168 protein-coding genes, 1 tRNA gene and 1 riboswitch are annotated in these 194,421 nt (G+C 39.6%); of the genes, 42 read left to right on the plus strand and 127 right to left on the minus strand.

All coding sequences use genetic code 11. The annotated features are described in order from the left end of the window. Positions 1-157: 157 nt before the first annotated feature. Complete coding sequence (locus I6F45_RS09670; RefSeq protein WP_007378637.1) at positions 158-763, minus strand: peroxiredoxin; 606 nt, start codon at positions 761-763, stop codon at positions 158-160. Between the two features lie 364 nt (positions 764-1,127). After that, positions 1,128-1,841: a fatty acid metabolism transcriptional regulator FadR gene (gene fadR, locus I6F45_RS09675; protein WP_004335692.1), complete on the minus strand. Its 714-nt coding sequence runs from the start codon at positions 1,839-1,841 to the stop codon at positions 1,128-1,130. A 543-nt stretch (positions 1,842-2,384) separates the two neighbouring features. Here fadR and dsbB point away from each other — a divergent pair. Next, a complete protein-coding gene (gene dsbB, locus I6F45_RS09680; protein WP_197160361.1) occupies positions 2,385-2,903 on the plus strand; it encodes a disulfide bond formation protein DsbB in 519 nt (172 codons plus the stop codon). A 1-nt stretch (position 2,904) separates the two neighbouring features. Then, positions 2,905-3,207 (plus strand): DUF6170 family protein, encoded by a 303-nt coding sequence (locus I6F45_RS09685; RefSeq protein ID WP_165728712.1) that lies wholly within the window; start codon positions 2,905-2,907, stop codon positions 3,205-3,207. A gap of 24 nt (positions 3,208-3,231) precedes the next feature. Here the strand turns inward: I6F45_RS09685 and I6F45_RS09690 are convergent, their stop codons facing one another. Then, complete coding sequence (locus tag I6F45_RS09690; RefSeq protein ID WP_165728711.1) at positions 3,232-3,528, minus strand: ComEA family DNA-binding protein; 297 nt, start codon at positions 3,526-3,528, stop codon at positions 3,232-3,234. A 312-nt stretch (positions 3,529-3,840) separates the two neighbouring features. Here I6F45_RS09690 and I6F45_RS09695 point away from each other — a divergent pair, with 312 nt between their 5' ends. Continuing rightward, a complete protein-coding gene (locus I6F45_RS09695; RefSeq protein WP_165742291.1) occupies positions 3,841-4,158 on the plus strand; it encodes a YebG family protein in 318 nt (105 codons plus the stop codon). 273 nt (positions 4,159-4,431) lie between these two features. Here I6F45_RS09695 and putP read toward each other — a convergent pair whose 3' ends face one another. Further along, the gene (gene putP, locus I6F45_RS09700) at positions 4,432-5,910 is read right to left on the minus strand and encodes a sodium/proline symporter PutP (RefSeq protein WP_165728709.1); all 1,479 of its coding nucleotides are present in this window, start codon (positions 5,908-5,910) and stop codon (positions 4,432-4,434) included. A 332-nt stretch (positions 5,911-6,242) separates the two neighbouring features. On the opposite strand from putP, the gene I6F45_RS09705 reads away from it, so the two are divergent. Further along, positions 6,243-7,469 carry an EAL and HDOD domain-containing protein gene (locus I6F45_RS09705; RefSeq protein WP_007584100.1) on the plus strand — a complete coding sequence of 409 codons (1,227 nt, stop codon included), beginning with the start codon at positions 6,243-6,245 and terminating at the stop codon, positions 7,467-7,469. A 262-nt stretch (positions 7,470-7,731) separates the two neighbouring features. Here the strand turns inward: I6F45_RS09705 and I6F45_RS09710 are convergent, their stop codons facing one another. From I6F45_RS09710 to ccmA, 10 genes are read right to left on the minus strand one after another with little or no spacing between them, the layout of a single operon-like run. Then, the gene (locus I6F45_RS09710) at positions 7,732-8,463 is read right to left on the minus strand and encodes an MlaA family lipoprotein (RefSeq protein WP_007585858.1); all 732 of its coding nucleotides are present in this window, start codon (positions 8,461-8,463) and stop codon (positions 7,732-7,734) included. Positions 8,464-8,472: 9 nt separating this feature from the next. Continuing rightward, positions 8,473-9,729 (minus strand): c-type cytochrome biogenesis protein CcmI, encoded by a 1,257-nt coding sequence (gene ccmI, locus I6F45_RS09715; RefSeq protein ID WP_165739532.1) that lies wholly within the window; start codon positions 9,727-9,729, stop codon positions 8,473-8,475. Next, positions 9,730-10,191, minus strand: coding sequence for a cytochrome c-type biogenesis protein (locus I6F45_RS09720; RefSeq protein WP_165739534.1), 462 nt, complete (start codon positions 10,189-10,191; stop codon positions 9,730-9,732). Continuing rightward, on the minus strand, positions 10,191-10,760 hold the full coding sequence (locus tag I6F45_RS09725) for a redoxin family protein (protein ID WP_165728706.1): 570 nt from the start codon (positions 10,758-10,760) through the stop codon (positions 10,191-10,193). The genes I6F45_RS09720 and I6F45_RS09725 overlap by 1 nt, the downstream gene beginning before the upstream one ends. Further along, on the minus strand, positions 10,757-12,727 hold the full coding sequence (locus I6F45_RS09730; RefSeq protein WP_197160363.1) for a heme lyase CcmF/NrfE family subunit: 1,971 nt from the start codon (positions 12,725-12,727) through the stop codon (positions 10,757-10,759). Before I6F45_RS09730 ends, I6F45_RS09725 begins: the two co-directional genes overlap by 4 nt. A 2-nt stretch (positions 12,728-12,729) precedes the next feature. Then, a complete protein-coding gene (gene ccmE / locus I6F45_RS09735; RefSeq protein ID WP_007585848.1) occupies positions 12,730-13,209 on the minus strand; it encodes a cytochrome c maturation protein CcmE in 480 nt (159 codons plus the stop codon). Further along, complete coding sequence (ccmD, locus tag I6F45_RS09740; protein ID WP_007585846.1) at positions 13,206-13,409, minus strand: heme exporter protein CcmD; 204 nt, start codon at positions 13,407-13,409, stop codon at positions 13,206-13,208. The genes ccmE and ccmD overlap by 4 nt, the downstream gene beginning before the upstream one ends. A 2-nt stretch (positions 13,410-13,411) precedes the next feature. Next, positions 13,412-14,149, minus strand: coding sequence for a heme ABC transporter permease (locus I6F45_RS09745; RefSeq protein ID WP_007585844.1), 738 nt, complete (start codon positions 14,147-14,149; stop codon positions 13,412-13,414). Continuing rightward, positions 14,149-14,835, minus strand: a complete 687-nt coding sequence (ccmB, locus tag I6F45_RS09750; protein WP_024608159.1) for a heme exporter protein CcmB — start codon at positions 14,833-14,835, stop codon at positions 14,149-14,151. Before ccmB ends, I6F45_RS09745 begins: the two co-directional genes overlap by 1 nt. Next, a complete protein-coding gene (gene ccmA, locus I6F45_RS09755) occupies positions 14,835-15,455 on the minus strand; it encodes a cytochrome c biogenesis heme-transporting ATPase CcmA (protein WP_165728705.1) in 621 nt (206 codons plus the stop codon). Before ccmA ends, ccmB begins: the two co-directional genes overlap by 1 nt. 113 nt (positions 15,456-15,568) lie before the next feature. Between ccmA and fliK the strand changes: the two genes are divergently transcribed. Further along, the gene (fliK, locus tag I6F45_RS09760; RefSeq protein WP_197160365.1) at positions 15,569-18,046 is read left to right on the plus strand and encodes a flagellar hook-length control protein FliK; all 2,478 of its coding nucleotides are present in this window, start codon (positions 15,569-15,571) and stop codon (positions 18,044-18,046) included. A 2-nt stretch (positions 18,047-18,048) separates the two neighbouring features. Next, positions 18,049-18,357 carry an EscU/YscU/HrcU family type III secretion system export apparatus switch protein gene (locus I6F45_RS09765; RefSeq protein WP_024589934.1) on the plus strand — a complete coding sequence of 103 codons (309 nt, stop codon included), beginning with the start codon at positions 18,049-18,051 and terminating at the stop codon, positions 18,355-18,357. A 31-nt stretch (positions 18,358-18,388) separates the two neighbouring features. On the opposite strand, the gene I6F45_RS09770 is transcribed toward I6F45_RS09765, so the two are convergent. The 31 genes from I6F45_RS09770 to I6F45_RS09920 all read right to left on the minus strand — a co-directional run bounded on the left by I6F45_RS09770 (position 18,389) and on the right by I6F45_RS09920 (position 48,653). Further along, positions 18,389-18,790 carry a DUF2802 domain-containing protein gene (locus I6F45_RS09770; protein ID WP_024589935.1) on the minus strand — a complete coding sequence of 134 codons (402 nt, stop codon included), beginning with the start codon at positions 18,788-18,790 and terminating at the stop codon, positions 18,389-18,391. Between the two features lie 17 nt (positions 18,791-18,807). After that, the gene (locus I6F45_RS09775) at positions 18,808-19,305 is read right to left on the minus strand and encodes a chemotaxis protein CheW (RefSeq protein ID WP_002959294.1); all 498 of its coding nucleotides are present in this window, start codon (positions 19,303-19,305) and stop codon (positions 18,808-18,810) included. A gap of 24 nt (positions 19,306-19,329) precedes the next feature. Continuing rightward, positions 19,330-20,124, minus strand: a complete 795-nt coding sequence (locus tag I6F45_RS09780; RefSeq protein WP_007585828.1) for a chemotaxis protein CheW — start codon at positions 20,122-20,124, stop codon at positions 19,330-19,332. Between the two features lie 3 nt (positions 20,125-20,127). Next, a complete protein-coding gene (locus tag I6F45_RS09785) occupies positions 20,128-20,898 on the minus strand; it encodes a ParA family protein (RefSeq protein ID WP_007585827.1) in 771 nt (256 codons plus the stop codon). A 12-nt stretch (positions 20,899-20,910) separates the two neighbouring features. Next, positions 20,911-21,870, minus strand: a complete 960-nt coding sequence (locus tag I6F45_RS09790) for a flagellar motor protein MotB (protein ID WP_165739541.1) — start codon at positions 21,868-21,870, stop codon at positions 20,911-20,913. A gap of 1 nt (position 21,871) precedes the next feature. After that, a complete protein-coding gene (locus I6F45_RS09795; RefSeq protein WP_024589938.1) occupies positions 21,872-22,636 on the minus strand; it encodes a flagellar motor protein in 765 nt (254 codons plus the stop codon). After that, positions 22,629-23,795: a protein-glutamate methylesterase/protein-glutamine glutaminase gene (locus I6F45_RS09800; protein WP_197160367.1), complete on the minus strand. Its 1,167-nt coding sequence runs from the start codon at positions 23,793-23,795 to the stop codon at positions 22,629-22,631. The genes I6F45_RS09795 and I6F45_RS09800 overlap by 8 nt, the downstream gene beginning before the upstream one ends. A gap of 58 nt (positions 23,796-23,853) precedes the next feature. Next, positions 23,854-26,061, minus strand: a complete 2,208-nt coding sequence (locus I6F45_RS09805; RefSeq protein ID WP_197160368.1) for a chemotaxis protein CheA — start codon at positions 26,059-26,061, stop codon at positions 23,854-23,856. Between the two features lie 15 nt (positions 26,062-26,076). After that, on the minus strand, positions 26,077-26,850 hold the full coding sequence (locus tag I6F45_RS09810; protein WP_007585814.1) for a protein phosphatase CheZ: 774 nt from the start codon (positions 26,848-26,850) through the stop codon (positions 26,077-26,079). Between the two features lie 17 nt (positions 26,851-26,867). Next, a complete protein-coding gene (gene cheY, locus I6F45_RS09815; protein ID WP_008132609.1) occupies positions 26,868-27,251 on the minus strand; it encodes a chemotaxis response regulator CheY in 384 nt (127 codons plus the stop codon). Between the two features lie 40 nt (positions 27,252-27,291). Continuing rightward, positions 27,292-28,002, minus strand: a complete 711-nt coding sequence (locus tag I6F45_RS09820) for an RNA polymerase sigma factor FliA (protein WP_007585810.1) — start codon at positions 28,000-28,002, stop codon at positions 27,292-27,294. A 26-nt stretch (positions 28,003-28,028) separates the two neighbouring features. Next, positions 28,029-28,889 (minus strand): MinD/ParA family ATP-binding protein, encoded by an 861-nt coding sequence (locus tag I6F45_RS09825; protein ID WP_007585809.1) that lies wholly within the window; start codon positions 28,887-28,889, stop codon positions 28,029-28,031. Then, a complete protein-coding gene (gene flhF, locus I6F45_RS09830; RefSeq protein WP_007585808.1) occupies positions 28,882-30,363 on the minus strand; it encodes a flagellar biosynthesis protein FlhF in 1,482 nt (493 codons plus the stop codon). The genes I6F45_RS09825 and flhF overlap by 8 nt, the downstream gene beginning before the upstream one ends. Before the next feature lie 21 nt (positions 30,364-30,384). Continuing rightward, positions 30,385-32,496, minus strand: a complete 2,112-nt coding sequence (gene flhA / locus I6F45_RS09835; protein ID WP_010553901.1) for a flagellar biosynthesis protein FlhA — start codon at positions 32,494-32,496, stop codon at positions 30,385-30,387. Positions 32,497-32,568: 72 nt separating this feature from the next. Continuing rightward, a complete protein-coding gene (flhB, locus tag I6F45_RS09840) occupies positions 32,569-33,699 on the minus strand; it encodes a flagellar biosynthesis protein FlhB (protein WP_007585806.1) in 1,131 nt (376 codons plus the stop codon). Between the two features lie 9 nt (positions 33,700-33,708). Further along, positions 33,709-34,488: a flagellar biosynthetic protein FliR gene (gene fliR / locus I6F45_RS09845; protein ID WP_165728698.1), complete on the minus strand. Its 780-nt coding sequence runs from the start codon at positions 34,486-34,488 to the stop codon at positions 33,709-33,711. A 2-nt stretch (positions 34,489-34,490) separates the two neighbouring features. Then, positions 34,491-34,760, minus strand: coding sequence for a flagellar biosynthesis protein FliQ (gene fliQ / locus I6F45_RS09850; RefSeq protein WP_002959325.1), 270 nt, complete (start codon positions 34,758-34,760; stop codon positions 34,491-34,493). 40 nt (positions 34,761-34,800) lie between these two features. Further along, a complete protein-coding gene (fliP, locus tag I6F45_RS09855; protein ID WP_165725378.1) occupies positions 34,801-35,541 on the minus strand; it encodes a flagellar type III secretion system pore protein FliP in 741 nt (246 codons plus the stop codon). A 4-nt stretch (positions 35,542-35,545) separates the two neighbouring features. Further along, positions 35,546-35,929 (minus strand): flagellar biosynthetic protein FliO, encoded by a 384-nt coding sequence (fliO, locus tag I6F45_RS09860; protein WP_007377952.1) that lies wholly within the window; start codon positions 35,927-35,929, stop codon positions 35,546-35,548. Then, positions 35,926-36,324, minus strand: a complete 399-nt coding sequence (gene fliN, locus I6F45_RS09865; RefSeq protein WP_007585803.1) for a flagellar motor switch protein FliN — start codon at positions 36,322-36,324, stop codon at positions 35,926-35,928. The genes fliO and fliN overlap by 4 nt, the downstream gene beginning before the upstream one ends. A 20-nt stretch (positions 36,325-36,344) precedes the next feature. Next, positions 36,345-37,436: a flagellar motor switch protein FliM gene (fliM, locus tag I6F45_RS09870; RefSeq protein WP_007585802.1), complete on the minus strand. Its 1,092-nt coding sequence runs from the start codon at positions 37,434-37,436 to the stop codon at positions 36,345-36,347. 9 nt (positions 37,437-37,445) lie between these two features. Continuing rightward, entirely contained in the window at positions 37,446-37,976 is a 531-nt protein-coding gene (gene fliL, locus I6F45_RS09875) for a flagellar basal body-associated protein FliL (protein WP_007585800.1), read from the minus strand. Positions 37,977-38,033: 57 nt separating this feature from the next. After that, positions 38,034-40,121 carry a flagellar hook-length control protein FliK gene (locus tag I6F45_RS09880; protein WP_197160369.1) on the minus strand — a complete coding sequence of 696 codons (2,088 nt, stop codon included), beginning with the start codon at positions 40,119-40,121 and terminating at the stop codon, positions 38,034-38,036. 89 nt (positions 40,122-40,210) lie between these two features. Next, positions 40,211-40,657 (minus strand): flagellar export protein FliJ, encoded by a 447-nt coding sequence (gene fliJ, locus I6F45_RS09885; protein WP_002959337.1) that lies wholly within the window; start codon positions 40,655-40,657, stop codon positions 40,211-40,213. Continuing rightward, positions 40,657-41,991 (minus strand): flagellar protein export ATPase FliI, encoded by a 1,335-nt coding sequence (gene fliI, locus I6F45_RS09890; protein WP_002959338.1) that lies wholly within the window; start codon positions 41,989-41,991, stop codon positions 40,657-40,659. Before fliI ends, fliJ begins: the two co-directional genes overlap by 1 nt. Before the next feature lie 18 nt (positions 41,992-42,009). Next, a complete protein-coding gene (gene fliH, locus I6F45_RS09895; RefSeq protein ID WP_024589950.1) occupies positions 42,010-42,816 on the minus strand; it encodes a flagellar assembly protein FliH in 807 nt (268 codons plus the stop codon). A gap of 3 nt (positions 42,817-42,819) precedes the next feature. Beyond that, entirely contained in the window at positions 42,820-43,860 is a 1,041-nt protein-coding gene (fliG, locus tag I6F45_RS09900; protein WP_007581881.1) for a flagellar motor switch protein FliG, read from the minus strand. Continuing rightward, positions 43,853-45,568, minus strand: a complete 1,716-nt coding sequence (gene fliF / locus I6F45_RS09905) for a flagellar basal-body MS-ring/collar protein FliF (protein ID WP_007581880.1) — start codon at positions 45,566-45,568, stop codon at positions 43,853-43,855. The genes fliG and fliF overlap by 8 nt, the downstream gene beginning before the upstream one ends. 20 nt (positions 45,569-45,588) lie before the next feature. Next, positions 45,589-45,921 (minus strand): flagellar hook-basal body complex protein FliE, encoded by a 333-nt coding sequence (gene fliE, locus I6F45_RS09910; protein WP_007581879.1) that lies wholly within the window; start codon positions 45,919-45,921, stop codon positions 45,589-45,591. 156 nt (positions 45,922-46,077) lie between these two features. Further along, a complete protein-coding gene (locus tag I6F45_RS09915) occupies positions 46,078-47,544 on the minus strand; it encodes a sigma-54-dependent transcriptional regulator (protein WP_197160371.1) in 1,467 nt (488 codons plus the stop codon). Next, positions 47,541-48,653, minus strand: coding sequence for a sensor histidine kinase (locus I6F45_RS09920; RefSeq protein ID WP_007581877.1), 1,113 nt, complete (start codon positions 48,651-48,653; stop codon positions 47,541-47,543). The genes I6F45_RS09915 and I6F45_RS09920 overlap by 4 nt, the downstream gene beginning before the upstream one ends. A gap of 132 nt (positions 48,654-48,785) precedes the next feature. On the opposite strand from I6F45_RS09920, the gene I6F45_RS09925 reads away from it, so the two are divergent. Then, positions 48,786-49,382, plus strand: coding sequence for a DNA-3-methyladenine glycosylase I (locus I6F45_RS09925; protein ID WP_165740417.1), 597 nt, complete (start codon positions 48,786-48,788; stop codon positions 49,380-49,382). A gap of 285 nt (positions 49,383-49,667) precedes the next feature. Here the strand turns inward: I6F45_RS09925 and I6F45_RS09930 are convergent, their stop codons facing one another. Beyond that, positions 49,668-51,104, minus strand: coding sequence for a sigma-54 dependent transcriptional regulator (locus tag I6F45_RS09930; protein ID WP_165728693.1), 1,437 nt, complete (start codon positions 51,102-51,104; stop codon positions 49,668-49,670). Positions 51,105-51,548: 444 nt separating this feature from the next. Between I6F45_RS09930 and fliS the strand changes: the two genes are divergently transcribed. Next, positions 51,549-51,950: a flagellar export chaperone FliS gene (gene fliS / locus I6F45_RS09935; RefSeq protein ID WP_101162758.1), complete on the plus strand. Its 402-nt coding sequence runs from the start codon at positions 51,549-51,551 to the stop codon at positions 51,948-51,950. Positions 51,951-51,958: 8 nt separating this feature from the next. Further along, positions 51,959-52,258: a hypothetical protein gene (locus I6F45_RS09940; RefSeq protein ID WP_165742327.1), complete on the plus strand. Its 300-nt coding sequence runs from the start codon at positions 51,959-51,961 to the stop codon at positions 52,256-52,258. Between the two features lie 145 nt (positions 52,259-52,403). Here I6F45_RS09940 and fliD read toward each other — a convergent pair whose 3' ends face one another. The 18 genes from fliD to I6F45_RS10030 all read right to left on the minus strand — a co-directional run bounded on the left by fliD (position 52,404) and on the right by I6F45_RS10030 (position 71,717). Next, complete coding sequence (gene fliD, locus I6F45_RS09945) at positions 52,404-53,834, minus strand: flagellar filament capping protein FliD (protein WP_165741903.1); 1,431 nt, start codon at positions 53,832-53,834, stop codon at positions 52,404-52,406. 60 nt (positions 53,835-53,894) lie between these two features. Continuing rightward, entirely contained in the window at positions 53,895-54,314 is a 420-nt protein-coding gene (locus tag I6F45_RS09950) for a flagellar protein FlaG (RefSeq protein WP_165741901.1), read from the minus strand. A gap of 150 nt (positions 54,315-54,464) precedes the next feature. Continuing rightward, a complete protein-coding gene (locus I6F45_RS21525; protein WP_197160373.1) occupies positions 54,465-55,538 on the minus strand; it encodes a flagellin in 1,074 nt (357 codons plus the stop codon). Continuing rightward, a complete protein-coding gene (locus I6F45_RS21530; protein ID WP_197160375.1) occupies positions 55,535-56,824 on the minus strand; it encodes a flagellin N-terminal helical domain-containing protein in 1,290 nt (429 codons plus the stop codon). Before I6F45_RS21530 ends, I6F45_RS21525 begins: the two co-directional genes overlap by 4 nt. 253 nt (positions 56,825-57,077) lie before the next feature. Continuing rightward, entirely contained in the window at positions 57,078-58,565 is a 1,488-nt protein-coding gene (locus I6F45_RS09965) for a flagellin (RefSeq protein WP_165740352.1), read from the minus strand. Positions 58,566-58,861: 296 nt separating this feature from the next. Next, positions 58,862-60,115: a flagellar hook-associated protein FlgL gene (gene flgL / locus I6F45_RS09970; RefSeq protein ID WP_165740349.1), complete on the minus strand. Its 1,254-nt coding sequence runs from the start codon at positions 60,113-60,115 to the stop codon at positions 58,862-58,864. Between the two features lie 2 nt (positions 60,116-60,117). Then, positions 60,118-62,121 carry a flagellar hook-associated protein FlgK gene (gene flgK, locus I6F45_RS09975; protein ID WP_165740347.1) on the minus strand — a complete coding sequence of 668 codons (2,004 nt, stop codon included), beginning with the start codon at positions 62,119-62,121 and terminating at the stop codon, positions 60,118-60,120. A 1-nt stretch (position 62,122) separates the two neighbouring features. Further along, positions 62,123-63,139: a flagellar assembly peptidoglycan hydrolase FlgJ gene (gene flgJ, locus I6F45_RS09980; protein WP_197160377.1), complete on the minus strand. Its 1,017-nt coding sequence runs from the start codon at positions 63,137-63,139 to the stop codon at positions 62,123-62,125. Between the two features lie 166 nt (positions 63,140-63,305). After that, entirely contained in the window at positions 63,306-64,400 is a 1,095-nt protein-coding gene (locus tag I6F45_RS09985; protein ID WP_165729500.1) for a flagellar basal body P-ring protein FlgI, read from the minus strand. Positions 64,401-64,411: 11 nt separating this feature from the next. Next, positions 64,412-65,095, minus strand: a complete 684-nt coding sequence (gene flgH / locus I6F45_RS09990) for a flagellar basal body L-ring protein FlgH (RefSeq protein ID WP_002959418.1) — start codon at positions 65,093-65,095, stop codon at positions 64,412-64,414. A 16-nt stretch (positions 65,096-65,111) separates the two neighbouring features. Beyond that, positions 65,112-65,900, minus strand: coding sequence for a flagellar basal-body rod protein FlgG (flgG, locus tag I6F45_RS09995; RefSeq protein ID WP_002959420.1), 789 nt, complete (start codon positions 65,898-65,900; stop codon positions 65,112-65,114). A 21-nt stretch (positions 65,901-65,921) separates the two neighbouring features. Then, on the minus strand, positions 65,922-66,665 hold the full coding sequence (locus I6F45_RS10000; protein WP_007581863.1) for a flagellar basal body rod protein FlgF: 744 nt from the start codon (positions 66,663-66,665) through the stop codon (positions 65,922-65,924). Between the two features lie 157 nt (positions 66,666-66,822). Beyond that, positions 66,823-68,190 (minus strand): flagellar hook protein FlgE, encoded by a 1,368-nt coding sequence (gene flgE / locus I6F45_RS10005; protein WP_165740344.1) that lies wholly within the window; start codon positions 68,188-68,190, stop codon positions 66,823-66,825. Between the two features lie 59 nt (positions 68,191-68,249). After that, positions 68,250-68,930, minus strand: coding sequence for a flagellar hook assembly protein FlgD (locus tag I6F45_RS10010; protein WP_007581861.1), 681 nt, complete (start codon positions 68,928-68,930; stop codon positions 68,250-68,252). 13 nt (positions 68,931-68,943) lie between these two features. After that, entirely contained in the window at positions 68,944-69,375 is a 432-nt protein-coding gene (flgC, locus tag I6F45_RS10015) for a flagellar basal body rod protein FlgC (RefSeq protein ID WP_007581860.1), read from the minus strand. Between the two features lie 5 nt (positions 69,376-69,380). Beyond that, positions 69,381-69,788 carry a flagellar basal body rod protein FlgB gene (gene flgB / locus I6F45_RS10020; protein ID WP_002959431.1) on the minus strand — a complete coding sequence of 136 codons (408 nt, stop codon included), beginning with the start codon at positions 69,786-69,788 and terminating at the stop codon, positions 69,381-69,383. Positions 69,789-69,933: 145 nt separating this feature from the next. Next, a complete protein-coding gene (locus I6F45_RS10025; protein WP_007581859.1) occupies positions 69,934-70,764 on the minus strand; it encodes a CheR family methyltransferase in 831 nt (276 codons plus the stop codon). 20 nt (positions 70,765-70,784) lie between these two features. Continuing rightward, complete coding sequence (locus I6F45_RS10030) at positions 70,785-71,717, minus strand: chemotaxis protein CheV (RefSeq protein WP_007581858.1); 933 nt, start codon at positions 71,715-71,717, stop codon at positions 70,785-70,787. A 140-nt stretch (positions 71,718-71,857) separates the two neighbouring features. Here I6F45_RS10030 and flgA point away from each other — a divergent pair, with 140 nt between their 5' ends. The 3 genes from flgA (at position 71,858) to flgN (ending at position 73,386) form a co-directional block, all read left to right on the plus strand. Continuing rightward, positions 71,858-72,565 carry a flagellar basal body P-ring formation chaperone FlgA gene (flgA, locus tag I6F45_RS10035; protein WP_165729499.1) on the plus strand — a complete coding sequence of 236 codons (708 nt, stop codon included), beginning with the start codon at positions 71,858-71,860 and terminating at the stop codon, positions 72,563-72,565. 76 nt (positions 72,566-72,641) lie between these two features. Then, complete coding sequence (gene flgM / locus I6F45_RS10040) at positions 72,642-72,962, plus strand: flagellar biosynthesis anti-sigma factor FlgM (protein WP_007581856.1); 321 nt, start codon at positions 72,642-72,644, stop codon at positions 72,960-72,962. Next, positions 72,955-73,386, plus strand: a complete 432-nt coding sequence (gene flgN, locus I6F45_RS10045) for a flagellar protein FlgN (protein ID WP_024589967.1) — start codon at positions 72,955-72,957, stop codon at positions 73,384-73,386. Before flgM ends, flgN begins: the two co-directional genes overlap by 8 nt. Before the next feature lie 147 nt (positions 73,387-73,533). Here flgN and I6F45_RS10050 read toward each other — a convergent pair whose 3' ends face one another. After that, on the minus strand, positions 73,534-84,825 hold the full coding sequence (locus I6F45_RS10050) for an Ig-like domain-containing protein (RefSeq protein ID WP_197160380.1): 11,292 nt from the start codon (positions 84,823-84,825) through the stop codon (positions 73,534-73,536). A gap of 8 nt (positions 84,826-84,833) precedes the next feature. After that, entirely contained in the window at positions 84,834-91,532 is a 6,699-nt protein-coding gene (locus tag I6F45_RS10055) for an Ig-like domain-containing protein (protein WP_197160383.1), read from the minus strand. 239 nt (positions 91,533-91,771) lie between these two features. Between I6F45_RS10055 and I6F45_RS10060 the strand changes: the two genes are divergently transcribed. The 4 genes from I6F45_RS10060 (at position 91,772) to I6F45_RS10075 (ending at position 98,300) form a co-directional block, all read left to right on the plus strand. Then, complete coding sequence (locus tag I6F45_RS10060) at positions 91,772-93,748, plus strand: TolC family outer membrane protein (protein ID WP_197140059.1); 1,977 nt, start codon at positions 91,772-91,774, stop codon at positions 93,746-93,748. A gap of 384 nt (positions 93,749-94,132) precedes the next feature. Then, positions 94,133-96,271, plus strand: a complete 2,139-nt coding sequence (locus I6F45_RS10065; protein ID WP_024593177.1) for a type I secretion system permease/ATPase — start codon at positions 94,133-94,135, stop codon at positions 96,269-96,271. Further along, a complete protein-coding gene (locus I6F45_RS10070; RefSeq protein ID WP_024608819.1) occupies positions 96,268-97,689 on the plus strand; it encodes an HlyD family type I secretion periplasmic adaptor subunit in 1,422 nt (473 codons plus the stop codon). The genes I6F45_RS10065 and I6F45_RS10070 overlap by 4 nt, the downstream gene beginning before the upstream one ends. A gap of 23 nt (positions 97,690-97,712) precedes the next feature. Continuing rightward, positions 97,713-98,300 (plus strand): response regulator transcription factor, encoded by a 588-nt coding sequence (locus I6F45_RS10075; RefSeq protein ID WP_197160385.1) that lies wholly within the window; start codon positions 97,713-97,715, stop codon positions 98,298-98,300. Between the two features lie 22 nt (positions 98,301-98,322). Here the strand turns inward: I6F45_RS10075 and I6F45_RS10080 are convergent, their stop codons facing one another. From I6F45_RS10080 to I6F45_RS10090, 3 genes are all read right to left on the minus strand, one after another. Continuing rightward, positions 98,323-100,278, minus strand: coding sequence for a bifunctional diguanylate cyclase/phosphodiesterase (locus I6F45_RS10080; protein WP_197160387.1), 1,956 nt, complete (start codon positions 100,276-100,278; stop codon positions 98,323-98,325). Further along, complete coding sequence (locus I6F45_RS10085) at positions 100,278-100,985, minus strand: transglutaminase-like cysteine peptidase (protein WP_197118692.1); 708 nt, start codon at positions 100,983-100,985, stop codon at positions 100,278-100,280. Before I6F45_RS10085 ends, I6F45_RS10080 begins: the two co-directional genes overlap by 1 nt. Positions 100,986-101,132: 147 nt before the next feature. Further along, positions 101,133-101,591, minus strand: a complete 459-nt coding sequence (locus I6F45_RS10090; protein WP_024593173.1) for an LPP20 family lipoprotein — start codon at positions 101,589-101,591, stop codon at positions 101,133-101,135. A 140-nt stretch (positions 101,592-101,731) separates the two neighbouring features. On the opposite strand from I6F45_RS10090, the gene I6F45_RS10095 reads away from it, so the two are divergent. Continuing rightward, complete coding sequence (locus I6F45_RS10095) at positions 101,732-102,925, plus strand: flagellar assembly protein FlgT (protein WP_165727535.1); 1,194 nt, start codon at positions 101,732-101,734, stop codon at positions 102,923-102,925. Here I6F45_RS10095 and I6F45_RS10100 read toward each other — a convergent pair. Beyond that, on the minus strand, positions 102,922-103,824 hold the full coding sequence (locus tag I6F45_RS10100) for a LysR substrate-binding domain-containing protein (RefSeq protein ID WP_165727536.1): 903 nt from the start codon (positions 103,822-103,824) through the stop codon (positions 102,922-102,924). The two genes, I6F45_RS10095 and I6F45_RS10100, sit on opposite strands and share 4 nt — an antisense overlap. Positions 103,825-103,936: 112 nt before the next feature. Between I6F45_RS10100 and I6F45_RS10105 the strand changes: the two genes are divergently transcribed. From I6F45_RS10105 to I6F45_RS10120, 4 genes are all read left to right on the plus strand, one after another. After that, positions 103,937-104,665, plus strand: a complete 729-nt coding sequence (locus I6F45_RS10105; protein ID WP_010553231.1) for a glutathione peroxidase — start codon at positions 103,937-103,939, stop codon at positions 104,663-104,665. A gap of 82 nt (positions 104,666-104,747) precedes the next feature. Further along, a complete protein-coding gene (locus I6F45_RS10110) occupies positions 104,748-106,196 on the plus strand; it encodes a dihydrolipoyl dehydrogenase (protein ID WP_007583146.1) in 1,449 nt (482 codons plus the stop codon). Positions 106,197-106,341: 145 nt separating this feature from the next. After that, on the plus strand, positions 106,342-107,274 hold the full coding sequence (locus I6F45_RS10115) for an exopolyphosphatase (RefSeq protein ID WP_165740789.1): 933 nt from the start codon (positions 106,342-106,344) through the stop codon (positions 107,272-107,274). A gap of 116 nt (positions 107,275-107,390) precedes the next feature. Further along, complete coding sequence (locus I6F45_RS10120; RefSeq protein WP_197160389.1) at positions 107,391-107,984, plus strand: DUF4303 domain-containing protein; 594 nt, start codon at positions 107,391-107,393, stop codon at positions 107,982-107,984. Positions 107,985-108,060: 76 nt separating this feature from the next. Here the strand turns inward: I6F45_RS10120 and I6F45_RS10125 are convergent. The 17 genes from I6F45_RS10125 to rppH form a co-directional block, all read right to left on the minus strand. After that, positions 108,061-108,135, minus strand: a tRNA-Arg gene (locus I6F45_RS10125). Positions 108,136-108,207: 72 nt separating this feature from the next. Next, on the minus strand, positions 108,208-108,876 hold the full coding sequence (locus I6F45_RS10130; RefSeq protein WP_165727548.1) for a FlgO family outer membrane protein: 669 nt from the start codon (positions 108,874-108,876) through the stop codon (positions 108,208-108,210). 7 nt (positions 108,877-108,883) lie between these two features. Beyond that, positions 108,884-109,576, minus strand: a complete 693-nt coding sequence (locus tag I6F45_RS10135) for a FlgO family outer membrane protein (RefSeq protein ID WP_024589981.1) — start codon at positions 109,574-109,576, stop codon at positions 108,884-108,886. A 13-nt stretch (positions 109,577-109,589) separates the two neighbouring features. Further along, positions 109,590-110,183, minus strand: a complete 594-nt coding sequence (locus I6F45_RS10140) for a FlgO family outer membrane protein (protein WP_197160391.1) — start codon at positions 110,181-110,183, stop codon at positions 109,590-109,592. 56 nt (positions 110,184-110,239) lie between these two features. Further along, a complete protein-coding gene (locus I6F45_RS10145; protein ID WP_197160393.1) occupies positions 110,240-110,869 on the minus strand; it encodes an SPOR domain-containing protein in 630 nt (209 codons plus the stop codon). A gap of 10 nt (positions 110,870-110,879) precedes the next feature. Then, positions 110,880-113,777 (minus strand): MSCRAMM family adhesin SdrC, encoded by a 2,898-nt coding sequence (locus I6F45_RS10150; protein ID WP_231609649.1) that lies wholly within the window; start codon positions 113,775-113,777, stop codon positions 110,880-110,882. A gap of 34 nt (positions 113,778-113,811) precedes the next feature. Beyond that, complete coding sequence (locus tag I6F45_RS10155) at positions 113,812-114,642, minus strand: fimbrial biogenesis chaperone (RefSeq protein WP_197160395.1); 831 nt, start codon at positions 114,640-114,642, stop codon at positions 113,812-113,814. A gap of 9 nt (positions 114,643-114,651) precedes the next feature. Continuing rightward, positions 114,652-115,134, minus strand: coding sequence for a DUF4402 domain-containing protein (locus tag I6F45_RS10160; protein WP_024589985.1), 483 nt, complete (start codon positions 115,132-115,134; stop codon positions 114,652-114,654). Between the two features lie 3 nt (positions 115,135-115,137). After that, positions 115,138-115,740 carry a DUF4402 domain-containing protein gene (locus tag I6F45_RS10165; protein WP_165727552.1) on the minus strand — a complete coding sequence of 201 codons (603 nt, stop codon included), beginning with the start codon at positions 115,738-115,740 and terminating at the stop codon, positions 115,138-115,140. Positions 115,741-115,855: 115 nt separating this feature from the next. Further along, positions 115,856-116,410, minus strand: coding sequence for an SPOR domain-containing protein (locus tag I6F45_RS10170; protein WP_165721033.1), 555 nt, complete (start codon positions 116,408-116,410; stop codon positions 115,856-115,858). A 370-nt stretch (positions 116,411-116,780) separates the two neighbouring features. Then, positions 116,781-117,464 carry an SPOR domain-containing protein gene (locus I6F45_RS10175; protein ID WP_024592961.1) on the minus strand — a complete coding sequence of 228 codons (684 nt, stop codon included), beginning with the start codon at positions 117,462-117,464 and terminating at the stop codon, positions 116,781-116,783. A 703-nt stretch (positions 117,465-118,167) separates the two neighbouring features. Then, on the minus strand, positions 118,168-119,046 hold the full coding sequence (gene galU, locus I6F45_RS10180) for a UTP--glucose-1-phosphate uridylyltransferase GalU (RefSeq protein ID WP_007583126.1): 879 nt from the start codon (positions 119,044-119,046) through the stop codon (positions 118,168-118,170). 23 nt (positions 119,047-119,069) lie between these two features. After that, positions 119,070-119,921: a thymidylate synthase gene (locus I6F45_RS10185; protein ID WP_101217579.1), complete on the minus strand. Its 852-nt coding sequence runs from the start codon at positions 119,919-119,921 to the stop codon at positions 119,070-119,072. A 10-nt stretch (positions 119,922-119,931) separates the two neighbouring features. Continuing rightward, positions 119,932-120,735 (minus strand): prolipoprotein diacylglyceryl transferase, encoded by an 804-nt coding sequence (lgt, locus tag I6F45_RS10190; protein ID WP_165727553.1) that lies wholly within the window; start codon positions 120,733-120,735, stop codon positions 119,932-119,934. A gap of 13 nt (positions 120,736-120,748) precedes the next feature. Beyond that, the gene (locus I6F45_RS10195; RefSeq protein ID WP_197160396.1) at positions 120,749-121,558 is read right to left on the minus strand and encodes a sulfite exporter TauE/SafE family protein; all 810 of its coding nucleotides are present in this window, start codon (positions 121,556-121,558) and stop codon (positions 120,749-120,751) included. 90 nt (positions 121,559-121,648) lie between these two features. Continuing rightward, a complete protein-coding gene (ptsP, locus tag I6F45_RS10200) occupies positions 121,649-123,913 on the minus strand; it encodes a phosphoenolpyruvate--protein phosphotransferase (protein ID WP_165727554.1) in 2,265 nt (754 codons plus the stop codon). Between the two features lie 30 nt (positions 123,914-123,943). After that, on the minus strand, positions 123,944-124,462 hold the full coding sequence (gene rppH / locus I6F45_RS10205; RefSeq protein ID WP_002958704.1) for an RNA pyrophosphohydrolase: 519 nt from the start codon (positions 124,460-124,462) through the stop codon (positions 123,944-123,946). A gap of 683 nt (positions 124,463-125,145) precedes the next feature. On the opposite strand from rppH, the gene mutH reads away from it, so the two are divergent. Beyond that, positions 125,146-125,817 (plus strand): DNA mismatch repair endonuclease MutH, encoded by a 672-nt coding sequence (mutH, locus tag I6F45_RS10210; RefSeq protein WP_024589993.1) that lies wholly within the window; start codon positions 125,146-125,148, stop codon positions 125,815-125,817. 197 nt (positions 125,818-126,014) lie between these two features. Here mutH and eno read toward each other — a convergent pair whose 3' ends face one another. The 5 genes from eno to rlmD form a co-directional block, all read right to left on the minus strand. Next, complete coding sequence (eno, locus tag I6F45_RS10215) at positions 126,015-127,313, minus strand: phosphopyruvate hydratase (protein WP_024589994.1); 1,299 nt, start codon at positions 127,311-127,313, stop codon at positions 126,015-126,017. A 112-nt stretch (positions 127,314-127,425) separates the two neighbouring features. Continuing rightward, on the minus strand, positions 127,426-129,060 hold the full coding sequence (locus I6F45_RS10220) for a CTP synthase (protein WP_010553216.1): 1,635 nt from the start codon (positions 129,058-129,060) through the stop codon (positions 127,426-127,428). 162 nt (positions 129,061-129,222) lie between these two features. Next, a complete protein-coding gene (mazG, locus tag I6F45_RS10225) occupies positions 129,223-130,020 on the minus strand; it encodes a nucleoside triphosphate pyrophosphohydrolase (protein ID WP_197140018.1) in 798 nt (265 codons plus the stop codon). Between the two features lie 2 nt (positions 130,021-130,022). Next, positions 130,023-132,179: a GTP diphosphokinase gene (gene relA, locus I6F45_RS10230; protein ID WP_197160397.1), complete on the minus strand. Its 2,157-nt coding sequence runs from the start codon at positions 132,177-132,179 to the stop codon at positions 130,023-130,025. A gap of 8 nt (positions 132,180-132,187) precedes the next feature. Continuing rightward, positions 132,188-133,513 carry a 23S rRNA (uracil(1939)-C(5))-methyltransferase RlmD gene (rlmD, locus tag I6F45_RS10235; RefSeq protein ID WP_197160400.1) on the minus strand — a complete coding sequence of 442 codons (1,326 nt, stop codon included), beginning with the start codon at positions 133,511-133,513 and terminating at the stop codon, positions 132,188-132,190. Between the two features lie 109 nt (positions 133,514-133,622). Here rlmD and barA point away from each other — a divergent pair, with 109 nt between their 5' ends. Then, positions 133,623-136,397, plus strand: coding sequence for a two-component sensor histidine kinase BarA (barA, locus tag I6F45_RS10240; protein ID WP_197140007.1), 2,775 nt, complete (start codon positions 133,623-133,625; stop codon positions 136,395-136,397). 82 nt (positions 136,398-136,479) lie between these two features. Here barA and pdxJ read toward each other — a convergent pair whose 3' ends face one another. The 10 genes from pdxJ to rpoE all read right to left on the minus strand — a co-directional run bounded on the left by pdxJ (position 136,480) and on the right by rpoE (position 145,188). Beyond that, the gene (pdxJ, locus tag I6F45_RS10245) at positions 136,480-137,211 is read right to left on the minus strand and encodes a pyridoxine 5'-phosphate synthase (protein WP_007581734.1); all 732 of its coding nucleotides are present in this window, start codon (positions 137,209-137,211) and stop codon (positions 136,480-136,482) included. 22 nt (positions 137,212-137,233) lie between these two features. Then, positions 137,234-137,926, minus strand: a complete 693-nt coding sequence (gene recO / locus I6F45_RS10250) for a DNA repair protein RecO (protein ID WP_024592970.1) — start codon at positions 137,924-137,926, stop codon at positions 137,234-137,236. Positions 137,927-137,946: 20 nt separating this feature from the next. After that, positions 137,947-138,879 (minus strand): GTPase Era, encoded by a 933-nt coding sequence (gene era, locus I6F45_RS10255; protein WP_007581730.1) that lies wholly within the window; start codon positions 138,877-138,879, stop codon positions 137,947-137,949. Continuing rightward, the gene (gene rnc, locus I6F45_RS10260) at positions 138,869-139,546 is read right to left on the minus strand and encodes a ribonuclease III (protein WP_007581728.1); all 678 of its coding nucleotides are present in this window, start codon (positions 139,544-139,546) and stop codon (positions 138,869-138,871) included. Before rnc ends, era begins: the two co-directional genes overlap by 11 nt. Positions 139,547-139,548: 2 nt before the next feature. Next, entirely contained in the window at positions 139,549-140,484 is a 936-nt protein-coding gene (gene lepB / locus I6F45_RS10265) for a signal peptidase I (protein WP_024589998.1), read from the minus strand. 16 nt (positions 140,485-140,500) lie between these two features. Further along, on the minus strand, positions 140,501-142,288 hold the full coding sequence (gene lepA / locus I6F45_RS10270; protein WP_007581724.1) for a translation elongation factor 4: 1,788 nt from the start codon (positions 142,286-142,288) through the stop codon (positions 140,501-140,503). Between the two features lie 275 nt (positions 142,289-142,563). Further along, entirely contained in the window at positions 142,564-143,013 is a 450-nt protein-coding gene (locus I6F45_RS10275; protein ID WP_197118683.1) for a SoxR reducing system RseC family protein, read from the minus strand. Between the two features lie 19 nt (positions 143,014-143,032). Further along, positions 143,033-143,983, minus strand: a complete 951-nt coding sequence (locus I6F45_RS10280) for a MucB/RseB C-terminal domain-containing protein (protein ID WP_007581719.1) — start codon at positions 143,981-143,983, stop codon at positions 143,033-143,035. 4 nt (positions 143,984-143,987) lie between these two features. Then, positions 143,988-144,605 carry a sigma-E factor negative regulatory protein gene (locus I6F45_RS10285; protein ID WP_007581717.1) on the minus strand — a complete coding sequence of 206 codons (618 nt, stop codon included), beginning with the start codon at positions 144,603-144,605 and terminating at the stop codon, positions 143,988-143,990. A gap of 1 nt (position 144,606) precedes the next feature. After that, positions 144,607-145,188, minus strand: a complete 582-nt coding sequence (rpoE, locus tag I6F45_RS10290) for an RNA polymerase sigma factor RpoE (protein ID WP_002958721.1) — start codon at positions 145,186-145,188, stop codon at positions 144,607-144,609. A gap of 246 nt (positions 145,189-145,434) precedes the next feature. Here rpoE and nadB point away from each other — a divergent pair, with 246 nt between their 5' ends. Continuing rightward, complete coding sequence (gene nadB / locus I6F45_RS10295; protein ID WP_165739859.1) at positions 145,435-147,045, plus strand: L-aspartate oxidase; 1,611 nt, start codon at positions 145,435-145,437, stop codon at positions 147,043-147,045. On the opposite strand, the gene I6F45_RS21370 is transcribed toward nadB, so the two are convergent. After that, a complete protein-coding gene (locus I6F45_RS21370; protein WP_007581712.1) occupies positions 147,020-147,376 on the minus strand; it encodes a hypothetical protein in 357 nt (118 codons plus the stop codon). The genes nadB and I6F45_RS21370 overlap by 26 nt on opposite strands. A 55-nt stretch (positions 147,377-147,431) precedes the next feature. Further along, complete coding sequence (locus tag I6F45_RS10300; RefSeq protein ID WP_007581709.1) at positions 147,432-147,683, minus strand: FAD assembly factor SdhE; 252 nt, start codon at positions 147,681-147,683, stop codon at positions 147,432-147,434. Between the two features lie 164 nt (positions 147,684-147,847). Here I6F45_RS10300 and ygfZ point away from each other — a divergent pair, with 164 nt between their 5' ends. Both ygfZ and I6F45_RS10310 read left to right on the plus strand, forming a co-directional pair. Next, entirely contained in the window at positions 147,848-148,759 is a 912-nt protein-coding gene (gene ygfZ / locus I6F45_RS10305) for a CAF17-like 4Fe-4S cluster assembly/insertion protein YgfZ (RefSeq protein ID WP_165741703.1), read from the plus strand. 12 nt (positions 148,760-148,771) lie between these two features. Then, on the plus strand, positions 148,772-149,257 hold the full coding sequence (locus I6F45_RS10310) for an FKBP-type peptidyl-prolyl cis-trans isomerase (protein ID WP_007581704.1): 486 nt from the start codon (positions 148,772-148,774) through the stop codon (positions 149,255-149,257). 41 nt (positions 149,258-149,298) lie between these two features. Here the strand turns inward: I6F45_RS10310 and I6F45_RS10315 are convergent, their stop codons facing one another. Genes I6F45_RS10315 through I6F45_RS10325 form a run of 3 tightly spaced genes read right to left on the minus strand, consistent with a single transcriptional unit; the run spans position 149,299 to position 150,982 of the window. Further along, positions 149,299-149,781 (minus strand): hypothetical protein, encoded by a 483-nt coding sequence (locus tag I6F45_RS10315; RefSeq protein WP_008168001.1) that lies wholly within the window; start codon positions 149,779-149,781, stop codon positions 149,299-149,301. Positions 149,782-149,806: 25 nt separating this feature from the next. Next, entirely contained in the window at positions 149,807-150,619 is an 813-nt protein-coding gene (locus I6F45_RS10320) for a DUF481 domain-containing protein (protein ID WP_007581700.1), read from the minus strand. Positions 150,620-150,661: 42 nt separating this feature from the next. Beyond that, positions 150,662-150,982: an HI1450 family dsDNA-mimic protein gene (locus tag I6F45_RS10325; RefSeq protein WP_007581697.1), complete on the minus strand. Its 321-nt coding sequence runs from the start codon at positions 150,980-150,982 to the stop codon at positions 150,662-150,664. Between the two features lie 366 nt (positions 150,983-151,348). On the opposite strand from I6F45_RS10325, the gene I6F45_RS10330 reads away from it, so the two are divergent. From I6F45_RS10330 to I6F45_RS10360, 7 genes are all read left to right on the plus strand, one after another. After that, positions 151,349-152,140 (plus strand): crotonase/enoyl-CoA hydratase family protein, encoded by a 792-nt coding sequence (locus I6F45_RS10330; protein WP_165727562.1) that lies wholly within the window; start codon positions 151,349-151,351, stop codon positions 152,138-152,140. A gap of 71 nt (positions 152,141-152,211) precedes the next feature. Then, positions 152,212-152,565, plus strand: coding sequence for a CidA/LrgA family protein (locus tag I6F45_RS10335; protein WP_166420189.1), 354 nt, complete (start codon positions 152,212-152,214; stop codon positions 152,563-152,565). After that, complete coding sequence (locus tag I6F45_RS10340; RefSeq protein WP_166420188.1) at positions 152,558-153,301, plus strand: LrgB family protein; 744 nt, start codon at positions 152,558-152,560, stop codon at positions 153,299-153,301. Before I6F45_RS10335 ends, I6F45_RS10340 begins: the two co-directional genes overlap by 8 nt. A gap of 38 nt (positions 153,302-153,339) precedes the next feature. Then, a complete protein-coding gene (locus I6F45_RS10345) occupies positions 153,340-154,170 on the plus strand; it encodes a mechanosensitive ion channel family protein (protein ID WP_197160402.1) in 831 nt (276 codons plus the stop codon). A gap of 168 nt (positions 154,171-154,338) precedes the next feature. Beyond that, on the plus strand, positions 154,339-157,593 hold the full coding sequence (locus I6F45_RS10350; protein ID WP_197160404.1) for an nSTAND1 domain-containing NTPase: 3,255 nt from the start codon (positions 154,339-154,341) through the stop codon (positions 157,591-157,593). 22 nt (positions 157,594-157,615) lie between these two features. Further along, positions 157,616-158,005 (plus strand): DP-EP family protein, encoded by a 390-nt coding sequence (locus tag I6F45_RS10355; RefSeq protein WP_166377285.1) that lies wholly within the window; start codon positions 157,616-157,618, stop codon positions 158,003-158,005. 206 nt (positions 158,006-158,211) lie between these two features. Next, positions 158,212-159,201: a sensor domain-containing diguanylate cyclase gene (locus tag I6F45_RS10360; RefSeq protein WP_197118679.1), complete on the plus strand. Its 990-nt coding sequence runs from the start codon at positions 158,212-158,214 to the stop codon at positions 159,199-159,201. Positions 159,202-159,278: 77 nt separating this feature from the next. On the opposite strand, the gene I6F45_RS10365 is transcribed toward I6F45_RS10360, so the two are convergent. Further along, positions 159,279-159,761 carry a winged helix-turn-helix transcriptional regulator gene (locus tag I6F45_RS10365; protein ID WP_024590009.1) on the minus strand — a complete coding sequence of 161 codons (483 nt, stop codon included), beginning with the start codon at positions 159,759-159,761 and terminating at the stop codon, positions 159,279-159,281. Positions 159,762-159,930: 169 nt separating this feature from the next. Here I6F45_RS10365 and putA point away from each other — a divergent pair, with 169 nt between their 5' ends. Further along, positions 159,931-163,734, plus strand: coding sequence for a bifunctional proline dehydrogenase/L-glutamate gamma-semialdehyde dehydrogenase PutA (putA, locus tag I6F45_RS10370; RefSeq protein WP_197160405.1), 3,804 nt, complete (start codon positions 159,931-159,933; stop codon positions 163,732-163,734). A gap of 117 nt (positions 163,735-163,851) precedes the next feature. Next, positions 163,852-165,045: an HD-GYP domain-containing protein gene (locus I6F45_RS10375; RefSeq protein ID WP_007581678.1), complete on the plus strand. Its 1,194-nt coding sequence runs from the start codon at positions 163,852-163,854 to the stop codon at positions 165,043-165,045. 53 nt (positions 165,046-165,098) lie between these two features. Here I6F45_RS10375 and I6F45_RS10380 read toward each other — a convergent pair whose 3' ends face one another. From I6F45_RS10380 to I6F45_RS10405, 6 genes are all read right to left on the minus strand, one after another. Then, positions 165,099-166,136: a general secretion pathway protein GspB gene (locus I6F45_RS10380; RefSeq protein ID WP_024592310.1), complete on the minus strand. Its 1,038-nt coding sequence runs from the start codon at positions 166,134-166,136 to the stop codon at positions 165,099-165,101. A gap of 11 nt (positions 166,137-166,147) precedes the next feature. Next, the gene (locus I6F45_RS10385) at positions 166,148-167,065 is read right to left on the minus strand and encodes an ExeA family protein (protein WP_024592309.1); all 918 of its coding nucleotides are present in this window, start codon (positions 167,063-167,065) and stop codon (positions 166,148-166,150) included. Between the two features lie 165 nt (positions 167,066-167,230). Further along, positions 167,231-167,749 carry an Lcl C-terminal domain-containing protein gene (locus tag I6F45_RS10390; RefSeq protein WP_121954209.1) on the minus strand — a complete coding sequence of 173 codons (519 nt, stop codon included), beginning with the start codon at positions 167,747-167,749 and terminating at the stop codon, positions 167,231-167,233. 9 nt (positions 167,750-167,758) lie between these two features. Further along, on the minus strand, positions 167,759-169,408 hold the full coding sequence (locus I6F45_RS10395) for an Lcl C-terminal domain-containing protein (protein ID WP_165740791.1): 1,650 nt from the start codon (positions 169,406-169,408) through the stop codon (positions 167,759-167,761). 69 nt (positions 169,409-169,477) lie between these two features. Next, complete coding sequence (locus tag I6F45_RS10400; RefSeq protein WP_007581673.1) at positions 169,478-169,810, minus strand: hypothetical protein; 333 nt, start codon at positions 169,808-169,810, stop codon at positions 169,478-169,480. A gap of 22 nt (positions 169,811-169,832) precedes the next feature. Beyond that, entirely contained in the window at positions 169,833-170,537 is a 705-nt protein-coding gene (locus tag I6F45_RS10405; RefSeq protein ID WP_165740792.1) for a DUF2982 domain-containing protein, read from the minus strand. A 246-nt stretch (positions 170,538-170,783) separates the two neighbouring features. Between I6F45_RS10405 and I6F45_RS10410 the strand changes: the two genes are divergently transcribed. From I6F45_RS10410 to msrA, 3 genes are all read left to right on the plus strand, one after another. Further along, positions 170,784-171,836 (plus strand): efflux RND transporter periplasmic adaptor subunit, encoded by a 1,053-nt coding sequence (locus I6F45_RS10410; RefSeq protein ID WP_024590017.1) that lies wholly within the window; start codon positions 170,784-170,786, stop codon positions 171,834-171,836. 3 nt (positions 171,837-171,839) lie between these two features. Beyond that, positions 171,840-174,938, plus strand: coding sequence for an efflux RND transporter permease subunit (locus I6F45_RS10415; RefSeq protein WP_010553194.1), 3,099 nt, complete (start codon positions 171,840-171,842; stop codon positions 174,936-174,938). Positions 174,939-175,023: 85 nt separating this feature from the next. Continuing rightward, a complete protein-coding gene (gene msrA, locus I6F45_RS10420; RefSeq protein ID WP_165721049.1) occupies positions 175,024-175,560 on the plus strand; it encodes a peptide-methionine (S)-S-oxide reductase MsrA in 537 nt (178 codons plus the stop codon). 103 nt (positions 175,561-175,663) lie between these two features. Here the strand turns inward: msrA and I6F45_RS10425 are convergent, their stop codons facing one another. From I6F45_RS10425 to I6F45_RS10435, 3 genes are all read right to left on the minus strand, one after another. Further along, positions 175,664-177,493 carry a TonB-dependent receptor domain-containing protein gene (locus I6F45_RS10425; protein WP_024609009.1) on the minus strand — a complete coding sequence of 610 codons (1,830 nt, stop codon included), beginning with the start codon at positions 177,491-177,493 and terminating at the stop codon, positions 175,664-175,666. Between the two features lie 37 nt (positions 177,494-177,530). Further along, positions 177,531-177,714, minus strand: a riboswitch (cobalamin riboswitch). A 63-nt stretch (positions 177,715-177,777) separates the two neighbouring features. After that, a complete protein-coding gene (locus tag I6F45_RS10430) occupies positions 177,778-178,563 on the minus strand; it encodes an ABC transporter substrate-binding protein (RefSeq protein ID WP_197160407.1) in 786 nt (261 codons plus the stop codon). 201 nt (positions 178,564-178,764) lie between these two features. Continuing rightward, entirely contained in the window at positions 178,765-179,247 is a 483-nt protein-coding gene (locus I6F45_RS10435) for a YajQ family cyclic di-GMP-binding protein (RefSeq protein WP_007377833.1), read from the minus strand. A gap of 152 nt (positions 179,248-179,399) precedes the next feature. Here I6F45_RS10435 and I6F45_RS10440 point away from each other — a divergent pair, with 152 nt between their 5' ends. After that, complete coding sequence (locus tag I6F45_RS10440; protein ID WP_007581666.1) at positions 179,400-179,753, plus strand: VanZ family protein; 354 nt, start codon at positions 179,400-179,402, stop codon at positions 179,751-179,753. Beyond that, positions 179,746-180,648, plus strand: coding sequence for a ketopantoate reductase family protein (locus I6F45_RS10445; RefSeq protein ID WP_197160411.1), 903 nt, complete (start codon positions 179,746-179,748; stop codon positions 180,646-180,648). The genes I6F45_RS10440 and I6F45_RS10445 overlap by 8 nt, the downstream gene beginning before the upstream one ends. A gap of 40 nt (positions 180,649-180,688) precedes the next feature. Here I6F45_RS10445 and thiI read toward each other — a convergent pair whose 3' ends face one another. Both thiI and I6F45_RS10455 read right to left on the minus strand, forming a co-directional pair. Beyond that, positions 180,689-182,146 carry a tRNA uracil 4-sulfurtransferase ThiI gene (thiI, locus tag I6F45_RS10450; RefSeq protein ID WP_024590024.1) on the minus strand — a complete coding sequence of 486 codons (1,458 nt, stop codon included), beginning with the start codon at positions 182,144-182,146 and terminating at the stop codon, positions 180,689-180,691. A 322-nt stretch (positions 182,147-182,468) separates the two neighbouring features. Further along, complete coding sequence (locus I6F45_RS10455; RefSeq protein ID WP_197160413.1) at positions 182,469-183,161, minus strand: TetR/AcrR family transcriptional regulator; 693 nt, start codon at positions 183,159-183,161, stop codon at positions 182,469-182,471. A gap of 198 nt (positions 183,162-183,359) precedes the next feature. Between I6F45_RS10455 and coaD the strand changes: the two genes are divergently transcribed. Next, on the plus strand, positions 183,360-183,851 hold the full coding sequence (coaD, locus tag I6F45_RS10460) for a pantetheine-phosphate adenylyltransferase (protein ID WP_197160415.1): 492 nt from the start codon (positions 183,360-183,362) through the stop codon (positions 183,849-183,851). A gap of 35 nt (positions 183,852-183,886) precedes the next feature. On the opposite strand, the gene I6F45_RS10465 is transcribed toward coaD, so the two are convergent. The 8 genes from I6F45_RS10465 to argC form a co-directional block, all read right to left on the minus strand. Next, positions 183,887-184,393 carry a hypothetical protein gene (locus tag I6F45_RS10465; protein ID WP_165727580.1) on the minus strand — a complete coding sequence of 169 codons (507 nt, stop codon included), beginning with the start codon at positions 184,391-184,393 and terminating at the stop codon, positions 183,887-183,889. Between the two features lie 104 nt (positions 184,394-184,497). Continuing rightward, positions 184,498-185,010, minus strand: coding sequence for a hypothetical protein (locus I6F45_RS10470; protein ID WP_197160417.1), 513 nt, complete (start codon positions 185,008-185,010; stop codon positions 184,498-184,500). Positions 185,011-186,567: 1,557 nt separating this feature from the next. Then, positions 186,568-186,780, minus strand: coding sequence for a hypothetical protein (locus I6F45_RS10475; protein WP_197160419.1), 213 nt, complete (start codon positions 186,778-186,780; stop codon positions 186,568-186,570). Positions 186,781-187,044: 264 nt separating this feature from the next. Then, positions 187,045-188,910 (minus strand): argininosuccinate lyase, encoded by a 1,866-nt coding sequence (argH, locus tag I6F45_RS10480; protein WP_197160420.1) that lies wholly within the window; start codon positions 188,908-188,910, stop codon positions 187,045-187,047. Positions 188,911-188,959: 49 nt separating this feature from the next. Then, positions 188,960-190,162, minus strand: coding sequence for an argininosuccinate synthase (locus tag I6F45_RS10485; RefSeq protein WP_007581653.1), 1,203 nt, complete (start codon positions 190,160-190,162; stop codon positions 188,960-188,962). After that, entirely contained in the window at positions 190,159-191,091 is a 933-nt protein-coding gene (locus I6F45_RS10490; RefSeq protein WP_024592295.1) for an ornithine carbamoyltransferase, read from the minus strand. Before I6F45_RS10490 ends, I6F45_RS10485 begins: the two co-directional genes overlap by 4 nt. A gap of 7 nt (positions 191,092-191,098) precedes the next feature. Then, positions 191,099-191,866 carry an acetylglutamate kinase gene (gene argB, locus I6F45_RS10495; RefSeq protein ID WP_165727586.1) on the minus strand — a complete coding sequence of 256 codons (768 nt, stop codon included), beginning with the start codon at positions 191,864-191,866 and terminating at the stop codon, positions 191,099-191,101. Further along, positions 191,867-192,877 (minus strand): N-acetyl-gamma-glutamyl-phosphate reductase, encoded by a 1,011-nt coding sequence (argC, locus tag I6F45_RS10500; RefSeq protein ID WP_197101131.1) that lies wholly within the window; start codon positions 192,875-192,877, stop codon positions 191,867-191,869. A gap of 224 nt (positions 192,878-193,101) precedes the next feature. Here argC and argE point away from each other — a divergent pair, with 224 nt between their 5' ends. Beyond that, positions 193,102-194,262, plus strand: coding sequence for an acetylornithine deacetylase (gene argE, locus I6F45_RS10505; protein WP_197160421.1), 1,161 nt, complete (start codon positions 193,102-193,104; stop codon positions 194,260-194,262). Positions 194,263-194,421 lie beyond the last annotated feature (159 nt).

Genomic DNA, 194,421 nt, shown 5'->3' on the forward strand with positions numbered 1-194,421 from the left:
GAACGAGTGAAACGTTATATTCTTCCAGAAAAAAGAAAACGGCCCAAAAGTAGGACCGTTCGAATTTCAAAAACTCGGTACACCATTAAGTCAAAGCATGCTTAACTGAATGGTGTTAGCCAATTGGCGGTTTTTTTATTTAAAACTAAGGGCTAAATTATAGCTCGCCTTCGTTTTCAGATAAGAACTTAGCAACGCCTTCAGGGCTTGCGTCCATACCTTTTTTACCTTCAGTCCAACCAGCAGGACATACTTCACCGTGTTCAGTGTGGAACGCTAGCGCGTCAACCATGCGAAGCATTTCGTCGATGTTACGACCTAGTGGTAAATCGTTCACTACTTGGTGACGTACATTGCCTTCTTCGTCGATTAAGAATGAACCACGAAATGCAACACCTGCTTCTGGATGCTCAACGTCATACGCTTTACAAATTTCGTGTTTAACATCTGCAACTAGTGCGTATTGAACTTTACCAATACCGCCGTCTGCAACAGCAGTGTTACGCCATGCGTTATGTGAGAATTGTGAATCGATAGAAACACCAATTACTTCTACGCCACGCTTTTGAAACTCTTCAAAACGCTTATCAAATGCAATAAGTTCAGAAGGACATACAAACGTGAAATCTAGTGGGTAAAAGAAGATAACTGCTTTTTTACCTTTAATTGTTTCATGAAGGTTATAGCTATCTACAATTTCACCGTTACCAAGAACAGCTGCAGCGGTAAAGTCTGGTGCCTGGCGGCCTACTAATACACCCATTTTATTCTCCAAATATTTTGAGTTTGTTTTCAATTGCTTTCGCAATGCTGGTACTTATATGGGCGCTAAAAATTAAAAACCAATAGCGAACACATATAATTAATTGGCATTCTAAAGTTATTCACTACAAAAGAACAATCGCATTTAACGATGTGAGCAATCGAAAATAACGAACACTTACAACTTGCACTAATCTGCTTGAATAATAGGTCTATTTTGAAGTGTAAATTGCGTTGTAATTAGATAGAACTTTTGACGTTACTGAAGAAAGCTTAATACATTAAATTGTTTAAAAATTCATATAATGCGGTATTAATTTTTACAGCTACAAAAAAACCTGCAAATGCAGGTTTCTCGTTTAAATTTAATCCATTATATCTGAGGGCATATCGCCTCGAATTTTTTGCCAAATCTCACCTGTTTGATGACCGTATTTACGCATCATCGAAATAGCACCATCGTGCTCTTTATTTTCTGCCAAGATTGTTAAATCTTTATAAAACTGACGAGCAAGTTCACGAGTTCCGGCATCAGAGAAGTAATGACAACCAATCTTTGAATAAAAGCCTCTAAAACCGTTGAGTATTAATACATAAATACGGTTATTACCCGCAACGGCTAATTCGTGATGAACTTTATAATCGTAGTCAGCAAATGCCTGCGCAGTGTCTTCTAGCTCATGACTTTGTGATAAAATTTCAATTACACGTTCAGGATTTAACTTAATTGCAGCACGTGTATAAATAGCACTGATATTAGTACGTGCAGATAAAAGCTGATCTGTCAGCTCTGGCATCTTGTCTTCATCTAAGCGCGCTAGTGTTTCAAGAATATTTAAGCCAGACGTCTCCCAAAAGTTATTTACTTTTGTTGGTTTACCATGCTGAATTGTTAACCAACCATCACGTGCTAAACGCTGTAATACTTCTCTCAAGGTCGTTCTTGTTACACCAATTAACTCTGAAAGTTCTCGCTCGGCAGGTAGAATTGAACCTGGAGGGAAATCGCCGTTCCAAATAGATTCAACTATATATTCTTCAGCAAATCCTGCTGGGCTTTTCGCTTTAAAAATTCTCATCCAGTTCCCACTCGAATTAATCAACACTCATCGTTTTACACGAATAACTGACTGATTGTACCAGACGAAGCATAACTAACAAGTAAAGTCAGATATATTAATAAGCAAATGAGTAGAAATTAAAGATTAATAAATAATAAAATTTAGGTTTTTCTAATATCGCTACAATGTATAAATATACAGAGCAATATTCATTGTAGGTACATTGTAATTATTGGTATTTTTATTTACACCATACTTAGCTGAATCAACTTAATACACATAAGTACATTAAAAAGGAACACCTATGCAACAGAGCGTTCTAACAGCAACTTTAAAGAAGTGATTAGGCAATGCACCAATGTTGTATAAGTAAGCGATATAACTTAGCTTATGTATCAATGGGAACTAAGTAGAGCGCCATGTAACCTCTGCTGAGGCTGTATTGAGTAGTCAATAATTTCATCTTATAAAAAGCGACTTCGGTAGCTTTTTTTTCCTTTTTGTTGCCGCATACATTATCCTAGGTCATAATCTAACATCTTATTTAAACGCGGAATTTTTATGAACTGGCTTGCGCAATTACCCACCCAACGTACCCCGTGGCTTTTATTTACAGCTATCGTTTTTTCACTTGAAGTGACCGCCCTTTTCTTTCAATACCAAATGGGATTGGCGCCTTGCATAATGTGCATATATCAACGTACCGCTGTACTGGGTTTATTAGGTGCAGGCATTGTAGGTTCGACTAAACCACAGAGCAAAGCAGTTCGTATATTAGCGTATGTAATTTGGGGTGTATCGAGTGTTTGGGGATACCTTATAGCTCGCGAGCATATTGATATGCAAACCACCACAGACCCTTTTGCATTTAGCTGTGAGTTTGAACCAAACTTCCCATCGTTTATGCCGTTACACGAATGGATACCTAGCTTTTTTCAGGCGACCGGGGATTGTGGAAATATAGATTGGCAGTTTATTGGTTTGAGCATGCCTGCTTGGATGGAAATTATATTTGCGCTATTCTCAATCACTTTGTTTGCTTTAGTGATTAGCCGCTTAATAACAAAAAAATCGATTTAATATGTTTACCTTTTTTTCAAGCCAATTAGATGATCTTAAACACTTAAAAGTGCGCAAGCGCCAGGACGTAATAGCACTTTCGTTAAGTATGTTATCGCCAACTGATAAAGTGTTACTACGTATTATTAAATTAATATTACTAAGTCCACTATTTTTAATATTCACGGTATTTAAAGGTTGGATATTAATCCCGTTTTTGATACTTGGTGGGCTTTGCTATCCGCTATTAACAACACCTATTGAAATTAACTTTGCTAAAAAGCACTTAAGCGATGCATTAAAACAATTTAATCAGGGCGCATAGCGCCCTGATTATTACTTAATAGCTTTAAAGTGAAATTTTCCCCTCTAATTTAGCTAATAGTTTTTTACCAATTCCTTTAACTTGCGATAAATCACTGACGCTTTTAAATTCACCGTTTTCTTCACGATAATCCACAATTGCCTGCGCTTTTTTCTTACCTATACCCGGTAGCTTAGCAAGCATATCTGCATCAGCATTATTTATACTAATTGTCTCAACTTGAGGCATTTGCTTGGTTACTTCCGATAGTTGTGCATATACGGTAGTTGCAGGTAGTAAGCATAATAAGCTTATGATGAGTAAATTTTTTAACGTTTTCATTAAACTTGCCCTTATTCTTCTTTTCTTAATTTTGAGTATTGCTCAGGAAATCAATAAATAAGGAACTGTAAAGTTCATCACTTAAAGTGTACCTAAGCGCATTATCACTATGATCCGAAATCCTGAAAATGCAGCTGGTACAACAAGTGATTGCTTAACTAAAGTAAAGTTACCGTTTTTTGTCAAATTTAAGACACCTAAAAATTAATACTTCACGCTTGCAAATTTACTTACAAACCATTACTGTACATAAAAACAGTAACCTAATGGTTTTTACAAACCACGGTGCCAAGCAATTTTGCAGGAGAAATCATGGCTGTTGTTGTTAAATATGTTGTAGAACGAAACGGAGTCGAGCGTATGACGTTTACTACCAAAAAAGAAGCTGATGCTTATGACAAGATGCTCGATATAGCAGAATCACTTGAGCTAATGCTAGAAAAGGTAGACGTACCGCTTAGTGAGCAACAAATTGAATCACTTGCTTTAGAAATAGCGAAAAGCAAAGATGACTTTATGACTATATTAAAGGGCGGCAAAGATCCCGTTGTTGCCAAAGCGCCAACAAAAAGTAAAAAGTCAGATAATGTTGCATCAATTGAAGATAGCAACGATAAAAAAGCAAGTTAATTCGTAGATTGCCCTTTCCTCGGACGGGACAAACTAAATAAAAAAGGGAGCAACTAAGTTGCTCCCTTTTTTATTATACCAATTCACTTAATTAAGTGATCTATTTTGAGGGTAAAAAAACGTGTTGATAGCTAGGCAAAAAATTCGATATTTAGTTGTTCTAAATGATAATTTTTTAACGCCGGTAGCGACACATTAGCCCGCAAAATAATTAAGTATTATTGCGGATTGGTATTAATTACTACTCATTCAAAAATGAGTAGTAATTGCTATTTAAAGCTCTTTCTCTACTTCATCAAATAAAGCGGTAATGTTTTGCTCTGGCTCTTTTGTAGCTAAGCTAACAACAACAATTGCGATACTAGATAAAATAAAGCCAGGTACTATTTCGTACATAAAGCTACTTAAGCTTTCACCATTAATAGTAAACGGACCATAAACCCAAACAAGCACTGTAAACGCACCTACTAACATACCCGATAACGCACCGGCAAAATTCATACGTTTCCAGTAAAGGCTGAACAGTACCAATGGACCGAAAGCAGCACCAAAGCCTGCCCATGCATTACTTACTAGGTCTAAAATAGAGCTATCTCTGTCGTAAGCTAAGTAAATAGCAAACATAGCCACTACGGCAACGCTAATTCTACCAACAGTAACTAATTCAAAGTCGCTAGCATCTTTACGTAAAAATGTTTTATATAAATCTTCAGTCAATGAACTTGAGCTTACTAGCAATTGCGATGAGATAGTACTCATGATAGCAGCCAAAATTGCAGCTAGTAAAAAGCCAGCAATAAGTGGGTGGAACAATAACTCAGAAAGAATTAGGAAAATCGTTTCAGGATCTTCAACTACAATATTATTTTCATAAGTATAAGCAGCACCAAATATACCAGTACCAACAGCACCAAGGGCAGCAACAATCATCCATGTCATACCAATACGGCGAGCTTTAGGCATATCTTTAACACTACGTACCGACATAAAGCGAACAATGATATGTGGTTGACCAAAATAACCTAAACCCCATGCCATTGCAGAAATAATACCCAATGCAGAGCCTGCTCCAATCCAGTTAAGCATATCTGGATTTACACTATGTAAAGTAGATTCTAGAGGTTGTTCAAGTAAAGAGTATGCAACAGTAGGCACTAGAATCAGTGCGATGAACATAATACAACCTTGCACGAAATCAGTTAAGCTAACCGCTAAAAAACCACCAAACAAAGTGTATAAAACAACGACACCCGTTGTAATGTATAAACCCACTTCATAACTTAAACCAAATGAGCTTTCAAACAATTTTCCGCCGGCTACAACACCAGATGACGTGTAAAGAGTAAAGAAGACTATAATCACAACAGCTGATACAACACGTAATAAGTTTGACTTATCATTGAAGCGATTTGAGAAGTAATCTGGGATTGTTATAGAGTCATTTGCTTTTTCAGTGTACACACGTAATCTAGGTGCAACTAACAGATAATTTAACCAAGCACCAATCACCAAACCAATTGCTATCCATGTACTACTAAAACCAGTAACAAACATCGCACCAGGTAGGCCCATTAAAATCCAGCCACTCATGTCAGATGCACCTGCAGATAGTGCAGCAACACTTGGTGATAGATTTCGTCCACCTAACATGTAACCTGATACATCGCCAGTAGATTGCTTATATGCATATAGTCCGATACCTAACATTACAACAAAATATAATGCTAGTGAAATAATCATTCCTGTTTCCAAATTAGCCTCCGCATAATTATTAATAACAGGCTCTTGATCCGAATATTGACTCTTAAAATATTATAATAAAGACACTATTAGGATAAAAACCATTCTCGCTGACTATATCATGCCTAACAATAAAATCTCCAACTTGTTGCTTCCAGCTGATACAAAAATACTCATGTTGAATAATTTTAAAGCGAATTGGTAAAATATAATGAATTAAATAGAAGAAACACCTTAATTTATAATGATAATTTATTAATCATGCAAATATACGTAATGCTATTTTGAATCTTTTGCCATATATTATTACAATACCCAATTACATCACTCTTACGGAACTGTTTATGTATTTTTACGCTGCACGTCAACCGATTTTAGATAGAGATAAAAAACTTATCGGTTATGAGCTTTTATTTCGTGATGGCGTTGATAACGTATTTCCCGATATAGATGGTGACGAAGCAACAACACGACTTATAGAGGGTAGCCAGTTTAATTTTGGTTTAGAAGATTTAACTGACAATAAACCTGCCTATATAAACTTCACCCTAGAAACACTATCAAAGGGTTACCCTACACTACTAGGTAAAGACACTATAGTTGTAGAAATACTTGAAACTATCCAGCCTGGTAAGCGTTTATTAGCTATCGTTAAAGATTTAAAAGATAAAGGTTACACTATTGCTCTTGATGACTATATTCATCAACCTGTATGGCGTCATTTTTACCCATTTATTGATATTATTAAAATAGACTTTTTAGCATCCGATATAGATACAATAAAAACGGTTCTAAACGATTTAAAACCGCACTCACATATTAAGTTACTTGCCGAAAAAGTAGAAACCTATGAAATTTACCAACAAGCTTTAGAGCTTGGGTTTGATTATTTCCAAGGATTTTTCTTCTCAAAACCTGAAATGGTACAAAGTAAGGCTCTACCACCTTCAGAAATGGCATTAGCTGAATTACTTTACGAAACATCAAGTGTTGATATGGATCTTAAGAAAATCACTGATGTGTTTGAACGTGATGTAAACCTATCTTATAAATTACTTAGGTATTCAAATTCTGCCGCATTTGCAAGACGCGCAGAAATAAGTACCATTAAGCAAGCTCTTATAGTGCTTGGCGCCAATGAAATTAAAAAGCTATTGTCACTACTGTTTGCAGCACAAGTATCAGCAGACAAACCTGTAGAGCTAATTAGGCTATCGCTTACGCGCGCTCGATTTGCTGAATTGCTCGCTATATCCCATGGGCAGTTTAAAGATACCGGCATGGCATTTTTAACCGGTATGATGTCGCTAATGGATGCTATTTTAGATGAGAGTATGGAAAGCGTAATGAAAAAGCTTCCACTTTCTAATGATATAAAAGCAGCGCTATTAAACGATGAAGGCTTGCTAGCAAAATATTTAAACTTAGTTAAATACTACGAACAAGCAAACTGGTCAGCTGCAAACGAGCTAACGAAAGAGCTAAATCTAGGTGAAAAAGTTCCCGATGCTTATCATGAAGCGCTAGCTTGGGTTAATGAACAAATGCAGTTAGTAGTGAACGAAAAATAAACTACCTGAACTCTGGTTAAGATATTTACTAATATATTAAATCATAATGATATTTAAATTTATTTTTCTCTAGCCAGAGATTTTCAGTGAAAACAAGGCGAACTTACGCATCAATAGTTAGCCTATTGCAAGTAAATTCAACGTAGTTAGCGCTGAAAATAACTGCTCGAGATAGATTTATTATCCAGAGTTCAGGTTAAATATATAAACAGCAAATAAAAACGCCAGCATTTAGCTGGCGTTTTTATGAGTGGCTTTTCAATTATAAACTTTCTAAAAAGTCTTCATCAAAATCAGCTGGCTCTTCTTTTATTGGTGGGTTGCCATCGTACAGCTCATAAATCTGACGCTGGAAGTAAATATCTTTTACAAATAAGTACGGATCAAGTGAATCATTTAATAACCCTTCTTGTGGGATTAATGATGCACGCGCCTCAACTGCTTTTAAAACAAACACTAGAATAGTTTGTGGAGTCGTTAGCGCAACTTCAGGTAATACAAAGTTGTCGACTACATCACCGGTCAGGTTACGTGCTGTTGTAGGACCCATGCCAGGTAGCATTAAATAAGCACCATCACCCACGCCCCATACACCTAACGTTTGTCCAAAGTCTTCATCTACAATTTCAAGACCAAGTGAACTGGCTACATCAAAAATACCAAAAATACCAACCGTAGAGTTAACTAAAAAACGCGCTAAGCTCACACTTGCATTACCCGGTTTACCTTGCAAACCCGCATTAATCATATCGACAGGTGCTGTAATATTACCTGTAAAATTAACAATACCGTTTCTTACCGGTACAGGCGTTACTTCAACATAACCTACAGCAACTGGGCGCAATAAATAAGCATCCAGTACATCCATATTAAAGTCGTATAACGGACGATTAATACTTTGCAGCGGATCTCTGTCATCTACTTTGCTTTGTGGTACTTGAGCACACCCGGCTAGTATCAATAAACATAAAAAAGTAAAACTGTGTTTTAACATCTAACGTCCTTAAGGTATTAATGTATCAATTTGAAGTTGGTAGTCACTTACACTTTCACGCTTTAACGACTCTGAATGACCTTCTAGCTCACCAGAACTTGGCATAACCGAGTCATCTATAGAAATACGCGCCGAAATAATAATATTTTCTGCACTAGATAAGTTAAGCCCTGCAACCATTGCACTACTATCACTTAACTCAACAGTAATTGGAAATGAATATTTAGCGAGTTTAACAGCAGCTAATGGCATTGGCGAACCACTTGCTGCTTTTGCAAATATAAACAAAATACCGTCTTTTGGCTGTTTATCTATAAGCTCTTTTGCAATATCTACGGTAACCGCAATCGTGCTGCTGTTACTGATAGTAGTAGGTATAACAGAGCCTTCACTTTGCATTTTCTGTTCTATATCACTAATACGCTCAGAGATCATGCTATAACGTGAGTCATTCTCTTGCATACTCGCTAATAAAACCTCAAAAGCGGCTTTGGCTTGCGGCCAATCTTTACGTTCATAAGCAATGAGTGCTAATAACGAAATTGCATCTAAATTGGTAGGCTCAACTTTTAGTACTTTTGAGAGCATACCTGCCGCGCGGGTCATATTAGCTTCACTGCCTTCTAGTAATAAAACTTGGCTGTAACTAATAAGTACCTGCATATTATCAGGGTTCATACGCAGTGCTTTATCAAATGACTGCTGCGCCATATCAAATTCATTAAGCGACATAGCCACTCGACCAAGTAGCATCCAAGCAATTTCATCATCACCAGAGCGGCTAAGCTTAGTACGAAGCGCCAATGCAAAAGCCTGCAGCTCATTTTGGCTAAGCGGCTCACCTTTTTGCATTACAGCACGCTCGCCGTAATCAGCTAAATTATCCATTGCATCATGCCAAGCCGAAATTTGCTGCTGACTACCCGTTAAACCATAAAAAACACCTGTTAGAGCAAGAACAAATGCGCCACCAGTTAAAGCAAAAATACGATTATTACCTTTGCTGTTTAGTGATTTTTCTGGTGATAACTCATTCAATAAACGGCGTTTTAATTCAATAATTGATTCTGCATGATTTACGGTATCAATACGCTGATTGTCTAAATCGGTTTGTAAATCAACTAAACGCTGCTCATAAATGCTAATTAACTCAGCATTGGCGTTATGAGTAATTGTTTGAACGCGCTCTTTTTTTAAAAAAGGCAACATCACAAACCCAAGAGCAACCAGTGTGAGTAAAGCAAAACACGCCCACATTAAAATCATTTAACTTTGCTCCTGACGTTTATTTTGTTCAATTAGCTTAGCTAACAACATTTCGTCGTCACTGCTCCACGTTTGTTTTACTGATGCTTTTCGCTGGCGAATAACAATAAAACCAAAGCCGACTATGACAATTAATACAGGTAATACCCAAAGTACTAAAGTCGCTGGTGTAACTGGTGGGTCGTAATGAACAAAATAGCCAAAGCGGTCAATCATGTAATCAATCACTTCGTCTTTGCTCTTACCTTCTTTAACCAATACGAGTACTTTATCGCGCAAGTCTTTAGCAACCACAGCGTCAGAGTCCGCAATGTTTTGATTTTGACACTTAGGACAGCGCAGCTCTTTAGTTAGCTCTTCAAACAATATTGCTTGTTTGTTGTTATCAAATTGATAGCGATCTTGCTCTGCAAACGCACAGATGCTTACAAAAAGGCTAAGCGTAAGTAGTAACCATTTCATTATTTAAGCTCCTGCATAATTGGCGCAAATTTAGCACGCCATACTCGCGGGTTTATATCGCCCGTGTGATGCAATAAAATAGTGCCGTTTTTATCGACTAAAAATGTTTCAGGCGCACCTGAAACACCTAAATCCAACGACAAAGTACGATGTAAATCTAAGATATTAAATTGATATGGGTCACCCGCACGTTGCAGCATATCGCTCACTTCACTGCGAAGTGATTGCATATCAAAAGGGCCATCAAAGTCAGCATCGTAACCTTGTACGTAATAAAGCCCAATAATTTTAACGCCTTGCTCACGTAACTTAGTTAAATAACCAAGTTCAACTAAACATGTTGGGCACCAAGTACCCCATACATTTAGTAAGTAAACTTCGCCTTTTAAAGACTCGTTGGTCCACGGCTTAATATCTTGCATTAAATCAGGTAGATTAAATGCTGGCATTTCTTGACCTAACCGACCCGTTTGAATTTCACGAGGATTAGCAAAAAGGCCTTGGTATAAAAATACACATACAAAAGCAAATACTAAAAGCGGCGCAATAGCTAAAATTTTACGGTTCATAAAACATTCTCCGATGCAGCTCTACGCGCTGTTTTAGCTGATGTGCGGTAGCGTTTATCAAATAAAATCATAAATCCAGCTAGGGAAATAAGCACACCACCAATCCACATCCAACGAACAAACGGTTTATGATAAATGCGAAGTGACCATGCACCTTGGCTCAACTGCTCACCTAACGCTAAGTATAAATCACGTGTAAAGCCTGCATCTATGGCCGCCTCGGTCATAAACTGCATACCAATATCATACTTACGTTTTTCGGCATGTAAGCGTGTTACTAGCTCATTGTTTTTAAGCACCGATACAACACCCGCATGACCACTGTAGTTCGGCCCGCGAATAGTTTTAACACCATCAAAACGGTATTCATACTCGTTAAGCTGAACTGTATCGCCTTGCTTCATCGATACGTCACGCTCAACTGAATACGCCGATGTAAGCGTTACACCTGCAATAACAAACGAAATACCAATATGCCCAAGCACCATAGCCCAGTAACTTACACCTAAGCGTTTTAAACCTTCTTTTAAGGTGCCATGCACTGCGGCTTTAGTGTAAATGTCGATCCCAGTTGATATTGCAATCCAAACCGCAAGCGTAGTGGCCAGTAGCGTAAGTGGTTTTACTAAATCGTAACTTGAAAACAACCAAGCATAGGTAATCACTACACTGGCTAATACGCCCATTAATATTTTGTTTTGTAAGAAAGCCCATTTATTTTGCTTCCAGCGTAAAAATGGTCCTATACCCATCAAAATAGCAAATGGTACTAAAATTATTGCAAACATCTTATTAAAAAATGGTTCGCCAATAGAAATACTGCCCAAGCCCATTTCTTTATGAACCATAGGTAATAACGTACCCAGCAATACGATTAATGTAGCAACTACTAAAAATATATTATTGAGCCATAACGCCACTTCGCGTGATACAAACTTGTATCGGCCTTCACTATGTACTTGCGATACACGCAGTGCATATAACGCTAAGCCACCACCTACAACGATGCCTAAAAAGGCGAGTATAAATAAGCCTCTATCAGGGTCTGTTGCAAAAGCATGCACCGATACAATAATACCCGAGCGCACAATAAAGGTGCCTAACAAGCTTAATGAAAATGCTGCGATAGCAAGTAGTACGGTCCACGATTTAAATACACCACGTTTTTCGGTTACGCTTAATGAGTGTAGTAATGCTGTAGCTACAAGCCATGGCATTAATGATGCGTTTTCGACTGGATCCCAAAACCACCAGCCGCCCCAGCCAAGCTCTGAATATGCCCACCAGCTACCAATTGTGATTCCTAGAGTTAAAAAGCCCCATGCAGTCATTGTCCACGGACGTGACCACTTAGCCCATGTGTTATCAAGCTTACCGGTTAACAACGCAGCAATAGCAAAAGAGAAAGCAACTGATAGCCCTACATAACCCATGTACAGTAATGGCGGGTGAATAATCATGCCCGGATCTTGAAGTAACGGATTTAAATCACGCCCTTCAACAGGGAAATAAGGGAGTAGGCGCTCAAACGGGCTTGAAAGTAGTAAGGTGTACATCATAAAACCTACACCTAAAAAACCAAGTACGCCCAATACGCGAGCACGTAGCACCCAAGGTAATGATTTAGAACGCGCAGCGACAACGGCAGTCCAACCAGCTTGCATTACTAACCACAGTAAAATAGCGCCTTCATGGCCGCCCCATGTAGAGGTGATTTTGTAATACCAAGGCAGTGTACTACTTGAATGATATGCCACATATGATACGGTAAAATCATCCGTTACACTGGCGTAAATAAGTGCTGCAAAAGAGATTAAAACAAAAGCGAATTGCCCAATTGCTAAAGAGGGAGCTGCACGCATTAATCGAAGATTACCGGTATGCGCGCCCCAAAGAGGAAAAATACACAGTAAAACGCTTAGCACCATGGCAAGCGTTAAAGAAAAATAACCAATTTCTGGGATCATAGCTAATTACCACTATCTAAGTTGTATTTTGGTTTTTCGTGCTTAATACCTTTAACTGCCTCTGCAACCTCTGCTGGCATATATTCTTCGTCATGCTTTGCAAGTACTTCAAATGCTTCAATAACATTAGGTTCGATTAATACGCCCTGCGCTACAATGCCTTGCCCCTCACGAAACAAGTCTGGCAATATGCCTTGATAACGCACGGTCACTAATGGACCTGTATCAATTAGCTTAAAGCTTACTTGTAAGCTCTGTTCATTACGCTCAACCGTGCCTGGTACAACCATGCCACCAATACGTAGCTTTTGGCCAATGAATGGTTTTTCTTTATTAGGCCCTTTGCCATCAATAAGTTCGCTTGGCGTATAAAAAAGATTAATATTTTCTTGAAGTGCATAAAGCACTAAACCAATTGATCCACCAATACCAAACAGTACGGCAATAATTACCAATAGGCGCTTTTTACGTCTTGGATTCATGAGGCTTGTTCCTGTTTAGCTTTTTTAATTCGCGCTTCACGTATTATTTGTTGCTCAACTGAAGCCATAATACGTTTAGTATCTCTTAAAGAGTTCACTAAAATACCAAGTAAAATAAGAGCGCATGTACCAAAAGAAAGCCAGATATAGAACCCATAGCCTCCCATTGCAATAAAATCAGAAAAAGAGTCAAACTGCATAATTACCCCTTATTTAACAACAAACGCACCCACGGTCGGTGCTTTTCGCGTTGCAAAATTTCATTTTTAAGACGAATTAAAGTTACTGTTCCTACAAAAGCAGCAAAGGCTAAAATATTAACCATAAGTGGCCAAAACATACTTGGGTCTATTGCTTTGGTGTCTAGTTTTGTAATGCTTGCGCCTTGGTGTAGCGTATTCCACCACTCAACTGAGTAATGAATAATAGGTAAGTTGATTACGCCCACAATAGCTAAAATAGAAGCCGCACGCCCTGCTGACTTCTTATCTTCAAATGCATGATAAAGCGAAAGCACGCCAAGATATAAAAATAATAAAATAAGTTCCGACGTTAAACGCGCATCCCATACCCACCAAGCACCCCACATAGGTTTACCCCATGCAGCGCCAGTAATAAGCGCTATAGCTGTAATACAAGCACCAACAGGCGCTATAGCAATAACGGCAAGTTCGGCATTTCGTAGTTGCCATACAAGTGCAACAACAGCTGCAATAGCCATTGATGAGTAAGCGCCCATAGATAAAATGGCGGAAGGAACATGAATAAAAATGATACGGTAGCTGTCTTTTTGTTGGTAATCGGCAGGTGCAAAACCAAGCCCCCATACCCATCCAACAATCATACTAACTACAGTAACTACGGCAAAATAAGGCAGTAACGTATTGCATAACTGGTATGCACGCTCTGCTTTAGCATAGGGATGTAACCACTTCCACATTAACTTACACTCACTTTTAAAGCTGACGATATGGCAATTGGTGCGCTAATAATAGCAATAAGTAACATTGCACCAAGGATGGCAAGCTGCCCACTATAATCCAGCGACATAGAGCTGGTATCGATAGCCGACGTTGCAAAAATCAAAACAGGAATATACAAAGGCAGTACGAGTAAACTCATCAAAATACCCCCTTTTTGTAATCCTACAGTAAGCCCTGCGCCTATTGCGCCAATAAAGCTCAATAGTGGAGTGCCTAATAATAATGTTAAAACAGTCGCTGTTAACGCCGTACTTTCTAGGTTTAACAACAATGCAAATAGCGGCGTCATTAATACAAGCGGTAAACCTGTTACCACCCAGTGAGCAGCCACTTTAGCAAGTACGGTTAACGATAACGGGTAAGACGATGCAATTAACTGCTCCAATGAGCCATCATTAAAATCATCTCTAAACAGTTTATCCAAGCCCAGCATGGTAGAAAGTAATGCGGCAACCCAAATAATTCCCGGTGCCATTCTCGCTAGTAAACCAGGCTCAGGCCCGATTGCTAACGGAAATAATGAAATTACAATTAAGAAGAACAAAATAGGATTTACAATTTCAGCGCGCTGGCGAAACGCAAGTTTTACATCTTTGGTAAATACCGCACTAAATAGCAACCAATAAGAATGTTGACGAGTCATTAGTGACGATACTCCAGTGTAACCGTTTGCAAGTTACTAAAATGGGTCGTTAAGTCTTGGTGAGTCGTTAATAAAATAGCACCACCGCTTTGTAAGTGTTCAGTAAATCGGTGCTGCAAAAAAGCAACACCGCTTTTATCAAGCGCGGTAAATGGCTCATCAAGTACCCATAATTTAGAATCACTTAACCAAAGCCTAACCAAAGCTACACGTCTTTGTTGTCCAGCAGATAACATTCTAACCGGTACATCTTCAAGTCCAACAAGGCCAAGTTGCGCTAAAATGGGATACAAGTCAGGCTGGTTTATGTAGCCATTAATTTGTAACCAATGACGAACATTTTCAACGGCACTAAGCTGAGTATTTACACCTGTTTTGTGGCCTATAAAGAGTAGTTCTCTGGCATACTCTTCGTAATACTTAGATATAGGCTGTTCTTGAAATAAAACAGCTCCTTCATCAGGCACAGAAAAGCCTGCGATAATACGCAATAGCGATGTTTTACCAGCCCCATTAGGGCCCGCTAATTGCATGATTTGACCGCTATTAAGGCTAAAATTAAGATCCGCAAACAAACAACGATCTTGCTTGATGCAGGTGACGGACTTAATGTGTAACAAGATGACGATTCTCTCTGCCAAAAATTAGGCGTTAGTCTACCATAATGATAGGGTAATACGAATATTGCTTTAAAATCGATTCACTTAAAATAGAGAAAACTTGATTTAAAATAATGAATACGCCAACGCAAATAACATTATCTAATTCATTGGTTATCAATCAATCGACGAACCCTCAAACCAATGAGTTATCGCAATTACCTAATGAGGTACTTGCGGCTAAAAACATTCAATTTTCGAAAGACTCGATTACGCTTGATGTATTTATTGATAAACATTGGCAGACATTAAGACTTGGCACTACAAGCGCACCTCAAAATTTACAAAAAATAGCCAGTGCTAACATACAACTTAATCCCGATGGCAAACAGCTCAACATCACGCCAAACACTACAACCCTTACTTTAAATCAACCAGTACAATTACAGCGTTTATTAAATTATGTAAGCACGGGCACTGAGGTACAAAGCCAACCAATGGATTTACAAGTGGTTATGTCCCCTACCCCAAAATTAGTAATTGATAAACTTAACGCCAGTATTGCCATAAATAAAGACGTAGCGCAGTTACTTTTAACCGAGCAGCCTTTAAAAGTAGTTGTTAGTACTACTAACAAAGGCGCACAGCTTAATGTTATTAATCGCTTTGCAGATACAATTCATACGCAACCACTTAGCCAAACTAAACTTACTAAATTACTCGTGGCCTTATTACCTAGTGCGCAACTTCAAGCAACACCTAAACTAGCTATTTTGACCCATCCTCAAAAGTCAGGTTCGTTTACAACGCCTATTACTAATCAACAAGTTAGTGAACTACCCAATACCCCCATTAAGGTAAATTTAATAAATCAGGCTGATAAATTACTTATTAAAACCGATACTAATAATATAAAAGTGACGCTTAATAACTCATTTTCTAAACCGTTTAACGAGTTACTTTTAGCTCAAAAAAGCAGTGTCCCTGAAATACCTTTTTCTGCGTCCACTATTAAAGCAAGCCCACTGCTTACACCTAATAGCCCAATAAAATCGTGGCTACAAAATAGCTTTAGTGATTTAAAAACGCGAATTAATGATGCAGTTAAATATTTTGAAAGTAAGCCCTTTGCAGCAGCAAATAAATCTGAGTTAATGCCGCTGTCTGCATCATCTGCGATACAAAGGCCGAGCTTAGTTATGCAATTAACAGTATCACCGTTGAATAGAGTGAATATTACCCAAAATGTAAGTACTGCGTTAAATAGTAATACGAGCAATACTTTACCAGAGCACTTTTCAAGACTTCCGCCACTTGTACAATTAACTCAGCAAATAAAAGGAAGTGTTAGTGTTTGGCAATCATCTACAAATATAACAACAGCTAACACGCCAACGCCAACGCCAACGCCAACGCCAACGCCAAATAATATTACTCAAAATGGAGTGGCGAGCGCTAAGCCAAGTAATTTAAACGCGAGTCAATTGAGTGCTCTGAATATTAGTACTAACAGTAAAGTTGATACGTTAATTAAGCCTACAAGTGAAATTGTTACTAAAGGGCAAATAACCTCTTCAGTGCAACCAGTAATAAACGGCAACAATCAAAACAGTGCAAACTCAGCCACGATTAAAAACATTCTCCCATTAGCAGAGCCGTTATCTAATATTGCCTCTCGTAGTCAAATGCTACAACCAATAGAAGCAAAGCTATTAAGCACATTATTAAAGCTTCCTGATACCACAATCCCTACGGATAGATTAGCTGGTAACAAACAGCTTTTAAGTAGTCAAATTACTGACATTACAAATAGAGCAACAAAAGACACGCCCGATTTAACTCGCTTAATTAACCAAGCATTTAATCGCATGGTCTCAAGTAATAATGTTAACCCTGCGACCATACAGCGTGAAGTATTAGCCACCTTACAACCATCTCAATTAACGGGTGATACACTACAAAGTAGCTTCACTAAAGGACTTGAACAAGTTGCAGTGAGTATTTTAGCAGCCCCTATAATTAGCCAATCAGTAACACCGATAAGCTTTAATAACCAAACTGGCTTAGATGCACTTTTACAAGTACTCATACCTACTTTTAAAACAGGAAACGCGGGAGCAAAAATACTTGAGCAACTGCAGCAAGCTCAAGTTCAAGCATTGGCTAGCGAAATCGTACAAGTTAAAAACACACTTACCCAAGTAAGTGTTTCAACACCAAGTCAACAACCAGACACAAACCCGCTTGCACAATTTTTATTACCAATGAAATTGCCGCCTGAGGCCGCCCAAACAGAAATAACATTGGGGCAATATAAAAAGCCAAGCGCAGATAAATTAGAAGATAAAAATGTATGGTTTGTCAGGCTAAACTTTGATTATGCACAGATTGGGCAATTACAGATTACCGCTGAGTTAATGGATAAAGCACTCGATTGCCAGCTATTAGCCTCAAGCCAAGAAGTAAGCGCAATTGCTCACCCTCACTTAGATAATTTAAGATCCAAACTAGCTAAGCATGGTTTACAGGTTGGAGAGCTCAACTTAAAGCGAGGCGATGCAAATAATCAGGCATTTTATAAATCTCATGCAATTATTAATATTAAGGTTTAGTAATGAGTGATACACCTATTAATAAGTCAGCCATTGGGCTTTTATACGAAGCTGGCAACACCCCCACTGTAAGCGTAAAAGGGTTTGGTGAGTTAGCTGACGAAATAATTGCAGCGGCAAAATTAAAAGGAATTATGATCCACGAAGATGCAGCGCTTGCTAAAACGTTGTCGCATTTAAGCTTAGGGGAAGAAATCCCTAAAGAGCTTTATTATGTAATTGCAGAGCTTATTGCGTTTTCGTATGTATTAAGAGGTCAATTTCCGCCAGGCTGGCAAGACTTTCAAGGTAAGTTAAATATTAAAGCGTGAGATTATTTACACGCTTATAACTAAAAAGGCGCTAAGCGCCTTTTTGTTTATGTAGTGAAAATAGTAATTCGGCTTCTGCTCGCGGTAATTCGCATTCGCGTATCACCTCATCGAGGTCCGCACCTAACTCAACCATTTTTACTGCACGAGAGTAAATTTTAGCATCAGGATCATCGTATTTTTGCGCAGCTTGTTGTTGTATTAAATCTTGATTTTGTTGCTCAACCTCAAGCACTCGCTTACCAATACTTAAAAGCCCTGTTCTAAGCTCTGAAATTTCACTTCGCAAAATATGAGTTTGCTCTGAGCTATCTTTAAGCTGCTGTAATACAGCATTAACTTCATTCACTTGTTTGTTTTTTAATGCAATTATTAGCGCAAGCGATATAAGTCCTACCGCTAACGCTGATATAGCTATACTAAGTAACAGCATAATTTATTTGGTAAAGCTTATATATCGCTTAACTCATCCCATTCATCATCGCTGAGTAACTTGTTTAAATCGACTAAAATCAGTAGCTCATTATCACGATTACAAACGCCTTGAATAAACTTAGCACTTTCTTCAGTACCAACATTTGGTGCACTATCGATCTCAGAGCTGCGTAAATAAACGACTTCAGATACGCTGTCGGCTAAAATGCCGATAACTTGCTCTTCAGCTTCAATAATTAATATACGAGAATTATCGGTTGCATCAGCAGCTAACAAACCAAAACGTGCACGAGTATCAATAACAGTTACAACGTTACCGCGTAAGTTAATAATACCAATAACGTAAGAAGGTGCACCTGGTACAGGGGCTATCTCTGTATAACGAAGTATTTCTTGTACTTGCATTACATTTACGCCGTAGGTTTCTTCCTCTAGCTTAAACGTAACCCACTGTAAAATTTCATCATTATTATCTGCGTTTTTATTTGCTGACAGTAATTTATCTTGATTCATGCTATTACCCCGTAATGGTCATTACTACTGACGGCTATCTAAGCCTTTCTCTAATAATATATTTAAATTATCTACATCTATTAAAGCACACATTTTTTCTTTTATAACACCAGCAAGCCATGGGCGCTTACTTTTATTTGTACGCCATTTTACATCTTCTTTACTCAATGTAATGTTATTTATCAACTTTTCAGCTAATAAGCCCCACTGGCTATCACCTAAGGTAATTAAATACTGATAATCTAAAGACGCCTCTAATTTATCATCATACTTTTCTGGCATTACCCAACGAGCAGTATCAACAACATTAAGCTTTTCTTCTCTGTTGAGCATAACGCCTTTAAACCACTTTGGCTTACCAAATAAATGATTTACTTCACCTAGTTGATGTATACCGCCTAATGCTTTTAATGGCACAGCCAATGTTAAACCAGCAACTTCAAAAAATAATGCCTGAAATTCACCATCAAAATAGTCAGATTGGCTAGTGGTTATAATCTGTGGTTCTGGTTCTTCTGTAATCGTACTTATCGGCTCTATTACTTCATCGTCAATGGCTTTATTAACTTTTTCGGCTTCAAAAATAGGTTCAACTATTGGCTTAATTTCAGAATTAAGTAAGTCTTGATCAAATATTTTTTCTGCCGCTTTTATCTGTTCTTTTGGTTTTAAATGAATATGTTCTTGCTGCGAGTCGTGTGGCATTTGCTCAAGTAATTTTGCGACTGGCTCAAGGTTATCTACAGGCTCGTCTTCACATAACAAAGCCCCTAGGTATTGTTTCATTACTTTTTCATTAGCAAATAATTGCTTACTCATTCATTAACCTTGTTCAATTAAATATTCTAGCAGTGCTTTATATGCGTATACACCACGCGAACGAGGACAATACTCTACAGGCACTTTTTGCGCAAAGCTTGCATCTCTAAATTTAGTATCTACCGGTATCACACCTGGCCAGACTTTATCACCATACGTACTTTGCAGTGTTTTATATGCTTCTAACGATGCTTTAGTACGTTTATCATACATAGTAGGGATTATAGTATATTGATAATCTTTCGCTTGAGAGGTTTGCATTAATTCCATAGTGCGCATCATTCTATCAAGCCCTTTCAGTGCTAAAAATTCCGTTTGCACTGGCACTAAAATTCGCTCACTTGCTGCAAGCGCATTAACCATTAACACTCCTAAAACTGGGGGGCAATCTAAAATGGCATAATCGTAATGTTCACTGATTTTTGCAAGCGCTTTTTTTAGTATTAATCCCATACCTGTTTTATTACCCATGCTTCTATCAAGCGTGGCTATCGCCATTGTTGCGGGTAAAATATCTAGGTTTTCAAGTGTTGATGGGCATAAAGCTTGAAGTATCTCTTCACTTTGCATGCTCGTGCCACGCGCAAAAATATCATATACGCTGACTTCCAAATCTTCTGAGTCAATGCCAAAGTAATAAGTGAGTGATGCATGAGGGTCTGTATCAATAAGCAACACACGCTTACCCTGCAAAGCTAAAATACCAGCAAGGCTCACTGCTGTTGTTGTTTTACCAACACCACCTTTTTGATTTGCGACAGTCCAAATCTTCACATTACATCCTAATTACTGTTCATTGCGCGTTGTTATGCGAATACCACCATGAGGCAAACGAATTATTTTTATTGTATCGTCATCTGAAGGGAGCTCAATTTCAGGCTCTGCCACTACTGGCTTGACGGCCTGTTCATCACCTTTAATGTCTTGTATTGGCGGTAAACCATACTTAGAAAGTGCAATAACAACTTTACGATTTTCTGCTCGCCCTTGTTCTGTATCGTTACTTACAAAAGGTGAATATTGACCATAACCTTCTATCGCCATTCTGGCAGAATTAATACCTAATGCTTCCAACTCTACTAAAATAGATGTTGCTCTAGCAACCGAGAGTTCCCAATTTGAGCGAAATATTTCATTGCGAATACTTTCATCATCAGTATAGCCACGCACCCTAATATAGTTATCTACTGGAGCAATAATATCTTTAACAATTTTGACGACTTGCTTTGCCCTAGAGTGTGCAACTGAGCTACCACTTGAAAATAACATACCTGAGCTTAGCTCTATAATCAGCCAATCTTGATTAAGCTCTAAACTGGCTTCTCCATCACGAATTTCATCAATGAGCGCTGACTGCAGTTTAGTAAGTAAGCTATCAAGTGGTTTACCTAAATATTTCTGTTGTATGTTACTTGTATCACTTTGACCATCGAGTAACTCTGGACCTTGTTCTTCTTTTAAAATACTTTCACCATAAAGAACTTCTTGTTCAGGTGTCACTCTATCAGTCAATATTCCATTACCATTGACGCCCTCACCTTGCTGGGAGTGCTGGCGGGCAGATTTATCAAAAACGTGTTCAAGGGAGTCTGACAATATTTGAAATTGTTCTTCTTTGTTGATCGCTATCGCATACAGCACCACAAAAAAAGCAAACATAATGGTCATGTAATCGGCATACGATACAAGCCAACGCTCTGTATGTTGATTTTTTGGAGCAGAGTGACGAAGTCGTCGGCGTAGCATGTTATTCGTCCACTAAATTAGGACGCTCTACACGGTAGGCTTCAAGCTTTAATTCTATATTTACTGGGCTTTCGCCAACGCTTATTGCAATCACACCTTCGGCAAGCATTTCATGGTAAAGCATTTTTTGCTCTACACGCTGTTTTAACTTATTTGCCATAGGTAAAAACAATAAATTAGCTAAACCAACACCATAAATAGTCGCGATAAATGCCGTTGCAACGCCTGCACCAAGCATTTGTGGATCGGTAATAAACGACATTGCCTGTATTAAACCAAGCACAGCACCTAAAATACCAATGGTAGGACTGTAGCCCCCCATCGCTTCATAAACACGTGCGGCTTCAAGCAAGCGATCGCGTTCTAGCAGTAAATCAATTTCAAGCGTGTCACGTAGTTTTTGCTCTGAGCAGCCATCTACAAGCAAGCTTAAACCTTTTGCTGCATATGCATCTGGGTGAGCTAGCGCTTCGTTTTCAAGCGCTAAGTAACCTTCTTGACGTGCCTTATGAGACCATCGCTTAACTTGATCTATTGCATCTTCAATATCATATTGTGGCGCAACAAAAACCCAAGAGCTCATATTTAGCATTTTTTTAAAGGTACTTGCTGATGTTTGCAACATAACAGCACCAAGCGTGCCGCCTAATACAATAATAAGGGCAGGACCATTAAATAAAGCAGAAACAACGCCACCTTCTAAAGAGTAACCTAAACCTATTGCGCCCAGTGCTACAAATAGTCCAAATATTGAGAGTTTATCCACAACCTACCTCTCTCTTGATACGTGCTGCAACATCGTTTAATGCTAAGCTTTCACTCGAAAGCCCCGCATTAGCAATGGCTTGAGGCATTCCATAAACAACACAGCTTTTCTCATCCTGTGCCCAAATGGTTGCACCCGTTTGCTTTAACATTCTTGCACCGTCACGTCCATCAGCGCCCATGCCTGTTAAAACGATAGCAAGCACATCGCCTTGATACGTTTTTGCTGCACTGGCAAAAGTTACATCTACACTCGGTTTATAACTTATTCTCTCGCTATGATCTTCAAATACGCGCAGTGTTCTATTTGCACCACGCCCTTCTACCATCATCTGCTGTCCGCCAGGCGCTAGATAAGCCGTTCCTGGTTGTAAGCGGTCACCTTGTTGCGCTTCTTTCACTTTTATTTGGCACAGGCCATTTAAACGTGCCGCAAATGCAGGTGTAAAAGCTGCAGGCATATGCTGAATAAGTAAAATAGGGTGAGGGAAATTAGCTGGCAATTGAGTCAGTATAGTTTGTAGTGCAACAGGGCCACCTGTAGAAGTGCCAATAGCCACAAGCTGGTATTGCTTTCCACTTGCTCGCATTGAGGCAATATTTGAACCTGACGATGTTGTAGGGGCTGCTCTTTGAAAGCTTCTATCGGGTTGTTTTATCGAAGGTGTTAGTGTGTTTGTTCTTTGCGAAAGTGAGCTTGTTATCGGTTTAGTTGATATTACTGGCTTAGGTGGTGTTGCAGCTTTAAACGTTCGCGGTAAACGTCTTCGCCCTATATCTTTCACTTTATTTTGTAAAAGCTTTATAGCGTCTTCATTATTGCGTGCAATGTCTTCAAACTTTTTCGGTAAAAAATCCATTGCTCCTGCATCTAGCGCATCAAATGTTGCAGTTGCGCCATCACGCGTGAGTGATGAAAACATTAAGATCGGGGTTGGATTACTCGCCATTATCTCTTTAACTGCGCTAATACCATCAAGCACAGGCATTTCGACATCCATAGTGATCATATCTGGACGTAGCTGAGCTGCTTTTTCAACAGCTTCTCTGCCATTCACAGCAAAGCCTATAACTTGTATGTCGCTATCTTGTTCAAGAATTTCGCTTACCCTGCGGCGAAAAAAGCTTGAATCATCAACAACTAAAACTTTAACGGCCATTTAGCTCTCTTATTAAATTTATGCGTAGGTATATATTAAATATATACCTACTTTATTATTAGCCTGCGTAATGTTTTAACATGTTTGGAACGTCTAAAATCAGTGCAATGCCACCATCCGAAGTTATTGTAGCACCTGCCATACCTGGTGTTCCTTGAAGTAACGCATCAAGCGGCTTAATCACTACTTCTTCTTGGCCAATTAATGAGTCAACAACAAAACCAATTTGCTGCGTACCAATTTGCACAATAACTACATGGCCTTTTGCTTTTCGCTGTGAACGATCTGAGCCTTTAACTAACCAGTGCTCGAGGTAGAATAACGGTATTGCTTTTTTACGCACAATAATTGTTAATTGCCCATCAACCACATTTGTTTTCGTTAAATCTAAGTTGAATATTTCACTAACACCTGCAAGTGGTAACGCAAATGTTTGTGCGCCAACAATTACCATTAAGGTCGGTAATATGGCTAAGGTAAGTGGTACTTTTATCTCTAAAATAGTACCTACACCTAACTCAGATTGAATACTTACAGAGCCGTTTAATTGGGTGATTTTAGTTTTCACCACATCCATTCCAACACCACGACCTGAAATATCAGATATCTCTTCTTTTGTAGAAAAGCCAGGTGCAAAAATTAGGTTGTATGCTTCAGTGTCAGAAAGTCGACTCGCTTGATCGTGATCGAGCACGCCTTTACTAATTGCTATTTTTTTCAGTTTCTCAGCATCCATACCAGCGCCATCATCTTTAATGGTCAACAAAATATGGTCGCCTTCCTGAGACGCTGATAAAGTAACATTACCTGTTCTAGGCTTACCGGCAGCCTCACGAACAGCTGGCATTTCAATACCGTGGTCAACTGAGTTTCGAACTAAATGCACAAGCGGATCGGCTAGTGCTTCCACTAAGTTTTTATCTAAATCGGTTTCTTCACCTACAAGTTGTAAGTCAATGTCTTTGTTTAAGCTGCGTGCTAAATCGCGTACTACGCGAGGGAAACGACCAAATACCTTTTTAATTGGTTGCATTCGCGTTTGCATAACCGCGCCTTGAATATCAGCAGTCACTACATCTAAGTTAGAGATTGCTTTACCCATTGCTTCACTGTCTGAATTGGTCGCTAAACTAACCAAACGATTTCGCACAAGTACTAACTCACCAACCATATTCATAATTTGGTCAAGTCGTTTTGTATCTACGCGAACTGTCGTCTCTGCTGCTGGTGGCGCTGATTTTTTAGGCGTTGCTGGCGCTGCTTTAGTAACCGGTTTTTCTACCGGTTTAGAAGCGGGTGCTTTTACAGGTTCTGGTTTTTTTACAGGCACACTCGCTTTTGCAGCTGGTTTAGCTGGGATATTGGGCTGTTTCACAGCTGGAGTGCTTTCTATTGATTTAGGTGCAGTGCCTTTACCATGAAGTTCATCAAGAAGCGCTTCAAATTCATCATCACTAATTTCATCATCTGATGAATTAGCAGTATTTGACGCTGGTTTAGCTGGTTCTACAGGTGCTCTAACTACACTACTTTGCTCAGGTGCTTTACTCGCAACCTCACCAAAACTGCCAACTCCATGTAACTCGTCTAATAAGCTGTCAAATTCATCATCAGTAATATCACCATTAAAATCACTACTACTTGCTACTGGCTTTTCAACTGCAGGACCTTGTCCTTTACCGTGTAGTTCATCAAGTAAGTTTTCAAATTCATCTTCAGTGATTTCGTTTATTTCAGCATCACTAACCGAAGGAGTTCCGCTAAACATTTCATCAAATGCAAATGGATCTTCCTCATCAGCTATTGGCGTATCAACTACTTCATCAAGAGGTTGTTCAACGTCAGTTTCTGAAGCGACTCCGTTAAGCTCGGCTTCTGTTGGAGGTAGGCCCAAAATGTGGAGGGTTTGAAGTAACTCAGGATCTGCTGGTTCTGGCTTATCCCTATTTTGGATAGTCGCGAACATTTCATTAATGGTGTCGAGCGCTTGTAAAATAACATCCATTAACTCTGAATTGACCGTTCGCACGCCTTGACGTAGTAAATCAAATACGTTTTCAGCGCCGTGGCAAGCATCAACAAGTTCTGTCATAGCTAAAAAGCCTGCACCACCTTTTACAGTGTGAAAGCCTCTAAATATGGCATTTAGTAACTCGGTATCTTCTGGATTATTTTCCAGTTCAACTAACTGTTCAGATAAAAGCTCTAGGATTTCTCCTGCCTCTACAAGAAAGTCTTGTAAAATATCTTCATCGACTTCAAACATGCAGTTACTCTCCTCTTAGAAGCCCAAACTTGATAAAAGATCATCGACTTCATCTTGATCAGATACAACATCATTACGCGATTCTTTATCAATAATAGGGCCTTCAGGACCTGCTAAAGTTTGTGTGGCAACTGGTTCTTTTATTTTTTGTTGTTCTACTTTATTCGCTGTGTTGTCACTGTCATCTTGTTCAGCAAACGCTGTTAAAAGATGAAGTAAGCTTTCTTCTACTTCTCTAACAAGTTCTATAACACGGCGAATAACTTGACCTGTTAAGTCTTGATAGTCTTGAGCCATTAGTACATTTGTCATTAAGCTTTGAAGCTCATCCGTTTTATGATGAGAGTTATTCATAAACTTATCGATACTATGGCAAAGTTGTTTAAACTCACCAAGCTCAATCTCCCGGCTCATTAAACGATCCCATGTCGGTTTGATATGAGATATTTCATCTGCAAGTTGCTGAGCTATAGGTAAACTAGCCTCAACAGCATCCATTGTTTTATTAGCCGCATTTTCTGTCATTTCTATAACATAATTAAGCCGCTTTTTAGCATCTGGAATCGCATCTGTCGTTATGTTAGTTAAGCGAGTATCAAGCTCAAAGCTTTTAAGTGCTTCGTGCAGTTGACGAGTCAACTTCCCAACTTCAGCAAATAATTTAGACTGCTCTTGCGAAGCTGTCTCTAAAATCAACTGATTAGCTTTATCTTGCTCATCGTTTTCTAAATAAATGACGAGTTGACGAGCTTGTTCTAACGTTATTTGAGGCGCAGCTGGTGCTGACATAAGCCTCTCCCCCATCATTAGCCTAAGCGTTCAAATACTTTTTCTAATTTAGTTTTTAATGTTCCAGCCGTAAATGGCTTAACAATATAACCATTAACGCCAGCTTGCGCTGCAGCAATTATTTGTTCTTTTTTAGCTTCTGCCGTTACCATCAATACAGGGATATGTTTTAACTTATCATCTGCACGAATTGCTCTTAGAAGGTCAATACCTTGCATTCCCGGCATATTCCAATCTGTAACCACAAAATCAAATACTTGATTTTGTAACATAGGCAGAGCTGTAGACCCGTCATCAGCTTCTTGAACGTTAGTGAAACCTAAGTCACGTAATAGGTTTTTTATAATTCGTCTCATCGTTGAAAAATCATCAACTACAAGAATTTTCATGTTTTTATCCAAAACATCCCCCAGTGAGGTATTAACCTTAGTTTACTTACTACTAGTTTATCCAGTCATTGATTTTAGCTTTAAGCTTAATCATCGCCTGACCATGTATCTGACTTACACGCGATTCACTTACATCGAGTATATGTCCTATTTCTTTTAAATTCATTTCATCGTTATAGTATAAAGAAAGTACCATTGCATCACGCTCTGGTAATGACTTTATTGCATTTAGCAAAGACTCATTAAACCGATCATTTTTAACATTATTAAAAGGTTTGTCTAGCGCTAAATCTTGGCCTACGGGAGTAATAACATCCTCATCTACACCAAGGTCTTCTATACCTAATACTTTACTGGTATTAACATCATTTAAAATATGATGGTACTCATTGAGTGAAATTTCAAGTTTTTCAGCAACTTCTGTATCTGTTGGTTCGCGATTCAGACTGCTTTCGAGCCCAGTAATTGCTTCTGCAACTTGTCGGCTTTTACGGTGTACTGAACGAGGAGCCCAATCACCACGGCGCATTTCATCAAGCATAGCCCCGCGAATACGAATACCGGCGAAGGTTTCAAAGCTTGCGCCTTTTGTTGCATCAAAGTTTTTTGAAGCTTCTATTAAACCTATCATTCCTGATTGAATTAAATCATCAAGCTGAACGCTAGGTGGTAATCGAGCAATTAGATGACATGCCACTTTTTTAACAAGTGATGCATGTTTCTCAACAATCACATTTAAGTTTTGTGTTGATTGATATCCCATAGCTCTATTCACCAATGTTGTCATAATTAGCCGTTTACTAGTTTCTCAATGAAAAACTCTAAATGCCCAGATGGTTGATTTGGTATTGGCCATTTAACTGCTTTTGTCGCCAGCGCTTTAAACGCGAGAGCGGCTGGCGAACTTGGAAAGAGCTCAACAATCACCTTTTGGCGACGTGTTGCTTTGCGCATATTTTCGTCATAAGGAACCGTTGCTACTAGCTCCATTGAAACATCTAAAAAGCGATCGGTAACTTTAGATAGTTTTGCAAACAATTCAGTGCCTTCACGCATACTGCGGACCATATTGGCAACAATTTTGAACTTATAAACACCGTGCTCGCGGCTTAATACTTTAATAAGTGCGTAAGCATCGGTTATTGATGTTGGTTCATCGCACACTACAACCATTACATCTTGTGCTGCTCGTGAGAAGCTTAGCACCATGTCTGAAATACCAGCGGCTGTATCTACAATTAAAATATCAAATTCGGTATTCAATTCGCTAAATGCACGAATTAGCCCGGCATGCTCAGATGGCGATAATTCAACCATACTTTGCGAGCCCGATGTAGCAGGTACAATTTTAATACCAGCAGGCCCTTCAACTAAAATCTCGTCAAGCTCACATTCACCTGACAAAACGTGTGATAAATTGCGCTCTACACGTAAACCAAGCATCACATCACAGTTTGCTAAACCTAGGTCAGCATCCAGCACTAATACTCTATTACCTTGTTGCCCTAGTGCAATAGCGGTATTTAGAGAAACATTTGTTTTCCCCACCCCACCTTTACCACCGGTTACAGCGATAACTTTTACGCCGTTGTTATTGTTTTGACTCATTTTGCGCAGGCCGCTTGCTTGATCTAATACTGTGTTAATCATACATCCCTACTGTACTTGGCGCCACTGCTTGGTGCCTTGAATGTTGTGCTTTTGTTCTTTTTAAATATAACTGCTCAGCCTTTTTCACTAGTTTTTCAGCATTTGCAACACGAATATCTTCTGGCACTCGTTGACCGTTAGTAAGATACCCTATTGGAAGGCGATTTTGAATCGCAATACTAATAATCTCACCCAAACTTAATGATTCATCTAACTTAGTGAAAATACAACCACTTAACTGTACTTTTTTAAAGTGACGTACTGTTTCTTGTAATACATTAATTTGTGCCGTCGCGCTTAGTACTAAGTAGCTGCGAATATCCACACGTTGGTTACGCATTAACGTGTTTAACTGCTCAGTTAAACGTAAATCTCGCTGACTCATACCTGCTGTATCAATTAATACTAGACGTTTATTTCGTAAATGATATAAAACTTCAGCTAATTCATTAGCATCTTTAACTTGCTTTACACCACAACCAATAATACGGCCGTAAGTAGCAAGCTGTTCATAAGCACCAATTCTGTATGTATCAGTGGTTATTAAGGCCACTTTATCAGCGCCATATTTTTGTGCGCCTAAAGCTGCAAGCTTAGCAACTGTTGTTGTTTTACCAACACCTGTTGGACCCACTAACGCATATACACCACCTTGGCGAAGTATTTCATTATTGGTTGTTTGCATTTGATCTTCGACCATCGTTAACAACGCTTTCCAGCCTTGCTTACGAGATACATCATCAGGTACAAAACATGCCATTTGTTGCGCTACTTCTTTATCAATACCCATACCGACTAAGCGGTCAACCATGCAAGCGCGTGTTGGATCGCGACGCGCCATATCTTGCTGCATTAAGCCTGATACTTGATGCTCAAGTAATTGACGAATTGCGTTCATTTCTTCACGCATTGTTGTCATTTCTTCGCTTTCATTATTGGGTGTTTGTTGGCGAGCCGTTACTGGACTATCTAAATCATCAAAGTCGCTGTCTAAATCATCAAAACCTAAGCTATCCGCTTGAGTTTGTGGACGAACTGGCGCTGCATTTTCAGGAGCAAACATATTTTTAGTACGCTGTTCCATAACTGGTTCTTGATAGTTATCGGTAGTATCAATACCTGATTGTGAAAACATTGATGCAAGTTCAGGGGAGCGAGGACGCGGTGATTGGCGCTCTAACAAAGCCTGTAGGCTGTCAGCCACTTTTGCCTGCGGCTCTGGTTTGGCACGCTGAGGCTCTGGTTTTACAAAATTATGCATACTTTGCTGTGGTGCTTGAGCACGCGGCTCTGCAGTACGTTGTGGTTGCGCTGCTACTTTAGGGGCTGCTTTGTCATAATCAACTGCCGCTACAATTTCTACACCGTTAGCCAGCTTCTTATTTGACATAATAACCGCATCAACACCTAACTCATCTTTAACTTCTTTAAGTGCTGTGCGCATATCTTTAGCAAAAAAACGTTTAATTTTCATGATTCAACCCCTGTTAAAATCTTATTGTTGGCCTACAGAGCTAACAATCTTGATCTGTCTTTCGTCTGGTACCTCTTGGTAAGACATCACTCTCAATCCTGGAATGGTGTACTTAACAAAACGAGATAACACAGTGCGTAACATTCCTGACGTTAGCAATATAGAAGGTTCACCGGCCATTTCTTGATTTTGATGCGCTTGTGTCAATGACACTTGAAGTCGCTCTGCAAGTCCAGGCTCAATACCGGCACCTTCATCGCCTGCATTTTGTAATGACTGATGCAACATCTGTTCCAACTCAGGTGCCAAGGTTATGACAGGGATTTCTGATGACATACCAACCGCATCTTGAACAATTAACCTACGCAGAGAAATACGCACTGCAGCCGTTAATACATCAGGGTCTTGGCTACGCGGACCATACTCAACAAGGGTTTGAACAATTGAGCGCATATCGCGAATAGCTACACCTTCATTCAATAAATTTTGCAGTACTTTTACAATTGCAGTTAATGGCAACACATCAGGTACTAGTCCTTCTACTAAGCGAGGATGGCTTTTAGCAAGCATATCAAGCAGGTTTTGAACTTCTTCATGCCCTAGTAGCAACGCCGCACTGTTAGTTAATAACTGGCTAATATGAGTGGCGACTACCGTGGCTGAATCTACAACGGTATAACCTAGTGATTGCGCTTCATCTTTTTGATCAGGCTTGATCCATACTGCATCAAGGCCAAACGCAGGATCTTTAGTTTCAACCCCTTTAATAGGACCAAATACTTGCCCTGGGTTAATCGCTAGCTCGTCGCCATGTTTAAGTTCGCTTTCACCGGTTGAAACACCCATTAGCGTTATTCTGTAAGCATTTGGATCAAGCTCTAAATTATCGCGAATATGAACAGGTGGTACTAAAAAACCAAGTTCTTGAGAAAGCTTTTTACGTACACCTTTAATACGATTAAGTAGCTCACCACCTTGAGATTGATCTACCAACGGAATTAATCTGTAACCTACTTCTAGGCCAATTACGTCAACCTGCTGAACATCATCCCAACCAAGTTCTTTTTGCTCTTGTTTATTGGCAATACCTGTTGCAGCGCTTCCGCCACTGGCGGCTTCTTCGGCTTCTGCTGCAGCGGCTTTTAACTTAGTTTGCTGTGTGTAGTAAGCTAAATAACCCAATAACGCACCTAAACTTAAAAAAGCAAAATGCGGCATACCAGGCACTAAACCCATGATGATCAAAATACCTGAAGCAATAAAGAGTGATTTTTCGTTACCTAGTTGTTTCTTAAATTGATCACCCATATTGAGCGACTCATTTTGACGTGTTACAACAATCGCGGTACCAATTGAAAGCAGTAAAGAAGGGAGTTGAGCAACTAAGCCATCACCAATGGTAAGTAATGTATATACTTCCATTGCGTTGCCAAAACTCAAATTATGTTGAATCATACCGACAAATAAACCACCAACAATATTGATGATTAATATAACAATACCTGCAATGGCATCGCCTTTTACAAATTTACTCGCACCATCCATTGAGCCGTAAAAATCGGCTTCGCGAGTTACTTCCTCGCGGCGGTCACGCGCTTGCTCAGCACTGATAAAACCAGCGTTTAAATCGGCGTCGATTGCCATTTGTTTACCCGGCATTGCATCAAGGGTGAAACGTGCAGATACCTCAGAAATACGCCCAGCACCTTTGGTAATTACCACAAAGTTAATAATAATAAGGATTAAAAATACGACCAAACCAACTGCGTAGTTACCACCAATAACAACTGAGCCAAACGCTTCAATTACTTTACCGGCAGAATCACCACCATTATGACCTTCAAGTAATACAACTCGAGTGCTGGCAACGTTAAGCGCTAAACGCATAATCGTAGCGATTAGTAATACAGAGGGGAATATACCAAACTCAACCGGCTTCATCGTGTAAACAGTCACGAGTAAAACCACTAATGCGAGGGCAATATTAAACGAGAAAAGGATATCGAGTAAAAATGGCGGTAACGGTAAGATCACCATTCCCAAGGCTGCAAGCACAAGCAAAGGAGTACCTACCCCTTTGGCATAGTCTTTTTTGTCTCTGTTAAGTTGTTGTAATACCGCTTTAAAACTCATAATTCTACAATTTCAAAAAATTGACACTACGTAGAATTTGCAATAACTATTCCAAGTTACTAAGTTAACGGTTTAATACTTGTAGGCATCGGGGATTGGGAGCTTGTTATTGAGCTTAGTTGGACGTTTACCGCGCCCTTTATTAAAGCGCTTAAGCTGAAATACATACGCTAAAACTTGCGCTACTGCAGTAAATAGCTGATCGGGTATTTGCTCTCCTACTTCAGCCGTATGATAAAGCGCTCGGGTCAACATGGGGGATTCTAAAATAGGTACTTCATTCCCTATTGCTACTTTTCTAATTTGCATCGCCATTTCATCAATACCTTTAGCAAGTACTATAGGCGCACCTGCGCGCTCTGTATCGTATTTTAATGCTACAGAGTAGTGAGTTGGGTTGGTAACAATAACATCAGCGTCAGGGACATCTTGCATCATACGGTTTTGCGACATTTGCCTTTGTGTTTGCCTAATACGCGCTTTTATTTGTGGGTCACCTTCAGAGTTTTTATACTCATCTTTAATTTCTTGCATTGTCATTTTAAGTTGTTTGTTATGGTTATAACTTTGAAATGGTGCATCAATAGCCGCAATAATAATTAAAGTGCATGAAAGGCCTAAAAACATCCAGCCTAAAATCTCTAAGGCATGAATAATATTACCTGGTGCACTTTCTAAACTTAAATGCAGTATTTCATCAAAATAGGTATTAATTAAAAATATAGCAAAACTTGCAACCAAACCAAATTTTAAAAGTGACTTTACAAGCTCAATAGCCGCTTGCGGGCCAAACATACGTTTAAAGCCTTTCATTGGCGACATTTTACTTGCTTTAGGTGCAGCGGCTTCCCAGCTAAAATTAAAACCACCTAGTAACGTATTCCCAATAAATGCAGCCAAAACTATAATTAATACAAACATAGCCATAGGAAACATTAAAGCGTCTGCAACCTCTCCCCATACGGCAAACATTTTAGTGGTATCAAAGGCTTCGTTGCGATTTAAGCTAAGGGTTCGGCCCATTACATTGTATAAACCTTTGCCAATTTCTGGCCCATACATCAAAAGCGATATAGCCGAAAAAATAAGTACAAACATGGTACCTAGCTCTTTTGAGCGCGCTATTTGGCCTTTCTTTTTAGATTCTTCAAGCTTTTTGGATGTGGGTTCTTCTGTTTTTTCTTGTCCTGAGTCTTCAGACATGACTTTCCCCTAAGGTGAGCAACCAACTAAAGTACACATTAGCTCAACCATTTTTAACCATTGAAACTCAAACTGAGTAACAAAGTTACCTAGTGTCGCCCAAATAATAATAAGTCCCGCTACCAAGGTAAACGGAAAACCAATAGAGAAAATATTTAATTGCGGTGCTGCACGCGTCATAATACCAAACGACATATTAATAACGAGCATCGCGGTAAGCGGTGCAAGTGAAAGTACAAGTGCTGTAGTAAACATCCAGCCGCCCCAGGTCACTATGTCCCAGTAATGATCTACAGACCACCATGTGCCATCAATGGGTAGCACTTGAAAACTATGCACCACCATTTGAATCATCATTAAATGACCGTTAAAAGCAAAAAATAATAGGGTGGCCAAAATAAGGAAAAACTGGCCCACAGCAGGCACACTCGCGCCATTAGAAGGGTCAATAACCGAAGCAAAACCTAAACCGGTTTGCATCGCGAGTATTTGCCCTGCTAACACAAAAGTATTTAATAAAAGTATAGATGCAAAACCAATAGCAACACCAATCATCATTTGTTGAATAACGACTAAAATCATCTCAAACGAAAATAAATTAGTGAATGTAGCTGGGGGCAGAACAGGAACTACAACAAAAGTTACAACAACCGATAAACCCATTTTTATACGTGTAGGAACATTTTTAGCCCCCAAACCAGCCATAATCATAATCATTGAGCTAATGCGTACCAGCGGCAACAAAAAATCGCTCAACCATTGAATAACGACAGCAAAGGGGTATTCCACGTTTAACCTGCAATTTCAGGAATAAGTAATACTAGGCGAGTAAAAAAGTCCATTAGCTCTTGAGTAAGCCAATGCCCACCCACAATAAGCGCACTAATGGTAATTAATAAACGAGGTAAAAAGCTCAATGTTTGTTCATTGATAGACGTTGCGGCCTGAAACACAGCCACAACTAAACCAATAATTAAGCCTGGGACTACAATTGCAGACACAAGCTTAATAACTAAAAAAAGAGCGTCACTTAGGATATCAACAAAAATTTCCGGTTCCATGTTGTACTCCTATTGTTGGGTCATGTTAATGCTTTGCATACTAAGTCCCTAAACCAAAGCTTTTGGCTAAGGTACCCATCACTAAGCTCCAGCCGTCTACAAGTACAAATAACATAATTTTAAACGGTAAGGACACAATCATGGGTGAAAGCATCATCATACCCATCGCCATTAATACTGAGGCGACCACTAAATCAACAATTAAAAATGGGATAAAAAACATAAACCCTATTATAAATGCGGTTTGCAATTCACTGGTTACAAAGGCGGGTATAAGCACTATTAACGGTGTATCTTGTGGCGAATCTAGCTGATCGTAACCTGCAATTTTAGCAAACGTTTCTAAGTCTTTGAGACGCACTTGAGAAAGCATAAAGGCTTTCATTGGCTCTTTAGCCAGCTCTAAAGCTTGTACTGAAGTAACCTGCTCATTTAAGTAAGGTTCTATAGCTCGCTCGTTTACCTGCTGATAAATAGGCGACATTATAAAAATACTTAGAAAAAGCGACATCCCTAATAACACTTGGTTCGACGGTGTTTGCTGCAAACCAATCGCTTGGCGCAAAATGGCGAGTACAACAATTATTCGTGTAAAGGAGGTCATCATAATTATGGCAGCCGGTATAAAACTCAGCGCCGTCATAATTGCTAAAACTTGTAACGTTACTGAGTAATCTTGTGTGCCATCAGCGTTTGTTGTAATAGTAAGCGCATCAATTCCTTCTGCGCTTACATTTGGTACAAACACCATGGCAAAAATAATAAGCAGCCACTTTGTCATAGGTTTAATTCTTTTTATTTTGGTTTGATTGCGGGTTTAAAAGTTTACCAAATCGTTTAGCGAGTTCAGGTAGTTCTTTTTCACTTAATGGAGTTTCTAACTTGTGTAAGTAATTAATACTGTGGGGAGTTACACCAAGTAAATGCTGAGCATTATCTATCTCAACAACCATTAAACGCTCGCGAGAACCCAAAGGTAGACTTCTGACTACTTTAAATTCATCGCTGTTTGCTAAATTTGGATTAAGCTTTTTAACAAAAAATGCCAGCACAATAATTAGTACTAGCACCATTACAAGCGACAGCACCATAGAGAGTATATCTCCAGTAGGTGTTGCCACATCTGCTTTTGAAAAAACGGAACTCGTTAAAGCAACTAATAAGCTCATCGTAGTTTTTTGATCCGCTCTACTTGGCTTATCACGTCAGTTAAGCGAATACCAAACTTGTCGTTTACTACAACTACTTCACCATGGGCTATCAAAGTACCATTAACTAGCACGTCTAGCGGCTCGCCCGCAACACGGTCAAGCTCAACAACAGAGCCTTGGTTAAGTTGCAATAAGTTACGAATATTAATTTTAGAGCGTCCTACTTCCATTGAAATAGTAACGGGGATATCTAAAATAGTGTCGAGTTTTCGTTTTTCATCGCCACTCATTTCGTGTTTTGAATCACTTAACTCATCAAGCTCTGCAACATGTGCTTCGCTACTATCATCTGGAGCTTCGGCTTCTGCTAATGCTGCTGCCCATTCATCCATTGTGTCTTGATCATCGCTCATACTTTTAACCTTTTAATCAATTACCAGTCTAAGTCTACACCGTCAGAGAGGTGTAAATCATCTTCTAGTTCTGCTAATTCTGCATCTGAGTCAATTTTCTTGCCGCCTTTGGTAAATACATGCAGCTCAGATTTAACTGAATCAGGTCGTTTAATTTTTTCACTAATTTGAAGCGCAACATTATCGCGAGAGCGACCCATTTTGGCTCTAAATGTAGGGAGTTCTTCAACAAATACGGTTATATGCTCAGGCATTTCAACCGGAATAATATCACCGGCTTTGAGTTCCATAATTTGTTTTAAGGTTAAATCAACTTCAAGCAACTGAGTTGATATTTCAACCTCTACATCCATTATTTCATCGCGAAGCGCTTTGCTCCAACGCAAATCAGTATCTTCAGTATCAGACTGAACACCCGCATCTAACAGCTCTCGAATTGGCTCAAGCATTGAATACGGAAGTGCTATATGAAAATCGCCACCGCCACCATCGAGCTCAATATGGAAAGAACTAATAACCACAACCTCAGTTGGGCTTACAATATTAGCCATAGCTGGGTTTACTTCAGAATCGAGATATTCAAACGATACATCCATAACCGGTGCCCAAGCTTCTTTATAATCTTCAAAGATTATTTTAAGGAGCATTTGTACAATTCGGCGCTCTGTTGGGGTAAATTCTCGGCCTTCTATTTTTGCATGATAACGCCCGTCACCACCAAAAAAGTTATCTACCAAAATAAACACAAGTCGTGCTTCCATGGTAATCAGGCCAGTGCCTTTTAAAGGTCTAAAACGCACCATATTTAAGCTGGTTGGAACAAATAAAGTATGAATATACTCGCCAAACTTAATCATTTGCACGCCGTTAATAGACACCTCTGCGGTGCGGCGCATCATGTTAAATAGGCTAATTCGCATATGACGAGCAAAGCGTTCATTAACAATTTCCAGCGTCGGCATACGACCACGCACGATCCGATCTTGCGAAGAAAAATCGTACTGAAGCGTACTTCCCCCGCCATCTTCACCTTCGTGTATATCTTCCTCTTCAACGTCATCAACGCCATGTAATAGCGCATCAATTTCGTCTTGGGATAATAAATCGCTCACGCTAACCCCTTATTGCATCACAAAGCCGGTAAACAATACCCGCTCAATTACTTTGCTGCCTTCAACATCCATTAAGGCTTTTTGTACCTTTTCAAGTGCAGAAAAACGAAGTGTTTCTTTACCAGAGCTCGTACTTAACTCATCAGCAGTTGTAGTAGAAAACACGCTTAGTAGCGTCCCTTCTATTAGTGGAATGTGTTTTTTGGCTGTTTCTTCATTTACTTCGCCACGTACTAGTAACTGTACTTTAATTTGCACAATTCTGTCGCGACTTGAACCGGGAACGTTAAATACAAATGGGCGTGGCATTGACACATATAAAGCACTGCCTATTTCAGCTGAATCACCAACTGCAGCAGAAGGAGCATCTGCTGACATCGCAGTCTCTTCATCTAAGGTTTCAACTGGCGCATCCGAACCCGACATAAAAAAGTAACCTGCAGCACCGCCTACAATAAGTAGTACAGCTACTATGATTATTATTAGTTTCTTTTTGCTTTTACCGGTTTCTTCAATTTCTAAACTTGTTTCTTCAGCCATCATGATTCCTTTAATCGCAAAGGTACTTGCTTGTTTTAGTTATTATAATAGCAGCACTTAGGCATAGTAATCTATTGATGATGAAGTTTGTTGTCGAGAACTTTGTGCAGTGTTATTTGCTTGCTCATCGTTTTCATCATTAACTGACTTATTATTAGCCAAATCACCTTGGGTTCCACTCTCACTTTGCTCAGCAGTTTCACCACCTGATTGCCCATAAGAAATAGTGCTTTCACCAAGCTCTAACCCTTGTTGCGCTAACATTTCACGTAAGCGCGGCATTGATTGTTCAAGTGCTTCTTTGGCTTGCTGGTTTTGTACTACAAAGTTTATATGTGCTTGTTCTGCATCGCTACGAATACGTATTTGCATACTGCCCATTTCGGGAGGATCTAGGCGAATTTCTGCTTCTTTGTTATTAATGCTCAGCATTGAGCTAACGCGCTCTTGCAGTAATTTAGCTGCATCACTTTTAACAATATTAATTGCCTGCATTACACCAGGATCAATACTTACTTGCTTAACTTGCGATGTACTTTGTAATTGTTGAGTTTGTATTATTTGGGTATCAAGTAAGCTCTGCTCGTAACTTAATGAGTCGTATTGGCTTAATGTGCTCGTTTGCTGAGTATTTAAAGCAGCTGTAATTTGCGTAAATACTTGTGCCACGCGTACAGGAGTTTGTTCTGCAGTTATTTTTTTAAGGCCATCTTTTTGTAATTCTTCAAGTGATTTTAATAAATCATCACCCTTAGTTGAGGTTGTTACGGCTTTATTTAAATCAGCCCCTTCGTTTGTCGATGTCTTTAAGCTTAACTTTTGTGGATTATATACTGTATTAGGAGTCTCTGACGCTACAAACGTTTTTGAGTCGGTCTTAGCGGTATCGGCAAGTCCTATTTCAATTGAAGCTTTTAATTCATTAACTGTTTGCTTAAGCACTGCCAATTGCTCGCCTTTAGGCTGCTCTGTTTTAATATAAGCGTTTAATTGCGTTAATAAGCTTTGTTTTTCAGTTGTATTAAGTGAATTGATTTCTGCACTAAAAGAGTGTTTAGCTACGCTACCCTGTGCTTCTTCATTATCAGTAATAAATTGCGCAAGCATTTGCTTAAGATTTGAAGTGCTACTAGTTGCGTTACTGGTTGAATCAGTATTTTCTAATACCTTAATTTGCGCGTTAAGTTGTGAGCGCTGCTCAGGCGTTAAACTAGCAATAACATCATTAGCTTTAATTAAGCTCTCATCTTTAGTCATTAACGTATCTATTGCTGCATTATTATCAGCTTCAGTTGCGGCTGAAGAAGACTGAGTAACGCCCGCTTTGTCGGTGAGTGTTGGCAAAACTATATTATTTTCATCAGCAGACTTATTTTGTCCTAGCTGCTCTCTAGAACTCATTGAGGTTGAGACAACTTCAGGTTTTTCTAATATAGGGCCAATGCTGTCATCGGGCTTTTTATTTATAGAATTTAATGGCCCTTCAATAGCTTCAGCAACACCACTTTTACGATGCTTGCCTTCATTTAATGGTAACGAATTCAAAGATGGTGAGCTAAAGTTATCACTTTTTGAATCAGTTAATTTAGCCGTTTTAGAGTCTACATTAGTGGCAATTGGATTTTGCACTACACTGGCTGTATTCGCTTCTTTAGCCGATACTTCATCACTTGTATTAGTGGATGCAATTACTTGTGTGCTTTGTAATTGTGTATTCTCTATTTCTGTATTCTCTATTTTGGTATTCTCTGCTTGTGTAGCTTCTAGCTCTGCATTTTCTGATTCTAAACTGTTAGTTGCATCGAACGGCTTATTGACCGAAGTGCTCATTGCTTGTGCTGAATTAATTTGATCAAGCATCTCAACAGACACAAAAGTAACTTCATCTGTTGTTACTTCATCTAGCTTTACGCTCAGATTTTCATTTTCTTCTGGCTGTTTATGCTTAGGTATGGCAATAGAGTTTTCGGCATTGGGATTTTTATTGCCTTTTAGCAAAGGCTCCATAGAGTTATGCGCTTCGTTTAGTTGGCTTAAAAACTCCTCGCCTAAATTTTCTTCGCTATTAGCTAAGCTATTGTCTTTAAAAGCTAACAAAGAGTCTTTTTCAGAAGAAGCTAAAAACGAAATGTTATTCATCGCCATAAATCACCTAATACCATTACGGCAATATGCCACCGCATACTGCCAAAAGTTAAATTCCACTAAGTAACAAAGCAATTAACGTGCCTGAATTACAAAGCTTTACGACGTTGAAAAAACTGATTAGCAGAAAATTCATCTAACATTTTTTGCTCATTTTTTGCCATTAACGCATTTGCTTTGAGTTTTTGATTTTCGATTAATTTGGCGACTGCTTTAGCTTTAATTTGCTGCTTAAGCCACAGCGTTTTACGTTGAGTAACTACTTGTTTAGCGGTATTTACAGTACTTGCTTGTTGACGAATTGCTTCTTCAATTTTAGCTATAAAGGCATGGTACTGCCCAAACCCGGCGCTGGATAAACCCGACTTACCTTTTAGGTGTAACTGCTGAGAGTATTCAAGTCTAAAATTGTTTAAACCTTGTAGTTTTTGTTGATTTGCTTGCAAGTTTTGATTGGCTTGTAAGTAACTCATGCGCAAATTTTCTTCTTTATCATTTTCAATTTTGAGCAATAAATCTAGTTTGTTTTTAGCCATTATGCTTGTCCTAGTAACTGAGCAAGACCTTGCAGGCCATCATCGTAACTAATGACATCTCGCATACCTTGTTGTAAAAATGCATTTACTCTTGGCATCATATTTATAGCTTGGTCGAGCATTTGATCGGTCCCTTTTTGATAGGCACCTAAAGTAATCATATCTTTGTTTTGTTGATACATTGAATAAACTTGCTTAAGCACTCGGGCTTGTTGCATATGCGGCTCAGAAACAACTTGAGGCATAACACGCGAAATCGACTTTTCTATATCTATAGCGGGATAGTGCCCACTGTCAGCTAAATCACGCGAAAGTACAATGTGGCCATCTAATATAGCTCGCGCTGCATCAGCAATAGGGTCTTGCATATCATCGCCTTCACTTAACACCGTAAAAAAAGCCGTTATTGAGCCTTGCCCTTCACCACCATTACCAGCACGCTCCACCAGCGCAGGCAATTTAGCAAACACCGAAGGCGGATAACCTTTTGTAGCGGGCGGCTCGCCTACAGCAAGTGCAATTTCACGTTGCGCCATTGCGTAACGCGTTACCGAATCGAGTAACAATAATACGTTTAAACCCTGATCTCTAAAATACTCTGCAATAGTTACGGCGCTCTCACAGCCTTTTAAACGCATAAGCGGTGATGAATCAGCAGGCGCTGCGACAACAACTGAACGTTTGCGCCCTTCTACACCAAGTATTTCTTCAATAAATTCTTTTACTTCGCGGCCACGCTCCCCCACTAAGCCAACAACAATGACATCGGCTTCGCTACCTCGGGTCATCATACCCAGTAGTACTGATTTACCCACACCAGAGCCTGCAAACAAGCCCATACGCTGGCCTTGCCCTACTGTGATAACTGAGTTAATAGCACGCACACCTACATCCATAGGCTTAGTGATTGGTCTTCTTGATAGCGGGTTTATAGTGTTTTGCGCAAACTTTAAATGATGCTCAGCATTAATTTTACCAAGGCCATCTAGCGGTCGACCTAAGCCATCTACCACGCGTCCCAATAAGCTCATCCCTACAGGCAAACCTAAGTTATTAACTTGGGGAATAACACGTGCACCAGGAAGTACACCAGAAATGTGGTCGTTAGGCATTAAGTACAAAGTTTGATCGTTAAAACCGACTATTTCGGCGTCTACAAAGCCGTTCATGGTTTCTATTTTACATTGGCTACCAACGGGTGCACGTAAACCTCTAGCCTCAAGCGTAAGGCCAACAACACGCGTTAAAATACCGGCCACAGCAGGCGCTGGGGTTTTAATATGTTGTTGATACTGAGATAAGCGTTCGCTTAAAGGTGCACGTTGAGTTGACATAACACGCCAATAAAGTAGTTAGATACCACTATTATGCAAAAAACTATCCAACGTTTCTTTGACACGTGTTTTAAGAGTCATATCGAGTGACGATTGCGCTGTTTTAACTTCACAGCCACCGCGCTCAAGAGTGGGCTCTGCCATTAATTGCCAGTTATTATCAATAATGGTTTGTTCGCCGTAGCTCTCTTTTATGAGTTCTAAATCTTCGGGATTTAAATGTATTCGTACTTTTTCTTGTTCCGCATTAAGTGAATCAATACTTTGCTTTAACGTATGTAAAATCACATCTGGCGATGTTTTTACTTCTTGATAAATAACAGCTTCCGCTAACATGCTAGCAAGTTGTACTAATTGCTTTTCAGCTTGTTCGTCCACTTTATCTAGCGGTGCAGTTAACCCTTCTAAAATAGCTTTTAAACTTGTTAACTGCTCTTCAATTAATGGTTTTACGTCTTCAAGGCCTTGTGTTTTACCTTGCTCTAAGCCTTCTTTGTAGCCAGCTTCTTTACCTTCACCAACGCCTTTTTCAAAACCGTCTATATAGCCTTGCTCATGACCTTGTTTAAGGCCTTCTTCGTACGCGTCTTGTCTAATGCGTTCAAGCTCAACCATCGTAAGGGCAGGAAGTTCTGGTTCTTGCGGCTCATCAATAGGCATTTCTTCGGCTAATTCTTTTTTGTACAACTCACTAAGCGGTGTGCCGTAAGCCGTAGAGCGATTGCCAAAGCTGCTCTCATCTGGTGCTACATCTGGAATAGCCCAGTTTTTTAATAATTCATCTGCTTCATCAGCCCGAAGTGTGCGTCCTTTGAGTTTGCTCATAGTTTACAGGAACTCCTCGCCACCGCCGCCGCCCAGCTGAATTTCACCTGAGTCAGATAAACGACGCGCTGTTGATAAAATCTCTTTTTGCGCCGCTTCTACTTCGCTTATACGTACCGGTGCCATAGCCTCTAAATCATCAGCAAGCATTTCGGCTGCACGCTTAGACATATTGCCCAGTATTTTGTCTTTAAGCGCATCGTCGGTGCCCTTAATTGCTTTCATTAATACGTCTTGTTGTACTTCTCGTAGGATTGCTTGAATACCACGGTCTTCAACATCCATTAAGTTTTCAAACACAAACATTAAGTCTTGAATTTGCTGCGACATCTCTTCGTCATGTTCACGAATAGAGTCCATTAACTGCCCTTCTACATTAGTATCTAGGTAGTTCATAATATCTGCAGCAGCTTTTAAGCCACCCATTTTAGCGGCTTGTGCACCTGCTTGGCCGGCAAATTGTTTTTCCATGATTTCGTTTAGCTCTTGCAGTGCTGCTGGCTGAACTTCTTCAAGGTTTGCAATACGCATGGTTAAATCTAAGCGCACTTTTTCAGGGAACTGAGCAATAATCTCAGCTGACTGCTCTGGCTCTAAGTACGATAATACAATGGTTTGAATTTGTGGATGCTCATTACGAATAATGTTTGCTACCTGCTTAGAGTCCATCCATTTTAATGAATCCAAGCCTTTAGCGCCTGAGCCCATAACAATTTGGTCAATAAGGCTAGCGGCTTTGTCTTCACCAAGTGCTGCAGTAAGCGCTTTTTTAATAAAATCTTCTGACTGAAAACCAATGGTACTAAAGCTTTGAATTTGTTCTATAAACAAGTTGTGTACAGCGCTAATCTTAGCTTGTGATAAGTCCTGTAACCCAGCCATAGCCATACCCACTTTTTGTACCTGTTTAGGCTCTAAGTGTTTAAGGATTTGCGCGGCATCTTCTTCTGATAAACTCAAAAGTAATATAGCGGCTTTATCTACCCCATCTAGCTTATCAACATCAAAGGCTGGCGGGAGTTGTTTTTGTTCTTGATCAGTCATCTTCTGTTAACCACGCTTTGACTACTTGTGATGATAGTTCTGGTTCGTTAGCTACAAGGGCACGAATTGCTTTAAGTAAATCTTCGTCGCCATGTAAATCCGGTAACTGCAGTGTACCATCACTTGAGAAACCAACCGAAGCAGAATCAAAGTCTTTATTTAGCATATCAAGTGTATTGTCGCCAATATCTACGCCTGAACTTAATGCATCTTCGTCGTATTCTTCTAGTGTATCGTCTGGGTAAATTAAGCGTTTAAGCATTGGTTTTACTACTGCCATTATCAATACAATGATAACTAAGGCGCCTAATACAAGGCGGGCTATTTTCATAAACCAGTCTTGTTCCCACAGTGGCACTTCTATTGCTAAATTTGTTTCTTCACGTACAAACGGCACTGTCACTACTTCAAGTGCATCACCACGTTGCATATCAAAACCTACACCACCTTGTAGTAAGCGACGGATATTTGACAATGCCTCTACCGAGCGTGGAGTCATGGTTGTTTCACCGTTTTCTCCCACTTTAGCAATGTAGTCAACAGCAACTGATACGCTTATTCTACGTATTACACCACTTTGCTGGCGCTTATGAGAAATTGTAGTGTCGAGTTCATAATTACGCGTTGCTTCTTTGTGGCTGCGTGTTGGTGATGTAGCTGTGCCTGCACCACCTTGCCCCGCAACCTCAGGAATGTTCGAGTTTAACGGTGGCTGATTTGTAAGCGCACCTGGAATACCAACAGCTAGGCCGCCAATGTTATTTTCTTCAAATGTGGTTTCGCTTCTAACCGCTGGTAGGTCTGGGTTATAACGCTTTTGAGTTTCCTCAATCGAGCTAAAGTCCATACTCAAATCAACTTGAGCTGTATAGTTTGCAAGCCCAACAACCGGTATTAAAATACTGTCTATTTTTTCAAGGTACTCTTGTTCGCGCTTACGTTCTAAATCGTATTCTTTACGAGAGCGTGCTGCTAATGAGCTTTGCGAACCTGAATTTAGTAATCGACCATTTTGATCGGTAACAGTAACTCGCATAGGCTCTAAACCCTGTACTGCCGAAGCAATCATATCAACAACAGAGTCTACTTCTTCACGGTCAAGTGAGCGTCCACGTTTGAGTGTTAATACAACTGTAGCGGATGGTTTTTTCTCTCTGCGGGCAAATACGTTTTCTTTAGGAATGGCTAACAATACTTTAGCGCGAGTAATATTATTAAGCTCTTCAATGGTCCGTGCTAATTGCTGTTCACGGCCATGTTTTAGGCGTTCGCGCTCTAAGCGTTGGCTTACACCAAAGCCCATATCTTGCATAATTATATCAGAGCCAGATGCTGGCCCTTGCTCTAACCCTTCGCGGGTCATTAACAATTTAATATTTTGGTATTCGCTTTCATCAACCGACACAACGTTGCCATCTAGTTGATATTCAATTTGTTGCGCATCTAAAAAGTCGAGCGTTTGAATAAGCTCTTCAGTTTGCATTTTGCCTAACGGGCGCATATCTGGCTGACGAGCCCAAATAATAATAAAAATCGCGATAGCTAAACAAATAGCCAATGCTATAACCAATGTTACTTGGCGCAATACATCAACACCATTTAAAGCACTTAAGTAGCCTGACTTTTGTTCTTGTTGATCATCACCACCACTTTGGTCAATACCGCCACCAGCAAGTGCTAGGTCTGTAGATTGGTTAGATTGCGCCACAATAATTCTCCACTACCTAATTAAACAGGCATGTTCATGATTTCTTTATAAGCTTCAACAAGTTTATTACGAACCTGTACTGTAGCCTCAAAAGCAACTGACGATTTTTGAGAAGCAATCATCGCCTCAGCAAGCGATACACTTCGATCACCCATCTCAACTGCTGTTACTTTTTGAGCGGCATCTTGTTGTAATCCGTGCACTGAATTTAGTGCATCACTTAGCATGTCGCCAAACTGGGAAGTAGAAGTAGGTTGAACTTGAGTCGGCAATTTATTTATTTGATTATTACGGCCGGCTTCTAAAGCCATTGATTGCATTTCTTGAAATACAGCACTGTTTTGAATTTTCATAATTTATCTCTGACACGCAGTGAACTCTTATAAGTAATAAAGCACAAAGCATGCCAAATAATTAATCATTAAAATACAATAGGTTAACTTTAATTTGTGTTAGTCAGAGTTTTGACAACCCTAAGCTTGCACTGCAAACTTAGGGTTTATAGGAGGTTATGCAGGAAGTGAAATACCTAAATCGCGCATTTGCGCTAGTTTATAACGTAAAGTTCGTGGGCTTATGCCCAACGTTTCGGCAACGTCTTTACGCTTGCCTTGGCAACGCGCAAGAGTTTCTAAAATAATGCGATGCTCTTTGTCTTTAAGCTCATCTTTATAGCTACCGGTATCTGCCGCTAGTAAACCTTGCTTAGGCTCATCCTCGGCATGCAATTTTTCATCATAATATGCAGAGCTTAGCGTGCTTTTATCAACGCCTTTATCTGCGTGAGCTAATTCTGTTGGCGATACTGTTTGCGCTGGTGCCAATGATGGCTCCATAACAAAGTTATTAGATACTAAGTTTTCGATAAAAATAGCATGCTCGTTTATTGTATCGCCACTTCGCAATATAAGTGCACGCTGTATAACGTTATCAAGTTCGCGCACATTGCCAGGCCACGCATGAGCCAATAACTTTTGCTCAGCAGCTTTATCTAAATATGCCATGGGCTCTTTGCTTTTACTTATATGGCGCTCAATTAAATGCTTAGCCAATACAATAATATCGCCAGGGCGTTGGCACAATGGTCGCCACATTAGTGGAAAAACATTAAGCCTGTAATATAAATCTTCTCTAAACTGATTTTCAGACACGGCTTCTTTTAAATCACGATTACTGGTTGCCAAAATACGTACATCGAGCTGGATTGTTTTACGACCCCCTAAACGCTCTACTTCACGTTCTTGCAGTACGCGTAACAGCTTTGCTTGTAGCCCTAAGTCCATCTCAGTAATTTCATCAAGTAAAATAGTCCCGCCCTGTGCTTGCTCAAACTTACCCGGACATGCTTGAATCGCCCCCGTAAAAGCCCCTTTTTCATAACCAAATAAAGTGGCTTCGAGCATATTTTCAGGAATAGCCGCGCAGTTAATCGCCACAAATGGCTCATTACATCGGCTCGACTTATCATGAATATAACGAGCGAGTACTTCCTTACCTGAACCACTTGGGCCAAGTACCATTACACTTGCATCAGAGCGTGCTACTTTACTTGCAAGCTCCAATAATTGAATACTAGTTGGGTCGGCAACAATGGGGCCGTCGGTTTCTTTTGCTTTTTCAGGCAAATAACGACTCACCATATTTAACAGCACTTCAGGTGCAAATGGTTTAGCCATGTAGTCAATTGCACCTAGGCGCATGGCCTCTACCGCATCGTCAATTGTGGCGTACGCCGTCATCATCAATACAGGTAAATCAGGGTGGTTTAATTTAATACTGCGTAGTAAATCAAGGCCACTCATTGCGCCCATTTGCACGTCGCTTACAACAAGCGAAAATTGATCTTTTTTAAGCAGTAACATTGCTTGCTCAGCACTGCTCGCTGCAACACATTCAATACCCGATATTTCAAGGGTATCTATTAAGGCTTCACGAAGCCCAGCGTCATCTTCGACAACTAAAATAGTGTTACTCATAATGATCCCTCTAATTTAGATGTTGCCTTAATAGGCAGTAACAAGCTAAAGCAGGCACCACCCTGCGTATTATTGGTCACATCAACACGGCCTTGGTGCGCACTAGCTACCGAACTTACTACCGCAAGCCCTAAACCTGTGCCCTGACTTTTTGTAGTAAAAAATGGTTCAAAAATTTTATCGCTTTGGCTTAAATCAACACCTGGGCCATTGTCGCTCACACTAATACGAACCATATCTAAATCTTTTAAATCTCTTTGTGCACTTATTTTTACTTTTGCGCCGCCGCCAATAACTTGAATACTATTGTGCACAAGATTTTGAATAGCACTGGCCAATGCCGTTTTATTACCGACTATTTGTATATCTGGCTCTGGTAAGCTTACATCCAGCTCACTTTCATTAAGTGCGACCATCGCATCAGCGCCCGCTTTAACTTCTGTTAAAAGCTGCTGCATTGAAACTTGCTCAACAACTTGCTGATCGCCACTTTTAGCAAATAACAGCATGTCGTTTACTTGAGTTTCTAAATCTTTTAAACGCGACATTAACTTTGTTTGAAAGTTATCGCGAGATGCTTCGGGTAAGCGCTTAGACCCTAAATTAGCAGCGTACAGCATAGCGGCTGAGAGCGGCGTACGGACTTGATGCGCCAGTGACGCAACCATTTTACCCAGCGCGCTTAATCGCTGCATATGTGCAACACGTTTTTGTAAACGGCGAGTTTCGGTTAAATCCGTCATTAAAATAAGTTGCCCAGGCTCTGGTGCTAAAGCAGTAATATCAAGTTTTATTAGGCGCCCGTCTTTTAAAGACACTTCGTGACCATCATCTTGATGTGGCCTAAAAGAGCGCTGAATAACATTAAACCAGCGTTCGCCTTCAAGTGGCTCGCCAAGCATATCAATCGCTATTTGATTCGCTTTTGCAATCAACCCTTTGCCATCAAGTACAACCACGCCTGCTGGCATGGTATCAACCAAATGCGAAAGCCAACTTGCTTGCTTGCGCAGATCGCTTAATTCACCAATGTACTCCTCTTGAAGTAAACATGGGTTATACTGATTTGCAGAAAAAAACTGTGGTTTTAGCACGCTAGCAAGGGCCATAATCAAATCTCGAATTGATGTAGATACATGTCTAAATGCACGATTTATACCAAAATTTATTTACATACTTATCATTAAGTTACATCAATAATTTGAGCGACATAAAAATGACGCACGCAAAAAGGAATAATAATGAGTGAGCAAATAAAGTGCCGTTGCCCGTGGCTCGACACCACTAAACCCGACTACGTTATTTACCATGATGAAGAATGGGGCGTCCCCCTTTATGATGATACAAAGCTGTTTGAATTTATCACTCTTGAATCCGCGCAAGCCGGCTTAAGCTGGTACACAATTTTAAAAAAGCGCAGCGGTTACAAAAAAGCATTTGCTAATTTTGATGTAAAAAAAGTAGCCCAATTCACACAGGATGACATTGAGAGACTAATGCTTAATGAGGGTATTGTGCGCAATCGCTTAAAAATTGCGGCAACTGTTAACAACGCTAAACGCTTTATAGAAATACAAAAAGAATTTGGAAGTTTTAGTAACTACCAATGGCAGTTTGTGGGTAATAAACCGATTATAAGTAATTTAAATAACGTTGAGGACTACCCAGCAATTACAGAGGCATCAACTGCATTTGCGAAAGATTTAAAAAAACGGGGTTTTAAGTTTTTAGGACCAACCACGGTTTATGCCCATATGCAGGCCTGCGGTATGGTTAACGATCACAGTAATGATTGTTTTAGAAAAGAAGAAATTATTGAGGCTTTTAGTAGTAAGTGATTAAAAGCCATAAAAGTAATTTGTTCACAAAGAGGTTAAGAGACGCTGCGCTATAGAGAAGTAACGCGTAAGTTGGCTATGGTTTCTCATTTATCCTCGTTTTTCACGCGAGCAGTCTAGCGTCTACAACAAAAGTAAAAACCGTGTAGGTGCGAATTTACTTCGCGCTCTTGCTAATATTTTTTAAGTAAAGTGCGGTATAAAACCGCACCTACAAAACGAGGGGTTATTTATCTACTGTGTTTGGCCAATTTATAACTAAACACTGACAGCTGCTTTTAAACCTTAATCTCTTGAAAGATTATACTTTTTCATTTTCTCAACGAGTGTGGTTCTGCGAACACCCAATATCTCTGCAGCGCGAGCCACAACGTAATCATAGCGCTCTAACGCTTGGGTTATTAAGCTTATTTCGAGCTCGGCTAAATAATCTTTAAGTTCAATGCCATCATCAGGCAACAGCCCACTACCCGTTTGGCTAAACTCAGCATCTGGCTCAGTTTCGTAATCGCTAAAACCGGTGCTAAATATATCGTTAAAGGCGTCTTTTTCCATTAACTCTTCAGGGTATTCAGGCTCGTAGGCTTCAACTTCAATGTAACGATATTTATTAGGTAAATCGGGAATATCAACCACTTTCTCAGGAAACATAATAACCATTCGTTCCACTAAGTTAGCAAGCTCACGAATATTACCAGGCCAAGCATGTTCTTTTAAGCTCTCAACTGCGCGCTCGGTAAACTTAGCGGTAGAACCTGTTTGGTCGTTAACTCGGCGCATTAACTCCTTTAAAAGCAGCGGTATATCATCAGCACGTTCACTCAGCGATGGGTTTTCGATAGGAAATACATTTAAGCGGTAATATAAATCTTCCCTAAAACTGCCCTCTTCAATCATTGTTTCAAGATTACGATGCGTGGCCGCAATAACGCGTACATCAGCCTGAATGGCCTTTGTACCACCAACACGCTCGTAGCTGCGTTCTTGCAATACTCGCAGCAACTTAACTTGCATTTGCAGTGGCATATCGCCTATTTCATCTAAAAATAGCGTTCCACCTTGAGCTAGTTCAAACCGCCCTTTACGAGCCGATATAGCACCAGTGAACGCGCCTTTTTCGTGGCCAAATAGTTCACTTTCGAGCAGCTCAGCCGGTATAGCACCACAGTTAACTGGTACAAACGGTCCATTAATACGCTTTGAAAGCAAGTGTACATTACGGGCAACCACTTCTTTGCCTGTGCCTGATTCGCCTAAAATTAAAACATTAGCGTCGGTTTTTGCCACTTGTTCAATTAAAAAGCGAACATCTTTTACGGCCTCTGTTTCACCAACAAGTCCATCAAAAATTTTATGTGGTTTAGTATGCTTATGCTCGTTTGGCAGCATACGCTGATACTGCTGGCAATCGTGAAGTAACTGAGTTGTCACTTCGTGATTAAATGGCTCGCAAATAAGCCCCACCACATTAGCTATACTTAATAGTGGTTTTAGCGTTTCGCCAATTAATAAAAACGGTAATGTTGGATAGCGTTTAATTAAGCTTTCGTGGTCAAGTGATTGCAACGCTCCTAAAATAATCATGCATTCTTGCTGCTGATATTTTTTGCATTCTTGTTCAAAGCAGTCTTCGCTTAATAGTTCAGCAGCTTCACCAATAAAGCCAAGTGAAGCATTTAATCCTATTGCGCGGTTGTTATTATTATCTAAAATCAAGATCATATTTAGCGAGCCGTACTTTCACTAATTTGTATAATTAGTTAAATTGTAAGCCAGTTCAGCATGGATGCAAGTGATAGCGGCAGTTTTTTGACATAAACGCCAAAAAACAGACGGGTTAGTTAAGTCAATCATACTTAATAGTTAATCATTAAGTATGGGTTATAGTTTTAACTTAGTTATTACTTAGCCATTACCTAGCTATTACTTAACTGTAACTTAGCCCTAAAAATTAATTTACTCGGCAATAAAAATGCTATTGTTAGTAAATAAACTCAATTATAAATTTAAGTTGAAGTTACAAATGCCGATATATAGATAAGTGAAAATGCTTGGCATTAATATTGCTTTGTTTTTATAAAAGTATAAAAGCTTTATTAGATTTTTATATAAGTTTTTATATTAGCTTTCACATAATTTTATCGTTTTAAATTTTAGGATTTTCCCATGGCTCATGTCTCAGTAAAAAAATACAGTCAAGTTCGTGCTAGCAGCATTGCCGAAATGGCACCTTACGAACAAATAAACCTTATATTCAGTAATATTATTGGTCGTTTAGCTGCAACAAAGGGCTTTATTGAGCGCAAAGAAATAGCAAAAAAAGGTGAAAATATTTCAGCATGTATTTTGTTATTTGGTGCACTGCAAGATGCACTTAATTTAGAAGTAGAACAAGACCCTAGTATTTCTAACAATTTATTGGCACTTTACGATTACTGCCAACGTCGCTTAACGCAAGCTAACCTACATAACGATATTGAAGCAATTACTGAAGTATCAAGTATAGTTAAAGAAATTAAAGAAGGTTGGGATAATATCCCACTAGATCAACGCAACCCTGCGGTTTAATTTTAATTATGGATTCGCAAACACCAATAAGCCATGCTGAGCAGATACAAGCATTACTTAGTAACATTGAAGTGTTGGTAAATGATAATAATGCAGACGAAGCTCAGCCTCTTTTAGACACTTTAAATACTAAACTAAAGCAATGGTGCGAAAGCAGCGGCGGCCCAAGTGCAGAGCAATTAGAATTAATTCAGCTTCGTATCAACACTATTTTAGTAACAGCGAATGGTGCAAAAAACGAATCTTCTAAAGCTATTATTAAACATAAAAAGTCAGGAAAGGCGATAAAAGCTTATAAAGCCATCTAGTGAATAGGTTTAATAAACTACCTTTATTCAAACTAAATACATGGCTATATCTTACTATTTGAATCAAAGAGCAATACACAAAAAAAAACCGCTAAGTTTAAACTTAGCGGTTTTTTATTAAATCTATAATATTCTTACTCAGCTATTAATTTGATTGCCTAACTACGCCTGGCATGTTCTCTAATTGAGCTTGGACATAGCTGCTGGTGTTATTAAGGCTCGCCACCAATAAATCCATCGCATTATATTGAGAATATAAACGAGCTGATAACGACTCCATTTTACTTGTTAAACTTTCTCTTTGATCATCTAAATCATCTAACTGATTTGTTTTACTATCAATTCTGTTTTGGATAATACCGTCAGAATCTGTATAAAAACTAACTAAATCATCAAACGACTGTGCAAAGCCATCATCATTACTACCAACAAAAAATTGCTGTACTAAACTAACATCGGATTTAATTTGATCATTCAATGTGTCACTATCCAAGCTAAGCACACCATACCGGTCAGTTGTTACTCCTAATTGTGAAAGTGATAACGAACTCCCTCCTACATTTACTGAATCTGTTATTGTATCTCGCAGTTTAGACATTACACCACGTAATAATGAGTCCCCAGCCATTACGCCAACGCCATCTTCACCTGACGCACCTAAGGTGTTACTAAGCTCTAACAACTCGTTGTAACTACTGATAAAACTATTTAAACCTGTTTTAATATTATTATTGTTCTCAGTAACTGATATGTCGCTTATGTCGTCATCGATGTCATGCAGTTTCTTAACATTAATGTCAACACCATCAATAACATTGCTAAACTCATTAGTATTACTTGATACAGTCAACGCACCATCAATTGTTATCTGTGCATTTTGTGCAGCGTTTACTTCAGTTAGATTAGTAGTATGGTTAGCTGGATCTGCATCTGATACGTCATAAGCTAATCGAGATAATCCGCCAGTATCAGTATTATTACCGTCATCGTCTTGTACGGAAATTGTAATTGCGTTGTCTTCACCGGTTTCTTTACTTGTAAGTACTAAATGCTGACCTGTATCACTCGTGACTATAGTGGCCACAACTGAATCATTACTATCATTGCCAGTAAAAGGGCCGTTATTAATTTGGTCTCGTAAATCTTCTAACGTGTTTGTAGCCGATAAAACCGTAGAAAAACTATTTGTGCCAGAGCCTATCGTGATTACACCCGCACCTATAGCCTCGTCTGCAGCAAACGCAGGGGAAGATAACTTATGAGCTTGTGCTAATGCGTCTACTTTTACGTTATAGCTTCCAGGCTGCGCGTTTTCATCTGCGCTAATAGAGATAAAGTCATCAGTACCTGATGTACTACGCTGCTGGTATTTATCACTATCCCCCAAAGCTTCCATTGAGGTTTGCACTTTTTCGAGCGCTGACTTAAGTGCGCCAACAGCTGAAATATCTGTTGTTAAATTAGCTTCTTTAGTATTTAAACGAGCTTCAGCAGGTGCTTGTTCAGCATTAACTAATGCATCAACAATATCTGATACGGCTAAACCTGAGCCTAAGCCATTAAACGAAATAGACATACTTCACCTCTTAAATACTCAAAAATAAACTAACTTATTATTAGTGATTGGAACTACTCACTAAACCGTTTGATCAATCAAAATACCTGCCGATTCAGATAATTTAGACACTAAACTTAACACTTCCTCAGAAGGATATTGTTTAATGACTTCACCACTGTTTTTATCAAGAACTTTAATTACATCGCGGCCTGAATCTTCATCAACTTTAAATTGTAAACTTCGGTTCATTTCGCCCATAAAGTCCTGCAATTGTTGCGCCATCTCTTCTAACTGTTCACGCTCTAAAGGCTGCTTTTCCGTAGGGTTTATATCGTATTGGTTTTTCTGTAATTGCTGTTGATTTTGTTTATCCACTTGATTTACATCATCAACAGCTCGTTCGGTTAAAGAGTGAACAACCTGTCCTACCTGCTTGTCATTTCCAGCGGTTAGATTAGATAACGTTGTAACCTCTGCATTTGAAGTAATTGTATTCATAACAGATTCCTATGTGTATTTAATTAAACCAACAATAGCTTAATTTTAGCCCTTGAACCATAAAAGGAGGTAGCTAAAGCCACCTCCTTTTATTGTAAAACTAATACTGACTTTATGTACTAGCTAACCATTAAGCTAACGCTTGACTTATTAACCTAATAAGCTAAGTGCTGTTTGTGGCAACTGATTTGCTTGCGACAAGATTGATGTACCTGCTTGTTGCAATATCTGGTTCTTCGTCATCTCAGCGGTTTCTGTTGCGAAGTCAGTATCTTGAATTCGACTACGTGATGCAGACACGTTCTCAGAAATATTCGCTAAGTTACTTATTGTATGGTCAAAACGGTTTTGAACCGCACCTAAGCTCGCTCGTTGTGAGTCGATGTTTGCAATCGCGTTATCGATAATTGCTAACGCATCTTGTGAGCCTTTCTGGCTTGTAATATCAACGTCAGCAACATCATTTAGCTTACTTGTTACATCAGTTACACCAGCGGCTAAAGACGCATCGCTTGCTTTAGCACTAAATGTTTCTGAGGAATTCAACTGAACAGCACCTGATACTCTAGTTGCACCAGCGGCTGTATTTAATGTTACGGCTGCACCAGCAGCCCCATTATAACCTTCTGGAGTAACATCAAGTTCAACTGATGGCGTACCAGCGCTGTCGGTTAAACCCGCAAATGTAATATCTGCACCGTTGTTGTTTGATACAGAAAGAGCACCATTTTCAATTGTTGCTGTAACACCATGCTCATCAGTTGCACTGTTAATAGCCTCAGCTAGTGCTTGCTCATCACCAGCTTTAGTGCCAGTACCAACAAATGATAGCTTTTCGCCATTAAGTTCAAAACTTACAGATTCATCTGCAGTAGCTAGCGCAGAAAGAGATAAGCCAGCTTCAGTTCTTGCTTGAGCTGTAACGCCTGTAGAACTCGTTACACTGTTAATCGCAGCAGCGGCATCTTCAGCACTCGCACCAGCAGCAATAGTAACTTGAGCATCATTACGTCCAGATATATCATATGTACCACCAGCAACAGCACTATTAGCTAAAGTTGCTGTGGCAGCTGCAGCTTGTCCAAAACCATCTGCTGCTGCTGATTGTAAATTAACTTGGTTAGACCCAATTTTTTCTGCCGCTACACTAGACAATGATACGTTAATTGTTTCGTTTGCATTTGAACCAATTTGGAATGATTTTGAACCGAAGCTGCCGTTCAATAATTGCTGACCNACGCATCTTGTGAGCCTTTCTGGCTTGTAATATCAACATCAGCAACATCATTTAGCTTACTTGTTGTTTCTGTAACTACACTAGCTAGTGAATCATCAGACGCTTTCACACTGAATGTTTCTGGAGAGTTTAATTGAATACCGCCCGAAATTCGCGTTGAATCAGTCGCAGTACCTGCTACTCCACTTGTTAGTACAACAGGAACAGCTGTACCCGTTGCGCCATCATCTTCAACACCTGCATAAGACAGAGCTGTCACTGATAATGTACTCGCTACAGCAGCACCAGCGGCATCTGCTGTTGCATAGCCTTCTAACGTTATATCTGCACCCGTATTATTAGATACTGATAATATACCGTTTTCAATACTCGCTGTTACGCCATGTTCATCAGTTGCACCATTAATAGCTTCAGCCATTGCTTGCTGGTCGCCATCTGCATTACCTGTAGCTACGTATGAAACCTTCTCGTCGTTAAGCTCAAAACTAACCGTCTCGCCAGAAACTGTTGCAGCACCACCAACAACTACCGTGGCCTCTGTTCTAGCTTGCGCACTAACACCTGTAGAGCTCGTTACACTGTTAATTGCAGCAGCTGTATCTTCTGCGCTAGCGCCTGCAGCAATAGTAACTTTAGCGTCATTACGTCCAGAAATATCATACGTACCGCCTGCATTTGTACTTGCCGCAGCGGTAGAAGCAGCAGCTGCTGTAGCAGTACCAAAACCTTCGTTAGCAGTACCACCTTGTAAATCCACTTGGTTAGACCCAATTTTTTCTGCCGCTACACTAGACAATGATACGTTAATTGTTTCGTTTGCATTTGAACCAATTTGGAATGATTTTGAACCGAAGCTGCCGTTCAATAATTGCTGACCACCAAACGAAGTCGTATCTGAAATACGTGTTAGCTCTGTTGATAAAGCTGATACTTCTTTTTGTAGCGCTTCACGGTCTTCTGATGAGTTTGAGCCATTCGCTGATTGTAGAGCTAATTCACGCATACGTTGTAAAATACTTGTAGACTCACTCATTGCGCCTTCAGCTGTTTGCGCCATTGAAATACCATCGTTTGCATTTCTTTGAGCTACGCCTAAACCATTTACTTGTGATGTTAAACGATTTGAAATTTGTAGGCCTGCCGCATCATCTTTTGCGCTGTTAATACGCATACCCGATGATAAACGCTCCATTGATGTCGCTAAATCAGAACCTGATTGAGATAGGTTACGTTGTGCGTTTAATGAAGATACATTTGTGTTTACTGAAATCATAAGAAAACTCCTGATTACTTTCGTAAAAGTACTGTTTTGATTTAACCAAGAGCCGTAACAAATTTATGTACAAGCCCCTTACTGATTAACTTAACGGCAGGAAGTAAAATACCTTTAGTTTTTATTTAATAAATTGTACAAAAGTAAGTTAAACGCATAATTCAAAATGGTTTAATAAAAAATCAAATAATAAAAAACAAAAAAAGCGCAATAAATTGCGCTTTTCTAATACAAAAAAATGCTGTTAGTTTAATTAACCGCCTAGTAAACTAATCGCGGCTTGTGGCACTTGGTTTGCTTGCGATAAGATTGACGTGCCCGCCTGTTGCAAGATTTGATTTTTAGTCATATGCGCAGTCTCTACTGCGAAGTCGGTATCTTGAATACGGCTGCGTGATGCAGATACATTTTCAGCAATATTAGCAAGGTTACTAATTGTATGACTAAAGCGGTTTTGTACCGCACCTAAACCTGCACGTTGAGAGTCAATATTAGCTATTGCGTTATCAATTACTGATAATGCATCCTGCGACCCTTTTTGGCTGGTAATATCAATATCCGCTGCATTTTCTAAAGCACTTGTTACTTTAGTATTAACAGCATCAACAAAAGTAGTACCTGTTGTGCTAAAGGTATCTGATGAATTTAATTGGATAGCTCCAGCTATTCTGCCTGAGTCAGTTCCGCCTGTTGCAATAGTAACTGTATCACCATCTGTGCCATCATAGCCTTGGGGGATAATACCTAAGGTAGAACCCGTGCCGCCAGTAAAACCAACAATTTCAATATCTGCACCACTATTATCTGAAACAGACAGCACACCATTATCAATAGTTGCTGTAACACCATGCTCATCTGTTCTACTGTTAATAGCTTCAGCCATTGCTTGTTCGTCACCTGTTGCAGTTCCTGTTGCTACAAATGACACTTTTTCGCCGTTCAACTCAAAACTGACAGACTCACCTGCTGTCGTTTGTGTGCCCGTAATATCTAAACGCGCTTCTGTTCTGGCTTGTGCTGAAACACCTGTAGCACCTGTTACCTGATTTATTAAATCAGCAGCCTCTTCAGCACTAGCGCCAGCTGGAATAGCTACAGTAGAGTCTTCTCTTCCAGAGATTGCTAAATTACCATATGCTATTGTACTTGCAGCAAGCGTACCGGTGCCCGTTTCATTTACTTGACCAAAACCATCGACAGTAGTTGCAGATTGCAGGTTAGTTTGATTTGCACCGATTTTTTCTGCTGCCACACTTGAAAGTGATACATTTATTGTTTCGTTAGCGTTAGCGCCAACCTGAAATGTTTTGCTACCGTAGCTGCCATCTAATAATTGTTGTCCACCAAATGAGGTGGTATCGGCTATACGTGTCAATTCAACCTGTAAAGCTGATACTTCTTTTTGCAGCGCTTCACGATCTTCTGGTGAATTAGATCCGTTTGCTGATTGAAGTGCAAGTTCACGCATTCTTTGTAAAATACTTGTTGATTCACTCATTGCACCTTCAGCTGTTTGCGCCATTGAAATACCATCATTAGCATTTCGTTGAGCAACTGCTAGGCCATTTATTTGCGATGTTAATCTGTTTGAAATTTGTAGACCTGCGGCATCATCTTTTGCGCTATTGATACGCATACCTGATGATAAACGCTCCATCGAAGTTGCTAAGCCTTCACCTGATTTAGTTAAGTTACGTTGTGCGTTTAGTGACGACACATTAGTATTTACTGTTAATGCCATTTTACCATCTCCTAGGTTTAAACAGAGTGTGGTTCAACACGATTTAACAGGAACCACTGTTCGATAATTTCTTATAATAAGAAAAGCATTTACTGTGCCAACTTTAATTTATTTCTAACTCATTGTTTTTAATGGCAAATATACAGCTTGTTAAATTGTAAATAAAGAGTGAAGTTGTTTCGGTGGGAGTGACATTTTTTTGCCGCAATTTTGTAGATAGTTATTGCCGCTTTAAAGTAGGTAAAGCGGCAAGGTATTTCTGCTTATAATCTGCTTATAACTTGCTTATAACTTGCTTATAAGTAATCGAATAACGAGAGGTTAGTTAAACGGCCAAAAGTTGCTTGCGATGCTTGCAGTGCCGTTTCTTGTTTGGTTAGTTCGCTAATAGCTTCTGCCATGTCTACTTCGACTAAATCAGAAAGGTTACTTTTGTTTTGAATATCTTGTGCAAGGTTAGAGTCGCTAACGCTATCAACTGCGTTCATACGCCCACCTAAACTTGCTTGGGTAAACACAACTTGTTCACTGGCATTTTGTAATTGCACTAAGCCATCGGCTAACACTTCTTGAAAATCATCACCTTCAAGTGTGCCATCATTTAAACCTGTAATAAGTGATTGTAATGTATTGAGTACGTTTTCTTTGCCTGGCTTTTCAAGGCTAAAATCAAGCTGCCCAGGTGCTGAACCTTCAAATTCAATCTTCATACCTGCAAAATCGATTGGCTCATCTGTAACCTCACCCGTTACTGCGGGGGTTAGTGCTGCGCCGTCTCGGTATATTTCGTAGGTTTGTGGATCAGTTGCTGTAGCACCTGGGCTTACTAATACACTATAAGTATTTGCTGTTGCTGAAGCTGTTGGGTCTGCGTTGTAATTTGCTTGATGAAATTTATCAAACTCAGCTTGGCCGTCAACATATACACTTGCCGCTGTAATAGAGCCTGAAACACTTGCCGTGTTAGATTCTACATTTAATCGCGCGTTAGTTTTTTCAAACGTATCAAAACCGTTATCACTCGCTTTAATCGATACACCTTCAGCTATAGTTATTTGGTGCTGGCCTTGGTCGCCATTATAGGTGTACTCACCCGCTGCAGAATCAAACTGATATGGCTGCGTACTGTCTTGGTATCCTGAAAATATGAATTTTCCGTCTTCTGATCGGGTGTTCATTAAGTTAGCTAACGTTTGTTGAATGCCGCTAAGTTCTGATGCAATCGATTTTAAATCGTCTTTAGTGTACGCACCATTACCAGCTTGAATAGTGAGTTCTTGCGCTTGTTGAATATTGGTATTTATACTTTGCAATATGGTTTCCTCTGTTTCGAGGCGTCCACTTAGCTGAGCAATATTTTTTGTATATTGCTCGTTTGTTTGTATTTTATTTGAATATAGCATTCCTTGCGAAATAGCAGCTGGCGCTTCTGAGGTAGTTAAATACTTTTCACCTGTAGTTACTCGCTCTTGAGCATTTGCAACACCTTGTTGGTTGTCGAGTATTTTATTTATGTTGTTTTGGTACATTAAATTATTTGATAAACGCATAATTACCTCGCCGCATTTAATAAGGTGTCAAAAATTTCTTGAGCTGCTGCTAAAACTTGTGCTGATGCTGAATATGATTGTTGAAAACGCAGTAAATTTGCGGCCTCTTCATCAAGGTTTACTCCAGATAGTGATTCATACCATGCCTCAGATTGCTGTGCTAGAGCGTCAAATGCAGCCCCACTTGTGATTGCTTGGCCAGTTATAACACCTATATCACTCACTAATCCTGAATAAGCTTGGTTGAACGTTTTATGGTTGTCGGCCGTTGCTGTTGTTTCTACGTTTAGACGGACTAATTCACCATTTTGTAAATCAGCTAATTTTAAACCATTTCGGTTATCATCAAAACCGCCTTCGTTAAACTCAAGTGTAAAGGTGTCGCCTGTTGCAGGTGTGCCTTCTATATCAAAATCGAATCCGTAGGTATCAAATGGAGCACCCGCTTGCGATAACATTCCTTTTGCAGGAGGCGTAATAGTAAAAGTACTCGTTCCGCTATTATCAGTAATTTGATATTCATTAGCATTACCTGTTTTAACAAGCGTTATTTCACCGTTTGTTAAGCTTGGTGTTGAAGTAAATCCACCGGAGGTAACACTTGTTACTTCTCCCGCTGAAATAGTAGCGGTACCTATATTATTTAAATCATTAGCAGTACGAATAGGCGATGCTAGTGCTAAATCTTCTGCGCGCCCTGTTGCAAGTGTAATGCTTGAAGCAGCATCTGAATTAAGCTTTATTTGAAATTGATCACCCTCAACACCTGCCCCAGACACATTTACTTGAAGGCCAAATGATTCTCCGGTAGTAATAGTCGATGAATCAATAACACCTGTCGATATATCAGCAAGTGAAGGCTGCCCTAACGGATCGCCTTTGTTATCTATAGGCTGAATACTTACTTCATTAGCATTGCCTGTATAGGTAATAATAAAGTCACTGGCAGGGAGTTCACTGCCCTTACCTGGCTCTACCGTTGCAGTCATACCGGCAGTACCTGTGTTAGCTTGATACGCATAAGCGCCAACGGTAGGAATATTAAAAATATTACCCCCTAGCTGACCTGTTGCATCCATACCCAATTTGTTTTGTTCGTTAAATGCATCAGCTATCGCTAAGCCCATTTGACCAATTTGGTTTTGCGCAGGGACTAATATGTCATCTCTAAAAGCAAGTAAGCCGCCAATTTTTCCTTTAAGCTTACTTACATCAACTTCAAGCGGCACTGCTTTGCCACCATTAACGTCAAGCGTGAATTCTTTAAAATTAGGATCGGGGTCGCCTGTCATCGAAAATAAGTTAAATGCGCCATTTTGCATAACCACCGCTTCGCCTGTGCCCATAAAAACGAGTTTTTCGCCATTTGGACCATCAAGCGTTTCTATGTCTATTAGCTCTGATAAGTCGCGTATTGCTTTATCGCGTTCGTTATAGGTAGAGCTCGCATCTGCGGCGTTATTAGTGCCATTAACTGCTGCAATATTTTGATTTAGCGTGCTAATACTTTGAATTAGTGAGTTTGCTTCATCTGAAAATATTTCGAGCTGCTCGTTCACTACACTTTTTTGATCAAGCACGATGCCCGAAAGTCTATCCATTTGATCAATTAAGCTTTGCGCATCTGTCATTACTAATGAGCGGGCAACGGTAGATGACGGCTGATTAAGCGCTTCTTGCACGTTATTAAATAAAGAGTTAATTCCGGTCGAAAGGTTGTTCGACTCTTCAGAAAAAATAGTATCAACTCGATTAGCCTCAGTAATAAACTGATCGAAAAACGATTTATTAGAGGTGTCACGATTTAGCTGTGACTGAGCAAACTCGTTTAGTAATCGGTATGTTTCGCCTCGCCCTACTTGGTTATCAACCATAGTGGTAAATTCAGTACGCTCACGTACGTAGCCTACGGTATTTACATTGGCGATATTTTTACTTGTCGTTTGCAATAGCTCCGAGCTTGCTCTAACCCCAGAACTGGCAATGTTTAATAAATTAAACGACATGTTACTCTACTCCTTGGCGGATCACGTTTGCCGCAATGTCTTTTAGCTGACTGCTATTGAGTACTTTTTTTATTTTGCTGGCATAATTTGGATCGGTTGCATAACCTGCTTTTTGTAATGAATCTAAAAAGTCATTTGGTTTTGCTGTATTTTGTAATGCTTCTTTGTAGCGTGGGTTTTGCGTTAAAAAATCAACGAAGTCGTTCACGCTATCTTTAATTGAATCGTAGGCTCTAAAGCTGGCTTGTTTTTTAACGGGTGTGCCTTGTTCAAACTCAAGCGTTACTTTGCTTGCTTTATCGCCTTCCCAGCTTTTATCTGACTTAATATTAAATAAGTTATTTGAGCTGCCACCGTCACTTTTATTAATAATGTGTTTACCCCAACCGGTTTCAAGTGCCGCTTGAGCAACCATTACCGCTGGGTTTAAACCTATTTTTTGCGCTGCAGTTTTAGCGTGTTCCCACACTGAACTTACAAACTCTTCTGCATTTTTAAATGTTGGGCTATCGGTTTTAGACTCTGTAGTATCGACTTTAGGCTCAGCAATATCGGCTTTAGTACTCTTAACGATAAGATCGGGTTGCTTATTTTTTTGCTCATGAGGAAGAGCTGATCCGACTTGCGTATCGCTGAAAATATCGTTGGTTGTTCTAAGCACCGAGCCTGGCATAAAGTTTTTAGACTCAGGCGATAACTGCTGAACAATTAAATCGGCAAGGCCTAACGATCCATTTGATGAAAGCTCTGTTGAAAGTTGCTGATCGTGCATTTCTTCAAAAAACTTTACGCCACTTGAATTAAATGGGCTGTCTTTGTCTTCAAATGCTTCGTTAGCTTTGCGCATTCCTTTGAGCAACATTTGCGTAAAAATAGCTTCAAATTGTGCGGCCGCTTTTTTGAGCGCAGCTTTGGAAGCATCAGTTGATGCATCGCCACTCGTTAAGGCTTCTTTACGAAGTGAATCTAAGTTGCCTAAATCAAAAAAGTTTTGTTTATCGAGGTGATTAGTTTCCATCGGCTTTTTGACACAAAATGAATAATGCAGTTAAAAATGCAAAAATTGAGCCACTACCGATAAAACAAGGAAGATAAAAATAATAAACTTAAGTTGCTGTAAATAAAAAGCCCTAGCTTCAAAAATATAGGGCTTAAGTAATACGTTATTTATTGACTTGGGTTATTTATATAACAACTAACTGTCCGTTAATTGCGCCGGCTTCTTTTAGTGCTTCTAAAATAGCCATTAAGTCACCAGGCGCTGCGCCTACTTCGTTAATTGCGCGAACTAAATCGTCAAGGCTTACACCTGGATTAAATACAAAGGCGCGCGAGTCGTCTTGGTTTACATCAATAATACTTTGCTGTGTGACAACTGTATCACCGTTTGCTAGCGGGTTTGGTTGTGACACATTTTGTTGCTCTGCAATTGTTACTGTTAAGCCACCGTGAGTTATAGCCGCAGGCTGAAGCTTAACGTTTTTGCCAATAACAATTGTACCGGTGCGCGAGTTAACTATAATTTTAGCGGCCATGTCAGCTGGTTTAAATTCTAAGTTTTCGAGTGTCGATAAGTACGATACACGCTGGGATGCATCGCGTGGTGCAATAACACGGATAGAAACAGAATCAATTGCTTGTGCGCTATTTGGGCCAACTAAGTCATTAATTGTTTTTTCTAGGCGTTTTGCCGTTGTAAAGTCTGGACGGTTTAGGTTGAAGGTAATGTAATCGCCTTGCATAAATGGGCTTTCTACAGTGCGTTCAACTGTTGCGCCATTTGGTATACGACCAACTGTAGGGGTGTTAATTACAACCTTACTACCATCAAGGCCTTGTGCGCCTAAGCCACCAACAATTAAGCTTCCTTGTGCAATTGCATACACGTTACCGTCTACACCCTTTAAAAAAGTTTGTAGTAAAGTACCGCCACGTAAACTGCCTGCACTACCAATAGAAGAAACCGTAATATCTATTGTTTGCCCGGGCTTTCTAAATGCGGGTAATTCTGCATGCACAGCAACAGCGGCAACATTTTTAATTTTAGGACTTTGAGTTGAAGGCAGCGTAATACCAAAGCTGTTCAACATGCCTCTAAAACTTTGTTGTGTATATGAGTTTTGCTCACCAGTGCCCGGTAAACCAACCACTAAGCCATAACCAACTAATTGGTTAGAGCGCACGCCTTCAACCATAGACACATCTTTTATGCGCTCAGCACTGGCAGTAAACTGCCAACCCAATAACGCAACTAAACATAAAGCTTTAAGGCTATTCATGTTGTTACCCTCTAAAATGGAAACAGCGAACTGCTAAAGAAACGTGTAAGCCAACCAGGACTTTGCGCTTCTTGCGTTTGCCCTTTACCTGAGTATTGAATACGTGCATTAGCAATACGATTTGATTCAACCGTATTATCGGCGCTTACGTCTTGAGGGCGTACTAGCCCTTCTAAACGAATAAACTCTTCACCGGTATTAAGCGTTAGCCATTTTTCGCCGCGTATAACTAAGTTACCATTAGGTAAAACGCGCATTACATTAACCGAAATATCACCCACTAAGCTGTTTGACTGGTTTGATTTTGAATCGCCCGTAAACGACGAATCGCTACCAATACCAAACTGAATACTATCGCCACCTATATTTACAGGTAGACCACCTAATCCAATAACGGGGTCTAAGCTTGCGTCGGTTTCTTTGTCTGTTTCTGTTTTAGCGGCTTTTGTTGCTTGAGTAGACTCTTGCAATTTAACCGTAATTATATCGCCAGTACGTAGCGCTTTTTTATCAGAATATAAGTCGTTTGATGTATGAGTATTAAACAATGAACCTGTGGCTACCAGCGGCTCTAAAATAGGCTCGGGGTACATAGGTGCGTAGTAAGGATCGTCCTGTACTACTTCACTATTTTGCGTAGACATACAGCCACTTAAAAATAATGTGCCCGCTGCAAATAAAATAATATTACGCATAATTCCCCCTACTCTATTAAAGCTGTTGATTGATATAACTCATCATTTCGTCAACGGCCGAAATTACTTTTGAGTTCATTTCGTAAATACGCTGAGTTTCTATTAGGTTTACGAGCTCTTCAGTTACATTTACGTTTGAAGTTTCGAGTGAGCCTTGAATAATGCTACCTAACCCTTCAACACCAGGGTTACCTTGTACCGGCGCACCACTTACAGCTGTTTCGGTATAAAGATTTTGACCGATTGGCTCAAGACCCGACGGATTAATAAAATCACTAATAGTCAGCTGACCAATGACCACGTTATCGGCTTGGCCTGCAACACGTACAGATACTTCGCCGTCTTGCGAAACCGTAATTGATTGCGCGTCATCTGGTACATTCATTTCTGGCTGAATCACATAACCTGCGCCCGATGTAACAATTCGTCCATCGCCATCGGTAGTAAACTGGCCGTTGCGCGAGTAAGCAATATTGCCATCTGGTTGCAGTACTTCAAAAAAACCTTCGCCAGAAATCATCCAATCTAGTGAGTTTTCGGTGGTCAACATGTTGCCTTGCGTAAACTCTTTTTGGTTAGCTACAACTTTTGCACCCGCACCTAACATTAGGCCCGATGGCATTTCGGTATCTTGCGATGAACGACCGCCCGGCTGATTAATATTTTGATAAAGTAAATCTTCAAATATAGCGCGACTTTTTTTGTAACCTACGGTACTCGCATTCGCTAAGTTATTTGAAATAACCGATATATCGGTTTGTTGGGCGTCTAGCCCCGTTTTACTGATCCACAATGCTGGATTCATAATCGTGTCCTCACTTTAAAGTTAAACAATGCGTAACAGCTGATCTTGACGCTCGTCAATTTCTTCAGCTGTTTTCATTAATTTCACTTGTAATTCAAATTGGCGCTGGTGGCTTATCATGTCGACCATTTCGTGAACTGGGTTCACATTCGACATTTCAAGCGAACCACTTAAAACTTTTACATTGGCAGAGGTATCTACTGTTACATTTGCTTTTGGTCTAAATAAACCATCGTTACCTTTTTCGAGCTGTGAGCTATTTGCTTCTACCACTCTAAGCGTGTCTATTTCTTCTAAAAAGTTAGCGGGGGCGCCTTGTGGTCGAACTTGAATAGCGCCATCTTGGCTAAACCCTATTTTTTCGACTGGGACGGGTAAAATAACAGGTCCCCCTTCGCCAATAACTTGACGACCGTGGCTGGTTACGAGCATGCCTTGAGCTGTAACGTTTAACGTACCCACTTTTGTGTAAGCTTCATTACCGGAGGCATCTTGCACAGCAAGCCATGCGTTATCGCTCATTGCGATATCTAAGTCTCGCCCGGTTTGAACAATGCCACCCGATACCATGTTTGAACCCGGACGCTCTTGCATTGAAAATACACGTGTAGGCAAACCTTCGCCAAACGCTTGCATAGAACGCGCCTGCGCAAAGTCAGCTTTAAAACCCGTTGTATTTGCATTTGCCAAATTATTGGCTTTTAAAGCAAGCCCTTGTAGGCTTTGCTTAGCGCCAGAGGCCGCAATGTAGACCATTTTGTCCATAGTATCGACTCACATAAAAAATCTCTGAACTTACAAATGCAAAATAGATGCCAGATTAAATTTGACGCAACATTGAGAGGTATTTAGAAGGGCTTGCAAAGAGGACTTATAAAAAAGGCTGCAAAAATGCAGCCTCATATATTTAATAGGGTTTAGCTTATCGAATCTGCAAAATACTTTGCTGAATAGTTGAGTTAACTTCAAGCGCACGTGAGTTTGCTTGGTAATTACGCTGTGCAGTAATTAAGTCTACAAGCTCATTAGTAAGGTTAGTATTTGATTGCTCAAGTGCTGATGAGTTAATTCCACCAAACGTACCCGAACCAGCTTCACCCGCTACAGGTTCACCTGAATCAATACTTTGCTTCCAGCTTGTATCACCCACTTGTGATAACCCTTGTGAATTTGGAAAACGTACCATAGCCACTTGGCCTAGGAATGTTGAGTCACCATTACTGTAAGAAGCGACAATTTTACCGTCTGTTCCTATATCAATTCCGGCTAAACGACCAACCGTTGAGCCATCTTGATCGAGTGCTTTTACTTCAAAACCACTTGAATACTGAGTTGGGATACGTCCTGCCGTGTTATTTTCATCGCGCCAGTTAAGCTCAATACCAGTACCTGGGAAAGTTGCACCATTGTCTAGTAATGTTGATAAACCAGCACCAGAACCCGCTGGTAGTAGTATTTCATCAAAAGTAGTTGTATTTGTATTTGCCACACCACCTGTTGTTGATGGTAAACCACTTGAGTTAAAACCAAGGGTGGTAAGTGGTGTATAAGGCGCGGTTTGTTCTCCACCAGTTGTGCCATCAACTACTTTGCCATCGAGTGTTGCGTATACTTCCCAACTGTTATCTGTACCACCTGCTGCGGCATCATCTTCTTTAGCAAAAAAGTATTGTAAAATATGTGGTTCACCTAGTGAATCATATACCGTTGTTGACGTAGATGAGTTATAAGTACCACTAGACGTAGGGTCAAAATCTAGACCTGTTGGATCCGCCGTTGCATCTAAGTTAAACGACAAAAATACATTTTCTGTTGCGCGAGGTGAACCAGACGAATCAGGGATTTGAATTGGATCAGTTGTGCTCAAACTTACCGACGTTGTATCACCTGTAGATGAGTCAACAGGGAATGCTTGTAAAAAGTTACCTTTTGCGTCAACCATAAAGTTATCTTGGTTAAGCTTAAATGCACCTGCACGTGTATATGTTAAATCTTGCGAAGATAAATCGTCGGTCATCGCAAAATAACCTTCACCAGTGATTGCTAAATCAAGTGAGTTATTTGTAAATTGTAGTGAGCCTTGATGAAACTGCTGCGCAACCATGGTTGTTTGCACACCGTCACCATTTTTAGTCTTACCAGAGCTAAATACTGATGAAGCGTAAACATCGGCAAACTCAGCGCGTGACTCTTTAAAACCTGTGGTATTAACGTTTGCAATATTATTTGCCGTTACGTCTAAATCTTTTTGCGCGGCAGCAAGGCCGGTTAATGCAATATTGAAGCTCATAATTCACCTCTAACCTGTTAGTCTGTGGCCTGCTAGCAGGCGAAAAATACTAAAATTTATTACGCGATTTCTGCTACATCTGTCAGCCTAACCGCACCTTCTTTAGTGTTAATAATAATGCCACTTGAGCCATTAATATTAACGCTTTCAATGTTCTTGAATGTAGCAATGGGCAAGCTTGAAAATTCGCCGTCAGTACTTCCTTCGGCGGTTACTGAGTATTCACCTTCAGGTAAACGCTCACCGGCTTCATTTTTGCCATCCCACGCAAAACGTACTGCACCTGCTGATTGAGAACCCATATCAATAGTTCTCACTAGCTGACCTGATGCATCTGTCACTTTAATTTTTAAGTTATCAACGGCTTCTTCTGCCACTGCCGAGCCTCTGGCATCACCCGTTTCATTTAAATCTAAGGTGTTTGACTCAAGTAAAGCTTGCTTGCCAACAAGTGTTGATGCTTGCAAAGCTGAATTTGATGTCATAGATGACGCTAAGCTATCAAAATTTGAATTTAAATCGCTAATGCCTTGCGCCATTGTGAAACTAGTCATTTGCGCAATCATTTGATCGTTATCCGCAGGGTTACTGGGATCTTGAAACGATAATTGCTGAGTTAACAAAGAGAAAAAGTCTTCTTGTGTTAACGCATCACTCTCATTATCACTGGTCGCTACTTGCGATTCTTGCCAGCGTATAGAGTCTAAATAGGATGAAGATGTACTAATATCATTACTCATAACCTACCCTCGGTTACCGCTGCCCTAGCAACAGTGTTTTACTTAGCATTTGCTTTGCTGCATCAGCAACTTGCACGTTTGTTTGGTAAGAACGAGAGGCAGAAATCATATTTGCCATCTCCTCTACAACATTGACGTTGGGTTTATAGATATAGCCATTTTCATCCGCACTTGGATGGTTTGGGTTATATTCAATTTGTAATGGTGCATTACTTTCAACAATGCCCAAAACCTTAACACCAACTGCGGAGCCCTGTTGGTTACTTACTGATGCTGAAGCCTTTGTTAGCTCAGCCGCAAATACAGGTTGGCGCGCTCGGTACGTTTTGTCTTGAGATGAACTAATGGTATTAGCATTAGAAATATTACTAGCTGTAGTATTTAAGCGAACGTTTTGTGCGCTCATACCCGAACCTGCAATATCGAAAACATTATATAAACTCATAATTTTTATCCTTGACTACCGAGAGCTTTATTCAGGCCTTTAAATTTACCGCTTAAAAATTGCAAGCTGGCCTGATACTCCATAGCATTCTGTGTATACAAGTTTCGTTCCACTTGTATATCAACCGAGTTACCATCACCTGTATCTGATTGATTTGGCAAGCGAAATGATTCTGAACTGCCCATACTATGAGTACCTCCACCAATGTGTTTATCATTAGTTCTTACCATAGTATTGCCGCTTTGCTGGGTTGACCTTGCCGCTTTTAATGCAGAGGCAAAATCAATATCTTTTGCTTTATAGCCAGGCGTATCAGCGTTAGCTATATTAGTTGCAATTAATTCAGCTCGCTGTGAACGGATCAACATGGCTTGCGGATGCACACCTAATGCTTTATCAAAACTGATAGCCATAACCTTCTCCAAAAAATTGACTTACCCATGAATAAAGCAAAAAATAAGCCATTAATATTAGGAAGTGTTATATTTTTATAAGGCTATGTATCTAAATAGAAAAACGACGCTTGATGCGTCGTTTTAGGGAAATGAATTAACTTAATTATTTCTTTTGGTAAATGATACCGGGGTTGCATCTAACCATATCAAATTCAGTACTTAGGCCAGTTAGGGACTCTGACGCTCCTAAAAATAAGTACCCTTTTGGGTTTAATGCTTGTGCAAACTGGTTAATAATTTTAGCCTTTATTTCAGGCGCAAAGTAAATAAGTACATTACGACAAAAAATAATATCAAACTTGCCCATTAACGCGTAAGAATCAAGCAAATTCAGGTGCCTAAAACTAACTTGTTTTTTTATTGTATCGTTTACTTGTGCCATACCATTGCCGCTGTCTTTAAAAAACTTTTTACGACGCTCTGCAGATAACCCTCTGGCAAGTGCAAGCGCGTCATATTCTGCATTTTTACACATATCAAGCATGGTATTAGATATGTCGGTACCAATAATTTGTGCACCCATACGAAGCACACCAGGTTGCTTAGTATTAAATTCAGCTACTGACATAGCTATTGAATAGGGTTCTTGTCCTGATGAGCTGGCAGCAGACCAAATTTTTAAAGGCCTTCTTAAGTCTTTAAACTCAGGAAAAAGCTTATTTTGGAGCAACTCAAACGGGTATTGATCTCTAAACCACAACGTTTCGTTTGTGGTCATTGCATCAACCACTGCGGCTCTTAATTGCCGCTCGTGAGGCCCGAGAGTTTTACTAACCAACTCCGATAAAGATCCCACATTAAATCGAGTCATTAACGGAGCAAGTCGGCTTTTAACTAAATACTGTTTGTTTTCACCTAAAACAATGCCGCATTGCTGCTCTAAAAACGAACGAAACTGGTCGTATTCACTTTGCTGCAAATCTTTATTATTCAAGTTAGTAGCACCTATTTTTGTTAATCACAATGAACCCACTTTTTAACCGCTGTTGCTAATTCGTCTGGGTTAAATTTAGCAATAAAGTCATCTGCCCCGACTTTTTCAATCATAGCCTGGTTAAAAACACCACTCAAAGAGGTATGCAAAATAACATGCAAAGGTGCAAGTTTGGGATCTGCTTTTATTTCAGCTGTTAAGGTATAACCGTCCATTTCTGGCATTTCAACGTCTGAGATAAGTAACGCTACTCGCTCAGTAATATCGTTTTTACAATCAAGCTCTGCTATTTCTTTTAATCTTATAAGTGCTTCTTTACCATTTTTGGCAAGCTCTGTTTGCACGCCTAACGGCTCTAGGGCACGTTTAACTTGATTACGCGCAACAGCAGAGTCGTCTGCAATAAATACGATACGTTCGCCTAAATCTTTTTGAATATCGCCGCTTTGTGCAACTTCAGCACTTACTTCTGTGTTTACTGGGCAAATTTCGTTGAGAATTTTTTCTACATCGAGAATTTCGACTAATTCATTTTCGATTTCGGTCACTGCTGTTAAATATGAATAACGTCCGGCGCCTGATGGTGGTGGCATTATTTTTTCCCAATTCATATTTACAATACGTTCAACTCCGCCCACTAAAAACCCTTGCACAGAGCGATTGTATTCAGCAATGATTATAAAGCTGTCTTTAATGTTGTCGATTGGGCGCCCACCTACAGCCATTGATAAATCAATTACTGAAATAGTTTGACCACGAATATGTGCAACACCACGAATATACGGATTAGATTTTGGCATGCTTGTTAGTGGAGGGCATTGCAGCACTTCTCTCACTTTAAATACATTAATACCAAAACGCTGACGCCCTCTGAGCTTAAATAAAAGTAATTCTAGGCGGTTCTGCCCAACCAACTGTGTGCGTTGGTTTACTGAGTCTAAAATGCCTGCCATTCAAATCTCCTAAAGAAAACAAATAATACGGAACGATAATTGCTTTCTATTTATAAAGCTACATAACATCGCGGGTGCGTCTACTTTTTGACGCAAAATATTTATACCCTGTTTGAAACCATAAGCATAGTCGAAACATTATGAGTTTGTTAAAAAAAATCAGAAGATACAGTGTTTTTTATTTTGTTACTAGCTTGTGCTTTGTATTCCCTTTGCAAGCTAAAGTGTTTAGTAAAGATTTATTACAAGACATGGCCGTTGCTTATATAGCTAAGCAGATTGGTACATTGCAAAATACTAATACTCAATTAAGTGCACTGCCTTTAGATAGTCGCATTCCTGATCGTGTCTGTAATACTGAGCTTGAATTATCAACATCCGATGAGCCACCATTTAACCGCCAAGTAACCTTACAAGCTAAGTGCAATGATGCGCAAACGTGGGCTCAATACGTTCATGTAAGAGTTGTTGAAATGGCCCCAGTTGTTGTTGCCACCGCTAATTTATCCCGCGGTGAAGTAATAACTAAATCGCATTTAAGTATTGAAATGAAACCAACTCACTTTGTACGAATACAGTACTTAGATGACCCCACAATGTTAATAGGCAGCAGAAGTAAACGAAATATTAGAAGTGGTATGCCAGTATTACTAAACCAAATTTGTATGGTGTGTAAAGGTGACTCTGTTAATATTTACGCTAACCTTAGAGGCCTTAGAATTAAAACCACAGGTATTGCTTTAGAAGACGGTACTTTGGGCGAACAAATACAAATAAAAAACAAAAAATCAGGTAAAGTTTTAAATGCGCGAGTAGATGGTGTAGAGTCTGTTCAGGTGAATATTTAATTTAGATTTATACTAAAGTATCCTACGTATATGCCGATAACATGGCATAAGTTGGGTAATATACGGGTTTATTATTATGGTTAATCAAGTTAATGGCAGTAATCAACAAGCTAATGCGTTAACAAATGCAAAGCAACAACAAGTTGATTTAAAAAAAGATAACGCAAATACACAAGCGACGCAGACTCCTTCGCCTAAAGCAGCAAGTGACTCTGTAAGCTTAACGCCGCAAGCGCAGCAATTAAAAACGCTTCAAGATAAAGCACAGCAATCGTCTGGATTTGACAGCGATAAAGTTGCTGAGCTTAAAAAAGCAATAACCGAAGGTAAATATCAAGTGGACAGTGAAAAGCTTGCTAAAAACTTAGCTGATTTTGAGTTTAATGTGTATGGCTGATCATAATAGTTTAATTAGCGTAAAACTAAACCAACAAGTAAGTTGTTTAGATTCTTTGCATACGCTATTAAACGACGAGCTTACTGCTATTGCTTCACGACGTGGTGCTGGTTTAAAAGAAATTACCCAACAAAAAATGTCTTTTTTAACTAAGCTAAGCACTCTTGATAAAGAGCTAAGTAAGCTTATTGCCAGTAACGATACACAAAATCCTGAAATATCTGAGCTAATAAGCCAAGTTAAAACTCAACTTGCGCAATGCCAAAAACAAAATAATGTTAATGCTCATGCTGCCCGCCAAGCGCAACTTAGTGTTAAACAATTAAAAGAGATATTAATTGGCGCACCAACGTCAATGACCTACGATCAAGCCGGTAAATCTGTAAATACCGAGAGTAAATTGGTTCGTAATTTAAAAGCGTAAGCCCAAAATTTTACATTAAAAAAGCCTTATTGATATATCAATAAGGCTTTTTTAATGTCCTTTGTTCTTAAATTTCGTTATAAATAATATCCATTTGCTTAATAATGTAAGCCCCCTTAATAAATAATTAAGAGGGCTCTATTAATATTAAATATCCGTTTGATTATTACTACTTTCAATTAAGTGTTTAATCATCTCTTCCGATTGATTTTGCACATCAACCGCAGGTGCTGCTGCATCAATGCTTCCCCCACTTTGAGCTGGAGTATAAGCAATTGCAGAGCCTTCGTCCTCAACCAGTGTATTTAGCGCTATAAGCTGCTCTGCATCTTCGCTAATAATAACGTCATCAATATTAAGCGGTTCCGCCGAACTCATTTGGACCGTTTGCTCAGGTGTTGACAGACCACTCAAGTTACCTAAGTCAATTGTTTCAGTGCTTAATACGTTGCTGCTTGAAACTTCATTAGGAATTGTATCGCCTAGAGCCGACTCTTCGCTAAATGATGCAGGGATTGTATCGCCAGAGGCTGAGCCTGATTCAGAGGTGTAAATATTGCCGGACTCGATAAACACATCATTTCCATTTTTAACTTGATAATTACCAGCTTCGTCCACAGTATAGAAATGCGTGTTTTCAAGACCTGTACCCAGTAAACCTAAAAGATTCAGATCTAAATTAGTAGAGTCCCAATTACCTTGAGCATCTACAACTGCATATGGCGCTGAAGTTAATGCTAAATCAATGCCTAAAACTAATGAGTCGAAAATATAGACCTTACTTCCCTCACCGCCATCAGATGTACCTTCGTAACCAACCAATATCCCTATACCCAATAAATTAAGTAAGTACTCAGGTTCTACTGTAAAGTTGATCGGTGTATTATCAATAACCAATCCAGATAAACTACCGCTTGATGTTGCGTTTCCAGAACTATCGGTCGCTACAGCTGTTACTGTATAAGCCCCATCAGCTAAGGTAGTATTAGCTGTTACGCTCCACTCACCAGATGCATCAGCAAATACTGTTTCAGTTGCCTCTGTAGCGCCACTAAAGATCACCGTTACTGACTCACCTGGAGCGGCTGTACCTGTTATAACTGGGTTTTGATCTGTAGTTAGTACCAATCCTGAATCAATTGTAATACCTGAGTCAATTGCGCTACTTGATGATTGCGTACCAGTATTACTTGCACCATCAACAATGCTTACATCAACGCTGTAGTTGCCCTCAGGAAGTACTTCTGCTGATGTCACACTCCACGTCCCATCAGCTCCAACTGTTGTTTGAACATTGTGAGTGGCACCAGCTGAATCAGTAAACATAACTATAACCGCTGCACCTGCAAAGCTTCCAGTAACTGACCCCGTAACAGTAGGCGTTGTATCTTGCCCTACCAATATTGGATCTATGACTACAGTTGGCGCTGTGTAGTCTGTGCTTGACACCATAGTATCGCTAGCAGAATTACCCGCTGTATCGCTTATTGATGCTGTTGCACTAAAGCTACCTTCACTAAGCGCGGTGGTAGCTGTTACTGACCATGTGCCACTTCCTGAAACTTGAGCGGTAATAGTTTGTGAATCATTATTAGCATCGGTAATAACAACACTCACATTTGTACCTGCTGGTGCATCACTTGTACCTGTAATTGTTGGTAACGGGTTATTAGTAACAGGTAACTGGTTAACTTCAACTGTTGGTGGTGTTAAATCAATAATGCCACCTAGGCTTGTAGAACTTGTAAGCCCTAAGTTTTCAACTGTAGCACTTACAGTAAAGGCACCTTCAGCTAATGGTGTTGTAGGTATTAGAGTCCATACACCTGCAATAGCTTGGGTGTTATATGTCGTTGCTGTACCGCTACTATCGGTAATAACTACCTGTACGTCACCTGCTAATATATCTGTGGTACCTGTAATTGTTGGCGTTGTATCGCTTGTATCTACAATTTGATTAATTAACAAACCTGGTAAGGTTGTACTAATAGTGCCCGTTTGCGTAACTGTTGCTATATTCCCAGCATCATCTGTACTTATTGCCTCAATTGTTAAGTCACCTTCAGCAAGTAAAGGAGTAACAATAAGCCATGTTCCGTCTCCTAATACCGAAGTGGTAACTACATATAATGTATCTGTAGAGTCAGTAATATTTACGGTAATTAAACTTCCTACCTCTTCATCGCTTGTCCCTTCAATAGTAGGTGTTAGCGTATTAAGTACACCAAACGCATCAATTCCTAGCGCTGGCGCTATAGTATCTATGGTTACTTGCTCAATGGCCGACTGCCCTGTATTACCTGCGGCGTCAGTTATACTTGCAGAAACAGTATATACACCATCTGATAAGCTAGTAGTTACTAAAGACCACTTGCCATTGGCATCAATTAAAGTATTAAATACCGTTTTTTCACCATTACTACCAATAACAGTTACATCAATATTTGTGCCTTCAGCTTCTGGTGATGTACCTGAAAGCTCTAATATATCTGTATTGCTAATGCTCAGTGGTAAAATTCCAACCACTGGTACTAGCGTATCAACGACGAATTCAAGCGTATCGGTAACTACATTACCTGCATCATCAGTAATACTCACATTAGCAACGTGTTGCCCTTCAGATAATGCATCAACTTCAAGTGTAAATATTCCCAAAGCATCAACTGTAGTAGTTAGTACAGTGCCGCCATCTAGTTGTATTTCAACAACACCATTAATTAAATCACTGGTACCTTGGATTATTGGCGTTGAATCTGATGTTGTGCCAATAACCTGTAAGCCAAGTGTTGGCGATATTGTATCCACCACTGCGGTAAGTAGTTGCGTGGTAGTAATACCGACCTCACTTAACACGTCAACTGTTACACTAAATGTCCCCTCAGCTAATGATTGAGGAACCTGCACAGCCCACGTATTATCGGCTTGCACTATAGCCGTAAGCTCTTGTACTACATTTTCGCTATCTACCACTTTAACTAGCACTTCAGTGCCTGGTGCTTGGTCGGTCGTACCACTAATTATTGGTAAATCGCCCTCACCAGTAGCAAAGTCAACTACCGCATTTAGTACTGGGGTTGAAGCATCTACATCAGCAGTCGTAATAGTGGTGGTGTTACCCACATCATCGGTTGCCGAGGCTTCAATAACTGATAAGCCAATAACATTAACGGCTAGGCCTAATAGCTCCCAATCACCATTTGCATCTGTGGTTACATCGTATGTTAAATCGAGTAAATCACCTGCAAGCTCTAGAGTAACCGTAACGGTTTTACCTTCGCCCAAATCAGATGTACCAGACAAAGAAACCAACTGACCTAATAGGAACGAAGGCACAATTGTTAGCTCTGGTCCCACGGTATCAACCTCACCACCGGTTTTATTGTCGACCGAAGTATTGCCCGCAGCATCGCTAATAGTTGCACTAACACTGTAAACACCGTCAGCTAAAATATTATTAGCAGCCGCTTGCCAGTCTCCATTGCCATCGGTTTGAACGGTCATTTGATGAGAAACTCCAGCAGAATCAGTAAAGGTAACTATAACGTTTGTATTTGCTTCGTTAGATGTGCCTGTAATTAATGGAGTGCTATCTTGAGTCAGTATTAATGAACTTTGATTAATACTAATCTCAGGAGCAATTGTATCAATGGTTGCTGTATTTGTTGCGTCCCCGGTATTACCAGCGCTATCAGTAACAGAGACTTCAACTGAATAATCTCCTTGTGATAGAGAGCTAGTTGCCTCTACAGACCATACACCACCAGTTTGAACTGTTGTATTTACAGTATGCTTATTCCCTAGTGCATCGGTAAATACCACAGCAACTGCATCACCTACCATGGCACCTGTCACATTCCCTGAAATACTTGGAGTTAGATCGGTACTTCCAGCAATATCGTTAATGGTCACAACTGGCGCTGTTATGTCAACTTCCCCTGTAATACTTGTGTTTACAGGATTACCGGCAGTATCTGTTGTTGAAGCTAAAACCGTGTAAGTGCCCTCGCTCAACTCTGTACTTGCAGCGACTGACCATGTGCCATTTGCACCAACCGTAGCATTAACCGTTTGCTCTGCACCTAAGCTATCAGTAATTAAAATAATAACTAATGCGCCTTGCGGTGCGGTTGTTGTGCCTGAAATTGTAGGCGTTGTATCATTTAAAGTTACAAGCGGCGTAATACTAAGCGTTGGCGCGGTTAAATCGATAACACCGCTACCTGTTGTATTACTCGTTAAGCTTCCTTCAGTTACACTTGCCGAAACAGTAAACTCACCTTCAGGAAGAATAGTTGTCGCATCAACACTCCAAATCCCGCCTACTACCGTCGTAGTTACAGTATGTGAAACGTTATTAACGTCAGTTATAACGACTGTGATCACCGAGTTATCTATTGCACTACTTGTGCCTGATATTGCTGGTGTTTGATCGTTCGTATCAACAATTGTATTAATATTAATTGTAGGCGCATTGGTATTTAAAGTTGCGGTACTATTTGCAACTGATTCATTCCCTGCGGCATCAGTAACACTTGCAGAAACTGTAACTTCACCATCAGTCAGTACATCTGTAATATCTACAGTCCAAGCACCTCCTGCACCAACAACAGTTGTGTAAGTCTCGGTACTATCTCCATCGGTCACAGTTACTGTAATACTCGTGTTTTCAGGTTCATTGGATGTGCCTGAAATAGTTGGCGTGCTGTTATTAATTGTACCTAATGCATTTATAGTAATACTTGGTGCTTGAGTATCAACAAAACTCGAACCTGTATCAGAGCCTGTATTACCAGCATCATCGGTAATACTTACCTCTACATCATAATTGCCATCTGGCAAGCTTGGCGCTGTAACTTGCCAATCGCCGCTAGCATCAACTATTGCGGTTAAAGTATGTATATCACCGTTGCTATCTGTAATGACTATATCGACCACCGTATTCTGTGGTTCAGTTGAAGTACCACTTACAATTGGTGTATTAGTGTTAAATACAGTTATATCATTAAGTACAATAACAGGTACTTGGGTATCAATTGTTAAATCAATAGTCGTGCTGCTGATATTATTAGCGTCATCGGTAATACTTACTTGCGCCGTATAATCACCATCAACAAGTGCTACGGGGACATCTACTTGCCAATTGCCATCAGTACCCACAGTTGCTGTTAGTGTTTGACCACCAATAATAATGCTTACATCTGCACCTATCTCATTACTTGTGCCTGAAATTGTAGGTGTTGTATCTATTGTCGCGTTAACTTCGTTCACAATTAATGTAGGATCAACACTGTCTATTTCACCTTGAGCCTGCTGCGTTGTTAAGTTACCAACACTGTCTCTAACCTCTGCAACAACGGTATATTGACCTTGCGCTAGCTCTGCAGGTACAGCAACAGACCAGTCGCCACCGGCTTGAACTGTCGCAGTAAACGCTTGGCTTTCTCCTTCACTATCAGTCACGGTTATATTAATTACAGTGCCTTGCCCCATATCGGTGGTGCCGCTAATTACTGGCGTACTGTCATTAGATAAAGCATCGACACTAACGGTTAATTCTGGTGCTACGTTATCAAAATCAAGTGTATTGATTGTTCTGACATTACCAGCTGCATCCGTTGCACTGGCAGTCACATAGGCAAGGTTTAGTAAAGGTACTGTTATGTTTGCAAGCCCCCACGTACCATCAGGATTTGTCGTTGCTGTATAAGTTGCACCAACTAATCCCCCAACTAGGTACTCTGTAATAGTGATTACAGAACCCCCTGGTAGATCAGAATCCCCCGAAAGAGAAACTAAATTACCTAATAAAAACGATGGAATAATTTCAAGATCCGGAGCGGTTATATCGACTTCGCCAGTGTCTGTACCCGTGCCTGTATTGCCTGCGGCATCGGTGATACTGGCGCTGACTCTGTAATTACCTTCCGCTAAATCGCCGCTTGGCGTTACACTCCAGTTACCACTTGCATCGGTTTGTACATCAATAGTTTGCACTGCATTCGCTGCATCGGTAAACGTAACCGTGATGGTGCTGTTAGGCGCATCACTGGTGCCAGTAACCGTCGGTGTGCTGTCGTTTGTTAATAATGGCGCATCTACACTCACACTTGGTGCTGTGGTATCAATGGTGCCGTTGCCTGTAATATCGGTGCTGTTACCTGCCACATCGCTGATGTTAGCGGTGATCGTGTACGGCCCTTCTGCCAAGGCAGTCGGTACTTCTATAGAGAAGTTGCCATCGGCATCCACAGTGGTCGTAAAGATTTGTGTATTGCCTTGATCGTCCACAACCGTGAAATTAATAACCGTGCCTTCAACCGCATCGCTTGTTCCGCTGAGTGTCGGAGTAATGTCATTACTTGAACCTGGATTCGTTAGGATCAATGTCGGTGCGGTGGTGTCTATTTCACCAGTGCCTGTGGCAGTGGTGTCGTTGGCTGCCACATCTTCAACATTCGCGCTAATGCTGTATGCGCCTTCTGCAAGTGCTACCGGTACAGGAATTGACCACGTACCATTAGCAAGCACGGTGGCGCTCATTGTTTGCGCTGCACCGGCACTGTCTGTCACAATAATAGTGACTTCACTGCCTTGTGGCGCATCGCTTGTACCCGAGATAGTCGGTGTCGTGTCATTGCTAACACCATTATCTGCAATAAGAAGGCTTGGTGCGGTTAAGTCAATCTCGCCTGTTTCGGTGGCGCTGCCGATATTACCTAGTCCATCATCTACTTCTGCGGTGACCGTGTATTCGCCTTCAGCTAACTCAACAGGCGCTGCAACGCTCCATAGGCCACCGGTGACCGTGATGGTCGTGGTGGTTTCAGCTCCTGCACTGTCTACAAACGTTAAGCTGATAGTGGTGCCATCGGCTGCATCACTTGTACCATTAATGGTTGGTGTGGTGTCGTTGGTATCAACCAAGGCATTAATGTTAATGCTCGGCGCGATGGTGTTGAGTGTCGCGGTTTCACTTAATGTGGTGGTGTTTCCGGCGTTATCGCTCACGCTGGCTTCAATAGTAAGCTCTCCATCAGCTAATGCTGTCGGCACATCTGCTGACCAACTGCCATCGGCTTGTACTGTCGCGGTGAACGTTTCGGTTGTGGTGCCGTCGCTTACGCTGATGTTTATCACTGTGCCCGCTGGAGCATTGCTGCTTCCGCTGATTGCTGGAGTGCTGTCGTTCGTAGCGCCCACGGTATCCAGTGTTAATGTCGGTGCTAAGGTATCAAGAGTGCCTGATTGAACTGCGCCACCTGTGTTGCCTGCATCATCGGTGATACTGGCTTGTACGGTGTAGCTGCCATCTGGTAATTCAGGGCTGGTTGCTTGCCAATTACCGCTGGCATCAACTGTGGCAGTGATTGGGTGCTCATCACCGTTACTGTCGGTAATAATAATGTTGATAACCGTGCCTTCAGGCTCTGTTGAGGTACCACTAACAACTGGGGTGCTGTCGTTACCTAGACCCAATGCGTCAACAGTGACGATTGGTGTAACCGTATCAACATTGCCACTGCTGCTCGCGGTGGTGTCGTTGCCTGCAGCATCAGTAATGCTGGCAACAACGCTAAACTCACCTTGTGCAAGGGCTGTCGAGACTTCGATTGCCCAGTGACCATCGCTGCCTACAACGGTGCTAAGGGTTTGATTGATGCCTTCACTGTCGGTTATAGTTAATGTAACGGTGCCACCAATTTCATTACTGGTGCCTTGCAGCTCTGGTGTTAAATCACTTATATCGCCCACGTTTTGAATGGTGAGTAGTGGCGCTTGCGTGTCGATGGTGGTGGTGTCACTCCCGGTGGTTTCGTTGCCGACACTGTCGCGCACACTTACTTCAATGGTCGTTTCACCTTCGCTTAGCGGTGTGGTTGGTGTGGCGCTCCAATCACCGTTTGCATCCACAAGGGCGGTGATAGTTTGCGGGTTGCCTGCGCTATCAGTAACCACGATAGTCACTTGTGCCCCCTCGCCCGCATCACTTGTGCCGCTTATGATTGGCGTGTTGCTGTCGCTTTGTGCTACAACATCAACAGTGAGTGTCGGTGGCGTATTATCAAAGTCATCTGAACTAATTGTACGGGTATTACCTGCGGCATCGGTCGCTGTTGCGATCACTGAGCCAACATCAAGTAAAGATACATCCAACCCGACTAATGACCAGTTGCCATCCGCATCCGTTGTAGTGGTATATGTTGCACCAATACCCCCGTTAACAAGTTGCTCGGTAATAGTAATTTCACTACCTGCTGGCAAGTCAGACGTACCACTTAATGTGACTAATAAGCCAAGCTCAAACGTTGGCGTAAAGGCAAGTGCTGGCGGGGTTACGTCTACTTCGCCACTGTCCGTGCCGGTGCCTGTGTTGCCTGCAGCATCAGTGATGCTGGCGCTGACGCTGTAGTCACCTTCAGCTAATGTACCTGTTGGTGTCGCACTCCAGTTACCATTAGCATCGGTTTGTACATCAATGCTTTGAGTGGTATTCGCTGCATCTGTAAACGTAACTGTGATAGTGCTATTAGGTGCATCACTGGTACCAGTCACTGTGGGTGTGGTGTCGTTGGTGAGTACTGGCGCATCCACACTCACACTTGGTGCTGTGGTATCAATGGTGCCATCGCTCGCAATATCGGTGCTGTTGCCTGCCGCATCGCTGATGCTGGCGGTGATCGTGTACGGCCCTTCTGCCAGTGCAGTCGGTACTTCCACTGAGAAGTTGCCATCAGCATCCACAGTGGTGGTGAACGTTTGTGAGCTACCAAAATCATCCACTACGGTGAAGTTAATAACCGTGCCTTCAACCGCATCGCTTGTGCCGCTAAATGTCGGGGTGATGTCATTACTTGAACCAGGGCTGGTAAGTACAAGGGTCGGTGCAATTGTATCCACCTCTCCTGCGCCTGTGCCGTTGGCTTCGTTGCCAGCGGCATCGCTCACGCTTGCGCTTACGGTGAAGTTACCTTCTGCAAGGGCTGTCGTAACAGGGGCTGACCACGCGCCACTTCCGCCAACTGTCGCGGTAATGGTTTGCTGTGCACCGGCACTGTCTGTCACAATAATAGTGACTTCACTGCCTTGTGGCGCATCGCTTGTACCCGAGATGGTCGGTGTCGTGTCATTGCTAACACCATTGTCTACAATAACAAGGCTTGGTGCGGTTAAGTCAATCTCGCCTGTTTCGGTGGCGCTGCCGATATTACCTAGGCCATCGTCTACCTGTGCGGTAACAGTATATTCGCCTTCGGCTAAATCAGTTGGTGCATCGATGCTCCATACACCACCCGTTACCGTCGTATCAACAGTCGTAATATTCCCTGCACTGTCTTCAAACGTTAAACTAATCGTGGTGCCATCTGCCGCATCGCTTGTACCATTAATGGTTGGGGTGGTGTCGTTGGTATCAACCAATGCATTAATACTAATGCTTGGGGCCGTGGTGTTGAGTGTTGCGGTTTCACTTAATGTAGTGGTATTACCGGCGTTATCACTAACGCTAGCTTCAATGGTGAGCTCACCATCGCTCAGTGCATTCGGTACATCCGCTGACCAGCTGCCATCAGCTTGTACTGTTGCGGTGAACGTTTCTGTATTATTTGCATCCGTGACGTTAATCGTTATAACCGTGCCTGCTGGCGCGTTCGATGTCCCGCTAATTGTTGGTGTGCTATTATTCGTGGCACCGACTGTGTCTAACGTCAATGTCGGCGCTAAGGTATCTAGGTTGCCTGTTTGTGTGGCGCCGCCGGTGTTGCCTGCATCATCGGTGATACTGGCTTGCACACTGTAGCTGCCCTCTGGTAATTCAGGGCTGATTGCTTGCCAGTTGCCGTTCGCATCGACTGTGGCTGTAATTGGTGTTTCATCGCCGTTACTGTCTGTGATAACAATATTCACAACGGTGCCTTCAGGCTCTGTTGAGGTACCACTAACAACAGGGGTGCTGTCGTTGCCTAAACCCAGTGCATCAACGGTGATAACCGGTGTAATGGTATCTACATTACCACTACTGTTGGCCGTGGTGTCGTTGCCTGCGGCATCGGTAATGCTGGCAACAACGCTAAAGTCACCTTGTGCAAGGGCACCTGGAATTTCAATATTCCAGTGGCCATCACTTTCAACGGTGGTGGTGAAGGTTTGCTCAGCGCCTTGGCTGTCGGTGATGGTCAGTGTTACGGTGCCGCCAATTTCATTACTAGTGCCCTGCAGCTCAGGTGTTAAATCGCTGACATCGCCTACGTTTTGAATGGTGAGTAGTGGCGCTTGCGTGTCGATAGTGGTGGTGTCACTCACTGTAGTTTCGTTGCCAACACTGTCGCGTACACTTACTTCAATGGTGCTTTGACCTTCACTTAATGGTGTCGCTGGTGTGGCACTCCAATCACCGTTTGCATCCACAAGTGCGGTGATGGTTTGTGGGTTGCCTGCGCTATCAGTAACCACTATGGTCACTTGCGCACCCTCACCTGCGTCACTTGTGCCGCTTATGATTGGCGTGTTGCTGTCGCTTTGTGCGTCAACCTCAACAGTAAGCGTTGGTGGTGTGTTATCAAAGTCGTCTGAGCTAATTGTACGCGTGTTACCTGCGGCATCGGTCGCTGTTGCGATCACTGAGCCAACATCAAGTAACGATACATCTAATCCGACTAATGACCAGTTGCCATCCGCATCGGTTGTAGTGGTATAAGTTGCACCAATACCCCCGTTAACAAGTTGCTCGGTAATAGTAATTTCACTACCTGCTGGCAAGTCAGACGTACCACTTAATGTGACTAATAAGCCAAGCTCAAACGTTGGCGTAAAGGCAAGTGCTGGCGGGGTTACGTCTACTTCGCCACTGTCCGTGCCGGTGCCTGTGTTGCCTGCGGCATCGGTGATGCTAGCGCTGACGCTGTAGTCACCTTCAGCTAATGTACCTGTTGGTGTCGCACTCCAGTTACCATTAGCATCGGTTTGTACATCAATGCTTTGAGTGGCATTTTCTGCATCGGTAAACGTAACGGTAATGGTGCTGTTAGGCGCATCACTGGTGCCTGTCACTGTGGGTGTGGTGTCATTGGTGAGTACTGGCGCATCCACGGTAATGCTTGGCGCGGTCGTGTCTATTGTGCCGTTGCCTGTAATATCGGTGCTGTTACCTGCCACATCGCTGATATTGGCGGTGATCGTGTACGGCCCTTCTGCCAGTGCAGTCGGTACTTCCACTGAGAAGTTGCCATCAGCATCCACAGTGGTGGTGAACGTTTGTGAGCTACCAAAATCATCCACTACGGTGAAGTTAATAACCGTGCCTTCAACCGCATCACTGGTGCCGCTAAATGTCGGGGTGATGTCATTACTTGAACCAGGGCTGGTAAGTACAAGGGTCGGTGCAATTGTATCCACCTCTCCTGCGCCTGTGCCGTTGGCTTCGTTGCCAGCGGCATCGCTCACGCTTGCACTTACGGTGAAGTTACCTTCTGCAAGGGCTGTCNACTTACGGTGAAGTTACCTTCTGCAAGGGCTGTCGTAACAGGGACTGACCACGCGCCACTTCCGCCAACTGTCGCGGTAATGGTTTGCTGTGCACCGGCACTGTCTGTCACAATAATAGTGACTTCACTGCCTTGCGGTGCATCGCTGGTACCCGAGATAGTCGGTGTCGTGTCATTGCTAACACCATTGTCTACAATAACAAGGCTTGGTGCGGTTAAGTCAATCTCGCCTGCTTCTGTGGCGCTGCCGATATTACCTAGGCCATCGTCTACCTCTGCGGTGACAGTATATTCGCCTTCGGCTAGCACGCTTGGTGCATCGACGCTCCATACACCACCCGTTACGGTCGTATCAACAGTCGTAATATTCCCTGCACTGTCTTCAAACGTTAAGCTAATGGTGGTGTCATCGGCCGCATCGCTTGTACCATTAATGGTTGGGGTGGTGTCGTTGGTATCAACCAATGCATTAATACTGATGCTTGGGGCCGTGGTGTTGAGTGTTGCGGTTTCACTTAATGTGGTGGTGTTTCCGGCGTTATCGCTCACGCTGGCTTCAATAGTAAGCTCTCCATCAGCTAATGCTGTCGGCACATCTGCTGACCAACTGCCATCGGCTTGTACTGTCGCGGTGAACGTTTCGGTTGTGGTGCCGTCGCTTACGCTGATGTTTATCACTGTGCCCGCTGGAGCATTGCTGCTTCCGCTGATTGCTGGAGTGCTGTCGTTCGTAGCGCCCACGGTATCCAGTGTTAATGTCGGTGCTAAGGTATCAAGAGTGCCTGATTGAATTGCGCCACCTGTGTTGCCTGCATCATCGGTGATACTGGCTTGCACGCTGTAGCTGCCATCCGGTAATTCAGGGCTGGTTGCTTGCCAATCGCCATTTGCATCCACAGTAGCGGTAATTGGGTGTTCATCACCGTTGCTGTCGGTAATAACAATGTTTACAACAGTGCCTGCAGGCTCTGTTGAGGTACCACTAATCACTGGAGTGCTGTCGTTACCTAAGCCCAGTGCATCAACGGTGACAACCGGTGTAATGGTATCCACATTGCCACTGCTGTTTGCTGTGCTCTCGTTGCCTGCAGCATCAGTAATGCTGGCAACAACGCTAAACTCACCTTGTGCAAGGGCTGTCGATACTTCGATTGCCCAATGTCCATCGCTGCCTATAACGGTCTCAATGGTTTGCACAGCGCCTTGGCTGTCGGTGATGGTGAGTGTAACGGTGCCACCAATTTCATTACTGGTGCCTTGCAGCTCTGGTGTTAAATCGCTGATATCACCTACATTTTGAATGGTGAGTATTGGCGCTTGTGTGTCTAACGTAATTGTATCTGTAACTGTTGTCGTATTTCCTGCTTCATCAGATACACTCACTTCTATGGTGTTATCACCTTCATTTAAATCTGCTTGTGGAATTACTTCCCAGTTACCATTTGTATCAACTGTAGTGGTAAGTGTTTGTTCAACTCCATTTTCATCTGTAATAACAACCGTGATACTGGTACCAACGTCTGCATCACTAGTGCCTGAAATAGTAGGCGTTGAGTCGTTGGTTACAGCTTCAAAGTCAACGGTTAAGCTAGGTCCTGATGTGTCTATATTACCGGTAGCCGTAGTTGAAGCGCTATTTCCTGCAGCATCAGATACTTCAGCTTCTACAGAATAATCGCCCGAGGCCAACTCTTGAGAAAGTTCAACACTCCAATTACCATCGGCATCTGTTGTTGTGCTAAATGTGCGAACAACTCCTTGAGAATCAGTAACCGTTAAATTTATAACTGTGCCTGAAGCTACGTCAGTTGTGTTACCAGAAATAACCGGTGTTGTATCATTACTTGTCTCTAGTTCATTTACTTGTATTGTTGGAGGCGTAATATCAATTACAGCATCAAGCTCTGCATTAGCCGTTCCACCACCTATGTCTGTTACTGTTGCACTAATTAAAATGGTGCCCTCAGCTAAATTTGCAGGCGGAGTAACACTCCAAAGACCGTTTTCATCAACAACTGTGGTTAAAGTAATTATTGCACCCGCTGAGTCAGTGATCTGAACTTCAACTTGAGAGCCAGCTTGTGCATTAAAAGTATCACCATTTATTTGAGGTGTTTGATCGTTAGTTTCGCCAATAATATCAATGGTAATGGTCAATGCGCTTGTATCAATTGTGCCTGAAGCACTTGCTGTACCTTCATTACCAGCGCTATCACTAATACTTGCATCTACAGAGTAACTTCCTTCAGCTAAAGCCGCGGACACTTCTACAGTCCAACTTCCATCTGCAATTACTTCTGCTGTAATTATTTGTACTATACCGTTAGCATCGGTCACTGTTAAAGTTACGGTTGAACCAGCTGGCTCACCGCTAGCTGTGCCTGAAATAGTTGGTGTTGTATCACTCGTATCGCCTAGCGCATTAATAGTAACTATTGGCGCTGTGGTATCAACTTCTCCCGTTGTTGTGGCTGTGGTTTCATTACCCGCGGTATCAGTAACCGATACTTCAACAGTAAATTCGCCTTCACTTAATTCGTTCGGCACATCTACACTGAAGGTGCCATCGGCTTGTACTTCAGTAGTAATTATTTGTGGATTACCTGCTTCATCAGTCACGGTAATAGTAACAACCGTGCCTTCTGGCTCACCCGTCGCGGTGCCTGAAATAGTTGGTGTGGTGTCGTTAGTATCACCTACAGGGTCAATAATAACTGTTGGCGCGGCAGTATCAACTTCGCCTGTTGTTGTTGCGGTAGTTTCATTCCCTGCAGTATCTGTAACCGATACTTCAACAGTAAATTCGCCTTCACTTAATTCGTTCGGTACATCAACACTAAAGGTGCCATCAGCTTGTACTTCAGTGGTGATTATTTGTGGGTTACCTGCTTCATCAGTCACGGTAATAGTAACAACGGTGCCCTCTGGCTCGCCCGTTGCAGTGCCAGAAATTGTCGGTGTTGTATCATTGCTATCAGCGAGTGCATCAATCGTAATAGTTGGTGCGGTATTATCGATAGTTCCTTGTGCTGAGGTTTCACTTTGATTACCTGCTTCATCGCTAACGATGGCATTAACGCTAAAGTCACCTTCAACTAACTCATTAATAGCATCAGCTGTCCAGCTACCATCAGCTAGCGTTTGTGTTGTAATTGTTTGTGTATTACCACCAGCATCCGTCAATATTAATGTAACCGTTGTTCCAGCTGGCACATTTTGTACTGAACCTGAAATTGTTGGAGTAGTATCGGCGCTATCTGGGATTACATTAATTGCTATAATTGGAGCTGATAAATCAATTGTTCCAGTACCGGTATCGCTTGCTTCATTACCTGCAGCGTCTGTTACTGTTGCCGTAATTGTAAAGTCGCCTTCAGCAACAGCTTGAGTTGCACCAACTTGCCAAGTTCCATCTTCTGACACAACCGCCGTCAATGTTTGAGACTCACCATTTGCATCAGTAACTAAAACACTAACAAGGCTACCCGGAGCTACATCACTTGTTGTTCCGCTAAATGTAGGCGTTGTATCGTTTGAATCAGCAAAGTCATTTATTGCAACTAAAGGAGGGGTGGTATCAACTGTGCCTAGTTGTGAATCTTGAGCTGCGTTACCTGCATTATCAGATACATTAGCAGTTACGGTAAAATCCCCCTCACTTAAAGCAGTTGAAATCTCAATATTCCAAGTACCATCAGCACTTATAGTAGTCACTAACTGTTGCTCTGCTCCTAGACTATCGGTAACAATTAAAGTTACTTCACTGCCCGATGCTAAACCTTGAGTAGAGCCGGTAAGAGTAGGTGTTGTATCGTTTGTATCAGCAATATTGTTGATAGTGACACTTGGTGCGGTTAAATCGACCGTACCTGTAACAGTTGCCGTACTGCTATTGCCTGCAGTGTCGCTAACACTTGCTGTTACTGTGAAATCACCTTCACTGAGATCTGCAATAATATCCGCTGTATATGTACCATCTGTATTTGTAGTTGTTGTAAGTGTTTGTTCATTACCTTCACTGTCAGTTATTACTAATGTAACTTCGGTCCCTGCAGGTACATCAATTACATTACCGCTTACAGATGGGGTTACATCATTCGTATCCTCAATAGGATTAATCGTGATTGCAGGATCGGTTAAATCAATCTCTCCAGTTTCACTTGCAGAAGCTGTATTACCTGCAGCATCAGTCACTGTTGCAATTACACTAAACTGACCTTCAACCAATTCATTACTTGCCTCAACAGACCAACTTCCGTCAGCACCTGTAACTACTTGCACGGTTTCTGCTACGCCATCGCTTCCTGTAAATGTAACGGTTACTAACGCACCAGGTTCTACGTCTTGGGTAGAGCCGCTAATTGTTGGTGTTGTATCGTTAGTATCAATAATAAAATTAATGCTTACCGTTAAATCAACATTACCTACTGCACTTGCTTGCGCTTCATTGCCCGAGTCATCTATAACCGCTGCAACTACAGTAAAGTCGCCCTCAGGCAGAGGAGTTGTTACTTGTGCAGTCCATGAACCATCTGCTTGCGTCACTGCTAGTAATGTAAATGTACTGCCATCGCTTGCCGTAATAGTTAAAGTAATGGTAGTACCTGCAGGCACATTACCGGTGTTACCACTTAAAAATGGAGTGGTATCGTTAGTATTAGCAATTGCATCGATTTGAATTGAAATAGGAGCAAACGTTATTTCGCCGTTTGTTTGCGCAGTAGCCTCATTACCCGCAGCATCGGTTACTGACGCAGTTGCTGTAAACTCACCACCTGGCAAGATTTCATTAGCATCAACACTCCATGTGCCATCTTCATTTAATAAAGTAGTTAAAGTTTGTACGCTACCGTTTATATCGGTTACTAATACTGTAATTACAGAGCCCGCTGGAGCGTCTTCTACCCTACCTACAAATGTTGGTGTAGTATCGTTAGTATCAGCAATTGCAGTAACGGTAATATCTGGATTTGTTAAATCAACAACACCTTGGTTATTTGCTTGGGCTTGATTACCTGCAGCATCGCTTACACTTGCATCAACCTCAAACTGCCCTTCAGCCAATGGCGTAGTTACGTCAATAGACCAATCACCATCAGCGTTAGTTTGGGTTAATAATGTTTGAGTTTGACCATTAAAATCGGTAATAACCACACTAATAATAGAGCCAGCAGGTACATCTTGCGCGTTACCTGTAATAGTTGGCGTGGTGTCTTGAGTGTCGTTAATATTATTAATTTGTACCGTAGGCGCCGTTAAATCAACTACTCCTGAATCACTTGCTAATGCTAAGTTTCCTACACTGTCGCTTACTTGTGCATCAACTGTAAAATCACCTTCAGGTAAAGGAGTCCCAACTTCTACACTCCAGCTTCCATCGGCTTGAGTAACCGCTGTTAATGTTTGTATTTGTCCTGCACTATCTGTAACAGTAATTGTTACTTGCGTGCCTTCAGGAACCCCATTTGTTGTTCCAAAAAGTGGTGGTGTTGCGTTATTTGTTTCATCAGTTACATTTACTGTGATTACCGGAGCAGTTAAATCTACATTCGCTAAAGCTTGATCTACAGCTTGATTTCCAGCGGCATCAATCACCACTGCGCTTACGTTAAACTCTCCTTCAGATAAAGGTGAGGTAGTAGTAATAACCCAATTTCCTAGTGCATCAACCTGAGTAACAATTGTTTGTACCGTACCTGCACTATCCGTTAACGTGACCGACACATTATCACCAGTGTTCAACCCAGATACAGTCCCTGTTATTGTCACTGTTTGCGAAGCAGAATCGGCAACAGGATCAATAGCAATAAGCGGAGGTGTTGTATCAATTTCTATAAAAATAGTGTCGTTTATAGGGGTGCCAACAGGATCTGTCGCCTCAACAACAACGGTCACAGGACCATCCGCAACTGGAGTTGGTAGGGTTATTTCAAAGGTACCATCAGGGCCAATCACAACACTAACTACTTGAGAATTTCCATCAACATCAGTTACCGTTACATTAACCGTTTCGCCAATTAAGTTTTCACTCGTACCGGTAATTGTTGGTTGTGATGAATTAGTAACGCCCAGCTCATTAAGTGAAATAGAAGCCGAAGTTGCGTCAGGCACAATACCATCAGAGGTATCTCTTAAATTAAAAGCTTCAGTAGCGCTTTGATCAAAAGAAGAATCAAAAGTAACACTACTAGGATCAACACTTTCAGAAATTCGGGTTAACTGTACAAACGAACTACCTCCATCTGCACCAGCTGCATTACCGCCACCAGCGGCTGTTGCCTCTAAATTATCTAAAATGTCCCCATCACCCTCTAATGCATCTAAAAAATCTGTTACATCTGAATTAGCCGCCGTTGATGAGTCTTGTTCTGTACCTAAATCTAAGCTTGCGATTGCTTCATCTAAACTTTCATCAAAAACAGTTGTTTCGCTAGAGTCTCTTGCTTCTTTAGCTAATAGGTCTGGTGTTATTTTTACCTTTTGATTTGCGGGTATAGATAAGGTTTCACCTTGCACATCTATTTGTAACGACGACTTAATAGCAGTAACAACTAAATCACCTACGGTAATAATGTCACCAACGTTTAACGCTCTTATTGATCCATCATCCAACACAACACCCGCCGAACCCTGAATATCAATAGCTACAAGTTGATTTGCTTCCATTTAGGTACCCTCAAACTTTTTAAAATAACAATCTAATAAATTAAAGGTAGAACAAAAAAAGCACATAGATACTGGACTCAAGTACAGGTTTAGAAGAAAAATTCAAAAATAAAAAATCAACAAAAAAGTGGTAGAAATTTTTTTTCATGCTACCCGAAAAGATTACTTGCAAAATTAGCACTCCTTTACTAAATATTTAAAAGAGTATTTTCGGTCTTAACAGGATCTAAGAGGAAGAAATGATTATAAAAAACACTTTTAAAAAGCATCAAGGGACTATGTTAATCGGATTAGCGATTACAGCCGTAACTTTATCAAACTACGTGCATGCAAACGAACAATCAGCAATGCCACTTACATACGTCTCAAGTAAAGCGATTGAAAACAATCCTGAAGTACAAGAAGCATGGCATGCTTTTAAATCTTCTATTTATGGAGTGGATGCTGCCCGTTCAGGTTATTTACCAAGTGTTGATGTATCAGCAAGTGCAGGATATGAAAGAAGAAATTACGGTATTGAAGAAGAATATAACCGTAATACAGCCGAATTAAGCGTTACTCAAATGCTTTATGACGGTTTTAGAACATCTAATACAGTTGACCGTTTTAAACGTATTCAACTTATTAGGTACTTTGAGCTTATTTCTCAAACAGAACAAACAGCACTTGAAGCCTCGATTGCACTACTTGACGTACAAAAATTCAAAGAGTTAGTACAACTTGCAGAAGCTAATTTACAAGAGCACGAGTCTGTATACCAACAAATAGAGCAAAGCGTAAGCGCCGGTGTAGCGCGCGCAGCAGACCTAGAACAAATTAGTGGCCGTTTATCTCTAGCGCAATCTAATGTATTAACGGAGTACTCAAATTTACATGATGTAAGCGCTCGCTACCTAAGAGTTGTAGGTGAGCTACCTATGAACGATATAAAGCAAGCTGACCTTGATGAAAACAATATACCAATTTCGGTTAACCAAGCGCTAGACGTCGCCTACAAAAACAGCCCTTCATTTTATGCCTCTTTGTATAATATTGAAGCGCAAAAGGCGAACGCCAAAGCACAAAAAGCGGCCTTTCATCCTAACGTAGATTTATCTGCCCGCTACGGTAGCCAAGATAGAGATGAGCTTGGTCAAAATGAAACCAGAACAGAAGCGCGAGTCGGCATAGATATTAGTTATAACTTGTATAACGGTGGTCTTGATAGCGCTAATTTAGAACAAGCTTATCAAGATATAAACATTGCAAAATATCAACGAGATCAAGCCTGTATTGATATTCGTCAAAGTCTGCAAATTGCCTACTACAACGTCACTATACTAGAGCAAAAGTTGCCAGCGCTTAATCAACACCGCGAATCATCAACTAAAGTTAAAATTGCATATAAAGATCAATTTGATATAGGCCAACGAACTCTACTAGACGTACTTGATGCCGAAAACGAATCGTTCCAATCAACACGTTCATACATAGTTGCGCTATACGACCGCCAATCGGCTATTTTAACTATGCTAAAAGAAATGGGGAAATTATTGCCAGCACTTGACGTAATGTCAGGTAAATACCCTACATTAAAAGAGCTAACTGACGATCCTATTGTGCATAACGCACAAAATATTTGTCCGAGTTACGATGTAGCAACCACCTTTAGCCGCAAGGCATTTCTACAAAAAAAAGCGAAGCAAGATAATGCCTACATGAGTGTAACCGCTATGCCAAGGTACTTAGATATACCGTTGGAAACCGACACTACACAAAGTAGCTTTTTAGATGATGATGGTGACGGCGTACCAAACGAGCAAGACACTTGTCCGAGTACGCCGCTGTCAACTAATGTTGATTTATCTGGCTGTACAATTTATAGCGCATCAACCTCGAATATAGAGATTGGTATCCCTTTTTCTGCTGACTCAAGCGATGTAAGGTCTCAATATATTCAAGAAATTAGTCGGCTTGCAGATTTTTTAAAAGAAAACCCAAATAAGCAGGTTGAAATACAAGGTCATGCTTCTCTAGATGGAGATCGAACATATAACCGCAAACTATCTGAAAAACGTGCGTTTGCCGTTGCTGAAATTCTAATTAAACAATTCGATATAAAACCAAAACGTGTTAAATCGTTCGGGTACGGTATTGATCAACCTCGAGTAAACGAAATATCAGTAAGAGCAAATGCTGCGAATCGACGTATCGAAGCTGTAATTACTGATAGCTAAGTCAATTAACGTTATGTAAATAACTAGGGTCTGTTGATCTTTGCGGATTAAAATTTGTTCAAACTAGGGGCTGTTTAATCGCGGCGCGAGATTTGTAACCTAGTGGGCTAAGTAAAAACCGAGCAACAAAGAGTAAATAGCCCCTAGGAAGAACCCTTTGGGCAGCGCCTGTTTGGCATTAATGCTACGTTATCACCCATTTATGGGGAATAACCACACTGCATAGGCTCTGCCTTGCCTAAATACCAAACAGACTGCTGCAAATTTAACCTGAAAGATCAACAGACCCTAAACTCGGCTTGAAATATTTAAGCTAAATTTATTTCTCGAGTTTAGGTTTAGTAGTAACAACCGCATGCAGTTCTACATAACATTGGATGGTTTATGGAATTAAACGATGTACTTGATCATGGTGGCATACTCGTTGACTGCCTAGCAGTTTTATGCCGCCATCATGATAAAGAGTTTTCAAGAGAAGCACTATTAAATGGACTTCCTCTAACTGATGGAAATCTTACTCCATCAGGTTTTTCGCGCGCAGCTAAGCGCATTGGCTTTAAATCGAAAGTAGTTAATAAGCCACTACAAAAAATTAATACAGCACTGCTACCTGCCATCTTAATTTTAAAAGACAATCAAGCCTGTGTTATTAATTCTATTGATTACGATAAGCAGTTGGTGAGTGTAATTTACCCAGAGCTTACCGAATCAGTTATCGAACAAAGCATTGATGAATTAGCAGGCAACAGTGTTGGTTTAATTATTTATGCACAACCAGAATTTGCATTTGATGAGCGAACACCTGTACTTGAAAAACTATCAAAAGACGGATGGTTTTGGGGAGTAATTAAAGAGTGCCGCTCACTTTATAAAGACGTAATCATTTCAGCTATTGCGTTGGGCTTTTTGTCGGTTGCCATGCCTTTATTTGTAATGAATGTATATGACCGCGTAGTGCCCAACCATGCAACAGAAACCCTTTGGGTACTTGCCATTGGTATTTTGATAGCACTCACTGCTGACTTTGTTTTACGCTTAGTAAGAGGCTATTTTGTAGAGCTTGCTGCAAGCAGAATAGATGTAAAAGTATCGGCTGTAATTATGGAGCGGGTATTAGGTATGAAACTAAAAAACCGTCCATCATCAGCTGGCTCCTTTGCTAGCAATATTCAATCATTTGAAGCTGTACGTAACTTTTTTAGCTCCATAACGCTTGTCGCATTAGTCGACTTACCATTCGTAGTTTTATATTTAATTGTTATCGCCATTATTGGCGTACCTCTAAGTTTACCCATTATAGCGGGCGCACTTATATTATTAGCTTACGCTATAGCCGCACACCGCAAACTTGAAGCCCTTTCAGAGCAAACAATGAAAGCAAGCTCAATGCGAAATGCAGTATTAGTAGAAAGTTTAACCAACATTGAAGATGTAAAAAGCTTTCACTCAGAGTGTAAAACACAATCTGTATGGGAAAAGTCGACCATTTACATTGCGCAAGTAAATGCACAAAGCCGACTCGTTTCAAGCTCCATATCAAATACAGCATCGTGGATACAGCAATGTGTAGGCGTGATAATAATGATAATAGGCGTACACCTCGTTATTGAAGGTGAGCTAACTCAAGGCGGATTAATTGCAGCTTACTTATTATCATCTCGTGCTATGGGCCCTATTGGGCAGTCAGCCGCCGTATTAGCGCAGTATCATCACGCGGCAATAGCAATGCAATCACTGAACGAAATTATGGAAAAAGAGGTTGAACGTCCACCGGGTAAGCACTGGCTAAGCCACCCAATTTTAAAAGGTGATATAGAATTTAAAGACGTCTGTTTTAAATACTCTGACGAATCTCATAATGCACTCAACGGCGTTAGTTTTAAAATTAAAGCAGGTGAAAAAGTCGCTATTTTAGGACGTAATGGCTCAGGTAAAAGTACATTAGAAAAGCTTATTTTAGGGCTATACGAACCCTGTTCAGGAGCAATTTTGATGGACAATAACGATATACATCAAATTGACCCTGCAGAGCTTCGCCATAATATTGGTTATGTACCGCAAACCGTTGCCCTGTTTTATGGGACCTTAAAAGACAACCTTACGATAAGCGCTTGGCATGCCAAAGACGAGCAAATTATTGAAGCCTGTGAGCGAAGCCAATTATTTGATTTAATTAATTCGCACCCAGACGGATTTGATCTACAAGTAGGCGAGCAAGGCCGCCAATTATCAGGAGGGCAACGCCAAGCTGTAGGTATGGCAAGAGCCATAATTAACGACCCACCAATACTATTACTAGATGAGCCAACTTCATCGCTAGATCACAATAGTGAAAGTAAAATTATTAACAATTTAAAAAATTATTCTAAAGATAAAACCCTAATTGTAGTGACTCATCGCTCATCATTACTCGAGCTTGTTGACCGTATTATAGTTTTAGATAACGGAAAAGTAGTTGCTGATGGACCAAAACAAAAAGTAATTGCGGCGTTAAATAATAAAACCGTGGAGCAAGCCTCATGAGTGATAACAAAAAACCACTTGAACAACGCTCTTTTGAATCTGTTAGCAAAGCAATAGAAGCAAGAAAACAAGGTAAGCCATCCGTATTTAATAAACTATTTAAAGGATGGATTTCACCGCCAAATACTCAAGACTGGGTAGTAGATGCACAGTGGGAAAAAATGCAGCAGGAACCAGCAAGCGCTAGGTTACTACTTTATCTAATTTGTTTAACGTTTATATGCCTTATTGTGTGGTCTGGCTTTGCTAATTTGGATGAAGTTGCTCGTGGCGAGGGCCGTGTTATTCCCTCTAATAAATTACAGCTTATTCAATCTTATGACGGCGGTATGGTCGAAAAAATAAATGTCCGAGAAGGCCAAATAGTAAACGAGGGGGATGTACTCATTAAAATAGACCCTACCCGCTTTATTTCTAGCTTTAGAGAAAATCAATCCAAGGTTGAATCGTTAAGTGCAAAAGTTGCGAGGCTCAGAGCGCTCACTCAAAAAAAGGAGCTCGTATTTAACGAAGATGTTATAAAAAATGCACCTCAGGTGGTTCAACACGAACGCTCTCTTTATTTGAGTAACAGCCAAGAGTTGGAGCAACAGGTAAGTATACACAAACGCCAACTAGAGCAGCGACACCAAGATTATATTGAAGCAAAAGCGGCACTTCAGCAGCATACCAGCGCGCTACGCTTAACAAACAGGGAGCTTAAAGTGACCCGCCCATTGTTACGCACCGGTGCTATTTCGGATATAGATATTATTCGTTTAGAGCGTCAAATAGTTGATTTAAACGGCGAGATAAACAGAACCAAAGCAGTTATAAATAGGAGTCTTTCGGCCATTAACGAAGCTAAAAATAAGGTAACCGAAGTTGAGCTCGTTATGATTAACCGCTGGAACAATGAACTCTCCGAAGCGCTACTGCGACTGGACTCAATTAAAGAAACTGAATCTGGCTTGGCCGATAAAGTAACTCAAACTGAAATACGCTCTCCTGTTAAAGGCACTGTACAGCGGTTATTAGTTAATACTGTTGGCGGTATTTTACAGCCCGGTAGTGATGTTATGGAAATTGTCCCGCTTGACGATCAACTTGTAGTAGAGGCAAAAATCCCGCCTAAAGACATTGCATTTTTACGCCCTGGGCAATCTGCAATGATAAAATTTAGTGCCTACGACTTTGCCGTATATGGTGGCCTTGAAGCCGAAGTATTACATATTAGCGCCGATACAATTACAGATGACCGCGAGAATACCTTTTATTTGGTGCAACTAAAAACCACCAAAAATAATTTTTCAAAAGAACTAACTATTATTCCAGGAATGACCACTCAAGTGGATATTATTACCGGTAAAAAAACCGTACTTGAGTATATTTTAAAACCGGTTCTTAGAGCTACATCGCAAGCAATGACAGAGCGTTAAAACATTTTATAAATGGAGAAGTAATGCGCCAAAGTATTTTTATTACACAGCCTGAATTTGAATCGAAACACTGGCATACAGCGTTTCCTGGTTGTTTGATATTCACAAAAGAACCAAACAGAGTCACGGCATCAAGTATTATTTGGGTTTTGGCCGGCACACCTAACTGGCTTGAGCTCGTTAAAAAGTATTCGCAACAACGTTTACTCGTTATTGTTATGACCAACGAACTAGAAATAAATCAACTAAGAGCTGCGCTTGAAGCAGGAGCTAGGGGGTACGTAGAAGCACTCGCTACTAAAGTAATTATTGAACAAGTACTTGAAACAATTTGTGCTGGCGGAATATGGTTACCAGGGCAATTACTATCTAACTTAGTAGGAGCTTTATCAAATACACAGTTTAAATATGCGAGCACATGCGAGCTTGATGTACTCACAAAGCGAGAACGTCAAGTAGTTGATATTGTTGTAACAGGTGCAACTAATAAGCAAGCTGCAGAATCTTTAAATATTACAGAACGCACAATTAAAGAGCATATGAGCTCTATATTTAATAAGCTAAAAGTTCGCGACCGTATTCAATTAATGTTAGTTGTAAAAGGGCATTAACCGCACAGTTAATGCCTATTACTTACTCTTTAATAACCCCATCAAAACCTAAGTTAATAAGCGTATCTATATCATCTTGGCTTGTTACACCTTGAGCCACCACTTTAATACCAATAGAATGCGCTAACGTACACACTCCTCGCAGAAATGTTTGGTTATCTTGGCTGTAACTAATATTGTGTCCGTAAACGCTATCAACCTTAATCATTTCAAGACCAAATTCCTGAATTTTATTAATTTTAGTAAATTCAGGGCCCACACGTTTTAATGCTACCTTAGCGCCCATACATCGAGCCTGCTCACAAAAATCTTTAAATATCTCAATTTCGCTAACGGCAATACTTTCACGAATATCAAAACAAATTTTAGAGGCTAAGTCAGGAAACGCCGAAAGGTACGTAAGAATCGAAGCAAGTGCAGCATCATCAAGTAGCGTTTGAGCAGATAATTCAACCGAAATCAGTTCACTTGGTGGCTCAATACTATAATGAGCCACCAACGCCTTAATTAAACCCCAATCTAAACGCGCTAATAACTTTAATCGGTTAGCCCACTGGTAGTAGTAACTAGCACGGTATACTTGCCCACCAAGCTTTAGGCTCAACCCTAATTGATTTTGCATTACCTGCCCTGTAAAGCTAGTTACTGGGTAAGTATTTATTTCTAAATTATTATTATTGAGTGCCTCTTCTATGGCATTTTTCCAGCTAGTTGCATTATCAAACAGCTCACTTTCTTGCTTGATCTGAGCTACTTTTGCTTGTACATCAGATTGTTTACCCGATGATTTTAAAAGTTCATCCGCACGCTTTAATACATCAAATCGCGTGTCGTCTTTTTGAATATAAGTACAGCTGTGAGGTATCGCTAGCTTAACGTTTTTATACTCTTCAACAAACGATTGATGCATCAATAAAATACGTTCACTGATTGCTTGAATATCATCAATATCACTAAATAAAACGGTAAAATCGCTGTGAGAAATACGTGCAATGTAATTTTCAGAAAAGTGTTCTTGGTTGCTCTCTAAGAAGCTAACCAACATCTGTGAAAATCGACGTAGAAAGTTAACCATTTCTACTCGTCCCACTTCCTCACTTACGCGATCGAGGTTTACAACCCTAAATAAAAACAAAGCACCATGGGCATGATCTTTCGATTTTTGTAAGTGAGCCTCAAGCGTTGCACCAAAGTATTCTCTATTTGCTAAACCAGTTAGCTCATCGTGTTGCGATTTAAATCTAAGCTCTTCTAAACGTTTATTATCTTCTTTAATAATACGGCTAAAACGGGTAGATAATTGGTTCATAGACTGCACTAATCGTGCAAATTCAAATGTACGAGGGACGGTGGATTTAATAAAACGTTTTTCACCAAATGCATTAGCCTGATACACAACATCATCTAGCGGTTTTAATATCCTACTTAAAAAGTAAGCACTAACTATACAAGCAAAAAAAGCGACAATTAAAAAACTAAAAAATAGTTTAAGCGCACTTTCCCATAAGGCTTGCTCAGCATATTGACTATGACTTTCTATAAACAAAGTACCAAACTGCTGCCAACCATCATTTACTTGCCCAACCCCTGGCTGTACATTTAATCCATACATTGCTCTAAACCACTGCGGAGCCGTCGCTTTAAGCTCATCGGTAAACGTGCGTTTAACAATCACCTCACCATTAGGGTTTTGTAGTTCGATTCGCTTATAGTGACCGGTATCAAATGTGGCCGATACTAATAACTCAAGCTCAACGGGGTCTTTGTCTAATTGGCTGATCATTAACGCGAGTGAACTGGCGTTATCTACATTTTTTAAGTACAGCTGGGTCGAAAAATAACTTTTAGCCGAATTAGTGCTAATTAAAACACTACTTATAAAGCCTACAAAAATAACAATTAATAATGCAATCCACAGCTCTTGCCTGAGTGTTATTTTTCGTTTTTTAAGGTACTTAGATAAGGAAAATGATGCCATTACCACATAACTCCTTCTTTGGTTGTCTGCTCCAAAATTTTACGCCAGCGTGAAAGTCTTGCTGTTGGGCTGGCTACACTTTTGGTTGAATTATTAGCCCATAAACCTTGGCTGTTAAAGCTAAAAACAGGGCTTAAATCTACACGTTTTGCAGCAGGTAAAACCTTTGTTATTAAACTGTCTAAAATAAGTGGCTGAGCGTTTGGTGTAGCAAAATAACCTAACACCATATGTGCTTGCGTTTTGTTAGTGCCCGCAATTTTTGCTTTTACATAAATAAGACGTAACTTGTCGTCGCTCACCCCTAGGGCTCTCAAGCTTATATACTTTGCTATTGCGTAATCTTCACAATCACCTAAGCCTCTGCCTAACGTTTCTAAAGGGGTTGCCCAATAATCGCTTTGTTTCCATAGCAAAATATCAGTTTGATAGCGTAAATTACGCGCAAAAAAATCATTAACAATAAGAATTTGTTGTTGCTCTGGTTTGTTTTGAGTTTGTACCAACATACTTTGCCAGTTACGTGCAACAGCCGCTCGCGCAGGTCCATATTTTTGACCCATCAGCTCAATAAAGGTATTAAATTGAATAGTTAGTCGGCTTGCAAGCACACCACTAGAGAGTACAAAAAACAGTAATAGGTAGCGCAAATTGGCTTTGCACCATATAAATAATTTAGGATTTAAATAAGTTGGCTTAAACGCCATTTACAGAGCCACTGTTAATATAAGTGGCAATAAAATACATCTGTTGAGCACTACGCAATCTGCTTAAAAATTAATCCTAACAACAGCATAGCACTCAATATAAGAGGATGAGATATTTTGAATAACTTTTTTAATTAACTGGGCTATTTAGTAATAAGTTACTTTTTTAACTTCGCGTGGTTTTACTTCACCTATGTATAAATCGTGCACACGCTTCATATTAAGCTCAAGCTCGGTCACGTAAGTGTCATCTACTGCGTAAGTTTTAATTATTTGTGCACCTTTAATAAGCCCCTGCACTTTACTTTCTAGGTAATCGTCTTGAGCAATTGAACCTTCCACCGTTGTTCCTGCGGTAATTTTTTGCCCATATACTTGCTCAGTAAGCTCGCGATAAGCCTCAAGCTTAGAAGCCTTAATTGCCATAAGTTGCTTTTGCGACAGGTTAGCGCCTTTTTGCAAGCTAATAGGTGCATACCCTATCGCTTTTAAAACAGGGTAATTATTTGGCTCTACATATTTATATTCAACATGCTTATCAAAAACGCTGCTACAACCACCTAAGGTTAAACACCCAAGTGTAATAAGTAATGAAATTGCTCGCATAGCATTTAGCCCTTGTATAGTAATTAGCAGTACATATGCACGTTTAATGCCATTTATAGCATTACTAATAATTACCAAATAACATTGGTACAGTCCTTGCTCTACCTAGTTAATAGCTAACGTTTAATTGGAGTAAAAGTATGAAGTCGTTTTTATTATTGGCATTTGCAGGGTTAAGTGCAACGGCATTATTAACGTTCTCCCCTTTTACTAAAGCGCAGTGGTATGAATCAACAGGCCATGCGAACGTTCAAAATGGTGATACGAGCGCAGCTAAATCTGCCGCTATAAAAGATGCGATTACACAAGCGTTAGTGTTCTCTGGCGCACGGGTTAGCTCTGTACAGACCCTGGTAGATGGCGTGTTAATGCAAGATCAGCTAAAAATTAGCAGCCACGGCGAAATTCAAAAAATTGAACTAGTCAGCGAAAATAAATACGACAATAAATTTGCCGTTACATTACGACTCGATATTTTTTCTCAAACAGAGCAATGCCCACAAAATAGTTTTAATAAGTTTGTGGCCGTTACACAAAGCCAACTAGTGCATCGTGAACACGCCAAAATGGGTCAAATATTTGACGTAAGCAAAGCGATTAGCAAAAATATTTTTACTTCCCTGCAAAAATCAAAAATGAGCGCAGTACCTATTGCTTACTATAATAATGCAATAAGCGTTGATAAATACTTTTCGCAGCAGCACGACTATTCAAATGCCCAATTAGAAGAAATATCTTCGCGTAGTAATGCTCAATATGTCCTACTTAGCCAAATAACGAGCCTTTCAACGAGCGACAAACTCAATAACGATTATGCATTTTGGCAAGACGAGGCTTATGAGCGCAGTTACAACATTGAGTTTGCACTGTTTGATGGCACTACCTATGAGCAACTTTGGCAAAATAGTTACCATACTCAAGCAATTTGGCCATTTGAAAAAACAACCATAGTTGATGTTAATAGTGATAGGTTTTGGCAATCACCTTATGGGCAAAGCATAACCGATATCAACCAATCAGTAAGTTATGACATTCAAGCAGCCATGGCGTGTTTACCTACTCAAGGTAAAATAATGCATATGGAAAATAGCAAAATCGTTATTAACTTAGGTAAAGCTCATGGGTTAAAAAAAGGCCAAATGCTAAGCATTGCGCACCATAACTATTTAACCGACGCGGCAGGTAATGTTATGCCGCACACCATCACCACGCTTAATAAAATTCGCGTAGAGCAGCTTTATCAGCAAACTGCAGTAGCTGTCAGTATTGATGACAAACCACTACCTGGCGTGCAAATTAACGATGTTGTAGAAATAATCAGCCAAGATCTTTAATTAATCTTTTTAGTTAATTTAGCTTTTAAATTAGGGTGAGCCGATAACCACTCGCCCAATTGTTCTACACCAGATAAATGCGGATAATGCTTTCTGCATGCAAACACCACATTACGCTGCTGATTAGGGAATATAGGCAAGTAATCAATCCCTACACGGTCGGTACATGCCAACTTTGGTACAAATGTAATACCGTCATCCATAGCCACTAACGCTAATAATGTTTCTAAACTATTACCTTTATACTGGTTAGATACATCGACTCCCGCAGAAAAACAAAACTTTTGGGCTTGATCTTTAAAGCAATGGCCATCACTTAACATTAATAGGCTGCATCCTTGAAGATCGCTCAGCGCTACTTTTTTATGCTTAGACAGCGCGTTATCGTGTGATACCGCCACTAAAAAATCTTCTTTGTATAAAGCAACCGTATGGTAATTAATAAGCTCTGGCACATCGGCTAAAATAGCAAAGTCGAGTTCACCCTTGTTTAAAGCTTCTAAAATTGTTGCTGTTTGCATCTCAATAAACGAAAACTGGCTATCAATAAATGCCGCTTTCATCGATGTTAGTAACGCAGGCAACAAGTAAGGTGCAATGGTAGGAATAATACCAATAGTTAATTTACCTTGTAGAGGCTCGTTAGAAGTAGCAGCAAGTTCTTTGAGTATTTGCGTTTGCTCTAAAATAATCTCTATTTGCGTCAACAAACGTTCACCTTTTGCTGTTAAGGTAACTTGCTTGGTTGAGCGATCAAACAAAGTAACGCCAAGCTCATTTTCGAGTTTTTTTACTTGACCACTTAATGTAGGCTGGCTTACAAAACATGCATCGGCAGCTTTGCGAAAATGTTTATATTGCGCTATTGCTTTTACATATTCAAAATCTTTTAAGTTCATATTCAGCTCTACGTGATAGTTTATAACTATCAGTTTAATACAAACAAACGATTGGAACTATATTTAATTATTCACCATAATGGCTATCAACAAATCAAGAGGAACAAAAATTATGTTAAACAATATCGAAGGTCAAACAATCCCAAGTGTTACATTTGCAACTCGTCAAAATAACGATTGGAAATCAGTAACAACAGATGACATTTTTAAAGGTAAAACTGTTGTAGTGTTTTCACTACCAGGTGCATTCACACCAACATGTTCATCAACTCACTTACCACGTTACAACGAATTAGCAGGCGTACTTAAGCAAAACGGCGTTGACGAAATTGTATGTTTATCAGTAAACGATACCTTTGTAATGAACGCATGGGCTGAGCATCAAGAAGCGCAAAACATTACTTTATTACCAGACGGCAACGGCGAATTTACTGACGGCATGGGCATGTTAGTAGACAAGAACGACCTAGGCTTTGGTAAGCGCAGCTGGAGATACTCTATGCTTGTTAAAGATGGCGTGATTGACAAAATGTTTATCGAACCAGATTTACCAGGTGACCCGTTTGAAGTATCAGACGCAGACACAATGCTTGATTACATCAACCCTAAGCAAGCTAAACCAGAACCAGTAAGCATCTTTACTAAACCTGGCTGTCCTTTCTGTAAAAAAGCAAAAGAGCTTCTTGCAGAAAAAGGCTTCGCATATGAAGAGATTGTTATGGGTGCAGGCGCATCACTAACAAGTCTAAAAGCTGTATCTGGTCGTGACACTGTTCCACAAATATTCATTGGTGGTAAACACATCGGTGGTTCAGACGACTTAGAAAAATACTTTGCTTAATTAATAAGTAAATTAAATACCTAACGTTAGTAGGTAAAAAATAGGGGCTTTTATGCCCCTATTTATTAGAGGAAAAAATACTATGAAAGAATTGCAAACCGATGTTGTTGTTATAGGCGCAGGCACTGCTGGTTTAAGTGCTTATCGTAATGCTAAACAGTTCACACAAAATGTATTAATGATCGAATCAGGCCCATACGGCACCACATGTGCACGTGTTGGTTGTATGCCAAGCAAGTTATTGATTGCAGCCGCAGAAGCTGCACACGCAATTGAAATGGCTCCTGCATTTGGTGTTCATAGCTCAAAGCCAGTCATTGATGGCAAAGCAGTTATGGCACGCGTTAAAAGTGAACGAGATCGTTTTGCAGGATTCGTAGTAGAAGCCGTAGATGAATTACCAGATGGTGATAAAATTCGTGGTTACGCTAAATTTTTAGACACAAACCGCATACAAATAGACGACCACACAATTATTACAGCAAAACGCTTTGTAATTGCCACCGGTTCACGCCCTTCGTACCCTGGCGTATTTAATAACTTTGGCGACAAACTTATTATAAACGACGACGTATTTGATTGGGATGACCTACCAGAATCAGTCGCTGTATTTGGCCCTGGTGTAATAGGTCTTGAAATTGGCCAAGCACTTAGCCGACTAGGCGTAAATGTAAAACTATTTGGTGTAGGCGGCGCAATTGGCCCACTTACAGATCCAGTCGTAAAAGACTATGCAAATACTGTTTTTGCTGAAGAATTTTTTGTAGATACCGACTCAAACGTATCTGACATGATGCAAGTTGGCGACAAAGCACAGCTAACTTACACCGACAAACAAGGTGAAAAACACACCGAACAGTTTGACTACGTACTTGCAGCCACAGGCCGAGTACCTAACGTAGATAAACTAGGCCTTGAAAACACCGGCATTGAGCTTGATGAACGCGGCGTACCGCACGCAGACACGCACACAATGCAATGTGGTGAGTCAAACATATTTATAGCAGGCGATGCAAGTAACATGCTACCACTGCTACACGAAGCATCTGACCAAGGTGCTATTGCAGGTCAAAATGCAGGGCGCTTCCCAGATGTACGTATAGGTCTGCGCAGAGCTAAAATTGCAGCTGTATTTAGCGACCCACAAATAGCAATGGTAGGCGAAAGCTACAAGCAAATTACTGACCGATTAGGCCCATGCGGTTGTTTTGAAGTAGGCGAAGTCAGCTTTGAAAACCAAGGTCGTAGCCGAGTAATGCTTAAAAACAAAGGTCATATGCGAGTATACGCAGAGCAAGGTACAGGTTTATTTTTAGGTGCAGAATTTATTGGCCCACAAGCCGAACACATCGCTCACTTACTAGCATGGGCTGTACAAAACAAAATGACCGTACCAGAAATGCTTGATATGCCATTTTACCACCCAGTAATTGAAGAAGGGTTACGTACCGCCCTTCGCGACTTAAATGCCAAACTTAAATTTGGCCCAGACATTGTAAATTCATGTATGGAATGTGGCCCAGGCGCATAACCTATTTACTACACATACAAACTTGCTAAGTAAAAGCCAAAACTAACGTTTTGGCTTTTTTTTATAATTTTTTTAAGCTGATCTCTCAAAAAAAAATTTAACTGTTACACTTAATTGATAATTCAATTAAAAAGATGGAATAGCTATGCCCAATAATAAATTTAGACTAGTCACTCGCAGCGATTTTGATGGCTTAGTGTGTGCCGTATTGCTTAAAGACTTAGACCTAATTGACGATATTTTATTTGTTCATCCAAAAGACATGCAAGACGGCAAAATAGGCATTACCGAAAATGACATTACGACCAACCTCCCCTACGTTGCAGGCTGTCATATAGCATTTGATCATCACCTTAGCGAAACCGTTCGTAACTCAAGCGACATAAAAAATCATATTATTGACCCAGAAGCCCCATCAGCTGCTCGCGTAGTTTATGACTATTATGGCGGCGCTGAAAAACTTCCAAATATTTCTGTTGAAATGATGGACGCGGTAGATAAAGGCGATGCTGCTCAGTTTTCAAAAGACGAAATATTAAACCCAACCGATTGGGTATTAATGAACTTTATTATGGATGCGCGTACAGGACTTGGCCGTTTTCGCGAGTTTAAAATTTCAAATTACCAATTAATGATGAAACTGATTGATGCGTGTAAAGATCAGAGCATACAAGACATTCTAAAAATGGAAGATGTAGCCGAGCGTGTTGCTTTATATAACGAGCATAACGAAAAAGCAAAAGAGCAAATTTCTCAATGCGCTACCGTGCATAAAAACTTAGTGATCCTTGATTTAACCCAAGAAGAAACTATTTACGCCACAAATCGATTTGTTATTTATGCAATGTACCCCGACTGCAATATCTCGATTCATAAAATGTGGGGCCTTAAAAAGCAAAACGTAGTGTATGCCGTTGGTAAATCTATCACTAACCGCAGTTCGAACACCAATGTTGGCGAGCTGTGCTTAAAATATAATGGTGGTGGCCACTTAAATGCCGGTACTTGCCAAGTAGAAACAAGTAAGGCCGAAGCGGTACTGAGTGAGTTAATCAATACAATTACGAGTGATGGTTAATATTAACTTACAATAACCAGAGTAGTAGCTCTGGTTATTTTATTGTTTGCAGGGTGAGTTTTAATCACTCTCTTTTTCATATAAATTTCTGTAATCATAAAAGAAATAATGACCTCATGTTAGATACTAAAAACTTCGAAAAAACACTTTATCAAGATACCAAAAAAGCATTTAAAGACATCATTCAAAAATATGGTAACGACCTTTATGTAATGGGCTATTACCACACAGGCAGCTACTCATTACTTCCAATGTTTAATACTTTATCAGATTTAAAAGAAGTATTTGAAACAGAGTACAACAACGATGTAAGTAGCTTTTACATGGCTAAATGGAACCCTGATGACTACCCGACGCTTGAGAGTTATTCAGAATACTTTGATGAAACAACGCTAGAATGCCAAAAACTAGAAAACAGCATTGATTTGTTTCAATCAGATATAGAGGCGATGGATAATTGGCACCAATGGCTTACAGCAATGGAAAAAGTACTTATGCAATTAGATGCAGAAGGATTATTTTCAAATGGTATTGAACGCGAAAAAATCACTTTAGCTATACTCGCCTATGATGAAGAAGAAAGCATTCAATTTAAAAGAATCAAACGACTTAATCCACCAGCCGTTCTAACGCAAATTCAAGCTGACTTTGAAGCAATGATTGCAGAGCGTGAAAAATGTGAGCAAGAAGTGTTAAATACCATTAATTAAAAACGAAACACGACTACATATGCGCTATACATGAAGTATTCGGAAGGAAAATAAAACCATAACTCATTTATTTAATTGGTAGCCCCTGCAAGAATCGAACTTGCAACTGCCCCTTAGGAGGGGGCCGTTATATCCATTTAACTAAGAGGCCACAAACAAGCTGTGTGCTTAGAGGTGTGAATTATAACGGCATCTGGTTTTTTATATCAAGTGACAACTGAACTTAATTGCTTGATAAGTATATATCTTCTTTATTTAGTACATAAATTGGGATTAGTTTTCGACTACTCGCGACGATTTTTTTTGTATGCGCGTTAATTACACGTGTATTTACAACAACAGCATCACTGCGATAAATTAATGTACCCGCTAATACATGGCTCGCCATTTGATCTTCACTAAGCTTTTCAATATCGCGCGAAAAAGCAAAATCACCACGACTATTTACATCTATTGTTTGAGTGGTTTTAAAATCAACCACGCCATAACCAAACTTTTGTAACTGATGAATTAACGTTTCAGAAATTTGATTACCTAATTGATTACTTTTAGTAAGCGATGAATCAAGATCGACCAAGGTAGTAACGGCAATATTAATATTGGCGTCGGTATCACTTTCAAACTCAAGCGTATCAACCAAATCAAGTGCCATTTGCTCTACATAGTTAGCAAGTGTTTTATGGTGCTGAAGTGGTGTAAATTGATTGCCGTTAGCATCATCTTGAGTTGATTTTTGCTCGGCTGTTTTAAGCATGCTTGCTAAGTCATAATTTACTTGTGTGGTTGAAGATGCATTCATTTCAGCACTTTCATTATTTTGAGTAAAGGCACAACCAGTTAAATTAGCTAAAGCAAAAAAAACGATAAAGCGGTTAAATAATTTACTATACATAATTATCTCACTTGCTTGCTTGTTTTAACATTATGCCATCAGTGCGATAGCTACTATTAAGCGCATCAACAACTGACTGTGGAATAAACCCTTGTGCAGAACCGACTACGGCCTTACTTTCTAGCCCAACAATACGTGCATTAACAAGTACACCACCTTGATGGTTTACAAGCGTACCGGCTAGTACATACTTAAAGTTTTGATCTTGATTTAGCTCTAAATAGTCGCGACTAAATACAAAGTCGCCTGTTGAGGTAACACGCATATAATCAGTTGTTTTAAAATCAATAACGGGTACACCAAAGCTGTGTAATTCATGCATGAAGCTTTCTGCAATTTGGTTTCCTAGTAAGCTACCATCGTTGTAGTCTTCATCTAAAAAAATAAAACTCGAAACAGCTAACGGTGTTTGTTCACTTACGTACTGTAAGTTTTCAACCATGTCTTGCATTATGCCGCGCACATAATGGTTAATATTTTTGCGCATTGGCGGTGTTGCTTTTGTGTAGTTATCTTGTGGAGCCATTCCTGACTGAAATAAGTTATCGTCAGAAACAGGTGCTGCAACGTCGCGTTGGTTACTCACCAGTTGGTTGCTTTGCTCACTTTGTGGTGTTGCGGTGTCTGTATTCATTGTGCCTAGTATTTGAGAGCAACCAAAGCCCAGTGGTAAGCATAATGTAATTAATAGGTTTTTCATTTTGTGCTCCAAATTAGTATTCGCTTCGGTATAAAAGTCCGTCACGCTGCTGAATTTTCTCATTGCCCCACATTACATTAATTGGGATCTCGGTACTTCCCGCAGAGAGCACCTGTTTATTTTCTATATTCACAAGTCGTGCATTAACTATGTATGCATGCTGCTGACGAGTCACTGTTCCTGTGATAACTAAGTCAATATTTTGGCGATTACGTAATTTACTTAAATCGCGACTTAAAATACTGTCTGAGTTTTCTGATAAAGAGAGGTTATTCCCAAGTCTGTACTCAACGGTGTGATAACCCAGTTGAGTAAATTGTGTAAGCAGACTTTCTTGGATCTGCTGACTTAAGCCTGAGGCTTGCCCTGTCACTAATTTTGTATCTAGTGCATCTGCATAAAAGAAGCTACTAACGCCAACACGTGCATTAGCATTTAATGCTCCGTTTAGGTGGTTAAGTTGCGACGTTAAATTAACTACATAGTCATTAACCGTAAAAGGAGCCATGGCTGCTCTAGGTGCATCTGTAGGCACACTTGGTTCTGGCGGCGGCACCAAGTTACAAGCAGCTAAATTTAAAAATAATAAAGGCAGTAAAAGGCGCATAATTGCCATCCTCTTCAAAACATACTGAGGATGAAGCAATTTGTATGCCGACTTAGCTATTGTGCGGTAAAGGGCTGATCTACGTAATAACTAACTAAACAATTTATATTTTGGCTCTTTAATTTTTGACAGTCACCCATAGCGTTTTTTTTGTCTATGTATGCGCCTAGCTTTAAGCGGTTATACATAACTCCTTTTACATTTATTGTTTCAACATTCATCACAAAATTATCGCCTAGTAAGCTAGGAAGCTTTTTTTGAAGTTGCCTAAAAGCTAAAGAGAGTTGTTCTTTTTGCGTTATTGAAAGCACTTGTAAAGCAAATTTAGGATCAACTGGTTTTGTTACTTGTAAATTGGAGCGATTAATTGTGTTGGTATTAACGATTTCTGCTTTTATTACTGGTGCATTTTTCTGCTCATTTTCTTTTGCAATTGTATTGAGTTGCGATATTAGTAAGCTTAAGTCGTCTTCAATAAGTAATAAACGCGCAAGTTCTGGCTTCATATTTTGCCACTGCTGGGAGCTTATTTTTAAAGTTTCAAGTTCTTGCTTTGTTATTTTTACGTAGCTTTTTTCGTCAGTTACGTTGGTCTGAGTAGCACTACCATCAATTGCTTTATTATTCGCACAACCATAACTTAGCAACATTGCACTGATTAAAAATATACATTGAACTCTTTTCATCCTAATTCCTTTAATGGAGTATTTTATGTGTTTCAACAACACACTTTAATCCTTGCGCTTTTACTGAGTCGCATACAGAAATAAGCTCTGGCGAACTGTTTGTTGCGTACGCTAAGGCTAAAATAAATTTATTTTTAGCTTTATCATGCATATAAAAAGCTTCTTGCTGCTCTATTCGTGGTGCTATTAAACGGTAATAAATTTTTAAGATATTTAACGAACTAAAACTTCCTGCATTGGCAATGCTTCCAGTTGTTGCACTGAGCGCCTTTAATGTTAAATCAACGCCCATTACTACATCTCCTTGAGGCGATAAATTAACTGTTATATTTTGAGTGTTTTTTAGCTGCTTGCGTTGTTTATATTCATCATCAATTACTGCTTTATACTGCCCCGGTTTAAGGTCTGTAAATAAGTAATAGCCATCATATGCTGCTTGAGTTTGTGCAACTTGATCCCCTTTCTCATTCAACAGCGCTATATTTGCAAAGGGTTGGATCTGTGTTGTATCACCTTTTTGTTGATAAACAACTCCCTCTACTTCACTGGCATTATTTAATGCGAAGTCCATATACTCTACAAAACCAGCCCTTGGTGTAATAGAAAAACCCTCATTAGCTGGTATTAAAAACGGATCTTCAAAACTATTTCTATCAAGTATTATATCTGTTGTACGATTTGCTGGCATTGAAGTTAATAGCGCAACGCCGTGTTCGTCTGTAATTGCTTGACGATAATTGTGAACGCCTTTTACTTTTACGCCGGCAACGCCGTGCTCATCATCATCCATAATACCGTTATTATTTTGATCTAAAAATACGCGTAACATTAAGCTACCCGTGTTAGTTAAGGTGCGCTTAGAGACAAAATATGTATTATGTTCAACATCAAAACCTAAGCTAAAACGGCTATAAATGCCGAGCCGCCAATCATCGTTACTGTTGTAGTTTAAGTTACTCGTTAAACTAAACTTGTCGCTTTGCCAATTGAGCCCTAATTCGGCCGATTGAATATTATTACGAAGTGAATCAGTTAAAGTAAGTTCCGCTTGTAAATCTCGGCCCAAGTTGCGGCTAAACTCAGCCTCGTAACTAACAAGCTCACTTACTGGCGATATACTATAATCTATACCAAACCTTGTGTAGGTTCTCCCAAAGCGCTTTTGAAAACGTGTTGTTCCAAAAGTACTCTTAGAGCTATCGTCTTGTTGCCACAGCAATTGGTTACTTAGTGCAAATCCTGAGTATGAGTAGTTGAACTGGTTGCGTACTTGTTTAAAGCGCCCTCTAGTATCACTATCGTCATATAGGATGTTATTTTGATAAGAAAGGCGTCCATAGGTATTATTCATTAGCCCACCAGCTAAATTTATTTGGTAGCTATTAAAATCTTGCTGCTGTTCGTCTGTACGATTTGTAGCGCTAAAAAGTAGTGATTGTTCGGCAATTTGAGTTCGGGCTGTAAATTCAAATTCTTGTTCATTGTTATTATTTTTTTCAACATTCGCATTTAATAATAATCGGTCAAATAAGCTTATGTTGGTACCAAATGCATACTTAAGTAAATCGTCATCTGTGTTTTTTTGACCTGATGTAGCCGTGTATACAGATATATTATCTGTAAGCCCTTGCTCATATCTACCCGCAATTTGCCAACCCTGCCCCTGCGAGCTTGAAACATTGTTATTTAGTAATTGCTTGCCTTGTTCAGTAACCGACAATTCATAGTTACCTTGTCCCTGCTTAAGTTGATTTCCGTCCACAAAGTAATAATCACTTTTACGCTCAACTTGACCTTGAGGCCCATAAAAAATAAGCTCAAAATTATTAGCTCCGAATAATAGGTTTATATTATCAAAAATATAACGCCCATCTGCGAGGCTAAGCTGCTGGTCTATTAATATTTCATTACGGTACAGTTCTACATCCCAACCTGGCTGTATAGCACCGCTTAAGTTAATTTGATTATTGACTATTTTTCTATTGGTTACATTATTAGAAACTTTAACACCTCGGGCATACTGACTACTGTAGCTATTGCCAACTTGCGTGGCGATAACATCACCAAAAGATATTTCAGTAGGCATGAAGCTGTTTTTTATTTCTTTGTCTAAGTTTTGCTTTGTAAACGTTAACCTAGAGTTGGTAAGTAAGTCAGTACTTCGTCCAGACAAAAAATACTCTGCAGATAAATACGCAAAGTCTTGAGTGCCTAAAAGTGAATAGTTCGTAGAATGTCTATCATCGCTCGCGGTAAAATTTAGTTGTAAGTCGGCAACCGGAGAAGATAGCGCTTTATATGGGCTAGCTTTCCATGGCAGCGTAGGTGGCGATCTTTTGTTAGGTGATTTAAGGTTGCGCGACTGTCTGTATCTTTGTTGTTCAACCGGTAAGGGGCTATCTGAGCTTATAAGTAATTCTAAATCTGGGTAATCAATACTAAACTCTAGATTTAAAGCATTATGTAAACTTTGAATATCTACATAAATATCATCTTCAATGGTAATTTGATTTTTTGCTAATAAGTAGCTCTGTGTAGGACTAGTAAATACAGCGGGTGTAACCGCTGCATTTAGAAAAAGAGGTTGTTGATTTGCTCCAACACCTTGAGCAATTCGATTGCTAGCATCAACATTCATTGCAAATTGTAGAATATCAAATAAGTCGCTTAAACTAACTTGTACACTTTGCTCGCTTTTAATTGCTGCAACTTCACCTAAGTAGTATGAGTTTAAATAAAGCGAAAGTATTAATAACTCGCCTGTGGCGATTCGCTGTTGCTGATTTTCTTTGTTTTTATAATCAATTACTTCAACGGGCTTAGTTAGCTTTAGTTCAATTGCGCGTAGTGTTGTTAAAGCATCCTCCACGGAAGAATTAGGATTAGCTATTACACTATTACTAAGCAAACTACTTATGCTTAGTAATAGTGCATACAATAAATTATTTAGCGTCATTCACTGTTAAAACATTAAGTGATTGTGAGGTTAAAGGCAGAGTGTATTGTGCAAATGTAAGGTCTTTATATTCTTGACTGCCTTCATATTTAAAAATGACTTTTCCTGCTTTATCTAAATTTTTGTCACTAAATAAACTAAGGGTTACAAACGCATTATCTACTTCTGGATAAATACTTAAATTACCAATTTCTGCAATTTTAACTTGCTCGTTATTACTATCAACAAAGTAAGCACTTAATTTACCGTAGCTACTAAACTTACCTTCTCGTTTTATATTCAATAAAAACTGAGGACGTTGATTGCTTTCATTTAGCACTAGTTTAGCATGCTCTATGGCAACTACTGGCTGTTTAATGTCTTTACGTAATAAAATAGGTATACTGTAGCTCATAATCATATTAACTTTTATTGAGCTTGTTTTATTAGTATTTTCACCAGGCAATGCTTGAAATAGAAGATGAGAGCGGTACTCACCAGAAGCTAGGCCTTTAGGTTTACGTATTGCTATTTTTACTGTTTGTTTTTCACCAGGTGCTAAACGCATTTGTTTTGGTGACAAACGTGCCATTGAACTTAAACTTTCGCTTGTAGCCTCTGCCAACTGTATGTAGCCACCGCTAGGTTGCGCTTGCTTCTCACTCCATAAAACACGATATGTTTGATATTCATCACCCGTATTAATTACGGTAACTTTAGCGGTTCGTTGACGTTCATCAAAACTAATACGGGTTGGAGAGATAAGTAAATTTGCGTATGCATTTTTTCCTAAAATACATACACTCAGTGCGAGCAGCACTACAACTTTATAAAGCATGTTTTTCCTTTAGTAATCAATCGTAATTTCTAATTGGGTGTCAGTAATAAAACTACCATCTAAGTAACTTTGGCTAGTCCCTGTCGTTATTAAACGGCCACCTACTTTGAGTAAAAGCTCTCCAAACTCATCGCTAGTTTGCGTTCTTGGTAAATCCACTAATACAACCGAAAACTTGGCACTATTAGCTCCTAGCGCTTCACTTTGCAATGTAGAGTCACTCGTTTTGTTAAACGATATTTGAGTAAGGGGAGGTAAATCGGTAAATAAAAGTTCTGCGGGATTCCCCTCAGTTAATACGTAAATATTACCAAATGTGGTTGTTTCACCTTCATGGCTAATGGTTATAGAGCTTAAAGTATTATTTTGAGGGATAACTAAAGTGCCAAAATTAAGCGCTTCTTGTTGTATGCTTGCGCTATAGGCTTGCTCGCTAAACATTAACGAAAGCCAAGCAGAAACATACAAAAAGCGCATTGTTTGTTTAAACACTAATTAATATGACACTTCAATATTAAAGCTACCAGAATACTCACCATCAGGGTAATCCACACTTGATGCGTTTGATGAAGTAGAAAGAGTCGCGCCTATATTAAATGATACAGCGCCATCAACGCCAGCTTGTAGGTTGGGCGTAGCACTTGTATATAATCCACCAGCATTAGTGCCGCTCGTTATAAAGTAAGTCCAAGCACCTACAGTAAAATCAGGTTCATTCAACCCTTGACCAGCTAAAGGTTGTACTAAAGTATTTAATGGGTCGCTAATGGTTAAAATAGAATTTGGTACTACATCTGAAACACTAAAAGCGCCCGCTTCACCACCTTCAATTATTGAGATACTCGCAGCGTTACCAGTTGGATTATCTTGTGAAGTAACATTGCTAGCAGCTGGATCAGGATTAACTGTCAGCGTTGCTTGTTCGGCGCCTAATGGATCTGAAATAGCACGAATAGTACCAAAATTTAAATCGTTATCTTTTGTGAGTACTACAGCATTTTGTACTGTTACTTTCGCTTCAAATGACTCTGTAGCAGCATAAGTGCTAAACGAGCTGACCACGGTGGCTACAGCTAATGCAGATAAATAAAACTTCATGCTAAATCCTTATAAGAAAATGGGCTTTATCAAATATTTGCCCAACTATAGTTAGTATCGACTATTAGTACAAATACTTTAATACTATATAAGTTTAAAAGGCCTAATTTATTAATTATATTGGTTTTCCGACAAAAGCAGCAATATTACATACTTGATCAAGCTGATTAGCTAAATAACAAAACGCACTTACTTGAGCATCGTTTTTAAATGGACCTACACGTAATCCATACAAAGTCATATTATTATTTTTACGTTCAAACATAGTAAAATTAAATTGAGTAAATGCACTGGGGTATAATTGCTTAAGCCTTTCGACTCTTGCTTTAACAAGCTCTGGCTTTAAATACCAACCAAGCTGTGCTCCAATTTTAGTTTCATCTGTTAAGGTGAGTTCTGAATTTTGTAAGTTTGGTGTTTTTACTTCGGGAGTGTTATTTAGTGCCGTCGGTTCCAAATTCTGTGAAGGCTGATTACCATAGGTGATATCGGTTTTACTTTGCATGAGTAAAGGAGGGTTTTCAGTTAATTCACTTCGAGACGATAACGCCATAATTAACAGCTGTAAATCATCTTCCATAGCAGTTAAACGACCAATGCTTTCTTGCTGTAAGTGCCACTGCGAAACATACTCTTTTACTTGTTTATCAGTAATTAAAGAATGCTGCACGCTCTCGTTATTTACAGTTGCGCTGCTACATCCATATAAATAAAAAGATAAGAATAAAACTGATATTAAATGACAAGACTTAAAATACCGCATTGCAAAAGCACTCTACTAACCAAGATAATAAATCAAAGCAAATTTTGCGCCACTTTATAGCAACTTTTTAATTAAGTAGTCTATCTTGAAGTAAGAAAAGCCATATCGATAACAAGGCAAAATTTCATCATTTAGTTGGTATCACTAATTGCTGCTGCATTGCCCTACCTCCTGCATTCATGCAGTCGTATATCAAAAATTATTAGCGAAGTTAGCATCAGGTCTAATCCTTCAAATTGATTAGGTATTATTGCAGATTGATATTACATACTGTGAGCTAAAGCTTTACTGGCTTATCAGTGTAGTTACTTACTATGCAATCGAGTTTATATAACTTGAATACGTCACAGTCTGCTTTTGCATTTTTAAAGTTTTGGTAAGAGCCAAGTTTTAGCCTGTAAAACATTTTGTCGTTTATTTTGGCGGTTTCTACGTTAGTCAATATTTTGTCTCTAAACAACGGTGCTGCTTTAGTATTTAGCTCTTGCCATGCTTTAGCCACACCTTGCTCTGAGTCAACCGAAGCTACCTGTAAAGCAAATACATGTTTAGGTTTATTTAATTTTACAGTTTGTTTTTTATTACTGTAATTTTGTTTAACTTGTTGGCGTGACTTAACATTGCGTGTGTTACGTGGTGAGCGTACAGACTTGCTGCTATACCCTTGATTAGACTGTGCAATAGCTTTACTGTTTATAATATCGATATGATTTACGAGGTAAGTTATTTCTTTTTCTAATCTTAAAATTCGCTCTATGCCTTCACGAGCTTGTTGCCACTGCATTGCGGCATCTTTTAGCTGTGCAAGTTCAAGGGCTGTAATTGATACGTAGTCAGGCGAGTTACTTTGAGGTTGTTCATCAATGGTTTTTATTTCAGGCGAGACGCTGCATGCTGTACCAAATAAAAGCATTAGCAAGCTAAGTAAAAGCCCAATGTTATTTTTTTTATATATAAACATGTATTAGTTGTCCTGAAAGCAGTGTTTTTACACTACATTTCAGTTAAACATTCTCACAAGAAAGCGTTTAACTTTATTTAAGCTGTGAGCTATAAAACTTAGCTCTTCGCATGCTTGTCAGTATTTCGTAAAACACAACGTTGCATACTCCATCCCTTCCTTGAGAGCATTATTTAATACAAATTCAATGCCAATTAACACAAACTTTACAACATAAATAACAATATGTCTGTAATGACTTAAAAAATTTTATTTTAGAGCTATTCCTTTTCTTATTTTATTCTAGGGCCTGTTGACCTTTCAGGATTAAAATTTGTTCAATCTAGGGGCCATTTAATCGCGGCGCGAGGTTTGTAACCTAGTGGGCTCGATAACTGCTCCTGCGTTATTCTACTGGCTTACATCCATGTAAGAATAAGTAAAAACCGAGTAAAGCTTCCGCGTCCTGCTCACGCCCCTTACCTACATCCATGTAGGCAACAAAGAGTAAATTGCCCCGAGGCAGAACCCTTCGGGCAGCGCATGTTTGGCATTTATGCTACGTTATCGCCTATTTATGGGGAATAACCACACTACATAGGCTCTGCCTTGCTTAAATACCAAACAGCCTGCTGCAAATTTAACCTCGAAAGATAAACAGGCCCTGATAAAACTCATAAAAAAAGGCGCCGATATAGGCGCCTTTCATGTTTTACGTTAACTGTTAAATCAGTTTTTTGATAAATGATTTTAATTCATCGGCAAATTCGTCGCGACGAAGTGCAAATTCAATCGTTGCTTTTAAGTAACCAATTTTACTTCCACAATCGTGGCTACGGCCTTTTATAGCGTATGCATCTACTTTTTCGTGTTCCATTAACATCGCAATTGCGTCAGTTAATTGAATTTCGTCGCCTGCACCTTGCGGAGTTTTTGCAAGTAACGGCCAGATATTTTCGCTTAATACGTATCGACCCACTACAGCTAAGTTTGATGGAGCTTCATCTACTGGCGGCTTTTCTACCATATTAAGAATTGGCGAGCTTTCACCTTGCTTTAAGTCAACATCACCTAAATCAACCACACCAAACTGGTTCACTTGTGCCATTGGTACTGGTTCTACCATAATTTGGCTGTGCTTGGTTTTCTCAAAATTAGCGATCATTTCTGCTAAGTTATCTTTTTTAAGATCGCTCTCTACATCATCAATAATTACATCTGGTAAAATAACTACAAACGGTTCGTTACCAATAATAGGCGCTGCACAACTAATAGCATGGCCTAAGCCTTTTGCTTCACCTTGGCGTACGTGAATAATGGTTACGTCTTTAGGGCAAATTGCTTGCACTTCGGCAAGTAGTTGCCGCTTAACACGCTTTTCTAAAGTAGCTTCTAGTTCAAAACTTGTATCGAAGTGATTTTCGATTGAATTTTTACTTGAGTGCGTTACTAACACTATTTCTTTAATTCCTGCAGCAACGGCTTCGTTTACTACATATTGAATTAAAGGACGGTCTACCACTGGAAGCATTTCTTTAGGAATTGCTTTAGTGGCTGGTAACATACGAGTACCAAGGCCCGCTACTGGGATCACTGCTTTCATTTTATGTTTTCCTTAATCTTTTATTATACTGAAAATGGATATTGAATCGCTTCATGGCATTGATAGCCTATTACTTCAAAGTCGTCTCGTGTTACCCACGTTTCTATGTCTTCTAATGATTTAATTTTTGGATTAATTTTTAACTGAGGTGATTCAAATGGCTCACGCGTTAACTGCACGTCTCGCATCAGTTCAAGTTGGTTTTCGTAAATATGTGCATTAGCAATTTTATGATACGCCTTACCCGCTTTGTGGCCGGTAATTTGAGCCACTAACGCAAGCAACACAAAACACTGAATTTGATTGAAATTAAGGCCAAGCGGTACATCACAGCTTCGCTGGTATGACGTTAAATATAGCGTATCGCCAAGTAGCGAAAAAGTGTGCGTATGCATACACGGCCGCAAACAACCAAGCTCAAACTCACCTGGATTATAAAACGTGATTATTTCACCACGGTCATCGATGCCATTTTTTAAGTTATTAATAACTTTGGAAAGCTGATCAAGCGTTGAGCCATCTGGACGTTGCCAACCACGGCCTTGTACGCCATAAACACGGCCCATATCGTCCTCGCCTTTACGGTGAGGATTATTAAGCCATGCGTTGTTATCGTTTGCGTTAGCATCCCACGTTTTACAGCCAATCTCACGAAACTGCTCAGCGCTGTCGTACCCGCGTAAATATCCTAGTAACTCAGCAATCGCTGCTTTGTAGTAACTTTTGCGCGTCGTGATCATTGGAAACTTATTATTAGCCACATCGTATTCTAAATCGGCATTAATAACGGTTAAACAACGCGTACCGGTACGTTTGTTTTCGACCCACTGACCTTCGTCAACAATACGCTGACATAATTTTAAATATTGTTTCATGCTTTTCTAATTATGCCTTAGCTGTTTTAACGCGTTGTGGTTGCTTGTATGCCCAAATTAATAAACCTAAACCACCCACTATCATAGGAAGTGACAATATTTGTCCCATTGAAATAAAGTCGGCAAATAAACCTAGTTGTGCATCGGGTTGGCGGAAATATTCAATACAGAATCTAAACACGCCGTAACCTAATAAAAATACACCGGCTACACTCCCTGCTGGACGTGGTTTTTTAATAAACCATTGCAGGATTAAAAACAGCACTAAGCCTTCAAAAAATGCTTCGTATAATTGCGATGGGTGACGCGCAAGCGGACCGCCCGTTGGAAATACCATTGCCCATGGCACGTCGGTAACTCGGCCCCATAACTCACCGTTTATAAAGTTACCAATACGCCCTGCTAAAAGCCCTACTGGAACCAGTGGTGCAACAAAGTCGCCCACTTGAAGCAGTGACTTTTTACGCGTCCACGAAAAAATTGCAACGGCGGTTATAACACCAAGTGTTCCACCATGGAACGACATACCGCCCTGATCTATCCTAAATAAATACAGTGGGTTTTCTATAAAATAACTAAACTGGTAAAACAATACGTAGCCAATACGCCCGCCTAGTATTACCCCTAACATGCCGTAAAACAGTAAATCGCTTACTTGGTCTTTAGTCCAACCCGAATTTGGCTTTGACGCTTGACGATTAGCAAACCACATCGCAAATGCAAAACCTATTAAGTACATTAAGCCATACCAACGTACGCTTAGCGGTCCAACAGAAAAAATAATTGGATCAATTTGAGGAAACTCAAGTGCCATAAAAAATAAACCTTTAGCTAAAAACCATTTTAATTGCGATAACTACAAGCAGCACCGCGAAAACTTTCTTAATTGTATTAACAGGTAAATAGTGAGTTGCTTTGGCGCCAATGGGCGCAACAAACCACGAGGTAATAACAATCCCAAATAATGCAGGTAAATAAACAAACCCGGCAAAACCATGCTCTAAATCGGTAACATGCCAGCCTGCGCTGATGTAACCAATAGAGCCAAATAATGCAATAACAATTCCGCACGCTGCCGCGCAGCCAATTGCTTTTTTTATATCAACCGAAAAATAATTAAGCATCGGTACTATTAAAGCTCCGCCGCCAATCCCTATTAAACCTGATAACCCGCCCATTATTGCAGAAACGCCCCCTAAAATAGGACCTGCCGGCAACGGTCTTTCTGACATCGGTTTATTACGCGCGGAGAGCACCATTCTTGCTGCAATAAATACAACACTTATAGCAAACACTGTACGTAATATTTGTTCAGGGATTAAACTTGCTGCAAAGCCACTAATTAGTGCACCTAAAGCCACACCCGACATAACCCACGGGGCGATTGCCCAAGGCACGTTATCATTTTTATGATGAGCCAGCGCTGAAGACGTTGAAGTAAATAAAATAGAAGCGAGTGAGGTTGCAATAGCAATTACTAATACATGATCAGCCGACGTTACATTAAATGAGAGTAGCAGAGTGCTTAGTACTGGAACGATAATTAAACCGCCGCCAATGCCTAGTAACCCAGCTAAAAACCCAACAATACAGCCTAGTAGTGCGCAGCTTGCGACTAACAAACCTAAGTCATACATAGTAATCTCAAATACCCTTTTAAGGTTTATATATTAAAGGATTATAAAACTAATAGCATCTGTGTATTGCAATTAATTAGGTGTACAAGCTTATTTTGGGGTGTAAAACAAATCACCTAATTTATGCTCCAGCATAAAGCTTCGCGTTAAACGTAGTACTTGTTTGGCTGTGGATTGCGCTAAACATTCACTTAGTAGTTGTTCCATGTCACTGACATTTAAACGCCTAAGTACCCACTTCACTTTATTAAGCGATGATAAATTCATACTAAGGCGTCTGTAACCCATGGCAATAAGCAAAATAGCCCCTTCAGGATCGCCGCCTAGTTCACCACACAAACTAAATGGCAGTTCATATTGCTCACATTCATGCGCCACTTTATTTAGTACTCTTAGTACACCAGGGTGATAAGGGTTGAAAAGTTCGGCTACACGTGCGTTAGCTCTGTCTACTGCTAATAAATACTGTGTTAAATCGTTACTACCTACTGAGCAAAAATCGACTTTTTTTGACCACTCAGGAAGCATAAATACACTTGAAGGTACTTCTAGCATTATACCTATGTCGGGCCTTTCTATGGTTTGCTCTGGGTATTTTTCACTTAACTCAAAATAAGCCTGCTCAAATAACGCAAGTGACTCATCAACTTCTTCAGTGCCACTGATCATAGGGAGCATTATTTTTAAATTACCCAAACCAATATTAGCTTTAAGCATCGCTTTTAGTTGATCTAAAAATAACTCTGGATGATCAAGACTAATACGAATGCCACGCCAACCTAAAAATGGGTTTTCTTCGGTAATATTAAAGTAATCAAGTACCTTATCGCCCCCAATATCCAATGTACGCATAACCACAGGATTAGGATGATAGCTAGTTAGTACTTCTCGGTACCAATTTTCTTGCTCTGATTGCGAAGGAAACTGACCCTTTTGCATAAACCACGCTTCGGTTCGATAAAGCCCCACACCGTCACAAATATGCGCGCTACTTTGCTCAGTATTAAGCTCAAGGCCTGCGTTTAATAATAAGCTAACATGTTCACCGTCAAGCGTAATTGATTCTGAGTCTTGCTCAGCTAAAAAGCGGTTATTTAGTAGGTTATCTTGATGCTGTAACTCTGTGTATTCGTCCATCAGCATTTGTGAAGGCGATATATATAAACGCCCAGCAAATGCATCTAAAATCATCGGTTTGCCATTAAACTGCAGTAGAGGTAAATCCTCTATACCCCAAATGGCAGGAATGCCCATCGCACGCGTTAATATAGAAGCATGGCTATTTGCAGAGCCATTTACGCTTACAACGCCTATTAAATGACCTTTTGGCACTTCAGCAAGCATGGCGGGTGTTAAGGTATTAGCAATTAAAATAGTGTTGGCCGGATAATTTTTAACAGCGTGCTCGGTATTTACAAGGTGGTGTAATACGCGAAGACCAATGTCTTTAACGTCAATAGCACGCTCTTTTATATAAGGGTCTTGCATGGCATTAAATTGAGATATTAAACGCTCTATTACAATTTTTAGGGCGCTTTTAGCACACCACCCTTCTTGTAATTGCATTTCAACATTATGCCCTAAACTTTTAGCATCAAGCAGTTGTTGATACACATCAAATACCGCAAGAGCTTCGTGCGGAATAGAATCGCTTAGCGTCATCGATAGGGTATTAAATTCTTTGCGCGTTGCAGCTACAGCTTGAGTAAACAAACGACGCTGCTCAGTGACGTCACTGTCTTTTAAAAGCTCAATAGATTTAAAATCAAGTTTTGGTAATACAACAAATGCTTGTCCTATACCTATTCCTGGCGCGCTCGATACACCTTTTAAAACAGACGTTTGATGAGATGATTCATCTTGGCGTAGTATTTCTTTAATTTCAGCATGCGCTAACTGTGACGCAAGTTGGGCAGAAAGCGTTATTAAAAACGACTCTTCGTCTTGGCTAAATACACGTGCCATCTTTTGTTGGACAACAATAACGCCCAGTACTTTTTTTTGATGAACAACGGGTACAGATAAAAAAGCGTTGTAGCCTTCTTCATTTACTTCGGGGGAGAGCTTAAAACGAGGATGCGATTTAGCAAATGCAATATTAATAGGTTCTTCACGTTGCGCTACTAGGCCAACTAAACCTTCGGTAAAACCAATTCTAAACTTACCTACCGCATCGGGGTTTAGCCCTTCGGTTGCCATAAGTACAAAATTGTCCTGGCTGTAATCTGCAAAATAAATGGAGCAGCACTGGGTTTTCATGGCATCTTTAACCATTTGCACAAAGCACACTAATGCGCTGTCTAAATTCGCTTGTCGCGATACAGACTCCGCAATAGATCTCAGTGTAGCCAGCATGTCCTGCTCCTTTATTTTATTCTGAATTAACTACCTTTTACTTCGCCAATGATCTTTATGTTGTTCTCTCTTATTAAAAGGCATGGCGAAAGGAGCAAACTCTTTCATTACACGTCGATAAACATCCCGTTTAAACGATACAACCTGTCTTACAGGATACCAATAACTTACCCAGCGCCAATCATCAAATTCAGGATGATGGGTTTTAAGTAAATTTACATCTTCGTCTTTACAGCGTAATTTTAGTAAAAACCATTTTTGTTTTTGCCCAATACACACCGGACTAGAGTCTCGGCGGATTAATCGTTTGGGTAATTTATAGCGTAACCAATGTTTTGAGCTTGCGACTATTTCTACATCTTCTGGTCGCAACCCTACTTCTTCGTGTAATTCACGGTACATGGTTTGTTCTGCAGTTTCGCCATCATCAACACCACCTTGGGGAAATTGCCAAGAGTGTTGACCATAACGTCTGGCCCAAAAAACCTGTCCCTGATTATTGCAAATCACAATTCCGACATTGGCACGAAAACCTTCGGCATCAATCACCTTAGTGCCTCATTTGTAAGTCGATTTTTAATGATTGTTCCACATTAGCCGCAATACGGCAAATACTATTATACCCAACCCGATTAGTAAGCTAAGTTTGAGCTTTTAGTACATTGATAAATTATGGAGAGTGGGTAAATATTTGGAAAATAACTTAACAAGGCTATTGCGGTTCTTGTTTTCCTCTAGTTACTCACAGTTTGTGCATAACTTTTGTAAAACACGCTCATTTTGCAAACAAATCCACAATATTAGATCTAAAAACTTGGCTTCTCCACAGATTCTGTGGATAAACATGTTCATATAGTTGTATTTATCCTTACAACTTTTAAATTGCTTAATCAAAACTGAATGTACAACATTAAAAAAACCAACTGAGTCAGTAACTTAAAGTAAAGCAGCTTAATTTCGATATGTTCAAAATTAACTCAAACAACAAGCGAGCAAAAAACACACAACTCTAGTGATATCCACGGCTTAGCCTATTTGCTATCATGGCTATGATATTTATACAACCGAAATTAAGAATACTAATTACGTTGAATTGATATTTATAATCGCAATAAAAAGTAGCTCAATAACAAAAAACTATCATATGCAGTTTCTCCGCATAAGTAATTTCAACGTAGTTAGTGAGTTGTTAAACCTCTATAATATTCATATTTTAATAAAATTGGCATGACATGCGACCTACAAAACCACACTCAATAAACGATTTAATGCAACGCGTTAATAATATTGCCGGATTAACTCTAGGGCAGCTTGCTAACAAGTATAATTTTAAAACGCCAGATGATTTACTGCGCGAAAAAGGTTGGACTGGTCAGTTAATTGAATATGTACTAGGTGCTACTGCGGGCTCAAAACCACTTCCTGATTTTGAAGATTTAGGAATTGAGCTAAAAACACTCCCTATTTCCTATAAAGGTAGGCCACTAGAAACGACCTTTGTATCGGTTACACCCTTAATGAACGTTACAGGAATGACGTGGCATACCAGCTCTGTACGTAAAAAACTAAATCATGTTTTATGGCTGCCAATTTTAAGCGAACGTGATATTGCCCCGTTTGATAGAACCATTGGCAGCGGCTTTTTGTGGCAACCCTCACCTGAACAGGACGCTTTATTACAGCGCGACTGGGAAGAGCAAATGGAGCTAATTGCGCTAGGTAGAGTCGACGAAATATCAGGCCATTTAGGCGATGCGATGCAAATACGCCCTAAAGCAGCTCATAGCAAAATAGTGACTGATGCTATTGGTCCAAATGGGCAAATAATTAAAACCCTACCCCGTGGCTTTTACTTAAAAACCAGTTTTACAGGTGATATTTTAAAGCAGCAGTTTCAGCTTTAACTGTGTTATAAAATATTAAAACTTAAGTAACCTTTAATATTATTGCCGCCACCCTCTTTCGCTCTGTGCGCGCGCCAGCAAGCTTAACCCTACAACTTATTCTCATATCTTTGAAAAAGTATCAGGCATAAAAAATCCCCGCTTATGCGAGGATTTTATCATCTAAAATTAAAAATTAGATTCTATATAAAATAGAATTACTGACCTTTAACTTCTTTAAGACCGTTGTACGGTGCTTTATCACCTAATTGCTCTTCAATACGTAGTAATTGATTGTACTTTGCAACACGGTCAGAACGGCTCAATGAACCTGTTTTAATTTGACCTGCAGCAGTACCAACCGCTAAATCAGCAATTGTTGAATCTTCAGTTTCACCAGAACGGTGAGAAATAACAACAGTAAAACCAGCATCTTTAGCCATTTTGATTGCAGCTAAAGTTTCAGTTAAAGAACCGATTTGGTTAAACTTAATTAAGATTGAGTTAGCAATACCGTTGTCGATACCACGTTTTAAAATCTTAGTATTTGTTACAAATAAATCATCACCTACTAATTGGATTTTATCACCCATTAGTTTAGTTTGATGTGCAAAGCCATCCCAATCAGACTCATCAAGACCATCTTCAATAGAAACGATTGGGTACTGATTAGTAAGATCTTGTAAGAAGAAGTTAAATTCTTCAGAAGTGAATTTTTTGCCTTCACCCTTAAGGTCGTAGATGTTTGCTTCTTTGTCGTAGAACTCAGATGCAGCACAATCCATCGCTAAAGTAATATCTTTACCTAGCTCGTAACCTGCGTTTGCTACAGCTACTTTAATTGCAGCAAGAGCCGCTTCGTTAGATGCAAGGTTTGGTGCAAAACCACCTTCATCGCCAACCGCTGTTGAATGACCATCAGCTTTAAGTACTTTAGCAAGGCTATGGAATACTTCAGCACCCATGCGTAGGCCTTCGCGGAAGTTTTTAGCGCCAACAGGTTGGATCATGAATTCTTGAATATCTACAGAGTTATCTGCATGCTCACCACCATTGATGATGTTCATCATTGGAAGTGGCATAGAGTAAACACCTGGCGTGCCGTTTAAGTCAGCGATATGTTCATAAAGCTCAACTTTTTTAGACTGTGCAGCTGCTTTCGCGGTTGCTAGTGATACAGCTAAGATTGCGTTTGCACCTAATTTTTCTTTATTTTCGGTACCGTCTAAATCTAGCATCACTTTATCTACAGCGCTTTGATCTAATGCACTTTGGCCTTTTAAAGCATCAGCAATTTCGTTATTGATATAACCAACTGCTTTTAATACACCTTTACCTAAGTAACGTGATTTATCACCGTCGCGTAACTCTAATGCTTCACGAGTACCAGTAGATGCGCCTGAAGGTGCTGCTGCACGACCCCAAGAGCCATCTGCTAAATGTACGTCTGCTTCAACAGTTGGGTTACCACGCGAGTCCATAATTTCGCGACCGATTACTTTTACGATTTCTGACATCTTGATTCCTCTATATTCCCAAAATGGTGAGTTCAGCTAACTTTACTACGTTTTATATAGCTTAGTCAGCCCTTAAAACAAAAAAGCCGTGCAATATGCACGGCTTTTAAAATTACGAATTCGCTTTTTGGTGGATATGCGCGGCTGCTACAAACCCTTCAAACAACGGATGACCATCACGTGGAGTTGACGTGAATTCCGGGTGGAACTGCGCGGCAATAAACCATGGGTGATCTTTATTTTCGATAATTTCTACCAGTTTTTTATCTTCTGATAAACCAGTAAAGCTTAAGCCTGCTTTTTCAAGTATTTCTACAAAGTTATTATTTACTTCGTAGCGATGACGATGACGTTCAACAATTTCGTCGCTGCCATATACTTCGCGTACTTTAGAACCTGGTGTTAAATGACATTTTTGTGCGCCTAAACGCATAGTGCCACCTAAATCAGATTTTTCGCTACGTGTTTCAACATTACCTTCAGCATCTAGCCATTCAGTAATTAAGCCAACTACTGGCGCTTCTGAATTTGCATTAAACTCTGTAGAGTTTGCATCCGTTAAGCCTGCAACATTACGTGCATATTCAATTAATGCTACTTGCATACCTAAACAAATACCTAGGTATGGTACTTTATTTTCACGTGCGTATTTAGCCGCTAAGATTTTACCCTCAACACCACGTCCGCCAAATCCACCTGGTACTAAAATAGCATCTAAGTGTGAAAGTAATTCAACACCTTTGTTTTCTAAATCTTGTGAATCTACGTATTGAATATTAATTGTTAAACGGTTTTTAAGACCCGCATGCTTTAATGCTTCGTTAACCGATTTGTACGCATCTGGTAATTCAGTGTATTTACCAACCATACCAATTGTCACTTCACCCGTTGGGTTAGACTCTTGATAAAGTACTTGTTCCCACTCAGCTAAATCAGCTTCTGGTGGATCTAAGTGAAAACGACGACATACGAAGTTATCTAATTCTTGCGTTTTTAATAGCGCTGGAATTTTATAAATGCTGTCTACGTCAGGTAATGAAATAACCGCTTTTTCTTCTACGTTTGTGAATAATGAGATTTTTGCACGCTCATTATTAGGTAGTTTACGGTCTGAACGACAAATAAGAATATCTGGCTGAATACCTACTGAGCGTAACTCTTTAACAGAGTGCTGAGTTGGTTTTGTTTTAACTTCACCTGCAGGGCCTAAAAATGGCACTAACGTTAAGTGAATAAATAGCGCGCGTTCGCGGCCAATTTCAGTTCCCATCTGACGAATTGCTTCAATAAACGGTTGTGATTCTATATCACCTACAGTGCCGCCAATTTCTACAATAGCAATATCATAACCTTCAGCACCGTCGTATACACGTTGCTTAATATCGTTAGTGATATGTGGAATAACCTGAATAGTAGCGCCTAGGTATTCACCACGGCGCTCACGACGTAATACGTCTTCATATACACGGCCTTGTGTGAAGTTATTACGACTAGTCATTTTGGTACGAATAAAACGCTCGTAGTGACCTAAATCAAGGTCAGTTTCTGCGCCGTCTTCTGTAACGTAAACTTCACCGTGTTGAATTGGGCTCATTGTGCCTGGGTCAACGTTGATGTAAGGATCCAGCTTTAAAATGGTAACATTTAAACCACGGGCTTCTAAAATAGCGGCCAGTGAAGCTGCGGCAATACCTTTACCCAACGAAGAAACAACTCCGCCAGTAACGAAGATAAATTTTGTACTCATGCGAACCCTAGAATATCAGGAATTAAAAGGAATATAACACCCAAAGAAGAGCCTAAGGGTATATCATCAAGACGGGGCGAAATTGTACCAAAACACTGCTTATCAATCCAGCTAAAATTAGCTAATGCGCGCACAAAAAATGTGCACTATTTAACATTAAGCCTATTTTACTTTTTTAATCGCATCCCATGCGCTGTCCATTTCTTCAAAGGTGGCTGTATCTAAGCTTTTACCTTGCGCATGCAAATAGGCGTTTACCTTTTCAAAACGCGCTGAAAACTTATCATTAGCGCTACGAAGCAGTTGTTCGGGATCTCGTTTAACATGGCGTACAACATTAACAGTGGCAAAAAGTAAGTCGCCGAGTTCTTCCGCTGTATGATCAGATAACGGGTCTTGCTCAATCGCTTCTTTTACTTCAAGCACTTCTTCGCTCACTTTATCAAGTGCACCATGATACGTTGGCCAATCAAAACCAAGTGCGGCAACCCGTTGTTGAATTTTTTTTGCTTTACTTAAGCTTGGCATATTGGCAGGAATATCTTGCCAAAAAGAAGGTGATTCGGTTTGCGCTCTAGCACTGCGTTCTTGTGCTTTGATTGCTTGCCACTGCTGCGATAGCTGCTTATCTGTTAGCTCTTTTTTATCGCCAAATACATGCGGGTGGCGACGGGTAAGCTTATCGTTTAATTGCTCCACTACATCATTAAAATCAAATATATTTTGCTCTTGTGCAAGCTGCGCATAAAAAATAATTTGAAATAACAAATCACCCAATTCACCTTTAAGCTCATCTAAGTTGCCTGACTCAATACAGTCGGCAACTTCGTATGCTTCTTCTAGTGTATGCGGCACAATAGATTTAAAATCTTGTTTGAGATCCCACGGGCAACCGCCCTTGGGATCTCGCAGTGTTTTCATTATGCTAAGAAGTTGTGTAAGCGCTGCATTATCATTCATGATTAATGACCACGCTTGGCATCGTGTACACCTTCAATTTGGTGTAACTTAGAAAGAACACGGTTAGTACCCGATAAGTCATGTACTTCTATTTGCATCGTAAATATAGCTAACTGATTATCTTCAACCGTATTTACGTTCATGTTTAAAACATTTACTTTTTCGTTAGCAAGTACTGAGCTTATATCGCGTATTAGCCCTGAACGATCGGTGGCTTCTATTTTAATACTTAGTGCGTACGAGCCGTTGATATCTTCAGACCAACTTACCGAAATAACACGCTCTGGATGCTGATTTTTTAAGTTATTAAACGAATCACAGTCTTCCTTATGAACACCTATTCCTCGACCTTGCGTTATATAACCTATTATTTCATCGCCAGGGACAGGACGACAGCATTTGGCTACATGGCTCATTAAGCTACCAACGCCATCAACCACTATGCCGTTTTTGTCACCAGTTACTTTGCTAGGTGCTTTAATACGAATGACCGGTTCGTCTTCTGTTCTATCACTTACAAAGTTAAGCATTTGATTGAGACGTACATCGCCCGCACCAATCGCAACCATTAAGTCATCAAGTTCTTTAAAGTTAAAACGCTTGATGGCTGGCTCTAAATCTTTGTATGTTAAATTAAGCTTTTGTAGTTCACTGTCGAGAATTTCTTTACCCGCACTTAAGTTTTTGTCGCGGTCGAGCTGTTTAAACCAGTGATGAATCTTGGCTCTAGCGCGCGATGACTTAATGTACCCTAATGACGGATTTAACCAATCACGACTTGGATTTGGTTGTTTTTGGGTTAGTATTTCTACCTGATCCCCCGTTGTAAGTTGATGCGTAAATGGCACTATTTTGCCAAATATTTTTGCACCAATACAACAATGCCCTACATTTGAATGAATGTAGTAAGCAAAATCAAGCGGTGTAGCGCCAAGTGGTAAATCAATAATATCGCCGCTTGGGGTAAATATGTATACGCGGTCTTCTACTACTTGGTTTTTAAGCTCTTCTGCTAAATCGCCACCATCGACTACTTCTTCTTGCCATTGGAGTAACTTACGTAGCCAGCTGATTTTTTGCTCATAACCCGAGCCGCGCCCTGGTAATGCACCTTCTTTGTACATCCAGTGTGCAGCCACACCCAACTCAGCATCTTGATGCATGTCGCTAGTACGAATTTGTATTTCTACTGTTTTACCTTCAGGCCCAAATACCACGGTATGAATTGATTGATAGCCGTTTTGTTTTGGGGTTGCTACATAGTCGTCAAACTCTTTATTAAGATGGCGCCAATTGGTGTGCACAATACCCAGCGCTCCATAACAATCTTGCAGGCGTTCAACAACGATACGCATTGCCCGAATATCAAAAAGCTGATCAAACTCGTAGTTTTTTTGCTGCATTTTTTTATAAATGCTGTAAATGTGCTTAGGGCGACCATAAACTTGGGCTTCTATGCCCGCTTCACTTAAACGGGTTTTTACTTGTTCAACCATATCTTCCATATAGGCTTCGCGCGTAAGGCGTTTGTCGTCAAGTTGTTTGGCTATGCTTTTATAGGTACCTGGGTGCAAATATCTAAACGATAAATCTTCAAGTTCCCACTTTAACTGCCCTATTCCTAATCTGTTTGCCAGTGGTGCAAAAATATCAGCCGTTTCTTTAGCGGCAATAACGCGGTCTTCTTCATCCGCATTTTTTACATTACGTAGATGACAGACCTGCTCGGCAAGCTTAATGACCACGGCGCGCACGTCTTCGACCATGGTTAATAACATTTTTCGAATATTATCAACTTGCATAGTGCCTTTACCTTGATGCGATAAAGTACTAATAGTGGCCATTTGTGCAACCCCAGTTAACAGCATGGCTATGTTACTACCAAGCTGCTCTTCTATGGTTTCAAGTGATATTAAATCGTTTAAAAAATACGGGGTTAAATACGCAGTAGCTAACGATTCGGGGTCGAGATTTAGCTCAGCTAAAATTTCAACCATTTCGATTGCAGTAGTTTGCCTGCTTTCATTATCACATTTTACGCAGAGCGCTTGCGCTTTAGTAAGTAGCTCTGTTTTTTCTTCAGACAAGGCAAGAAATGAAAGCCGAGTGCTAAAATCTGTTGTCTCATCTTGTTGATGTGATTGCCGTGTAGCTACCATAATGCGTTCTACCTCCGTTGAAATAACGCCATAGTTTCAATATGCCCTGTATGAGGGAACATATTCATTAGCCCAATTTTATTAAGATCAAAGCCAGCTTGTGAAATAATTGCGCTGTCACGGGCTAAAGTAACAGGGTCACAAGAGACATATAAAATAGTTTTAAACTGCTTTAAAGATAATTGCTCTAATACAGCCATTGCACCCGTCCTAGAAGGATCGAGTACAAGTACATCTAAATTTTTACTAAACCATGGGGCGCTCTGTATGCTTTGCGTTAAATCAAAGCAATGAAACTGCGCATTGGTAATAGAGTTAGTTTGCGCATTTTGAGCAGCCATTGCAACCGCTGAAGTTACACCTTCTACGCCAATTACAGATTTTGCTTGTTTTGCCAGCACTAATGAGAAATTACCAATGCCACAAAATAAATCCAATAAATTTTCATCACCTTTTAAATCAAGCCAATTTGCTGCTTGCTTTAACATAGCTTCGTTAACTTGCGCATTTACCTGAATAAAATTATCTAAACCAAATTCAAATTTTAGAGCAAATTCTTTAAGATAATAAAACGGCATGGCTAAGTGTGAATGATCAATTACATCGCTCTCGCTTTGCCATACTACTTCAAACTGTTGGCTCTTTGTTATGTGCTCAATCAAAGCCTTTGTATCTTCGTTAATTACTTTGGTGTGGCGAATAACAATAAAGTTTGTCTCATCACTTTGGCATAACTGTAAATGGCTTATACTATGAAGCGCTTTGTGTTGATTAATTAAATCATCAAAAAGTGTAAAAACATCTGCAAATACTTCATCAAGTACTGCACATTTATTAATACTGACAATATTTTTTGAACCACTGGCTCTGTAACCTACACGCATTTTTTTTGCTGTTTTATCAAACATAACGGCTATGCGAGCGCTGCGCCTGTAATGCACAGACTTACTTAATAATGGAGCTTGCCAGTTTAAGCTGTTTAATTTAGCAAACTTACTAAATAGCTGAGTAACTGCAGTTTGTTTTTCTACAACTTGTTGGCTTACTTCTAAATGCTGTAGTTGGCAACCACCACACTGATTGTAGTGCTCACAAAAAGCGTCAACTCTTGATTCACTCGCTTTAATAACTTTAATTACTTTTGCACTGCTGTATTTAGCTTTATCATCGACAAGCATTGCTTTAACTGTTTCATTTGGTAATGCGCCACTAACAAAACATACTTTATTATTATGCTTAGCAATGCCACGCCCTTGATGATCCATTCCCGTTATATTTAATTCTAATGTTTGTTGCTTAAGCGGTTTTTTTTTCGCTTTAAAAATTTGCGCCATTAGGCATTACCTTCACTTTATTTATGAAGCACCTATATTTAGATGCTTTAGAATGCGTGTTGAACCGTATATACTCAGACCATACTAATAACGATAAAACGCTCCCATCATGACCAAATTAGGCTTACGCGATTCTGTTTTAACACTGACCCTGATCCCAACGGTGATCATAGGATTACTACTTGGTGGCTATTTTACAATAAATCGTTACATTGAGCTTGATGAAATTTTATATCAGCAAGGTACTACTATTTCTGAGCCCCTTGCTATTGCGCTTGAGCAACCCATGCTCGAAAAAAACAAACAGCTATTGAATCGCCTTATAAGCTACACACATAACAAGCACTCCCCTACAATTAAGTCGATTGCAATTTTTGATAAAAATAATGCGCTATTAATGACGAGTAATTATCACCGCTCATTTGAAAAGTTAATTAATCAAAAGACGCTCATAAATTTAAAAACGACCCACGTGCAAAAGTCAGATGAGCTTGTTACATTCTTCACGCCCATTATTAACCATACAAGTCACGACTCTAAATGGGACCCATCTGCTTTTCAGTCATCTTTGGGCACCGTTATTATACAACTAAACAAAGACCAAGCGGTTATAGGGCAGCAACGTGCTTTATTAATTAGCGGTATTGTAATTATTTTATCATTGGTATTTGCAGCAATTTTAGCTTTAAGGTTAAGCCGCATGTTTATGACGCCGCTTAATAAGTTAGTACTTGCAACCGACAAGTTAGTCGAAGGTAAAAGAAGTACTGGCCTTAACGACAACATGATAGGTGAATTTGAGCTATTGCGAGAAGGCTTAAATACCATTGCTCACACTATGGTGATGCAAAAAGATGAAATGCAAAAAAATATTGATCAAGCAACTAGCGACTACCGTGAAACACTAGAGCAATACGAAACTTCAAATATAGAACTCTCATTTGCAAAAAAAGAAGCTCAAGATGCTAACCGCGTAAAATCAGACTTTTTAGCTAAAATGAGTCACGAACTTCGTACTCCGTTAAATGGTGTTATTGGATTTACACGCCAGCTTTATAAAACACCACTAAACAAGCATCAAAAAGATTATCTCGACACTATTATGCTATCAGCAAATAGTTTAATGACTATTATTAGCGACATTCTAGATTTCTCCAAACTAGAAGCGGGTGCAATGGAACTTGAGTCGATTCAGTTTCAACTTCGTGATGCTGTAAATGAAGTGATGACGCTACTCGCTCCTAGCGCACACGATAAGCAATTAGAGCTATCCATTTACATTAACCAACAAGTACCAGATGACTTAACGGGCGATCCCACTCGCTTTAAACAAGTGCTGATAAACCTATTAAGTAATGCGATTAAATTTACTGAAAAAGGCTCCATTAAGGTCGACATAAGCCATCGGTTACTCGACGACGAACGCACCTCTTTACTTGTGTCAGTAACAGATACTGGCGTGGGTATACCTATGGATAAGCAAGACTCTTTATTTACTCCATTTGGGCAAGCAGACTCAAGCATTACACGTAAGTTTGGTGGTACAGGTCTTGGCCTCATTATTACTAAGCATATTGTTGAAGCGATGAATGGCCGCATAACATTAAACTCTGCACCAGGTAACGGTACCTGTTTTACATTCAATAGCGTGTTTAGTTTGCCCAATCATGTATTTACTAACGACTTACCGACTAAATCGCTCATTGGTAAGCGTATTTTGTATTTAGAGCCACACGAGCATACACATCACGCTGTACTTTCGTTATTGACTCAATGGGAATCAAGCGTAACGGCATGTTTTAACGAGACTAGCTTTTTAGACGCTATAAAAAATACTGAACATAAATATGATGTTTGCTTAATTGGCCATATGGCATCAGTTGATGATATGCAGCAACTAAAAAGCTATGTGAAAGCCGTGCGTGAATCTACTGATTACTTATATTTAATGCTTAATACTGTATCGCACAATATGCGAGAAGCCTTTATAGGCAGCGGTGCTGATGCGTGTTTAAGTAAACCACTTAATCACCGTAAGTTATGTGAAGTACTTGCTGCACCTTACAGGCTTGACCACCCTACTCATAATATTGAACAAAACGATCAAGCTTTGCTGCCGTTAAAAGTATTAGTTGTTGATGATAACGATGCCAACTTAAAACTTCTCCATACTTTATTAAGTGAACAGATTGAAGTAATAGAAACGGCACATAATGGTTCACAAGCATACAGCTTAAGTAAAAGTCATAAATACGACATAATTTTTATGGATATTCAGATGCCAATTATGGACGGTATAACCGCATGCAAGCTTATACAAGAATCATCACTTAATGAAGATACACCCATTATCGCTGTAACGGCACACGCCCTTCAAAGCGAAAAAGAGCAACTACTAAAAGATGGCTTTAAAGGCTATTTAACTAAGCCTATTGATGAAGATATGCTTAAACAAATTATTAGCGACCATAGTCCACAGACCCCGGTTAATCGCGATAAAGCTAAAACAGATACACCACAAAGCCCGGCTCCATTTCAAAGTAGTCGAATTGATTGGGCACAAGCCCTGCAGCGTGCTGGAGGAAAGAGCGAGTTAGCGCTAGAGATGCTTAATATGCTACTTCTAAGCGTCCCTGAAACTCTTAAATTGCTTGCTAAAGCGATAGAGAGTAATGATTGTCAGCAAGTCTTAAGTATTGTCCACAAGTTTCATGGTGCATGTTGCTACACTGGTGTACCAAAACTTAAATCACTCGCAGAAACAATTGAAACATCACTTAAAAATAAATGCTTGTTAGAGAATATTGAACCTGAATTATTTGAGCTACAGGACGAGCTTGAAAACTTACTTGCTGATGCAAGCGTAACTGAGTTACAAAGATAAGCTTTGAATTTTAGATACAAAAAAACGCGGCATTAACCGCGTTTTTTTAATTAAGCTTTTTAAATACTTATGTAGAATCGTATTACATTCTTGCTTCAATCATTAATCGTTTCATATCGCGTACGGCTTTATCGAGTCCATCTATCGCTGCACGAGCAATAATAGCGTGGCCAATATTTAGCTCATAAATCTCAGGCATCGCGGCAATAGGTTTAACGTTATGGTAATGAAGACCATGGCCAGCGTTAACAATCAAACCTAAGCTTGCTGCGTATTTAACACCTTCACGAATATGCTCTAACTCTTTGTGTAAATCAGTATCATTTGTTGCATCAGCATACGCGCCTGTGTGTATTTCTACATAAGGAGCACCACATTCTTTGGCTGCATCTAGTTGTGCTTTATCTGCATCAATAAATAGCGATACTTTAATACCCGCGTCGGTAAGCGTTTTTGTTGCGGCTTTAATTTTATCTATATTACCCGCAACATCTAAGCCGCCCTCGGTGGTTAACTCTTCGCGCTTTTCAGGTACTAAACACACGTACTCGGGTTTTACTTCAAGCGCTATTTGTATCATTTCATCGGTAACAGCGGTTTCAAGATTCATGCGAGTTTGGATAGTTTTAGCCATCACATAAACGTCGCGATCTTGAATATGGCGTCTGTCTTCACGTAAGTGAATCGTAATACCGTCTGCGCCTGCATGCTCTGCTACACTGGCTGCATGGGCTGGATCTGGGTAACTTGTTCCACGCGCTTGACGAAGTGTTGCAATATGATCTACGTTTACACCCAAAAGAATATCTTTCATTTTCTTACCTGTAAAATTACGTTTATTGAGAGGCCATAAATAGCTCACGGCTTTTTAATGGTTTACTACCTAATAAGGGTTTTAATAAATAGCGACTTAATTGCTTTGCCATATATAGCACATCACTTTGGCTAAAGTCATGATTTGCTATGGCGTTGAGTTGTTTGCCACTAAATCCAGAACGCGTATCTTCTTGTATTAAAAAACCAAGTTCGGGGAAATAACTATACGTCTGCTTTTCATCTATTGGTTCACCACTGGCATCAAAACTAAAATCCACGCCATAACCGAGTAATTCCAATAATTGAAATTCGTACGAGCGAAGCACTTCTTGTAAATTGGCTCCGCTGTTTAGGTTTCCTAGGTGGGATTTATATAGCTCAAATACTTGTTCAATTGGCTCATTAACAGGAACGATGCGATTAGTTAGCTCATTCAAATAAAAACCACAATAAAGCTCATCACCTTTTAAAAAGTGCGGGTTACCATGCAGTTCAAACTTATTGATATATTTTAAATCGTACTTGCCACTGTAATTAACAAGGAGTGCCTGGAACGGCTGAAGTTGTGCTTTATGTTTAGTGGCCTGGCGACCACTAATTCGGGCCAGCATTCTTAACTGACCAACGCCTTCTACAAGCATATCTAACATTACCTGGGAGTCACTATAAGGACGCCGATGTAATAAATACGCGGTGTAGAAGTCGCTATCCATTCACTAAGCTACTGCTTGGTTTAGTCTTCACTGTAACCTAAGCTTCTTAGTGCACGTTCATCATCAGCCCAACCCGACTTAACTTTAACCCAAAGCTCTAAAAATACTTTGTTATCAAGCATTTCTTCTATGTCTTTACGGGCTTCACGGCCAATGGTTTTTAGCTTTTCGCCTTTATTACCAATAACCATGCGTTTTTGTGTTTCGCGCTCAACAAGAATCAACCCATTGATGTGCCAAATACCGTTGTCTTGCCATTTAAACTGCTCAATTTCAACAGTCACAGAATACGGTAGTTCTTCACCCATAAAACGCATTAGCTTTTCACGAATAACTTCAGCTGCCATAAAGCGCATCGAACGGTCAGTTACATAATCTTCAGGAAAGTAAAATTCGCAAGGAGGTAAGCGTTTAGTTACTTCTGCTTTGATTAAATCAACGTTTTTACCTTGCGTTGCTGATACTGGCATAATTCCAACAAAATCAAACTTATCACTTAACCACTTCATATGAGGCAATACAAGATCACGGTCTTTAACTTGGTCAATTTTATTAATAACCAATAATACAGGCTTACCACTTTGCGATACTTTATTAAGTACCATATCGTCATCTGCATTCCAATGAGTGCCTTCAACGACAAAAATAATAAGCTCTACATCGCCGATAGAACTAGACGCTGCTCGATTCATTAGACGGTTAATAGCACGCTTTTCTTCAACGTGTAGACCCGGTGTATCTATGTATACCGCTTGGTGTTTATCTACGGTATGAATACCCATAATACGATGACGTGTAGTTTGTGGTTTACGTGAGGTAATACTCACTTTTTGCTCAATGATTTCATTAAGCAAAGTCGATTTACCTACGTTTGGTCGACCGACAATCGCCACCATTCCACAAAATGTATCTACATCACGTTCATGAGGCTGTATTAAGGTATCAAGGTTCATTTTTAAGTATCTTCAATGCTTTTTCGGCAGCTTTTTGTTCGGCCTTACGGCGCGAGCTACCAACAGAAATTATGCTATCCATTCCATCAACAATACATTCAACCGTGAATGTTTGATTGTGTGCTTGGCCTTGTGTATCAACTACTGTGTAGCCCGGTAACGATAATTTACGGGCTTGTAAATACTCTTGCAGCAGGGTTTTAGGATCTTTCTGGTTAAGCCCTGGTGAAATAGCATCCAAACGTGATTGGTACCACGCCAATATAAGATCGCCACAACTGTCGATACCTGAATCTAAAAATGCAGCGCCTATAATAGCTTCTACTGCATCAGCAAGCGTTGACTCGCGACGAAAACCGCCACTTTTAAGCTCGCCCGGCCCTAAGCGTAAATAATCGCCTAGACCAAATTCAAGACCAAACTCAGCAAGTGTTTGACCACGCACAAGTGTTGAACGCATGCGGCTTAAATCGCCTTCACGCGCTTTAGGAAATTTGGCATAAAGTGCATTGGCAATCACAAAGCTTAAAATCGAGTCGCCTAAAAATTCTAGTCGCTCATTATGTTGGCCTTTGTGGCTGCGGTGCGTCATTGCTTGTTCAAGTAAACCTTGATCAGCGAATTCATAGCCAATTTTTTTATATAATTCTGTTACATTTTTTTTCATCGTTACTGAATATTACCTAGGCGTTCAAAGCGAACACCAGTTGGAACCCATCCTGGTAAAATATCATCAGGGCCATTCTCAAATTCAAAACTCATCCATATAAAGACAGCTTTACCCACCAAGTTTTCTTTTGGTACAAAGCCCCAAAAGCGACCATCTTGGCTGTTGTCGCGGTTATCACCCATCATAAAATAATGATCAGCAGGAACAGTCCATTCATCAGAAGGCGTGCCCGGTTGCTGATAGTAACGCCCTTTTCTTTCAGGCGCTTGTGGGTTGATTAATATATCATGCGTAACTGTTGTTAAATTTTCATTCACACGAGCTAGAGGCATTGGGCCTTGTTTAAATTCGTTATCATTAATTAGTTTAAAATCAATTTTATTGAATTCATTACATAAAAGCTCACCCTGTTGGGTTTCGCCTTCTTTACAGTTTGGCTGAATATATAAACGTTTATCACGATAAACAATTTTATCGCCAGGTAAACCAATCGTACGTTTAATATAGTCAACACTTTCATCTAAAGGGTATTTAAAAACAACAATATCACCACGTTCAGGCTCACCGACATCAACCAACTGAGTGCGCCAAACTGGGTCTTTTATTCCATATGAATACTTTTGTACTAAAATAAAGTCACCCACTAACAGCGTAGGCATCATTGAACCAGATGGAATTTGAAACGGTTCAAAAATAAATGATCTAAAAATAGTAATTGCTGCAATCATCGGGAAAATCGACTTTGCTGTTTCTGTTAGTACTGGTTCTGGTGCAATTAATGCCGCAGTTTCTTCATCTAACGGAGCTCCAGCAGACGTTTGCGCTATCGCTAAGCGTTCCTGTCTTTTAGGTGCATACATTAAGTGATCTATTAACCATATTAAGCCTGAGCCTAAGGTTAATAGCACCAATAAAACTGAAAAATAACCAGCCATTTATAATCCTTTGTTTTTATTTACCAACTTTTAAAATAGCTAAAAACGCTTCTTGAGGCACTTCAACATTACCTACTTGCTTCATACGTTTTTTACCATCTTTTTGCTTTTTAAGTAGCTTTTTCTTACGACTCACATCGCCACCGTAACACTTAGCAATTACGTTTTTACGTAACTGTTTTACCGTAGTACGTGCAATAACGTGTTGTCCAATCGCTGCTTGAATCGCAATATCAAACATTTGACGAGGAATAAGCTCTTTTAATGCATCAGCTAATTGACGACCACGAGACTGAGCACCATCGCGGTGAACAATAATCGCAAGTGCGTCAACACGCTCACTATTGATTAAAATATCAACACGCACCATATCTGATGTTTGAAAGTGTTTAAAGTTATAATCAAGCGATGCAAAACCACGGCTTGTTGATTTTAATTTATCAAAAAAGTCCATTACCACTTCAGCCATAGGTAGCTCATACGTAACAGCTACTTGCTTTCCGTGATAGGTCATTTTTGTTTGGCTACCGCGTTTTTCAATACACAAAGTAATAACATTACCTAAGTATTCTTGTGGTACCAAAATATTAGCTTCAACAATCGGCTCACGAATTTCTAAAATATCGTTTACTGCAGGTAAATCAGACGGGTTATCAATCTGGAATGTACCTTCTTTAGTAACTATCTCATAGATTACCGTAGGTGCCGTTGTAATTAAATCAATATCGTATTCACGCTCTAAACGCTCTTGAATGATTTCCATGTGTAGCATACCTAAAAAGCCACAGCGGAAACCAAAACCTAATGCAGTTGAATTCTCTGGTTCAAAGAATAACGACGCATCGTTTAAGCTTAATTTATTAAGCGCATCACGGAATGATTCATACTCATCTGATGCAATTGGGAACATACCTGCATAAACCTGAGGCTTAATTTTTTGAAAACCAGGTAAACGAAGTGGAGCCGCATTTTTTTGATGAGTTATAGTATCGCCTACTGGCGCACCATGTATCTCTTTGATGCCAGCAATAACAAACCCTACTTCACCGGTTCTTAAAATACCGGTGTTAGTTTGCTTAGGTGTAAACACACCCACTTGGTCGGCAGTATGTATATGCTCATTCGACATTATTTTTATTTTGTCGCCAGTGCGTAATTCACCGTGCTTAATACGCACTAATGATACAACGCCTTGGTATGGGTCAAACCAAGAATCGATAATAAGTGCTTGTAGAGGTCCATCTGTATCGCCTACTGGCGGCGGAACATCTCTAACAATCATTTCAAGAACTTCGGCAATACCTACACCCGTTTTAGCGCTACATTGCACTGCATCAAGGGCATCAATACCAATAATTTCTTCAATTTCTTCTGCAACGCGCAAAGGATCCGCTTGCGGTAAATCGATTTTGTTAAGTACTGGAATTACTTCTAATTCCATTTCAATAGCGGTGTAACAGTTAGCTAATGTTTGTGCTTCAACGCCTTGGCCTGCATCAACAACGAGTAGTGCACCTTCACATGCAGCTAAAGAACGCGATACTTCATATGTAAAATCAACGTGTCCTGGAGTATCAATGAAATTAAGTTGATAAGTTTCGCCATCGTTCGCTTTGTAATTCAACGTTACACTTTGCGCTTTAATGGTAATACCACGTTCGCGCTCAATATCCATTGAATCCAAAACTTGTTTTTGCATTTCACGGTCGGTTAAACCGCCACAAACTTGGATCAAACGATCTGAAAGGGTCGATTTACCATGGTCAATATGGGCGATGATCGAAAAATTACGGATATGCTTCATAAACTGGATTCTATACTTCTATTTTAATGGACTAAATATGAATACCTAAGTGACTTGAAAATACTTGCTGTAGGATGCCATAAGCTCAGTTTGTAAATTACAAACATCACGAATGCTTTTTAATATTGATTAAAACCATTTTATTTATTGAATAACAATAAGTTAAACTTATTTAATTTACATAATTCAGCTAGATAAAATAATTTAAAAAACCACTATTCCCTGTATTTCCAAGTTACTTTGGTATAAAACGGCAATTTTACATTTAATTGGCGTCAATCACCATCTATTTGAGTTAAAGGGATACTAATTGGGTGAATTTTTATAACTTTTATATCGTGCTTTAGCGATTTCACGCGAGTTTTAGCTATAAAGAAACCAGTAACACCACCTAAAGCTGCAGCTAAAATTTGCCAAACTTCGGAAGACATAAATAATTGCGCTGCAATCAGTGCAAAAACCAGACTTAAAAGCAGTGGTAGCATGTATACCGCAAATGCATGCTTAACGACGTGACTATCATCAAGTGACAAGGTTACCTTTTGTCCTACTTCAACAGAGGATTCAAATTTATAAGGGAAGGTTTTTTTTGCAGTGCCAAACAGCTTACCAAACACTTGTGAGCCGCAACGACCATTGCAGCCTTCACAAGCTTGTTTTTGTTGTGCTTCTAAATGAGCAATGTGGCCATCGAGGGCCACAACAGTGAGGGTTTGTTCAATCATAACAATCCTTACGAATCGTTTATAATGCGCGGGTAACTGACTCAGCAATCGCTTTTGCGGTCATACTCGGTACATTACCAACAACCGATACATCAAAATTACCGCCATTATGCACATATACTGTCGTTGCACCAGAGGTTAGTGCACCACTTAAACGCTTACCCGGTAATGGACGCTGAATAAATACCGAAATTTCAACAAAACCATCGGAGAACAAGTAATAGTCTGTTAATTCGTTATTTAAATCGAGCTTATGTCTGTCTGATTTTAGTAATTCAAAGCCATCCGGTAACCAACTAATCTGCCAGTTAGTCGCTGTACTGTCTTCGTTTATAAGTGCATCGTTTGGTAAAGGCGTTGGAAAGTTTCGATTGAGCACTTCAAGTAACATACCTGCTGGCTGCTCTGTCACACTAATATGGGTAAGCTGTAACTGTTCTAAGGCCTCACCTTCATGGTTAACGTACGCGGCTTTTAGTAACAACGACGATTCCATATCCAGCCAAATCCAATAATTATATTTATACTCGTCTTTAGATTCTATGCGAACTAGTTGAGCAGCACGCCCTGCAATACGACCTTTCCCGCCTAATACAAAATCATAGTGCGCGCTTAAGCGATCTATATCTTTAAAAAGCACTTCAGGGATTGGACCCGCTATTGAATCTGTTTTTAGGGAGTATGGTTCAGACTGAGGTTCAAAATAAGTAACTTGGTTGTCAATACGGACCATTTCAAGCCCAGCACCGTTAAGTAAACTTAAATGCTCAAGTTCTGTATCACCTTGTAAAGCATGCACCCATCGGTAGGGTTCCATTGTTTTACCTTTGACAACCACAAACGAAGCGTCAAAATTACGGGTGTGAACGGCATTAGCCATTTTTAGTAATAAATCTTTGGCAGGATTTGTGTCGTTGGCAAATGCATTAAAGCTTACTACCAACGACAGAACAAAAGTGATTACTTTCATTTAATTAGTTTTTTTCCTCAGACGCTTTGGTATTAGTTTGCGCTGTTTCTAAAGAATTCGCAACTCGTGCTTGGCGTTGATGCTCAAGAACTAATGCACCAATACGTTGTTGCTGTAATTCACGTAAACCTTGCTCTGCATTTTCAAGCGCAGGTTCAGATGAGTAACTTACTGGCGACGCCATACCTGTCAGCGGTGTGGTTTGTAGTAATGGAATTTCGCTTTGTTGCTCGTTGTTACTTTGAGGAAGCGTATTAACTCCCACAATAGCAAACATTGCCACACTGGCTGCAATTGCTAGTTGAGCAACTGGTTTGCGCCAATTAAAAGCCACTACTTTATTATCTTGTACTGTTTCAGTGATTGCTTGGGGCTGTGTTTTTGACTGACTAAAGTCAGCATAAACAGGCTCGCTTTCTAGTGCTAATGCAACGCGATCGCTAATATCAATATGTATGTCGTTATTATTTTTTTGAGCACGCATCGCATCACCAATTAACGCATAACGGCCAAACGTAGTTACATCTTGCTCTGCAATTTTTGCATCAGTAAGATGTTGCTCGCCATCAAGTAATGCCGATAACGCTTCGTTATCTAACTTGTTAAGGTGTGCTTTTGTCATACTAAGACTCGCCTATTAATGGGTTTAATTTGTTATCTATTGCTTCACGGGCACGAAATATACGCGAACGCACAGTCCCGACCGGGCAATCCATTACCACTGCTATTTCTTCATAGCTCATCCCTTCGATTTCTCTAAGGGTGATTGCGGTTTTAAGATCTTCAGGCAAACTATCAATCGTATTAAAAATAACAGCGCGTACTTCTTCGCTTAAAAGTAGGTTTTCAGGAGATGCATTAGATCGCATTGAATCTGCACAATCATAAAACTCGGCATCTTCAGCGTCTATATCATTTGCTGGCGGCTTACGCCCCTGGGCTACTAAGTAATTTTTAGCACAATTAACGGCAATACGGTATAACCACGTGTAAAAGGCGCTGTCACCTCTAAAGTTTGGAAGTGCACGGTAAGCTTTAATAAAAGCCTCTTGTGCTACATCAGCAATATCGCCTTGGTTTGATACATAACGTGAGATCAAACCTGCAATTTTGTTTTGATACTTCTTTACTAATAGGTTGAAGGCGTTTTTATCTCCTTGCTGGACCCTTTTTACTAGCACTAAATCTAATTCCTGCTCGCTCATTCGAGCCGGTACTCCTATGTCTGATTTTTGCTTGTTATTCATATTGTCGTCATTGTTCACAAATACTCTGACCTCTTTATGAATAAAAAGTTCTGCTTAATATTATTTTTTTATAAAATAGATGATAAATAACGGCGCGAAGCCTTTAAAATCACTACGTAGTAGTATGACAAATATGGTACAACTACAGATATTAAAAACAAATATTGCTCTATATGAGCATTGTAACCGCAAAGTACCTCTGACATGAACCAAAATAAACATCACATTGCAGATGTCGCTATTATAGGTAGCGGCGCAGCAGGCTTATCACTTGCATTATCTCTAGCTAATTATTGTAACGTTACCGTGATCAGTAAAGGAGCGCTTACAGAAGGTTCTACTTTATATGCTCAAGGTGGTATAGCAGCTGTATTTGATAAACAAAACGACAGCATAGAATCTCATGTTGAAGATACACTCGATGCGGGCGGCGGTTTATGCGACAGAGACGCTGTTCATTATACTGCCAGCAATGCTCACGATTGCCTACAGTGGTTAATCGACCAAGGTGTTCCCTTTGATATGGAGTTTGATAGCAAAGGAAAAGAGCGTTTTCATTTAACACGTGAAGGCGGTCACAGCCATCGTCGTATTTTGCATGCAGCCGATGCTACTGGCAAAGCTGTGCAAACCACGCTTATTAGCCAAGTTAAAATTCATAAGAATATAACGCTTTTAGAGCAATACAACGCCATTGATTTAATTACAGATAAAAGCGCCGGAAAAACAGGCTCACACATTGAAGGTATGTATGTGTGGAACAAAAAAGCTAAAAAGGTAGAAACCATTTCAGCTAAATTTGTTGCTCTTGCCACTGGTGGCGCAAGCAAAGTGTATTTGTATACATCTAATCCAGATGTATCAAGTGGTGATGGCATTGCAATGGCATGGCGCGCAGGCTGTAAAGTTGCCAATATGGAATTTAATCAATTTCATCCAACGAGCCTTTATCATCCAGAGCTACAAAACTTTTTAATTACAGAAGCTATGCGCGGTGAAGGGGCTTATTTAAAACGACCTGATGGCACTCGTTTTATGAAAGATTTTGACAGTCGTGAAGAACTTGCTCCACGCGATATAGTGGCACGCGCAATCGATTTTGAAATGAAGCGTTTAGGTGCTAATTGTGTTTATTTAGATATTAGCCACAAAGATAAAGACTTTATTATTGAGCACTTCCCTACTATTTACGCAAAATGCCTAAGTGTAGGGCTTGATATAACAAAAGAAGCAATCCCAGTTGTACCTGCTGCGCATTACACTTGTGGTGGCGTAATGACCGACTTTAACGGTAAAACAGATCTCGATAACTTGTATGCTGTTGGCGAAGTCGCTTACACAGGCCTACATGGTGCAAACCGTATGGCAAGTAATTCATTATTGGAATGTATTGTATTTGCCCACGCTGCAGCTAAAGACATTTTAAGTAAAATTGAACATGCACCAGAGCCAATGGCTCTACCTCATTGGGATGAAAGCCGTGTTAGTAACTCTGATGAAGAAATAGTTATTACCCATAACTGGCATGAACTACGTTTATTTATGTGGGATTATGTAGGTATTGTACGCTCTACTAAACGCTTAGAACGTGCACTGCATAGGGTTGAGTTGCTGCAGCAAGAAATACATGATTATTATGCAAACTTTAGAGTAAGTAATAACTTGCTTGAGCTTCGTAACTTAGTACAAGTGTCAGAACTCATTATTAGAAGTGCAATGGAGCGAAAAGAAAGCAGAGGCCTACATTATACTATTGATTACCCTAAACAAAATGAAAATCCAACACCGACTATTTTGACTCCAAAACGCAATTAATCGCGCTTAAAGTAGCACGTTTTAGACGCGCATAGCTTTGTTCATTAACACCATTGGCTGAAATTATAAGCCAATGGTTGTTACTAAAACCTTTAATATGTAGCCATATATTATTGCCATAAAAACGGCTTTTTTTACTAATTTCACCCTGAATTTTTAAACCTTCACCCTCAAACCTAAATAGCTTGGGTTCTAGAATTATAACGCCATGGTTTGGATGAATTGCCAACACTTTTTGCCACACTAAAAAGCCAGCTAATATATTAATTATCAAACAAAAAAGCATAGCTAGTAGCGAATCTAAAAATAAACATAATATTAAACTGAGCATGCAAAAAAAGACCACAATAGGTTTGTGGTCAGCGTTATTATTAGTAACTGTAAACCTATACACGAACTCGGTCTAAGATCAGCGAAACCATACCGTTTAACTGCTCATCTTTACATTCTTGATGACCCATAAACCATGCAAATAAGTCAGGGTCTTCTTCTGTTAGCAAACGCTGAAAAATAGCCTGTTGCTCTGCGCTCAAAGAGTCGTATGCTTCTTCAACAAACGGCATAAACAAAACATCAAGCTCTAACATGCCACGACGGCAAGCCCAACGAATACGTGCTTTACTATGAATTTCAACCATTTTAAACCTCATACTTAATTGACTCGAGTTTAACAAACACAAGCCTATTTAGCAGCTATTAATCTCTCATTAAAGAATAAACCCGCACCAATAAGCGCTTGTCTGTACCATACGTAACAACTGCGTTATTATGTCACTTCATTTATATTGCAAAGAAGGTTTTTATGTCGAGCGTTTATGCATGTCCGTTATCTCATCAACTTATTAGCCTCTGCGGTGCTGATAAATTATCTTATTTACACGGGCAAATCACTCAAGATCTAAATAAATTAACCAGCAGTAATTATTTGTGGGCTGGCCATTGCAGCGCTAAAGGTAAACTTTGGGGCGTATTTAAATTATTTTCTTATCAAGACAGCTACTACCTTACAGGCAGCGAAAACGAAGTAGAAAAATCGTTAGCTGAGCTAAAAAAGTATGCCGTATTTGCAAAAGTTGACATTAGTGCATGTTCAAAGCGATTAATTGGTCTCATTGGTGATGATTTATCGGATGTACTCGCACAACTTGATATTAACTTTGAAGGTGATGCGAGCGCGTGTGACTTTGAAAGCGGTAAAGCACTAAAATTAGCTGATAACCGTGTTTTATTGATGGTCGATAGCCAGTTTAGTATGCCTGATGACGTATCTACACTTGATAACGAAGCTCCTTGGCAACAAGCATCTATGCTTGCAGGTGAACCTCAGTTAAGTGCAGATGCAATTGGCGAGTATGTACCTCAAATGGTAAACCTACATGCTATTGGCGGTATAAGCTTTAAAAAAGGGTGTTATACCGGTCAAGAAACTGTGGCTCGCATGAAGTACCTAGGTAAAAATAAGCGTGCAATGTATATAGTTTCAGGTCAAAGCGAAGGGATACTTTCAGAGCCCGATTTAGAAACCCAATTAGGCGAAAATTGGCGCCGTGCGGGTAAACTTATTGCACAAAGCTTTAATGAACAAACAAATAAATTAACAGGCCTCGTTGTGTTGCCAAACGATACTGATGTAACTCAGGTACTTCGTGCAAAACACACACCTCAGGTGGAGCTAAGCATTCTGCCTCTACCCTACTCTCTTGAAGATGAATAAATAGGAATGACTATGATCGTTGCGGCAAACAAAGTGGTAAAAATGCATTATTCGGTAATGGATAATGATGGCAATAGCATTGATAACTCGTTCGGTGGTGAGCCACTACACTTTATCATTGGCACAGGCTACTTAATTTCAGGCCTAGAAAATGCTTTGCAAGGCAAACAACCAGGCGACACACTTAGCGTAAAAGTTGAACCTGATGAAGGTTATGGCGAACGCCACGATAACCTAATGCAAGCTGTACCTAAGTCGATGTTTGAAGGTATGGAAATTGAAGTCGGCATGCAATTTCGTGCATCAACAGATGATGGTGACCAATCAGTAATGATCATCGATATCCAAGATGAAGAAGTTATTGTAGATGGTAATAACCCACTTGCAGGCATAACACTTAACTTTGATGTAGAGATACTAGAAGTACGTGATGCAACCGAAGAAGAACTCACTCATGGTCATGTACATGGTGAAGGTGGGTGTGGTCACGACCACTAATACACTGTTAAACCAAGAAAAAAGCGCCTAGGGCGCTTTTTTTATATCATATTGTTGCGCTTAACCGTTTCAGTTTTTGCCTTACTAGGCAGCGCGATTGATACATTCTTTTCTTTTAGAGCGGCTAGTAAACCTTTTTGATCGTTTGTGCCAACTCGATACAAAGTGCCATCTTTAAGCGTTAGCTGTATTGCACTAAAGCCAGATACTGTATACACCCAACCATCGTGAGTAATTCGCATACCAATACCGTGTCTGTAAGAGTTTTGAACTGCCTTAGCTTCTACTACTTCGCCAAGCTCAATGCTTTGCCCTGCAACGCCTGGGCCAAACGCCCAGCTAATTTTTTTATCATCTACTTTTACTGTTAGACCATGGAACAAAAAGCCCACCAGCACTAAAATCCCAGCAAATATCATTAAAGGTCCATCAGCGCCTAACAAGTTCCATGCAAGCGCTACAAAACCGCCTATCCACGCTAATACAAAAAAGATAAACACCGCATACTGTTTATGCTGATACATAATATTCTCTAAATTAAATAAATACTTAAAAGCTGTACACCAATGTAGCACTCAGCTCTGAGTCAAACTTGAGTTTATCATCTTCGGGTTTTGAATTATAACGATACATGTAGGTAAATTTGAGTGATACCGCACCAATCACTTGGCTTATTAGTGCGGTTTCCGATTTTAAGCGAGAATTAAGACCTGAGAGCGACTGCTCTATACTCACATCTTGATTAAAACGAGTACGCTTAGAAACCAAACGTTCCCACTGCATTGCAACACGTACTAAATAACCGGTTTTATTAATTTCATCTTCGCTCACATCCGAATCTTCATCCGCTACTGAACGGTATAAACCAGGTCCTATATCAATATCTACTTTGTTTTTAGAGCCTTGATATACACGTGCACCATAGCCTGTCGCCACCGTACTTTTAAAATCAAGTCCACTAAACTCATCTTCTTCGTAATCACCGTAAATAAAAAATGAGGAGTTTTTAACACCTACTTTATAGTTACCTTGCGCTGATACAAAAACACGATTAGCTGTAACATCAGTGCCACCGCTTTCATCGTTCTCATCACGCTTATAAAGAGAGTCTATTTTAAATTGGTTACGCCACTTTTCAAAGTCTTGGTATAAATTACCTTTGAGCTTAAAACTGGTCGAATTGGTGTTACCTTTACTTAGAATAAAGCCAAATTCAGTATCACCATAGAACATGTCACCTTTGTGTAACTCATGAATTTCTTCATCAGAGAGCTTGCCATATTCATGAAAATCTTCAAATGGATCAACGGCCCAACTTGGGCTGCTAATTATTAAAAAAATTAAAAATAAATACTTACGCACAATACTCTCTCTGCACACAATTATAAAAATAAGCAGTATTGCTTATTCAGTTTCTTTCCATAAAATATGACAAAACGGAGCATCTTTATCACGACTAATCAAAATTTTAGCAAACAAAACATCATCATTTTCAAATTCTAAACCAACCAACACCTGAATAAAGTGCTCTGGCTCTATTTCAAGGGCTACAAAGTCTTGCCACTGGTCATCTGGCTCGTCTTCTTCAATAAAGCCTAGGTCTTCTCTAAACTCATTAAAGTCTTCAACATCTTTTTCACTCAAGTTATTTGGCGCTAACTCTAAAAAAATATCATAAGCTTGGTGAGTAGCTTCTTCTACCGTATATAAACGTGGACCCGACATATGTGCTTACCTTAAGCTTTTAAGTTGCGCTATATTATCAAATCTCATCATCATTTTGATAAAAAAAAACGTAAAACACTGACTTTTTTGTAACCGAGTCATGCTTTATTCAGCATACAACTAAATCGACAAATAACAATTCACCTAAACTATTGAATATAAAGATTACTTTTATTATTTTAGTTAAAATAACAACGTAAAATATTTTTATTATCTTAGGTTCGAATTGTTTAGCTTTTTCTCATCTAAAACCAATCCTTTAAGACTACGGCTTTAGCAATAAATTCCATTTATTTAAAAAATACCGTCACTTTACTTAATTCCTATAACAACATAAGCTCAAGCAACAGGTCAGAGGAGTGTGTAATGATAAAACTAGAAAAACAAAATGGCATTGCAACCGTCACGCTTAGCAGAGCAAAAAAACAAAATGCATTAAGCTTTGAAATGTTTGTAGAGCTAAACAAAGCCATTAAAAATATAAAAAGAGATCGTAGTATTCGTGCTGTGGTAATAAAAGGTGATGGCGAGCATTTTTGTGCAGGCCTTGATATATCTGCAGTAATGGCTACACCAATGAACATAGTGAAATTATTGCTTAAATGGTTACCAGGCAATCAAAATTTAGCGCAAAAAGTAGTATTAGGCTGGCAGTCACTTAGTGTGCCCGTTATTGCACAAATTGATGGCAACTGTTTAGGGGGTGGTTTGCAAATAGCTTTGGGGGCAGATTACAGAGTTGTTCATATTGATGCCAAACTTGCCATTATGGAAGCGCGTTGGGGATTGTGCCCCGATATGGGCGCAAATGTAATGATGAGCGGTTTAGTTAAGCGCGACCAAGCACTTTGGCTTGCAAGCCACGCAAACCCAATCACTGCACAACAAGCAAATGAGCTAGGTTTGGTTACTAAACTTACCGATGATACTCAGCAAGCAACGCAAAACATGCTCGATACATTACTTGAGCGTTCACCCGATACGCTTGCTGCTATTAAACGTGTTACACAACTTAGCTATAAACCAAACCAACGAAAAATACTCGCTAAAGAAACCTTAAGCCAAATTCGCTTACTGCTAAACCCAAACACTAAAAAAGCAATTGCTAAAGCTAAAGGAAAAGCAGATATAACCTACGCAAATACAAAGCACTGGTAGACTATTGCACAATGCATAAAAGAGTTTGATTTGTTAAAGTTAAGCTCTTATCTTTTCTGTGAGCCACTTTGATGAAATATCTGCTCAGTAGCGCTATTATTTTACTATGTTTAGCCTGTGCTAAACTCATTATGCACTTTATTGGTGGAAGCTTTCCTGCACCGTTACTCGCTATGGTTATTTTATTAGTTTTACTCTTATCGGGTATTGTAAAAGAGCAACATGTAAAACCATGCGCCTCCCCTATTTTAAATATTATGCCTATATTTTTCATTCCTGCGGGTGTGGGATTTATTGAACATCTCGGCCTTATAAAGTCGCACTGGGCATTTTTAGCCTCAGTTATGGTGCTAGTCCCTATAACTACCTTGTTGCTTGTTAGCAGTGTAATTGCGTACTTTAAGGGAAGAGAAAATAATGACTAATTTTACTTTTTCCGCTATTTCAGAGCTACAGCCTAATTTATGGTGGCTAAGTATTCCTTTTATTATTGTATTGTTTTTAGCACTAAGGGCCGTAAACCAAAGTATAAAAAACAGCGTATTTAAATCGCTCACTAACCCCGTATTTTTAAGTATTAGTATTATCGCTTTATTACTAGTTAATCTAAATTTGCCTTATACGCAATTTGCCTCGCACAGCAAATTACTAAGCTGGTTATTAGAGCCCGCGATTGTGGCTTTAGCGCTTCCTTTATATCAGCAGTTTACACACGTACGAAAAAATCTATTACTCATAGTCGCAACATGTAGCTTAGGTATTGTTAACGCAACCGTTGTGGCATTTTTGCTAAGCATATTATTTAATGCGCCTGCGCAGCTAAGTGCATCTGTTGCCGCACTCAGTGTCACAACCCCAATATCTTTAATTGTTACTGACTCATTAGGGGGGATTAGCTCTCTTGCTGCGGCTTTAGTTATTTTTATTGGTTTACTAGGCGCTTTATTTGGTTTTATGCTTTTTAAACTCATTAATATTTTTAATCACGAATCTCAAGGTGTTGCAATGGGCACAGCTTGTCATGCAATTGGGACTGCTGCTGCTATTGCTGAACATCCAAAAGTAGGCGCTTACTCCTCAGTTGCAATGGCGCTAAGTGCTTTATTAACAGCAATTATAGTGCCGCTGTTATATCCATTTTTAGTCAACATTTTGCTATAGTTGGAAAAATACAACATAGCCCTAACATAGAGCGCTTTATGATCAGTTCTGAAATCGAACAGTTTGAAAAATATTACACCATGCTTACTGAGTATATGGTTACCTACAGTATGCAAATTGTTGGCGCTATTTTTATCGTCCTCATTGGTTTGTGGATAGCACAAAAGCTTGCCAAATTTGTAGCCGCGTTAATGACCCGTCATAACGTTGACATTACGCTTACTAGCTTTGTCAGTAGCGTGGTAAAAGTACTGCTAATTGTAATGGTTATAATTATTGCACTTGGCAAAATAGGTATCAGCGTTACGCCATTTGTAGCAGCCATTGGTGCTGCATCTTTAGGTGCTGGTTTAGCGCTGCAAGGAATGCTCTCTAACTATGGTGCGGGCCTTGCCATTATAGCCACTCGACCTTTTGTTGTTGGTGATACTATTGAAGTTAAAAATGTAAGCGGCCAAGTTAAAACAATTGAGCTTGGCTACACTATTTTAATCAATGAAGAAAAAGTAGAAATCACCATTCCAAATAAGCATATAGTAGGTGAAATACTTCATAACTCATTTAGTTACTCATTGGTCAAAGGTGAAATAGATATAGCCTATAGTGCTTGCTCTGATAATGCGATTAGCCTTATTGAAGACGTACTTAAAGCACACGAATTAGTCGCACAAAATCCGTTATCACAAGTGGGTATTGAACGCTTTGCCGATAGCGGTGTTACAATAAGCTACCGATATTGGGTGCCTACTACTAAAATTATTGAAACCAAACTGGCTATTAATGGCGGTGTTTATAAAGCAATTAATAACGCTGATATTGAAATCCCATTCCCTCAACGCGTCATTACTATAAATAAAAGCGATATATAGTCATAAAATCCAGTGGGTAATTCAATATTGAATTACCCACATCAATAAACTTCTTTTACTGCGTAAAAACTCCTTATCTGTTTGTTATTTTATCTGTAATATAAAGACTTGGTTAAAAAAGTCGGCTAATCACTCGCTTTAATTACATAATAACAATAATGAGCCATTATGAATCGCAGCCCTTTTTATTTAGGTGATTGGCAAGTCAATCCCCAGTCAAATACTCTTCAGCGTGCAGAAAAAAATAAACAGTTAGAACCAAAAGCCATGGATGTGTTAGTTCATCTTTGCTTCCAAAAAGGCGAAATTGTTACTACTGACGAGCTATTAGATCAATGCTGGAAAAATGTTGAGGTAGGCGATAACCCGCTGCATAAAACAATTACGCAGTTACGAAAAGCCCTTGGTGATAAAGCAAGTGAGCCCACCTACATAGAAACTATTCGAAAACGTGGTTACCGCGTTATTGCAAAACTTGAGTTTCCTCTAGCTGAAGACATAAAAACAACTGAAAACACATGGCAAGGTGGCTCTCCTTTTTTAGGATTAAGCGCCTACAACCCAAGCGATACACACCTATTTTTTGGCCGCAATCAATCTATAGAAACGTTACTCAATAGAATATCGAGCCAAGTTAAATTTGGTCGTGCTTTTTGCTTAATACTCGGTCCAAGTGGCACGGGTAAATCATCACTTGTTAATGCGGGTATATTGCCTAAGTTACTTGATGAGCGAGGCTATAATGGCATTGGGGTGGTTTCCTACACTCAGCTCGACTTTGCAGACGTCCATCAAAATAGGCTTTTTCTAGATTTAGCTTCCGCACTGCTTGATTGGGATATAAACAACCTGCCTGTGTTTGAAGGATTAAGCGCTCAAACACTTGCAGAACAACTAGAGTTGGCAATAAATGACGTAATTAACGCCATACAAGTTGCACTTGGCAAAGCCTCTACACAACTTAAAACACCGCAGTTATTTTTATTTATTGACCGCTTAGAAGTACTACTTTCTTCTCCTTTATTTAGTAGCGAAACACGCAGCCATTTTTTATCGGTTATTGAGCGCTTAGCAACCTCTAAAACAGTGATTGTATTTAGTGCGTGTCGTAACGACTTTTATCCTTTAGTGGTTGAACAACCCAGCCTAATGGCAGGTAAAGCTCATGGCGCACACTACGATTTAACACCACCAAACAGGCACGACCTACAACAAATTATTCGCCTGCCAGCGTTAACCGCTAATTTAACGTTTTCACACGACCCGCAAACCCAAACACCACTGGATGAAATACTCTGCGCCGATACAGCCAATAACCCCGACGCACTACCCATGTTGCAATACACACTTCAGGAACTGTATTTACAACGCAGTGATAATAACGAGCTACTGCACAGTGTTTACACAAAACTTGGTGGCATTGAGGGCGCAATCGGTAAAAAAGCAGAAGATATATTTATTAGCCTAAATAGCGAGCAACAGCAGCAACTTAATAGCGTGTTATCGCAATTAGTTACCCTAAACCCTGATGGTAAAACCATTACTAGCCGCGCAGCCCGCTGGCAAGCATTAACCAACACAAGCCAAAAAGAGCTTGTGCAAGCCATGATCGACAGTCGATTATTTGTATCGCACTTACAAAACCAAGAAGCCTGTTTTAGCCTTGCTCACGAAGCATTATTACGTCAATGGCCGCGCGCAAAACAGTGGATAAGCGATCACAAAGATGCTTTAGCAATAAAAAGTCGCTTACAGCATCAAGCGCAAAATTGGGTAGATGAAGGTAAAAGTAGTGCTTACCTCCTAGCGCCAGGTAAACCTCTACAAGAAGCGCAGCTATTACTTAGCGACAAACTGTTTAAATTAGATGATAACGAGCACGCTCTTATCAAAAGCTCTGTAAAAAAAACAAAAGCAAAAATAAGAGTAAAACGAGTGACCGTTGCTTTATTGTGTTTGCTTACATTTACCGCGTTATTAATGAGCTTTACTAGTTTTAAGGCCCAGCAAAACGCACAAAAAAAGCAGCTTGAGGCAGAAAGCCTGCTTGGTTTTATGGTCGGTGATTTTGCCGATAAATTACGTAGCGTAAAGCGTATGGATTTACTTGATGGTATTAGTAATAAAGCACTTGAGTATTTTACTAATCAAACTGACGAATCAGGTTCACTTTTTAGTTTTAGCGATGATAAAGCACAATTTAACAACCGTTTTCAGTACGCACAAACTCTTGAGGCAATGGGGGAAGTAGCTTATTCTCGCGGTAAAACCATTGAGGCCTTCACCGCCTTTGAAAACGCCCGCACCCGCCTTGAGGCATTATTAAAAATCCAGCCCGATAATTTAGAGCTACTCACGCTTGCGGGTGCCAATGCCTTTTGGTTAGGGCAGCTTAGTTACGATAAAAGTGATTACGCCGCCACTGAGCCATTATTTAAAAAGTACCATTCATATAGCAAAACCATGTATTCGTTAGCACCGAATGATTTTAATTCCATTATGGAGTTGTCGTATTCACATAACTCATTGGGTTCTTTATACACAGAGAAATTTGACTATATAGCCGCGAAAAAAAGCTTTACAGAGTCACTTATGCTTAAGAATAGGGCCATTGAACTAAAACCGAATAGTAAAAATTTATTACGTGATAAAGCAGATACAATCAGTTGGCTTGCAAAAACTGAAGGTAACTTAGGTAACTTTAATGTCGCAATGAATATGCTGGAAAATGCAGTTTCTGTGGTGAAAAAAATGACTAATCACTACCCTGATGACGCCAGTCTTTTTTATATGTCAGCAAATATACATATGCAACAAAGTTATTTACTAAGTTATTTACCTGATAAAAAAATGGCCTATTTAAAAGCTCGCTTTGCGAATGAAATTATAAATGAGGCTTTAAAGCAAGATCCGGAAAATAATGAATTTCAACATATGTATTATCGCTCATTAGCGCAATTGATAATGTTGTCTTATGACAAAAAGATTGATTCAAGGACAGAAAAAATTATTAGCTTCTTAAAATCACAAGGTCTTAATAGTATCAATTCTATCAATACACAAATTAGTCTAATTCACTATTTTATTGACAGAAACTTCCCCCTTAAAGCGCAAGAGTTATTAACGACCCTTGAGAATGATGGCGAATATAAACGGTACATAACCAATAAAATGAAAAATAGAGATAACTTAGCCCCCATAAATATAAACCTACTCAAAGCTAAATTAGCTGCGACCAGCGAACAACGAGAGCAATTTTGCTTAAATGTGCTTAAAGCTATTACTAAAACAGTAAAAATAAACCAAAGTATTCACGTAAAGTACCCGCAGGTACAAGCATATACCTGCTTAAACCGAGCAAACGAAATACCAACAATAACAGCAAGCCTGTTAAAACTAGGCATTACTGACTTTAAACTATAAAACTAAACACAAAGGAAATTACATGACGACCACTATAAACAAAGTCGACATTCAAGTGCATATTGAGTTTAACGATAAAAAAGAGGCTATTTTTAGCTACACAGAAAATGGCAAAGCCGTTGATGGCGGCGGTACAGTAAGAACCGAAACTGCAGGTACTTACACTTTAACTCCTGCTGCAGTTGGGCTAGGCTTTTTTTTCACAGGAGCTACAGTTACTGATAAAATAGGAACATGTGCCCAAGACTTCAGTTATGCACTTAGTGATAACCACCAAGCAATCACTATCACCGATACAGCAAAAAACTCAGGCACTGCGTGTTTAATATTTAACGTTGAATGTAATGATAAACCTTATTCAAGCCCTGACCCACAAGTTATAAATAAAAAAAAATTAATCAACAACGATTAATTATTGATTTTAAATTGCATGGGGCTGATTTATTCCTATGCAATTTATTTATAAACTAACTACCTTTTAGTTAAACACTGACACACTTCAATAAAAACAAGTAAAATCAAACAATTAAAAAAGAAGGTTACCGAAAGGTTTAAAAAATATAAATTAAATAAACTACTAGACATAAAGTTTCATTAACAATAAAAATGAGCAACACCATGTCTAACAATAATGAAAATAGCAGAGCAAACAACGCCGACAATGCTGTATCTGCATTAATGAGCAGCATTTCTAACACCGTTAACAATGAAAAAATAAGCGCTATTATTAATGTCACGAATGTCATGGCCGATGCTATTTTTATTGTTAATGCAGATGGCGTGTTTGAATCAGTAAACCCCGTCGCAGCACGTTTTTTTAACGTGACGTCAGATTTATTAATAGGTAGAAAATGGCATGATTGCTTACAAGAGCAATATCGCGATGACTATGCTTACATGTTTGAAAGTTGGAAAAATAATTATCAAACACCACTCAATCATGGTCCCAAAGAAGTTAAAATAATAAAAAACAATGGTAACTGTTTAGATATAGAGCTCTCAATTTCTTGTATACCCGCATCAACTACAAACAATATCCCTCTATTTATTTGTATTATGCATGATATTTCTAGGCATGTTAAAAAGTATAAAGTACTCGAAAACATAGCCAAAATAGATCACCTTACAGGCGTCGCTAATCGCTGCACTTTAGAGAAGGCGATTATTAAAAATTGGCAAGAATGCATAGTAGACAAACAGCCTTTGAGTTTTATCTTGATCGATATTGATTTTTTTAAACTGTTTAATGATAATTTTGGTCATGTAAAGGGTGATAAATGTTTGCAAAAAGTAGCTCAAACAATTGAAGACTGCCTCCCCTCAAAAGATAGTTTAGTAGCACGCTATGGTGGTGAGGAGTTTGCTGTTGTATTACCCCGCTCACATGTCTCAAATGCAGAAATGATCGCAAAACGTATTCAAGAAAAAATACTCAACATTAATTTTAGAGATATTGGTTTGCCAGCGAATGTAAAGATAAGTGTAAGCCAGGGTTTAGCGTGTGAATACGATAATCAGTACAGAACATCTGAGGCATTAATATGCGCGGCTGATACGGCTTTATATAGAGCGAAGTCGGAAGGTCGTAATAAATTATGTATAAGGTGATGTACTAACTATTTGGTATAGCCTTTATCTACTAAAATAAAAAACCGCAATTGCGGTTTTTATTACTTGAGAAAAGCTTAAATGTCGATTAGCAGCCCTTCGTCTTTTTTAATCTTTTCGATCACCATATAAGTATGATGAGTGCCCACGCCGGGAATATCGACTAAGTCGCCAAGAACTTGTCTATATTCTTCCATATTAGAAACGCGGATTTTTAATAAATAATCATAACCGCCTGCCACCATGTCGCATTCAACGACTTGTTGTATTCTTAATATATGCTCTCTAAATACCTTAAATACTGCTGTATTTGAAGCAACAAGCGACACTTGAACATGTGCTACTAAGCTTTGATTAAGCTTTGCTTCGCTAAGCTTAGCGTAGTAGCCTTCGATATAGCCTTCTTGCTCTAATCGTTTTACACGATCTAGGCACGGGCTTGCACTCAAATTAACCTGTTTTGCGAGGTTAACATTTGAAATTCTGCCGTTCTTTTGTAGAACGTCTAGTATGGCTAAATCAATACGATCTAGCATGCGTAATCTATTTGGAATTGTCATAACAGAATTTTATGCGGATAAGTTAAATTTATGCCCTGTAAATTATCGTAAAACGCGAAATTTAACCAGCATATTCTGCTGAAATTTAATTAGAATGCACTCACAATATCACTGGTAATTTATTGGTAATTAATTTTACTTTAATTCTTAACACTCCTGAGGGTTGCTTATGTTATTCAACGGCGATTTAACAACGATTTGTCCTATTAGACAAAGAATCCGTGACTTCTACCGCATAGATGAAAATGCGGTTATTGATCATATTTTACCGCTTGCAGAAGTAGGCGTAAAAGCACGAAGTCGTGCCTGGGAAAGAGCCCGCCAGATTGTTTTAAACATTCGTAAAGAGCAAGATGGGCAAGGCGGTGTTGATGCGCTTTTAAATGAATTTTCACTCTCTAGTGAAGAAGGCGTTGTATTAATGTGTTTGGCCGAAGCACTGCTTCGCGTACCAGACAAAGCAACTCAAGATGTACTGATTCGTGACAAGTTAGCGAAAGGTGATTGGAGCTCTCATTTGGGCAGCAGCGATTCTTTATTCGTAAACGCGTCTTCTTGGGGATTATTAGTTACCGGTAAAATGGTTAACTACACAGACAAAACGAAAGAACAACAGTTCGGCATGCTTAAAAAGACCATTGGTCGTTTAGGTGAGCCAGTTATTCGTAAATCTGTAAATTTTGCTATGAAAATTATGGGTAAGCAATTCGTTATGGGTCGTACCATTGACGAAGCAATTGAACGTGCTGCCGATACAGAGCAAAAAGGTTATGTATATTCTTACGATATGCTAGGCGAAGGCGCGCGCACAATGAAAGATGCGAAGCGTTACTTTGACAGCTACATGAATGCTATACACTCGATTGGTAAAGCGGCAAATGGTCGTGGTCCAATTAAGAGCCCTGGTATTTCAGTTAAGCTTTCTGCTATTCATCCGCGCTATGAGTTCACTCATAAAGACCGTGTGATGGAAGAAATAGTCCCTAAGTTAAAAGAACTTGCGCTTGCTGCTAAGAAATACGATATCGGCTTTACCGTTGATGCTGAAGAAGCTGACCGTTTAGATATTTCATTAGATGTCATTGAAGCGGTATTTAGTGATGAAGATCTTGGTGATTGGCAAGGATTTGGCTTAGCGGTTCAAGCGTACCAAAAACGCGCTATTTTTGTAATTGAATGGCTAACAGACCTTGCAACCCGTGTTGGTCGTAAAATGATGGTACGTTTAGTTAAGGGCGCGTACTGGGATACTGAAATCAAAACCACACAACAAGATGGTTTAGAGCATTTCCCTGTATTTACTCGTAAAGCAACAACCGATGTTTCTTACAAAGCATGTGCAATTAAAATGCTTGAAGCGCGCGACGTACTTTATCCACAATTTGCAACGCACAACGCTTACACTGCCGCGACTATTTTAGAAGTAGCGAAAGGCGACAACACCGGTTTTGAATTTCAACGTTTGCACGGTATGGGTGAATCTTTATTCGACCAAATCGTTAACGAAGAAAAAATTCAATGTCGTGTATATGCACCGGTTGGTCAACACGAAGACCTACTTGCTTACCTTGTTCGTCGTTTGTTAGAAAATGGTGCTAACTCATCATTTGTAAACGCGATTGTAGATACAACAAAACCTGTTGAATCATTACTACCAGACCCTGTAGAAACACTGCAAGGCCTGCGTAACAAGTACAATACGCAAATCAAAATGCCAATTGATTTATACGGTGAAGAACGTGCTAACTCTAAAGGCATGGATTTAACCGATATTAACGTTATTACCCCTTTCAAAGAGAATCTTGAAACATGGTTTAACGAGCACCTAATTGAGCAAAGCCAAGTACCAGAGGGCTCATTGGCTGTTAAAAACCCAGCGAACCACAAAGAAATCATCGGCCACGTTAAACTGCAAACTGGCGAAGAGATGAAAGTATTACTGGCCAACGCTGAAGCCGCACTTGAATCATGGTCACAAACACCAGTAAAAGAGCGCGCTAATTTACTGCGTCGCGTTGCTGACATTTTAGAGCGTCATCATGATGAACTAGTCGCTATCTGTATTAAAGAAGCAGGTAAAGTAGCGCAAGATGGTATTGATGAAGTGCGTGAAGCGGTTGATTTTTGTCGTTACTACGCAGCGCGCGCTGAAGAGTTATCTAAAGATGAGCGTTTTGAAGCCCGTGGCGTTATTTTATGTATTAGCCCGTGGAACTTCCCGCTTGCAATATTTTTAGGTCAAGTTGCTGCTGCGATTGTTACAGGTAACACTGTAATTGCTAAGCCTGCTGAGCAAACAAGTTTAATCGCCCTTCGTGCCATTGAACTAATGCTATCTGTTGGTTTACCTGAGCACGTTGTTCAACCAGTTATCGCTCGCGGCTCTGAAGTAGGTAAAACAATTGTTCCTGATGAGCGCATTCAAGCGGTTATGTTTACAGGTTCTACTGAAACAGGCACATTAATTTCTCAAACACTTGCTGCACGTAACGATATTCAAGTACCGTTAATTGCAGAAACAGGTGGCCAAAACTGTATGATTGTTGACTCAACGGCGCTTCCTGAGCAAGTAGTTGACGATGTGATCAGTTCTGGTTTTCAAAGTGCTGGCCAACGTTGTTCTGCTCTTCGTGTTTTATTCATTCAAGATGACGTAGCTGATGGCATTATCGAAATGCTTAAAGGCGCTCTAGCTGAGTTACACATTGGCGATCCATCGTTACTATCAACTGATGTTGGCCCTGTAATTGATGAAAAAGCACTTAAAAACTTAAATGAACACGTTGAGTACTTAAAAGGTAATTCTATACTTCATTACGAATGTAAAATTCCTGATAATACTCAAAATGGCGCATACTTTTTTGCTCCTCGTTTATACGAAATTAAAGACTTATCAGTACTTAAACGTGAAGTATTTGGCCCATGTGTTCATATTGTTCGCTTTAAATCGAATGAACTTGATGATGTGATGGATCAAATAAATAACACGGGCTATGGTCTGACAATGGGTGTTCACTCACGTATTGAAGAGCGCTGTGAGTACCTTGCTAAAATGTCACGTGCGGGTAATGTTTACATTAACCGAAACATGATTGGTGCCATTGTTGGTGTGCAACCGTTTGGTGGCCGTGGTTTATCAGGTACTGGCCCTAAAGCCGGTGGCCCTAACTACCTACAACGTTTAGTAAAAGAAAAAGCATCACCAGATAACGTACAAATGACTAACCTAACGCCTGACGAACTTGATTTACACCACTACAGCGGTGCGAATGAACAAGTTAAAAAGCTAATGGCTAACTCAATGCGCGATGAAAAAACCTGGCGTGCAACACCACTAAACGACCGTGTTTCGGCTGTACGTCAGTTGCTTGCTAAAATCGCGACGGTAGAAATTATCGACGATTTAGCAGACGACTTAGCATTAACATTATCAGAAGCACGTGCACAGCTTAACCGCCTTGAAAAGCACATGCGTAAGTTTACTACCCTGCCTGGGCCAACGGGTGAGTCTAATACACTTCATCTAGAAGCACGTGGTTGTGTAGTGTGTTATGCAGATAAGAGCACATCATTTAACTTCTGGGCATTGTCTATCATCACTGCTATTGCCGCAGGTAATACGGTAATTACTGTAGCGTCTGAGCTGTTTTATGATGAAGCAGTTGCCTTTAAAGATAAATTTATCTCTACAGGTGTTGCAGAAGGTGTTTTCCAAGTAGCTAAACCTAACCAGTTACAAGCTATTTTGGCGCACCCTCATTTAGCCGGTGCGGTAGTTGCTGCTCGCTCGTCTCGCTTGGGCTACTTTAGCCAACAGCTTGCACAGCGTAAAGGTGCTATTTTACCAGTAATTAGCTCTGAGTATTACGATACATTAATCAAACGTCTTATTACTGAAAAAACAATCAGTATTGATACAACAGCATCAGGTGGTAACACATCACTAATGACGCTTGTTGAAGATGATGAATAATTAAGCTAATGCTTTTTAACTAAAAAATAAAAAAGGCACTGAAAAGTGCCTTTTTTATTAGGTAGTAACGTATATATTTGTTAGCTTAATGAAAGATTAATAATAGAAGTAATAAATTTGAAAATAATTCCTGTTGGTCAGTTACTGCCTGGTATGTTTGTGCAAAGCGTTACTAGACAAACTGGCAGTATTAAAATTAAAAATCAAGGCTGGGTTAAAACTCAGGCTGGTATTAATAACCTAATAAAAGCAGGTATTTTAGAAGTAGAAATCGACCCTGATAAAACCCTCATTGAATCAGTCCCTGAAAAAGCTCCTATTGCTGTACCTGCAACAAAAATAAAGCGTGACCCTTGGCAAAAAACACACAGTGCCGAACAAGAAATGGGAAAGGCAAAAAAACTGTATGACGAAGCTAAAACACTGCAAATAAAAGCATTTAAAGATATTAAAGCAGGCCGCGATATAGATATTGCACCATTCAAAGAGCTGGCAAGTGGCTTTATGGACTCTGTTTTTAGAAACCAAGATGCCCTAGCCTGCCTTACCCAAATGCGCCAAAAAGATGCTTACCTACTTGAGCACTCTATTAATGTATCGATATTAATGGGGATTTTCGCTAAACATTTAGGTATAGAAAAAAACATTATTGTTGAACTGACTACCGGCGCACTTTTACACGACATTGGTAAGATAAAAATCCCTGATGAAATACTCAATAAGCCGGGCCGCTTTACCGATGATGAATTTAAAATAATGAAAATGCACTCGCTTTTCAGTAAAGAAATATTAGAAGAGTCTGGCTTAACGGGTATCGCGGTTGATATTGCAGGTATGCATCATGAAAGGCTTGATGGTAAAGGCTACCCGTTTGGTAAAAAGGGCGACGAAATAAGTCAGTACGTACGTATGGCATCAATTGTAGATGTGTATGATGCACTTACCGCAGAACGTGTTTACAAAGCAGGCATGGAGCCAATAAAAGCCTTTAAAATACTAAAAGACGGATGCCCAGATAGCTTCGATCCCGTGCTGCTTAATAAGTTTATTCAATGTATTGGTATTCATCCGGTAGGAACGCTCGTTAGATTATCGAGTCAAAAAGTGGGTTTAGTGACCGAGAGTAACCCCAGTACACCACTAAAGCCTATCGTTAAAACATTTTACAGCGCCAAACATAGTCGCTATACAGAGATAAAAGATATCGATTTATCTAATAAAAAAACCTTAGACACCCTTGAATCAGCGGTGAAACCTAAAGAATATAATATTGATTTAGAACGCTTTTATAAAAACTCAATATTACCCTAAGCAATATTGAGAGCTCAACATTCTACCGAGCTCTCAATATAATAGCTAAACGTTTACTGCGGCCAGTCTTGCAAAGCCTTTAAGCTAAACTCATAACCATCAAAATCAAGTACACTTTGCTCAGGTGTAATCTCTCTTACAGTTAAAGCGCCTATGCTCTCTCCTTCATGTAACTCTCGGCCATTTAGCTTGATCCAACGTTTGTCAGCACTCGATGAATAAATATGCGCTTGATATTTAATACTAGGCAACATTGATTGCAAACCATCTGGTAGTAATTCTACAGGCTCAACACGTGATGACGTTTTTGATGCATGGGTAACTTCATAATCCTGATTTTTTTCGACGTCTTGTATAGCTTGCGCAAACGCATTTTTAAGTGTTGTAGGCACCTCATCAAGCTCAGGATCGCTCATCTGTTGAGATTGGTTGTTACCATTAATTGGCTTACCTAGTACTTTATATTTACTCATATCTAGTTGAGCTGATGCTGTATTTTGACTTTGCCCAAATACCGAAGCGTTCTGTGTATTATTTGGATTGTAATTATTTTGTGGATTAAATACTGGCTGATTATAATTTTGAACTGGCATTACTTGTTGCACGTTCTGCTGATTATAACCCATTGCGCTCGTGACCGGACTCGATGGCATAGGAATATATTGCCCATTAGGCGTTAATAACATTTGCTGTACACCATTAGGTGTTTGCACATGTACAAGTTGCCCTTCAATCGTTGCAGTATTATTTGGAGCTATTTTAGCGGGTTCTAACTTAGCTATTTGCTGCTTTTCAACTGCGGCATCTACTTCTTTAACTTGTTCTTTAGGTGACGATTTTTCGCTTTCAACCACCTTAATTACAGCGGGTTCCGATGTGTTTAATAAAGTAGTACCTTGAAACCACTTACCAGTAGTAAACCCACCAGCTACAGCAATAAAAGCAGCTAAGCTTGTACCAAATACTAACGCTAATCGTCTATAACGCTTTAGTGCTTGCTGTTGCTTTAACTGCTCTGATTGTAAGTCGTATTGCTCAGCACTCATATCTGATTGCTGCGACTGCTTTAGCGCATCTAATAAATAAGACATAACTTACCTAACTATAAAATAAATGAAAGCCCAATGCCTACGGCAAATAAAGCAACGAATGCAAGGCTATATGGTACAAATGACGTTGCTTTGTTGGCCTCATTAACTGGCGCTACAAAATCCATGGGTAATGACTCATGTGCTGATTTTTTTATTATATCGCTATCAACTATCAACTGCTGCTTTGCAAAAGTGCCTACCAAAGCTCGCTCACATACCAAGTTCATTAATCGTGGCACACCACCAGTTAATTGATGAACAGCTTGCATGGCATCCATCGAAAAAATTCCTTTATCACATCCTGCAACATGTAACCGATGCTTTATGTAAGCAACTGTTTGGCCTTGCGTAAGTGGTAATAAATGGTAACGAGCTGTTATTCTCTGGGCGAGTTGCCTTAATTCATTGCGCTTTAAAAGCTCTTGTAGCTCAGGTTGACCAACCAATACTATTTGTAATAATTTTTTATGATCGGTTTCTATATTTGTCAGCAAGCGTAATTGTTCAAGCACATTAGGGGCAAGTAACTGCGCTTCATCAATTATAAGTATGGTGTGCCCACCCGATTTATTATTGGTCTCTAAGTGCTTTTTTATAATATCGGTAAGACTTTTAAGCGTCGCATTATTAGCATCGTAACTAATGTTGAGCTCATCACAAATACTAGCCAATAACTCCAGCTCTGATAGTGCTGGGTTATGGATCATCGCTACTTGCGTGTTTTCAGGTAACTGCTCTAACATACTGCGGGTAATTGTAGTTTTACCAGTACCCACTTCGCCTGTTAATAATACAAAACCACCGTCTTCACCTAATCCGTAGGTAAGGTGTGCTAAGGCTTCTTTATGTCGTTCACTTAAAAATAAGTAATGAGGGTTGGGCGAAATTGAAAAAGGTTTTTCATTCAGGCCAAAATAGCTTAAATACACCGTGATGTTCCTTCGTAATTAAATCACGGCCTATAATGGCAAAAAAACGCACTAAGTGACAACGTTGTAAGCGCTTTATTATTGAAATAACGTAAATTTATGTAAAACAAAAAAATGCAGCGGTTTTAAGGCTGCACTTTCATCTGTCTAATCTTAATATGTAATTTACTCTTCGTAGCGAACTAACCGTAAATACACATTACTAGTTTTGGCATGCAAGCTATTCAACCCACTATCAAATTGATAAACCCATGCAGAGCTCATCGTGCTCACACCCGATGTATTTGACCAATAGTTTTGAAGCTTAGTACCAAAAAACACCTCTTCATTAATGCTCGGCTCGGTGCAACTGTGCTCTAAAATACTCGCCAACTCTTTAATGTTAGGCATTTGCCAATCATCGTAATCTGCGGTTGTATCATTTTTAGCACCGCGTAGTGCCTCTTGCCAAGTAAGAGAAGGTGTAGAGCCTTCGCAAAGTTTTGTATCTGTATTATAAATTTGCCCATAACTACAGCGTTGCCACATAAGACCTGTTTCGGTATCAGACACTGTGCCATCTGTATTTATAGTAAATCTATCTGTCGGCGTTGTGGTATCTGCACCGTCGTAGCACGTTTGCGCCGCTGCAATATTAAAGCTCAAGCTTATAGTTGCTAGTGCATAGAGTAATTTAAATCTCATTATTTTCTCCTAACGGCTTCTAACTAAACGAACATACGCGGTATTTTCTTTTGGATAAGCAAGATCGTTACCATCACTCATATCAATAATGTACGCTTGCGATAAACTTGTACCATCGGCTGCGGTTTGTGAAGTCCAATAACGTAAGTGGCTTAATGCACTTTCACTTGGCATATTGGGGAAAAACACCTCATCAATTAATATGCTTTGCCCTTGCTTACCATAATCAATTAAACCTAAAAGCTCTGTATAAGTAGGTAACCGCCAATTTGTACCACCACAAAAATCTAAGTTATTCACTTCGTTTATATAACTTTGTACTCCACAACTCGTATCATCCGGACAAGTTGAATTGGCTGTACTGGTATCGGTAAAAGTAGTATCGCCTAAATCCCAAAAGTAATGATTTTGCCCCTCACGCAAGCTTGTATTTGGCAATACTCCTGAGGATTCACTTTTTACTTCCCATACAAGTCCAGTAACATTATCGCGTATACAGGTAAAGTCACTACTATCATCACCAACTTCATCCGCAAACTGATTAAGTTTAGTGTAATCAAACGCTAAATTACCTTTACCAACCTTATCTAAGCGGTTTGCATAGCTATCGCGTCCAAGTTCAGCATCTTGCGCTGGAAAGTCATCGCTTTCACAGTTAATGCGTTGGGTGTTGTTATAGCACTCACCAACACCACTATCGTTTATAAGCCCAAGCGCTTTTGGTGATACATCAACAAATAAAGAATCTGTATCGGTGCGTCCTTTTGAGTCGGTTACCGTTACTTCAAAGCTCAACGTGGATTCAGTATCTACATCAGAGGCAAAAAATGTCGTTGTACATTGCTCGCTATTACTTAATGTTTCGCTATTACCGGTAAGTTGTTGCCACTTACACTGATAGGTATCGGTGACAGTTTCGCTATTCGTTGCATCAAGCGTTACTTCTTCAAACTCTTCGACATTTTGATCAGCGCCTGCATTTGCATCCACTAGTTCATTTGTTTTATTAAGCGTCATTGAATATTGAGTACTCGCCTCACCGCCTTCATCATCAGTGACTGTTAGCTGCCAAGACAAATTTACGTTACTTTCTAGTAAAGGATGAGAAAAGCTAAGAGTTGACTCATTAAAGCTAGCAATATCTAAATCAGGACCTGATAGCAGTTGCCACAAGTAACTATCAATTTGGCCATTATCATCAGGATCGCTCGACTCAAGAGCGCTCAAAGTCACCGTATCTTTGTATACAGAAGGAAGTGTTTCAGGAGATGTTTGGGTAACAACAGCAAGAGGAAGTTGATTATTAGAGCTCACTGAAATAGAAATGTCGTCACTAACAGCGCTACTACCGGTGCTTTGATAGCTTACTCTTAAGATTATTTCACTATCAGTTTTTACGTCAGGGGCTGTCAATGTTTGCTCAGCACCATCAAGCGGAAAACCTTCTAAGCTTGGGCCGCTAACTTGTTGCCATGAAAACGTACCATCAGCGGGGGAACCTTGTGCTGTGATGGTAAATTCAGTTTTTTCGATAATTTGTAAATCGGTTCCAGCATTAACAGATGTTTCTACAACTGTATTATCGCTATCACCGCCACCTCCTCCACACGCACTCAGCAAACCGCAAGAAATGAGGGGGATTAAAGCAAACGCTTTCATACGCAGCACCTTATTATGTCAAATAATTACTATAGTGTAATTACTAGCAATAAAGATGCCATTAAAGTACTACATATATGTATCTTGATGAATGCGTACAAACAACTTCGTACCGATTTTACTGTAATCTACTTTGTATTCACGCCCATCTAAAGCTTGAATAAATAGTAATTGTTTTTCTTCGCCAAATACATCAGGGCTTCCAACATAGACTATTTCTAAATAGCGATCTTTTGCATCACGGCGGTTTTTAGGTAACTCTTCTTTAAATGGCTCTAAGCCATGTTGAGTCACTTTAATTTTAGGATGAATTTCAGAGTTTACAATCACTAAATCATGCTTTTTATCTTTATGTATTATGGTGTTTCGACCACTTTTTAAAAAGGCTCTCTCTTGACTCATTTTTCTTTCCTACAGTCGCAGCTTAATTATTAATTTGCGACGCTATAAACTGACTAGGCTCGCGCTTCCACTTATTTAAGTTAGCACTAAATGCCCAGATATCTCTATCTAACACACTGGCTGGTAATAATAAATCGTAACCGATTAACAGTTGAAGGTGCTTAGTCCTGTTAGCAAACATAGCTATAAGACCAGTATAGCTTATCCCTTTATGGGATGTGTAATGTGTATCTTCTATTAGCCATTCTGATGGGCAATTGCCATTTTTGCAATGTTTTTGAACAACTTGCATAAACAAATTACGCTGCTCTATTAATAATTTCCCTGCAATTCGAGGCGCTATGCTTGTTAAAAAGTCATCTATGTCGTTTACCTTTATACCAACCGCATTTAATTCTAAGTAATCAAAGCCATCTTCTACTTTGGGTATACCACTGTGATGAAAGTTACTATGAGGCATACACCAAGCTCCGTATTTATGGCAATAAACGAGCTCAGACTCATTTAATATAAGGCTATGATATGGTTCTTGAGTTTTTAAATATCCAATAAAAATAGCGGCAATACACAAGCTCACTAAAAATATTTCAAGTATGCTAATCTCACCCGGCCTCAGTAAATTAAACAACATAATAAAAACTAAACCAATTGCACCTGCAACAAGCACTTCAATTGCGTTTCGCGCACCTTGTGCCCGAAACTTAATGACATTGTTAGGTTTATCCATATTGGTAAAACACCATATAAAAAACAAACATAATAACAGCCCAAATTATGACCTTTCTTGTTGTTATACATAAGTTACAGGTGGTTTTAAATTTCATACATTACCGCTTTTTCCTCAACAAAATAGGAACAATGAATAAATCTTATTTACTTTTACGCTTAACGCACAAATTTATGAGACACATAACCGTCTTTTCCCGGTCTTATTTCGTACAATACTTACAATTCATTTTCAGGTATGAAATCAATGTACTCAAGACAATCAGGTAAAGCACTTTTTCCATTTATTATTACGTTACTTCTAATATTTAGCGTTTATTTATATCTACCCGCTAGCCACGGCGAACAGGCCGATTTATCACAAATGTCTACTCAAGTAACAGCTCATACTGTTACTTCTCAGGAAAACGCAGTGATGATAGAAGCGATCGGTAGCGCGCGTGCAAACCAAGCAATCTATATAAAAAGTGCGCAAAACGATTATGTCACAGATATATATTTTAAAGACGGCGACTTAGTCAGTAAAGGACAAAAGTTAGTACAGTTACAGAGCCAACAAGAACAGCTTGCCGTTAAAGAGCTTGGCATTAACTTACGTGAAGAACAACGCCAGTTAGATCGCCTAACCGAACTTTCACGCTCGCAATCAACGGCAAAGTCGTTACTTGAAGAGCAGTTATCTCGTGTTGATGCAACAGAGGCCCAACTAGAAAGCGCTAAAACTAAATTAAACGAAATGACTATTAGTGCGCCCTTTTCAGGCCTGTTAGGTAAGCGTGAAATATCAATAGGTGCTTACGTAAGTAATACAACAATAATCACAACACTTGATGATATTAGTATTATTAAAGTTGACTTTAAAGTACCTGAAAAATATTTAGCACAATTAAATATGGGCATGAAAGTGCTTACGCAAAACGATGCCTACCCAGGACAGACATTTAACGGCAAGGTAACGCATATTAGCTCGCGTATTGATTCGGTTACTCGCAGTGTTGAAGTAACAGCAAGTTTTGCCAATAAATCAGGATTACTTCGCCCTGGTATGTTACTAAATACAGCACTTGAGCTAAGCAGCAACCAAGCTTTAATGGTGCCAGAAAAAGCGGTTATACCTTTGCAAGACAAACACTTTGTTTTTCAAATTCAAGATGGGATAGCTAATAAAATTGAAGTGCATGTTGCTAGCAGAAATAATGGCTGGGTTGCTATCGATGAGGGCCTAACTGATGGCGAGCAAATTGTTACTGAGGGGCTAATAAAAATTCGCTCTGGAAGTAAAGTAAGCGTAAAGGGGTAATACGTGAAAATTACAGATACTAGCGTCAAGCGCCCCGTTTTTGCCATTGTAATTAATTTACTGCTTCTTACTTTTGGACTGGTTGCGTTTACTATGCTGCCACTTCGTGAATACCCGGATATTGAAACGCCGATTGTAAATATCAGCACTGAATACACAGGTGCTTCTGCCGAAATTATAGAAACCAAAATAACGCAAATAATAGAAAATCGAATTTCAGGTATTGAAGGTATTAAAAGTATTAACTCTTCGAGTCGTAATGGACGTTCAAACATTACCATTGAGTTTGATATTAACCGCGACATAGATGCAGCATCTAACGATGTACGCGAACGTGTAGCACGTGCACTTGATAGTTTGCCGGATCAGGTACGCCCGCCAGAAGTATCTAAATCAAATAGTGATGAAAGCCCAATCGCCTGGTTTGTATTAAACAGCGAAACAATGGACTCGTTACAGCTCTCTGATTACGCGCAGCGTTTTATTGTTGACCGCTTAGCCGTAGTAGATGGTGTATCTAACGTACGTATTGGTGGTGAGCGCCAATACGCCATGAAAATTTGGCTTAACCGCCAAGCAATGGCCGCACGGGGTATTACCTCAAGCGATATTGAAAATACACTGCGTACAGAAAACGTTGAGTTACCGGCTGGCGAAATAGAATCTATAGATCGTGACTTTACCGTGCGTACTGCCCGTAGTTATAAAGATCAGCGCGATTTTAAAAACCTGGTAATTAAGCGTGGTGATGAAGGTTACTTAGTACGTTTAGGTGAAGTTGCCGATGTACGTTTAGAAGCTGCCGATGACGAAAGCTTATTTCGTGGTAACGGGCGTAATATGATTGGCTTAGGTATTGTAAAACAAGCTAAAGCAAACACACTAACCGTAGTAGATAACGCACGCAGCGAACTTGAAAAAATCAAACGCAACCTACCTGAAGGCACTACAATTCAAGACAGCTACGATTCGTCTGTATTTATTAAAGAGTCTATTAATGAAGTTTACAGCACACTTGCCATCTCTATGGGTTTAGTCGTACTCGTTATATTTTTGTTTTTAGGCAATATACGAGCAACGCTTATCCCTGCGGTCACCGTACCGGTCGCACTTGTTGGTAGCTTTATGTTTTTGTTGGCAATGGGCTACTCAATTAACTTACTAACTTTACTTGCCTTAGTACTGGCCATTGGTTTAGTAGTAGATGATGCCATTGTAATGCTTGAAAATATTCACCGTCGTATTGAACTGGGTGAGCCGCCGTTACTAGCTGCATTTAGAGGCGCGCGTGAAGTAGGTTTTGCTATAGTAGCAACCACGCTTGTACTAATATCGGTGTTTGTGCCATTAGTATTTATGGATGGCCGTATAGGTGCATTATTTACTGAGTTTGCTATGGCGGTAAGTGCTGCCGTATTTTTCTCAAGTGTTACAGCACTAACTCTCGCACCAGCCTTGTGCTCTAAAGTACTTAAAGTATCAGACAAACCAAATAAATTTAGCCAATGGATGGACCGCCAGTTTACTAAAATTGAAGTAAGTTACCGTAATTCACTCTCCACCAACATAACCCGTAAATGGGGTTTAATGGTGAGCTTATTATTAGCTGGCTTTGTTAGTTACTCGTTGTTTTTACAAGTTCCCTCTGAGCTAACGCCAAAAGAAGATCGTGGTACGTTCTTTATTATGATGAGCGGCCCAGAAGGCGCAAGTTACGAAAATAACGCCGCTAATATGGCTAAAATTGAAGAGCGCTTAATGCCTTACTCGCAAGCCGGTGAGCTAAGTCGTGTACTTGTCCGAGTGCCTGGCTGGGGTGGCAGCGGCGGTGTTGCGATTGTGGGTATGGCCGATTGGGATAAACGCAAACGCTCAACGTGGGAAGTAATGGATGAAATAAGCGGTAAAATGCAAGAAGTTACCGATGTTCGTGCATTTGCCATTATGCGCCGTGGTATTGGTGGTGGTGGCTCATCTCGCCCAATTGAGTTTGTACTGCAAGGTAATGATTACGCTCAACTAGCCGATTGGCGTGACCGTATAATTAAGCGTGCTGAACAAAACCCAGGTTTAGTAAGAATCGATCATGATTATAAAGAAACCTTCCCGCAGTTTTTAGTCAGCATAGATAAAAACAAAGCTGCCGATTTAGGCGTTTCGGTATCTGATGTAGGCCGTACACTAGAAACAATGCTTGGCCAGCGCCGTGTTACGACCTTTATTGACCGCGGTGAAGAATACGATGTGATTTTAAAAGGAACAAAAGAAGATTTTACCAATCCTACTGATATTTCAAATATATACCTTAAATCACGAAGCGGTGAACTAGTTCCACTTGATAGCCTTATCAGCTTAAAAGAAGAAGCAACCGCGTCGCGCTTAAACCGTTACAACCGTATGCGCGCAATTACATTAAGCGCCAACTTAGCCGACGGTTATACCCTTGAACAAGCGCTTAACTTTTTAAACGAGGTAGCCGCGCAAGAAAACGATATAGATGGCGCAGTAGATTACAAAGGCGAGTCGCAGCTTTATTACGAAGGCGCATCAGCGATGACCTACGTATTTATACTTGCACTCACCGTTACCTTCTTGGTACTTGCTGCACAGTTTGAAAGCTTTATGCACCCATTTGTAATTATGCTTACCGTACCGCTTGGTTTAATGGGCGCTATGTTTGGGCTTTGGGCTACAGGGCTTACCTTAAATATTTACAGCCAAATAGGTATTGTCATGCTCATAGGCTTAAGTGCTAAAAATGGTATTTTGATTGTAGAATTTACTAACCAATTACGCGACAAAGGCGTTGAGTTTAGTGAAGCAATACTACAAGCGGCTACCCAGCGCCTTCGCCCAATAATAATGACCTCACTAACAACCGTTATGAGCTCTGTTCCTTTGGTTTTTGCTTCAGGCCCCGGCGCCGAAAGCCGTATGGTAATTGGTGTAGTTGTGTTTACAGGGGTTATTGTATCTACCCTGCTGACTCTTTTTGTTGTACCTGCTGCGTATTATGCTCTATCGAAAAATACACAGTCACCTGAGTTTTTACAACAAAAGCTGAATAAACAAGCTGCTGAAAAGCCTTTCGAAGAGATCTAATCTCTTTATTGCGCCGTAACCTTGTTGTTGCGGCGCATACAATTTATGCTCGCCTTTAAACTCCATATACATTTTAGGAATACTTATGAGCTCAACAACGCAAGTAGCAACATTTGGTGGCGGCTGTTTTTGGTGTATAGATGCAGCATTTAGACGTGTAAATGGCGTATTAGATGTGAGTTCTGGCTATACCGGTGGCGAAACCGACACCCCAACCTATAATTCTGTATGCTCTGGCACAACTGGGCACGCTGAGGTTGTTAAAATTGAATTTGATACTACTGTAGTTAGCTTTGAAACACTTTTAGCAATGTTTTTCACTTTGCATGATGCTACACAATTGAATCGCCAAGGTAACGATATAGGCACACAGTACAGAAGCGTTGTTTACTATCACGATGAAGCTCAACTAAAGCAAACCAATGAAATGATAGCTCAACTGCAAAGCCATGTGAGTGAGCCCATTGTGACAGAAGTCAGCCCTGCCACTACGTATTATCCAGCAGAGCATTATCATCAAGATTACTATAACGAAAACCCACAGCAGGGTTACTGTAGTATTTTAATAGCACCTAAATTACATAAGTTTGAAACCGTATTTAAGGAGTTCTTAGCTGACTAGCTAATTTGAGTAGTTAAATTGATTAGTTAAATTGATTAGTTAAACTTAGCTACACATTAAAAAGCCCGACATAAGTCGGGCTTTTTAATATTAATAAATACCGTTAAAACTGGTAGCTTGCGCCTGCAAAAAAGCGACGCTCTGGAGTGTTGTAGTAATACACTTCACCCGTTGTAAAATCAGTATTTGAATCAACAGCGTTATACTCTTTATCAAATAAGTTTTCTACACGAAGCGAAACTTCAATATGCTCATTTACTTGATAATTACCCGCTAAGTTCCAAAGCGTGTATGATCCTAAACGCGTCACAGCACCTTGTCGGTCGCTACGGTATTGCATGTCTAAGCTTGCATCAAAAGCACCAAACTGTTTTGCAAGTTCCCAGTTAAAAGTACGTTTAGCAACATTACGCAACTCTGCGCCCGTTTCTTCGTCTTCAGCGCTTAAGTAAGCAAAGTTAAGGTTGCTATCAAAACCAAAAAACTGCTGAGATAAGCTAAATTCAACCCCTTCGTAGCGTGCTTCATTCAAGTTGATAGGAAAAAAGTTAGAATCTAAAGATATCTTATCTTCAATATCATTTCTAAAAATAGCAACGTCAATACTTGCTATATCAAAATCTACATTTAACCCAATCTCTTGATTTAATGATTTCTCAGGCTCTAAATCAGGATTAGATGAAGGTGGAAAACCAGGAAAAGCCGGAAAGTATAAATCGTTAAATGTAGGTGCTTTAAAGCCAGTGCTTTGGCTTATGCGGAACGTGGCGTCTTCAGATAAATGATAACCCGCAGCGGCTGTATATGTTGTTTCATCACCAAACTGTTCATCATCGTCTTGGCGAATTGTTAAATTAGCTAACACTTTTTCAGCATTGTAATAAGCCCCAACAAATACAGCTAATACATCACGCTCTTGCATATCATACTGCGTTGAACTGTGCGATACATCATCGTTGTACCAGTTAACACCACCGCTAATATTAAGCTCTTCAGATAGTATATATTGACCGTTATAATCAAATTGCACACGTTTAGTTATAAAATCATTTACACCAAATGCTGAGGTATCGTGAGAATCATCTGTTGAAATAGCAATATCAATACTGTGCGATTGGTTAGTGTAGTTTTTACTCCAACCTGCAGAAAGCTGATAGTTTTTAAAATCACCTGTTTCTATAGTACTTGTGGCTGGACTAAAGCGACTGTCGTAATCTGCATAGCCTTCACTGTATTGGCCTAAAAACTTAAAGTCGCCGTAATGTGCATCGGTGTAGTTTATTTTAAAACCAAGGTTTTTATTTTCATAGCCATCTTCATCTGGTGCTACGCCTTGCAGTGCATCAAAGTTATCTGTTTTTTCAAAGCCTGCGTTAAATGCTGTTGTTATATCATCTGATTTTACAGAGCCTGCAACTTGATAATTTTGATAAGAGTCAGAACCAAATGTAGCGCTTAGGGATAAGTTATCCGACTCACGCGTAATAATATTAATAACACCAGCAAGTGCATCAGAGCCATAAACAGCCGCGCGAGAACCCTTAATAATTTCAATGCGTTCAATACTATTTAAAGGGACATTATTTAATGCTTTTTGACCAAGTGTTGCTGAGCCTGTACGTACACCGTCAATCAAAATTAGCGTATCGCCAGAGCCAGTACCACGAAGTGACACACCTGTATTTTGGCCAAAACCACCGTTTGGATTAACCTGAAAACCAACTCGCGTGCTTAATAAGGTTGGTAAATCGCGTACGTTGCTTGCTTCTATTTCTGCACGCTCAATAACATTTACACTTGCTAAAACGTCATTGATTGATTGCTCAAATTTATTAGCTGTAACGGTTATTTTTTCAATTGATTGCTCTGCGCCAGACACAGAAAATGAAAGCGCAGCAGAAATAGCAACGCCTAAAGTTGTTTTGTTTAACATGATGTCCCCTACCTTTGCCCACCGCAAAGATTTAAGTAAGTAAGATTGCATCAAGGCCGGTCTCCGGACTCAGTAAGCACATCAAAATATGCAATACTTTACCGTTGCGGGGGCAGTGTTGGGCTTGTAGTCATCATGAAAACGCACCAACTTCCCGATTATCCTGCTAAAAAAATCATTACATGAAGTGGCTAGCAAGCACCTTGAAAATATGTCGCTATTGTGAGTATTTTGTTTACAAATGTCAATGGACGTCTATACAGCTAAAAACCTTTAAAATGCAGTTAGGGGCTAGTATAGTTTGAAGAAACGCCATATTTATCAAGTAGCTTCTGAAGTTGTATTTGTGCAGTAGGTAAGCTTAGTATTTCATCCATTTTATGACTAGTGATCTTATTTGATTTAGAGTTAACTAAAAAGTGCGTTTTATAAACGGCATCTGGTACGTTACTTTTATAGAGTAAATCCATATTAAAAGTATTTTGATTTTTAAAATATTGGTAAGCAATATTATTTAAGACGCCTACTTCCGCGCGCTTTAATAGCAGCATTTTAACCACATTGAATTCATCAATGGTTAAACTTACTTGATGTTCCTCACTTAAAAATTCGGCATCTGTATTAAATCCAGCAAATTGATACGAGTACCCCAGAACCCCAACCTTTGTTAATGACGTAATGTCGTCAAAATAAGCTTGCTCATTTGTATTTTCTTTAAGCGTATAAAGCTCATTTTTGGTAATGGTATAAAATTCGGTTTTTTCAATGTTTTCTTGCGCTGATAGTGGGATCCATTGCAGTGCCATTAAAAATAAAACATCAAAATTATTTTTTTCAACTGACAAAGCAAGCCTTTTTACAGGTAGAGAATTAAGTACGAAATTAAACTCCTGCTGTGCTCCGTTTAAAATCTTAATAAACTCAGGAGCAAAACCCTGTTTTTTTTGCGCATTAATAATAATGGGAAAGTAGCCATCTTCAACCAGTACATCAATATCAACTGTTTTTGATAAGCTTGGTTTGGTAAATGTAAGCAAAACAAATAACAAAAATAATTGATGACGTTTCATTTTAATACCTTCTAGTGTGAAGTACTTAATTGCATGTGATTAAATATAATAGCTTAAATATCAAAAAGGAGATTAATACATACGGGAGTATCTAGGCAATAAAGAGGGATAATAGTGAGATATTTAAAAAGAGTAAGTAGCTTCAATCTGTCTGTAAGTATAAACAGATTAAAGCATGCTTAATTTAAAACTATTTATTAATTAATCGCGGAAATTTTTAAACTGAAAAGGCTGACCTAGCTCAGCACTGCGCACTACTTGCATAGCCTCTTGAAGATCGTCACGTTTTTTACCCGTTACACGTACTTCTTCGCCTTGGATAGCAGCTTGAACTTTAACTTTAGAGTCTTTAATGGCTTTAACTACTTTTTTAGCCATGTCCTTTTCGATACCCTGCTTTAAGCCAACGTTACGAAATACATTTTTACCTGCACGGGTAATATCTTGAAGCTCTAAGCTTGATACATCCATACCACGCTTAGATATTTTGTTAGCTAAAATATCAAATAATTGCATAACCTGAGAGTCTGCTTCAGCTTTAAGCTTAATTGTTTTGTCATTTAGCTCAATAGATGCATCAACGCCTCTAAAGTCAAAGCGAGTCTCTAGCTCACGATTTGCATTATCAACTGCGTTTTTAGCTTCGTTCATTTCTACTTCAGATACAATATCAAATGAAGGCATTGGTTTGCTCCTAACTATTTAATCTTAATTTTATGTGGTAATTATAACGCTAAAATTATAAATCTTTACATTTTTCTGCATCTTGTTCAGGTGCGATATTAAATTAGTTTGATATACTTGCGCCTCTTTTTTAAGCGATTTTAGGATTTGTCGTGACAAGGCGTGTTTATCAAGCAATTTTTTTAATCAGCATAGTAGCTTTTACCTTTTTATTTGCCAAAGAAATAAAAGGTGGCGTTGTAAATTTATTTCCTCATGTTGATAAAGTCGCCCATTTTGGGATTTTTTTTATACTAGCCATAATAATGGATAAAGCGTTTAAGCTTCCTTTATATGCGCAAATACTTTTATTGGCAGGTTATGGCGCCTCTATAGAAATAATGCAAGACGCACTTCCATATAGGCAAGCATCACTCGGTGATTTTTTTGCTGATTTTGCAGGTGCCGCAAGCTACTTTTTACTTAGAGTAATTTTTACACCTCGAAAAAAGAACCCATATGGCTAATATTTTAATTGTCGGCGATGGTGCTATTGGCTTGTTACTTAGTCATTTTCTAAGTGCGTCGCATAATGTCAGTGTTTTAACTCGCAAAAGCCCAACAAATACCCGTTTTTATAGTCGAGGTAAGGGTGCATCTAAAAAAATTGACGCACACTTTATTGCATTAAATCAGCTAAATAAAGCGGCTGAATTTGATGTTGTTTTATTTACCGTTAAAGCCTTTCAAGTACTTGATGCATTTACGCAAATAAAGCCATTTTTACCAAATCATTGCTCTGTTGTACTTTCGCATAACGGAATGGGTAATGTTGATGAGGTAAATAGCCAACTAAGCACTCACCAAGCACTCTACTTTTTAACGACAAGCATAGCGGGCTTTAAATCAAACCAATACATTGTGCAGCACACTGGTGAGGGACAAAGTGTTATTGGTGCTTGTAATGAATTAGCTTTTCAAAATAGCGCGCCAATAGCTGATATTTTTAAAGTGATACCCAGCCTAAAGTTTACTAATAACATTCAGCAGCTTCGTTTTGAAAAACTACTCGTAAATATTGCCATTAACCCATTAAGCGCTTTAAGTAATGTAAAAAATGGTGAGTTACGCGCACCTAAGTACAATGCTATAATTTTTAATGCACTCACTGAAGCATGCAATATAGCAAAGGTACAAGGGCTTAATATCCCATTGATTAAAGCACTTAATACCGCTTATAAAATAATGGAATTAACGTCTGACAATTACTCTTCAATGCAGCAAGACGTCGCGCATTGCAGAGAAACTGAAATATCAGCTATATGTGGCTATATTAGCCAACAAGGCAAACTTCGCGGTATTCCTACACCTTACAACGATGAGTTGTTTGTCAAAATTCAGGCAAAAAAAAGCGTGGTATAAACCACGCTTATATAAATTCTTAACTTTAAGACGACAAACCTTATGGGCGGTAAACTTTTACCGTTTCAAAGCCTTGTTCGTGCAGCATAAGTGCCTGTAGTTGGCTCATTACGCCTCTGTCACAATATAAATAGTAGTCAGTGTCTTTTGGTAAATCACCAAACTTAGTAGCTAAACGGAAGAACGGCAAATGCACCACTTCAACACCATCGATTTCTAGCGGTGCAGCTTCTTCTTCCTCTGGTGAGCGAATATCAACTACCACAGAGCCTACAGGTAAATCAGCAACCGATTCAGCTTCTTTAAGTTCTTGTTTGGCTTCAACGTCAATATCACGCACATCCATTATGCGTGCGTTGTTTACAACGGTATCAAGTACATCAAAGTCGAACTTTTCTTCTTCACCAAGAATAACGTCTATTTTGGCTTTAACCGTTGGCTTTTTAGAAATAACACCACAGTATTCAGGCATTGTTTCTGCCATTTCGGCCGTACCAATTTGACGAGCAATATTAATAATTTCTTGCTTATCGTGTTGAATAAGCGGGCGTAAAATAAGCGTTTCAGTAACACGGTCAATCACGCTTAAATTCGCTAATGTTTGACTAGATACTTGGCCAATACTTTCGCCAGTGACAAGTGCCTGAATGTTTAACTTTTGCGCAACCACACTACCCGCGCGCATCATCATACGTTTAAGTACAACACCCATTTGGCTGTTTTCAACGTTTTCTAAAATTTCAGCAACAACAGGTTCAAAATCAACCGTTACAAATTTAACTTTATGTGTAGAGCTGTATTTTTTCCATAAGTAGTAGCTTGCTTGCTTAACGCCAATTTCGTGCGCTGCGCCACCTAGATTAAAGAATAAAAAGTGTGTGCGTGCGCCTTTACGAATCATTTGGTAACTTGCTACACCAGAGTCAAAGCCACCCGACATAAGCGAAAGCACATCTTCTTGAGTTGGCAGAGGAAAACCAGCCATACCAAAATGTGTATGAGAAACAATGTAAGCTTTATCGTCTTTTACTTCTAAGCGTATTGTTACTTCTGGGCGGCTAAGCTTTACGCTTGCGCCTTCAATATGCTGATTTAATCCACCACCAACATAACGCTCTAAATCAGTTGAGGTAAAATCGTGTTGCCCTATGCGCTTAGCACGAACACAAAAGGTTTTACCTACAATAGTATGACCAACTAAAGCGATGGTTTTTTGATAAATATCATCAAGAGTTTCGAATTGTGTTTCGGTTACTTCAATAAATTGAACAATGCCAGGGATGCGTTTAAGGCTATCGATAAAATCAAGGCGAACTTGCGCGTCTTCAAGTTTTGTAACAACTGAAATGTTATCCCAGTTATTTCTTACTTGTACTTTTTCGTCAACACGGCGCAATACAATTTTAATGTTATTTTCTAACACTTTAGTAAAGCGTTTACGGACTGAACGGCTTTTAATGGCTATTTCAGGATGTAGTTTGACGATAAATTTAAGCATAGTTCACTCTTAGACTGCGGGAATTCGCGCTCCCAGGCATTTGGCGCGGGATTATAGCAAAAAATTCAGCGCCTAGGAAACAACCTATTACTATCGATTAAACTACAGCTAGGGCCTGTTTATCTTTCGAGGTTAAATTTGCAGCAGTGTGTTTGGTATTTAGGCAAGGCAGAGCCTATAGTGTGGTTATTCCCCATAAATAGGCGATAACGTAGCATAAATACCAAACAAGCGCTGCCCAAAGGGTTCAGCCTAGGGGCGATTAACTCTTTGTTGCTCGGTTTTTACTTAGCCCACTAGGTTACAAACCTCGCGTCGCGATTTAATCGCCCCTAGATTGAACAAATTTTAATCCTGAAAGGTCAACAGGCCCTAAGGCTTGTTGCGCTAATTCAGTATATTTTTCACGTAGCAGGTTCATTTTATCAATGCTTTTATCGGTACTGTACGCTCTAAATAATGTAAGTACTTTTAAAATGCCATGATATATATCTTGCTCAGCAAGCGTACCACTTGGCCTACGGGCTTTAATATAAGGCGTCCAAAAACTAACCGTTAACTTTAGTGTATGTGCTAAATCAATGACATCTTGCCCATCAATAGCAATCATTTCACTGTCGCGAAGTCCTAAAATAATTTTACGAACTTGCTCTAACAACTCTAACTGAAAATCAATATAAGCTTGTTTTAAATCAGCATCTCTAGAGAGAATATCCCCGAGATTATCGTAAAAAAAATGATAGCGCCACATCAGCTCAAATAACGAATCTAGGTAAGCCGTTAAATGATTAAATGCATCATCATCTTTATTAATAGGTTTAAAGTGAGTATTTAAATGATCGCGATACAGCGCAAAAATATGACGGATAATGTCTTCTTTATTTTTAAAATGATAATAAAGATTACCCGGGCTCATCCCTAAGTTTGATGCAATATGATTTGTCGTTATTGCACGCTCACCATTTTCGTTAAACAACAAAATACTGGTGTGTATTATTTTATCCTTGGTATTCATATGCTAATACTCAAATTATCTATAGGCTACATTACACTCAAAAGAGGTAAACAGTATAAACAAATATGAATCATTAAAACACTCCCACCATGGACTGACCTGTTTAAAGAAAGTAAGTGTTTATATGCTTTTTTAGCTAGGCTGCTTTGTGGCATAAACACTGTTAAACTAGCGCTAAAATAATAAATAGTGAACATTATGAAAGTTATTGCAATTTACCCTGGCACCTTTGATCCACTAACTAATGGGCACACAGACCTTATTCAACGTGCAGCTAAAATGTTTGATACTGTATTAGTTGCGGTTGCTAATAACCCAAGTAAAAAACCCTGCTTTAACCTTGAAGAACGTGTTGAGCTTGCAAATACTATTTTAAGCCACATAGATAATGTTAAGGTAATTGGTTTTTCTGGTTTATTGGCTGACCTTGCGCGCGATCACAATGCTAATGTGCTTATTCGCGGTATTAGAGCGGTATCTGATTTTGACTATGAATTTCAATTAGCTAACATGAACCGCCGCCTGAACCCCGACTTAGAAAGTGTATTTTTAACACCCGCAGAGCGAAATTCATTTATTTCATCAACACTCGTTAAAGAAGTAGCTCGCCACAATGGTGATGTAAGCGAGTTTGTAGACCCTGTAATTGTTAAAGCTCTAAAAACTAAATTGGGCTGTGGTGCCAGTTAATAATAAATAAGGCCTGTTAGCACTGAAATCCATTACTAATAGGCCCTTTTATTAAACACTTTATTTAGCTTTCCTTCTAACCAAGTAAGTTTTAAAACATCTTTACCTATAAAGAAAACTAAAACCATGGTCAAATCTGTAAAATTTATACCTACTATGTACACCCACCAGAACCACCAAAAATCATAATGGTGCATAACATCATTATCTATATACATTGCAAAAAATAGTAAGGTGTTTATACCTAAACCAAATAATAAATAAATGTATATGCTGCTAATCTTTATAAAAAAACCAGATAAAATAATAACAAATAGAGTAATAATATCGAATAAGAAAAAATCGAAGTAAGTTATTGCGTCCATATCAATAAACATACTAGAAGAGTAAGAAAGTGCCATGATGAAAGATAGCCAAACAATGCTTTTATCTGCGCTATTTATAGAGCTTACTAAAGAATATAAAAAAGCCATCAAAAAGCCCCACTGTACAAAAACACCTATATAAAACGAGATATTTGTATTTAAAAGTAGCTCAACCATCTTACTCCAACACTAGATAAAAAATTATTATACCGCTTTACATATTACGGCAACATCAAATAAAGGCACAAAATCACTCTTCTTTTAAGTTGAGCTTTACTGCCTCAGCGATCTAAACTTAACTTTCTAACACATCTTAAAAGCTTGTTTAAGCCTAAAACATCCTTATTGATGATTAATACCAATGCCATTGTAAAGTCGACAAAATACATTCCAAAAATATAAACAGTCCAAAACCACCAATAGTAAAGAGTACCTGCAATTTCAATATCGTAGTGCATACCTAAAAATAAACATGCATTAATAAAAAGGCCTACAATTAAATAGGAGAAAGAAATTGGTACTAATTTTTTATATATAAATCGCCAAAGTATCAGGGCGCTAATAGTAGCAAGATCATAATAGAAGTAATTTAGGTGAGGATTTTCAATAAGTGGATCCATAAAAAGACTAGATATATATGAGACCATCATTATAAATGAAAGATGCGTTCTACTTTTATCATTTTTATTAATACTCGCTGATAGGTTATATAAAAATGCGATTAGGAAGAACCATGTAAATAGTATTGCTACGTTATATCCTAAATCTACCAGAGCCCAAAGTATGTCAGCCATCAACTGTCCTTTTCAAACTAGTAATCAAACCATTTTTAAATTTCATCAAGTATAAAAAATCTTTGTTTATAAAAAATATAGCTACCATTATAAAATCAGCAGCGTTGACCCCTATTGCGTAAGCATTCCAAAGCCACCAGTAGCTTGTATTATTTGATATATAGATGTCGTAATGCATGAGAAAGTGTAGAGCTGAGTTTATAGCTAAACCAGTAATAATATATAAATAGGTAATACCATCATGCCAGAGCCGCCTAAGGGAAATAATAACTAGGAGAGTTAAAATATCGGAAAACAAAAAATCTAGATAAGTTACCGTATCCAGATTTGTAAATATACTAAATGAATATGAAATACTCATAACCAAAGACAAATACACTCTTTCTTTATTAGGCTTATTAATCGAATGAGCAAGGGAGTACAAAAAGGCCATAAGGAATCCCCATTGTACAAATGCACCTATGTACAAAGAAACTGTTGGGCTAATTATGAGTTCACTCATTATTCTTAAGATTTTTTTTATTCAAATTAATAATTTTTAAAGGCGACATTTTTATAAGATTTTTATTAAGTATTAGCGAGAGCATCATCAATACATCTATTAAAGTACTCCCAACAGAATAAAAACTCCAATACCACCACTCATCTAAGTGGTAAAGAATATATAGATCGTAATGCATTACTGATGCGAGGAGGCTATTAATGACTAAACCTATCAGAATAAAATTGGTACTTGGGCAACATTTAATAAAGTCAATTTTTATAAAAAAGAGTATCGCTACTATGGTAAGAAAATCATATAAAATCCAATCTAAATAAGGAGCATTCAATATAGTAAAGTATCCACTTAAAAAATATGAACACAACATAATGCTTGATGTAATAAGAAGGGATTTATTTTTAATATTGACACTAGATACTAAACAGTACAAAAAGGCCATTAAAAAGCCCCATTGTGTAAAAGCATTTATATAATCCAGAAAAGCACCAGTTAAGTACATTTTAAACTAGGTTACTTTGTGGGTATCGTTTGACTTGAAGTAGCTGAGGATTTTGTTCTTTAATTTATGAAGACCGAGGAAGTCTCTGTCTAAGATTAAAACAACAATCATAATAAAGTCTATTAAATTAACTGTATATGTGTAGGCATCCCATAAAAACCAAGCTTTTTTATTCTCAAAAATGTATATGTCGAGGTACATACAAAAGAAAAAAGTTGAGTTTATAGACAACCCAACAATTAAATATAAGAAAGACGGAGTTGTTTTACCAATAATTCTATAAATACATGTGAGCGCAGCAATAGTGATAACATCATACAAAGCCCAGTCAAGATATATTGAATCTCTCATAGATAGCCATGTGTAAAAATAATCAGACAAGGTGTAAGATATCATCATGACAAATGAACTGAGCAACAGAGTTGTACCTCTTTTTACATCTAATGAGTATACAAACACGTTGAAAAAGAATGTCATCAAAAAAGCCCACATCGTAAAAGCAGACAGTGAGAACAACCCAAAAAGCTCAGTTAAAATCATTTAAAACCTTAAATTATTACCTTGGTCTGGTAGGCACCGTACCAGTAGGTACTACCGTACCACCACCACGCTGTAAATCAGTACTCGCAGCAGCCATCGCTTCTTGAGAAAAGCTTACTGTATCAGATTGCAGGGTTTTAGGGCTAGCAGTTTGTTCCATTGCAGGCTTTAATTGTTGTGTTTTGTTGTATGCTTGCATTTGTACTTGGCTATTAGCTGAAACTTGCATGTGATTGATCCTTGTAAAAGTTTTAATTATATTTGGTGCAACTTTTAACCACATTATTATGTAGATAAATGCATCACCTGTTTAAAGTAGTGATAGCTATTTTGCTATCTACCTTAAACAAAGCAACCAATGTGCCAACTTTTTTGACACCTTAAAACTCACTCAAAACATACTTATATAATCAAACCAAACAGCTCCGACCAGTTTACTACAAACATAAAAAAACGCACAGGGATAACCGTACGTTTTTTGTATCCAGGGAGTTTAAGCTACGTATTTACACGGGATCTCCGCACGTGTACTTAGCTTCAAAATATATTCCATTGCTACTTCGTCACAATTTTCTTTACGAAGGCATAATTCACAATCTTTCATTACTTTTTCAGGCAGGCTCTCTTTAGAGCAAAACGTAAAACGCTGTTTTTCGAAAAAGTCAGGGACACGTGTTAATACGATTACCCTATTTAGCGCCAATTTTTTGGCTTTAACTAATAAGTGCTCAACTAACTGCCTACCCTGCCCTGAAACAGCGCTTTGTGGGTCTATGCCCAATGAGCGTATTTCAGCAAGACCAGTATCGTATATATACAACGATGCACACCCAGTTACTCTGCCGTTAATTTCAGTTACAGCAAACTCATTTATAGAATGCACCATATCACTTTTAGCACGCGGTAGGTTTTCGCCTACGGTTGCCCAGTGCTGAACCAATTTAGCTATTGATTCAACATCATCTAAGTTGGCATCACGAACCGTTATTTGCTGTTTTTTTTTCGCTTCTTTTATTGCATTTGTTACTTGCTCAATAGACGTGCCGCCAAGCGCTTGACGTGCTTTTATACACGCGTCAATTTCAAGTACCGGATAAACATCATCCTCAAACACGTCGCTTACAGATTTATATTGCTCAAGCGAAAGATCTTCAAGTGTTTTGCCTTCGCTAATAGCAAGCTGTACCAGCACACCTACAATATGATGGCCTTCTCTAAAAGGTACGCCTTTAGCAACAAGGTAATCGGCAAGTTCGGTGGCATTTGCATGCCCTCCTTTTGCTGCAGCAAGTGTCTTATCACCGTTTACTTTAACGCCTTTAATACATGCTTGCGCCATATGAATACATGCAAGCCATGTTGGCATAGCGTCGAACAGGCCTTCTTTGTCTTCTTGCATATCTTTATTGTATGCAAGTGGCAGCGCTTTTAACGTCATCATCATAGCGCTAAATGCACCAAACACACGTCCGGTTTTACCGCGAATAAGCTCGAGTGCATCAGGATTTTTTTTCTGAGGCATGAGCGATGAGCCTGATGTTACGTTATCAGCAAGCTCTATAAATCCGGCTTCACCCGAATTATAAAAAATCAGATCCTCTGACATACGAGATAAGTGAATCATCGAAATAGACGCACAACTTAAAAGATCTAACACAAAATCACGATCAGATACGCCATCAAGGCTGTTTTTTGTAGCCGCTGTAAAACCTAGCCCATGCGCTAATGCTTGGCGATCAATCGGATAAGCTGTACCTGCTAATGCACCACTGCCTAATGGGCAAAAATTCATGCGCGCTTTAGCATCTTGCAGGCGGCTTTCATCACGCTCTAGCATCTCTACATACGCCATACACCAGTGGCTAAATAATACTGGTTGTGCGCGCTGTAAGTGCGTGTAACCTGGTAATATTGTGCCAAGCTCTCGCTCTGCAAGCGCTACAAACTCGCCTTTAAGCTGTGCAATAGCATCTAGTAAATGGTCAGCCGTATCACGGCACCATAATCTAAAGTCGGTGGCAACTTGGTCATTACGGCTTCGGCCTGTATGTAATTTTTTAGCTAAATCACCTACTTTTTCAATTAGAGCTGCTTCAACATGTGAATGAATATCCTCTGCACCTGAAGTAGCTACCGCTTGTGGATCTGCTTTAACTTCTTCAAGCAGCTCATTTAATGCAGCCACTAATCTTGTGTGCTCGTCACTTGAAAGTACACTTACCTGTTCAAGTGCACCAGCCCATGCCACAGAGCCAATAATATCTTGCTCTGCTAACTGGTAGTCAAAGGGAAGAGAGTCGTTAAATTGCTTAAACGCCTCATCTGGACCCGTAGAAAAACGTCCGCCCCATAATGCCATGAAATCTCTCCAAACCCTGTAGTGCCCCTTTTATAAGGGGCGTAATAAATTACTTTTTAGCGAGTGCTGAAATTCTGCTTGAAAGCGAGAATAAACGAATAAAGCCTTCAGCGTGTGATTGGTCGTACACATCATCTTCGCCAAATGTAGCAAATGCTTCGCTGTATAAGCTATTTGGTGACTGCTTTTGAACTGCAGTTACTTGGCCTTTGTATAGCTTAAGTACCACTTCACCTGTTGCCACTTTAGAAAGTGCTTCTGCACCGGCTAAAATAGAATCTTTAAGAGGCGTAAACCAACGGCCGTCGTATACTAAATGCGAGAACTCGCCACCGAGTACTTCTTTCCACTTACGGCTTGCTTTATCAAGCACTAGCTCGTCAATGGCTTGAAGCGCTGCCATAATGACTGTGCCGCCTGGCGTTTCATAACAACCGCGTGACTTCATGCCAACTAAACGGTTTTCTACAATATCAACACGTCCAACACCATGAGGCGATGCAATATCGTTTAATTTAACTAAACAATCGTAAGGTTTAAGTTCTACGCCATTTACAGCAACCACTTCGCCTTCAACAACTTTTAATGTTACTAGTTCTGATTTATCTGGAGCTTGCTCTGGAGAATTAGTCCAAGTCCATACTTGTTCAGTTGGTTGACACCATGGGTCTTCAAGCTCACCACCTTCGTGCGAAATATGCCAAGCGTTAGCATCACGGCTATAAATTTTTGTAGCAGATGCTGAACACGGAATGTCACGCTCTGCTAAGTAATCAAGTAATGATTCACGGCTCGATAAGTCCCACTCACGCCATGGCGCAATTACTTTTAAATCAGGGGCTAGTGCCGCAAAACATGATTCAAAACGAACTTGGTCATTACCTTTACCAGTACAACCATGAGAAAGTGCATCAGCACCTACTTTACGTGCAATTTCAACTTGTGCTTTAGCAATAATTGGGCGCGCCATAGACGTACCTAATAAATAAGTACCTTCGTAAATTGAGCCCGTTTTAAGTGTTGGGTAAATGTAATCACTTACCATTTCATCTTTTAAGTCAACTACGTAACATTCAGATGCACCAGAGGCAATTGCTTTAGCTTCTACGCCTTCAAGTTCTTCAGCGCCTTGACCTACATCTGCAACAAACGCGATTACTTCACAGCCGTAGTTTTCTTTTAACCATGGCACGATAGCCGACGTATCAAGACCACCAGAATAGGCTAAAACGACTTTTTTAATTGAACTCATAGGTGTTCCTTAACAAAATTTGGATTTAGTAATGTAACTAGCAGAGCATTTTGCGCATGCATGCGATTCTCTGCTTGTTGAATGATTTTTGATGCTGGACCATCCATTACCTCAGAGGTAATTTCAAATTCACGGTGTGCCGGTTGGCAATGTAATACCGTAGTCGCACCTGTTTGATCTAGCAATGCCTGGTTTAATTGATAAGGCATGTATTTTTCTTTTACTTGCTCAAGCGGCGTTGTATCACCCATTGATACCCATGTATCTGCGTATACAACGTTTGCACCAACTGCAGCTTCAACTCTATCGCTCACCATGACTGATGCGCCATTCATTGCTGCAATTTGCTCTGCTTTTTTAAGTATTTGTGAATCTGGCGAACACCCTTTTGGTGTTACAGCAACAAAGTCAGTACCTAGCGTTGCGGCAAGTAACATCAATGAATGAGTTACGTTATTGCCCTCACCTAAGTAAGCTACTTTAAGCTGACTCACATCGCCATGTACTTCTTGAAGTGTTAAAAAATCAGCAAGTGCTTGGCAAGGGTGGTACAAGTCACACAAGCTATTTACCACAGGTACCGATGAATATTCACCTAACGTGGTTAATGTGCTGTGCTGATTTACACGCGCCACAATACCGTCGGCCCAAGTAGAGATATTAAGTGCAAAATCTTTAATTGATTCACGTGCACCCATAGCGCCATTTTGCTGATCTAAATAAACAGCATGACCACCAAGGCGATTAATACCTATATCAAACGATAAACGTGTACGTAAACTTTGCTTTTCAAACAATGTTACGATTGATTTACCCGATAATACTTGGCTGTATTTTTCTGGCTTTGCTTTTATATCTTGCGCTAACTTTAATAAATTAAGTGCGCCTTCTTGGTCTAATTCTAAACCCGTTAAAAAATTCTCAAACATAATAAACCTATGGTGTAATCTTTGTTCCGACATGCTCACCTTGCAGCAGAGCAGTTAAATTTTCTGGCTTTTGCCAGCTGGAAATATACACACCGCGTCGTAAATGTTGGGCAGCGTGAAGGCTGGTCTTAACTTTGACCTCCATCCCGCCCACAATTACTCCATCTGTAATTAAAGTATCAATGTGTTTTGTGTCAAGTTGATGTAACGGTTGTTTATTTGCGTCAAGTACCGCTTCTACATCCGTCATAAAAATTAGTTCTGCATTTAAATTACTGGCAATAGCCGCTGCAGCTTCATCTGCATTTACGTTGTACCACAAGCCTTGTTCATCAAAGCCGATAGAGCTAACAATAGGTAAACGAGAAATTCTAAGTAAATCATTGATGATAGAATCGTCGTTACTTGTGCATTTACCCACTAAGCAAAGCGCTTTTAATTTTTGGGTTGCAGTCACACCCGCCTCAAAAAGACTTAAGCCGACAGGCTTATGCCCTGCGCTTATAGCTTGAGTCATTAATTGTTTATTAGCGCAACCTGCAAGCGCACCTACTATATAAGGCATTTGCTCTGCTGGACTAATACGTAAACCTTGGTGTTTAGCACTAGCAAAACCCGCTTGCTTTAGCCATGTATCTACTAAAGAGCCACCGCCATGAACAATGACAAACTCATCATTTTTTTGCTCGCTTAGCACATCAAATAACGCTTTTGCTGCATTTTCTGTATTAAGTACTGCACCACCGAGTTTAATAACCCACGTTTTTTTACTCATTTAAAACGCTCCTTTTAAGCCCGTAGTGTGATCTAAATTCATAGAAATATTAATACACTGCAAAGCTTGTCCAGCAGCGCCTTTTAATAAGTTATCAATGGCAGACATTACAATTAACTGCGTGCCTTGTTGCTGCCAACCAATATCAACAAATGGTTGCTTAGCAACACCTTTAATTGAAGGTATTTTATCGCCTAACAAACGAATTAATGGTTCGTTAGCAAGCACTTGATAAGCCGATGCAACGTTTTCCTTGGTAACGCCAGGCTTAAGTTGTACATAAATAGTTTCTAAAATACCGCGCGCAAAGCTACCTAGATGCGGTGTAAATAATACTTTGTGGCCAAGGTGTTGTTCAATTTCAGGACCGTGGCGATGGTTAAACAAACCATAAGGTGCAAGCGATACCTCACAAAAATGTGTTCCTACACTCGCTTTACGCCCGGCACCCGTAACACCCGAAACGGCATTAATGATAATACTTTCGCTGCTCAATAAGCCTGCTTGTTTAAGCGGTTTAAGTGCATTGAGCGCCGCTGTTGGGTAACAGCCTGCAACAGCAATTAGCTTTGCGTTAGCGATAGCATCACTGTTCCACTCTGCTAAACCGTAAGCCGCTTCATTTAAAAGCTCTGGGTGTTGATGCTCAAAACCATAATAAGTAACGTAATCATCATTATTTGCTAGGCGATAGCCACCAGATAAATCAAATACTTTTTTACCCATAGCTAAAAATTGAGGCGCTAAATCAACACTTACTTTGTGATCGGTACATAAACACACATAGTCAGCATCACTTTGAATGTCATCAAAAGCTGATGCACTAAGAGGAAGTAAAGGACAATCTAGTAAGCCAAGGTGCTCTGGGTATAAATCACTTAGTAATTTATTTTTATCTAAGCTACCCTCAGATACATAACAGCCTGTTAAGGTAAGGTTTGGATGATTAGCAACTAAGCTTGCTAACTCTGCGCCGCTATAACCGCTTGCGCCAATAATAACTACATTCATTGATTACTCGTTATTTTTAAATTTACTGCTAAATATATATGTTGTTCGCTTAAACTAGCTAAGACGCTAAATTAAGACTTAATTTAATGAATTTGTAGATTATCGTCGCATTATTTTCATAGCTTTACTTTAATATATTTATGCTTAAAAAGTGAATTGATATTCATCATAAATACTTTTATATTGTTATGCAATTAAATTGAATAATAATTTTGGATTTTTTTATGCCTTTGCCTTCGTTTATTTCTATGTATCAACAATTGATTGCAGCCCCTTCTATTAGTGCAATTGAAGACAGCTTGTGTATGAGCAATAAAAACGTAATTGAACTCCTTGCTAGGTGGTGCGAAACACTCGGTTTTACGTGTGAAATTATTGAATTAGAAGGAGGTAAAGGCCGCTTTAATTTATTAGCAAAGCGTGGAAAAGGCGATGGCGGGTTAATGCTTGCGGGCCACACAGATACAGTGCCTTTTGATGACAGCCGCTGGAACCACAATCCGTTTAAACTTACCGAACTAGACAATAAATTGTATGGGCTGGGAAGCATTGATATGAAAGGATTTTTTGCTTTTGTATTACAAGCGATTAGTGAATTTGATGAAAAGCAGCAAACTCAACCTATTTTAATACTCGCCACTGCCGATGAAGAAACAACTATGGCAGGTGCACAGCAAATATGTAAGCACCCTAATTTAAAACCTGCACGCTGTATAATTGGCGAACCTACTGATATGACACCAGTATTTATGCACAAGGGCCATATGAGTACAGCAATAAGAGTGGTTGGTCGCTCTGGGCATAGCTCAGATCCCGAACGTGGCCTTAACGCCATTGAAGTAATGCATAAAGTGATTACAAAATTGATGATCTTAAAAGAGCAATTAAAGCATAAGTATTCAATAAATCACTTTGAAATTCCTTATCCAACATTAAACTTAGGTAATATTCATGGTGGCGATAATGCGAATAGAATTTGTGGTTGCTGTGAAATGCATATAGATATGCGCCCATTACCAGGTTTAAGTGTACAAGAACTACAAGCATTAGTGCTTGATGCAACAAAAGAGATAAATCAGCAATACCCAAATGCGGTGAGCGTTATTGATTTACATGAACCAATCCCGGCATTTAGTGGTAGCACCGACAGTGCTTTAGTTAAAATGGCTGAAAAAATAGCGGGGCAGAAAGCGGTCGCGGTAAATTATTGCACTGAAGCGCCGTTTATCCAACAACTCGGTTGTGAAACAATCGTAATGGGCCCAGGCTCAATTAACCAAGCGCATCAGCCTGATGAGTTTTTAGCGATGGAAAAAATAAAACCATCACAACAAATAATCACCAATATCATAAAAGCAAACTGCTTTAGCAATCAGAGTTACTAACTGCTTATAACAACACAAAATAATAAAGGCGCCAATTGGCTGTCTCTTATACACAAATCCCTGCTAAGAAATTAGCGGGGATTTTTTTGAACTAAATCTCAATGTCATGATCAGATCTTCAAATCTTATTTGAGGGCACATTATGATTAACGAACATAC

The organism is Pseudoalteromonas sp. SWYJZ19, from assembly GCF_015864375.1.
Taxonomy (GTDB): Bacteria; Pseudomonadota; Gammaproteobacteria; order Enterobacterales; family Alteromonadaceae; genus Pseudoalteromonas; species Pseudoalteromonas arctica.

Excerpts from the sequence above, each read along its gene's own strand:
- I6F45_RS09670 (WP_007378637.1), bottom strand. The coding sequence starts at position 763 with ATGGGTGTATTAGTAGGCCGCCAGGCACCAGACTTTACCGCTGCAGCT.
- fadR (WP_004335692.1), bottom strand. The coding sequence starts at position 1,841 with ATGAGAATTTTTAAAGCGAAAAGCCCAGCAGGATTTGCTGAAGAATAT.
- dsbB (WP_197160361.1), top strand. The coding sequence starts at position 2,385 with ATGAACTGGCTTGCGCAATTACCCACCCAACGTACCCCGTGGCTTTTA.
- I6F45_RS09685 (WP_165728712.1), top strand. The coding sequence starts at position 2,905 with ATGTTTACCTTTTTTTCAAGCCAATTAGATGATCTTAAACACTTAAAA.
- I6F45_RS09690 (WP_165728711.1), bottom strand. The coding sequence starts at position 3,528 with ATGAAAACGTTAAAAAATTTACTCATCATAAGCTTATTATGCTTACTA.
- I6F45_RS09695 (WP_165742291.1), top strand. The coding sequence starts at position 3,841 with ATGGCTGTTGTTGTTAAATATGTTGTAGAACGAAACGGAGTCGAGCGT.
- I6F45_RS09705 (WP_007584100.1), top strand. The coding sequence starts at position 6,243 with ATGTATTTTTACGCTGCACGTCAACCGATTTTAGATAGAGATAAAAAA.
- I6F45_RS09710 (WP_007585858.1), bottom strand. The coding sequence starts at position 8,463 with ATGTTAAAACACAGTTTTACTTTTTTATGTTTATTGATACTAGCCGGG.
- ccmI (WP_165739532.1), bottom strand. The coding sequence starts at position 9,729 with ATGATTTTAATGTGGGCGTGTTTTGCTTTACTCACACTGGTTGCTCTT.
- I6F45_RS09720 (WP_165739534.1), bottom strand. The coding sequence starts at position 10,191 with ATGAAATGGTTACTACTTACGCTTAGCCTTTTTGTAAGCATCTGTGCG.
- I6F45_RS09725 (WP_165728706.1), bottom strand. The coding sequence starts at position 10,760 with ATGAACCGTAAAATTTTAGCTATTGCGCCGCTTTTAGTATTTGCTTTT.
- I6F45_RS09730 (WP_197160363.1), bottom strand. The coding sequence starts at position 12,727 with ATGATCCCAGAAATTGGTTATTTTTCTTTAACGCTTGCCATGGTGCTA.
- ccmE (WP_007585848.1), bottom strand. The coding sequence starts at position 13,209 with ATGAATCCAAGACGTAAAAAGCGCCTATTGGTAATTATTGCCGTACTG.
- ccmD (WP_007585846.1), bottom strand. The coding sequence starts at position 13,409 with ATGCAGTTTGACTCTTTTTCTGATTTTATTGCAATGGGAGGCTATGGG.
- I6F45_RS09745 (WP_007585844.1), bottom strand. The coding sequence starts at position 14,149 with ATGTGGAAGTGGTTACATCCCTATGCTAAAGCAGAGCGTGCATACCAG.
- ccmB (WP_024608159.1), bottom strand. The coding sequence starts at position 14,835 with ATGACTCGTCAACATTCTTATTGGTTGCTATTTAGTGCGGTATTTACC.
- fliK (WP_197160365.1), top strand. The coding sequence starts at position 15,569 with ATGAATACGCCAACGCAAATAACATTATCTAATTCATTGGTTATCAAT.
- I6F45_RS09765 (WP_024589934.1), top strand. The coding sequence starts at position 18,049 with ATGAGTGATACACCTATTAATAAGTCAGCCATTGGGCTTTTATACGAA.
- I6F45_RS09770 (WP_024589935.1), bottom strand. The coding sequence starts at position 18,790 with ATGCTGTTACTTAGTATAGCTATATCAGCGTTAGCGGTAGGACTTATA.
- I6F45_RS09775 (WP_002959294.1), bottom strand. The coding sequence starts at position 19,305 with ATGAATCAAGATAAATTACTGTCAGCAAATAAAAACGCAGATAATAAT.
- I6F45_RS09780 (WP_007585828.1), bottom strand. The coding sequence starts at position 20,124 with ATGAGTAAGCAATTATTTGCTAATGAAAAAGTAATGAAACAATACCTA.
- I6F45_RS09790 (WP_165739541.1), bottom strand. The coding sequence starts at position 21,870 with ATGCTACGCCGACGACTTCGTCACTCTGCTCCAAAAAATCAACATACA.
- I6F45_RS09800 (WP_197160367.1), bottom strand. The coding sequence starts at position 23,795 with ATGGCCGTTAAAGTTTTAGTTGTTGATGATTCAAGCTTTTTTCGCCGC.
- I6F45_RS09805 (WP_197160368.1), bottom strand. The coding sequence starts at position 26,061 with ATGTTTGAAGTCGATGAAGATATTTTACAAGACTTTCTTGTAGAGGCA.
- I6F45_RS09810 (WP_007585814.1), bottom strand. The coding sequence starts at position 26,850 with ATGTCAGCACCAGCTGCGCCTCAAATAACGTTAGAACAAGCTCGTCAA.
- I6F45_RS09820 (WP_007585810.1), bottom strand. The coding sequence starts at position 28,002 with ATGGGATATCAATCAACACAAAACTTAAATGTGATTGTTGAGAAACAT.
- I6F45_RS09825 (WP_007585809.1), bottom strand. The coding sequence starts at position 28,889 with ATGATTAACACAGTATTAGATCAAGCAAGCGGCCTGCGCAAAATGAGT.
- flhF (WP_007585808.1), bottom strand. The coding sequence starts at position 30,363 with ATGAAAATTAAACGTTTTTTTGCTAAAGATATGCGCACAGCACTTAAA.
- flhA (WP_010553901.1), bottom strand. The coding sequence starts at position 32,496 with ATGAGTTTTAAAGCGGTATTACAACAACTTAACAGAGACAAAAAAGAC.
- flhB (WP_007585806.1), bottom strand. The coding sequence starts at position 33,699 with ATGTCTGAAGACTCAGGACAAGAAAAAACAGAAGAACCCACATCCAAA.
- fliQ (WP_002959325.1), bottom strand. The coding sequence starts at position 34,760 with ATGGAACCGGAAATTTTTGTTGATATCCTAAGTGACGCTCTTTTTTTA.
- fliP (WP_165725378.1), bottom strand. The coding sequence starts at position 35,541 with ATGACAAAGTGGCTGCTTATTATTTTTGCCATGGTGTTTGTACCAAAT.
- fliO (WP_007377952.1), bottom strand. The coding sequence starts at position 35,929 with ATGAGCTTATTAGTTGCTTTAACGAGTTCCGTTTTTTCAAAAGCAGAT.
- fliN (WP_007585803.1), bottom strand. The coding sequence starts at position 36,324 with ATGAGCGATGATCAAGACACAATGGATGAATGGGCAGCAGCATTAGCA.
- fliL (WP_007585800.1), bottom strand. The coding sequence starts at position 37,976 with ATGGCTGAAGAAACAAGTTTAGAAATTGAAGAAACCGGTAAAAGCAAA.
- I6F45_RS09880 (WP_197160369.1), bottom strand. The coding sequence starts at position 40,121 with ATGGCGATGAATAACATTTCGTTTTTAGCTTCTTCTGAAAAAGACTCT.
- fliJ (WP_002959337.1), bottom strand. The coding sequence starts at position 40,657 with ATGGCTAAAAACAAACTAGATTTATTGCTCAAAATTGAAAATGATAAA.
- fliI (WP_002959338.1), bottom strand. The coding sequence starts at position 41,991 with ATGTCAACTCAACGTGCACCTTTAAGCGAACGCTTATCTCAGTATCAA.
- fliH (WP_024589950.1), bottom strand. The coding sequence starts at position 42,816 with ATGAGCAAACTCAAAGGACGCACACTTCGGGCTGATGAAGCAGATGAA.
- fliG (WP_007581881.1), bottom strand. The coding sequence starts at position 43,860 with ATGACTGATCAAGAACAAAAACAACTCCCGCCAGCCTTTGATGTTGAT.
- fliE (WP_007581879.1), bottom strand. The coding sequence starts at position 45,921 with ATGAAAATTCAAAACAGTGCTGTATTTCAAGAAATGCAATCAATGGCT.
- I6F45_RS09915 (WP_197160371.1), bottom strand. The coding sequence starts at position 47,544 with ATGAGTAACACTATTTTAGTTGTCGAAGATGACGCTGGGCTTCGTGAA.
- I6F45_RS09920 (WP_007581877.1), bottom strand. The coding sequence starts at position 48,653 with ATGGCCCTTGCTAGCGTGCTAAAACCACAGTTTTTTTCTGCAAATCAG.
- I6F45_RS09925 (WP_165740417.1), top strand. The coding sequence starts at position 48,786 with ATGAGTGAGCAAATAAAGTGCCGTTGCCCGTGGCTCGACACCACTAAA.
- I6F45_RS09930 (WP_165728693.1), bottom strand. The coding sequence starts at position 51,104 with ATGATCTTGATTTTAGATAATAATAACAACCGCGCAATAGGATTAAAT.
- fliS (WP_101162758.1), top strand. The coding sequence starts at position 51,549 with ATGGCTCATGTCTCAGTAAAAAAATACAGTCAAGTTCGTGCTAGCAGC.
- I6F45_RS09940 (WP_165742327.1), top strand. The coding sequence starts at position 51,959 with ATGGATTCGCAAACACCAATAAGCCATGCTGAGCAGATACAAGCATTA.
- fliD (WP_165741903.1), bottom strand. The coding sequence starts at position 53,834 with ATGTCTATTTCGTTTAATGGCTTAGGCTCAGGTTTAGCCGTATCAGAT.
- I6F45_RS09950 (WP_165741901.1), bottom strand. The coding sequence starts at position 54,314 with ATGAATACAATTACTTCAAATGCAGAGGTTACAACGTTATCTAATCTA.
- I6F45_RS09965 (WP_165740352.1), bottom strand. The coding sequence starts at position 58,565 with ATGGCATTAACAGTAAATACTAATGTGTCGTCACTAAACGCACAACGT.
- flgL (WP_165740349.1), bottom strand. The coding sequence starts at position 60,115 with ATGCGTTTATCAAATAATTTAATGTACCAAAACAACATAAATAAAATA.
- flgK (WP_165740347.1), bottom strand. The coding sequence starts at position 62,121 with ATGTCGTTTAATTTATTAAACATTGCCAGTTCTGGGGTTAGAGCAAGC.
- flgJ (WP_197160377.1), bottom strand. The coding sequence starts at position 63,139 with ATGGAAACTAATCACCTCGATAAACAAAACTTTTTTGATTTAGGCAAC.
- I6F45_RS09985 (WP_165729500.1), bottom strand. The coding sequence starts at position 64,400 with ATGAATAGCCTTAAAGCTTTATGTTTAGTTGCGTTATTGGGTTGGCAG.
- flgH (WP_002959418.1), bottom strand. The coding sequence starts at position 65,095 with ATGCGTAATATTATTTTATTTGCAGCGGGCACATTATTTTTAAGTGGC.
- flgG (WP_002959420.1), bottom strand. The coding sequence starts at position 65,900 with ATGAATCCAGCATTGTGGATCAGTAAAACGGGGCTAGACGCCCAACAA.
- I6F45_RS10000 (WP_007581863.1), bottom strand. The coding sequence starts at position 66,665 with ATGGACAAAATGGTCTACATTGCGGCCTCTGGCGCTAAGCAAAGCCTA.
- flgE (WP_165740344.1), bottom strand. The coding sequence starts at position 68,190 with ATGAGCTTCAATATTGCATTAACCGGCCTTGCTGCCGCGCAAAAAGAT.
- I6F45_RS10010 (WP_007581861.1), bottom strand. The coding sequence starts at position 68,930 with ATGAGTAATGATATTAGTACATCTTCATCCTATTTAGACTCTATACGC.
- flgC (WP_007581860.1), bottom strand. The coding sequence starts at position 69,375 with ATGAGTTTATATAATGTTTTCGATATTGCAGGTTCGGGTATGAGCGCA.
- flgB (WP_002959431.1), bottom strand. The coding sequence starts at position 69,788 with ATGGCTATCAGTTTTGATAAAGCATTAGGTGTGCATCCGCAAGCCATG.
- I6F45_RS10030 (WP_007581858.1), bottom strand. The coding sequence starts at position 71,717 with ATGGCAGGCATTTTAGACTCAGTAAACCAACGCACACAGTTGGTTGGG.
- flgA (WP_165729499.1), top strand. The coding sequence starts at position 71,858 with ATGAGTTTGTTAAAAAAAATCAGAAGATACAGTGTTTTTTATTTTGTT.
- flgM (WP_007581856.1), top strand. The coding sequence starts at position 72,642 with ATGGTTAATCAAGTTAATGGCAGTAATCAACAAGCTAATGCGTTAACA.
- flgN (WP_024589967.1), top strand. The coding sequence starts at position 72,955 with ATGGCTGATCATAATAGTTTAATTAGCGTAAAACTAAACCAACAAGTA.
- I6F45_RS10060 (WP_197140059.1), top strand. The coding sequence starts at position 91,772 with ATGATTATAAAAAACACTTTTAAAAAGCATCAAGGGACTATGTTAATC.
- I6F45_RS10065 (WP_024593177.1), top strand. The coding sequence starts at position 94,133 with ATGGAATTAAACGATGTACTTGATCATGGTGGCATACTCGTTGACTGC.
- I6F45_RS10070 (WP_024608819.1), top strand. The coding sequence starts at position 96,268 with ATGAGTGATAACAAAAAACCACTTGAACAACGCTCTTTTGAATCTGTT.
- I6F45_RS10075 (WP_197160385.1), top strand. The coding sequence starts at position 97,713 with ATGCGCCAAAGTATTTTTATTACACAGCCTGAATTTGAATCGAAACAC.
- I6F45_RS10080 (WP_197160387.1), bottom strand. The coding sequence starts at position 100,278 with ATGGCATCATTTTCCTTATCTAAGTACCTTAAAAAACGAAAAATAACA.
- I6F45_RS10085 (WP_197118692.1), bottom strand. The coding sequence starts at position 100,985 with ATGGCGTTTAAGCCAACTTATTTAAATCCTAAATTATTTATATGGTGC.
- I6F45_RS10090 (WP_024593173.1), bottom strand. The coding sequence starts at position 101,591 with ATGCGAGCAATTTCATTACTTATTACACTTGGGTGTTTAACCTTAGGT.
- I6F45_RS10095 (WP_165727535.1), top strand. The coding sequence starts at position 101,732 with ATGAAGTCGTTTTTATTATTGGCATTTGCAGGGTTAAGTGCAACGGCA.
- I6F45_RS10100 (WP_165727536.1), bottom strand. The coding sequence starts at position 103,824 with ATGAACTTAAAAGATTTTGAATATGTAAAAGCAATAGCGCAATATAAA.
- I6F45_RS10105 (WP_010553231.1), top strand. The coding sequence starts at position 103,937 with ATGTTAAACAATATCGAAGGTCAAACAATCCCAAGTGTTACATTTGCA.
- I6F45_RS10110 (WP_007583146.1), top strand. The coding sequence starts at position 104,748 with ATGAAAGAATTGCAAACCGATGTTGTTGTTATAGGCGCAGGCACTGCT.
- I6F45_RS10115 (WP_165740789.1), top strand. The coding sequence starts at position 106,342 with ATGCCCAATAATAAATTTAGACTAGTCACTCGCAGCGATTTTGATGGC.
- I6F45_RS10120 (WP_197160389.1), top strand. The coding sequence starts at position 107,391 with ATGTTAGATACTAAAAACTTCGAAAAAACACTTTATCAAGATACCAAA.
- I6F45_RS10130 (WP_165727548.1), bottom strand. The coding sequence starts at position 108,876 with ATGTATAGTAAATTATTTAACCGCTTTATCGTTTTTTTTGCTTTAGCT.
- I6F45_RS10135 (WP_024589981.1), bottom strand. The coding sequence starts at position 109,576 with ATGAAAAACCTATTAATTACATTATGCTTACCACTGGGCTTTGGTTGC.
- I6F45_RS10140 (WP_197160391.1), bottom strand. The coding sequence starts at position 110,183 with ATGCGCCTTTTACTGCCTTTATTATTTTTAAATTTAGCTGCTTGTAAC.
- I6F45_RS10145 (WP_197160393.1), bottom strand. The coding sequence starts at position 110,869 with ATGAAAAGAGTTCAATGTATATTTTTAATCAGTGCAATGTTGCTAAGT.
- I6F45_RS10155 (WP_197160395.1), bottom strand. The coding sequence starts at position 114,642 with ATGCTTTATAAAGTTGTAGTGCTGCTCGCACTGAGTGTATGTATTTTA.
- I6F45_RS10165 (WP_165727552.1), bottom strand. The coding sequence starts at position 115,740 with ATGAAGTTTTATTTATCTGCATTAGCTGTAGCCACCGTGGTCAGCTCG.
- I6F45_RS10175 (WP_024592961.1), bottom strand. The coding sequence starts at position 117,464 with ATGTTTATATATAAAAAAAATAACATTGGGCTTTTACTTAGCTTGCTA.
- galU (WP_007583126.1), bottom strand. The coding sequence starts at position 119,046 with ATGAAAGCAGTGATCCCAGTAGCGGGCCTTGGTACTCGTATGTTACCA.
- I6F45_RS10185 (WP_101217579.1), bottom strand. The coding sequence starts at position 119,921 with ATGAAACAATATTTAAAATTATGTCAGCGTATTGTTGACGAAGGTCAG.
- lgt (WP_165727553.1), bottom strand. The coding sequence starts at position 120,735 with ATGGCACTTGAGTTTCCTCAAATTGATCCAATTATTTTTTCTGTTGGA.
- I6F45_RS10195 (WP_197160396.1), bottom strand. The coding sequence starts at position 121,558 with ATGTATGACTTAGGTTTGTTAGTCGCAAGCTGCGCACTACTAGGCTGT.
- ptsP (WP_165727554.1), bottom strand. The coding sequence starts at position 123,913 with ATGCTGGCTACACTGAGATCTATTGCGGAGTCTGTATCGCGACAAGCG.
- mutH (WP_024589993.1), top strand. The coding sequence starts at position 125,146 with ATGCGACCTACAAAACCACACTCAATAAACGATTTAATGCAACGCGTT.
- eno (WP_024589994.1), bottom strand. The coding sequence starts at position 127,313 with ATGTCAGAAATCGTAAAAGTAATCGGTCGCGAAATTATGGACTCGCGT.
- I6F45_RS10220 (WP_010553216.1), bottom strand. The coding sequence starts at position 129,060 with ATGAGTACAAAATTTATCTTCGTTACTGGCGGAGTTGTTTCTTCGTTG.
- mazG (WP_197140018.1), bottom strand. The coding sequence starts at position 130,020 with ATGAATGATAATGCAGCGCTTACACAACTTCTTAGCATAATGAAAACA.
- relA (WP_197160397.1), bottom strand. The coding sequence starts at position 132,179 with ATGGTAGCTACACGGCAATCACATCAACAAGATGAGACAACAGATTTT.
- rlmD (WP_197160400.1), bottom strand. The coding sequence starts at position 133,513 with ATGGCGCAAATTTTTAAAGCGAAAAAAAAACCGCTTAAGCAACAAACA.
- barA (WP_197140007.1), top strand. The coding sequence starts at position 133,623 with ATGACCAAATTAGGCTTACGCGATTCTGTTTTAACACTGACCCTGATC.
- pdxJ (WP_007581734.1), bottom strand. The coding sequence starts at position 137,211 with ATGAAAGATATTCTTTTGGGTGTAAACGTAGATCATATTGCAACACTT.
- recO (WP_024592970.1), bottom strand. The coding sequence starts at position 137,926 with ATGGATAGCGACTTCTACACCGCGTATTTATTACATCGGCGTCCTTAT.
- era (WP_007581730.1), bottom strand. The coding sequence starts at position 138,879 with ATGAACCTTGATACCTTAATACAGCCTCATGAACGTGATGTAGATACA.
- rnc (WP_007581728.1), bottom strand. The coding sequence starts at position 139,546 with ATGAAAAAAAATGTAACAGAATTATATAAAAAAATTGGCTATGAATTC.
- lepB (WP_024589998.1), bottom strand. The coding sequence starts at position 140,484 with ATGGCTGGTTATTTTTCAGTTTTATTGGTGCTATTAACCTTAGGCTCA.
- lepA (WP_007581724.1), bottom strand. The coding sequence starts at position 142,288 with ATGAAGCATATCCGTAATTTTTCGATCATCGCCCATATTGACCATGGT.
- I6F45_RS10275 (WP_197118683.1), bottom strand. The coding sequence starts at position 143,013 with ATGATTGAACAAACCCTCACTGTTGTGGCCCTCGATGGCCACATTGCT.
- I6F45_RS10280 (WP_007581719.1), bottom strand. The coding sequence starts at position 143,983 with ATGAAAGTAATCACTTTTGTTCTGTCGTTGGTAGTAAGCTTTAATGCA.
- I6F45_RS10285 (WP_007581717.1), bottom strand. The coding sequence starts at position 144,605 with ATGACAAAAGCACACCTTAACAAGTTAGATAACGAAGCGTTATCGGCA.
- rpoE (WP_002958721.1), bottom strand. The coding sequence starts at position 145,188 with ATGAGCGAGCAGGAATTAGATTTAGTGCTAGTAAAAAGGGTCCAGCAA.
- nadB (WP_165739859.1), top strand. The coding sequence starts at position 145,435 with ATGAACCAAAATAAACATCACATTGCAGATGTCGCTATTATAGGTAGC.
- I6F45_RS21370 (WP_007581712.1), bottom strand. The coding sequence starts at position 147,376 with ATGCTCAGTTTAATATTATGTTTATTTTTAGATTCGCTACTAGCTATG.
- I6F45_RS10300 (WP_007581709.1), bottom strand. The coding sequence starts at position 147,683 with ATGGTTGAAATTCATAGTAAAGCACGTATTCGTTGGGCTTGCCGTCGT.
- ygfZ (WP_165741703.1), top strand. The coding sequence starts at position 147,848 with ATGTCGAGCGTTTATGCATGTCCGTTATCTCATCAACTTATTAGCCTC.
- I6F45_RS10310 (WP_007581704.1), top strand. The coding sequence starts at position 148,772 with ATGATCGTTGCGGCAAACAAAGTGGTAAAAATGCATTATTCGGTAATG.
- I6F45_RS10315 (WP_008168001.1), bottom strand. The coding sequence starts at position 149,781 with ATGTATCAGCATAAACAGTATGCGGTGTTTATCTTTTTTGTATTAGCG.
- I6F45_RS10325 (WP_007581697.1), bottom strand. The coding sequence starts at position 150,982 with ATGTCGGGTCCACGTTTATATACGGTAGAAGAAGCTACTCACCAAGCT.
- I6F45_RS10330 (WP_165727562.1), top strand. The coding sequence starts at position 151,349 with ATGATAAAACTAGAAAAACAAAATGGCATTGCAACCGTCACGCTTAGC.
- I6F45_RS10335 (WP_166420189.1), top strand. The coding sequence starts at position 152,212 with ATGAAATATCTGCTCAGTAGCGCTATTATTTTACTATGTTTAGCCTGT.
- I6F45_RS10340 (WP_166420188.1), top strand. The coding sequence starts at position 152,558 with ATGACTAATTTTACTTTTTCCGCTATTTCAGAGCTACAGCCTAATTTA.
- I6F45_RS10345 (WP_197160402.1), top strand. The coding sequence starts at position 153,340 with ATGATCAGTTCTGAAATCGAACAGTTTGAAAAATATTACACCATGCTT.
- I6F45_RS10350 (WP_197160404.1), top strand. The coding sequence starts at position 154,339 with ATGAATCGCAGCCCTTTTTATTTAGGTGATTGGCAAGTCAATCCCCAG.
- I6F45_RS10355 (WP_166377285.1), top strand. The coding sequence starts at position 157,616 with ATGACGACCACTATAAACAAAGTCGACATTCAAGTGCATATTGAGTTT.
- I6F45_RS10360 (WP_197118679.1), top strand. The coding sequence starts at position 158,212 with ATGTCTAACAATAATGAAAATAGCAGAGCAAACAACGCCGACAATGCT.
- I6F45_RS10365 (WP_024590009.1), bottom strand. The coding sequence starts at position 159,761 with ATGACAATTCCAAATAGATTACGCATGCTAGATCGTATTGATTTAGCC.
- putA (WP_197160405.1), top strand. The coding sequence starts at position 159,931 with ATGTTATTCAACGGCGATTTAACAACGATTTGTCCTATTAGACAAAGA.
- I6F45_RS10380 (WP_024592310.1), bottom strand. The coding sequence starts at position 166,136 with ATGTCTTATTTATTAGATGCGCTAAAGCAGTCGCAGCAATCAGATATG.
- I6F45_RS10390 (WP_121954209.1), bottom strand. The coding sequence starts at position 167,749 with ATGAGATTTAAATTACTCTATGCACTAGCAACTATAAGCTTGAGCTTT.
- I6F45_RS10395 (WP_165740791.1), bottom strand. The coding sequence starts at position 169,408 with ATGAAAGCGTTTGCTTTAATCCCCCTCATTTCTTGCGGTTTGCTGAGT.
- I6F45_RS10400 (WP_007581673.1), bottom strand. The coding sequence starts at position 169,810 with ATGAGTCAAGAGAGAGCCTTTTTAAAAAGTGGTCGAAACACCATAATA.
- I6F45_RS10405 (WP_165740792.1), bottom strand. The coding sequence starts at position 170,537 with ATGGATAAACCTAACAATGTCATTAAGTTTCGGGCACAAGGTGCGCGA.
- I6F45_RS10410 (WP_024590017.1), top strand. The coding sequence starts at position 170,784 with ATGTACTCAAGACAATCAGGTAAAGCACTTTTTCCATTTATTATTACG.
- msrA (WP_165721049.1), top strand. The coding sequence starts at position 175,024 with ATGAGCTCAACAACGCAAGTAGCAACATTTGGTGGCGGCTGTTTTTGG.
- I6F45_RS10425 (WP_024609009.1), bottom strand. The coding sequence starts at position 177,493 with ATGTTAAACAAAACAACTTTAGGCGTTGCTATTTCTGCTGCGCTTTCA.
- I6F45_RS10430 (WP_197160407.1), bottom strand. The coding sequence starts at position 178,563 with ATGAAACGTCATCAATTATTTTTGTTATTTGTTTTGCTTACATTTACC.
- I6F45_RS10435 (WP_007377833.1), bottom strand. The coding sequence starts at position 179,247 with ATGCCTTCATTTGATATTGTATCTGAAGTAGAAATGAACGAAGCTAAA.
- I6F45_RS10445 (WP_197160411.1), top strand. The coding sequence starts at position 179,746 with ATGGCTAATATTTTAATTGTCGGCGATGGTGCTATTGGCTTGTTACTT.
- thiI (WP_024590024.1), bottom strand. The coding sequence starts at position 182,146 with ATGCTTAAATTTATCGTCAAACTACATCCTGAAATAGCCATTAAAAGC.
- I6F45_RS10455 (WP_197160413.1), bottom strand. The coding sequence starts at position 183,161 with ATGAATACCAAGGATAAAATAATACACACCAGTATTTTGTTGTTTAAC.
- coaD (WP_197160415.1), top strand. The coding sequence starts at position 183,360 with ATGAAAGTTATTGCAATTTACCCTGGCACCTTTGATCCACTAACTAAT.
- I6F45_RS10465 (WP_165727580.1), bottom strand. The coding sequence starts at position 184,393 with ATGGTTGAGCTACTTTTAAATACAAATATCTCGTTTTATATAGGTGTT.
- I6F45_RS10470 (WP_197160417.1), bottom strand. The coding sequence starts at position 185,010 with ATGGCTGACATACTTTGGGCTCTGGTAGATTTAGGATATAACGTAGCA.
- I6F45_RS10475 (WP_197160419.1), bottom strand. The coding sequence starts at position 186,780 with ATGCAAGTTTCAGCTAATAGCCAAGTACAAATGCAAGCATACAACAAA.
- argH (WP_197160420.1), bottom strand. The coding sequence starts at position 188,910 with ATGGCATTATGGGGCGGACGTTTTTCTACGGGTCCAGATGAGGCGTTT.
- I6F45_RS10485 (WP_007581653.1), bottom strand. The coding sequence starts at position 190,162 with ATGAGTTCAATTAAAAAAGTCGTTTTAGCCTATTCTGGTGGTCTTGAT.
- I6F45_RS10490 (WP_024592295.1), bottom strand. The coding sequence starts at position 191,091 with ATGTTTGAGAATTTTTTAACGGGTTTAGAATTAGACCAAGAAGGCGCA.
- argB (WP_165727586.1), bottom strand. The coding sequence starts at position 191,866 with ATGAGTAAAAAAACGTGGGTTATTAAACTCGGTGGTGCAGTACTTAAT.
- argC (WP_197101131.1), bottom strand. The coding sequence starts at position 192,877 with ATGAATGTAGTTATTATTGGCGCAAGCGGTTATAGCGGCGCAGAGTTA.
- argE (WP_197160421.1), top strand. The coding sequence starts at position 193,102 with ATGCCTTTGCCTTCGTTTATTTCTATGTATCAACAATTGATTGCAGCC.